General features: G+C 60.7%; 212 protein-coding genes and 4 pseudogenes (1 of these 216 cut by a window edge). 105 read left to right on the plus strand and 111 right to left on the minus strand.

All coding sequences use genetic code 11. From position 1 onward, the window contains the following. Positions 1 to 58 precede the first annotated feature (58 nt). The 6 genes from V8P77_RS16740 to V8P77_RS16765 are packed head-to-tail and all read right to left on the minus strand — an operon-like array spanning position 59 to position 5090. Positions 59 to 355 (minus strand): YciI family protein, encoded by a 297-nt coding sequence (locus V8P77_RS16740; protein WP_335913444.1) that lies wholly within the window; start codon positions 353 to 355, stop codon positions 59 to 61. Further along, positions 352 to 1200 (minus strand): dioxygenase family protein, encoded by an 849-nt coding sequence (locus V8P77_RS16745; RefSeq protein WP_335913445.1) that lies wholly within the window; start codon positions 1198 to 1200, stop codon positions 352 to 354. Before V8P77_RS16745 ends, V8P77_RS16740 begins: the two co-directional genes overlap by 4 nt. Positions 1201 to 1219: 19 nt before the next feature. Beyond that, a complete protein-coding gene (locus V8P77_RS16750; protein WP_335913446.1) occupies positions 1220 to 2278 on the minus strand; it encodes a maleylacetate reductase in 1059 nt (352 codons plus the stop codon). A gap of 1 nt (position 2279) precedes the next feature. Then, a complete protein-coding gene (tsdA, locus tag V8P77_RS16755; protein WP_335913447.1) occupies positions 2280 to 3260 on the minus strand; it encodes a gamma-resorcylate decarboxylase in 981 nt (326 codons plus the stop codon). A 47-nt stretch (positions 3261 to 3307) separates the two neighbouring features. After that, complete coding sequence (locus V8P77_RS16760) at positions 3308 to 4540, minus strand: flavin-dependent monooxygenase (protein WP_335913448.1); 1233 nt, start codon at positions 4538 to 4540, stop codon at positions 3308 to 3310. A 10-nt stretch (positions 4541 to 4550) separates the two neighbouring features. Continuing rightward, on the minus strand, positions 4551 to 5090 hold the full coding sequence (locus tag V8P77_RS16765; RefSeq protein ID WP_335913449.1) for a flavin reductase family protein: 540 nt from the start codon (positions 5088 to 5090) through the stop codon (positions 4551 to 4553). A 200-nt stretch (positions 5091 to 5290) separates the two neighbouring features. Between V8P77_RS16765 and V8P77_RS16770 the strand changes: the two genes are divergently transcribed. From V8P77_RS16770 to V8P77_RS16785, 4 genes are all read left to right on the plus strand, one after another. After that, positions 5291 to 5743: a MarR family winged helix-turn-helix transcriptional regulator gene (locus V8P77_RS16770; protein ID WP_335913450.1), complete on the plus strand. Its 453-nt coding sequence runs from the start codon at positions 5291 to 5293 to the stop codon at positions 5741 to 5743. A 182-nt stretch (positions 5744 to 5925) separates the two neighbouring features. Continuing rightward, positions 5926 to 7227 carry an MFS transporter gene (locus V8P77_RS16775; RefSeq protein WP_335913451.1) on the plus strand — a complete coding sequence of 434 codons (1302 nt, stop codon included), beginning with the start codon at positions 5926 to 5928 and terminating at the stop codon, positions 7225 to 7227. A gap of 273 nt (positions 7228 to 7500) precedes the next feature. After that, entirely contained in the window at positions 7501 to 7734 is a 234-nt protein-coding gene (locus V8P77_RS16780) for a BrnA antitoxin family protein (protein WP_335913452.1), read from the plus strand. Positions 7735 to 7774: 40 nt separating this feature from the next. Continuing rightward, positions 7775 to 8170 (plus strand): hypothetical protein, encoded by a 396-nt coding sequence (locus tag V8P77_RS16785; protein ID WP_335913453.1) that lies wholly within the window; start codon positions 7775 to 7777, stop codon positions 8168 to 8170. A 97-nt stretch (positions 8171 to 8267) separates the two neighbouring features. Here V8P77_RS16785 and V8P77_RS16790 read toward each other — a convergent pair whose 3' ends face one another. The 8 genes from V8P77_RS16790 to V8P77_RS16825 all read right to left on the minus strand — a co-directional run bounded on the left by V8P77_RS16790 (position 8268) and on the right by V8P77_RS16825 (position 17941). Beyond that, a complete protein-coding gene (locus tag V8P77_RS16790) occupies positions 8268 to 9167 on the minus strand; it encodes a carbohydrate ABC transporter permease (protein WP_027664323.1) in 900 nt (299 codons plus the stop codon). Between the two features lie 40 nt (positions 9168 to 9207). Then, the gene (locus tag V8P77_RS16795; RefSeq protein ID WP_003550789.1) at positions 9208 to 10140 is read right to left on the minus strand and encodes a carbohydrate ABC transporter permease; all 933 of its coding nucleotides are present in this window, start codon (positions 10138 to 10140) and stop codon (positions 9208 to 9210) included. A gap of 83 nt (positions 10141 to 10223) precedes the next feature. Next, entirely contained in the window at positions 10224 to 11528 is a 1305-nt protein-coding gene (locus V8P77_RS16800) for an ABC transporter substrate-binding protein (protein ID WP_335913454.1), read from the minus strand. A gap of 149 nt (positions 11529 to 11677) precedes the next feature. After that, positions 11678 to 12745, minus strand: coding sequence for an ABC transporter ATP-binding protein (locus tag V8P77_RS16805; protein ID WP_020046985.1), 1068 nt, complete (start codon positions 12743 to 12745; stop codon positions 11678 to 11680). A 163-nt stretch (positions 12746 to 12908) separates the two neighbouring features. Then, complete coding sequence (gene denD / locus V8P77_RS16810; protein ID WP_335913455.1) at positions 12909 to 13895, minus strand: D-erythronate dehydrogenase; 987 nt, start codon at positions 13893 to 13895, stop codon at positions 12909 to 12911. 21 nt (positions 13896 to 13916) lie between these two features. Beyond that, positions 13917 to 14645, minus strand: coding sequence for a FadR/GntR family transcriptional regulator (locus V8P77_RS16815; protein ID WP_335913456.1), 729 nt, complete (start codon positions 14643 to 14645; stop codon positions 13917 to 13919). A gap of 195 nt (positions 14646 to 14840) precedes the next feature. After that, positions 14841 to 17486 (minus strand): DNA ligase D, encoded by a 2646-nt coding sequence (gene ligD, locus V8P77_RS16820; protein WP_335913457.1) that lies wholly within the window; start codon positions 17484 to 17486, stop codon positions 14841 to 14843. A gap of 143 nt (positions 17487 to 17629) precedes the next feature. After that, positions 17630 to 17941, minus strand: coding sequence for a DUF982 domain-containing protein (locus V8P77_RS16825; RefSeq protein ID WP_335913458.1), 312 nt, complete (start codon positions 17939 to 17941; stop codon positions 17630 to 17632). Between the two features lie 275 nt (positions 17942 to 18216). Between V8P77_RS16825 and V8P77_RS16830 the strand changes: the two genes are divergently transcribed. Beyond that, a complete protein-coding gene (locus V8P77_RS16830) occupies positions 18217 to 19983 on the plus strand; it encodes an SLC13 family permease (protein ID WP_335913655.1) in 1767 nt (588 codons plus the stop codon). A gap of 154 nt (positions 19984 to 20137) precedes the next feature. On the opposite strand, the gene V8P77_RS16835 is transcribed toward V8P77_RS16830, so the two are convergent. Then, positions 20138 to 20848, minus strand: a complete 711-nt coding sequence (locus V8P77_RS16835) for a ribonuclease activity regulator RraA (protein WP_335913459.1) — start codon at positions 20846 to 20848, stop codon at positions 20138 to 20140. Between the two features lie 128 nt (positions 20849 to 20976). Next, a complete protein-coding gene (gene araD, locus V8P77_RS16840; RefSeq protein ID WP_335913460.1) occupies positions 20977 to 22713 on the minus strand; it encodes an L-arabinonate dehydratase in 1737 nt (578 codons plus the stop codon). 139 nt (positions 22714 to 22852) lie between these two features. Here araD and V8P77_RS16845 point away from each other — a divergent pair, with 139 nt between their 5' ends. Beyond that, positions 22853 to 23572: a GntR family transcriptional regulator gene (locus V8P77_RS16845; RefSeq protein ID WP_335913461.1), complete on the plus strand. Its 720-nt coding sequence runs from the start codon at positions 22853 to 22855 to the stop codon at positions 23570 to 23572. 52 nt (positions 23573 to 23624) lie between these two features. Here the strand turns inward: V8P77_RS16845 and V8P77_RS16850 are convergent. The 3 genes and pseudogenes from V8P77_RS16850 to V8P77_RS16860 all read right to left on the minus strand — a co-directional run bounded on the left by V8P77_RS16850 (position 23625) and on the right by V8P77_RS16860 (position 24874). After that, a pseudogene (locus V8P77_RS16850) lies at positions 23625 to 23904 on the minus strand (hypothetical protein). A gap of 51 nt (positions 23905 to 23955) precedes the next feature. Beyond that, positions 23956 to 24237 (minus strand): hypothetical protein, encoded by a 282-nt coding sequence (locus V8P77_RS16855; protein ID WP_335913462.1) that lies wholly within the window; start codon positions 24235 to 24237, stop codon positions 23956 to 23958. A 172-nt stretch (positions 24238 to 24409) separates the two neighbouring features. Then, a complete protein-coding gene (locus V8P77_RS16860) occupies positions 24410 to 24874 on the minus strand; it encodes an NUDIX hydrolase (protein WP_335913463.1) in 465 nt (154 codons plus the stop codon). A gap of 390 nt (positions 24875 to 25264) precedes the next feature. On the opposite strand from V8P77_RS16860, the gene V8P77_RS16865 reads away from it, so the two are divergent. Next, positions 25265 to 25945, plus strand: coding sequence for a peroxiredoxin-like family protein (locus V8P77_RS16865; RefSeq protein WP_335913464.1), 681 nt, complete (start codon positions 25265 to 25267; stop codon positions 25943 to 25945). Positions 25946 to 26145: 200 nt separating this feature from the next. Here the strand turns inward: V8P77_RS16865 and V8P77_RS16870 are convergent, their stop codons facing one another. Both V8P77_RS16870 and V8P77_RS16875 read right to left on the minus strand, forming a co-directional pair. Then, positions 26146 to 27105: an HD-GYP domain-containing protein gene (locus V8P77_RS16870; protein ID WP_335913656.1), complete on the minus strand. Its 960-nt coding sequence runs from the start codon at positions 27103 to 27105 to the stop codon at positions 26146 to 26148. A gap of 84 nt (positions 27106 to 27189) precedes the next feature. Further along, positions 27190 to 29004: a putative bifunctional diguanylate cyclase/phosphodiesterase gene (locus tag V8P77_RS16875; RefSeq protein WP_335913465.1), complete on the minus strand. Its 1815-nt coding sequence runs from the start codon at positions 29002 to 29004 to the stop codon at positions 27190 to 27192. A 382-nt stretch (positions 29005 to 29386) separates the two neighbouring features. Here V8P77_RS16875 and V8P77_RS16880 point away from each other — a divergent pair, with 382 nt between their 5' ends. From V8P77_RS16880 to V8P77_RS16915, 8 genes are all read left to right on the plus strand, one after another. After that, a complete protein-coding gene (locus V8P77_RS16880) occupies positions 29387 to 29710 on the plus strand; it encodes an antibiotic biosynthesis monooxygenase family protein (RefSeq protein WP_335913466.1) in 324 nt (107 codons plus the stop codon). A 126-nt stretch (positions 29711 to 29836) separates the two neighbouring features. Continuing rightward, positions 29837 to 30847, plus strand: coding sequence for a LacI family DNA-binding transcriptional regulator (locus V8P77_RS16885; protein WP_335913467.1), 1011 nt, complete (start codon positions 29837 to 29839; stop codon positions 30845 to 30847). Positions 30848 to 30889: 42 nt separating this feature from the next. After that, positions 30890 to 32164: an ABC transporter substrate-binding protein gene (locus V8P77_RS16890; protein ID WP_335913468.1), complete on the plus strand. Its 1275-nt coding sequence runs from the start codon at positions 30890 to 30892 to the stop codon at positions 32162 to 32164. Between the two features lie 72 nt (positions 32165 to 32236). Beyond that, positions 32237 to 33088 (plus strand): carbohydrate ABC transporter permease, encoded by an 852-nt coding sequence (locus V8P77_RS16895; RefSeq protein WP_335913469.1) that lies wholly within the window; start codon positions 32237 to 32239, stop codon positions 33086 to 33088. Next, entirely contained in the window at positions 33085 to 33942 is an 858-nt protein-coding gene (locus tag V8P77_RS16900; protein WP_335913470.1) for a carbohydrate ABC transporter permease, read from the plus strand. The genes V8P77_RS16895 and V8P77_RS16900 overlap by 4 nt, the downstream gene beginning before the upstream one ends. Before the next feature lie 13 nt (positions 33943 to 33955). Further along, entirely contained in the window at positions 33956 to 35014 is a 1059-nt protein-coding gene (locus V8P77_RS16905) for an ABC transporter ATP-binding protein (protein WP_335913471.1), read from the plus strand. A gap of 19 nt (positions 35015 to 35033) precedes the next feature. Next, positions 35034 to 36302, plus strand: coding sequence for an MGH1-like glycoside hydrolase domain-containing protein (locus V8P77_RS16910; protein ID WP_335913472.1), 1269 nt, complete (start codon positions 35034 to 35036; stop codon positions 36300 to 36302). A 116-nt stretch (positions 36303 to 36418) separates the two neighbouring features. Next, positions 36419 to 36694, plus strand: coding sequence for a ribbon-helix-helix domain-containing protein (locus V8P77_RS16915; RefSeq protein ID WP_335913473.1), 276 nt, complete (start codon positions 36419 to 36421; stop codon positions 36692 to 36694). Positions 36695 to 36924: 230 nt separating this feature from the next. Here V8P77_RS16915 and V8P77_RS16920 read toward each other — a convergent pair whose 3' ends face one another. From V8P77_RS16920 to V8P77_RS16955, 8 genes are all read right to left on the minus strand, one after another. Further along, complete coding sequence (locus V8P77_RS16920) at positions 36925 to 39552, minus strand: AAA family ATPase (RefSeq protein ID WP_335913474.1); 2628 nt, start codon at positions 39550 to 39552, stop codon at positions 36925 to 36927. After that, entirely contained in the window at positions 39549 to 40673 is a 1125-nt protein-coding gene (locus V8P77_RS16925) for a metallophosphoesterase family protein (RefSeq protein WP_335913475.1), read from the minus strand. The genes V8P77_RS16920 and V8P77_RS16925 overlap by 4 nt, the downstream gene beginning before the upstream one ends. Before the next feature lie 335 nt (positions 40674 to 41008). Beyond that, complete coding sequence (locus V8P77_RS16930) at positions 41009 to 42655, minus strand: acetolactate synthase large subunit (protein WP_335913476.1); 1647 nt, start codon at positions 42653 to 42655, stop codon at positions 41009 to 41011. Positions 42656 to 42771: 116 nt separating this feature from the next. Then, entirely contained in the window at positions 42772 to 43650 is an 879-nt protein-coding gene (locus V8P77_RS16935) for a DUF6030 family protein (RefSeq protein ID WP_335913657.1), read from the minus strand. Positions 43651 to 44124: 474 nt separating this feature from the next. After that, entirely contained in the window at positions 44125 to 46239 is a 2115-nt protein-coding gene (locus tag V8P77_RS16940; protein ID WP_335913477.1) for a carboxy terminal-processing peptidase, read from the minus strand. A 147-nt stretch (positions 46240 to 46386) separates the two neighbouring features. Further along, positions 46387 to 46866, minus strand: coding sequence for an MEKHLA domain-containing protein (locus V8P77_RS16945; RefSeq protein WP_335913478.1), 480 nt, complete (start codon positions 46864 to 46866; stop codon positions 46387 to 46389). 58 nt (positions 46867 to 46924) lie between these two features. Then, complete coding sequence (locus tag V8P77_RS16950; protein ID WP_003562390.1) at positions 46925 to 47647, minus strand: response regulator transcription factor; 723 nt, start codon at positions 47645 to 47647, stop codon at positions 46925 to 46927. A gap of 13 nt (positions 47648 to 47660) precedes the next feature. Beyond that, a complete protein-coding gene (locus tag V8P77_RS16955; protein ID WP_335913479.1) occupies positions 47661 to 48899 on the minus strand; it encodes a GAF domain-containing sensor histidine kinase in 1239 nt (412 codons plus the stop codon). Between the two features lie 280 nt (positions 48900 to 49179). Between V8P77_RS16955 and V8P77_RS16960 the strand changes: the two genes are divergently transcribed. The 5 genes from V8P77_RS16960 to V8P77_RS16980 all read left to right on the plus strand — a co-directional run bounded on the left by V8P77_RS16960 (position 49180) and on the right by V8P77_RS16980 (position 54539). Next, entirely contained in the window at positions 49180 to 50196 is a 1017-nt protein-coding gene (locus V8P77_RS16960; RefSeq protein ID WP_065282758.1) for an ABC transporter substrate-binding protein, read from the plus strand. A gap of 71 nt (positions 50197 to 50267) precedes the next feature. After that, the gene (locus V8P77_RS16965; RefSeq protein WP_335913480.1) at positions 50268 to 51719 is read left to right on the plus strand and encodes a sugar ABC transporter ATP-binding protein; all 1452 of its coding nucleotides are present in this window, start codon (positions 50268 to 50270) and stop codon (positions 51717 to 51719) included. Continuing rightward, entirely contained in the window at positions 51716 to 52663 is a 948-nt protein-coding gene (locus tag V8P77_RS16970; RefSeq protein WP_335913481.1) for an ABC transporter permease, read from the plus strand. Before V8P77_RS16965 ends, V8P77_RS16970 begins: the two co-directional genes overlap by 4 nt. Beyond that, positions 52660 to 53610 (plus strand): ABC transporter permease, encoded by a 951-nt coding sequence (locus tag V8P77_RS16975; RefSeq protein WP_335913482.1) that lies wholly within the window; start codon positions 52660 to 52662, stop codon positions 53608 to 53610. The genes V8P77_RS16970 and V8P77_RS16975 overlap by 4 nt, the downstream gene beginning before the upstream one ends. A 14-nt stretch (positions 53611 to 53624) precedes the next feature. Beyond that, positions 53625 to 54539 (plus strand): SMP-30/gluconolactonase/LRE family protein, encoded by a 915-nt coding sequence (locus tag V8P77_RS16980; RefSeq protein ID WP_335913483.1) that lies wholly within the window; start codon positions 53625 to 53627, stop codon positions 54537 to 54539. A gap of 89 nt (positions 54540 to 54628) precedes the next feature. Here V8P77_RS16980 and V8P77_RS16985 read toward each other — a convergent pair whose 3' ends face one another. Together V8P77_RS16985 and V8P77_RS16990 are read right to left on the minus strand one after the other, a co-directional pair. Beyond that, positions 54629 to 56260 carry a GMC family oxidoreductase gene (locus tag V8P77_RS16985; protein ID WP_335913484.1) on the minus strand — a complete coding sequence of 544 codons (1632 nt, stop codon included), beginning with the start codon at positions 56258 to 56260 and terminating at the stop codon, positions 54629 to 54631. Between the two features lie 195 nt (positions 56261 to 56455). Continuing rightward, positions 56456 to 57253 (minus strand): alpha/beta fold hydrolase, encoded by a 798-nt coding sequence (locus V8P77_RS16990; protein WP_335913485.1) that lies wholly within the window; start codon positions 57251 to 57253, stop codon positions 56456 to 56458. 141 nt (positions 57254 to 57394) lie between these two features. Here V8P77_RS16990 and V8P77_RS16995 point away from each other — a divergent pair, with 141 nt between their 5' ends. Continuing rightward, positions 57395 to 57862, plus strand: coding sequence for a MarR family winged helix-turn-helix transcriptional regulator (locus V8P77_RS16995; protein ID WP_222013235.1), 468 nt, complete (start codon positions 57395 to 57397; stop codon positions 57860 to 57862). Between the two features lie 21 nt (positions 57863 to 57883). On the opposite strand, the gene V8P77_RS17000 is transcribed toward V8P77_RS16995, so the two are convergent. Both V8P77_RS17000 and V8P77_RS17005 read right to left on the minus strand, forming a co-directional pair. Continuing rightward, positions 57884 to 58663, minus strand: a complete 780-nt coding sequence (locus V8P77_RS17000; RefSeq protein ID WP_335913486.1) for an SDR family oxidoreductase — start codon at positions 58661 to 58663, stop codon at positions 57884 to 57886. Next, the gene (locus V8P77_RS17005; RefSeq protein ID WP_335913487.1) at positions 58660 to 58983 is read right to left on the minus strand and encodes a nuclear transport factor 2 family protein; all 324 of its coding nucleotides are present in this window, start codon (positions 58981 to 58983) and stop codon (positions 58660 to 58662) included. The genes V8P77_RS17000 and V8P77_RS17005 overlap by 4 nt, the downstream gene beginning before the upstream one ends. A 94-nt stretch (positions 58984 to 59077) precedes the next feature. Between V8P77_RS17005 and V8P77_RS17010 the strand changes: the two genes are divergently transcribed. After that, entirely contained in the window at positions 59078 to 59974 is an 897-nt protein-coding gene (locus tag V8P77_RS17010) for a LysR family transcriptional regulator (RefSeq protein ID WP_335913488.1), read from the plus strand. Positions 59975 to 60053: 79 nt separating this feature from the next. Here V8P77_RS17010 and V8P77_RS17015 read toward each other — a convergent pair whose 3' ends face one another. Beyond that, positions 60054 to 61280 (minus strand): MFS transporter, encoded by a 1227-nt coding sequence (locus tag V8P77_RS17015; protein WP_335913489.1) that lies wholly within the window; start codon positions 61278 to 61280, stop codon positions 60054 to 60056. Positions 61281 to 61400: 120 nt separating this feature from the next. Between V8P77_RS17015 and V8P77_RS17020 the strand changes: the two genes are divergently transcribed. Further along, positions 61401 to 61988 carry a TetR/AcrR family transcriptional regulator gene (locus tag V8P77_RS17020; RefSeq protein ID WP_335913490.1) on the plus strand — a complete coding sequence of 196 codons (588 nt, stop codon included), beginning with the start codon at positions 61401 to 61403 and terminating at the stop codon, positions 61986 to 61988. A 71-nt stretch (positions 61989 to 62059) separates the two neighbouring features. Here V8P77_RS17020 and V8P77_RS17025 read toward each other — a convergent pair whose 3' ends face one another. From V8P77_RS17025 to paoA, 5 genes are read right to left on the minus strand one after another with little or no spacing between them, the layout of a single operon-like run. Beyond that, the gene (locus V8P77_RS17025) at positions 62060 to 62671 is read right to left on the minus strand and encodes a nucleotidyltransferase family protein (RefSeq protein WP_335913491.1); all 612 of its coding nucleotides are present in this window, start codon (positions 62669 to 62671) and stop codon (positions 62060 to 62062) included. After that, complete coding sequence (locus V8P77_RS17030; protein ID WP_335913492.1) at positions 62664 to 63593, minus strand: XdhC family protein; 930 nt, start codon at positions 63591 to 63593, stop codon at positions 62664 to 62666. The genes V8P77_RS17025 and V8P77_RS17030 overlap by 8 nt, the downstream gene beginning before the upstream one ends. 55 nt (positions 63594 to 63648) lie before the next feature. After that, the gene (gene paoC / locus V8P77_RS17035; protein ID WP_335913493.1) at positions 63649 to 65847 is read right to left on the minus strand and encodes an aldehyde oxidoreductase molybdenum-binding subunit PaoC; all 2199 of its coding nucleotides are present in this window, start codon (positions 65845 to 65847) and stop codon (positions 63649 to 63651) included. Positions 65848 to 65850: 3 nt separating this feature from the next. Continuing rightward, positions 65851 to 66801 (minus strand): FAD binding domain-containing protein, encoded by a 951-nt coding sequence (locus V8P77_RS17040; protein ID WP_335913494.1) that lies wholly within the window; start codon positions 66799 to 66801, stop codon positions 65851 to 65853. After that, positions 66798 to 67445 carry an aldehyde dehydrogenase iron-sulfur subunit PaoA gene (gene paoA / locus V8P77_RS17045; protein WP_335913495.1) on the minus strand — a complete coding sequence of 216 codons (648 nt, stop codon included), beginning with the start codon at positions 67443 to 67445 and terminating at the stop codon, positions 66798 to 66800. Before paoA ends, V8P77_RS17040 begins: the two co-directional genes overlap by 4 nt. A gap of 234 nt (positions 67446 to 67679) precedes the next feature. Here paoA and V8P77_RS17050 point away from each other — a divergent pair, with 234 nt between their 5' ends. Next, entirely contained in the window at positions 67680 to 68546 is an 867-nt protein-coding gene (locus V8P77_RS17050) for a creatininase family protein (protein WP_335913496.1), read from the plus strand. Here V8P77_RS17050 and V8P77_RS17055 read toward each other — a convergent pair. Beyond that, entirely contained in the window at positions 68509 to 69498 is a 990-nt protein-coding gene (locus tag V8P77_RS17055; protein WP_335913497.1) for a LysR family transcriptional regulator, read from the minus strand. The genes V8P77_RS17050 and V8P77_RS17055 overlap by 38 nt on opposite strands. A gap of 184 nt (positions 69499 to 69682) precedes the next feature. Here V8P77_RS17055 and V8P77_RS17060 point away from each other — a divergent pair, with 184 nt between their 5' ends. The 6 genes from V8P77_RS17060 (at position 69683) to V8P77_RS17085 (ending at position 75736) form a co-directional block, all read left to right on the plus strand. Next, positions 69683 to 70699, plus strand: a complete 1017-nt coding sequence (locus V8P77_RS17060) for an ABC transporter substrate-binding protein (protein WP_335913498.1) — start codon at positions 69683 to 69685, stop codon at positions 70697 to 70699. Between the two features lie 68 nt (positions 70700 to 70767). Further along, entirely contained in the window at positions 70768 to 71592 is an 825-nt protein-coding gene (locus V8P77_RS17065; RefSeq protein WP_335913499.1) for an ABC transporter ATP-binding protein, read from the plus strand. Further along, a complete protein-coding gene (locus tag V8P77_RS17070; RefSeq protein ID WP_335913500.1) occupies positions 71592 to 72434 on the plus strand; it encodes an ABC transporter permease in 843 nt (280 codons plus the stop codon). Before V8P77_RS17065 ends, V8P77_RS17070 begins: the two co-directional genes overlap by 1 nt. Beyond that, positions 72434 to 73747, plus strand: a complete 1314-nt coding sequence (locus V8P77_RS17075) for a cytosine deaminase (RefSeq protein ID WP_335913501.1) — start codon at positions 72434 to 72436, stop codon at positions 73745 to 73747. The genes V8P77_RS17070 and V8P77_RS17075 overlap by 1 nt, the downstream gene beginning before the upstream one ends. 1 nt (position 73748) lies before the next feature. Beyond that, positions 73749 to 75158: an FAD-binding oxidoreductase gene (locus tag V8P77_RS17080; RefSeq protein WP_335913502.1), complete on the plus strand. Its 1410-nt coding sequence runs from the start codon at positions 73749 to 73751 to the stop codon at positions 75156 to 75158. Continuing rightward, positions 75155 to 75736, plus strand: a complete 582-nt coding sequence (locus V8P77_RS17085) for an NAD(P)H-dependent oxidoreductase (RefSeq protein WP_335913503.1) — start codon at positions 75155 to 75157, stop codon at positions 75734 to 75736. The genes V8P77_RS17080 and V8P77_RS17085 overlap by 4 nt, the downstream gene beginning before the upstream one ends. Here V8P77_RS17085 and V8P77_RS17090 read toward each other — a convergent pair. The 3 genes from V8P77_RS17090 to V8P77_RS17100 all read right to left on the minus strand — a co-directional run bounded on the left by V8P77_RS17090 (position 75733) and on the right by V8P77_RS17100 (position 79910). After that, positions 75733 to 76122 (minus strand): RidA family protein, encoded by a 390-nt coding sequence (locus V8P77_RS17090; protein ID WP_222358067.1) that lies wholly within the window; start codon positions 76120 to 76122, stop codon positions 75733 to 75735. The two genes, V8P77_RS17085 and V8P77_RS17090, sit on opposite strands and share 4 nt — an antisense overlap. Before the next feature lie 237 nt (positions 76123 to 76359). Beyond that, complete coding sequence (locus tag V8P77_RS17095) at positions 76360 to 77382, minus strand: methyltransferase (protein WP_335913504.1); 1023 nt, start codon at positions 77380 to 77382, stop codon at positions 76360 to 76362. Between the two features lie 650 nt (positions 77383 to 78032). After that, positions 78033 to 79910 carry a HAMP domain-containing methyl-accepting chemotaxis protein gene (locus V8P77_RS17100; RefSeq protein ID WP_335913659.1) on the minus strand — a complete coding sequence of 626 codons (1878 nt, stop codon included), beginning with the start codon at positions 79908 to 79910 and terminating at the stop codon, positions 78033 to 78035. A 209-nt stretch (positions 79911 to 80119) separates the two neighbouring features. On the opposite strand from V8P77_RS17100, the gene V8P77_RS17105 reads away from it, so the two are divergent. After that, positions 80120 to 80833, plus strand: coding sequence for a 4'-phosphopantetheinyl transferase family protein (locus V8P77_RS17105; RefSeq protein WP_335913505.1), 714 nt, complete (start codon positions 80120 to 80122; stop codon positions 80831 to 80833). Here the strand turns inward: V8P77_RS17105 and V8P77_RS17110 are convergent. The 3 genes from V8P77_RS17110 to V8P77_RS17120 are packed head-to-tail and all read right to left on the minus strand — an operon-like array spanning position 80806 to position 86388. Next, positions 80806 to 82164: a lysine N(6)-hydroxylase/L-ornithine N(5)-oxygenase family protein gene (locus V8P77_RS17110; protein ID WP_335913506.1), complete on the minus strand. Its 1359-nt coding sequence runs from the start codon at positions 82162 to 82164 to the stop codon at positions 80806 to 80808. The two genes, V8P77_RS17105 and V8P77_RS17110, sit on opposite strands and share 28 nt — an antisense overlap. Further along, on the minus strand, positions 82161 to 86150 hold the full coding sequence (locus V8P77_RS17115) for a non-ribosomal peptide synthetase (protein ID WP_335913507.1): 3990 nt from the start codon (positions 86148 to 86150) through the stop codon (positions 82161 to 82163). The genes V8P77_RS17110 and V8P77_RS17115 overlap by 4 nt, the downstream gene beginning before the upstream one ends. Before the next feature lie 19 nt (positions 86151 to 86169). After that, a complete protein-coding gene (locus tag V8P77_RS17120) occupies positions 86170 to 86388 on the minus strand; it encodes an MbtH family protein (RefSeq protein WP_335913508.1) in 219 nt (72 codons plus the stop codon). A 204-nt stretch (positions 86389 to 86592) separates the two neighbouring features. Between V8P77_RS17120 and V8P77_RS17125 the strand changes: the two genes are divergently transcribed. The 3 genes from V8P77_RS17125 to V8P77_RS17135 are packed head-to-tail and all read left to right on the plus strand — an operon-like array spanning position 86593 to position 90198. Further along, entirely contained in the window at positions 86593 to 87582 is a 990-nt protein-coding gene (locus V8P77_RS17125) for a GNAT family N-acetyltransferase (RefSeq protein ID WP_335913509.1), read from the plus strand. Further along, entirely contained in the window at positions 87579 to 89000 is a 1422-nt protein-coding gene (locus V8P77_RS17130; protein ID WP_335913510.1) for an MATE family efflux transporter, read from the plus strand. Before V8P77_RS17125 ends, V8P77_RS17130 begins: the two co-directional genes overlap by 4 nt. Positions 89001 to 89010: 10 nt before the next feature. Then, a complete protein-coding gene (locus V8P77_RS17135) occupies positions 89011 to 90198 on the plus strand; it encodes a PLP-dependent transferase (protein WP_335913511.1) in 1188 nt (395 codons plus the stop codon). On the opposite strand, the gene V8P77_RS17140 is transcribed toward V8P77_RS17135, so the two are convergent. Continuing rightward, on the minus strand, positions 90089 to 90748 hold the full coding sequence (locus V8P77_RS17140; protein WP_335913512.1) for a sigma-70 family RNA polymerase sigma factor: 660 nt from the start codon (positions 90746 to 90748) through the stop codon (positions 90089 to 90091). The two genes, V8P77_RS17135 and V8P77_RS17140, sit on opposite strands and share 110 nt — an antisense overlap. A 163-nt stretch (positions 90749 to 90911) precedes the next feature. Here V8P77_RS17140 and V8P77_RS17145 point away from each other — a divergent pair, with 163 nt between their 5' ends. Continuing rightward, positions 90912 to 91403 (plus strand): GNAT family N-acetyltransferase, encoded by a 492-nt coding sequence (locus tag V8P77_RS17145; RefSeq protein ID WP_335913513.1) that lies wholly within the window; start codon positions 90912 to 90914, stop codon positions 91401 to 91403. A gap of 83 nt (positions 91404 to 91486) precedes the next feature. Here V8P77_RS17145 and fhuF read toward each other — a convergent pair whose 3' ends face one another. The 4 genes from fhuF to V8P77_RS17165 form a co-directional block, all read right to left on the minus strand. Beyond that, positions 91487 to 92269: a siderophore-iron reductase FhuF gene (gene fhuF / locus V8P77_RS17150; protein WP_335913514.1), complete on the minus strand. Its 783-nt coding sequence runs from the start codon at positions 92267 to 92269 to the stop codon at positions 91487 to 91489. A 9-nt stretch (positions 92270 to 92278) separates the two neighbouring features. After that, on the minus strand, positions 92279 to 94459 hold the full coding sequence (locus V8P77_RS17155) for a TonB-dependent siderophore receptor (RefSeq protein ID WP_335913515.1): 2181 nt from the start codon (positions 94457 to 94459) through the stop codon (positions 92279 to 92281). Positions 94460 to 94752: 293 nt separating this feature from the next. Continuing rightward, complete coding sequence (locus V8P77_RS17160; protein WP_335913516.1) at positions 94753 to 95178, minus strand: type II toxin-antitoxin system VapC family toxin; 426 nt, start codon at positions 95176 to 95178, stop codon at positions 94753 to 94755. Beyond that, entirely contained in the window at positions 95175 to 95429 is a 255-nt protein-coding gene (locus V8P77_RS17165) for a FitA-like ribbon-helix-helix domain-containing protein (protein WP_065282799.1), read from the minus strand. Before V8P77_RS17165 ends, V8P77_RS17160 begins: the two co-directional genes overlap by 4 nt. A 355-nt stretch (positions 95430 to 95784) precedes the next feature. On the opposite strand from V8P77_RS17165, the gene V8P77_RS17170 reads away from it, so the two are divergent. The 9 genes from V8P77_RS17170 to V8P77_RS17210 all read left to right on the plus strand — a co-directional run bounded on the left by V8P77_RS17170 (position 95785) and on the right by V8P77_RS17210 (position 105373). Then, positions 95785 to 97071 (plus strand): GGDEF domain-containing protein, encoded by a 1287-nt coding sequence (locus V8P77_RS17170; protein ID WP_373694597.1) that lies wholly within the window; start codon positions 95785 to 95787, stop codon positions 97069 to 97071. Between the two features lie 176 nt (positions 97072 to 97247). Then, positions 97248 to 97991, plus strand: a complete 744-nt coding sequence (locus V8P77_RS17175; RefSeq protein WP_335913518.1) for a FadR/GntR family transcriptional regulator — start codon at positions 97248 to 97250, stop codon at positions 97989 to 97991. Next, on the plus strand, positions 97975 to 99573 hold the full coding sequence (locus tag V8P77_RS17180) for an ABC transporter substrate-binding protein (RefSeq protein ID WP_335913519.1): 1599 nt from the start codon (positions 97975 to 97977) through the stop codon (positions 99571 to 99573). The genes V8P77_RS17175 and V8P77_RS17180 overlap by 17 nt, the downstream gene beginning before the upstream one ends. Before the next feature lie 82 nt (positions 99574 to 99655). Then, on the plus strand, positions 99656 to 100615 hold the full coding sequence (locus tag V8P77_RS17185) for an ABC transporter permease (RefSeq protein ID WP_335913520.1): 960 nt from the start codon (positions 99656 to 99658) through the stop codon (positions 100613 to 100615). A 2-nt stretch (positions 100616 to 100617) separates the two neighbouring features. Then, positions 100618 to 101496, plus strand: coding sequence for an ABC transporter permease (locus V8P77_RS17190; RefSeq protein ID WP_335913521.1), 879 nt, complete (start codon positions 100618 to 100620; stop codon positions 101494 to 101496). An 18-nt stretch (positions 101497 to 101514) separates the two neighbouring features. Beyond that, the gene (locus V8P77_RS17195) at positions 101515 to 102432 is read left to right on the plus strand and encodes a dihydrodipicolinate synthase family protein (protein ID WP_335913522.1); all 918 of its coding nucleotides are present in this window, start codon (positions 101515 to 101517) and stop codon (positions 102430 to 102432) included. 8 nt (positions 102433 to 102440) lie between these two features. Further along, positions 102441 to 103457 (plus strand): ABC transporter ATP-binding protein, encoded by a 1017-nt coding sequence (locus V8P77_RS17200; protein WP_335913523.1) that lies wholly within the window; start codon positions 102441 to 102443, stop codon positions 103455 to 103457. Next, positions 103458 to 104411, plus strand: coding sequence for an ABC transporter ATP-binding protein (locus V8P77_RS17205; protein WP_335913524.1), 954 nt, complete (start codon positions 103458 to 103460; stop codon positions 104409 to 104411). It abuts the gene before it with no gap. Between the two features lie 26 nt (positions 104412 to 104437). Then, positions 104438 to 105373 (plus strand): dihydrodipicolinate synthase family protein, encoded by a 936-nt coding sequence (locus V8P77_RS17210; protein WP_335913525.1) that lies wholly within the window; start codon positions 104438 to 104440, stop codon positions 105371 to 105373. Between the two features lie 47 nt (positions 105374 to 105420). On the opposite strand, the gene V8P77_RS17215 is transcribed toward V8P77_RS17210, so the two are convergent. Then, positions 105421 to 106185, minus strand: a complete 765-nt coding sequence (locus V8P77_RS17215; protein WP_335913526.1) for an IclR family transcriptional regulator — start codon at positions 106183 to 106185, stop codon at positions 105421 to 105423. A 193-nt stretch (positions 106186 to 106378) separates the two neighbouring features. Here V8P77_RS17215 and V8P77_RS17220 point away from each other — a divergent pair, with 193 nt between their 5' ends. The 7 genes from V8P77_RS17220 to V8P77_RS17250 all read left to right on the plus strand — a co-directional run bounded on the left by V8P77_RS17220 (position 106379) and on the right by V8P77_RS17250 (position 114506). Further along, positions 106379 to 107953 (plus strand): ABC transporter substrate-binding protein, encoded by a 1575-nt coding sequence (locus tag V8P77_RS17220; RefSeq protein ID WP_335913527.1) that lies wholly within the window; start codon positions 106379 to 106381, stop codon positions 107951 to 107953. Positions 107954 to 108107: 154 nt separating this feature from the next. Then, a complete protein-coding gene (locus V8P77_RS17225) occupies positions 108108 to 108962 on the plus strand; it encodes an alpha/beta hydrolase (protein WP_335913528.1) in 855 nt (284 codons plus the stop codon). Beyond that, positions 108959 to 110569: a gamma-glutamyltransferase gene (ggt, locus tag V8P77_RS17230; protein ID WP_335913529.1), complete on the plus strand. Its 1611-nt coding sequence runs from the start codon at positions 108959 to 108961 to the stop codon at positions 110567 to 110569. Before V8P77_RS17225 ends, ggt begins: the two co-directional genes overlap by 4 nt. Before the next feature lie 65 nt (positions 110570 to 110634). Beyond that, entirely contained in the window at positions 110635 to 111609 is a 975-nt protein-coding gene (locus tag V8P77_RS17235) for an ABC transporter permease (RefSeq protein WP_335913530.1), read from the plus strand. Between the two features lie 4 nt (positions 111610 to 111613). Further along, a complete protein-coding gene (locus V8P77_RS17240) occupies positions 111614 to 112528 on the plus strand; it encodes an ABC transporter permease (protein WP_130689986.1) in 915 nt (304 codons plus the stop codon). Further along, a complete protein-coding gene (locus V8P77_RS17245) occupies positions 112525 to 113502 on the plus strand; it encodes an ABC transporter ATP-binding protein (RefSeq protein WP_335913531.1) in 978 nt (325 codons plus the stop codon). Before V8P77_RS17240 ends, V8P77_RS17245 begins: the two co-directional genes overlap by 4 nt. Beyond that, positions 113502 to 114506, plus strand: coding sequence for an ABC transporter ATP-binding protein (locus tag V8P77_RS17250; protein ID WP_335913532.1), 1005 nt, complete (start codon positions 113502 to 113504; stop codon positions 114504 to 114506). Before V8P77_RS17245 ends, V8P77_RS17250 begins: the two co-directional genes overlap by 1 nt. Positions 114507 to 114555: 49 nt before the next feature. Here the strand turns inward: V8P77_RS17250 and V8P77_RS17255 are convergent, their stop codons facing one another. Together V8P77_RS17255 and V8P77_RS17260 are read right to left on the minus strand one after the other, a co-directional pair. Next, positions 114556 to 114981, minus strand: coding sequence for a CBS domain-containing protein (locus V8P77_RS17255; RefSeq protein WP_017957358.1), 426 nt, complete (start codon positions 114979 to 114981; stop codon positions 114556 to 114558). Between the two features lie 234 nt (positions 114982 to 115215). Next, positions 115216 to 116265 carry an AI-2E family transporter gene (locus V8P77_RS17260; RefSeq protein ID WP_335913533.1) on the minus strand — a complete coding sequence of 350 codons (1050 nt, stop codon included), beginning with the start codon at positions 116263 to 116265 and terminating at the stop codon, positions 115216 to 115218. Positions 116266 to 116407: 142 nt separating this feature from the next. On the opposite strand from V8P77_RS17260, the gene V8P77_RS17265 reads away from it, so the two are divergent. From V8P77_RS17265 to V8P77_RS17275, 3 genes are all read left to right on the plus strand, one after another. After that, entirely contained in the window at positions 116408 to 117346 is a 939-nt protein-coding gene (locus tag V8P77_RS17265) for an alpha/beta fold hydrolase (protein WP_335913534.1), read from the plus strand. 180 nt (positions 117347 to 117526) lie between these two features. After that, a complete protein-coding gene (locus tag V8P77_RS17270) occupies positions 117527 to 118201 on the plus strand; it encodes a L,D-transpeptidase (RefSeq protein ID WP_077980595.1) in 675 nt (224 codons plus the stop codon). A 14-nt stretch (positions 118202 to 118215) separates the two neighbouring features. Further along, on the plus strand, positions 118216 to 118752 hold the full coding sequence (locus tag V8P77_RS17275; protein ID WP_025396922.1) for an OmpA family protein: 537 nt from the start codon (positions 118216 to 118218) through the stop codon (positions 118750 to 118752). Between the two features lie 317 nt (positions 118753 to 119069). On the opposite strand, the gene V8P77_RS17280 is transcribed toward V8P77_RS17275, so the two are convergent. Continuing rightward, entirely contained in the window at positions 119070 to 119540 is a 471-nt protein-coding gene (locus tag V8P77_RS17280) for an Hsp20 family protein (protein WP_025396923.1), read from the minus strand. A gap of 252 nt (positions 119541 to 119792) precedes the next feature. Between V8P77_RS17280 and V8P77_RS17285 the strand changes: the two genes are divergently transcribed. Beyond that, positions 119793 to 120143, plus strand: a complete 351-nt coding sequence (locus tag V8P77_RS17285) for a hypothetical protein (protein ID WP_335913535.1) — start codon at positions 119793 to 119795, stop codon at positions 120141 to 120143. Between the two features lie 74 nt (positions 120144 to 120217). On the opposite strand, the gene V8P77_RS17290 is transcribed toward V8P77_RS17285, so the two are convergent. After that, entirely contained in the window at positions 120218 to 122701 is a 2484-nt protein-coding gene (locus tag V8P77_RS17290; RefSeq protein ID WP_335913536.1) for a glycoside hydrolase family 3 C-terminal domain-containing protein, read from the minus strand. A 203-nt stretch (positions 122702 to 122904) separates the two neighbouring features. Here V8P77_RS17290 and V8P77_RS17295 point away from each other — a divergent pair, with 203 nt between their 5' ends. After that, entirely contained in the window at positions 122905 to 123543 is a 639-nt protein-coding gene (locus tag V8P77_RS17295) for a TetR/AcrR family transcriptional regulator (RefSeq protein WP_335913537.1), read from the plus strand. A 16-nt stretch (positions 123544 to 123559) separates the two neighbouring features. On the opposite strand, the gene V8P77_RS17300 is transcribed toward V8P77_RS17295, so the two are convergent. Continuing rightward, positions 123560 to 124429: an alpha/beta hydrolase gene (locus tag V8P77_RS17300; RefSeq protein WP_335913538.1), complete on the minus strand. Its 870-nt coding sequence runs from the start codon at positions 124427 to 124429 to the stop codon at positions 123560 to 123562. Between the two features lie 124 nt (positions 124430 to 124553). Here V8P77_RS17300 and V8P77_RS17305 point away from each other — a divergent pair, with 124 nt between their 5' ends. Then, positions 124554 to 125471: a LysR family transcriptional regulator gene (locus V8P77_RS17305; RefSeq protein ID WP_335913539.1), complete on the plus strand. Its 918-nt coding sequence runs from the start codon at positions 124554 to 124556 to the stop codon at positions 125469 to 125471. 70 nt (positions 125472 to 125541) lie between these two features. On the opposite strand, the gene V8P77_RS17310 is transcribed toward V8P77_RS17305, so the two are convergent. From V8P77_RS17310 to V8P77_RS17320, 3 genes are all read right to left on the minus strand, one after another. Continuing rightward, positions 125542 to 126120, minus strand: a complete 579-nt coding sequence (locus V8P77_RS17310; protein ID WP_335913540.1) for an RES family NAD+ phosphorylase — start codon at positions 126118 to 126120, stop codon at positions 125542 to 125544. Beyond that, positions 126117 to 126839: an antitoxin Xre/MbcA/ParS-like domain-containing protein gene (locus V8P77_RS17315; protein ID WP_335913541.1), complete on the minus strand. Its 723-nt coding sequence runs from the start codon at positions 126837 to 126839 to the stop codon at positions 126117 to 126119. The genes V8P77_RS17310 and V8P77_RS17315 overlap by 4 nt, the downstream gene beginning before the upstream one ends. Positions 126840 to 126973: 134 nt before the next feature. After that, positions 126974 to 130000 (minus strand): alpha-mannosidase, encoded by a 3027-nt coding sequence (locus V8P77_RS17320; RefSeq protein ID WP_335913542.1) that lies wholly within the window; start codon positions 129998 to 130000, stop codon positions 126974 to 126976. Between the two features lie 356 nt (positions 130001 to 130356). On the opposite strand from V8P77_RS17320, the gene V8P77_RS17325 reads away from it, so the two are divergent. Further along, positions 130357 to 130545 (plus strand): hypothetical protein, encoded by a 189-nt coding sequence (locus V8P77_RS17325; protein WP_025396930.1) that lies wholly within the window; start codon positions 130357 to 130359, stop codon positions 130543 to 130545. Between the two features lie 210 nt (positions 130546 to 130755). Next, complete coding sequence (locus V8P77_RS17330; protein WP_335913543.1) at positions 130756 to 131895, plus strand: ROK family transcriptional regulator; 1140 nt, start codon at positions 130756 to 130758, stop codon at positions 131893 to 131895. A 29-nt stretch (positions 131896 to 131924) separates the two neighbouring features. Here V8P77_RS17330 and V8P77_RS17335 read toward each other — a convergent pair whose 3' ends face one another. After that, positions 131925 to 132971 (minus strand): Gfo/Idh/MocA family protein, encoded by a 1047-nt coding sequence (locus V8P77_RS17335; RefSeq protein WP_335913544.1) that lies wholly within the window; start codon positions 132969 to 132971, stop codon positions 131925 to 131927. A 362-nt stretch (positions 132972 to 133333) separates the two neighbouring features. On the opposite strand from V8P77_RS17335, the gene V8P77_RS17340 reads away from it, so the two are divergent. From V8P77_RS17340 to V8P77_RS17365, 6 genes are all read left to right on the plus strand, one after another. Next, complete coding sequence (locus tag V8P77_RS17340; RefSeq protein WP_335913545.1) at positions 133334 to 134632, plus strand: type 2 periplasmic-binding domain-containing protein; 1299 nt, start codon at positions 133334 to 133336, stop codon at positions 134630 to 134632. A 216-nt stretch (positions 134633 to 134848) separates the two neighbouring features. Continuing rightward, entirely contained in the window at positions 134849 to 135778 is a 930-nt protein-coding gene (locus V8P77_RS17345; RefSeq protein WP_020047456.1) for a carbohydrate ABC transporter permease, read from the plus strand. Continuing rightward, the gene (locus V8P77_RS17350) at positions 135775 to 136617 is read left to right on the plus strand and encodes a carbohydrate ABC transporter permease (RefSeq protein WP_335913546.1); all 843 of its coding nucleotides are present in this window, start codon (positions 135775 to 135777) and stop codon (positions 136615 to 136617) included. The genes V8P77_RS17345 and V8P77_RS17350 overlap by 4 nt, the downstream gene beginning before the upstream one ends. A gap of 35 nt (positions 136618 to 136652) precedes the next feature. Continuing rightward, positions 136653 to 137891, plus strand: a complete 1239-nt coding sequence (locus V8P77_RS17355; protein ID WP_335913547.1) for an ROK family transcriptional regulator — start codon at positions 136653 to 136655, stop codon at positions 137889 to 137891. Between the two features lie 47 nt (positions 137892 to 137938). Beyond that, a complete protein-coding gene (locus tag V8P77_RS17360) occupies positions 137939 to 138793 on the plus strand; it encodes a sugar phosphate isomerase/epimerase family protein (RefSeq protein WP_335913548.1) in 855 nt (284 codons plus the stop codon). Between the two features lie 22 nt (positions 138794 to 138815). Beyond that, on the plus strand, positions 138816 to 139877 hold the full coding sequence (locus V8P77_RS17365) for an ABC transporter ATP-binding protein (RefSeq protein ID WP_222008678.1): 1062 nt from the start codon (positions 138816 to 138818) through the stop codon (positions 139875 to 139877). Positions 139878 to 139981: 104 nt separating this feature from the next. On the opposite strand, the gene V8P77_RS17370 is transcribed toward V8P77_RS17365, so the two are convergent. After that, positions 139982 to 140455, minus strand: a complete 474-nt coding sequence (locus V8P77_RS17370; RefSeq protein WP_335913549.1) for a ProQ/FINO family protein — start codon at positions 140453 to 140455, stop codon at positions 139982 to 139984. A gap of 276 nt (positions 140456 to 140731) precedes the next feature. Between V8P77_RS17370 and panC the strand changes: the two genes are divergently transcribed. Together panC and panB are read left to right on the plus strand one after the other, a co-directional pair. Further along, positions 140732 to 141607 (plus strand): pantoate--beta-alanine ligase, encoded by an 876-nt coding sequence (gene panC, locus V8P77_RS17375; protein WP_335913550.1) that lies wholly within the window; start codon positions 140732 to 140734, stop codon positions 141605 to 141607. Further along, the gene (panB, locus tag V8P77_RS17380; protein ID WP_335913551.1) at positions 141604 to 142425 is read left to right on the plus strand and encodes a 3-methyl-2-oxobutanoate hydroxymethyltransferase; all 822 of its coding nucleotides are present in this window, start codon (positions 141604 to 141606) and stop codon (positions 142423 to 142425) included. The genes panC and panB overlap by 4 nt, the downstream gene beginning before the upstream one ends. 21 nt (positions 142426 to 142446) lie before the next feature. On the opposite strand, the gene V8P77_RS17385 is transcribed toward panB, so the two are convergent. After that, on the minus strand, positions 142447 to 143361 hold the full coding sequence (locus V8P77_RS17385) for a hydrogen peroxide-inducible genes activator (protein ID WP_335913552.1): 915 nt from the start codon (positions 143359 to 143361) through the stop codon (positions 142447 to 142449). A gap of 143 nt (positions 143362 to 143504) precedes the next feature. Between V8P77_RS17385 and katG the strand changes: the two genes are divergently transcribed. Next, positions 143505 to 145685 (plus strand): catalase/peroxidase HPI, encoded by a 2181-nt coding sequence (katG, locus tag V8P77_RS17390; RefSeq protein ID WP_335913553.1) that lies wholly within the window; start codon positions 143505 to 143507, stop codon positions 145683 to 145685. A 98-nt stretch (positions 145686 to 145783) separates the two neighbouring features. Here the strand turns inward: katG and V8P77_RS17395 are convergent, their stop codons facing one another. The 3 genes from V8P77_RS17395 to V8P77_RS17405 all read right to left on the minus strand — a co-directional run bounded on the left by V8P77_RS17395 (position 145784) and on the right by V8P77_RS17405 (position 147426). Beyond that, positions 145784 to 146044: an antitoxin gene (locus tag V8P77_RS17395; protein ID WP_335913554.1), complete on the minus strand. Its 261-nt coding sequence runs from the start codon at positions 146042 to 146044 to the stop codon at positions 145784 to 145786. Positions 146045 to 146152: 108 nt separating this feature from the next. After that, positions 146153 to 146713, minus strand: coding sequence for a DUF3299 domain-containing protein (locus V8P77_RS17400; RefSeq protein WP_335913555.1), 561 nt, complete (start codon positions 146711 to 146713; stop codon positions 146153 to 146155). A gap of 254 nt (positions 146714 to 146967) precedes the next feature. Continuing rightward, positions 146968 to 147426, minus strand: coding sequence for an SgcJ/EcaC family oxidoreductase (locus V8P77_RS17405; RefSeq protein ID WP_335913556.1), 459 nt, complete (start codon positions 147424 to 147426; stop codon positions 146968 to 146970). A gap of 186 nt (positions 147427 to 147612) precedes the next feature. On the opposite strand from V8P77_RS17405, the gene V8P77_RS17410 reads away from it, so the two are divergent. The 5 genes from V8P77_RS17410 (at position 147613) to V8P77_RS17430 (ending at position 151852) form a co-directional block, all read left to right on the plus strand. Continuing rightward, positions 147613 to 148740 (plus strand): sensor histidine kinase, encoded by a 1128-nt coding sequence (locus V8P77_RS17410; RefSeq protein ID WP_335913557.1) that lies wholly within the window; start codon positions 147613 to 147615, stop codon positions 148738 to 148740. Beyond that, positions 148737 to 149399 (plus strand): response regulator, encoded by a 663-nt coding sequence (locus V8P77_RS17415; RefSeq protein ID WP_335913558.1) that lies wholly within the window; start codon positions 148737 to 148739, stop codon positions 149397 to 149399. The genes V8P77_RS17410 and V8P77_RS17415 overlap by 4 nt, the downstream gene beginning before the upstream one ends. Continuing rightward, the gene (locus tag V8P77_RS17420) at positions 149396 to 149863 is read left to right on the plus strand and encodes a CHASE3 domain-containing protein (RefSeq protein WP_335913559.1); all 468 of its coding nucleotides are present in this window, start codon (positions 149396 to 149398) and stop codon (positions 149861 to 149863) included. The genes V8P77_RS17415 and V8P77_RS17420 overlap by 4 nt, the downstream gene beginning before the upstream one ends. 100 nt (positions 149864 to 149963) lie before the next feature. Next, positions 149964 to 151316, plus strand: coding sequence for a two-component system sensor histidine kinase NtrB (locus V8P77_RS17425; RefSeq protein WP_335913660.1), 1353 nt, complete (start codon positions 149964 to 149966; stop codon positions 151314 to 151316). A 68-nt stretch (positions 151317 to 151384) separates the two neighbouring features. Then, entirely contained in the window at positions 151385 to 151852 is a 468-nt protein-coding gene (locus V8P77_RS17430; protein ID WP_029874570.1) for a response regulator, read from the plus strand. Positions 151853 to 151903: 51 nt separating this feature from the next. Here V8P77_RS17430 and V8P77_RS17435 read toward each other — a convergent pair whose 3' ends face one another. Next, positions 151904 to 152371 (minus strand): nuclear transport factor 2 family protein, encoded by a 468-nt coding sequence (locus tag V8P77_RS17435; protein WP_131641014.1) that lies wholly within the window; start codon positions 152369 to 152371, stop codon positions 151904 to 151906. Positions 152372 to 152507: 136 nt separating this feature from the next. Here V8P77_RS17435 and V8P77_RS17440 point away from each other — a divergent pair, with 136 nt between their 5' ends. After that, the gene (locus V8P77_RS17440) at positions 152508 to 152879 is read left to right on the plus strand and encodes a winged helix-turn-helix transcriptional regulator (protein ID WP_335913560.1); all 372 of its coding nucleotides are present in this window, start codon (positions 152508 to 152510) and stop codon (positions 152877 to 152879) included. 12 nt (positions 152880 to 152891) lie between these two features. Here V8P77_RS17440 and V8P77_RS17445 read toward each other — a convergent pair whose 3' ends face one another. After that, a complete protein-coding gene (locus V8P77_RS17445; protein WP_335913561.1) occupies positions 152892 to 153866 on the minus strand; it encodes a zinc-dependent alcohol dehydrogenase family protein in 975 nt (324 codons plus the stop codon). A 50-nt stretch (positions 153867 to 153916) separates the two neighbouring features. On the opposite strand from V8P77_RS17445, the gene V8P77_RS17450 reads away from it, so the two are divergent. From V8P77_RS17450 to V8P77_RS17460, 3 genes are read left to right on the plus strand one after another with little or no spacing between them, the layout of a single operon-like run. Then, positions 153917 to 154333, plus strand: a complete 417-nt coding sequence (locus V8P77_RS17450; protein ID WP_131641011.1) for an acyl-CoA thioesterase — start codon at positions 153917 to 153919, stop codon at positions 154331 to 154333. Between the two features lie 29 nt (positions 154334 to 154362). Then, a complete protein-coding gene (locus V8P77_RS17455) occupies positions 154363 to 155886 on the plus strand; it encodes a class I adenylate-forming enzyme family protein (RefSeq protein ID WP_335913562.1) in 1524 nt (507 codons plus the stop codon). Beyond that, positions 155864 to 157069, plus strand: a complete 1206-nt coding sequence (locus V8P77_RS17460) for a thiolase family protein (protein ID WP_335913563.1) — start codon at positions 155864 to 155866, stop codon at positions 157067 to 157069. Before V8P77_RS17455 ends, V8P77_RS17460 begins: the two co-directional genes overlap by 23 nt. 20 nt (positions 157070 to 157089) lie before the next feature. Here the strand turns inward: V8P77_RS17460 and V8P77_RS17465 are convergent, their stop codons facing one another. Next, positions 157090 to 157548 carry a carboxymuconolactone decarboxylase family protein gene (locus V8P77_RS17465; protein ID WP_335913564.1) on the minus strand — a complete coding sequence of 153 codons (459 nt, stop codon included), beginning with the start codon at positions 157546 to 157548 and terminating at the stop codon, positions 157090 to 157092. 393 nt (positions 157549 to 157941) lie between these two features. Between V8P77_RS17465 and V8P77_RS17470 the strand changes: the two genes are divergently transcribed. Both V8P77_RS17470 and V8P77_RS17475 read left to right on the plus strand, forming a co-directional pair. Continuing rightward, positions 157942 to 158706, plus strand: a complete 765-nt coding sequence (locus tag V8P77_RS17470) for an SDR family oxidoreductase (RefSeq protein ID WP_335913565.1) — start codon at positions 157942 to 157944, stop codon at positions 158704 to 158706. Positions 158707 to 158755: 49 nt separating this feature from the next. Next, positions 158756 to 159169: a cupin domain-containing protein gene (locus V8P77_RS17475; RefSeq protein ID WP_335913566.1), complete on the plus strand. Its 414-nt coding sequence runs from the start codon at positions 158756 to 158758 to the stop codon at positions 159167 to 159169. A gap of 45 nt (positions 159170 to 159214) precedes the next feature. On the opposite strand, the gene V8P77_RS17480 is transcribed toward V8P77_RS17475, so the two are convergent. The 21 genes from V8P77_RS17480 to oiaX all read right to left on the minus strand — a co-directional run bounded on the left by V8P77_RS17480 (position 159215) and on the right by oiaX (position 184694). Further along, a complete protein-coding gene (locus V8P77_RS17480) occupies positions 159215 to 160498 on the minus strand; it encodes a cystathionine gamma-synthase family protein (protein ID WP_335913567.1) in 1284 nt (427 codons plus the stop codon). Positions 160499 to 160571: 73 nt separating this feature from the next. Further along, positions 160572 to 161651: a YihY/virulence factor BrkB family protein gene (locus V8P77_RS17485; protein WP_335913661.1), complete on the minus strand. Its 1080-nt coding sequence runs from the start codon at positions 161649 to 161651 to the stop codon at positions 160572 to 160574. A gap of 1732 nt (positions 161652 to 163383) precedes the next feature. Further along, on the minus strand, positions 163384 to 163569 hold the full coding sequence (locus tag V8P77_RS17490; RefSeq protein WP_335913568.1) for a hypothetical protein: 186 nt from the start codon (positions 163567 to 163569) through the stop codon (positions 163384 to 163386). An 865-nt stretch (positions 163570 to 164434) separates the two neighbouring features. Beyond that, positions 164435 to 165328 carry a protein-L-isoaspartate O-methyltransferase family protein gene (locus tag V8P77_RS17495; RefSeq protein WP_335913569.1) on the minus strand — a complete coding sequence of 298 codons (894 nt, stop codon included), beginning with the start codon at positions 165326 to 165328 and terminating at the stop codon, positions 164435 to 164437. 328 nt (positions 165329 to 165656) lie between these two features. Then, positions 165657 to 166166, minus strand: coding sequence for a GNAT family N-acetyltransferase (locus V8P77_RS17500; protein ID WP_335913570.1), 510 nt, complete (start codon positions 166164 to 166166; stop codon positions 165657 to 165659). A 155-nt stretch (positions 166167 to 166321) separates the two neighbouring features. After that, a complete protein-coding gene (locus V8P77_RS17505) occupies positions 166322 to 167392 on the minus strand; it encodes an ABC transporter ATP-binding protein (protein WP_168281254.1) in 1071 nt (356 codons plus the stop codon). 20 nt (positions 167393 to 167412) lie between these two features. Continuing rightward, positions 167413 to 168933: a DUF5060 domain-containing protein gene (locus tag V8P77_RS17510; RefSeq protein ID WP_335913571.1), complete on the minus strand. Its 1521-nt coding sequence runs from the start codon at positions 168931 to 168933 to the stop codon at positions 167413 to 167415. Between the two features lie 33 nt (positions 168934 to 168966). Beyond that, the gene (locus V8P77_RS17515) at positions 168967 to 169851 is read right to left on the minus strand and encodes a carbohydrate ABC transporter permease (RefSeq protein ID WP_335913572.1); all 885 of its coding nucleotides are present in this window, start codon (positions 169849 to 169851) and stop codon (positions 168967 to 168969) included. Next, positions 169848 to 170747, minus strand: a complete 900-nt coding sequence (locus V8P77_RS17520) for a carbohydrate ABC transporter permease (RefSeq protein ID WP_335913573.1) — start codon at positions 170745 to 170747, stop codon at positions 169848 to 169850. Before V8P77_RS17520 ends, V8P77_RS17515 begins: the two co-directional genes overlap by 4 nt. Positions 170748 to 170840: 93 nt before the next feature. After that, positions 170841 to 172094 carry an ABC transporter substrate-binding protein gene (locus V8P77_RS17525; protein ID WP_335913574.1) on the minus strand — a complete coding sequence of 418 codons (1254 nt, stop codon included), beginning with the start codon at positions 172092 to 172094 and terminating at the stop codon, positions 170841 to 170843. Positions 172095 to 172164: 70 nt separating this feature from the next. Next, the gene (gene dhaL / locus V8P77_RS17530; RefSeq protein WP_335913575.1) at positions 172165 to 172809 is read right to left on the minus strand and encodes a dihydroxyacetone kinase subunit DhaL; all 645 of its coding nucleotides are present in this window, start codon (positions 172807 to 172809) and stop codon (positions 172165 to 172167) included. A gap of 3 nt (positions 172810 to 172812) precedes the next feature. Then, entirely contained in the window at positions 172813 to 173817 is a 1005-nt protein-coding gene (locus V8P77_RS17535) for a dihydroxyacetone kinase subunit DhaK (RefSeq protein ID WP_335913576.1), read from the minus strand. A 55-nt stretch (positions 173818 to 173872) separates the two neighbouring features. Beyond that, entirely contained in the window at positions 173873 to 175732 is a 1860-nt protein-coding gene (gene apnL / locus V8P77_RS17540) for a D-apionate lactonase (protein ID WP_335913577.1), read from the minus strand. Beyond that, complete coding sequence (locus V8P77_RS17545) at positions 175729 to 176763, minus strand: Gfo/Idh/MocA family protein (protein ID WP_335913578.1); 1035 nt, start codon at positions 176761 to 176763, stop codon at positions 175729 to 175731. The genes apnL and V8P77_RS17545 overlap by 4 nt, the downstream gene beginning before the upstream one ends. Position 176764: 1 nt before the next feature. Beyond that, a complete protein-coding gene (locus tag V8P77_RS17550; protein ID WP_335913579.1) occupies positions 176765 to 177829 on the minus strand; it encodes an ABC transporter permease in 1065 nt (354 codons plus the stop codon). Beyond that, positions 177826 to 179376, minus strand: a complete 1551-nt coding sequence (locus tag V8P77_RS17555; RefSeq protein ID WP_335913580.1) for a sugar ABC transporter ATP-binding protein — start codon at positions 179374 to 179376, stop codon at positions 177826 to 177828. The genes V8P77_RS17550 and V8P77_RS17555 overlap by 4 nt, the downstream gene beginning before the upstream one ends. Next, positions 179373 to 180017 (minus strand): DUF2291 family protein, encoded by a 645-nt coding sequence (locus tag V8P77_RS17560; RefSeq protein ID WP_335913581.1) that lies wholly within the window; start codon positions 180015 to 180017, stop codon positions 179373 to 179375. The genes V8P77_RS17555 and V8P77_RS17560 overlap by 4 nt, the downstream gene beginning before the upstream one ends. Positions 180018 to 180090: 73 nt before the next feature. Further along, the gene (locus V8P77_RS17565) at positions 180091 to 181032 is read right to left on the minus strand and encodes a D-ribose ABC transporter substrate-binding protein (RefSeq protein WP_335913582.1); all 942 of its coding nucleotides are present in this window, start codon (positions 181030 to 181032) and stop codon (positions 180091 to 180093) included. Between the two features lie 75 nt (positions 181033 to 181107). Continuing rightward, positions 181108 to 181935 carry a phosphogluconate dehydrogenase C-terminal domain-containing protein gene (locus V8P77_RS17570; protein WP_017957298.1) on the minus strand — a complete coding sequence of 276 codons (828 nt, stop codon included), beginning with the start codon at positions 181933 to 181935 and terminating at the stop codon, positions 181108 to 181110. 120 nt (positions 181936 to 182055) lie between these two features. Beyond that, a complete protein-coding gene (locus tag V8P77_RS17575; protein ID WP_335913662.1) occupies positions 182056 to 183393 on the minus strand; it encodes a four-carbon acid sugar kinase family protein in 1338 nt (445 codons plus the stop codon). A 5-nt stretch (positions 183394 to 183398) separates the two neighbouring features. Continuing rightward, entirely contained in the window at positions 183399 to 184694 is a 1296-nt protein-coding gene (gene oiaX / locus V8P77_RS17580) for a 3-oxo-isoapionate-4-phosphate decarboxylase OiaX (protein WP_335913583.1), read from the minus strand. A gap of 140 nt (positions 184695 to 184834) precedes the next feature. Between oiaX and V8P77_RS17585 the strand changes: the two genes are divergently transcribed. Then, the gene (locus V8P77_RS17585) at positions 184835 to 185539 is read left to right on the plus strand and encodes a transcriptional regulator NanR (protein WP_335913663.1); all 705 of its coding nucleotides are present in this window, start codon (positions 184835 to 184837) and stop codon (positions 185537 to 185539) included. Positions 185540 to 185709: 170 nt separating this feature from the next. Next, the gene (locus V8P77_RS17590; RefSeq protein ID WP_335913584.1) at positions 185710 to 186024 is read left to right on the plus strand and encodes a hypothetical protein; all 315 of its coding nucleotides are present in this window, start codon (positions 185710 to 185712) and stop codon (positions 186022 to 186024) included. Positions 186025 to 186171: 147 nt separating this feature from the next. On the opposite strand, the gene V8P77_RS17595 is transcribed toward V8P77_RS17590, so the two are convergent. Next, positions 186172 to 187053 carry an MBL fold metallo-hydrolase gene (locus tag V8P77_RS17595; RefSeq protein WP_335913585.1) on the minus strand — a complete coding sequence of 294 codons (882 nt, stop codon included), beginning with the start codon at positions 187051 to 187053 and terminating at the stop codon, positions 186172 to 186174. A gap of 7 nt (positions 187054 to 187060) precedes the next feature. Continuing rightward, positions 187061 to 187573, minus strand: a complete 513-nt coding sequence (locus V8P77_RS17600; protein WP_335913586.1) for a ferritin-like domain-containing protein — start codon at positions 187571 to 187573, stop codon at positions 187061 to 187063. 196 nt (positions 187574 to 187769) lie between these two features. Between V8P77_RS17600 and V8P77_RS17605 the strand changes: the two genes are divergently transcribed. From V8P77_RS17605 to V8P77_RS17645, 9 genes and pseudogenes are all read left to right on the plus strand, one after another. Beyond that, a complete protein-coding gene (locus tag V8P77_RS17605; protein WP_221966643.1) occupies positions 187770 to 188594 on the plus strand; it encodes a manganese catalase family protein in 825 nt (274 codons plus the stop codon). Positions 188595 to 188657: 63 nt separating this feature from the next. After that, entirely contained in the window at positions 188658 to 189155 is a 498-nt protein-coding gene (locus V8P77_RS17610) for a DUF4142 domain-containing protein (RefSeq protein ID WP_335913587.1), read from the plus strand. 149 nt (positions 189156 to 189304) lie between these two features. After that, positions 189305 to 190123 carry an alpha/beta hydrolase gene (locus tag V8P77_RS17615; protein ID WP_335913588.1) on the plus strand — a complete coding sequence of 273 codons (819 nt, stop codon included), beginning with the start codon at positions 189305 to 189307 and terminating at the stop codon, positions 190121 to 190123. 307 nt (positions 190124 to 190430) lie between these two features. Next, on the plus strand, positions 190431 to 191189 hold the full coding sequence (locus V8P77_RS17620) for a FadR/GntR family transcriptional regulator (protein ID WP_168285437.1): 759 nt from the start codon (positions 190431 to 190433) through the stop codon (positions 191187 to 191189). 23 nt (positions 191190 to 191212) lie between these two features. Beyond that, a complete protein-coding gene (locus V8P77_RS17625; protein ID WP_077980542.1) occupies positions 191213 to 192187 on the plus strand; it encodes a sialic acid TRAP transporter substrate-binding protein SiaP in 975 nt (324 codons plus the stop codon). Between the two features lie 118 nt (positions 192188 to 192305). Further along, the gene (locus V8P77_RS17630; protein ID WP_335913589.1) at positions 192306 to 192878 is read left to right on the plus strand and encodes a TRAP transporter small permease; all 573 of its coding nucleotides are present in this window, start codon (positions 192306 to 192308) and stop codon (positions 192876 to 192878) included. Positions 192879 to 192882: 4 nt separating this feature from the next. Beyond that, positions 192883 to 194289, plus strand: coding sequence for a TRAP transporter large permease (locus V8P77_RS17635; RefSeq protein ID WP_221952777.1), 1407 nt, complete (start codon positions 192883 to 192885; stop codon positions 194287 to 194289). A 9-nt stretch (positions 194290 to 194298) separates the two neighbouring features. Continuing rightward, positions 194299 to 195333, plus strand: coding sequence for an L-idonate 5-dehydrogenase (locus V8P77_RS17640; RefSeq protein ID WP_335913590.1), 1035 nt, complete (start codon positions 194299 to 194301; stop codon positions 195331 to 195333). A gap of 23 nt (positions 195334 to 195356) precedes the next feature. Next, positions 195357 to 195634: pseudogene (locus tag V8P77_RS17645) on the plus strand (FAD-dependent oxidoreductase); the annotation flags it as partial. Here V8P77_RS17645 and V8P77_RS17650 read toward each other — a convergent pair. The 10 genes from V8P77_RS17650 to V8P77_RS17695 all read right to left on the minus strand — a co-directional run bounded on the left by V8P77_RS17650 (position 195575) and on the right by V8P77_RS17695 (position 206232). Next, entirely contained in the window at positions 195575 to 195703 is a 129-nt protein-coding gene (locus V8P77_RS17650; RefSeq protein ID WP_335913668.1) for a hypothetical protein, read from the minus strand. The pseudogene V8P77_RS17645 and the gene V8P77_RS17650 sit on opposite strands and share 60 nt — an antisense overlap. 1 nt (position 195704) lies before the next feature. Beyond that, positions 195705 to 197360, minus strand: a complete 1656-nt coding sequence (locus tag V8P77_RS17655) for an alpha-keto acid decarboxylase family protein (protein ID WP_335913591.1) — start codon at positions 197358 to 197360, stop codon at positions 195705 to 195707. A 38-nt stretch (positions 197361 to 197398) separates the two neighbouring features. Further along, positions 197399 to 198223, minus strand: coding sequence for an MBL fold metallo-hydrolase (locus V8P77_RS17660; protein WP_335913592.1), 825 nt, complete (start codon positions 198221 to 198223; stop codon positions 197399 to 197401). Positions 198224 to 198334: 111 nt separating this feature from the next. Further along, positions 198335 to 199363, minus strand: a complete 1029-nt coding sequence (locus V8P77_RS17665) for a sugar phosphate isomerase/epimerase family protein (protein WP_335913593.1) — start codon at positions 199361 to 199363, stop codon at positions 198335 to 198337. A gap of 128 nt (positions 199364 to 199491) precedes the next feature. After that, positions 199492 to 200430, minus strand: coding sequence for a myo-inosose-2 dehydratase (gene iolE / locus V8P77_RS17670; RefSeq protein ID WP_097607262.1), 939 nt, complete (start codon positions 200428 to 200430; stop codon positions 199492 to 199494). A gap of 39 nt (positions 200431 to 200469) precedes the next feature. Next, positions 200470 to 200958 (minus strand): hypothetical protein, encoded by a 489-nt coding sequence (locus V8P77_RS17675; RefSeq protein ID WP_335913594.1) that lies wholly within the window; start codon positions 200956 to 200958, stop codon positions 200470 to 200472. Next, entirely contained in the window at positions 200955 to 202073 is a 1119-nt protein-coding gene (locus V8P77_RS17680; protein ID WP_335913595.1) for a ferritin-like domain-containing protein, read from the minus strand. Before V8P77_RS17680 ends, V8P77_RS17675 begins: the two co-directional genes overlap by 4 nt. Before the next feature lie 83 nt (positions 202074 to 202156). Beyond that, a complete protein-coding gene (locus V8P77_RS17685) occupies positions 202157 to 204028 on the minus strand; it encodes a GMC oxidoreductase (RefSeq protein ID WP_335913596.1) in 1872 nt (623 codons plus the stop codon). 95 nt (positions 204029 to 204123) lie between these two features. Continuing rightward, a complete protein-coding gene (locus tag V8P77_RS17690) occupies positions 204124 to 205551 on the minus strand; it encodes a glycoside hydrolase family 15 protein (protein WP_335913597.1) in 1428 nt (475 codons plus the stop codon). Positions 205552 to 205887: 336 nt separating this feature from the next. Then, positions 205888 to 206232: a helix-turn-helix domain-containing protein gene (locus tag V8P77_RS17695; RefSeq protein WP_012490137.1), complete on the minus strand. Its 345-nt coding sequence runs from the start codon at positions 206230 to 206232 to the stop codon at positions 205888 to 205890. A 182-nt stretch (positions 206233 to 206414) separates the two neighbouring features. Between V8P77_RS17695 and V8P77_RS17700 the strand changes: the two genes are divergently transcribed. Both V8P77_RS17700 and V8P77_RS17705 read left to right on the plus strand, forming a co-directional pair. Beyond that, positions 206415 to 207053: an acyl-homoserine-lactone synthase gene (locus tag V8P77_RS17700; RefSeq protein WP_077980530.1), complete on the plus strand. Its 639-nt coding sequence runs from the start codon at positions 206415 to 206417 to the stop codon at positions 207051 to 207053. 162 nt (positions 207054 to 207215) lie between these two features. After that, positions 207216 to 207941 (plus strand): helix-turn-helix transcriptional regulator, encoded by a 726-nt coding sequence (locus V8P77_RS17705; RefSeq protein WP_335913598.1) that lies wholly within the window; start codon positions 207216 to 207218, stop codon positions 207939 to 207941. Between the two features lie 16 nt (positions 207942 to 207957). Here V8P77_RS17705 and V8P77_RS17710 read toward each other — a convergent pair whose 3' ends face one another. After that, positions 207958 to 208422, minus strand: coding sequence for an Lrp/AsnC family transcriptional regulator (locus V8P77_RS17710; protein WP_335913599.1), 465 nt, complete (start codon positions 208420 to 208422; stop codon positions 207958 to 207960). A 126-nt stretch (positions 208423 to 208548) separates the two neighbouring features. On the opposite strand from V8P77_RS17710, the gene alr reads away from it, so the two are divergent. The 3 genes from alr to V8P77_RS17725 all read left to right on the plus strand — a co-directional run bounded on the left by alr (position 208549) and on the right by V8P77_RS17725 (position 212068). Further along, the gene (gene alr / locus V8P77_RS17715) at positions 208549 to 209682 is read left to right on the plus strand and encodes an alanine racemase (RefSeq protein ID WP_335913600.1); all 1134 of its coding nucleotides are present in this window, start codon (positions 208549 to 208551) and stop codon (positions 209680 to 209682) included. Between the two features lie 29 nt (positions 209683 to 209711). Then, positions 209712 to 210962 (plus strand): D-amino acid dehydrogenase, encoded by a 1251-nt coding sequence (locus tag V8P77_RS17720; RefSeq protein WP_335913601.1) that lies wholly within the window; start codon positions 209712 to 209714, stop codon positions 210960 to 210962. A gap of 83 nt (positions 210963 to 211045) precedes the next feature. Beyond that, on the plus strand, positions 211046 to 212068 hold the full coding sequence (locus V8P77_RS17725; RefSeq protein ID WP_335913602.1) for a helix-turn-helix transcriptional regulator: 1023 nt from the start codon (positions 211046 to 211048) through the stop codon (positions 212066 to 212068). 84 nt (positions 212069 to 212152) lie between these two features. On the opposite strand, the gene aptA is transcribed toward V8P77_RS17725, so the two are convergent. Further along, positions 212153 to 213487, minus strand: a complete 1335-nt coding sequence (gene aptA / locus V8P77_RS17730) for an omega-aminotransferase AptA (protein WP_335913603.1) — start codon at positions 213485 to 213487, stop codon at positions 212153 to 212155. Between the two features lie 143 nt (positions 213488 to 213630). Between aptA and V8P77_RS17735 the strand changes: the two genes are divergently transcribed. Beyond that, positions 213631 to 214179 carry a cupin domain-containing protein gene (locus V8P77_RS17735; protein ID WP_335913604.1) on the plus strand — a complete coding sequence of 183 codons (549 nt, stop codon included), beginning with the start codon at positions 213631 to 213633 and terminating at the stop codon, positions 214177 to 214179. On the opposite strand, the gene V8P77_RS17740 is transcribed toward V8P77_RS17735, so the two are convergent. Continuing rightward, entirely contained in the window at positions 214176 to 214958 is a 783-nt protein-coding gene (locus tag V8P77_RS17740; protein ID WP_335913605.1) for a pyrroline-5-carboxylate reductase, read from the minus strand. The genes V8P77_RS17735 and V8P77_RS17740 overlap by 4 nt on opposite strands. 4 nt (positions 214959 to 214962) lie before the next feature. Further along, entirely contained in the window at positions 214963 to 215682 is a 720-nt protein-coding gene (locus V8P77_RS17745) for a GntR family transcriptional regulator (protein WP_335913606.1), read from the minus strand. 199 nt (positions 215683 to 215881) lie between these two features. On the opposite strand from V8P77_RS17745, the gene V8P77_RS17750 reads away from it, so the two are divergent. From V8P77_RS17750 to V8P77_RS17790, 9 genes and pseudogenes are all read left to right on the plus strand, one after another. Then, positions 215882 to 216715, plus strand: coding sequence for a substrate-binding periplasmic protein (locus V8P77_RS17750; protein WP_335913607.1), 834 nt, complete (start codon positions 215882 to 215884; stop codon positions 216713 to 216715). A 60-nt stretch (positions 216716 to 216775) separates the two neighbouring features. Then, a complete protein-coding gene (locus V8P77_RS17755) occupies positions 216776 to 217558 on the plus strand; it encodes an amino acid ABC transporter ATP-binding protein (RefSeq protein ID WP_335913608.1) in 783 nt (260 codons plus the stop codon). A gap of 27 nt (positions 217559 to 217585) precedes the next feature. Next, positions 217586 to 218248 carry an amino acid ABC transporter permease gene (locus V8P77_RS17760; RefSeq protein WP_335913609.1) on the plus strand — a complete coding sequence of 221 codons (663 nt, stop codon included), beginning with the start codon at positions 217586 to 217588 and terminating at the stop codon, positions 218246 to 218248. A 9-nt stretch (positions 218249 to 218257) separates the two neighbouring features. After that, a complete protein-coding gene (locus tag V8P77_RS17765) occupies positions 218258 to 218923 on the plus strand; it encodes an amino acid ABC transporter permease (protein ID WP_335913610.1) in 666 nt (221 codons plus the stop codon). Positions 218924 to 218954: 31 nt separating this feature from the next. Continuing rightward, positions 218955 to 219833, plus strand: coding sequence for a 4-hydroxy-tetrahydrodipicolinate synthase (dapA, locus tag V8P77_RS17770; RefSeq protein ID WP_335913611.1), 879 nt, complete (start codon positions 218955 to 218957; stop codon positions 219831 to 219833). Between the two features lie 69 nt (positions 219834 to 219902). Next, positions 219903 to 221141, plus strand: a complete 1239-nt coding sequence (locus V8P77_RS17775; protein WP_335913612.1) for an NAD(P)/FAD-dependent oxidoreductase — start codon at positions 219903 to 219905, stop codon at positions 221139 to 221141. Positions 221142 to 221174: 33 nt separating this feature from the next. Beyond that, positions 221175 to 222665 (plus strand): aldehyde dehydrogenase family protein, encoded by a 1491-nt coding sequence (locus V8P77_RS17780; protein WP_335913613.1) that lies wholly within the window; start codon positions 221175 to 221177, stop codon positions 222663 to 222665. After that, a complete protein-coding gene (locus V8P77_RS17785) occupies positions 222662 to 223696 on the plus strand; it encodes a proline racemase family protein (protein ID WP_335913614.1) in 1035 nt (344 codons plus the stop codon). The genes V8P77_RS17780 and V8P77_RS17785 overlap by 4 nt, the downstream gene beginning before the upstream one ends. Before the next feature lie 38 nt (positions 223697 to 223734). Continuing rightward, positions 223735 to 224010, plus strand: a pseudogene (locus tag V8P77_RS17790) (SDR family NAD(P)-dependent oxidoreductase); the annotation flags it as partial. Between the two features lie 177 nt (positions 224011 to 224187). Here the strand turns inward: V8P77_RS17790 and V8P77_RS17795 are convergent. The 5 genes and pseudogenes from V8P77_RS17795 to V8P77_RS17815 all read right to left on the minus strand — a co-directional run. Continuing rightward, positions 224188 to 224685, minus strand: a complete 498-nt coding sequence (locus tag V8P77_RS17795) for a DoxX family protein (RefSeq protein ID WP_335913615.1) — start codon at positions 224683 to 224685, stop codon at positions 224188 to 224190. Continuing rightward, positions 224682 to 225464: an HvfC/BufC N-terminal domain-containing protein gene (locus tag V8P77_RS17800; RefSeq protein WP_335913616.1), complete on the minus strand. Its 783-nt coding sequence runs from the start codon at positions 225462 to 225464 to the stop codon at positions 224682 to 224684. The genes V8P77_RS17795 and V8P77_RS17800 overlap by 4 nt, the downstream gene beginning before the upstream one ends. Then, positions 225461 to 226342 (minus strand): MNIO family bufferin maturase, encoded by an 882-nt coding sequence (bufB, locus tag V8P77_RS17805; protein WP_335913617.1) that lies wholly within the window; start codon positions 226340 to 226342, stop codon positions 225461 to 225463. The genes V8P77_RS17800 and bufB overlap by 4 nt, the downstream gene beginning before the upstream one ends. A gap of 64 nt (positions 226343 to 226406) precedes the next feature. Next, entirely contained in the window at positions 226407 to 226694 is a 288-nt protein-coding gene (locus V8P77_RS17810) for a BufA1 family periplasmic bufferin-type metallophore (RefSeq protein WP_168281209.1), read from the minus strand. Between the two features lie 434 nt (positions 226695 to 227128). Continuing rightward, positions 227129 to 227167, minus strand: a pseudogene (locus V8P77_RS17815) (DUF488 domain-containing protein); its annotated part runs 214 nt beyond the window's last position; the annotation flags it as partial.

A 227167-nucleotide genomic window follows, 5' to 3' on the forward strand; every position in this document is an offset into this window, starting at 1 on the left:
GAGCAGGATGATTTTAAGCCGAGTCGGCCTAAAATCGAATCGTGTTCTAAAACGCTGATCAGAGACTCTCAAGAAGAAGCCCAAAACTGGGCCGCCATTCGAATATATCGACACTCGCGTAAACGCCGGAGCGGACGAAGGGATCTCCTGCGCTGAACGCCTCGAACGCGGCGAGCGTTTCGACTTGCGCCATCACGATTGCGGTGGAACCCTTGCCCTCCGCCGGCGGTGCGGAAGGTCCGGACAGCAGGATGCGGATCGCCGCGCCATGCAGATAGGCCTTGTGCTCATCAAGCAATCGGGAGCGTTCGGCAGCCTTGCCGGGGTCGGATACCGCGTAGCGGGCGACGATCATTGTCTATTCTCCGCCGGCGTCAGCACGAAATCGAAATCGGAGCGCCAGACCGTCGGATGATCGACACGCTCGAAGGGCGCGACCAGGCTGTTTTTGACTCCAAACACCGTATCGGATTCCAGATAGGGATCGTCGCCGACAAATGTGTGGGTTACCAGCTTCTGAAAACCTGACGCCGTGATCAGGTAATGGGTATGGGCAGGACGGTAGGGATGGCGGCCGAGGGACGCCAACATCTGGCCGACCGGGCCGTCATCCGGGATCGGATAGGAAACCGGCTTTATGCCGACGAAGCTATAGGTACCATCTGCGCTGGTGATGAAAATGCCCCGGTTGTTCCACCTCGGCTGGATATCCGGCTGCTGGACGTCGTAGAAGCCATCGGAATTATCCGACCATACATCGATCCGGGCTCCCTCGATCGGATTGCCGTCAAGATCCAGCACTCGCCCGATGAAGAGACAGCTCTCGCCCTTGCCGTCGAGAGAGATGTTTTCACCCATCTGCCGTACGGGCGCCCCTTCGACATGGAACGGTCCAAACACCGTATTTTCCGTTGCGCCTGGCGGACGCCGGTTGTTGATCGCATCCACCAGCATCGATAAACCCAGCGTATCGCTGAGCAGGATGAACTCCTGTCGCTCATCATGACAGAGATGGCCGGTACGGGTCAGGAAGCCTATGGTCTGCTCCCATTCCTCCTGGGTCAGGCTGATGTCCTTGGCAAAGGCATGCAGGTGCTTGACAAGCGACGCCATGACTTCGGCCAGGCGCGGATCAACGCCCTGCCCCATCCGCGAGTTAACGGCTTCCACGGATCTCTTTTCGGTGAAATATTCAGGCACGTGGCATCCTCCTAAAGCATCAACGCGGCCGCGCGCCCTCCCAGGCGCTCTGCAACAAAGCCCGGAGCGCTTCCCGTTCGATCGGGCGCGGGTTCCAGTAGGGGTTCCGGGCGGCGAGTTCCGCCGCATGATCCAGATCGGCTTCCTTCATGCCGAGATCTCGCAGCGCCAGGGGCGCGCCGATCGAAGCGGCAAAATCATAAAGACCACTGCCCAGCGAGCCGCCGAAAAGATCGGCAGCGGGCTTTAGCGCATCCGCTGCGGCTGCGGCGTTGTAGGCAGCAGAATGGGGAAGAATGACCGCGTGAGTTTCGGCATGCGGCAGGTCGAAGCTACCGCCCAGCGTATGGCAAAGCTTGTGATGCAGGGCCATTCCAACTGCTCCGAGCACCGTGCCGCACAGCCAGGAACCGTAAAGCGCTTCGCTTCGCGGCTCGATGTCGCCGGGTGCATTGACGATTTGAGGCAAAGCCTGCTTCAGCGCCCGCAGGCCCTCGACCGCCATCATCGACGAAATCGGGTTGCGATCCTGCGCGTAGAGACCTTCTACCGCATGCGCCATCGCATTGAGTCCGCTGCTGACGCTGATGTTGATCGGCAAGCCCAGTGTCAATTCAGGGTCGTAGATCACTACCTCGGGCAGGATGCCGGGCCCGCGGACAGTCGTTTTCTGCCCGTTCTCGGTCTGGCCGAGGATCGGTGTAACCTCTGACCCCGCATAGGTCGTCGCCACCACGATTTGCAGCGCGTCGTTGCGATAGGCGATTGCCTTGCCAAGACCGATCGTCGATCCGCCGCCGATCGCGACGACGCAATCGGCGCCGGCTGCGTTATATGCCGTCATCGCGCGCTCGGTCACATCGACCGGCGTATGCATCGTCGCATCGTGGAATAGTCCCGCCGCCAGCGGGCCGAGGGCTGTCGCGATCCGTTCAGCCTCCGCTTTCTGGTGCGGGGTCGAAAGGATCAGGGCGCGTTTGCCGCCCTGCCCTGTCATCGCCTCGGCGAGACGGTTCAACGAGCCGCTCCCGAATATCACCTGGGCCGCGCTGGCCGTGTATCTGAAAGGTCCAACCATGCTATCGATCGAGTTTGAAGAGTGAAACCGCGTTGGTGCGGCCGATCTTCAGACGGTCGGCTTCGGAGATGGTCGTGCTGTCGAACCAGTTTGCAGCATGGTCGACGTTCTCGAATGGCCAGTCTGTCGAGAAAAGAATTCGGTCCGCGCCGATTTCCAGCATAGCATCGATCAACGATTGCGTGCGGAAGTTCCCCGACGTCGTGATGTAGAAATTCTCGTTGAAATAATCGGCAATCGGGCGTTTGGCCGGGTAGTTCTTTTCCACCTTGACCCACGCATTCCGGTTGTCGATGCGCCACATCATGTATGGCAGTCCCTCGCCCATGTGGCCAACGATGATGCGCAAAGCCGGATATTCGTCAAACAGGCCGGATCCCATCAGGCGCAGCGCATGAACGGCGGTCTCCTGCGCGAACGCCCAGGTCGGACCCATCAGCCAGGAATGGCCGGCATAGATCCGGCTGTCCTGTGGCAGCGGGTTGCGCGGATGCAGATAGAAAGGAACGTTGAGTTTTTCGACTTCGGCCCAGAACGGACGGTATTGCGGCAGGTCGTAGTAGAGCGGCGTCGTTCCGTCGCCTTCCTGCGAGAAGCCGTTGACCAGCGCGCCGACAAAACCCAGCGTCGTCACGCAGCGCTGCAATTCCTGCGCTGCGGCATCCGGATCCTGCAGGGGCAATGCTGCAAATCCCAGGAAACGGTTCGGGTTCTTAACGCATTGCTCCGCTAGAAAGTCGTTGGCGCGTCGGGAAATCTCCAGGGCCTTTGCCTTGTCCGGGATCGCCTGCACGGCCGGGGCATTCAGCGACAGGATCATCTTCTCGATGCCGTGGGCATCCATCAGCCGCAAACGCTTGTCCTGGATATCCAGGAGACGGGCGGACAGTTCCGTCCAGTAGTCGCCCGGCACGAATCCGGCAGAATCCTGCAGCGTCTCGGGAATGGCGAAATGTTCTTCAAGTGCGATCTTGCCTTGCACGATATGTTCTCTTTCCTGTCTTGAATCGAAATGCTGAGGATGGCGGATCAGAACTGTCCCTTGGGCGGAAGACCGAGCAGTTGCTGGCCGGCCATGGTGCCCACAGCATCCCAGTTCATGGAAATGTGACGCCCGACGGCATTTGCATCACGCCATGCCCGCTGGACGGGGTTGGACATCTGGAGGCCGAGGCCGCCTGTCGATGCATTGAGGGCTTCGACGGCCCGAAGGGCCAGGCTGACCGCAAAGGACTGGCTGCGACGGGCGAGAATCCGATCTTCCTCGGTGATCTCGCCGACGCCATCCTCGCGGGCCTGGGCCAGCTGCTGCGCCCGGGCAATATCGCGCAGAATGATTTCGCGGGCGGCATCCACCGATGCGGAGGCTTCCGCCACGCGAAGCTGGATCGTCGGAAACTCCGCGATCTTGTTGTTGCCACCGGCAACTGCGCCACGTGTCACGCGGGTCCCGATCTGATCGATATAGCTATCCAGTGCGCCCTTCGCCGCACCGACGGCTGCGCTGCTGAGGCAGAACGGAACCCCCATGAGGAGCGGAATGTTGAAAAGCCCGATACCCTCGTAGCCACGTCCGCCCGGCGTCCTGCCGGAGGTCGCATCCGGAAAGCTCAGAATGCGGTATTCCGGAACGAAGACATCCTTGAGGATCAGGCTTTTTGAGCCAGTGCCTGCGAGGCCGACCACGTCCCAGGTCTCGGCGATGGTATAGTCGCTGGCGGGAACCAGAAGGAACGCCGGCACGGGACGCTCCCCTTCGCCATTTGGCGGAATGATCGCCGCACAGAGCGCCCATTGGGCATTTTCGCATCCGCTCGCAAAGGCCCAATCGCCGGATAGCCGGAAACCACCCTCGACGCGTTCCGCCATGCGGACAGGCGCATAGGAACCGCAGAGCAGCGCATCCGGATCGCTGCCCCACACGTCCTGCTGAACCCTTTCATCAAACATGGCAAGGAGCCATTGATGTGCGGAAAGGAGGCCTGCAACCCAGCCGGTGGAGGCGCAGGCCGACGACAGTTCGATATTCGCATCGACAAGCTCGGCAAAGGATCCTTCGTCGCCGCCGAAACGGGCCGGTTTGACGATATCGAAATAGCCGGCGGAGCGCAGCAGATCGATAGAGCGCGCCGGCACACGGCCGGATCTTTCGGTATCGCGCGCGCCGGCACGGATTTCGTCCAGCACCGGGGCGATGCGATCTGCAAGACACGCGGTCTTGACCCGCGCCGAGGCGGGAAACAGGGCGGCTGTATTGTTCATGGAACGACCTTCAGTTCTGGGATGCAGGAAGCGCGTGCTGTGGCGCGCAATATTTCGAATTCTCGTACATCAGCGCGATCGTGTTTTCGGAATGGCGTGTATCCACCACCTGCCCGATGAAGATCGTGTGCGTTCCATAGGGAACTGCGCCCATGCGGCGGCAGACAACCGAGGCATGAGCGGTACCCAGCACCATCATGCCGCGCTCATGGCGAACCCAATCGGCAGCGTCGAACCGACGCTCAGGCGCAATCTTGCCGCTGAAACCTTCCGATACGGCTGCCTGCCTGTCGGTCAGAATGCTGACTGCGAATTCCGGCACCTCAAGCAGCATGTCATGCAGGTAGGTGCGATTGTTCAGGCAGATGATGAGAGATGGCGGATCCATCGAAAGTGATGTGACGGCGGTGGCCGTCATTCCATGATCCGCACCGTTGCGACAAGCAGAAATGACTGTCACCGTCGCCGGGAAACGGCGCATGGTCGATCGAAACGCATCGCTGATCGGTGCAGGGGCCGGCGCTATGCCGAGGGCAGCAGTGGCAGACATGATTTCCTCCCGTGTCTCCTCGGCATCTAGATTATTGCATTTGCAACTATTGTCAATGCAAGTTTATAATTTGGGCGGGAAAATGCTTGCCTTACTCAGCCTTTCTCGACGCTGAAAGCCAATCGTGTTGTCATTCCGGTAATTTAGGTGCATGTCGGAGAGAGCCCTCAGCAAGCGAAATCCCGCCAGCAGACAGAGACATGTACAAACTTACCGATTCCGTTCCCTATCTTCTCAATCGCGCCGGCGTGCGGATAGCCGAGGTATTCGCGCAGAGAATCGCCGAAGACAATCTCAGCGTGGCGATGTACCGGGTTCTGGCCATGCTCAAGGAGCGCCGGGAGAGCACCCTGGGGGATCTCGCCGACGTCGTCTCCGTCGAGATTTCGACGCTGTCGCGCCTCGTCGGCACACTGGCCAAGCGCAAGCTGGTGTCGAGAACACGTCCGGAAGATAATGGCCGTATCGTCATCGTCAGGCTGACCCCGCAGGGTGAGGCGCTGACGGAAAGGCTCATGCCGCTTGCCGTCGAGCTTGAACGCACCGCGGTTCAGGACATGTCGGACGAGGAGGTCGCAGCACTGAAGAAGGCGCTGCGCCGCATGCACAGCAACCTGCCGGCAATGTCCGGAAAGGGAAAAGTTGCGACCTGAAAAGTTTGCAGTTGCAAATATTTTATTCGCAAGTATTTAATAGCGTGTCATCGTTGTCTTGACATAGCCCGTTTGCGGGTGAGTCTGGCGCTGGGAGGAACCACGCCGGCAACGATCCAGGAGGATTTGTACACGGATCGACGCGGACCTGCCGCTGGCAGGAGCGTACTTCCTGTACGCAAATGTATGGGGAGGGAACATTGGCCATACAAGATCTCGCTATTATCAAGGAACACGTTCGCAGCCCGAATATCATCATCGCCCTTTGCGGTCTGCTGATCCTGTTCGACGGCTACGACCTGATCGTTTACGGCGCAGTCGCGCCGGCATTGCTCGGTGAAGCCAGTTGGGGCCTGACGCCGGGCATGGTCGGACGGGCTGCCTCCATCACCCTGTTCGGTATGCTGCTGGGCGCGCTCATTGCCGGAACACTTGCTGACAGGATAGGTCGTCGCAAGGTCATCATCGGCAGTCTGCTGAGCTTTTCCGTGATGATGATCGGCAGCGGTCTTGCGCCGAACTTTCTCGCTTTCGAGGGAACACGCTTTCTCGCCGGCCTGGGCCTTGGAGCTCTTTTTCCGACGGTAACTGCTTTGATCATCGAGTTTTCTCCGCCGAAGCGGAAGGCTATGGCCTATTCGATTGCTCTTCTCGGTTATCTGGCCGGCGGCATCATCTCGGGTATCCTCGGAATGCTGCTGATACAGACATACGGATGGCGTCCATTGATGATCATCGGCGGCGCACCGATCCTGCTTCTGCCCTTTTTCATCCGCCTCATACCCGAGTCCCCGGAATGGCTGGCAACGAAGAACCGCCAGACCGAAGCCAACCAGATTGCAAACCAGTACGGGCTGCCCAATCCGGTAGCCAGGCCTGCTGCATCACGCCAGGTGGGCATCCGGTCGCTGTTTTCCGAAGGTCGCCTGCTGCCGACATTGAACGCATGGGGCATTCACTTCTGTTCGCTTCTGCTCACATTCGGCATGGTCAACTGGCTTCCGACCATCATGAACAAGATGGGCTATGACCTCGGTTCTGCCCTCCTCTTCTCCGTAACGCTCAATCTCGGAGCCGCCGTCGGCCTCCTGATCGGCGCAAGGATTGCCGACCGCGGAAATGTCAAAATAGTCGTGGCAGGGATGTTTCTTCTCGGAGCCTGCTCGATCTGGTTGCTGACGCAAGTGGATCAGGGCCTCCAGGTTTATGGTCTCGTCGCACTTGCCGGTACGGGAACGATCGGCACGCAGATCCTCGCCAACGTTCTCGTTGGAAACCTCTATCCGGTCGAAATCCGTGGAACCGGCCTTGGCTTCTCGCTCGGCATCGGCCGTATCGGCGGCATGATAGGACCGGCTATCGGCGGTGCGGTTCTGGGTGCGGGCCTCGCTCCACAGTGGAACTTCTACATCTTCGCATCGGTCGGAGTCTTGGGATGCTTCCTCGCGCTCATGACGCTGCTGTATCGCATAAAGGCTGATTGACGATCAGATTGTCGGCAGGTCTTGCATCCAGAACCTGCCGGCAATGCAAACCTTGTGAAGCCGATTCCCGATCATAGCCGACGGCTTTACGCGGTCACCGAGGCGAAAGACCGGAAGCGCAAGGACAAGTGGTTTCTGCCGCCGGCACGCTGGCGATCGAGCAGCTCGGCTAAATCCGCCCGTGTCGTAAAACAAGCTAAATAGTCGACGAAGCAGCCGCGATCCCGTATGCCGCTCATATGTCGATCCGACAGGCAATAGAAAGTCATAACGATGGCAAACTCGCCCCGCAGACCTGTCAATCCAATGGATGCTGCCGAAGCGTTGTTCAAACCCGCGAAGAAGAAGGCGGAGCCAGCGGTTGAGCGGCCGACGCTGCCGAATACAAAGGAGCTTGTTTCGCTCAAGATCGACAGTGATGTGCTTGCCTATTTCCAGGAAGATGGCCCCGGCTGGCAGGATCGGATCAACGATATATTGCGCGCCGCGATGAAGAGCAGGGTCTGATCCTGTTGCAGCATCTTATACCCTACGGGTGGTCGCTGTGATGCCGAATGCGCTGCACCGGCTTCTCCGCAGCGGCGTTGTCCATGTTCTCTTCGCCATTTTGGCAATGGGCAGCTGGGCGGTTTTCGCCAATCGCGCGCACGCCATGCCATTGCCGCTCTATGCCGGCCTTGTGCAGGGTACGATATCCGCCTGCCTGACGCTTTTCCTGAAATCTGTGATCGACTGGCTTTCAAAGCGCTTCGTCGGATCTGCGCGATTTTGGGCGCCGCCTCTCATTGCTTGTCTCGGCTCAGCCAGCATTCTCGTGGCAATTCATGCGGCGACCGGCACACCGGAAATACTCAAGACCATCGCATTTCCGCTGCTCGTATCGACGAGCTACGCGGCAATTTACAATTATTCGATCTCGGCAAGACAAGGTTTCGATACATGATGGGAAGGCCCCTGATCCCATTTTGTTGACACTCCTCCTGCACACGGTAAAGCAGTCGCAACTGCTGCAGGAGCAAGGGCGTGCCCGCGGTAAACTGTCACTCCTTTACCGCCCCGGTCATCGATGAGACGTAGTAGTCGACGAAGAACGAGTAGAGGATGACCACCGGGAGCGAGCCGAACAGCGCGCCGGCCATCAGTGCCCCCCATTCGAAGACGTCGCCGCGCACCAGTTCGGTCAGCACGCCGACCGGGATGGTTTTGTTTTCCGACGACTGGATGAAAGTCAGCGCATAGATGAATTCGTTCCAGGACAGGGTGAAGGCGAAGATGCCAGCTGAAATCAGCCCCGGCACGGCGAGCGGCAGGATGATCTTGGTGAGAATCTGCCATCTGTTGGCGCCGTCCACCAGCGCGCTTTCCTCCAGCTCGAATGGGATCGAGCGGAAATAGCCCATCAGCAGCCAGGTGCAGAAGGGAATGAGGAAGGTCGGGTAGGTGAAGATCAGCGCCAGCCGCGAGTCGTATATCCCGAGCTTGAAGACGATGAAGGCAAGCGGGATGAAGAGGATCGACGGCGGCACGAGATAGGCGAGGAAGATCACCAGGCCGACCGAACGCGACCCTGTGAAGCGGACGCGCTCGATGGCATAGGCGCCGAAGACCGAGGCTACCAGCGAGAGGAAGGTGGAGCAGACCGCGACCAGCATCGTGTTCCACAGCCAGCCCGGGTAGGATGTCTCAAGGAACAGATATTTGATGTGCGCGAGCGTCGGTCCCACCACCCAGAAGGGGCTGTAGTTGCTGTAGTCGGTCAGTTGCTCGTTCGGTTTTACGGCGGTGATTGCCATCCAGTAGAATGGGAAGAGCAGCACGACGACGAAGACGGCCATCGGCAGGTAGAGCATCACGATCCGCCGCGGCAGACGGTTCAGATAGCTCATGCCTTCGGCATTGTCGGTCACGACCTGATCGGCGGCGTTTGAATTTATCGACATCATCACTCTCCCTAACCCCAATTTGGCTCTAACCCTGGCCTTAATCCTGGCCGCCCTGTTGCCATTTGCGCCGTTGCAGGCCGAAGAAGCTGAACATGATCGCGCCGAGCAGGAAGGGCACCATGGCGACCGCGATGGCGGCACCCTCGCCGAGCTGACCGCCTGGAATGCCGCGCTGGAAGGAGAGCGTCGCCATCAGATGTGTCGCGTTGACAGGCCCCCCCTTGGTCAGCACGTAGATGAGCTGGAAATCGGTGAAGGTGAAGAGCACCGAGAAGGTCATCACCACCGCGATGATCGGCGTCAGCATCGGTAGCGTCACATAGCGGAAACGCTGCCAGCTCGTGGCGCCGTCGAGCGAGGCGGCCTCCTGCAGCGACGCCGGAATGGTCTGCAGCCCCGCAAGCAGCGAGATCGCCACGAAGGGAATGCCGCGCCAGACATTGGCGACGATGACGGATATGCGCGCATTTATGGGGTCGCCGAGGAAGTTGATCGGCCCGCTGATCAGCCCGAGCTGCATCAGCGACCAGGAAATGATCGAAAATTGCGAATCGTAGATCCACCAGAAGGCCAGCGCCGAAAGCACCGTCGGCACCACCCAGGGAAGCAGCACGATGGCCCGGAAGAAGGATTTGAACGGCAGGTGCTGGTTGAGCAGCATCGCCAGCCAAAGGCCGAGCGCGAATTTCAGCACCGAGGCAACGGAGGTATAGAGAATGGTGTTGAAGACTGACAGCCAGAAGACACTGTCGTCCATCAGGAACTGGTAGTTCTCCAGCCCGATGAAGATGCCGTCGCGGCCGATCCTCGTATCGGTGAAGCCGAGCCAGACGCCGAGCCCAAGCGGGTAGGTGAGAAAGCAGACGAGGAAAACCGCCGCCGGCAACATGAACAGGAAGCCGAGCACATTGTTGTTCTGCAGGAGCGAAGAGATCGGCCCGCGTCTATCTTCCGAATTCACCATCGACATTGCTATCTCCCAGATTGCACTTGAACTCCCAGAGGACTTTGCGGCATGCCGAAGCCGGCATGCCGCTTGTTTTGAAGCGCGGCTCAGACGCGATAGTAACGGTTTGCCCGCCGTTCAGCTTCCTTCATCGCATCTTCGGGCGACATCTGGCCGGTGACGGCGGCCGCATACATGTCGACCAGAACGTAATCGGCCATGGTCGCTGCCGAGGCATAACCGAGTGGGCCGGCATAGCCGTTCGGGCGCAATCTTTCCGAGGCACGTGCATAAGGCGCGTGGATCGGATCGGAGGTCCAGATCGGGTTCTGGGCGAAAGCCTTGAGCGGCTGGCAGCAATAGGCGCTGGAGCCCTGGATCCAGGCATTCATCTGGTCGGCTTCCATCATGAACTTGATGTAGGCCTTCGCCGCTTCCGGATATTTGGTGTGCTTGAAGAGAAGCAGCGAGCTCGTCTGGAAAAGCTCGACGCTCTGGCCGACCGGGCCGACCGGGAAATTCGTCGTGCGGATGTCCTTGGCGATCTCGGCGAGCTTCGGGTCGTTCTTGGCCGTGTAATAGACCGAGACGCCGTTGGCGATCAGCGAAACCTGGCCGGCGAGGAAGGCGCGGTTGTTGTTGACGTCCTGCCAGCTTTCCGTGCCTGGAATGAAGGTCGCATAGAGCTCCTTGGCATAGTTGATCGAGGCCAGCGTTTCCGGGCTGTTGATCGTCACCTTGCCGCCTTCGTCGACCATCTTGCCGCCGTGGCTCCAAAGCAGCCAATGGGCGTAGTTGTTGCCGTCGCCGACGGCCTTGCCGTGCGGGAAGCCGGCGGGCGTGCCCTTGCTTTTCATCGCCTTGCAAAGCTCGAGGAAGCCTGCCGTATCCTTCGGGAACTCGCTGAAGCCGGCCGCCTTCACGTGAGTGTCGCGATAGACCACCGCATTGCCGATTGCCGCCAGCGGCATGGCGATGAACGTGTCGCCGCGGGCCGCATAGCCCTTCACGCCGTCATACCAGCCACCATATTTGTTGCCGAGATAGTTGGCGAGCTCGGTCAGGTCGACCAGCTTGTCGGGATATTGGTGAGCGTCGTCGAACCAGCACATGATGAGGTCCGGGCCGGAGCCGACATTGGCCGCGACGGCAGCCTTCGGGCGGATATCTTCCCAGCTTTCCTTGTCGATGCGCACTTCAACGCCGGTCGCTTCGGTGAACTTCTTGGTGTTTGCAATCCAGGCCTCCTCGTCGCCCTTGACGAAGGGTGTCCAGCGCAGCAGCCGCAGGCTGGCGCCGCTTTCCGGTGTATAGGTCGGTTCGGCCTGCGCGAAGGTCGGCCGGATGCCGAGGCCGGCGGCGCCGGCAACGGCAGCCGAGGCGGCAAGAAAGTCACGTCTCTTAAACCTCATGATATTCCTCCTCTTCAAAAAAAGCGGGTGCGAACTCCCCGCCATTCACCTCCCGCTTGGTGAACGACGGTCCTTGCATCCCTGAAACGGGGTGCTGCCGGCCTGCGGGTGACGGGGGCTCCTCCGCCCCGCGCAGCCGCCGGACGGCGTCAGTCGGTCAATCTCCGGCCGCTCTCGGCATCGAAGAGATGAACATGCGCGGCGTCGATCGCAACGCGCAGGGTCTCGCCCGGCCGCGCGCTGACGCGCTCACGGAAGACGCAGCTGAGATCGCTGCCGCCGAGCCTGAGGATAAGATGCGTCTCGTAGCCGGTCGGCTCGATCACCACGATTTCACCGGGCAGGCCATTGGCGTCGAGCAGGATGTATTCCGGGCGAAGCCCGTAGACGAGGTCGCGACCCAGGGCGTCGGCAGGCGGATTGGAAACCGGGAGCGCCGTGCCGTCCGGCGCCTTGAAACTTTTAGGGTTTTCGGGGTCGAGCCTGCCCTTGATCATGTTCATCGCCGGCGAGCCGATGAACCCGCCAACGAAGAGATTGGCCGGCTTGTCGTAAAGCTCGAGCGGCGTGCCGATCTGCTCGACGACGCCGTCATGCATGACGACGATCTTGTCGGCCATGGTCATGGCCTCGATCTGGTCGTGGGTGACGTAGACCGTCGTCGTTTTCAGCCGCTGGTGCAGTTCCTTGATCTCGGCGCGCATGGCGACGCGCAGCTTCGCATCGAGGTTGGACAGCGGTTCGTCGAACAGGAAGACTTCCGGATCGCGGACGATCGCCCGCCCCATGGCGACACGCTGGCGCTGACCGCCGGAAAGCTGGCGCGGATAACGGTCGAGCAATTTGTCGAGACCGAGGATGCCGGCGGCATATTTCACCCGCTTCTCGGCTTCCGCCTTCGGCGCCTTGTTCAGCATCAGCGAGAAACCCATGTTCTCTTGTACCGTCATATGCGGATAGAGCGCATAGTTCTGGAATACCATGGCGATGTCGCGGTCCTTGGGCGGCAGCGTGTTGACCACGCGCCCGCCGATCTTGATCTCGCCGCCGGAAATATTCTCAAGTCCCGCCAGCATTCGCAGAAGAGTGGACTTTCCACAACCCGACGGGCCGACCAGGATCACGAACTCCCCGTCGGCAATGTCGATATCCACGCCTTTAATCACCGGAAATGACCCGAATGATTTCCGCACATCCGCGAATTGTACGCCTGCCATACCCACTCCTCCCAGAAATCGAGCGCTACATGCTATGTCTTCGTATTTTCGTATATCTTGCCGGCGGCCTTATCTTCTCAAGTCCTTCTGCCGCTGCAATCCCGCATATGCGGGTGTGTCCTGGCGGTACTCTCCTATGGGGCGATTTTAGCCCAGCTCAATCTCATCCGGACGCACCCGGAGCGTCTTCGGCGAGGTAGACCTCGATCAGCTCGTCCACCGTGGTTTCAGCGACGAAACCCAGTTGCGCCGCGCGTTCGGGCGTAAAGGACTTCGGCCATCCGGCGACGATCCCTTCAATGACCTCGTCGCGGCGACGATCGATCAGGTCCGCCGCCTCGGGACCGGCAGCACGGCGCAAGGCGGCAATCTGGTCGGCAACGGTGGCGGCGACGCCCGGCATGGTGAGCGTGCGCCGGACACCCAGCGCCGTCGTGTCGAGCGTCGCAGCATGGATCAGGAATTTGATGGCGGAACGGGGGCTTGCCAGCCAGTGCTTGACCGTTTCCTCGACCGGAAGAACAGCCCGCTGGCCTGCAAGCGGTTCCCGCAGGATTCCGGAAAAGAAGCCCGATGCGGCGGCATTCGGCGCACCCGGCCGGATCACGATGGTCGGCAACCGAATTCCGACGCCGTCGATGAAGCCGCGCCGCGAATAGTCGGCAAGCAGAAGCTCGGATATCGCCTTCTGGACTCCGTAGCTGGTCAGAGGTGCGAGCACGTAATCGTCGGGAATCGGATCCGGAAACGGCGAGCCATAGACCGCGATCGACGAGGAGAATACGAACCGGGGAACATAGGCCTGGCGGCTTCCTTCCCGGCGGATCGCTTCCAATAGTGATCGCGTGCCATCGAGATTGACCCGATAGCCGAGTTCGAAATTGCGCTCGGCTTCGCCGGAAACGATCGCGGCGAGATGGAAGATCACGTCGGCCCGGCGAGCCGCCAGGGCTTCGGCTGCGCCGCTTTCGGAAATATCGGCAGCCAGTGCTTCGACCGGCACGGAGGCGTCGGCCGGCACCGGCGGAGCCGCGACATCCGCGAGCGTTATGCGCGTGATTGCATGATCACCGAGGGAACCACTGCGCCCCAGTGTGGCGGCGAGCTTCCGGCCTATCATTCCTCCCGCCCCGATAATGAGAATATGCATCGTGTTTCGCCTCCCTGCGAACTACGAGAAGAGTAATTTGGTCGTCGTATAAATAAGGGTTTCGTGGATCGCGAAGGCCGCGCATGCGGCATCCGGGTCCCGCGTCTCCAAACCGGCGAGGATCATCCGGTGATCGGCGATGCTCGTGGCGATACTCCCGGGCTGCGATACGACGCGCCTTCGGTGGCTCAGAAGATAGGAATAGAGGTCGGCGGCCATATCAGCCAGCACCGCGTTGCCGCTGGAACGGTAGATAACGGTGTGAAATTCCCGGTCACATATCAAAAAACGGACAGGATCGTCACAGGCGGCCTCCTGCGCTGCGATCGACTTGCGGAGATAATCAAAAGTTGAAGGCTCCATCTTGAGCGCCGCAGCCCTGACGACCTGTGCTTCGATAAGAAGCCGAGCCTCATGAACATTGTCGAGACTGTAGGCCGCGATGTCGCGATACCGCGCAGCCTGGACGGCTAATTCGCCGACGTCCTCTGATGCCACCACCGTGCGCGTTCCGTGCACAACCGAGAGAATCCCATGCGTGGAAAGGATAAGGATCGCCCCACGGACGGTCTCGCGGCTGACCGAGAGTGCGGAGGCGAGTTCACGTTCGCTCGGCAGCGGATCGCCCACCTTGAGAATGCCGGTGGCAATGAAGGTCGCAATCTTCTGGACGACGAAGTCTTTCATCGACTTCTTCGGCGCTCCACCGAGCGCCGCAACGTCGTCTTCGAGCATCGCTCGAACGTCCATTGCTTTCCCCCTTCCCACGCTCAGGTCTACTGGTCCGGTAAGTGGACCAGTAGACCTGAGCAATAGAGGATTGTCAACGCATGATGACACGTGATTTACCCAACCGTTATTTGGAGCAGTTTTGTGAATGGCAATATCAGCACGCCGAGAAAACCAGCTGATCACAGTGCCGGACGGGCTGTAGTCCGATAACGCTCAAGCCACTTTGGAGACTTTGCTGAGGCGCTTGATCGCCTGTTCCAGCGAGCGCTTGCCGTCACTATAATCTTCCCAGGCGGAAGATTTTGACAGCAGGGTCGGAACGGTGCGGATGGTGAAGCGCTTGGGGTCCAGATCCGATTTGACCTGGTTCCAGGTCAATGGCATCGAGACGGTGGCACCCGGCCGGGCGCGCGGTGACAAAGGCGCCACCGCCGTCGCCATCCGGTCGTTGCGCAGATAATCGAGGAAGATCCGGCCGTTCCTCAGGCTCTTCGTCATCTTGATCAGATAGAGATCGGGATTGTCGCGCGCCATCTGCTGGAAGACGTCGTGTGCGAAGCTCTTCGCTTCCGCCCACGAAAGCGGCTTGCGCTTGTTGACCGCAAGGGGAGTGACAACGTGCAGACCCTTGCCGCCGGTCGTCTTGCAAAAGCTGATCAGACCCAGCGCGTCGAGACGGTCCCGCATTTCGCGGGCTGCCGAAACGACCGCGGAGAATGGCACGTCCGGACCTGGATCAAGGTCGAAGACGAGGCGCCCGGGCACCTCCGGCTGATGCGGTTCGCAATTCCAGGGGTGCAGCTCGACCGCGCCGATCTGCGCGACGGCGGCCAAGCCTTCGACCCGGTCGATTTGCAGATAGGGCTTTTTATCACCGAAGACCTTGACCAGTTCGAGAAGGTTGGAGGTGCCGGGCATCGCATGGCGCTGGAAAAATTGCTCGCCGCCGATCCCGTCGGGTGCGCGGATGACCGAACATGGGCGTCCCTTGATGTGCTCGATCAGCCAGGAACCGACGACTTCGTAATAGCGGGCCAGCTCTTCCTTGGTGACGGGTCCGCCGTCATTCGCATCCGGCCATAGTGGCTTGTCCGGGTTTGAAATCAGTACCCCCATGACCTCGGCCTTGGCGCCTTTTCGGCGGACGGGCTTGACCTTCGCCTGCACCGCCGGCTGCGGCACGTCAATTTGCGCGGGCTTCGCCGGCCGTTCAGCCTTGACTTCTTTGGCCGGCTTGTCTTCCCGCAGTCCCTTGAAGGCCGCCTGCCGGACAATGCCGTCGGCGGTCCAGCCTGCGAATTCGATTTCCGCCACCAGCTCGGGTTTCAGCCAGGTGACCTCGGCCTCCTTCTTCGGCGCGCCGACGCCGGTGAACGGCGATTTCGCCGTCTCGAGCGCTTTCAACTTCGGCAGCAGCGTTTCCACTTTCTTCGCGCCATATCCCGTGCCGACGCGGCCGACATAGACGAAGTGGTCGCCGTGATAGACGCCGACCAGCAGGGATCGGAATTTCCCGTTGGTCTTGGCATAGGCGCCGATCACCACCTCGTGGCCGGAGCGGCATTTCGACTTGGCCCAGCTTTCCGTGCGGCCGGATTGATAAGGTGCATCCGCCTCTTTCGAGACGATGCCTTCCAGCGAGAGCTTGCAGGCAGACCGGAGAACTGCATCACCGCCGGTCTCGAAATGCTCGACGAAACGGATGCGCGGATCGCTGCCGGCGTCGGACAGAAGGCTTTGAAGCCGCGCCTTGCGCTCGACGAGCGGCAGAGATCGCAAGTCCTCGCCTCCCTCATAGAGGAGATCGAAGGCGAAATAGACGAGCTCGCTGGTCTTGCCTTCCGAAAGGGCGGCCTGCAGAGCCGCGAACTCCGGAGCGCCACTATCGTCGAGGGCGCAGATCTCGCCGTCGATGATCGCATCGGGCAATGTCGATGCCGCCTCGGCGATCTCGGGATATTTGGCCGTCCAGTCAAGCCCTTTCCTGGTCTTCAGCGTCGCCTCGCCATCCAACACTCGCATCTGGATCCGGTAGCCGTCGAACTTGATCTCGTGAATCCAGCCGGTGCCAGCCGGTGGACGTTCCAGGGTCTGGCAGAGCTGCGGTGCGATGAAATCCGGCAGATCGACTTTTGTGGCCGGTTTCGATTTCCGACCGCCTCCGGCGTCCTCTTTTCGTTCTTCGGCAGCCAGTCCGTGATTGCTGTCCCAGACGGCATCAGCCTGAACGTCGCCATCCTCGACCATGAAAGGCTTGGGCTTTCGTCCTTTGCCGGCGGCAATCATTTCCATGGTTCGGCCGGAGGCAACCGAGGTGTCGTTTTCCTCGAGGATCGCTTCGCCATTCTCCTCGACCGAAAACTCGTCGTGGTGTTTGATCAGCAGCCAGTTGGTGCGCTTGCCACGGTCGCGATCGTTGCGCATCCGCACCAGCACGAAGCTGCCGTGCAGGCGTTTGCCCTCCAGCGTAAACTTGAAATCGCCTTTTGCCAGCGCCTGCTCCGGGCTCTTCTTTCCTTCCGGTTCCCAATAGCCCCGATCCCAGAGCATGACCGTGCCGCCGCCGTACTGGCCTTTCGGAATTGTGCCTTCGAAATCACCGTAGTCCAGCGGGTGATCCTCCACCTCGACGGCCAGCCGCTTGTCGTGCGGGTCGAGGGATGGCCCTTTCGTGACAGCCCAGGACTTGAAGACGCCGTCCAGCTCGAGTCTCAGATCGTAGTGCAATCGGGTAGCGTCATGTTTCTGGATGACGAAGCGACGACGGTTGCTGCGCGCGAGGCGTTTTTCACCGCTCGGCTCGGCCGTTTTTTGGAAATCGCGCTTCGATCGATAAGTCGATAGTTTGTCGCTGGCCATGATCGTTCCCCAAAGCAACCCCGACAGCGAAATGCCGGCCGGCGGCTGGAAGTTCCATCACGGCCTTTATCCCGGCGCTCATCGGGAAAACGCGCGCTTCGGCAAGACCTCGCCTCATCGGAGGCGAGGTCATCATTGATACCCTAGATGGCCGCGTGACGCGCTGGCCGGGGCGGATGCGGAGCGGGCTTCCTCTTCCAGGGGGCCAGGACGGCCGGCATGCCGGCTTCTAAACAGGCCGCCACGAAAGCCTCGCGGGCGATGATGCCGGGAATGGCCGCATTGAGGGCACCACGGCACGTCTTCACCGCTCGATCATGGCGCTCTCCATGACGCAACGGCCACTCGTTCTCGAGAAAATCCAAGGCTTCGTAGACGCTGGTGAAGGTGCGCTCCAAACCGCACTGCAGCCGGATTCTCACCGGCCGGGTCCATGGAACATCGTTCAGCGGCATCTTTTCCTCCTTTCATGCCACCAATGGTCCTGATGAAAATGATATTGTGGGTGATGGCGGACCGTTCAAGAGCAGCCGATCACTCCGTTAAAGATCATCGTGCCGCTGCGCTCTTTCGCGCCTGACTGATTCCGCGGCACAGTCATCATTCGCTTCCATTGTCTCCCCGAGGAACTGTCAGATAGAGGCGGACGGACACCGGCGAGAAAAAAATGAACGTCTCGCCGCATCGTTATCTTGCTTCAAGCGTTATTTGCCACCACGGGGATGCAAAGATGCGCTGGGATCAATGGCTGTCCATTCTCGTCATCACGCTGATGATGGGTGCGTTTCTATGGGGTCGTTATCGATACGATATCGTCGCCGTTACCGCACTTCTCGCCGCCATCGTCGCGGGGATCGTCCCGACCAAAAATGCCTTTTCCGGCTTTGCCGACGACATCGTCATCATCGTCGGCAGTGCACTCATCGTCAGTGCGGCAATATCCAGATCGGGGATCATGGACGTCGCGTTGCGCAGATTTTCGCCCGAACGACGCGGGCCACGCATGCAGCTGATCATTTTGGTTGCCATTGTCGCAGCGCTGTCGGCCTTTATCAAAAACATCGGTGCGCTGGCGATCATGATCCCGGTGGCTGTGCAAATGGCCCGAAAGTCAAGCGTATCACCGTCCATGTTCTTGATGCCGATGTCCTTCGCATCCCTGCTTGGAGGGCTGATGACGCAGATCGGCACGTCACCGAACATCATCGTGTCCAGGGTGCGAGAAGAGATCACCGGCCAGCCATTCACGATGTTCGATTATACACCCGTGGGTCTCGCGCTCGCAGTCGCGGGCGTTATTTTTCTGGCACTCTTCTACAGGCTGCTGCCTGAAAGATCGCGTGTAGAGACGTCGATGGACGAGGCGGTAGCGATCAAAAACTATACCACCGAAGCCAAGGTCGCTGCGCCGTCAGGGGCGATCGGGCAGTCGGTCAGCTGGCTGCAGAAGCCCGCCGGCGGCGATGCGATGGTCACCGCCATTATCGGCGGCGGCGGCCAAAAGCGCACGCCCCTACCCGACACTGTTCTTAAGGATGGCGACCTCCTTATTATCGAGGGGGAGCAGAGCGCCCTCGATAAGATCGTCAGTGAAGCCAAGCTTCAACTGTCCGATCGCAAGCACGAGCCGGAGGCGCGCCGCGACATAGGTTCTGTCGAAGCCATTGTCGGCGAACATTCCCGATTGATCGGCGTCAGCGCAAAAGACGTCTCGCTTTTTGACAATACCGGCCTCAACCTTCTTGCCGTCAGTCGCCGCGACAAACGCTTCACCGAGCGCCTGGGGGAGATCAAGATCCGCAATGGCGACGTCTTGGTCTTGCAGGGCAACCTGCAGAAATTGCCGGATCTTTTGCGTGAATGGGGATGCCTGCCGCTCGTCGAGCGAAATCTGAAGCTCGGCAGCGCCCGCAATGGCCTGGTCCCCGTCATCATCCTCGTGGCAACGATGGCGGCCACGGCCTTTGGCGGGATCCCCGTTGCGACGGCGTTTTTCGCCGCCGCTTTTCTGATGGTGGTCACCGGATCCGTTCCTTTGCGTGAGGTTTATCAGCATCTCGATGCGCCCATACTGATCATGCTGGCCGCTCTCATTCCAATCAGCGACTCGCTGAGGACCACCGGAACCACCGACATCATCGCCGATCTGCTCTCGCGAACCGCCGAAATGCTGCCGCCCTTCGGTGCTCTGGCTCTCATCCTGGTCGCGGCCATGGCCGTAACCCCGTTCTTGAACAATGCAGCAACGGTTCTGGTCATGGCGCCGATCGCCGCGACCTTTGCCGCGAAGCTGGGCTTCCGGCCCGATGCTTTTCTGATGGCGGTGGCAATCGGAGCCGGCTGTGACTTTCTCACGCCCATCGGACACCAGTGCAACACGCTCGTGATGGGACCGGGCGGATATCGATTTGGTGACTACGCCCGGTTGGGACTGCCGCTCTCGCTCATTGTGGTGGTTGTCAGTGTGCCGATCCTGCTGGCGGTTTGGCCGCTCTGAATGGCACCTGACACGAGGCTTTGACGAGAAAAGGCTCTCAGGTGAGCGCCGCCTCAGAGCGCCGTGGTCCTTTTGGATGCACAAAGGACGTTCAAACACTTTCAATCCTCGCATCGTGCTTTCCGAAAATCGATTCCAATTTCGGGCCGATGCGCTAGCGGCCATTTACTTTCCGCCATTCGGCAAAGAGCGTCAGATTGCTTTCGTCGGTGGCCGGGTAGAGGCCGATGATCGTGTGGCCTTGCTTGACGCGTTCGGTGACGAAATCCTCGTAAGCGGTCATCTCCACCGCTTCGTCGGCGATCTCGCCGGCGATCTCGGCCGGGATGACGATCACGCTATCGTCGTCGCCGACAACGATGTCGCCCGGAAAGACCGGCACATCGCCACAGCCGATCGGCACATTGATGTCGATTGCCTCGTGGTGCGTGAGGTTCGTTGGGCTGGAGGGACGATTGTGATAGGCGGGAATGTCAAGGCCGCCGATTGTCATGGCATCCCGGAAGCCGCCGTCCGTGACGACGCCGGCGCCGCCGCGCATCATCAGACGGGTAATCAGGATGTCACCGGCAGAGGCTGCGCGCGGATCCTTGCGGCTGTCCATCACCAGAACATGGCCTTCCGGACAAGTCTCGATGGCAAGCCGCTGCGGATGTTTCGGGTTGCGGAAGACGTTCATCGCGTTGCGGTCCTCGCGCGCCGGCATGTAGCGCAGCGTGAAGGCCGGCCCCACCATATTGCGGCCCTTCGGCTGCACGGGACGAACATCCTGGACCGTCTGGTTTCTCAGGCCGCGTTTATAAAGTGCCGAGCAGAGCGTCGCGACCGAGACACCCATCAGCTTTTCACGGGTTGCGGGGTTCATATTTCCTTCTCCTCGTTCTAATTCAGACGCAGAAGCTGCGAGTCCAGCTTGGAGGGACCGGCAACAAAGCCAGCCTTGGGAGGCCGTGCGGGGATTGTTCGTCGACCGGGGTCAAACATCGTGGTGCCTCAGTTGATGGCCGGTTCCGACGTCTTGCCACCGAATTCCGTCTTCAGGAAATCAAAGTCGCAGCCTTTGTCAGCTTGCTCGATATGGCTGGAGAACATAAAGCCATAACCGCGCTCGTAGTGCCGCGCAGGTGCCACCCAGGCGGCGCGGCGCGCCGTCAATTCTTCTTCGGAAACCAGCATATTGAGGCTGCGTGCGGGGATATCGAGCTCGACCATGTCACCCGTTCTCAGGAGCGCCAGAGGCCCGCCGACATAAGATTCCGGTGCGACATGCAGGACGCAGGCGCCAAAACTGGTACCGGACATGCGAGCGTCCGAGATGCGCACCATGTCGCGCAGGCCGAGCTTCAACAGCGCCTTCGGCATCGGGATCATGCCCCATTCCGGCATTCCCGGTCCACCCTGGGGGCCGGCGTTGCGGAGCACCAGCACGGTGTCCGGCGTCAGCGGATAATCGGAATCGTCAATGATCTTCTTCATCTCCGCATAGCTGTCGGCAACCAGCGCCCGACCGCGATGGCGATGGAATTTGAGGTCGCAGGCCGCCGGTTTGATGACCGCGCCGTCGGGACACAGGTTCCCCTTGAGCACAGCCAGCGAACCTTCGTGATAGACCGGGTTCGACAATGGCCGGATAACGTCGTCATTGTAGATCTTCACCTGGTCGAGGCCGTCCGCCAAGGATCTGCCAGTGACGGTGATCGCAGACGGATCCAGCTTGTTCCCGAGCTGCTTCATCAGGGCGCGCAGGCCACCCGCATAAAAGAAATCCTCCATCAGGTAGGTCGAACCGGAAGGCCGGATGTTGGCGATCACCGGTGTCGTGCGACCGATGCGATCGAGATCATCCAGTTCCAGCGGGACGCCGGCGCGGCGGGCCATGGCGATCAGGTGAATGATCGCATTGGTGGAACAGCCGGTCGCCATCGCAACCGTGACTGCATTGGCGATGGCTGCGGGAGTGATGATCTGATCCGGCGTCAGATCCTCCCACACCATATCGACAATGCGGCGGCCACAGGCCGCGGACATGCGCTGGTGGTTGGCGTCGGCTGCCGGGATCGAGGAAGCGCCTGGCAGTGTCAGTCCCATAGCCTCTGCGATCGCCGTCATCGTCGACGCCGTGCCCATGGTCATGCAATGGCCGTAGCTGCGGGCGATTCCGCCTTCGATGCCCTGCCACTCCTCCTTGGTGATCGTACCGGCGCGACGCTCGTCCCAGTATTTGAAGCCGTCGGTACCGGAGCCGAGCGTCTTGCCGGCATAGTTGCCGCGAAGCATCGGGCCAGCGGGGAGAAAAATGAAGGGAAGGCCCATGCTGACCGCGCCCATGACAAGACCCGGTGTGGTCTTGTCGCAGCCACCCATCAAAACGGCGCCATCGACAGGATGGCTCCGCAGCAGTTCCTCAGTCTCCATCGCCAGCATATTGCGATAGAGCATCGTGGTCGGCTTGACGAAGTTTTCGGAAAGGGAAAGAGCAGGCAGTTCCATGGGAAAGCCACCCGACTGAAGAATTCCGCGCTTCACCCATTCGGCGCGTTCACGGAAATGCATGTGGCACGGCTGGGCGTCGGACCAGGTGTTGATCACGGCAATGATCGGCTTCCCCTGCCAGTCCTCCGGTGCGTATCCCATCTGCATGGTCCGCGACCGGTGGCCGAACGAGCGCTGATCATCCGGCAGCATCCATCGGGCGGACCGCAATTGCTCGTAGGTTTTCCTTACGGTCACGGCTTTCTCCCACCTTTTTCGCCTGCTCATCTAGGCGTTTGCACAACTGATATTTTAGTTTCGCATATATATCAATTCAGATTTGCGTTCTTGTACATGCGGTCGCGCAAAGCTATGAATGGCTTAAAAAGGACGCCCGATGAATTCCCGGTTCGCCTCCACATTCGGCCTGACTGGACCTGGTTTTCCAGTTGTTTCCGGCAGTACGGTCCAGCGGATCTATGATGATCTGCGAAAGCGCATCGTCACCATTCAACTGCCGCCGGACACCACCTTGTCGCGCACCGAGCTTACCGAGATCTATGAAGTCAGCCAGACGCCCATCCGAGACGCATTGCAGCTTCTCAAACAGGAGGGTCTGGTTCGCATTTACCCTCAGTCCCGCACTGTGGTGACAAGGATCGACGTCCTGCAAATTTACGAGGCGCATTTCCTTCGTGTTGCGCTGGAAACGGAGGTTTGCCGCCGCCTCGCAACCGATCCGGACCCGGACCCGAGCGTCATTACCCGCGCGCGGTCGATCATCAAGATGCAATCGGCAGTCGCTGACGATGCCGATCAGATTGCGGTCTTCCAGGAGCTCGACGAGGTCTTTCACCAGACATTGTTCGCAGGCGCCAAGCGCAGCAGCCTCCACCAGCTGATACGCGAGCGGTCCGGCCATCTCGAGCGCATTCGCCGTCTGCATCTGCCCGAAAAGGGCAAGATCATGAGCATTCTCGATGGCCACCACGCCATCCTCGACGCGATTGCCGCTCGCGACGAACAGGGCGCCGTCGATGCGATCCGCGAGCATCTCAGCCACACCGTTGCAAAGGTAGAAGACCTGCGGAAGGCGTTCCCGGATTATTTCGTCTGATCTGCCGCATGGTGTACGAGCTGCCCTCGCCTACGGCTAGAGCCTTTCCGGGTTAGATTGAAGCATTCTGCCGGAGCAGGTTTTCGTCAGGGCAAAGGCGAAGGGCACACCTCTTGGTACGTCCGAGCCGATCGCCTTTGCCCTGGCGGAAAGATGCCCGGCCCACCGGCCGCACTGCTTCGCCATGCGAAGCAATAGGTGCGTCCGGCGATTCTAAGTCTTGCAGATTTGCCAGGCAAATCTGCGGGAAGGTTGGCTGAAACGGGCCGGCTGATCGACCGGCCGGCTTGGCCGTAGAGCTTGGCTACGACGCGCGCCGGCCGGTCGACCATCCGACACTCCGTTTGAGCCAACAGAATGCTTCAAGCTGACCCGGAAAGGCTCTAGTGGACCACTCCGTTCGTCTTTGCCCGGTTCGAGAACTGGTGGACGAGCATGATGCCCTGCTCAAGGAGCAACTCGGCCGCCTGCAGATCGCGGGGCGTCATGTCCCCGGATAGTCCGCGAATCGTATTGGCGACGCAGATGGAGTTGGCAACGAAGCGGGTGTCGCCCTCACCTTCCGCCTCCTCGGCCGTTGCTTCCAAGGCATCGGCGACGGTGTCGAGCAGACTCGAGCGTTCGACAAGCGTCATGTCGTTCAGGGTTTTGGAAATGCCGTTCATGATTGTCTCCTCGCGCGTGCTCAAGTCGGATCGCAGCTCGATTTCTCGATTTCAGTCATATGGCGGTGACTGTCAGATAGGATGGCTGTCTTCAGAAGCAACTCATGGCTGCCGCGCACCTCACGCATGAGTGAAGCGAGATCGGACGGCTCAATCAATAATTTCGGGCCGATCATTCCAGATGCGTCAGGAGGTCGGCAAGCATCGTTCGCTGCCCTCTCAACAGCTTTATGGCTGCGTCGGGCGGGGAAAACCACGCCGCGCGATCGACCTCCGGAAAGCTCTTTAGCCGGCCTGACCGTGGTGGCCATTCCATTTCAAATTCGCAACTCCGTATCGCGTTCACGTCCAGTACCGGATCGGCTTCGATCGACCACGCGACGACTATCTTACCGCCAGGTTGTCGGTATTCGCCCAACGGTGTGAACCTGCCATCGACTGCGAAACCTAGCTCCTCGGTAGTCTCTCTAATGGCCGCCGCGAGCTCATCTTCTCCAGGTTCGATCAACCCCTTCGGGATCGACCATGCAGCCTCGTCTTTCCTAGCCCAGAAAGGACCGCCCGGATGGACGAGAAGCACTTCGATGTTGCTGGAAACGCGCCGGTATAGCAGAAGTCCGGCGCTGCGGATTGCCATCGCCTTGTGCCCTTCTTGTGTCGATCACGAGGCCAGGCATTCCTCACAGATGCCGCAGCCGTCATCGTCCATCCACCGACGTCGGCGATTGCAGCAAAGGCAAGCACGACTATCGGGTTGTTCCTTTGTGTCTTCCGGTGGAATGATCTCGATTGTCTTGTCGATTAGAGTGTCGGCCACAAGTTCCGCCATCTCGTTGCTCCATCAGTCTGTTCTAAATAAGATAGGAGCGGCGATCGATACCGGCAAGCTCTCGACGCCGGTCGGAGCGGCAAATGGCTTGCCGAACCACATTCAGCGCTCTCAGCATCGAACGCTGGGCCTTCTTGCGGCAAGTGATATAATCAAATCTCGGTCGTCACCTGGACGATACGACAAAGGAATTATTCCATGGGAGACCAGAAACGCCCGCTGCAACCAGGAGAAACCGCCCCCGCCTTCGCACTCGCCACGGCCAACTTCGACGGAACGGTCTCGTTTGCCGACTTGAGCGGTCGCCCGTTCGTGATCGGGTTCTTTCGCGGGCTGCACTGCCCGTTCTGCCGGCGTCAGGTCGAACAGCTTGCTGGCATACAGCCCACCCTGCGCGCCTCCGGAGTGGAGACCGTGGCCGTTATCAACACACCGGTGGAACGCGCTCGCCTGTATTTCCGCCACCGTCCGACGCCAGTAACGCTGCTATGCGATCCCGACTGCCACACACATCGGGCCTATGGTGTGCCCCATGCTGAGTTCCTGCCCGATGGGAGCAGCAAGCAGCCCGAATGGCCTTATAGCGCGACGATGGCGCAGTTCCAGGCGGCGCGCATCAATCCCACGGGCGAGTTGCCGGAATTGCTACAGCCGATGGAAGCCAATACGATACTCAACGCCAAGGACCGCTTCGAGCTTGATGAAGCAGATATGGCGATCTTCTCGAACCACCCCACCCAGCTCGTCGGGCACTTCCTGGTCAATGCGAACGGCACCATCGTCTGGTCGCAAATTGAGGCGCTGGACGGACCGAACAGCCTTTGCATCTTCCCGAGTGCGGCGGAGATAATCGCCGCCGCCGGCAGCCTTGAACGCTGACCTGCAGCGAACCATTCGCCAGCGTTGCGGACTCGTCTCCGACCTGTCATCAGCTTGAACTCCATGTCACGTTCCGCCAGTCCGGAAAAATCAGCAGTTCAGACGGACTTCAACCGCTTGCTGCCGAAATGATCGCCGATCCGGCGCGGAGTTGCAGTTTACGTTGGCCGGTGCGACGCGCCGTCCGGCAAATGAGGGCTCTAGTGGAGCGTGCCGCTGATCACCATTTTTGACACGAATGCGGACAGAAGCTGGCTATCGAAATGGCCCGGTGAATTCATCATCATGTTGATCGCCTCTGCTTGCGAGAAGGCGCGCTTATACGGCCTGATCGTGGTCAGCGCTTCGTAAACGTCACAAATCGCCGCAAGCCGGGCGACGTAAGGGATCTTTTTTCCGGCGAGCCGCCCAGGATAGCCCGAGCCATCGAACTTTTCGTGGTGGTAGCGACAAATGTCGAGCACCGGCATCGGGATATGCGCGACACCGGAAACCAGCTCATATCCCCGCTGAGGATGCCCGCGGACAAGATCCATTTCCTCGGCCGTCAGCTTACCGGGTTTCGTCAAAATTTCGTCCGGGAGCGCCATTTTTCCAAGATCGTGAACCAGTCCACCCAGTCCCAATACCCGTACATCCTCTTCTCCATGACCGAGGCTGCGCCCTAGGGTGATCATCAACGCGCTTACCGCCAGCGAGTGGAGGAACGTCAGCTCATCCTTTTCCTTCAGCTTTGCGACTGCGATCAGCGCGCCGGCGTTGTCGAAGGCTGCCGACATGATCCGCTCCACAGCTGCGCTTGCCGCATCACTGGCGAAAGAGGCTTTGATCCTGGCGTGGGCAAGCATTTGGCGGATCTGCGGTCTTGTATCCTCGACGCATTCCCTCGCCTGCTTGATATCCTTTGCCGAAAACACGGCACGAAGCTGGGCGTCAAACGCTGTCCGGTCGATGTCCTGTGCCCCGCCCGGGTCCACGTCGGCGCCTTTTCCGACGTCGATAACGACAGTCATCAGGCGGTTTGCCATCAAACTCTCGACCTGACCGGCGGCAGAGATCAGGAAAGGCTTGAACCGGCGTGTCCTGTCTTCTCCCTCGATTTCGACGTCCTCGACATACATTCCTACCCGCAATTGGCTGACATGTATCCGTTTTCGCATCTCTGATCCGTTCAAAATAATCTTGGTACTCAAGCGTTGTCTCAGATATCCGGGGCTGGCCCGAGCGCGAAAACCTTGCTCAGGCTATAGGGCTCCGGCCGCACGGGTCCTGTCTTGGTTGAGCCGTTGTCCATGCTGCTCTAAAATGGCCGCGGCGACCGTTCGATCGACTGCTTTCGAAAACAGATAGCCCTGTCCGAGCTTGCAGCCGAGCTGGCTCAATTGAACAGCTTGGGGTTCTGTTTCAATCCCTTCTGCGACGACCCGGATTCCCAGATTGTCAGCTATTCCGATCAGGCCCTCGACGATGAAGGTCCCAGCGTCGCCCGGCACCATGCGGTCGATGAAGGATTTGTCGATCTTGATAATGTCGACCGGCACCGTCAGCAGATGGGTCAAAGACGCGTAGCCCGTGCCAAAGTCGTCGAGGGCAACCCGCAAGCCCTTGGACCGAAGAGCCTTTATCTCGTCCGCTACGACATAATCCCGTCCGAGATAAACCGATTCCGTCACTTCGAGGATGATGTGCTTGAGAGGAACCTCCGCTTCCCCGAAAATTCGGCACAGCCTGTCTTGCAGATTACCGCCACGAAAGTCTGCGGCGGACAGGTTGATGCCGACATGTTGGAGAGGAAGGCCTCGGGCGAGCCAGCTGCGGATGTCTCTCGCAACCCTCAGCAACATCCGTTGGGTCAGCTCAGCAGCAATATGCGCGTCTTTCGTCGCCTCATGGAAATGCGCTGCTGCTATGATTTCGCCGGAAGGCGTGGTCATTCGACACAAGGCTTCGAAACCAACGATTTCCCGCGTATCCAGGCGTAAGATCGGCTGATAATGCGCGTCGATCCGATCGTCTTCCAGGGCGACACCCACATCGCGAACCGCCCTGAAGCGTCTGGTCAGGGCGGTGCCCAGGCCGGGATAATGTTGCACGTACCGGCCACGACTGTGTTCTTTCGCATGATAAAGCGCCACATCGGCGTTCTGGCGGGTCTGGTCGGGGTTTGTTTCCGTCTCTGCCAACGCGCCGCCAATCGTCGCGGCGGGGAAGACGACATGACCGTCGCAGGTTGAAGGCGAAGACAATGCTTTGAGGATGTCGGTTGCCCTCGCATTCAGATCAAGGTCTTTGTCCTCCGACACAATGACAGCAAACTCATCGCCACCGAGCCTAAACGTGTTTTTGGCGCCTGCTGTTGCGGCGATCCGGTCTGCAACCACTTGAATCAATGCGTCGCCGGCTGCGTGCCCGAACGTGTCGTTCACGAGTTTCAAGTTGTCGATGTCAACAAGCAGGATGCCCCAGGCGCGCCGGGATCGAGGCAGCTCTTCGGCGAGAAGCTGGTTGAAACGAGCGCGATTAGACAGTCCCGTCATGGCGTCGCTATATGTCAGCCGCTGACGTTCCATCACCCGTTCTTCGCGATCGATGGCGATTGTGCAGAGATGGACACAAGCTTCGACGAGGTCTCGTTCGACGGCCTTCGGACCGCCGTGTTCTCGATAGTAGAAGGCAAAGGTGCCGATCACCCGCTCGCCACGCTTGATCGGGCTGGACCAGCAAGCCTTAAACCCCAGCGGAAGGACCAGGGACTTGAAGTCCTGCCAACGAGGATCGGTCTCGATATCGGTGACAACGACCGCTTCTCCGAAATAGGCGGCAGCGCCACAGGAGCCCGCAAGAGGACCGGCTTCAAGATTGTCGACAGCCGCTGAATAGTCAGGCGGAAGGGAGGGGCCAGCAAGTGTGTGAAGACGGCTCCCATCAAACGTCAGCACCGAAGCGATGACTCCAGGAACGGCGGCCTCAACCCTGAGGCAAAGTCGCTCGATCGTTGCTGCCAGCGGTTCCCCTTTGGCAATCATTTCCAGAATGGCATTCTGCAACTTAAGGATCATGACGTTACTTCCCGGAAGGAGACCCTGCCTATCAAACCGACTTTCAAATCAGGTTACGGCGTTGATTAGATTTTGATCGAATAGACGCACTCGCGAGCCATCAACGGCCGAGCCCCGAAGCGGAGTTAGAAAGTCCAGACCCGAGGCCGGGTCGATCGGCTCACGCAGACCTTGAATAATCGATCGTGGGACTCATCTCCTTTTGTTCGTGGAACGGACGTTCCGGGCTGTGAACGGGTGTGATGCCCGAATTGGCGCATGCCCGGCGCATAATCGCCTCTGATTGGCAGGGCTTGGTACCCTGTTCCACGATGCCATGCCGTTTGAGGCAGACGTCCTTGACCCTCGGCTTGCTTCATTCAAATGTCACGGGGTGCAGAACATGACGAAAGTTCCAACTATCGCCCGTATCTGGCGCGGTCGCACGAAGCCGGAATTTGCTGATGAATACGAAGCTTACAATCGCGCTGAGGGAGTTCCGCCGCTACAAAAGACGGCACTCGGCGTCCAATTGCTGCGCGAAGATCGAAAGGATGAAACATGGTTCACGACGATCTCCTACTGGGCCGACGTGGAATCGATGACGGCGTTTACGAAAGGGGATCCGGAGCAGGTTCATCATCTGGCGCGAGATGCAGAACTGCTGTGCGAACTTCCGGAGCGTATCCAGATACATAAGATAGTGGTTCCTCCAAATCTGCGTTGAGCGTTCTTAGCTGTCTTCCTACAGCTCCCGCGCTTTTTCCCGGCCAAAGATAACCGCTCCAAAACGTTTTGGCTTGACTCCCAAAACGTTTTGGAGAATCCTTTTCTCACTTTCGGGAGGAAGATCTTGGCCAATCTCAAACAGCTCGCGCAATCGCTGGGACTGTCGATCACCACGGTGTCGCGTGCTCTCGACGGTTATGCCGATGTGTCGGCCACCACGCGCGAGCGGGTTCGCGAGGCCGCCGACAGGGTCGGCTACCGGCCCAATGCTTCGGCCCGCCGCCTCCGCAAGCAGCGAGCCGAGCTCGTTGCCGTCACGCTGCCGAGCGATCCCGGCCATATCGGCCCTCCGCATTTCCTCGATATGTTGTCCGGCTGCGCCGAACATCTTGCTGCTGCCGGCCTCAATCTGGTGATTGCACCGGTGCCGCGCGGCGAGAGCGAACTCGACATCTGCCGCCGCTTCGTCGATGGCCGCCGCGTCGATGCCATGCTTCTCGTTCGCACCAAGCGGAAGGACGAGCGCGTCGAATTCCTGCAGTCGCGCGGCATTCCCTTCGTCACCAACGGCCGCACCGAAAGCCTGACGCCCCATCCCTATATCGATGGCGACGGCTTTGCCGGCTTCCGGGCCGCGACCTTGCGCTTCCATGCTGCCGGCCACCGCCGCATCGGCCATATCGCCGGCCCGCAGGAATATTTCTTCGCTCATGACCGCTGCCGCGGCTGGCGGGCGGCGATGGAGGAATGCGGCCTGGCCACCGACCTCTGCGCCGAAGGCGCGCCGTTGGAACAGGGCGGTTATCTCGCAGCACTCGAACTTCTGCGCCATCCGTCGCGTCCGACCGCACTCGTCTGCGCCACCGACGAAATGGCGATCGGGGCGCTTCGGGCGCTGCGCGAGGTCGATGGCGGCAACCAGATCAGCATTGTCGGCCATGACGACCTGCCGATGGGCGCCTTCACCAGCCCGCCGCTCTCGACGATGCGCATGACCGGCGAACACCTCGGCGCAAGCTTCGCCTCGCTGCTGCTGCGTGCCATTGCCGGCGAAACCGCCGAAGAACTCCAGGAACTTCATGCGATCGAATTTGTCGACCGCGACAGCCATCGCCGTCCGCTTAGAGCGGCATAGACAGCAGTGCATCTCAAACAAAGAACAATGAAGGAGGAGAAGATGAAACATATCATGTCACTTGGAATTCTGGCTTCCACCGTGCTGGCCTTCGCCTCGCCGGTGCTTGCCCAGACGGTTTTCGTGTCCACCCAGCTTCGTCCGATCGAGGAGGCGACCGTCGTCCGCGAGGAACTCCTGAAGGACGTCGGCCCGGTCGATTACGTGGTCGAGGAGCCGCCGCAGTTTGCCGTCCGCATGGAGGCCGAACGCCAGGCCGGCAAGCACACCGTCAGCCTCGTCGGTGCACTGCATGGCGAGCTTTCGCCGCTTGCCGACAAGGACGCGCTGGAACCGCTCGATGACCTTGCCAAGAAGCTGGCAGCGAGCGGCATGCCGCAGTCGCTGCTCGACCTCGGCAAGCTCGGCAAGTCGACCCAGCAATACATCCCGTGGATGCAGGCGACCTATGTGATGGCTGCCAAGAAGGAAGCCCTGCAATACCTGCCTGATGGCGCCGACGTGAACGCGCTGAACTACGATCAGCTGATCGAGTGGGGCAAGAACATGCAGGAGGCGACGGGTCAGCCGCAGATCGGCTTCCCGGCCGGCCCGAAGGGGCTGATGGCGCGTTATTTCCAAGGCTATTTCTATCCCTCCTTCACGGGAGGTGTGGTGCGCACCTTCCAGAGTGCCGATGCGGCGGCCGGCTGGGAGAAGCTGAAGGCGCTGTGGGCCTATGTGACACCGAACTCGACCAGCTACGACTTCATGCAGGAGCCGCTCGCTGCCGGCGAGGTCATGGTCGCCTGGGATCACATCGCCCGCCTGAAGAATGCCATTTCCGCAGCACCGGATGATTATGTCGTCTTCCCCGCTCCCGCCGGTCCCAAGGGTCGCGGCTACATGCCTGTTGTCGCGGGTCTCGCCATTCCGAAGGGCGCTCCTGATAAGGCCGGCGCAGAAAAAATCATCGAGCACCTCTCGATGCCGGAGACGCAGCTCTTGACCGCCTCTAAGGTCGGCTTCTTCCCGACGCTGAACATCAAACTGCCGCCGGATCTCGATGCCGGCGTCGCGCTGCTCGCCGGTGCGGTCACCGCTACCCAGGCTTCCAAAGACGCGGTCATCTCGCTGCTCCCGGTCGGTCTCGGCGACAAGGGCGGCGAGTTCAACAAGGTCTACATGGACAGTTTTCAGCGCATCGTGCTGCAGAACGAGCCTGTTGCAGACGTGCTGAAGGCCCAGGGCGCCACGATGGCCAAGCTGATGGCCGACACGAAGGCTGCCTGCTGGGCGCCCGATGCCAAGAGCGATGGCCCCTGCCCGGTTCAATAAATCCACGTAGCAAGCGTCCGGACAAACTGCCCGGACGCTCTTTCACCTCTCTGCTCGTCAAGGCCGGAGCCGATGACCAACAGCCGACCCTGGATCCCCTATCTGCTGATCCTGCCGTCCGTCGCCTTCCTGGCGCTATTGTTCGTCGTGCCGCTGGTGCAGACGATCTGGCTGGCGGTTTCGGACAATGGCGCGCCATCGCTCGCAAATGCCGAGCGCATGGTCACCGACATCAATTTCACCCGCTCGGTGAAGAACACCTTCCTGCTGACGATAGCCGTCGTGCCGGTGCAGATCGCCATTGCGCTTGCCATGGGCACGATGGTCGCCAAGGTCGGCCGCGGGCGGGAGACGATCCTGTGGATATGGACGATCCCGCTCGGCATTTCCGACCTCGCCGCCGGTCTCGTCTGGCTGTCGATCCTGCAGAATACCGGCTACCTGAATTCGCTGCTCTTCGGCCTCGGCATCATCAGTAGGCAGGCAAGCTGGCTCTCCTACCAGACGCCGGTCGCGCTCTTCCTCGCGATTGCGGTGGCCGAAATCTGGCGCGGCACGGCAATCGTCATGGTCATCATCGTCGCCGGTCTCAACCAGGTGCCGAAGGAATTCAGCGAAGCCGCCGAAATCTTCGGGGCTGGCCCGTGGACGCGCTTCTGGCGCATCACCCTGCCGCTGATCCGCCCGGCCCTGCAATCGGCGCTGATCCTGCGCACCGTGCTCGCCTTCGAGGTCTTTGCGGTAGTCTATGCGCTCGGTGGACGCAACTTCCCGGTTCTCGTAGGCGAGGCCTATAACTGGCAGAACCAGAACCAGAACTACAGCGTCGCCGCCGCCTACGCGGTACTGATCATGATCATCTCGCTTGCCGCCACGCTCATCTATCTCAAAGCCTTGAAGGTCGATCCGGAGCGCCTGCCATGACCACGGATACCGTCAACACGAACGCCGACACCCGCAACGCCGCCGGCTTCGTCTCCTCGCGGCGCTGGCTGCTATGGAGCGGCATCGCAGCACTTTGCGCCTGGGTGCTGGTGCCGATCTATCTGGTCGCGCTCGGCGCGCTTGGCGGCCGGCAGGGCGTCTATATCTGGCCGAAGACGGGCCTTCCCACGGGCATTTCGCTCGAGCCCTTCATTCTCTTTCTGAAGACCGAAGGCGTCGTCCAATCCTTTCTCAATTCGCTGGGCGCGGCAGGTATCACAGTAGCGCTTTCGATCCTGCTCGGCGCGCCGGCCGGTTATGCGCTCGCCCGCTACGATTTCCGTGGCAAGGACAGCTATCGGCTTCTGGTGCTACTGACCCGCGCTTTCCCCCTGGCAATCCTCGCCCTACCGCTGACGGTCTCCTTCATCCGGCTCGGCCTCTACGATACGATCCTCGGCGTCGGTCTCATCCATACGGTCCTCGCCCTGCCTTTCGCCGCACTCGTTACGCAGGGCATTTTCCTCGGCGTGCCGAAGGAGTTGGAGGAAGCCGCCTGGGTGTTCGGTTGCACTCGCATCCAGGCCTTCTTCAAGGTGGTGGCACCCTTGGCGCTTCCCGGCATCGTCGCGACTGCGGTCTTTGCCTTCGTCATCTCCTGGAACGAGGTCTTCGCCGCCTCGGTGCTGACGGTGCGCAACCGCACGCTGACGGCCTACCTGCTGACGGTGCTTTCGGAAAGCCCGATGCACTATCGGTTTGCCGGGGGCCTGATGCTCATCCTTCCCTCGGTTGTCTTTATCTTCGCGGTCAGACGCTACCTCTTCGCGATCTGGGGCATTTCCTCCAAATAACGGGACCAGAGACATGGCCAATATTGTCATCGACCGCATCCGCAAGAGTTTCGGAGCCTTCCAGGCGCTGAAAGAGGTCTCGCTGACGATCAACGACGGCGAATTCGTCTCGCTGCTCGGTCCGTCCGGCTGCGGCAAGACCACGCTGCTGCGCATCATCGCCGGCCTCGAGACGGCGACATCGGGAGATGTCCGTATTGGCGACAAGTCGGTGATCGGCTTGCCTCCCAAGGATCGCGGCCTTGCGATGGTCTTCCAGAACTATGCGGTCTTTCCGCATATGACTGTTTACGAAAACGTCGCCTTCGGGCTGCGGATGCAGAAGGCCGACGACGCACGGGTGAAGGCGCAGGTCGAAAAGGCCGCCGGCCTGTTGCATATCGAACAATATCTCGACCGCTACCCGAATAAGCTTTCCGGCGGCCAGCGCCAGCGCGTGGCGGTCGCTCGCGCCCTTGCCGTCGAACCGAAGGTTCTGTTGATGGACGAGCCGCTTTCGAACCTCGACGCGCTGCTCCGTCTCGAAATGCGCACCGAACTCAAGACTGTGCTGCAATCGGCAGGCACAACGACGATCTATGTCACCCACGACCAGACGGAAGCGATGGGCCTTTCCGACCGCATCGCCGTCATGCATGGCGGCGTGGTCGAGCAGGTCGGCCATCCGGTCGAGATCTACAATCACCCGGCGACACGTTTCGTCGGCGGCTTCATCGGCAATCCGCCGATGAACTTCATCCAGGTGCCGGTTTCGAACGGCCAGGTGGCGGTAGGCGCCGAACGACTTGTGGCGCCTCAGGAATCCGGCGATCAAATCGTCCTCGGCCTGCGCGGCGAGGCCGTCGAGCTCGCGCCGCTGCCGCAGGGTCTCGAAATGAGAGTGCGTGTTGCCGAGCCGATGGGCTCGCATCTGCTGTTGACCGGGTCGATCCATGACCAGCCGGTCCGCGTCATCCTGCCGGCTTCGGAGACCGTGAAGAGCGGCGAGACCATCGGCCTGAAGCTCGACCAAAAGCGCATCACCTGGCTTTCGCCCGAAAGCGGCAAGTCCTTTCCGGCCGTCCTGGCCTGAGAATACCGGAGCACCCGACATGAACATGCATATCGACCAGGCGAAACGCATCCTCGCCCAGAACGATCGCGGCGGCTATACGGTGCCGACCGACCGGCTCTATCCCTTCCAATGGAACTGGGATTCGGCGTTCGTCGCCATGGGCTTCGCGCTCTACGACATCGACCGCGCCTATCGTGAGCTGGAGCGGCTGGTCGAGGGCCAATGGATGGACGGGATGATCCCGCATATCGTCTTCCACGCGCCAAGCGAAACCTATTTCCCCGGACCGAACGTCTGGCGCACGCAGCACACGATACCCACCTCCGGCATAACCCAGCCGCCGGTCTTCGCGATCGCACTGCGCAAGCTGCATGAAGCCGCCGGCAAGGAAGGCGAAGCGCGCACCTTGCCCCTCTACGAGGCGGCGCTGAAATGGCACCGCTGGTGGTATTCCGCCCGCGACCCTGAAGGCACGGGGCTCGTAGCACTCCTGCATCCATGGGAAAGCGGCAGCGACAATTCTCCCGCCTGGGACATCGCGCTCGCCCGCGTGCCTGTTACCACCGATACGCCTGTTATACGCAAGGATACTGGCCATGTGGATTCCGACATGCGCCCGCGCGACGAGGATTACCGCCGCTTCATCCATCTCGTCGATGCCTATGCCGCTTGCGGCTGGGAACCGGCGCGGCAATGGGAAAAGGCGCCTTTCAAGGTCGCCGAAATCCAGACGACCGCGATCCTGCTCAAGGCGGGCGAAGATCTGGAACACCTCGCCCGCCTTTTCGGGCGGACAGAGGACGCGATCGAGGTCGCTGCCTTCAACCACCGCACCCGCAAGGCGATAGTGGCCCAGTGGCGACCGGAGCTTGCCCGCTTCGTCTCGCGCGACCTGATCTCCGGCGAAGATATCGATGCCGCGACGCAGGCGGGCTTCATTCCCCTCCTCTCGCTGGACCTCGGCAAGCAAGTTGCCGAAGCGCTGGTTTCGGAAATGAAGGCTTGGTCCAAGGATCTCAAGGTCGCCTTCCCCACAACCAAACCCGGCATCGCCAGCTGGGAGCCGAAGCGATACTGGCGCGGCCCCGCCTGGGCGATCATCAACTGGCTGCTGATCGACGGACTCAGGCGCAATGGCCATGCGGATGCGGCCGAGGAACTGCGGAAATCGACGATCGCAGCGATCGAAACGGAGGGTTTTGCCGAATATTTCGACCCTGTCACCGGCGAAGGCTGCGGCGGCCTCGGCTTTTCCTGGACGGCTGCAGCCTATCTGTGGCTTGAGCATGGCAGAGTGCTTGCCTGAGTGTAGAGCCGCGCCCAGCTGCTACTCTCTGCGATCAGCGCTCCAGGGGGCGCCTACATATAAAGCGTATGATTTAATCATACGGCGTATTATAAGGAGATAACCGAGGATATACTATGCGTACAACCCGACCCCTTACCATTACCCTCCCGCTAGAAATGGCGCAGATGGTGAAGGCCAAAGTCAGCTCCGGCGAATATGCGACCGAGAGCGAAGTCATCCGCGACGGTCTGCGCACCTTGGCCGCCCGCGACGCGGCAGTTGAGAAATGGCTGCGAGACGAGGTCGTGCCTACCTATGACGAGATGAAAGCCCACCCCAAGCGCGCCCTATCTGCCGAGGAGGTTAGTCAGCGGCTCGACACCCGCCTGGCCGCTCACGCCAAGAAATAGCGCAAGGCATTGACTACAATGTTATTTTTGCCCCCGCGGCGAGCGATGACCTCGAAGACCTGCTGGTGTACCTGATAGACGAGGCCGGGCCGGAGACGGCTCGCAACTACTTCGGTAAGATTGTGGATTACTGCCTCAGCTATCCTACGTGTTTTCCATCGCGGCCAAGACGTCCGCTTCGACGATAATTAGCAAACGACTTAATCCAGACGACAGGTCGACTGCTCGCCCTATTCCGGCTGCCATGGCTGCATGGTGAGCACGTTGCCGCCCAGCTTGGCGAAGGCGCGTTGGCGGCAGGAGAAGACGAGGATCTGCTGGTCGCGCGACTGGCGGTGCAGCGCATCGAACATCCGCTCGATCCGGTCGTCGTCGGAATAAACAAGCGCATCGTCGAGGATGACGGGCGCCGGCCGGCCGTCGCGGGCAAGCAGCCTTGCGAATGCGAGGCGGGTCAGCACCGAGAGCTGCTCCCGCATGCCGCCGCTCAGCCGGTCGACATCCTCGTCCAGACCGTTGCGGTGCACGATCTGCGGCAGCAAGGTGTCGCCGTCGAAGGTAATCGAGATATCGTCGAACAGCAGGCCGACCAGCGGGGCGAGTTCGTTCATGACAGGCTTGAGATAGAGGTCGCGCGCGGCTGCTCGCGTCGTCGTCAGCGCCTTGCGTAGGCGATCCAGTACGGCAACCTCCGCCTCGAAACGCTTCACCTGTGCCTGCGCAGCGTCGAGCAAACCGCGAGTTTCCAACCAGTTTTCTTCCACCGCACTGTCTGAGCGGGTGCGGATCTGACCGCCGAGATCGGCAAGCTCCTCGCGTAACCTGGCAATTTCGCGTGCCGCGGCGTCGGCGACCGAACGTGCCCTGGCAAGGGCGGCTTCCGCGCCGGCGAGGTCCCGCCCGGCCCTGCGCAAAGGCCCGGCCCGGAGCTCAACCGTGTCGCATTGTTCTTTGGCGCTGGAGAGCCTTGCCGCAAGGTCCCGCTGCAATTCCGGTCGGCCGGCTTCGGGACCGATGATCGCCGCGATAGCGTCGAGCTCCTGGCCAAGTTTGGCGTGCTCCGTCTGCGCCCGCAATATTGCCTCGCCGACCTCCATGCGCATCACCGACGCTTCCCGGGCCCGGTTTCGCGCCAGGTCGATACGCTGCGCCGCATCCGCGAGACGGGTGCGCACTTCTTCCGGGTCGGCGTCGAGTTCGACTGGACCCTGGCTGAGTTCCGCAAAGCGTGCGGCATCGAGGTGAAGCTGGTCGATGCCATTCGGAGCCACGTCGGCGAACCGCTGGCGTGCCCGCCCCAGTTCCTCCTGCTTGTTCCGGGCGGCAATATCGCGCTGTCGCGCCGCCCGCAGACTGTCGACACCGAGCTTGGCAAGCAATGTTTGGCGCGTCGCTTCCGCAGCCTCGAGCGCTCCGTCCTGTTCTGCCTGCCGGCTGGAATGGATGGTCAGCGTACCGACGCCTGCTATGTCGAGTTTCGCCACCCCGGCAAAGCTCTTGTCCTCGCCCCCCGGCAACGGTTGGCGGTCCATGCTCACCGATCCGGAGGCGTCCTTCAGGTAGTCGATTCTGAGCCTGGGAAGGCCGACCTCGGCTGCTGCACGCAGGCCAACGATCTTGAGATCCAACGCTTCGAGCCGTTCGATCGCATCGGCTGGAATGGCGAGCAATGCATGCGCAGCCTCCGCGTCCTCGATCTGCCGCCGCGCCGCTTCCGCCTGTTCGAGATGCAGACGGACCTCCGCCAGCCGCTCTGCGGCATGACGCGAACGGAGTGCTGCCTCCAGCCGCGCCAGCAATTCGCGGTTTACCCGCTCTTCCTCTTCGGCTGCCTGAACCTCCGCCGTTGCGGCCTCGCTTTCCGCCAGCGATGCCGCGCGTCGCTCGGCTGCATTTGAAAGCTCTTTTTCCGTCACGGCGAAACGCCGCGCGAGTTCGTCACTGCGGTTCAATGCCGTGTGGAAGCGGTCGAATGCCTGCTGCGCCTCATCGCGACGACTGGCGGCCAAGGCAGCTTCGGCATCGAGTGCCTTGAGTTCCCTGTCATGCAGTTTAGCGGCCTCGAGCACCGACTCGGCATTGGCAATAGCCGCCTTCCGGCCGGCCTCTTCGTCCGAATTTTCCAGGTCGCTGAGTCTCGCCTGCACTGAGCGGCGGCGGTCGAGCGCGCCGTGCAGCATCTCCACCTCCTTGGCCAGCCGCGCCTCCTCCGCCTGCAACCGGTCACGCTCCTCGAGCGCGGCGGCAAAGCGGCCTCCGGTCTTCGGCCGGAGCGTCGCGGTGACCAGGCGATTGAGTTCTTCCTCGCAGGCTTCGAGCACTGCCGACATGCGCCGTCCGCCCGTCAGCGCCTCCACCTCGCCCTGCACCGAAGACAGCAGGCTTTCGCGCACCCGCTTGTCGTTCTCTTCCTCGCTCTTGCTGCGATTTTCGATGCCGGTGACGCCTTGGCGCACCCAGAGCAGGCCTGCCGGGCCGGCAGTTCCGCCGGAAATGAGATCGCCGATGAAAGCCTCGGCCTCGTCGGCCTGGGCGACGAGCCGGCCGCTGCCGAGATCGGTGACGCTGGCGCGCCGTCCGCCATAGAACTGCTTGGTCAGGCGGTAGCGGCCGGCTTCGATCGTGATATCGGCCTCGACGATCGGATTGCCGCCGCTATAGGGGCGCAGCATCTGCACGCTCTTTGGCGTGCCGCCGTGCGGCTGGAAGAACAGCGCATGCAGCGCCTCGAAACAGGTCGATTTGCCGTGTTCGTTGGCAGCGCTCAGCACATTGACGCCATCGGCGATTCCTTCGACGGATATGCCGCGGCCGGCGAAGCGTTTGACGTTGTGAAGGCGAAGAGCGTTGAGTTTCATCGATCAATCGCCTCGCAATAGGAAAACAGACGGATCAGCGCCTCACGCGCCACACCCCTGTCATCGCCCGAGCGGGATTGGTCGAGGCTTTCGGCAAGCAGCAAGTCCGCAGTATCGCGCAGCGCACCGGCTCGGTCGATGATCTCGAGATCATCGCTCTCGCAATCGGTCCCCAGCAGTTCCGTATCGATCTCCAGATGGGCAAATTCCGGCGCGACCTGTTGCAGCAGGCTGGTCATTGCTGTGCGCCCGTTCAATCGGGCACGGCCGGACAGCGCGACGCGCAACAGGGTTTGTCGCCGCGCGAACGGTTCCGGCAGTGCCGCCTTCAGCGCTTCAACACCGTCTTCTGACGCCAGCAGCGGAAGCTGCAATGTCTGCCAGGAAAAGCTGGCGGTCGCGACAGCCGTCGTCGTCGGCATCGCTCCCTGCCCGGCAATGGAAACGACCATCGCCTGCCCCGGCCGGTCATGCTTGAAACGGTCCGGCTCGGGCGCGCCGCTGTAGTGCGTTCTGGGGTCGACCGCGACCGATCCGTGCCAATCACCGAGCGCCATGTAATCGAGGCCGGCCAGCGCCGCGCGGTTCGGCGCAATCACATTGGTGGCCGTGGCATCCTCCGAGAATTCCTGGATCGGGCCATGGGCGAGGCCGATTCGGATAGAGCCGTCCGGTGTGGCAGCATCTGTCATCCATTCGGTTAGGTCGCGGCCCGGCCGCCTGGTCGTGCAAGGCGCCGGCAGCAGGATGACATCAGGCCCAAGCGGAAGGGGCGCCGCTTCCGTCGCCAGGATAACATTGTCGGGCACCGCGCCGCGCGCAGCACTCCAGAGCTGGTCCGCCAGCAGCGAATCGTGGTTGCCAGGAAGCAGGACCCAGCGCAGCGGCGTATTCCGGGCCATCTCGCCAAGCGCTTGGCGAAGCACGGCAGGTGTCGGCGTCTCGGTATCGAACGTGTCGCCTGCGAGCAGGATGACATCAGCCCCATGCTCTCGTGCCGCACCGGCGAGTCTCCCGATCACGCCATGCCGCGCCTCGCGCAGGCGCCCTCTCAAATCCTCGGGAAGATTGCCAAATCGCTTGCCAATATGAAGGTCCGAACTGTGCAGGAAGGAAAACATTAACCAGCCATGTTTGCGATGCGCCGCGAGCTTTCGAGCATGGTCTACAGCGCCACGCGTCATTCAGACACGCGGCAGTAGGCCTCGTCCGCAGTCTCGTGATTCCGCTGTTCCGGGACAGACCATGCCTCCCGGCAACAGGCGAGGCAAGCCTATCCTGGCCAAACAGGCTGTTATCCAATGCTTGTCTAATTTTGAGTGATGCTCGACATCATATTTCCCAGTCGCCGTTCAAGGACGCAGTAACCTAGTTGAATACCACCATCGTGCCGCGTCGTCTGCCGGCAATTCTGCCATCGGCTCGCGGTCCAACGCCTTCATGGCAGGCGGCATCCTTAGACCTCTAATATCGCGGGGAGCCGTTCGCGAAGCTCCTTCACCAGCACGCGTTCATTTTCCGAGTAGTCGACGGGGACGTTCACCAGATGGACACCTCCTGCGGAGAATGCGTCTTCGAGCACCTGCTTGAACCGACTAATATCGTCCACCCTGGTTCCCTTGGCGCCGTAGGATTCGGCATATTTCACGAAGTCGGGATTGCCGAAGGTCATCCCGAAATCCGGGAATTCGTCCACGGCCTGCTTCCAGCGAATCATGCCGTAGGCATTGTCCTCGATGACAAGAACGACGAGGTTGAGTTTTAGCCGGACGGCTGTCTCCAGTTCCTGGGAGTTCATCATGAAGCCGCCATCCCCGCAGATCGCCATGACCCGCCGCTCCGGATATAGCATCGAAGCAACCATGGCCGACGGCAGGCCAGCTCCCATCGTTGCAAGAGCATTATCGAGCAGCAGCGTGTTCGCCATCCGCGTCCGGTAGTTCCGCGCGAACCAGATCTTGTACATGCCGTTGTCGAGCGCCAGGATGCCATCATGCGGCATCACCTCTCTTATATCGTTGACCAGACGCTGCGGGGTGAAGCGATCCTCCGTTGCCCGCGCGGCGATGCGATCGAGAATGCGCTCGCGGAGATGGAGAAGCGCCTGCGCGTTCGGTAGCTTGCCCTCGAGGCGATCGGCCAACGCCTTCAGCGAAGGGCCGATGTCGCCGATGACTTCGGATTGCGGGAAGTAGACCTGCTCGACGGTCGCCGGCTGATATCCGACATGAACGACCTTCGGACCGCCCTTGCCCATGATGAAAGGTGGCTTCTCGATCGTGTCATGGCCGATCGTGATGATAAGGTCGGCCTGTTCGATGGCCTCGTGGACATAATCCCGCTCCGACAGCGCGGCGGTGCCCATGTAGAGCTCGGTTCCACCTGGAACCGTTCCCTTCCCCATCTGGGTCGTGAAGAACGGGATGCGCGTGCGGATCACGAATTGAGCGATGTCGGAGGTCGAGCGAGGGCGCGAGGCCGCTGCCCCGAACATCAGAAGCGGACGTTTGGCTGCGGCGATGAGGGCGGCGGCGCGATCGAGGGCCGCATTGCTTGCCGTCGGCAGCTCGAGCTGATGCGGTGCAATCAGCGCCACCTCCTGGAATTCCTCGGCCGCAATATCTTCCGGAAGTTCCAGATGCACCGGCCCAGGCCTTTCCTCCTGGGCGATACGGAATGCCTCCCTGACCGTCGTCGGGATCATCTGCGGCGACACTATCTGCCTTGCGAGCTTGGTCAGCGGCTTCATCGACGCGACGACATCGACCACCTGGAAACGCGCCTGGCGGGACGAGAGGATCCCCTTCTGACCTGTGATCATCACCATCGGCATCGCGCCGAGCAAGGCATAGGCGGCACCCGTCGAGAGGTTGAGAGCACCCGGCCCGAGCGTCGTCAGGCAGACGCCGGGCTTTCCAGTCAGGCGGCCATAGGTCGCAGCCATGAACGCGGCCGCCTGTTCGTGCCGGGTGAGGACGAGCTCGATCGACGACTTGCGGATGGATTCGACGACGTCGAGATTCTCTTCGCCGGGAATGCCGAAGATGCGATCGACACCTTCGTTCTCAAGCGCTGCCACTAGAAGATCGGAGCCTTTGGTCATGGATGTGTGCCCGTGTTGTTTGGTTCGAGGCCTCCAGAAAGGAAGGCCCCCTCGAAGATATGTTCTTTTCCGGGCCTGTCCATGCGTTCGGCGGCATCGGCGGTTGTCGTCGATGTTCAGCCACAGTTCCGGCTCGATCCCGGATCGTGACGAGTGCTTGCGCCGTCATTGAGCGCTGGCTCATATGGACGTTTCCGAGCGCTCACTGTGGATGAAGCTCGCGGGAGCACTGCGGGCATTTGGAGCCAACGCTCAGTCGAAAAATACGTCTTGGTCTTCACCTGCGAACTTGAAGTCGCCTTAAGACCAAGAACGAAATTGAAGATATTTGCGCTGTCTGCTTCGCGCGTAAAGCTGAGATAGGAGCCGAATCGTTCGTATTCGACATTTCGAAGGTTTTGAATCGAGGCAAGAGTATCCTCGAAATCACGCCAGCACGCCTGCTTCACGATGATCTCGAAAATGCGCAGGACGGCCGGGGCGAGACGTCCCTGGGCGTCGGTCGTCGGCCCAATGATCTTGGCGCGGATATCAAGAATACCGCCCATTTCATCTCCACGAACCTTAACGAAGGTCGAGCTGAGGGGACGCACCTCGTCCCGTTCGTAGATGCGCTGAAAATAACATTCATAGCTGCGATTGCGCATCGATGCGGCTTTCCATTCGCTCATCTCGATGCCGGCCTCTCGAAGAGCACCGCACATATTCCGCCCCGAGACGCGCCAGATCCGCAGAAACTGACTTGCCAATTCCAGCTTCGGGACCTCGATCAGTTGCAGCGATATCGACGTCGACGGGAGGGGAGAAGGAGCCGCCGGATCAGCGCGGGCGGCTGTGCGAGATGATCGGGCAGCCTTATTGAGAGTTCGATATTCAAAAGGCTCGACCGGCTCTTCGAGGTGGTGGACTTCACGATAAAAAACGACGATGCCTGCAAGAAGCAAAATTGATATCAAAAGCCCCGGCCAAAGCAGAGACCGGCGGTTGCTCGGCAATGAGAAAACCCGCTGCCTAAGTGGACTGTCGCGAGGAGGATCGACTGCTGATAGCACTTTATCCACGGCGCGACCTCACAAGCAAAATAGGAGCGGCTGCGAGTTCGAACCCAGTACCTCGATCCTATTTGCAACCAACTGTTGGTCGGCGCTCGGACCAATCAGCCCCTGCTGGCAACTCCTCCTGAGGTGAGCAACGGATGCGAAAAACGGTACAGTCTGTCCGACTCACCTTCGACACGGCAAGTGTGATGTCGCGCGTGTGGAGCGTCAAGCAGCAACTCCAGTGGACGGCGTTCGTCCCCTTTCTTAGCAAGCAGCTCGGCGGCGCGATCGATCAGGTTGTGCGTCGCAGGTTTGATGGCATATTCAGTGGCACGCTTGCCTCCGGACAAGCGGCGTCAAGATTTTGTCGTTACACGATCGCGTCCCGAAATTTTGTCACAGGACCTGAACCTACACCCGTCGGACTGACTATTTTCCGTCCGTGTTTCCCGATTGTTTTGCGGCTGCCTTGAGCACGCCTTCCCGCAGATCCGCCTCGTCTGCAAGAATGGCGGCGGCCTCGTTCAGCAAGACGTCTTTTGCATTCTTGCGGGCGTTCTCGATGGCAATATCAGCGCTCAGGCTGCGCTCGCCTGCCTCCAGGCCGTCATCTCCAAGATCCTCGCCATCCCCTGCTTTCGCTCGATCCTTGAACCGTTTCTCGCGAGCCGTCGCTTCTTTGCGACGTTCGGCTTCATTGAGGGAAACGACCCCTTTTTCGCGCTGCACCTTGAGGTCGGCAATGTCTTTAATCAGGCGTTGGAAGTCCGGATCGCTCTCAACCCGCGCATCATGGCGGCTTTGCAATGTCGGCAGCAACGTCGTGACCGTGTCGACAGCCGTGTACTTCGCAGGTTTGATCTGCGCCCACGGCAGGGCATTGTCATAACTGGTCTCGCCGAAGCTCGCTGGATCGAAAAGTCCTGGCAAGCTGATATCGGGCGTCACGCCGTGCAGCTGCGTCGTACCGCCGTTGACCCGGAAAAACTGGGCAATCGTCACCTTTAGCTCCCCTAACTCGGGTTTGCTGTTGCGGACGATCCGGTCAAGATCGACGACGGTCTGAACGGTGCCCTTCCCGAAACTGGGTTCGCCGACGATCACGCCTCGGCCGTAATCCTGGATTGCAGCGGCAAAAATCTCCGAAGCCGAAGCCGACCCGCGATTGATCAGGACACCCACCGGGCCTGTCCAGACAGGCGCTGCAAGCTCCGAGCTCCTGACCTCGACCTTGCCATCGCTGCCGCGTTGCTGAACGACCGGACCATTGCCGATGAACAGGCCAGTCAAATCGATCGCCTCGTCCAACGAGCCGCCGCCGTTGTTGCGCAGGTCGATGAGAACGCTGTCGACCTTTTCTTGGTTCAGCTCGCCGAGAAGCTTGGCGACATCGCGGCTTGCGCTCTTGTAATCCTTGTCTCCTTTGCGCTTGGCTTCAAAATCCTCATAGAATACCGGCAGGGTAATGATCCCGATTTTACGCGTGGCGTCGCCCGCTTTTACGGACAGCACAGTCTTCCTGGCGGCCTGCTTGTCGAGACTGATCTTATCGCGCACCAGGCTGATGACGCGATGCGTGGCATCAGCTCCGGCATCTGCCGGCAGGATGTCCAAACGCACGACGGAACCTTTTTTCCCGCGTATCATCTGCACGACTTCATCAAGGCGCGTGCCCACCACGTCCTTGATCGCGCCGTCCTTGCCTTGACCAACGCCGGTAATGCGGTCTCCGACCGAGAGCTTGCCGGACAGCTGTGCCGGTCCGCCCGGCACGAGCTCGCGGATCGTCGTATAGTCGTCGCGCTCCTGCAGGACCGCACCGATACCAAACAGCGAAAGCTTCATCGAGACATTGAAGTCCGCCGAAGCGGCCGTACCGAAATAATCCGTGTGCGGATCGATCGACGTTGCGTAGGCGTCCATGAACGATTGGAAAACGTCGTCGCTTTTGAACTTGTAAGCGCGCTCGAGCGTGTTCTCATAACGTTTGTCGAGTGTTTCGCGAATGGCCGCGTCGTTTTGGCCGCCCAGTTTCAACCGCAACCAGTCGCTCTTGACGCGCTTGCGCCAAAGCTCATTGCTCTCGGCCTCCGACTGCGGCCACGGCGCTTTATCGCGCAGCACCGAATAGTTTTCCTGCGCGCCGAAATCGAAGTCCTGCTTAAGCAGGTTGCGCGCATAGTTCATGCGGTCGACAACGCGCTGCTGATACGCTTTGAAGATCGCAAACGGGATCTTCAAGTCTCTCTCCTCGATGGCATCATCGACCTCGCTGCGGTCGGACATGAATCCGTCGATGTCGGCTTGCAGGAAGAGCATGCGGTCCGGATCAAGTGACTTGATGAACCCATCCATGATCCTGGCCGACAAGGCGTCGTCGAGTGGGACGGGCTTGTAGCTATACCGCGAAAGAAATTGCGCGCTCAACTCGGCGGCTTGCGCCTGTCGCTTTAGAGGCGCCAGGGCAGGTGGTGATGCAACTTCAGCATATGCGGACTGTGCAATTGCAAGAAATGCACCAAGGAAAAAGTAGGCTATGCGCATTCAGCGTTGATCCAATTCTTAATGCCGAGTGTCGATGTGCGATCTATGTGACGCAATCATGGTTTTTTGGCAACCAAATGGCAAAGGACATAGTTTGCAAAGCTGCGGACATATCCGGCGCCTGGTCGACGTCTCCGCAGCCGGCGCTCAATCCGCCTGCACGTCTTCCCAGGAATCGAATGTCGCAGCCTGACCGCGACGGCATCCGCTGCGGTCGACAAGGTCCCAAACGATGGCTTTTTCGATATAGAAACGCCGCCCTGACTTGGCGATGCGAAGTCCGCGGTAGTCGGCGATAAAGCCATTCGCCGCCACGGCATTCAACAACCTCTCACGTTCGGCGCGATCGGGCGCCTCCGCCGAAAGACGCGATGGCAGAGTGACGAACTCGTCCCATGAATATTCGAAGCAGGCCTGGGCAGCGCGGTTTGCGTAGATGAAGCGCGGATCGACGTCGGTATTGTGGGCAAGGACAACTGCCGGCGACTGGTCGTAAAGCCATTCAGCACCCCGGCCTTCCGGCGTCAGGCTGCGTCCCAAGCTTCGTTCGAAGCTTTCCGCCATCAGTGCGTAAAATTCGATATCGTAAGACAAGTCGAGTCCGGCGTCGTTATTGTTGGCAATCATGTCTGCGCATCTTGGATTGCGGCGAGAGATGTTGACGTGATGTTCTCAGCTCCGGAAACTACTTTCCCTCAAGCCATTCCTGCAGCTCTGCCTCAGCCCGCTCCAGAGCGCTGTAATTCAGGAGTTTGCGCAGGAAAGCGACGGTGACGGCGCGGGCGCGCAGATTGAAGCGGCCGTCCTCGTGGTCGTCGCCGGCGCTCTGGTAGACGTCGAGCTTGTCGTAGAGTTGCTGCAGGCGGTTCTGCACGCTGCGCAGCGAAAGGCCCCGGCGTTTGGCGATGGCCCGGTCGGTGAGGCCGAGCGCGATGTCGACGAGGATCTCGTATTCAGAGTCGGTGAAGCCGTTCGTCTGGCCGAGGCTCTTCTGCTGCAGGCCCCGCACCTCGCGGTCGATGACGCATTGGCTCTCGATGAAGATCGAGCGCAACGCAAGCTTCAGCCGCTCGTCGGAGGCGGATTTCAGCACATAGCCATAGGCGGCGCCATCCGGCACGATGCGGGAGACGCCGCGCACATAGGCCTCGTCAGAGTAATTCGACCAGAACAGGATGCGGGTCTCCGGCCGCTCCTTCCAGATGGTGCGCGCCGCCTCGATGCCGTTGCGGTTCGCCATCTGGAGGTCCATGACGATATGCGCCGACTTGTGGTCGCGGGCGAGCTTCTCGCCGACGGTTCCGTTCTCCGCCTCGATCACCGTGTCACATTCCGGCAGAGCCGCGTTGACCGCCTCGTGCAGATAGGACCGGTGCAGCGGGTCGTCCTCGACGATCAGAACCTTCATCATGCCCTTCTCCTCAGTTTGGCCCGCTCGGCGGGTCGTTCGGTACGAGCGGTAGCACGACGCGCACCACAGTTCCGCGATTGTTGTGGCCAGGCCCGGTCGTGAACCGCGCCGAAATCAGCCGCGCACGGGTCTTCATATTGTCGATGCCGCCGCCGATCCGTCCCCGCGTCTTGGCGAGGCCAGTTCCGTCGTCGGAGATTTCGATCGATAGCCGGTCGTCATCGGCCTCGAGCCGCACCGTGACGGCCAGTGGCGCGGCATGGCGCACCGCATTGTTGATCGCCTCCTGGGCGATCCGGAACAGCGCGACGCTGACGGTCGGTTCCAGTCGCTCCAGCGCACCGTGCGTCTCGTCGACGAGGCCCCACTCGATCCCCGATCCCGTGTCGCGGGTCGATCGGTCCAGATGATGCTCGATTGCCTGGGCGAGGCCGAAGAGCTGGAGCACCGAGGGTTTTGCCTGCTCGATGATCTGCCGCAGATCCTGCATGCAATGCTGCAGGGAACGAGAGATCGGCTCCAGCGCCTCGGGCGCCACCTCGCCGTTGCGCGACAGCCGATCGATCCGGCGGGCGAGCCGCGTCAGGTCGGCGAGCGTCTGGTCGTGCAGGTCCATGCCGATGCGCTGGCGTTCCTGCTCCAACGCCTCGGTAAGCTTCAGCGCACCTTGCCGCAAGCCCTCCTCGCGGGCGCGGGCCTCCGCCTCGACAATAGCCGAGCGCTGCGCCTGCTCGGCCGCCTGCAGCGCGAAGAAATAGGGCGTCAGCAGGTCGGCGATGATGCGGGCGCGTTCGATATCCTCCATCGTATAGACGCCCGCCCTGTGCGACGAACAGGAAAGTGCGGCGATGATCGTGCCCTGCACCTTCATCGGCACATGCAAGCGGCTCCTCAGCGACTGTTCGACGATCGGCCGCTTGAACGCACCCTCGAAGTGGAAACGCGGGTCGGTCATGGCGTCATCCGCCAGCAGAAAATCCACCTCGCCCCAGAGCAGCGAACGGATGGGGCTGTTGACGACAGGCGCGCCGGCAAGCCCGCCCCAGGCGGTTTCGATCCCCGTCTCATAGGCCGTGTGGTAGTTGCCGCCCTCAAGCAGCACGCAGACATCGAGGTGGTCGTGCGGGATGATATGGGCGACCTCGGCCGCAACGGAACGGATAGCCGAGCGAAAGTCGAGCTGGCCCGCGAGCAGCCGGGAAATGCCGAGATAATGGTCGAACATGGCTGCGGGTACGAGATGCAGCATCGTCAGTTCCTCCCCGAGGCGGCGGCAGGCTCCTCAACCGGCCACGACCCTTCGCAGTAAGCGCCCGCGGAAGCGCCGCCGTCTTGCGTAAACCCGCAGCTTGTTGCGCAAATCCCGCAAACGGATTGCCGCCTTGCCCCTGTACAGGCCGGTCGATCTCCCGCATCCTGCCCTTACTGAGAGGAGGAAGCTCAGTGCAAGAACAATTTTCACTCGGCCCCAATTGGGCCGGCAGGAGTGAAGCGATCCGCCGACCAGCGCGATCATCAGGGAGGAAGACATGACAATCCGTAAGATGCTTCTGGCATCGGCCGCCATTGCTTGCGCCGCGATGCCCGTTTCCGCCTTTGCCGACACGTCGGCCAAGAAGATCGCCCTTTCCAACAACTATGCCGGCAACTCCTGGCGCCAGGCCATGCTGACGAGCTGGGGCAAGGTGACGGGCGAAGCCGTAAAGGCCGGCACCGTTGCCGCAGCCGACCCTTTCACCACCGCCGAGAACCAGGCGACGGAACAGGCCGCGCAGATCCAGAACATGATCCTGCAGGGCTATGACGCGATCGTGCTGAACGCTGCCTCGCCGACGGCGCTGAACGGCGCGGTCAAGGAGGCCTGCGACGCCGGCATCACCGTCGTTTCCTTCGACGGCATCGTGACCGAGCCCTGTGCCTGGCGCATCGCCGTCAACTTTAAGGAAATGGGCCGGAGCGAGGTCGAGTACCTGTCGAAGAAACTTCCGGACGGCGGCAACCTGCTCGAGATCCGCGGCCTTGCCGGTGTCTTCGTCGACGACGAAATCTCGGCGGGCATCCACGAGGGTGTCAAGCAGTTCCCGCAGTTCAAGATTGTCGGCTCCGTTCACGGCGACTGGGCGCAGGACGTGGCGCAGAAGGCTGTTGCCGGTATTCTGCCGAGCCTGCCCGACATCGTTGGCGTGGTAACGCAGGGCGGCGACGGCTATGGCGCGGCACAGGCGATTGCAGCGACCGACCGGAAGATGCCGATCATTATCATGGGCAACCGCGAAGACGAACTGAAGTGGTGGAAGGAGCAGAAGGACGCGAAGGGCTACGAGACTATGTCCGTGTCCATCGCGCCCGGCGTTTCCACGCTCGCCTTCTGGGTGGCACAACAGATCCTCGACGGCAAGGAAGTCAAGAAGGACCTCGTCGTGCCCTTCCTGCGCATCGACCAGGACAATCTCGAAACCAACCTTGCCAATACCCAGGCCGGTGGCGTCGCCAACGTGGAATACACGCAAGCAGACGCAATCAAGGTCATCGAGTCGGCAAAGTAAATCTCCCGGCGACTGCCGCGCGGCCGCAGAAGGTCGCGCGGCATTTTTTGCAAGCAGGCATGGCGGGCAGCATGGATGACGTTTTGAAGGCGGTGATCGCCGTCGATGGCGCCAAGGTGAGCTTCGGCGCGGTCCGGGCACTTGATGGCGTGACCCTCCACGTCCTGCCGGGCGAATGCGTCGGGCTTGTCGGACACAATGGCGCCGGCAAGTCCACTATCGTCAGCGTGATCAACGGCGGTCTTACGCCGCACGAAGGAAGTGTGGCGAGCGACGGCGAGCGGCTGGAGCGCTATGGCATCAACGCCGCGCGTGCCCGCGGCGTGCGTTGCGTCTTCCAGGAGCTTTCGCTCTGCCCCAACCTTTCGATCGTTGAGAACACGCGCATCATGCATCGCCATCTCGGTGGCTTCGGCTGGCGCAGGCGCGCCGCAAACATCATCGAGACGAGCCTCGACGCCGTCTTTCCCCGCCACGGCATCGACAGCAGCCGGACCGTGGGGGATCTTTCGATCGCCGAGCGGCAGATGGTCGAGATATCAATGGCCTTTTCCGACGCCGGCATTGCGCCGCGTCTGGTGATCCTCGACGAACCGACCTCGTCGCTCGATGCAAGCCTTGCCCGGCAGATGCTCGATCATGTCCGCCGCTTCATTGCCGAGGGCGGGTCCGTCATCTTCATCTCGCATATCCTGCACGAGATCCTCGAAACCGCCGACCGCATCGTCGTCATGAAGGACGGCCGCGTCGTTGCCGAGCGCCCGGCGCCAGGCTTTGACCATCACGGCCTCGTCGAAGCCATGGGCACCGTTGCGAAGGAGGAGACCGGGCAGCGCTCCGTGCGCGAACTGTCCACCGCTCCGCTCATTCTGTCCCATCAGGCGAAGGGCCTTTCCTTTGCGGCCCGCAAGGGCGAGATCATCGGACTGGCGGGCCTGGCGGGCCATGGGCAGACCGAACTTCTGCTCGCCCTGCATGCCGCCCAGTCGGGCAACTGGCTGCCCGAGCGCGATCCGCTCGTCACCTTCGTTGCCGGCGACCGCCGCCTCAACGGCGTCTTCGAGCTGTGGAGCATCCTGCGCAACTTCTCCATCGCCTCGCTCGGTGACCTCTCCCGGCGCGGCCTGATCCTCGCGGGCGAAGAGGAGACGAAAGGCGCCGACTGGAAGCGGCGGATCGAGATCCGCACGCCCGATATGGACAATCGCATCCTGTCGCTTTCGGGCGGCAACCAGCAAAAGGTGCTCTTTGCCCGAGCGCTCGCAACGCGCGCGCCTGTTGTCCTGATGGATGATCCGATGCGCGGTGTCGACGTCGGGACCAAGCAGGAGGTCTACGCGATCATCCGCGAGGAGGCGGCGCGCGGCCGCACCTTCATCTGGTACTCGACGGAGATGGACGAGGTCCGCCTCTGCGACCGCGTCTACGTCTTCCGCGAAGGCCGCATCACCGCCGAACTCGCCGGCGACGCCGTCAACGAGAAGAATATCATCGCCGCCTCCTTCGAGGGGGTCGCCGCATGACGTTCCGGCCGTCGTCCGACGCCCTGCGTCTTGCCATTCCCGCCCTGTCGTTGACGCTGCTGCTCGCCGCCGTCTTCTGGCTGCAGCCGCGCGCCATGAGCTATGTCGGGCTCAACCTGCTGTTCAACCTGGCTGTGCCGATCGCGCTTGCGACGATCGCCCAGATGATCGTGATGGCGGTCAACGATCTCGATCTCTCGATGGGCGCCTTCGTCAGCTTCGTCGCCTGCGTCACCGCGACCTTTCTGCGGGATGCCCCGTTGATCGGTATCCTGATCCTGGCCGGCGCGATCGCAACCTATGCGGGCCTCGGCGTCGTCATCTATCTGCGCAACCTGCCGTCCATTGTTGTGACCCTCGGCATGAGCTTCGTCTGGGGCGGCCTTGCCGTCCTGTTGCTGCCGGCACCGGGCGGACAGGCGCCGGACTGGGTACGCTGGCTGATGACCGTCAAGCCGCCGCTGGCGCCGATGGCGATCGTCGCCAGCATCGTCATCGCCTTGGTCGCCCATCTTCTCGTCATGCGGTCGTCACTCGGCGTGCTGATGCGCGGCATTGGCGGCAACCAGCGCTCGGTCGAGCGCGCCGGCTGGTCGATTGTCGGAGCGCGCGCTGCCGCCTATGGTCTTGCCGGCCTCTTCGCGGTGCTCGCCGGCATCGCCCTCGTCGGCCTGACGACCTCGGCCGACGCCAATATCGCGCTGCGCTACACGCTGCTGTCGATCGCCGGCGTGATCCTCGGCGGCGGCGAGTTCATCGGCGGCCGCGTCTCCCCGATCGGCGCCGTCATCGGTGCGCTGACGCTGACGCTTGCCGGCTCGTTCCTGTCCTTCCTGCGCATCTCGCCGGACTGGCAGATCGGAGCTCAAGGCGCGATCCTGATCATTGTGCTGGCACTTCGGCTGATGCTGAACCGCCTGGAGAAGCGGGAGAAACGCCGATGACCCCGCTCCTTCGCCTCTTCCGCAAACCCTGGATCTGGTCGTGGCTTGCCGCCTTTGTCGTCTGGTTCCTGACGATCATGGTGACGCTCGGCGCCAGCGCGTTCGGCCTGTCGCAGGCAGCCCTCACCTTCGCAGCCTTCTCGGTCATCGTCGGCATCGGCCAGATGTTCGTCATCACGCTCGGTCCCGGCAATATCGATCTCTCGGTTCCCGCCACCATGACGCTTGCCGGCACGGTGGCGCTGAAGCTGATGAATGTCGAAAACGGCATGATCCTGCCGGGCCTTCTCGTCGCCATCGTCATCGGTCTTGTCGTTGGTCTCGGCAACTATGCGCTCATCAAGGCGCTGCGCATTCCGCCGATCATCGCCACGCTTTCCATGAGCTTCATCGTGCAGTCCGCCGCGATCTGGACGAACCGGGGCTTGCGCATCAAGCCTCCAAGCGTTCTGGCGGAATTTACCACGTCGAACACGCTCGGCGTGCCGAATGTGGCGATCGTCGCATTCTTGATCTCGCTGCTTGCCTGGTTCCTGCTCGATAAGACGATCTACGGGCGCTGGATCTCGGCGATCGGCCAGAGCATGCCGGCCGCGCGCATGGCGGGCATTCCGGTCGACGGCACGCGTTTCGTCACCTATCTCTTCTGCGCCGTGCTCGCATCGGTCGCAGGCTATCTGCTCGCCTGCTTCTCCGGCGGCGCGGCGCTCAACATGGGTTCGGAATATCTCCTGATGTCGATCGCCGTCGTCGTGATCGGCGGCACAGCGGTTGCCGGCGGCGATTCCAACGTGCCGGGCATCTGGGGCGCATCGCTCTTCATGTTCCTGGTCGTCTCCATGCTCAACACTTACGGGCTCGGCGCGGGCATCCGCCTGATCATGACCGGCCTCATCATCATCAGCGTCATCGTGCTCGCCGGCGGTCGCCGGGCCGGCATGCGATAAACGGAAAGACCGCCATGGCCGAGGCCAGCATCTACGAAATCCACGACCCGCGCTTCCGGCAGATGATCGTGACCAGCGCCGGTCTCGATGAACTCTATTCTGGCTGCCGCTGGGCGGAGGGTCCCGTCTGGTTCAACGACGCGAACCAGCTGCTCTGGAGCGACATACCCAACCAGCGCATGCTGCGATGGACGCCCGAGAGCGGCGTCTCCGTCTATCGCCAACCGTCCAACTTCACCAACGGCCATACGCGCGACCGGCAGGGACGGTTGATCTCCTGCGAACATGGGACGCGCCGCGTGACGCGCACCGAAATCGATGGCTCGATCACCGTGCTCGCCGAGCGTTTCGAGGGCGGGCGGCTCAATTCGCCGAACGACGTGGTGGTGAAATCAGACGGCTCGATCTGGTTCACCGATCCGACCTACGGCATCATGTCGGATTATGAAGGCTATCGTGCCGAACCGGAGCAACCAACGCGCAACGTCTACCGGCTCGATCCGACGACGGGCGCCCTTGCGGCTGCCGTCACGGATTTCATCCAGCCGAACGGCCTCGCCTTCTCGCCCGACGAGACAATCCTCTACGTTGCGGATTCCGCCGCAAGCCATGACGAAAGCCTGCCACGCCACATCCGCGCTTTCGACGTGGTCAACGGCAGCAGCCTGGCAAACGGCCGCGTCTTCTGCCTCATCGACAACGGCATCCCGGACGGCATCCGCACCGACGTCAACGGGAACCTCTGGTCGAGCGCGGCCGATGGCGTGCATTGCTTCGACCCGACCGGCAAACTGATCGGCAAGATCCGCGTACCCCAGACCGTCGCCAACCTCACTTTCGGCGGGCCTCAACGCAACCGGCTGTTCATTGCGGCGACGCGGTCGGTTTATTCGGTCTATGTCGCCGTGACTGGGGCGCAGGTGCCGTGAGGTTGGTCGCCCTGAACCAGTACAAACCCGTTGCTAAAAAAGCTCGGCGGCCCACGCATGCGCCGCCGAGCTCCACATAAATCTCTTCATCATATGAGCTGATTGAACCCTCCGCTCGAGTCCGTAAGGCCATGCATTTCCCGGATCAGATCGGCCGCCCGCTCTCCGATGACAACACAAGGCGCCATCGTGTTGCCGGTGGTGATGCGAGGCATGATCGAAGAGTCTGCGATGCGAAGGCCATCAATACCGTACACTTTGAGCTCGTTATCAACCACCGACATGCTGTCGCGCCCCATCTTGGCTGTGCAGGATTGATGCCAATAGGTGACGGCCGAACGCCGTATAAAGTCGATCGTCCCCGATCGGTCGCGCGCACCCGGAGCAGTCTCGGCCGTTACCAAGGGCTTGAAAGCGTGGCTATTTCCCAATTCCCGGCATAGCTCCACCGCGGCCAGGGCAGCAGCCATGTCTTCTGGTTCACTCAAAGAGTTGGGTTCGATCAGGATGGGATCGTTTGTATCCGGCCCGGAAAGCCTCAGTCGGCCACGGCTTTGCGGTTGGGCGAGACCGTTAAACATCGTCCAGCCATGTTCGGGCGTTTCGAGACCCGTCTCGATCGGCGATGGCACTGCGAACTCCAACTGGCACTGAAGAATGTCCGGCTGGGCAAGACGCGAGTCGCTCTTCCAATATAGTTTTGCTTCGCAGCCGCTACCACCGATTGCTTCAGGTTTTCGATATGCCCAGGTGCAGCCGAATGCAAGGTGATCCTGATGATTGCGACCGACACCAGGTAAATGCTGAACGACAGGAATGCCATGAGCGTGTAACTCATCTTCCGGGCCTATACCCGACTGCATCAAAACTTTCGGCGTGTTGATCGCGCCAAGCGACAGCACCGTCTCGCAACGCGCCGTGAACTGACGTCGCTGACCTTCGACGAGGACCTCGACCCCAATCACCCGCTTGCCATCAAAGATGAGACGCGTGACCAGCGCATCGGTCAGCACCGTCAGGTTCGGCCGCGACATGAGCGGACGCACATAGGATCCGAACACGGATTCCCGCTTGCCATCGCGGATCCTCAGTTCAGCGATCGATGCCCCTCCTGGCCCCTCCATCATTTCACCGTTCGAGCTATCGTAGACGGGAATGCCGATAGTGGATGCCGCACGCAGCAGGGCCTCCGCGATCGGTTGGGGCGCCTGCGGCTGCGCTACGTAGGCAGGTCCTCCCACGCCGCGACGCGTTGGGTCCGGAGCGCCGTGCCAGTCTTCGATCCGGCGATAGTAGCCGACGATCGACTGGTAGCCCCACGCGTCATCGCCGGCTTCAGCGGCAAAGTGGTCCCAATCTCCCTTGTGTCCTCTGGCCCACACCATGACATTGATGCTCGAACCGCCACCGAGCCCCTTGCCCATGCTGAGAGGGAGACGTCGTCCATCTAGGCCGGGGGTCGGTTGTGCAACAAAGCCCCAGTCCCGGCTCGAGCCGAGATTGAGCGGCCACTGCGCAGGGTTCGTAACGGTTTCGGCCGCATCGTCCCCACCCGCCTCGAGCAGCAGAACGCTCGCGTTCCCATCCTCTGCCAGTCGCGCAGCGACAACGGAGCCGCTGGACCCGGCGCCGCAGACGATGAAGTCGAAAACATCACCGACCTCGCGCTGAGGAGTGGGCGGATTTTCGGGTGCATTTTGGTCACGACTATTCAGCTTCACGTGACTACCTCCGTGAATGGATTCAAAATAATAGCGAAATTGCTGGGGATCCCGGGGGCGGATGCGGGCAATGGATCCAAGTCCGAGATCGTGCGGCCTTTTATGTGCTCGCTTCGGCCCGACCTCGCTCGGTTCGACAGCCCCTGCTCGTCGTCAATCGGGACAGTGCGGACTGTCCCGATGAGGCTACGTCTGTCATTGCTTCTTCGCCGAGACGGCCTTAGCGGCCTGATCAATGGTATCGGCGACGACCTTCGGCTGCGTCATGAACAGGGCGTGGCTTGCCGAAACCTTGGTGATCTTCGCCTTGATGCGCTCTGCCATGTGGATCAGCATCGCCTGATCGAATGCTTTGTCTTCGGTAGCGACGACGGCCCAGCTCGGCTTGGTGCGCCATGCAGCATTTTCCAACTTCGTGCCGAACGCCGACATGTTGATCGGGACCTGCGCATCCCTCATGAATGCAACATCCGCATCGCTGACGTCATGAGCAAAGCCAGCCTTAAACTTTTCCGGGCTGACATATCCAAAGCCATCTTTCGTGGTCTCAATGACGAATTCCGATGCAGGAGAAAATCCTTGGTATTGCTGTGCCGTTGTCTCGCCGGCATCGGGGGACAGAGCAGAAACATAGACGAGGCCAGCAACCTTTGCGTCGACGCCCGCTTCCGTGATGATCGTGCCGCCCCAGGAATGTCCAACGAGAATGACCGGACCATCCTGCCGTTCCAGCGCACGTTTGGTGGCGGCAACGTCGTCTTCGAGGGAGGTCAGCGGGTTCTGGACGATCGTAACGCGATAGCCGCGCTTGGTGAGATTGTCGTAAACACCCTTCCAGCCAGAACCGTCCGCAAAGGCGCCGTGGACAAGCACAACGTTTCTGACGGACTGGTCTTGAGAGATGGTGTCCGCTGCGTTCGCCGGCAATGCGGCAGCGGACAGTGAGGCTGCAGCAGCAATTGCGGCTACGGTGGTCGTGGTGTTGCGTGTCATGGCTATCTCCTCGTTAACGGCGATAATTATTATCGCGATATATGTATGCTCTCAGACTTTAGATTGCTCGTCAAGATAATTCTTATCGCGATATTTAATTTTGCTATTGCATGGGCTATATGGAGTCTACAGGAGCTCACAATGACCAAACGCCATAACGACCCACCCCCTCTGCACGACCAATTGTGCTATGCAGTTTATACAGCTGGTATTGCCATCCAGCGCGCTTACAAGCCCCTTCTCGATGAGCTGGGCCTGACGTACCCGCAGTATCTCGTGCTCAACGTGTTATGGAGCGAAGATGGGCAAACGGTGGGCTCAATTGCCAACGCCCTTGCTTTGGAATCCAGCACGCTAACGCCGCTTCTGAAGCGCCTCGAGGCATCCGGCCTGCTGCGCAGGACCAGAAACCTAAGCAACGAACGGCAAGTGGTGATCGCGTTGACCGATGAAGGCCGCGCCTTGCAGCACAAGGCAGGTTGTCTCAGCGACACTTTGCTTGCAGCCTCGACCCAAACACCTCATGAGTTGGCCGCGCTGAACCGCGACGTACGTCATCTCCGCAACGCAATCTATTCCCAAATTGGGGGATGGGACGCACCCGCCTGATCTGCACGTGCATGGCAGCGCCTATGCAGTGGGGACCGTCCCCCCATCAATCGTAAATTCGCTACCGGTGATCGAAGCAGCGCGGTCGGAGGCGAGGAATGCGATCAGATTTGCGATCTCTTCCGGTTTGGCCGGACGACCTAGCGGAATGCCGCCAAGCCCATCCATGATGATCTTTTTGCCGCCTTCAAGGTCAGTTCCGGCCTGCTTCGCCAGGCGCTCAGCAAGGCGAACGGAGGCTTCCGTTTCGATCCAGCCCGGCGATACCCGAACGACCCGAACACCTTTGGGCGACACTTCTTTCGACATCGCCTTGCTGTAGGTGGAAAGTGCTGCCTTGGCTGCAGCATAGGCGGTCGTCGATTCTGGAAGCGGCAGCACCCTCTGTATGGAAGTGACATGCACGACCACGCCGCTCCCTCGGGCGACCATGTCCGGTACGAGCAGCCGATCCAATCGAACAGCTGGAAACAGATTGAGACACAGCTCCTTTTGCCATTCGTCGTCTGTTAAAGCGGAAAATCCACCGCCGGCCGCTGAAGAGCCACCGAGCATATGGACGATGACGTCGACGCCGCCAAGGCGCCGCCGCGTGGCCTCTGCGACGATTGCGCATCCCTCTTCCGTGGTCAGGTCCGCCTCGACGAACATTTCTTCCGACAGGCTTTCCGGACGGGCCCGCGCTGTTGTCAGCACCTTTGCGCCTAGCTCCCGAAACAGTCTGACGGTCGCGGCGCCGGTACCTTTTGTTCCAGCGGTAACGAGTGCGCGTTTGCCCCTCAGGTTAAGAAAGTCGGTCATGAGCGGATCTCCAGCCAGACGATCCTGTCGTCCTTGAGGGTGAAGGCGTGGGTGAGCATCACCGGGCTACCGGGAAACTGGCCGCTCACCCTCGCCCGGACGATTGCTTTGTTGCAGTCAACCGCGGATTCCACGGGTTCTGCATGGTATTGGGTCGCCTTCTTCGCAGCCACCCACCACTCGCGGATTGCGGCGACGCCTTGATGGTGCGCTCCTTCGTCTTCGACGACGGCTTCGATCGCAAAGGTGTCCAGCAGCGCATCCGCGTCATTGCGACGGTCTGCTTCAAAGTACGTGTTTATGATTCCGGGCATATCCATTGTGTTCTCCTCATAACCTAACCGATACTTATCCCTCGACCATTACGTAAATAAGTGGGATAAACCGGCATGCGATGATGAACAGGTCGGGACAATGGAGCTAGCCAGCCTGAAGGAACTTGAAGCGGCCATTGCAATTGCCAGGCGCGGGACTTTTCGAGCAGCGGCCATTGATCTCGGCCTGTCCACGACTGCGTTGAGCCATACGATAAGCAGGCTGGAGGCGGGACTTCGGTTGTTCAACCGCACAACCCGCAGTGTGTCGCTGACGGACGCCGGCCGGTTGTTTGTGCAGCAGGTAGGGCCCACGCTTCAGGATCTCCATGCTGCTCTGGATCTGGTGCGCGCCCACCGCGAGACTCCTTCCGGAACAATACGGATCAACGCAGCGCCATTTGCGGCGCGCGCCATCATCTCACCGCTCGTGCTGGAGTTCCTGCGCCGCTATCCCGACATGAGTGTCGATATCGTCACCGAGGGGAAGATGGTCGATATCGTCAAGGACGGGTTCGATCTGGGCGTCAGGGTTGAAGGCCTCGTTCCCAGCGACATGATTGCCGTTTCGCTCGGTCGGCCTCAGCGACACGCAGTGGTTGTGTCTCCCGAGTATTTCGGGAAACATGGTAAGCCCATGGTGCCTCCGGATCTTCTCAATCACAGGTGCATTCGTGTGCGCCTGCCGGACGGCTCCTTGTTTCGATGGCGGTTCGAAAAAGACGGCGAGCCGGTGCAGATAGACGTGCGGGGGCCAATCGCACTCGATGAGGCCAGCCTTACGCGGACTGCTGTGCTCGAAAGCGCCGGCGTGGGCTACCTCTTCGAACAAGACATTCTCGCGGACATAGAGGCGGGGCGCGTTATTCGCGTTCTGGAAGATTGGACGCCGCCCTATCCAGGCCTATGCCTCTACTATCCTGGACGTCGGAATCTATCGGCCGGCGTCCGAGCATTCCTCAACTTAGCTCGTGATTTCTCCCGAAAAGCGACTTGACCCGCTGCCTTCACCTTGAACGGCTTCGAACCGCTCAAGGTGAACCCTCCTGCGTCGTTCCTTTCTACCGCCCGCCCTGCTACTGCGCCGGCTCCAGCATCGCGCAATCTTCCCCGCCGGTGCACTCGCCCGAAAGGGTGCGCTGACCGAGGGCAATGATAAGGACGGTCGCGGCCCCGGCCGCCGCGGACACCCAGAATCCGCTCTGGGGACCGTAGCTGTCGACGACCCAGCCCGTGACGAAGGCGCCAAGCGCCATACCGATGCCGATGCCGGTCATCACCCAGGTGACGCCTTCCGTCAGCACCGATTCCGGCACGCGCCGCTCGATCAGTCCGAAGGCAGTTATAAAGGTCGGCGAGATCGCGATGCCGCTGACGAAGACGGCGATAGCAAGCAAGGTTACCGAGCTGCCGGCGAGGAGCAGCGGTAGCGAGGTCAGTGCGAGAGTCGCAACAGCGATCAGCAGCTGACGGTGCAAGGGGATGCGCAGATTAAGCGCGCCGAGGGTTAAACCCACTAGGAAGGAACCGAGGGCATAGACACCGATCACCAGACTTGCCGCATTCGGTTGACCAAGCTCCTTGGTGATGGCGACAACACTCACTTCAGCGGTTGCGAAGATCGCGCCGACGAAGATCAGCGCGAGCGTGATGATCTGCACCGGACGCTGGCGGATCGCGGAGCCAACCGAAGCCGCGCCGGCGACATGACGCACCTTGGGCTCGGTGCCGCGCTGCACGATGAAGGCGGCCGTCCCGAGCGCCAGAAAAGCTGTGCTCACCATCATGCCGGCTTCGGGGAATAGGGCGACGGCCAGCCCGACCGACAGCGAGGCGCCGGCGATATAGACCAGTTCGTCCGCGGCACTTTCGAACGCGAAGGCGGTGTTGAGCTCGGGCCGGTTGCGAAAGAGTTCCGTCCAGCGCGCCCGCATCAGCGCCGGAATGCTTGGCATGGCTGCCGCGAGGAAGGCTGAGGCAAATAGCGTCCACACGGGCCAGTTCTGGATGGCCGCGGCGATCAGCGCGATGAACGCCAGCACTGATACGATGGTTGTGGGGACGACGACTGCCGTCTGGCCCAGTCGGTCGACCGCTCGCGAAATCTGCGGCGAGATCACCGCATTGGTGAGCGCATAAGTCGCCGACACGGCGCCTGCCAGCCAATATTCGCCATGTGCCTGGGAGAGCATGGCAACGATGCCGATCGGCGCCATGGCGATGGGAAGGCGTGCGAAAAAGCCGGCTGCGGAGAAGCCCTTGGCCCCAGGTGCCGCGAATATCTGTTTATACGGATTTGACATGCGACGATCCTTCCAGCTATCGGATAGAACACTTATATACGGAACGTATGTGTTTAGAAATAATGCATACGCTCCGTATGTCAATGAAAAAGATACGCGGCGTATGCCAATGGAGAAGCCATGCGCAAACCGCGCCAGGAGATGATCGCAGAAACCCGCGGCAAACTGATCGCAGCCGGGCGGCGTGCCTTTGGCACGATCGGCTACGCGGAAGCTTCGATGGACGATTTCACCGGCGAAGCGGGACTGACGCGGGGCGCCCTCTATCACCACTTCGGTGACAAAAGGGGCCTGCTCCAGGCCGTCATCATGGAAATCGACGCGGAGATGACGGAGCGGCTGAACGAGGTCTCGGCCGCCGCTTCCACGCGCTGGCAGGGCTTTGTCGACGAGTGCTCCGCTTATATCGAAATGGCGCTTGAGCCCGAAATCCAGCGTATCATGTTTCGCGATGGCCCGGCTGTCCTCGGCGATATCTCGCAATGGCAGAACACCCCCGGCTGTATCGCCGCCCTCTCCCGCAGCCTCGACCGTCTCAAGGCCGATGGCGAGATCATCGATATCGACACCGAAACCGCCGCTCGCCTCATCAATGGCGCCAGCAGCCATATGGCGCTTTGGATCGCCAATGCCGAGAATCCTGAGGCGGTTTCGAAGCGGGCGGTCGCGGGATTCAAGGCTATGCTGGGCAGCCTCCGCAGGCAGTAATGAGGTGTTTGATTTCCTATTCAGGCTTCGATAGCGGCGCGACACCGGGGCTGCGCGCTGTCTTCCGCGGGTCAGTTCATTGCGCCACCGGCTGCCAATACCTCGTCCGGCGTGTCGACGTCGAGCAGGGCCGCATCGCCAACATCGACATCGAGCACGGGCAGGCCTGATGTGGCGATGATATCGCGCGCGCCGACATCGCCTTCAAGTCTCAGGACTGCCTGACGCAGAGAATGGGGCAGGATAACGGGATTGCCGGGCTTGCCGCGTGACACGGCGCGCACGATGGCCTCGCCGCCGGCGCTGCGAAAGGCGGAAATCAGGGCATCGAGGTGTGCGGTGGAAATAGCGGGCATATCGGCCAGCATGATGAGAATGCCGTCGGCGCTGTCAGCGTCCCTCGATGAGAACCCTGTTATGAGTGAGCTCGCCATGCCGCTGGCGTAATCGGGATTGTCGATGAAAGTCAGAGCCAGCCCATCGAGCGCGGCCTCGATCTCGCTCCTGCGATGGCCGGTGACGACAATAACGGAGGCTGCATCCGCAGCGAGCGCGGTCAATGCCGACCGCCGCACGAGCGGCACGCCGTCGAACTCGACCAGCAGCTTGTGCTTCCCGCCCTCACCCATCCGGCTTGCCTTGCCGGCAGCGAGAATGACGATCGCGACCGATGCCTTACGCATAAGCCACCAGTCTTGCCGCGGCGACATCAGCCAGAACCGACAGGGCGAGCGAGGTTGCATCCCGCGTCGGGCCGAACATCCCGATGGGTGCCTTGATACGAGCGATGTCGTCGCGTCTGAAACTCAAGGCTGTCAACCGCTCGACACGCCGATGATGCGTCCGGGAGCTGCCGAGTGCGCCGATATAGAACGCCGGCGAGTGAAGCGCGGCCTCGATAATGGCGGCTTCGGCGTCGAGGTCATGATGCAGGAGCACGATGGCTGTGAAGGGGTCGATGATGTCGGCTGCGACCCCAGCCCCCTCGCCCCGTCCTCTGACGATCACATCATAGCTGCAAGCCTCGGCCAGCCGTGCGACGGTCTGCGCTTCAAGCGTCTGTCCGGAAAGGACGATACGAGTGCGAGGACGGTAGACGGTCAGGAAATCACCCTCGGTCCAGCACGTCCGCAGCGGCGGGTCGACCGATATAAGCGTCTGCCGCTCCGGCGAGTAGACAAGACCGGCTGCCTGCCTTTGTCCGAGACGATCCAGAACATGCTGTAGAGCGCCGACATCTTTCAGGACATGGATTGCAACAGTGATCCCGCCGCCGCAGGGAAGGACAATGTCGAAGAAGGGAGAGCCGTCGCCGAACTTGACCGTGCGGTCCCGTCCTTCCGCCATTGCAAGAAGCGCTTCGGAGGCGACGGCGGCTTCGACACATCCGCCGGAGACATAACCGCAGAAACGACCATCGGCGGCAACCGCCAGATGAGCGCCGAGCGCGCGTGCAGCCCCGCCTCGGATGTCGACGAGGGTGGCGAGTGCCGCCGCGCCAAGACCATGGGCGTCTATCGCGAAGCGAAGCAGTTCCGCCGGATCGTCGGTGGGCGACGCCCTGACGGGAATTGGCGCCGTGATGGGCGCAAGTGTCTGATCCATGGGAAATCCTACAGGAATTAACGGCGGTCCGGGTTTCGGACCGCCGTCGACGTGATCAGGCCACGTCCGGCAAGCCGCCGATGAGCTTGTCAAGCGTCAGCGGATAGTGCCGAACCCTGACGCCGGTCGCGTTATAGACGGCGTTGGCGATTGCTGCCGCGACGCCGCAAAGGCCAAGCTCGCCGACGCCCTTCGCCTTCATCGGCGAGGACATCGGATCGGTCTCGTCCATGAAGATCACCTCCTGGTGCGGAATGTCGGCATGAACCGCCACTTCGTAGCTGGCGAGATCGTGGTTGACGAAGAAGCCGCGACGGGTGTCGACCGCCAATTCCTCGGACAGTGCGCCGCCCGCTCCCATCGTCATCGCGCCGATGACCTGGCTGCGGGCCGTGATCGGGTTGAGGATCCGACCTGCCGCGCAGACCGCGAGCATCCTGCGAATACGGCTTTCTCCCGTGGCAATGTCGACGCCAACCTCCACGAAGTGCGCACCGAATGTCGATTGCTGATGCGTCTCGGTGAGCTCGCCCCACTTGATGGTGTCCTCGCCGACAAGACCATCCGGACCGGCGGCTTCGGCAAGAGGCACCGAACGATTGCCCGAGCGGACCTCGCCATTCTCGAAGACGATGTTTTCGGAGTTGAAGCCGAGCTTCTTGGCGATGGCCTCACGCAGCTTGACACAGGCTGCGTAGACGCCAGACGTGGAAGAGTTCGCACCGAACTGTCCGCCGGAACCCGCAGAAACCGGAAAACGCGAGTCGCCAAGTTGGACGGCGACCTTGTCGATCGTGACTCCCATCATCTCGGCGGCGGTCTGGGCGATGATCGTGTAGCTGCCCGTCCCGATGTCGGTCATGTCGGTTTCGACCGTTACGACGCCTTCCCGGTCGAGTTTTACCCGGGCTCCGGAGGGAAGGACGAGGTTGTTGCGGAAGGCAGCGGCGACGCCCATGCCAACCAGCCAGCTGCCGTCCCGCCTGGAACCCGGCCTTCCCCTTTCTCCCCAGCCAAACCGCTCGGCACCGAGCGTCAGGCAGCCGACGAGGTTGCGCTGGGAAAATGGCCGCTGCGGCTTCTCCGGATCGACCTGCGTATCGTTGACGATCCGAAACTGCACGGGATCGATCCCAACTTTTTCGGCAATCTCGTCGATGGCGATTTCGAGCGCCATCAGTCCGGGGGCTTCGCCCGGAGCGCGCATGGCATTGCCCTCCGGGAGATGAAGCGTCGCAAGACGCATCGCGGTCATGCGGTTTGCACCGGCATAGAGGAGCCGCGTCTGGTTGACGGCGGTCTCCAGTCCGCCGCCCGGAAGGTCGCCGGACCAGCTTTCGTGCGCAATGGCGGTTATCTTGCCGTCACGCTCGGTTCCAATGCGAATCCGCTGGATCGTCGCCGGCCGATGAGTTGTGTTGTTGGGCATGAGCGGTCGTGGGAGAGCGACTTTGACCGGCCGCCCAACCGCCTTTGCTCCGAACGCGGCAAGCACGGCGTCGGCCCGCAGGAAGAGCTTGCCGCCGAACCCGCCGCCGATGAACGGCGACATGAGATGGACGTTTTCCTTGTCGATGCCGAGTGTGGTCGCCAGATCCGTGCGCCACCAGTCGATCATCTGACTTGACGTCCACACCGTCAGTTCATCGCCGCTCCAGGCGGCGATGGAAGCATGCGGCTCCATCATGGAATGGGATTGGTCGGGCGTCGTGTAGGTCGCCTCCAGAGTGACGGGAGCTGACCTGAAGGCAGCCTCGAAGTCGCCGACCGCTGTATCGGGCTGCTGAGATTCATCCGGCTTGACGGCCGAATCCTTTGCCTGACCGAGATCGAACACACCCTTTTCTTCGGCATAGTCGACCTTGACCAGGGAGGCTGCGGCGCGTGCCTGCTCGAAGGTCTCGGCGACGACGACCGCGATTGCCTGGTGATAGTGCTGAACCTCGTCGCCACCGAAAAGCTTGGCGGTGTTGAACCTGCCCTTCTTCCGCTCGCCGATGTCGAGCGTCGTCACGACGGCAAGCACACCCGGAGCCTTCTTGGCGGCGGAAACGTCCATGGACGTGATACGGCCCTTGGCGATGGCCGCGCCGACGGGATAGCCGTAGGCATAGCGCATATTCGGATCGTGCCACTCATAGGCGTACATCGCGCGGCCGGTCGTCTTGAGCTGACCATCGATGCGGTGGATCGGCTGGCCGACAACCTTCAGATTGTCGATCGGGTTGGTTGTCGCTGGCGTATCGAACTGCATGGCTCAACCCCTTGCTTCGGCAATGACCGCGCCGAGCGTGCGCTCGACAAGATCGATCTTGAAACGGTTCTGTTCGGTCGGATGGGCGCCGGCAAGAAGCACGCCTGCCACCGCCCGCGCGCCTTTCGGCAGCTCGGCTTCGGCTGCCTCGATGCGCCACGGTTTGTGGGCGACGCCGCCGACGGCGACCCGTCCTGTGCCGTCCGGCTGGATCACCGCTCCGACCGAGACCAGCGCGAAGGCATAGGAGGCGCGGTCTCGCACCTTGCGATAGATGTGCTTGCCGCCGATCGGGGGCGGCAGAAGGACCGCCGTGATAAACTCGCCGCGCTCAAGAACGGTCTCGATATCAGGCGTGTCGCCGGGTAACCGATGAAAGTCGGCGATCGCAATCGCGCGACGACTGCCGTCGGCCTTGACCGTTTCCACAACAGCATCGAGCACCCGCATGGCGATGGCCATGTCACTCGGATGAGTGGCGATGCAGGCTTCGCTGGTGCCGACGACGGCATGCTGGCGGCTGAAGCCGCCGATAGCGGAACAGCCGCTGCCTGGCTGTCGCTTGTTGCACGGCTGGTTCGGGTCATAGAAATAGGGACAGCGCGTGCGCTGCAGAAGGTTGCCGGCCGTCGTTGCCTTGTTGCGCAGTTGCCCGGAGGCACCCGCGACCAGCGCCCTGGAGATCAGGCCGTAGTCGCGGCGAATGGTTTCATGAGCTGCAAGATCGGTGTTGCGGACCAAGGCGCCGATGCGCAGCCCGCCCTCCGGCGTGGGCTCGATCTTGTCGAGGCCGACACCGTTGACGTCGATCAGATGCGTTGGCGTTTCGATCTCGAGCTTCATCAGGTCGAGGAGGTTGGTGCCGCCGGCGATGAACTTGGTTTCAGGATTTAAGGCTGCCGCCTTGGCCGCGGCCTCGACGGACGAGGCACGTTCATAGGTGAAGGCTCTCATGCTTTGATCCCCGCGACTTCAGCAATGGCATCGATAATGTTGGAATAGGCGCCGCATCGACAGATGTTGCCGCTCATGCGTTCGCGGATCTCGACCGCAGTGACGGCCGCCTCTGCCGTAAGATCGCCGGTGACGTGGCTCGGTATATTCGCCTTGATCTCCTCGAGCACCGCCACGGAGGAACAGATCTGTCCCGGCGTGCAGTAGCCGCACTGGAAGCCGTCATGCTTGACGAAGGCCGCCTGCATCGGATGAAGGTTTTCAGGCTGGCCGAGGCCCTCGATCGTGGTGATTTGATCGCCTTCATGCATGACCGCCAGCGTCAGGCAGGAGTTGATGCGGTGGCCGTCGACCATGACGGTGCATGCACCGCATTGGCCGTGGTCGCATCCCTTTTTCGTGCCGGTCAGATGCAGGTGCTCGCGCAGTGCGTCGAGCAGCGACGTTCTGTTGTCGACCTCGATATCGCGCTTCTCACCGTTAACCGCGAAGGAAACTTTGGATGTATAGGCCATGTCATTTCCTGGGGACTGTGCCGCCGCGGGCGCGACGGCTCCGGTGACCGCAATCGTTGCGGCCGACGAGATAAGTAGATCTCGACGGGAAAGTTCCAGTTGTGTCTGGCTTGGCATGAACTGTTCCACCTTGCTTGTTGGACATGGGCGCGCGTCAACGCCGTCTGCTGAGGTAGTGCAACTCCGCCTCCTGATTAGACCCCCTCCGTTGCATAAGGTTATCGATCTGGCTCATGAATTCCCCGAGCCGCGGTCATAAGATGCCGCGAGCCACAACTTCAATGAAGTTGCCTTGGACGCGGAAGCGCCAGCGGAGCAACGCCCGCCGATGCGCGCGAAAAAAAGCAGCGCCATGCGCAAAAAATGATGCTTTTCGGGCTCATCATTATTCCCTACTCCCTATCGAAGCAGGTGACGAAAGGGGAAGACCGCATGCCCACGCCGTTTTACTGGAACGAGCTCAATACATATGATTTTGCCGGCCTCTCCCCCGAGACCACGATTGCCGTTCTGCCCATCGCCTCGACGGAACAGCACGGCCCGCATCTGCCGATCGCAACGGATGTTGCCATCGCGACCGGCATGCTGGCGGAGCTGAAGAGGCAGCGGCCGGAGGATCTGGACATTCTGGTCCTTCCGACCCAGGAGATCGGCAAGGCCAACGAACACATCTATGGCCCCGGCACGCTGTCGCTCAGTGCCGAGCTGCTCATCCCCGTCTGGACGGCGATCGGCGCAAAGGTTGCCGAAGCCGGGCTGCGGAAGATGGTGATCGTCAATTCCCACGGCGGCAATGTCGACATCATGAGCATCGTCGCGCGCGAACTGCGCGTGCGCCATCAAATGGCGGTGGTCTCCACGCAATGGGGCCGTTTCGGTCATCCGGAAGGCATGGTCAGCGATCACGAGAGCAAATACGGCATCCACGGCGGCGATGTCGAGACGTCGTTGATGCTGCACTTTCGCCCCGAGCTGGTGCGGATGGACAAGGCGCAGAATTTCTCCTCGAAGGCCGAAGGGATGCGGGAGCAATCCAAATTTCTTCAGCCTCTGCCGCCGCATTCGCTGGCCTGGATCGCGCATGACCTCAATCCCTTCGGTGTGGTCGGCGATGCCTCGGTTGCCACTGCCGAAAAGGGCGAGGCGATCTGCCGCCATCAAGTCAAGGGGTTCGTCGAGCTGCTCCGGGACCTCAAGGCCTATCCGCTTTCGAATCTCTATGTGAAATAGGCTCAGCCGCGGGTTTCACATCTGGTGGGATATGACCCTTGGCCTGCAGTTCCTGCACCAGGCCGAGCAGTTCTGCGAGCAGATATTCGACGAAAAGGCTGGTGGCCGCGTCGAGCGCTGCGCGGGCACGGGCAAACAGTTTCATCTGCTGGTAACGCGCATGCGGCTCGGCGATCGGCCGGAAGACGAGTTCACCGCGCCGGCATTCGGTGATGACGTCGAGCGGATTGAGCAGCGTCAGCCCGGTGCCGCATTTGACGAGCTGTTTCAGCATCTCCGATGCATTGGTTTCCAGCACCGGCTCGACCGAAATGGGCAGGCGCGCAAAAGCAAGATTGATCACCTCGCGCAGGCTGGTGCCCGGCTGCGCCAGAACCAGTTTTTCCTGGGTGACATCGGCGAGGTTGATCGGCCCGGGACCGATCAGGTGATGCCCCGGCGGCAGCACGACGCCGATCGGGATATCGAAATTTCCAAGCGTGCGGATGCCGGGCATGGCGGGGATATTGAAGCCAAGACCGATATCCACCTCGCCTGATACAACGGGGTTGGCCGTCGTGCCGCCGGTGTCGTTGCGCAGCTGGACGAAGACGCGCGGATGCTCTGAAAGAAAGCGCGCGATGATTTCGGGCAGCGGCCCGGCGGCTAGCCCAACGGTCGTCACCATGCGCACCTTGCCTGCCTGCTGCATCTTGAGGCTGCGGATGCGTCCCTCCAGGCGCTCGTAATTCTTCAGCACGTCGCGAATATGCTCGATGCAGAGCTCGCCGGCAGCCGTCAGCCGCAGGCCACGCGGCAGCCGCTCGAAAAGCGGCGCCCCGATCTCCTCCTCCAGCGCCAAAATCTGCCTGTTGACCGCCGACGACGCCACGTTAAGGCGCGCGGCCGCCTTGCGGATCGAACCGCAACGGGCGATCTCGTTGATGTAGAGAAGGCGTCTTGAGTGCAGCATGATCTCTCCGATGCGTAAATTTTGCGCAGGCCGCACAAATTATCTTCAGCTTTCCGAGGGATGCCGAAAAGGCATCAATGTGCACGAATTTTGATGCTTTTCAAAGCGCATGGCAATGGCTCAAATTCTCACAAAAGGGAGCCGGATAAGGCTTCCCTCGGTTACAAAAGGGGAACTGCCGACCATGTTGAAAGCACAGACGAACAGACAATTCCTGAGCTGCCTCGGCCTCGCTTCGATGCTTGCCGCCGCCTCGCCGGCGTTTGCCCTCGACAAGGTGAGCTATGGGACGAACTGGCTTGCCCAAGCCGAGCATGGCGGCTTCTACCAGGCCGTCGCCGACGGCACCTATGCGAAATACGGCCTCGACGTCACCATCGTCCAGGGCGGCCCGAATGCTGCAGGCAGCGCGCTGCTGATCTCCGGCAAGCTCGATTTTTACATGGGTGGTCCTCAGGGAGAGATATCCGCCGTCGAGCAGGGCATTCCGCTGGTCGATGTCGCCGCGATCTTCCAAAAGGATCCGCAGGTGCTGATCGCCCATCCGGACAACGGCGTCGACAAGTTCGAGGATCTCGCCAAGCTGAAAACGCTGTTCCTCAGCAAAGACGGCTACCTCACCTATTTCGAATGGATGAAGGCGAACTTCAAGGGCTTCAAGGACGAGCAGTACAAGCCCTATAACTTCAGTCCCGCCCCTTTCCTTGCAGACAAGGATTCTGCCCAGCAGGGGTACCTGACCTCCGAACCTTACGAGATCCAGAAGCAGGCAGGCTTCGAGCCGAAGGTCTTCCTGCTCGCCGACAACGGCTACTCGCCCTATTCGACGATGATCACGACGACGCAGGCGATGATCGACGGCAAGTCCGATGTCGTGCAGCGCTTCGTCGATGCTTCGATCGAAGGCTGGTACAACTATCTCTACGGCGACAACACGAAGGCGAACGAACTGATCAGGAAGGACAATCCTGAAATGACGGACGGCCAGATCGCCTATTCGATCGCCAAGATGAAGGAATACGGCATCATCGAATCCGGCGACAGCCTCGACAAGGGCATCGGCTGCATCACCGACGCCCATTACAAGAAGTTCTTCGACGAGATGACCGCCATCAAAGTGTTCAAGGCCGATACCGATTACACCAAGGCCTTCACGACGAAGTTCGTCTGCAAGAGCACCGGCGTGGCACTGAAGAAATAAGCCTCCCAGGCTAGGTCCGCCGCTTTTCTGGCGGCGGACCGCATCCCCTTCGATAGATGAGCGAGAAAATGTCCCTAGCCGAAACCAAGCCGGCGCCTTCGAAGGAAGCGAGAAAGCGGCCACTGGTCGTCATGCAGGCGGTCTCGAAGGTCTTTTCCAGCGGCACTGTCGCCCTTTCGAACATGTCACTCACGGTCGAAAGCGGCGAGTTCGTCAGCCTGCTCGGCCCTTCCGGCTGCGGCAAGTCGACGGCGCTGCGCATCATCGCCGGTCTCGGCGATGTCACCTCGGGAACGATCGACTGGCCCAGTTCGCGCATCAATTCCCGAGGTCTGCCGGAGGGCGATATCGGCTTTGTCTTCCAGGAGCCGACGTTGATGCCCTGGAAAAACGTGTTCGACAACGTCCACTTGCCGCTGAGGCTGAGACGAGTTTCGAAGGCCGCCGCGCATGATCAGATCATGCAAGTGCTGACCACCGTCGGCCTTCAGGATTTTGCCAAGGCCTATCCGCGCGAACTTTCCGGCGGCATGAAGATGCGCGTCTCGATCGCCCGTGCGCTGGTGACGAAGCCGAAGCTGCTGCTGATGGACGAGCCTTTCGCCGCACTCGATGAGATCACCCGACAGAAGCTCAACGACGACGTGCTGCGGCTGTGGAAGGCGACCGGCATTACGGTGATTTTCGTGACGCATTCGGTCTTCGAGTCCGCCTATCTCTCGAACCGCATCGTCGTGATGAAGGCAAGGCCCGGGCGTGTGCATGCCGACGTCCCGCTGGTCACCAGCCTCGAACGCGACGCGCACTACCGCACTTCGGAAGAATACCGCAGGGCCTGCGAAACGGTGTCGTATTCGTTGATCGGGGCGATCAATTCGGCAGGGGATCATTGATGAGTGACGAAACAGACGCATCGCCGCTGCTGGTTAAGGGTACCGCGCGCTTTAGGCGCGGCGATCTTGCGCTCCGCATCACCATCCCCTTCCTCGTCATCGCCATGTTGATCCTCGTCTGGTACGCCTATGTGAAACTGTCCGGCGTGCCGCCCTATATCCTGCCAGGACCGGCCGCTGTGGCAAACGCCTTCGTGACGGATTGGGGTACGCTTGCTCCTGCCCTCTGGGTCACCACCAAGATCACCTTCATGTCGCTGATGCTGGCGCTTGTCGGCGGCGTCGGCTTTGCGATCTTTCTCGTGCAGTCACGCTGGGTCGAGCTTGCCTTCTATCCCCTTGCCGTCATCCTGCAGGTAACGCCAATCGTCGCCATCTCGCCGCTTATCCTGATCTATGCGCCGTCGACGCAGGTAGCGCTGCTGATCTGCGCCTTCCTCGTCGCCTTTTTCCCGATCCTTTCGAATATGGTCCAGGGACTGAAGAGCGTCGACCACAATCTGATCAACCTCTTTGAGCTCTACGGCGCCTCGCGCTGGCAGACGCTGCTCTTTCTCAAATTGCCTGCCGCCCAACCCTATTTCATGACCGGCCTCAGGATCGGCGGTGGCCTTGCGCTGATCGCCGCTGTCGTCGCGGAATTTGCGGCAGGTTCGGCAGGCGCGGGATCCGGCCTCGCCTTCCGGCTTCTCGAAGCACAGTATCGGCTGAATATCCCGCGTCTCTTTGCAGCCTTGCTGATGCTCTCCCTGCTCGGTGTAGCGATCTTCGCTATCACCTCTTTCATTTCCTGGCTGAGCCTGCACCGTTGGCATGAGAGCAGCCTGAAACGGGAAAACTGATGACCTATTCCTTCATCTCCCCGCCCAATGCCGGCCGCTTCGTGCTGAGCAATGCAACGCTGCCCGCCGTTGCCGTTGTGGGATTTGACGCGCCCGCCGTCGAGGGGCTCGTCAAGGCCGATATCGTCATTACCGATGGCGTCATTGCCGCCATCCGGCCGGCCGGCGCCGCACCCGCCGATTATGCCAGGACCGATCTTAAGGACGGCATGGTCTGGCCGTGCTTCGCCGATATCCATACCCATCTCGACAAAGGCCATATCTGGCCGCGCCAGGCCAATCCCGACGGCAGCTTCATGGGGGCGCTCGATGCGGTCAGGGCCGACCGGGAAGCCAACTGGTCGGCGGCAGACGTCAAACGGCGCATGGAATTCTCGCTCCGCTCCGCCTATGCCCATGGCACCAGCCTGATCCGCACGCACCTGGATTCGCTTGCGCCCCAGCATCGCATCTCCTTCGAGGTCTTTTCCGAAATCCGGGATGCCTGGAAGGACCGGATTGCACTGCAGGCGGTCGCCCTCTTCCCGCTGGATGCCATGGCAGACGGCATCTTCTTTGCCGATCTCGTCACAACAATCCGACAAACCGGCGGCCTGCTTGGCGGCGTCACCCGGATGGGGCCGGAGCTTGTCTGGCAGCTCGACACGCTCTTCAGGACTGCCGCGGAGCATGGCCTGGATATCGATCTGCATGTCGACGAGACGGATGATCGCGGCGCCGAGACGCTGAAGGCAATTGCCGAGGCCGTGTTGCGCAACGGGTTCGAGGGCAAGGTGACCGCCGGCCATTGCTGCTCGCTCGCTCGCCAGGACGAAGACACCGCCGCGCGCACCGTCGATTTGGTCGCCAAGGCAGGTATCGCGGTCATCTCACTGCCGATGTGCAACATGTATCTGCAGGATCGCTATCCCGGCCGCACCCCGCGCTGGCGCGGCGTCACCCTGTTCAAGGAATTGGCCGCCGCCGGTGTCGCGACCGCGGTCGCCTCCGACAATACCCGCGACCCCTTCTATGCCTATGGCGACCTCGATCCGGTGGAGGTCTTCCGCGAGGCCGTGCGGATCCTGCATCTCGACCACCCGCTCGATACCGCCGCCCGTGTCGTCACCACCTCGCCCGCCGCCATCGTCGGACGGCCGGACAAGGGCCGTATCGCCGCCGGCGATCCGGCCGATCTCGTGCTCTTCAGCGCGCGGCGCTGGAGTGAATTCCTTTCCCGTCCGCAGTCTGACCGCGTCGTGCTTCGCCGCGGCAAGGTGATCGACCGCAGCCTGCCGGATTACCGTGAACTCGATAACGTCGTTGGAGGCTGACATGGCCGATTATCAGAAGATCAAAAAGGAACTCGAGGGCATCGCCGTCGAGGACAATCCGGCGCTCGTTCGCCAGAAGAGCCGGGATTTCTATTGGTACTCGCCGATCCTGAAGGCGCAGCTCGACAATGTTTCCGCCGATCTCGTCGTTACGCCGAAGACCGAGGAAGAGGTCATAAGGACGCTGAAGGTCGCCTATGCCCATGGCGTGCCGGTCACGCCGCGCGGCGCCGGCACCGGCAATTACGGCCAGGCCATGCCACTTTCCGGCGGCATCGTGCTCAACCTTGCGGCGATGGACAAGATCAAGGAGATCCATCCCGGCCGCGTCATCTGCGAACCCGGCATCGTGCTTGCCCAGCTCGACAAGCAGACCAAGGCCCATTCCGGCCAGGAGCTGCGCTTCCACCCCTCCACCGCCCAGACGGCGACGGTCGGCGGCTTCATCGCCGGCGGCTCGGGCGGCGTTGGCTCGATCACCTGGGGCGGCTTGCGCGACCTCGGAAACATCCTGCGCCTGCGCGTCGTCACCATGGAAGCCGAACCGCGCGTGCTCGACCTCACCGGCTGGGATCTCCAGAAGGTGAGCCACGCTTACGGCACCAACGGTATCATCACCGAGATCGAGATGCCGCTTGCGCCTGCCTATGACTGGGTCGATGTGCTGGTCGGCTGTGACGATTTCATGGAAGCGGTGCGCTTTTCCGACGCGCTGGCGAAATGCAACGGCATTCTCGTCAAGGAAATTGCCCCGATCGCCGCTCCCATCCCTCACGACTATTTCACCCGCCACAAACCCTACATCCGTCAGGGCCAGTCGATCGTCGTGCTGATGATCGCGCCGCACTCCATGGATGCTTTTCTGGCTTTTACGGCGGCGCAGAAGGGCGAGATCATGTTCCGCTCCGACAAGGTGGAAAGCATGCGTGGCATCCCGCATGCCTACGAGCTTGCCTGGAACCACACGACATTGCGCGCGCTGAAGGTCGACCCGAGCTTCACCTATCTGCAGGTGCAATATCCGGGACCGGATCATGTCGCCAAGGTTCGGAAGATGGTCGAAATCTTTGGTGACGAAGTGCCGGGTCATCTCGAATTCATCAAATTCGACGGCCAGATCCAGTGCTCCGGCCTGCCGCTGGTGCGCTATACCACCGAGGAGAGGCTGGAGGAGATCATCAAGATCCACCAGGACAATGGATGCCCGATCTTCAATCCGCACCGCTATACGCTCGAAGAAGGCGGCATGAAGCGCACCGACGCGGTGCAACTCGCTTTCAAGCAGGAAACCGATCCGAAGGGCCTGCTCAATCCCGGCAAGATGATCGCGTGGGAAAATCCCGATTTCGATTTCAACGCCGGCAAGAATTATCTCTTCCCTGGCCTGGCGGCCCTGATGGAGGCCTCATGAGGGTTCTCGTCCTCCACTCTCACCCGGTCGAGGAAAGTTACGGCAAGGCGCTTTACCGGCAGACCGTCGAGAGCCTGCAGAAGGCGGGGCATAGAGTGGATGCCTGCGACCTCTATGAAGAGCGGTTCGATCCGGTGCTCTCGCGCCACGACCGGCTCGTCTATCACGACTATCCGGAAAACCTGAAGCTGGTGGGATCGCATGTCGAAAGGTTGAAGGCGGCCGAGGGGCTGGTGATCTGCACCCCGATCTGGAACTTCGGCTTTCCGGCGATCCTGAAGGGATACTTCGACCGCGTGTGGCTGCCTGGCGTTTCCTTCGAGCTGGTCAACGGCAAGGTGGAATCGCGGCTGCGCCATATCCGCAAGCTCGCAGCCGTCCTGACTTATGGCGCAACGCCCTTCCGCGCCTTCGCCGCCGGCAACCCGCCGAAGAAAATCGTCAAGCGCGTGCTGAGGGCGCAGATCAATCCGGTGAGGCCGGTGACGTTCCTCGCCCATTACGACATGAACAATTGCACGCCGGAGACGCGGGCAAAATTCCTCACCCGCGTCGGATACGCGATGGAGCGCTTTTAGAAAATTTTCGCGGCCGTCACTTCCACTTCGACTAGGAACTCAGGGCGCGTAAAGCCGCCAATGACGAGCAAGGTGGAAACCGGCTTCGGATCGAGCGTATAGCGATCCCGCACAGCCATATAGGCCGGGAAATCCTCGCGGCGGGTGACGAAGCCCGAAATGCGGATGACGTCGGCAAAACTCATTTCCGCCTCTTCGAGGATCGTCTTGATCGCCTTGAAGCAGAGTTCAGCCTGAGCAGTGATATCGCTCGGAACAGTATCGTCGAGACCGATACCAAGCTGGCCCGAAGTGACCAGGAGCGATGCGCCGGGCGGCACCAGCAGGCCGTGATTGTAATTTCCAAAAGGCCGGCGTACCGAGGCCGGATTGAAGGTCTTCTTCATCGATCTGAAATTCCTGAGGGCTGCAGATATCAAGCCTACAGGATGCGGCGGGATATGAGAATATCGCCTGCGTCCATAATGTTTTGCGACAAAAAGCAGGACGACCGCCTTGAACGGAATCGAACCGCCGGGCACGAGCAAATGCGGCGAACGATAAGCGCTTTTTGTAGCGGCCACATGCTTCAGCGCAGCGACTCGGCAGGTGTCAGCTAGGCGACGCAGATGACGGTCGACCGGCTATTCAAAGAGAATAACGCTTGCCGGAGTTGGTGGCATCGATTTGACCGTGACGCCGGCAAGGCCGGCAAGTCTTGCCATCTCGGTCAACTCACTTTGCGTATAAGCCTGGCCAGCCGGCGTGCTGGCGAGCATCTCCCAGGAGAACGCTGCGGGAAAAGGCGGCGACACGCCATCTTCGTTCGGCACGAAATCGACCGCGACGATCCGACCATGCTCTGCAAGGCTGGCGATGATCTTTCGCAACAGTTGGGCGCATGTCGGCAAATCGAAGTGGTGCAGAAAATTCGGAAGCAGGACAAGGTCATAACCCGTGCCCCACTCAACATCGAAAGCACTGCCGGCTATCGTCTGGTACCGGTGAGCCACGCCGGCTTTTTCCGCATTCTGCCTCGACAGCGCTAATACGGCGGCCCAGTCGACGGCGACGATCTCCGCCGTTGGAAAGGCCTTCGCAATTTCGATCCCGAAAACGCCTGGACCTGCAGCGATGTCCAAAACCTTTTTGGGAGGCCTCGGCCAGCCGGAGATTTCGCCAGCCAGCATTTTGGCGCTGAGCCCGGTAAAGGAGCCCATGCCGCGCGCAAACTTCAACCAGACGGGGTTGTCTGCCGACACGTTCGCAAGCCCGGACGAACCGCCGTTTCGCACGACGGCGGCCGGATCGCGCAGAAAATTATCCAGTATTTCGGGTGCGGCCGTGAACTCGACGGCCGCGCCCATATAGGCCGGCGAATTGCGATCGAGGAACATTCTGGTCGAGGGCGTCATTCGGTACTGTCCGCTCTCCTTTGTCAGAAAACCATGTACCACAAGGTAGTCGCACAGGATGCGCACCCCACGCTCCGAGGCGCTTGTTGCCGACGCCAGCGATGCTGCCGTCTTGCCCTCGTTTATATGAGTAAAGAGATCAAGTTCGATGGCCGCCCTTATCGCCGCCGTCTTTCGGCACGCAAACAGTGCATCGACTACGAGTTCGGGCGACACTACGCCAACACGGGCGTCCTCGACGATTGTTTCCATGGGATATCCAGAGCCCTCGATCAATCTTGCCTAGCAGCGGCAGCCGCGGAAATTATGCGCATATCCGCATATTCTACAATACTTAACGCGCTAACCCTATCGGGTGCCCGCCTCAAATGGCCGAGCTGTCCTGCCGGCCCCGCCGACACTATGGTACGCATTGCAGACCGGCGAGCCTGAGGTTCAATGCGGCAGGACTCAAAGAGCTGTCGACTTGCTTTGGTATTGTGTGTCCCGGAATCGCAGAGAGTGGAAAATGAAATCTAGATCGCTCATTTTTGCTCTATCCGCTCTGCTTGCGACGGCTGTGAATGCCGCGGAGGACGAAGCCCGCCACCCTCACTTCGCGCCACTTATAGCGGGACAGGGAGGCGAGATCGAAGGATGCTACACGGCAATCCTAGGCACGCGATGGATCCCCTGCGTGTAGTTCTACGCGATGGATGGTTTTGTTCACACAAAAGAAGGCGGAAGTTGAAGCTCGCGACTACCAGGACAAAACAGATCCATGGCCACATACTGGATCAATGCAGTAATCAGAAACCAACCCATCGGCATCGAAATCGCTCTCTGGCCAGTGCTCAAAGAACGAACGCGACTGGAACCGCCGGCAGGTTGTCTCATGTATCTGATCTGAAGTCAGATACGCGTCATCTTTGCATCACGCGCCGATGAGCGACCAACTGGATTGGCTTGTTGCTTTCGAAAGCTCGCCCGCTGCGCTGCCCGTCTGCAGCACTTTTGTCGCCGTCCAATTGAAACTGGTTGACCAGATCCCGCAGGCGGCCTGCCTCGGAGGACAATGAGGCAACGGCAGCCGTCGACTGCTCGACCATCGCTGCATTTTGCTGGGTCGCCTGGTCCATCTGATTGACGGCCGTGTTGATCTCGGCAAGTCCAGTCGACTGCTCGCGCGCCGATGTGGCAATCGCATCCATGAGTTGGTTGATCTGGACCACGTACTCACCGATCGACTTCAGCGAGGTTCCGGTTTCAAGAACCAGTTTCACGCCATTTTCCACCTCAGTTGATGACTTTTGAATAAAGCCTTTGATTTCCTTGGCCGCTTGAGCGGCACGCTGGGCAAGCTCACGGACTTCCTGGGCGACAACGGCAAAACCCTTGCCCGCCTCACCCGCACGGGCAGCTTCAACGCCGGCATTCAACGCCAGCAGGTTCGTCTGGAAGGCGATTTCATCAATTGCACCAATGATATTTGAAATCTGCTGTGAACTGTCTTCGATGCGTCGCATGGCCTGTTCCGCCTGAGAGACGACCGCTGCCGACCGCTGAGCGCTGATATCGGCTTCTTTGGCCACGTTGCGTGCCTCGTCAGTGCGTTTGGTCGACATCGTCACGTTCGACGTGATCTCGTCCAAGGCTGCAGCCGTCTCCTCGAGAGAGGCTGCTTGTTGTTCGGTACGCTTGGAAAGATCCTGCGCGGCAGATGCAATTTCACCGGTACCATTATCGATGCTGTGCACCGTCTGGAGGACTGCGCCGATCGTCGCGCCCAATTGCCGGAGCGAAGCGTTGAAGTCTTCGCGCAAGGCTTCGTATTCGGCTGCAAATTGCTCCGAAAGCTGGAAGGATATGTCGCCTGATGCAAGCCGCCGGAGACCTTCGCCCAATGTCGTGGTCGCGAAGCGCAGTTGTTCCGCCTCGCGTTCGGCGCGCTGCTGAGCTGCGGCGCGCGCTGCTTCGCTCTCGCTGCGGGATTCGGCGGCTTCCTTCTCGAGCCTGACGACGTTCAGGGCATTCTGGCGGAAGATTTCAACCGCACCGGCCATTTCGCCGACTTCGTCGGCGCGACCGGCATAGGGAATATCGCTGTCAAGATCGCCATCGGACAAGCGCCTCATGGCGGAGGCGATGCTTCGGATTGGGCCGGCGATGCCGGAAATTGCAAAGAAGATGCCGGCCACAGCAAGAAGCACGGCCAGCGCTGCGATCGTGGCCGTCAGCATGAAAGCGGATTGTGCGGAAGCACCGCTCGCGGCCACAAAGCCTTCGGCTTGGCTGAGAATAAATGCGGCCAGGTCCGCCACCGCCTTGTTCACCAGCTCGGCTTGCGGCTCCATGTTTTCCTTGAAGAAGCGGATTGCTTCAGGCGTCTTTCCGTCATTTTCAAACGCGATCATCTGCTCTGCCAGCGCGCGATATTTGGCGAGTTCCGGCTTGATCTGATTGATCAGTTCGCGCCCCCGCTCGGTACGGACGCCTTTTTCGTATTCGGTGACAACTTTCTCGAGCGCGGCAACGGCGGCATCGATTCTTTGCTGCCCGACATTCCGCTCTTCCGCTGTATCCTCCAGGAGGGAATGGGCATAGACCAATTTCAGGTCGAGGAAGTCATCCTTGATCTCGCGAGCCGTCACAAGCCGCTGCATCCAGAAAGTCCCGATTTGCTCGGTATTGGCACGAAGTGTCGAAATCGTGCTCAGCGAGACATAGGACAGACCAACCATGAACAGGCTGATGATCGAGAGCTTTAGGATCAGGGCTTGTTTGATACTCGGGCGTTTCATGCTGGTCTCCTCGATGGTAGCTGGGACGACCGGCTTGCCGGCTGATGCAAGATCTCGCACCGGATTCCATAATTTAGTATTAACTAAACAACACTCCCGCTTCATTTCCGAAGATCTTCCGAGTTGACCAATACTTCCGCGATCAATTAAACGCGTTACGACCCAGAGTTCTTGAAAATTCAGGGAGATAGCAGCCATGGCGAGCGAAAATGCACCAATCTGAAGATCAACCTGCCAGCATTGAAATCGCGCTCTGGCCGTATTCCGGGAACGGAGGCGACCGGAACCGCTGGATGCAGTCGCTTTCACCGGATGAAAGGGAGCGCGCCGCGACCTACCGTTTCGAACGAGATCGGGCCGCGTTCATTGCCGGCCGCTATCTCCTGCGGCGGCTGTTGAGCGTGCATACCGGGACATCGCCGGGCAAGCTCGTATTGTCTCCGGACAAGCACGGCAAGCTAAGGCTTGAGGGAGATGACAGGCTGCAGTTCAGCCTCGCCAATGCCGACGGGCTTGTGGCGGTCGCTGTCGCTTCAGGATGTGACCACCTGGGAATAGACTGCGAACGCACCGATACCGAGATCGAAGAGGCGGCAGTGGATAGCTATTGCAGTGCAGACGAACGGCGCCGGCTCGCGCAATTGCCTGCGCCCGAACGCGGGCACGCGGCTGTCGCACTCTGGGCGCTCAAGGAGAGCCATCTGAAGGCGCTCGGCGTCGGGTTGCGCGAGGATCCCCGCAACATTGTCTTTTCCTGGAAGGATGGCGTCCCTGTTTTGGCCGGTGATCACGATCGGCGATGGCATCACCGCCTGGTCGAAAGCGGCAGCCAGTACGTCGTTGCGCTGGCTGCCTGCTCTCAATTCGGGATCCCCCGCATTTCGACACGGCTGTTTCAGGACGACAGCATGCCGTCTGAATAGCCGGTCCGGAGCTGGTGAGGCATTGCGGAAGCGGTCTCCGTCGCCCAGGCCAGTTGCGCATTGTCGAGTTCCGCGTCGAAATGCTGCCGGCCGAGAAGCGCATTGACGATGGTTGCGCTGCGCCAGGCCATCAGGCTCAGCTGCGAGTCGGCGATACCGTGCGAGTATCGGCCTGCATTCTGCGCAAACAGCCGGTTGGTCCGCGGACCCGCCCACTGCATCGTGTAATCGTCATTGAGGATGGGATAGCCGCTTCTGTCGAGCGTTATCCTGTCGCCCAGCGAGCCGAGAGCCTCCGGCAACCGGAACCGATAACCGGTTGCCAGAACCACGGCATCGGCATGCAGCACCTCGATCCCGCCGTCGAATTGGTTCCTGACGATCAGCCGATAGGCATTGCCGTTCCGCTCCATCTGGATCACATCGCGGTTTGGCGCCAGGGATGCATTGAGCGTGCTTGGTTCGAGATAACGCAACGCATAAAGGCGGCGGTAGATCGAATGAATCGTCGAAATCGACAAGCCGTCGCTGGTCAGGATCGAGTTCCTCAAGGCGGCCTGCTTCTGCTCGCCGCTAAGCTTCAGATAGGCCTGCACGTATTCCGGTGAGAAGACCTGGTTCGAAAACGGTGTATCATTGATCGGCTCGAAATTATGACGCCGGCTGATCCATGTCAGCTCCTTCATGGAACCGGGATCGGCAAGCAAGGCTTCGACGACCTCGCCGCCGCTTTGACCGCCACCAACCACGACGATGCGCGGGGCGGCGAGATCGCTGAGACGCGACCTGGCCTCGCTGTTATGAAAGCAATCGGCACCCAGGAACGGTTTTGCCCAGTCTGGCACAAAGGGCGACGACCCCGTGCCGATCACCAGGTTTCGCGCCTCCTCCTGACCGTTGTCGAACCGCAGGAAGAACCGGTCGTCGCGGTGCTCGACGTCGCGGATCTCCGTTCCAAAGCGCAGGCCGTCCACGCCGTTGGCGACCCAGGCGAGATAGCGCGCGAACTCCTGCCGGGGGACGGCATCATAATTGGCGTTCAGGAAGGCGTAGAGCCTCTTATGGGCAACCAGATAGGAGACGAATGACCAGCGGCTGGTCGGCAGGACCGGCGTGACGAGGTCTTTCAAAAAGGACGACTGCAGTTCGACGCCGGGCATCATCATGCCGGGATGCCAGTCGAACGATGGGCGCCGCTCGAAGAAGCGGCTCCTGATTTCGGGCACCGACTCGAACAGGCAGGCGAGGCTTAGATTGGAGGGCCCGATGCCGATGCCGGCAATATCGAGCGGCTCGTTCACGGCATCCCTGCGGGCAAAAGCGACGGTCATGCGATATCCTTCTCTGTTTCCTTGAGACGCAGGGCAAGCCTTGAGTGGAAGGCGGGAGACCCGATCATATGCAGATGGTTGGTGCCGGTGATGATTTCGGCCGCATGCGCCCGCGGCGACAGGCGGCGCCAATCGATCAGGTTGAGGCCGCGGTTGAGGCTGTCGTCGGCAGCCCAGGGATAGATCGGCACATCGTGAGGAACGAGCCGGTGCTTGCGGAAGATCAGGGCATTGTCGATCAGTACCCAGAACGTATGTTCGCGACTGCTGATATCGGGCCCATCGTTTGGAAGCGGATCCTTTTCGTCGCCGACGAAGCGCAGGAACTGATCGTAGGTATCCGCGTCCATCGTCGACAGCAGCCGGTCCCACTCAGGACGCATCGCCGTTCTTCCAAGCCATGCCTCTACGTCTCGATGAAGCTCGTCGCGCTCGCCCGGCCGGAACCTCGGCTTTGCGCCGATCGCGAATTCCGATCCGAGATCGCAAACGTCGACCATCGCCATCATTCTGACGTCGACTTCGTTGCCCAGGGTGCGGGCAGCCTCATAGGCCAGAAGACCGCCCCACGACCAGCCGAGGAAATAGCAGGGCGCGCCTTTGCTATGGGTCCTGATATAATCGACGTAGCTCTCGATGATCTCTTCGACCGGAGCGCCGACTTCCTTCTTCTCGGAAAGCGAGTGGCAAATGAAGCCGGTCGCCGGCTGATCGGCTCCGAGATAGTCGACGAGCTTGACATATTCACGGGTGCTGACGAGAAGGCCTGGGAAGCAATAAAGCCGCGGCTTGGCGCCGGAAGCGCGCAGCACGATCACCTCAGACAGATCCCGTTGGTCTCCCTGCTCCATCACGCCGGCAAACGAGCGCACGGTCGGATTGTTGAAGATATCGGCGACGATGAGCGGGGTTTTCGGCCGGCGCTGCCGCAGCAGCGAAAGGATGCGGATTGCGCCGAGCGAATTGCCGCCGATGACGAAGAAATTATCCTCGACGCTGATTGCTTCCAGCTTGAGAACCTGGCGCCATACATCCAGCACCTCTTCTTCAAGCGCGGTCGCCGGCTCGACGATGGCACGCTTGACCGGCTGCGGCGCCGGCAGTGCGAAGCGGTCGAGCTTGCTGTTTGGATTGGTCGGCATTTTTTCCAGTTCGACCACGGCGGCCGGCACCATGTAGGATGGCAGGCTGCGCTCAAGGCCGGCGCGAACCGTCTCGACATCCAGCTTCTCGTCCTTCTTGGGAACGACATAGGCGACGAGCGCCTTCTCGCCGGCATCGTCATCACGCAGGACGACAAGGGCTTCGCCGACACCGGGTTGCTGGAGGAGAGCCGCTTCGATCTCGCCCAGCTCGATCCGGTAACCGCGAAGCTTCACCTGATGATCGACACGGCCGACGAATTCGACGGTTCCGTCGTCGCGCCAACGCGTCAGGTCGCCGGAGCGATAAAGCCGGCCGCCATCGCTCGAGAACGGATCGGGGATGAAACGGTCCGCTGTCGTGTCCGGCTTGCCGAGATAGCCGCGTGCAATACCCTCACCGCCGATATAGAGTTCGCCCGTCACGCCGATCGGGCACGGGTTAAGGTCGGGGTCGAGCACATAGACGCGCCTTAACCCGACGGCGCGGCCAAGCGGGGCATAGACCCCCTGAAACTTGGTGCCGGCCCTCACTTTCCAGACCATCGGCGTCATGATGGTTTCAGTCGGTCCGTAACCGTTGATCAGCCATTCCGATTTCAGCGCTCGCGACAGGAGATCGAAGGTCGGCTGCGCCAGCCCCTCGCCGCCGAACGAGTAAAGGCGCATCGGCGGCGCACCGTCCGTGATATCTGCCCATTCCGCCAGTTGCTGCAGATAGGTGGTCGGGATACTCGCATTGTTGGCGCCGTGCTTGCGCATCGCCGTCAATGTCTCTTCCGGTGTCCACAGCGGCTGATCGGGAAGGATGATGCTGCCCCCCTCCATCAGCGGGTTCATCCATCGCTCATGGCCGCCGTCCGAACTGAAGGGCAGGAACGGCAGCTCGCGGGAGTCGGAGCTCATGCCATAGACACGCGAGGTGTTTTGCAGATGGTGCGTCAGCGGCCCGTGCTCGACGGCGACACCCTTCGGCAATCCCGTCGATCCGGAGGTGTACATGACGTAGGCGAGCTGGTCGTTGTGCGTGGGAATATACAGCGGCGTATCCGGCTCACTTTCGAGATCGATCTTGTCGAGTTCGAGAACGATCGCGTCGAGTTCTTCCGGCAGGCGATGGCGCAGCCAGCTGTGCGTGAGGACGATCTTGACGCCGCCGTCGCGCAGGATGTGGTGGTTGCGCACCGGCGGATGGTCGGGTTCGACGGGAATATAGGCGCCGCCAGCCTTCAGGGTCGCGAGGATGCCGACGATGGCCTCCGGCGAGCGCTTGATGAAGATGGCGACCGTCACTTCGGCGCGAACGCCGAGCTGCCGCAGCCGATGGCCGAGGCGGTTGGTGCTCGTCTCTAGCCAGCCATGGCTCCACTCTTCGTCGCCATAGACGATCGCGGTCTTGTCAGGCGTGCGGCGCGAATGGGCCGAGATGAGCTCGTGCACCGGCCTGTCGTCGTTGACGATGTCGTCCTCGTAGGGCGCAGACAACCAGTCGAGCTCGTCGCTGCCCATGAGTTGGATATCCTTGATCCGGAGATCCGGCTGTGCGACGATCTGCTCCAGTACCAGGCAAAAATGCCTGGCGACACGGGCAATCAGGGCGCCGTCATAAAGATCCTGGGCGTAGTCGATCAGCCCGTATGCGGCACCATCAGGACGCGCCTCGATCACCAGGGAGAACTCGCTGTCAGCGCGCGCGCCCGATGGTTCCAGATTTGTCGCCTGGCTCGGGACGGAGTACGGCTCGCGGAATTCGAACAGCGCCTTGACCACCGCTTCCTGGGCGGCCGCCTCGTCGATGACCAGTTCCTGCGTGATGCGCTCCAGCGGCACGAGCCGGGCAAGCCCTTCCTCCGTCACCGAAGAGATTGCTGCGGCGACGTCATCGAGGGAATGTCTGGAGGTCAGTGTAAGGACGAGTGGGAGAACCTGTTCGGCGCGGCCGCGGCTGGCGAAATGTTCGGTGTGGGGCCGCGCGACGAGGAGACCGGTCAGCAAGGCATAGTTGCCGCTATAGCGTGCCAGCAGAGCGCAGAAGGCGGCGTGAAGCATACGCTCGACCTGAACGCCCTTGCCCCCGGCATGCCGCTCGAGTTTGCTCCAGAGGCCGGGCTCGATCGAAAATCGATGCTCGGCGCGCGCAACGCCTGCCAGCCCGCCGCTATTGAAGCGGGTGGGGAAGGTCGATGCCGCATAGTCGACACCGATGGTGTCGCGCCAATAGGCAAGTGCTTCCCGTGCTTCGTCCGTCTCCAGCCAATCGGCCTCCCGTGTCCCGGCCGAGATTTCTAGCGGATGCGCATCGCCGACGGGCTCGCCATCGAGAATTCGCGCCAGCGACCCGGCAAGAACTGATTTTTCGCGGTCGTCGCAGATGATCGGATGCAGCACGATCGTCAGAAGCGATTGCCCGTCGGCAAGCAGGATGATCTGGATGCGTGCACCGGGGCCCTCCAGCAGATCGAAGCGCTTGTCACGGAAGGCTTTCTGGGCGGCCAACGCATCCGCCGCGGCAAGAGAAGTGCCTTCGCCGACCATCTCGATCGGCACCGCATTCGATGCGCCGCGATATTGCTCGATGCGGCCGCCCGCCAGCCGGCGGAAGCGGGAGGCCAGCGACGGATTCTGCGCCACGAGCGTCCGGCAGGCGCCGGCGATCGTCTCGACGTCGATCGCCGGGCTCAATCGCAGCCCGATGACCTGGTCTGGAAAAACCGTATAGTTGCCGATCTGCTCCAGCGACCAGATGCGCTTCTGCGCGATCGTCAGTGGGAAGCTCTCGAAGACGGCGTCCACTGCCGCATCGGTCGGGTAGGCATCTGCAAAATTTGTGATCTGCTTGTTCATCCGTGCCATCCAGCCTTTTTCAGAGACGCGCATCGCCGGCCATAGCCGAGCGCAAGGAAAGCGGGCGCGGATCTGCCCAGACGTCACGGATATGCGCCAGGCATTGCTGGCGCGAACCGGTAAAACCCTCCGGCTCCCAGCCAATGGGAATTCGCTTGTCCTGCGGCCAGACAGAGTAGTGATGCTCGGTGTCGATGACGGCGATCCAGAGATCGTCGTGAGGTTCAAGATTATCCATTCGCAGCTCCTGCGGTGATGATGGTCATGCGCAAGTGACGGATCCGGCAGGCTGTAGTTTAGAAAATTGATGAGAATTTTTTCTTCGCTTATCCCTAAATCTGCCGGGAGATGGATCGTCATTCTACCAAATCGGCGCAGAAACACGCTTCATGCTCAGAGCGCCAAAAGCCCGGCCGGCTCCTGGCTGGCCAAGGAGAACATCATGGATTTCGACGCCGTCAAACAAAGGCGCGCGCTGCAGTCGCGCAGCTACGTCAGCCTCGCCCCCAATCTCATCCACCTCAAGACCGCTTACGGCCACCATGAGGCCGCATTCGAGGTTGAGGCCGGCATCGCGTCGGTGACCTTCTACCATGGCGATCCGGTGCAATCGGCAGAGCTTCTGATGGCAGCCGCCGAAGCGTTGACGGCAGAAGATCGCTCGATCACGTCAGTCGTTTTCGAAGGGCATCAGGCAAGCCTTTCGCCGCACATTGCGGCCCCGGACGGAAGGCTCGATTCGGCGATCCTGTGGCAATGGCCCTCGCTGTGGTTGCCGCAGCTCTTCTATCCGCTGCCGCCCGTGCAGGAGATGACTGCGGGCCGGTATCATCCGCGCCGGCCGGCAAAGCCGAAGGGCACGATCTACCGGCGCTTCATCCCCTGGCTGGAACGGGAAATCACCTTCACGGTGGCCGATCCCGAGACCGATCTTGCAGCATTTCATCGCTGGATGAACGATGAGCAGGTCAACACGATCTGGGAGGATGCAGGTTCGATCGACAAGCATCGGGAGATTCTGGAGGCAAGGATCGCAGACCCGCATGTGCTGCCGCTGATCGGCAGTTTCGCGGACATTCCCTTCGGTTATTTCGAGGTCTATTGGGCAAAGGAGAACCGGCTCGGTCCGTTTTACGATGCCGACGACTATGATCGTGGATGGCATGTGGCGATCGGCGAGCCCGGCTATCGCGGCAAGAAATGGATCAGCGCATGGCTTCCCTCGCTGATGCATTTCATCTTCCTCGACGATCCACGCACGAAACGCATCGTCGGCGAGCCGCGCGCCAGTCACGAACAGCAGATCCGCAACCTCGACCGTTCGGGTTTTGCCAAGGTCAAGCATTTCGATTTTCCGCATAAGCGGGCGCTGCTGGTCATGCTCGGCCGCGAACGTTTCTTCGGCGATCGTCTCTGGGTGCCTGCATCATGAACGATATGAGCGACGTCAGCGGCAGCTTCCGGAGACGGCCGCGTCTCGCACCGGAAGACCTTGGCAGTCCTGAGCTTTTCAGGCTGCTGCTTCGGCTTGGACTGCCGGCCATGTTCGGCCTGTCGATCAATGCCGCCCATCATACGATCAACATGATCTTCGTCGGAATGATCGGTGAAGACCAGATCGCGGCGATCATGATCGTCCTGCCGATCCTGATGCTGATCGCCGCCTTCGGCGAGGGGATCGGCGTCGGCGTCGCAACGGAGGTCGGACGCACGCTCGGCGCCGGCAACCGGTCCCGGGCGGGTGCCATTGCCTCGATCAGTCTTGCTGCCGGCGTCATCTTCGGCGCGGCAAGTGCCATCGCAATCGTCGCATTTCCAGATCTGCTGCTGTTCGGCGCCACGCCTGCTCTTCAGCCGCTCGCGCAGCATTATCTGATGATCATTGCGGTCTCGGTGCCGCTGACGATGGCGCAGATCATTCTCGATTTCCTGGCGATCGCAGAGGGCAATGCCCGCTTCAGCATGTGGACGCTGGTCGCCTGCTTTGCGCTGAACATGATCCTCGACCCGATCATGATCTTCGGCTTCGGCCTCGGCCTGCAGGGCGTTGCGATCGCAACCATCCTGTCCCAGCTCGTCGCGCTTTGCATCTACGGCGCCTACCACGCCAGGCGACTTGGGACGGTTCGGCTGACGTTTGGCTGGCGATGGCGAGATATCGGCTATCTCAAACCTGTCCTTGCTGTGGGCGCACCGACGACGCTGACCAGTCTCGCAACCGCAGGCGCGATTGCGGCCGTGGTATCGCTCGCCGGCAGCTATCACGGAGAAGCCGGCATCGCCGGCGTCGGGATTGCCTTGCGGCTGCTCGCGGTCGGAACCCTCCCCGTCATCGGCATTTCACTCGGAGCCCAGTCGATCCTGAGCTTTGCCTGGGGTCGAGGCGATACGGCCCGGATGCTGTCGGCAACCCGCATCCTTACAGTGGTCACAACTGCCGTGAGTGGCGCCTATGGATTGGCCGCGCTCGTTTTCTCCGAAGAACTTGCCTCGTTCTTCACCGACGATGCGATGGTGATCGGGATCGCGGCACAAGCGATCATCGCGACCCATCTTCCCCTTCTGCTGTTCGGCCTGCGGCAAACGGTGCTGATCCTCTTCCAGGCCCAGGGCAGACCGAAAGCGGCGGTTGCCATCGGTCTGGCGCAGAATGGCTATCTTCTTTTTCCGCTTATTGCTCTCCTGCCGCCGCTCTTCGGCTTTTCAGGCTTGTTGGCAGCAATATTCCTGGCCTCTGCCTTGACCGGCCTGCTGTCGGCCGTTTGCCTGGCGAGGACGCTCAGCGCGCTCCGGCAGCGCTCTCCCGACCATCTGACCTCCATCCGTCCATATCCCAGCTTTTGTCCATGAGAGGATGACCATGAACCAGTCGATCAACCCGCACGACCTTGGCGCCCATGCGGTCGCTGACGATCTCTTTACGCCTGTCGATCCGGCGGCATTCAACGCCGTGTCTCCGCCGATCTTCCAAACGTCGCTCTTCACTTACGACAGTTACGAGGCGATGGAGGATGTCTTTGCCGGACGCACGCGCAACTACATCTATTCGCGCGGCGACAATCCGACGGTTCGCGAATTCGAACTGCTGGTCGCCCGCCTCGAGGGAGCAGAGGACGGACGTGCCTTCTCCAGCGGAACGGCTGCCATTACATCGACAATTCTCAGCCTTGTTGAGGCAGGCGACCGGGTCGTTGCGGTCCGCCATCTCTACAATGATGTCTACCGCCTTCTGGTGAAGCTGCTTGCCAGGCTCGGCGTCGCGGTGGATTTCGTCGATCCCGCCGACCACGACGAGGTCCGCAAGGCGCTGTCGGGTGCCAAGCTGCTCTACCTTGAAAACCCCACATCCTTCGTCTTCGAGCTTCAGGACATTGCGGCGCTGTCGGCCATGGCAAAGGAGGCCGGCGTCACCACCATCATCGACAATTCCTGGGCAACGCCGCTCTTTCAAAAACCGATCCAGCATGGCGTCGATATCGTCATTCACGCCGCCTCGAAATATCTCGGCGGTCACAGCGATACGGTCGCCGGCGTCGTCGTCGGTTCGAAAGAGGCCATCGCCAGGATCAATGCAACATCCTACCCCTATGTCGGCGCCAAGCTGTCACCGTTCGAGGCCTGGCTGCTGTTGCGCGGCATGCGCACGCTGCGTCTCCGTCTCAAGGAGCATGAGCGCAGCGGGCTTTTGCTGGCCGGGCGGCTGAAGGAGCATTCTGCGATCGGACGCGTTCGTCACCCGGCATTCCAGGAGCATCCCGGAAGGGCGACGCTGACGGGTTATGCCGGGCTGTTTGCCTTCGACCTCAATCCCGATATCGATGTCGCACGCTTTGTGAACAGCCTTCGCGATATCCGTCTCGGTGTCAGCTGGGGGGGACCAGAAACGCTGGTGGTCCCCGCCAAGGTCGCGCTGCAGATCCCCGACCGGATGACCTCCTTCATCCGGTTCGGCGTGAGCGAGCAGACGGTTCGTTTCGCCGTTGGTCTTGAAGAGCCGGAACTGCTGTGGAGCGATTTGCAGCAGGCGCTGCACGCGGCGAAACGCTAGGCTGTTGCCGGTGTGCATGATCGGGGCGGAAGGCAGGTTCGGCGATCGCCAGATGGCAATGTTCCTCTGCCGCCTTGATCATGAAGTTGACGAGGGTCCTTGAGACGCCGAGCTCGGCTGCAATATCCTTCTGCGGAACGCCGTTGAGGCGATGGCGAATGAAGGCATCGTTGGTTCGCTTCGGCAGCGCCTCGAGCGAGGCAAGCACATTGCGCAGGGTCTCGGCAGCGACGAGCTGGTCGAGCACGGTGGGGACGGGAGCCGTGATCTCCTGAATCTGGTCTATCGACCTATGGTTGTTCATCTTCTGGCGTCGCCGGCGGCTCTCGTCGAGTGCGAGATTATAGACCATGCGGAAGGCGTAGCCGATCGGGCAACGAATGTCATCGGTTTTGACCCCATAGGCTTTAATGACTCCATCTTGAAAGATATCCTCGGAATATGACTTTGATTTGACAACGCTTTCAATCGTTTTAAGGAGCTTGTCCTTGTTTTCGATCATGGCGTTGACCACGGCATTTCCGTTCACATCACGATGCAATGCTTGCATTGTCCTGTACCCTTTTTACAAATGGAAAATCAGGCTCTGTCGTTGCTGGCCGGTTCGGTCTCGGGCTCCTTTTTCGAGCTGAAGTACACGATTTGATTGCAGTTTCTATTTTAAGGTGATAACAGGAGTCAAGTTTAAATCGACCGATCAGAGGCGAGAAAAAATGGGAAGAACAATTGAGATCCTGACCGGCAAGGCAGAGCTCTGCCGATCGATCATGGGGGCTTTGCCCGACTGGTTTTCAGAACCTGAGGTCATCGAAGCGAGCGCCCGGGCGATCGAAGACCTGCCGGTGTTCGGCTATGTCGAAGCGGATGTCGTGACCGCGTTGATGGCCTTGAAGCCGCACCCGCCCGGCGCCGTCGAGATCGCGCTGATCGCGACACGACCGGAACATCACGGTCGCGGCGCCGGACGCCATCTCATCGATGCGGCCGAACGTTTCGGACATGAATCGGGTGCCAGGCTGCTGACGGTCAAGACGCTCGCCCCGCGCGGCCTCGACGAACCCCAGTTCGAGGCAACGCGGCGCTTCTATGACCGGAACGGCTTTGTGCGGGCTGAGGTCTTTGCAAAGCTCTGGCACGAGGACCATCCATGCCTGTTCATGGTCAAGCCACTCGCTGGTGTCCAGGCAGGTGAGACTGCGCTTTGAGACGACGGGACTTTCTGCTTGGCGCGCATCGGCAATAATTGGCGCGCAGGGCACCCGTCTCTACACGCGGCGGACGATAGGAGCTAGTGTCGCCCCTCCGGCAGCGGGCAGGCTTCGCCGCAGCCGCCGACGCCAGGCAGGTTATAGCGCAGGCAGCAGACTTTCCGGCGCACGAATTCTAGTCCGCATTGTTGGCGCGCAATGCGGATCATGCCGAACATCGGGTTGCGCCCGCCGCCCGGCCATTGAGCGTCTTCCAGCAGCGCCAGGCCGCCTTCGACGAGGACAGGCTCATAGCGATGAGCGATCTCCTTCAGAATCCAGGAGAGATAGGCCGCAACATTGTTCCAGAGAAGCTTCGGCGCGACGCCGGCGTTGGCGGCAATCGCTGCGACGAGAGGTTCGGCGTGGCCGCGCATCAGCCGGTGAAGCTCAGCGGCCGGATCGGTGGTAACGTTGCGCCTTCCGGACATCACGAATGCCTCCGGTTCGCCTGTCTGTTCGTTGCAGACGAGTGAAAGCCGATCGATCCCCAGCGGCAGCCCGATGCGGTGCACGAACATATGGACGCTGGGTGCGATCGTCAGCATGCTGAAATAGTAGAGCGTCCACATCGAGACGATGGCGCGGCGATCGCTGCCCGGGAATTTTTGCGCATATCGGTCAATGATATCGTCGAAGATCGCTCGGTCGCAAAGATCCCTGCAGGAAACGACGATGCCCGTCTGCGGAAGAGCGCTACGCAGCTTGCCGCGGCAGTAGGAGAACGGGCCGTCGCCCACCAGACCGTCGAGGTCGACGGCCTGGTGGGCGACAGGATGGTCAGCGATCAAGGTCGGGCGCTGGAAGACCCCGTTTGTCTCCATTGCCGTGCCTTACCACCGGTATTTCAGGGTGCCGGTCATGTTGCGGCCCTGGCCGAGATAGCAAAAGCCCTCGTTGCAGACAGTGTCACGTTCGTCGGCAATGTTACGGATATTGAAGGCGGCCGTCAGGCCCTCATATTTCTTGTCGACCGCGCCGAAATCATAAGCGGCGGATGCATCGACATAGAAACCCGAAGGGTTCTTCGAAGTATTGGCGGTATCCGTCCAGTTCTCGCTGACGTAACGGACACCCGTGCCGACCGACAGCCCGTTGAAGGGATTGGTTTCCTGGAATGTATAGTTGGCCCAGAGGCTTGCGACATGTGACGGCGTCACGGCTGGCGTATTGCCCTCGTTGTTGCCTCCGGTCACCTCGGAATGATTGTAGGTGTAGGCTGCAATGAGATCCAGGCCGTCGGCGACTGCCGCGCGGGCTTCAAGCTCGATGCCATTTCCCGTCACTTCGCCGAGCGAGTCATAGGCAAGAGTCAGCGGATTGACCAGCACCGGCTTGTTCTTTTCGACGATGTGATAGGCGACCGCCGACAGCAGGATATCGGTGCCGGGCGGCTGGTACTTCACGCCGAATTCGTATTGTTCACCCTCCGTCGGCTCCAGGATCTTGCCGGATGTCGACCGGTTGGTCACCGGATCGAAAGAGGTCGCATAGGAGACGAAGGGTGCAATGCCGTTGTCGAAGAGGTAGAGCGCACCGGCTTGCCAGGAGAAAGCGTTCTTGTTGACGTCTTCCGAGTCGTTCAACCCGAAGGAGGGGTAGGTCGTATCTCGCGTCTGCTCCACCCAGGTCTGGCGGCCCCCGAGGTTGAAGCGCCAGTTTCCGGCCTCGATCTGGTCCATGGCGTAAACACCGACCTGGCGCATATCGGCGTCGGCAACGATGAAGTTGTAGGCCGGCGTGGCGCCCGAGACACCATAGGTCGGGTTGGCGATATCGAAATCGAAGGCCGAGTTCACCGCCCCGATGCCATAGCCCCAGTTCGACTGGAGATTGGTGTAATCGAGCCCGAACAGCATCGTGTGGGCAAGCGGACCAGTATCGAATTTCGCTTCGAGCTGGTTGTCGACCTGGAAGACGTTCATCTCGTCCCTGATCGAACTCGCGTTGCGATGCGCGACGGTCCCGGTCCAGTTGGAGACGCCGAGGTAGCGAGCGCGAAGATCGAGATGCGAGTAACGCAGGTTCTGGCGGAACGTCAGGCCATTGTCGAATTCATGCTCGAACTGATAGCCGACCTGCTGCTGCTTGACCTTCTGGTAGTCATAGTCGGGATCGCTCTGCCTGATGTCGAGTATTCTGCCGTCCAGGGTCGTGATCGCGCCGACATTGGAGTCGGTCTCGTCGGCCTGCGCCAGACCGTACACCGTGAAGGTCGTGCCCTCGTCCGGCTTCCAGCTAAAGGACGGCGCCAGGAAATAGCGGTCGTCGGCAATATCGAAGTTGGTGTCGCCGCGGCGGGCAAGGCCGACGATGCGATAGAGGAAATCGTCGTTGTCTTCGCTGATCGGCCCGCCGAAATCGAACATCGCCTGAACTCGATCCTTGGTGCTGTAGGAAACACCCACTTCACGGATCGGCTCTTCGGTCGGAAACTTCGATATCTTGTTGACGAGGCCGCCCGGCGATCCCGAGCCGTAGAGAACGGATACCGGTCCCTTGATCACCTCGACGCGTTGCAGCTGATAGGGATCGGTGCGGAACATGCCGTAATTGATGTAGGGCTGGCGCAAGCTGTCACGATAGTCGCCGACCGTCGTAACGTTGAAGCCGCGAATGAAGATCTGGTCGAAGCGCGGATCGAAGCCGTTCGGCCCGGTCGTCACGCCGGCCGAATAACGCACAGCCTCGATGATGCTTTGGGCACCACGCTGCTCGATTTCCTTCTCGGTGGTGACCGAGACTGAACGCGGCGTCTCGACGAGCGGCGTGTTGATCTTGGTCGCGGCCGAACTGTTCTTGGCAGCAACGGACGTCCGGTCGGTCTTGCTATCAGAGGATGCGCCTTGAATGACGATCGGTTCCAGCGCTGTCGCGCCGGCATCTGCGGATGCGCTCTGGGCTGATGCCGGCGATGCCGCCATGCCGATCAGGACGACCGCTGTCGTTAAAAATAAGCTATCTCTATAAATTCGCGATACATTATTAGACACATTCAAAAAAACACGCGCCATTGCTTGGTCCCTACGTCACGGATGCGGGCGGAACCTATGGAGCGAAATTCTCTCTGTCAACATAAGATGATTATTTTAGTCACCTTTAGTCGATGAAATCCCGCGCTCAACATTCTCGAAGAGGTTGCACGTAAGCATCGGCCTCGCAACGTTTGTGCGGGGGGTAAATTGCCAAGGGAGGCGGTTCTGTCGTGCGAGAGATCAACCGCGGACCGAGATGACTGTCAATCTGCCGGTTTTGATGGGTCGAGCTGGCGATTGCGGCTCGGCAATCATCTGACGCTTTGTCGCTGCTATGTTGTTGCGTGCCACGGGTTGATAACGCTAAGTCCTGCGGCTTCGAAGGGACTAGTGTCGCGGGTGGCGACAATAAAACCGTTCGCCGCGGCAGTTGCGGCGATATAGGCATCTGCTCTACCAACTGCCCGACCTGCTATGCGTGCTCGCGCCATTAGTTCCGAATAGCTCTGTGACGCAGCCATGTCGAAGGATAGAACGCGTCCTGAAAATAGAGGCAGAACTTCCTGTTCTAGTCGATCGGAGAGGACGGTCTTTCGTCTTCCACTAGGCATCGCGGCAATGCCGAATCGTAACTCAGCGACTGTAATCGCCGAAACGAACAGCGTTTCCACTGCTTGAGCATCGATCCACGCCAGCACATGATTATCGGGTGTGGGCTTCCATGGCTCCGAGATGACGTTGGTATCGATCAGGATCATTCGAAACTCATAGGTTCCGCAGCTGCTTTGTCTCGGACTAGCTGCAGATTATCCACGTCGTTGTTGGAAAGCCCTGCCTCGCGGCCGATCGATGCTAGCAACGAGCCCAACATGACGCGCTCAGCTGGCCGTACCGCTGTTTCTAGGATGTCACGGATTTCTGCTTCTGTACTGCGGCCGTGATGAGCTGCCCTCACTCGCAAGGCACGATGTGTCTCGTCAGACAAATTGCGTATTGTAACTGCAGCCATCGATTGCACTCCCTGAATACTGATGATTATGCTATCAACATATGGAATGCGATATCACCGCGGTCAAGCAGTATTAACTGACTGAGTAAAAGGTGGCTCGCCGGATGGTCGGCGGGCGGATTTGCGCAAAACCCTGTCGCGCTCAGTTGAGCAACTGCCACTCCCATTACGGCCGCCGGTCAAAAGGCCCGTATTGTCCGGTCATAGATGCCGACGTGAGACTTTGACCCGATATGACACGTTAACGACATACTGTCGTCCCCTGGTACAAAATCATTAGGGCAAGCATATCGTCTTTTGGGGCGGAATTCGCGGCTCGTCTTGCCTCCGGTCGTCTGCTCCCTAGATCCGGCACATGGATACCGAGCGAACCACAGCTCCTATCAAATCGGTAAGGGCGTCTTCGCGGAAACCTCTTCAGAGGTTGAGCCCGGCCATTGTAGAGCAAGTCGAGCGCCTGCTCGGTGGACGCACGCGTGATATCCGCCTCAATGGGGAACTGGCCCAGCTTTTTGGCGAACGCTCCTGGCCGCGGACTGCCAAGATCATCCGCGCGTGGATGGTTTGGGTTATCGTGCTCGACGTCCTGACCTTGGGCCTCAACGCGATCTTGCTTCCGATCGAAACCGTCATGTCGATGCTTTGGCCAGCGTCTATCCTTCCCCCCGCGGCTCTTGTCGCCGCGATAGCCTTTCTGCGGCCGCATGCTTTGTGGACGCAGGGAGTTTTCCTCCTCTCTGCTGTTTTTCTCATTCTCCTGTCCGTCGCCTTGGTGGGCGTTAATACCGGTGGCGAGTTTTACGAGCGGCATTTGACCATCATGCTTTTTGTGGCCGTCACTGCCATTATCATATTTCCGATTCCACTCGGTTGGGCGATGGCGATCGGCGCTGTTGCCCTCGGTATCTACCTTGTGTTTCAACTGCGCAATCCGGGCATCGAAGTGGGAAGTGCTCTGGCCGGGACGCTGTTTTTCGCCAGCGGTGTGGCTGCAACCGTTGTTGCCCGACGCACCGCCACCATCTTCGCTCAGAAGACTTTCCTGCTCGAGTTGCGAGATCGGAGTCGCCTCGCGGAGCTTACCGACGCCAACTCGCAGCTGGAATTGCTGGCGCGGACCGACCCGCTGACGGGTGTCGCCAACCGGCGTTCGATGATGGAAACGCTAAATCATTTCTGGAACGAGGACCTGAAACGAACGAGCGGCGCGGCGATGCTGATGTGCGATATCGACGACTTCAAGCACCTCAACGATAATCTTGGACATGCCGAAGGCGACCGCTGCCTGGTGAAAGTTGCCGGCATTATTCAGAGCAGTATAAGAGATGAGCGGGACCAGGTCGCCCGGTACGGGGGCGAAGAGTTTCTCGTCTTTCTCCCTGGCTCTGATGAACAAGAGGCCGGGTTGGTCGCTGAGAGAATTCGCAGCCGAGTAGAAGCTGCGTCTCTTCCAAATCCTACCTCCCGCGTCGGTCCCTGGGTTACTGTCAGCATCGGACTAGCGATATCGAGGCAAAACGGTGAACTCGTGTCAGCAGAGCACATGCAGCGACAAGCGGATGCGGCCCTCTACCTTGCGAAAAAGAGCGGCCGCAACCGGGTGGTGGCCCACTCTCCAGAGGTCGATCAACGCCTCCAATGAAGTAATTCCAGCAAAATATGCTGTTTCTGTTGTCCTTCTGGTGCCCAAAAACGACCGGCTTAAACCGGCTTCGAGCCGGTTCCATATCAGCCGTCTAACATGTCCGTTTGACAGATATCCTACAAGTCGATATGTAACATGCACGTTTATCGGCGATGCGGGAAAGTGACCGGGGCATGACATTGAAATCGATGAAGCCGCTGACGCGCGCCCCGCTGTTGCATGTCTCCGTGCAGGAAAGTCTGCGCGCCTATATCGATGACAATGGTCTTGCGCCCGGAACCCTGCTTCCGGCGGAAGGAGAGCTCGCCACCCAGCTCGGTGTCAGCCGCAATTCGCTGAGGGAAGGCATAAAGGCGTTGGAATCGCTCGGCGTGCTGGAGACGCGGCGCGGCGTCGGTATCTTCGTGAAGGCCTTTTCCTTCGAGCCGCTTCTCGACAACCTCGCTTACGGCCTCGGCGGCGCCCTGCGGCAGATCGAGGAGGTCCTCGAAATCCGGCGTACGCTGGAAGTGGGATTGATCGGCAAAACGATCGACGTGATCGGGGAAGAGGACATCACCGAACTGCGCGCCACCGTCAATCGGATGCGCGCCCATGCCGAGCGGGGCGAAACCTTTGCGCAAGACGACCAGCTGTTCCATCGACTGCTGTTTCGCTGCCAGGACAATGAAACGCTGGTGCGGCTGATCGATGTCTTCTGGCTCGCCTTCTACAAGGCGTCGGATTTCGTCAATCTCGAAAATGCCGATCCGATGGCGACGTGGCGCGACCATGCCGCGATCGTCGATGCGATCGAGGCAAAAGATCTGGAGGAGGCGCGCAGACGCCTGGATCGTCACTACGAAGGCATTGCCCGGGTGATTGCCAACAACAAGACAAGTTCAAACGTGGGAGGAACACATGAAAAGACTGTCTAGACTATCCGTTATTGCGCTTGGCGCCCTGCTGTCGACGGCTGCCGTTCCGGCTCTTGTCGTTTCGGGCGTTGCAGCTGAGGCTCAGGCAGCCACGCTGTCTGGCGGCTTCGATGTCGGCCCCGGAGGCTTCCAGGGCAACTTCAATCCGCTCGCCGCGACCGCTGGCTTCACCTGGCTCAGCGTCTACTACGAACCGCTGATCACCTATGACGAGAAGCTGCAGAAGGTTGTCGGCGCGCTGGCAAGCTCCTACGAGGTCAGCCCGGACCAGATGACCTACACATTCAAGCTGTCGGACGCCAAATGGCATGACGGCAAACCGTTCACCACCAAGGATGCGAAGTTCACCATGACCCTTGCGATGGATGCGAAAACCGGGTCGGTTCTCGCTGCCCGGCTGAAGGGCATATCATCCGTCGAGACCCCGGACGATCACACTGTTGTCATCAAGCTCAGCGCCCCCAGCAGCAGTTTTCCTGACACAATGACCAAGGTGATGATGCTGCCCGAGCATGCGCTCTCCTCGATTCCGGCCGACCAGTTGGCGAAGAACACCTGGTGGTCCACTGCTCCGATCGGCACCGGTCCGTTCAAATTCACCAAATACGTTTCGGATCAATATGTCGAACTTGCCGCAAACACCGATTATCGCGGTGGCAAACCCGCACTGGAACGCGTCATCAATCGCTATTTCGCCAACCCGGCCGCAGCGATCGCCGCGCTGAGATCCGGCGAAATCCAGTTCACCTATGTCGATTCCAACGACGTGCCGACCTTCAAGGACAACAAGGACTTTAAGGTCATCGAAGGCAACTCTTTCGTCGTCAACTATCTCGGCTTCAATCACGATTCCCCACTCTGGAAGGACGTGCGCGTCCGCCAGGCGGTGATGTACGCGATCAATCGCGATGCCATCATCCAGAGCCTCTATGGCGGTGCGGCCAAGCCCGCCAATTGCGCCTATGTCGCCGAACAGCTGATACCTCAGGGCATCGACACCTACGCCTACGACCCCGAGAAGGCCAAGCAACTGCTGACGGAAGCCGGCTGGGACCAGATCAATGGCAGCAAGCCGATCACGCTTCTGACCTATTACACCACGCCGCTTGCCACCAACGTGCTTGCCGCAGTCCAGGCGATGCTTGCCCAGGTCGACATCAACATCGTCCCGCGCGCCGTCGATGCGCCGACCTATAACAGCATCGTGCTCAATGCGACGCCGGATATTGCCCAGTTCCAGTTGGTTTATGCCGGGCTGCAGAACGGGCCGGATGCCGGAAGCATCAATGTCGGCCTCAACGAGAAGCAGATCCCTCCGGCCGGACCGAACGTCGCCAGGGTTCGCATGCCTGACCTGACCAAGGCGCTCGACAGTGCCTTGGCCGAGCCTGATAGCACCAAGCGGGATGCCGCCTACCAGAACGTCTGCAAGGTAATGAACACGAACCTGCCCTGGGCGACGCTCTGGGTGGCAAACCGCTACGGCATCGTCTCGACCAAAGTGAAGGATTTCGTCTGGACGCCTGCGCCGGGCGGCGGCCCCTACCAGGCCAACCCGCAGAAATGGTCGATCGCCGAATAGGCGTCTTCCCCAAAGCCTTGAGGGTGGCCTCGGCCACCCTGACAAGGCGACCTGACAAGACGGCCCGACAGACGGATTGCCGATGCTCCAATACAGTCTCAGACGCCTGATCATAGGAATAGGCATGCTCGTCGCCCTGAGCATGCTGATCTTCCTGCTGCTGCGCCTGACACCCGGCGATCCGATCGATGCCTATATCGATCCGAACCTGCCGATGTCGCCGTCAGACCTTGCCGATCTGCGCCGAAGCCTCGGGCTCGATCAGCCCTTGCCGGTGCAGTATCTGGGCTGGTTGCAGCAGGCGCTGACCGGCAATCTCGGCTATTCGATCAAGCGTCTCGATCAGCCGGTTCTGGTTTTAGTGCTGTCACGGATCGGCCCGACAGTGCTCTTGATGGGCACCGCACTTGCCTTTGCCATCGTCGCAGGCATTACCTTCGGGGTGATCGGTGCCGTCCGCCGCAATTCGCTGGCCGATCTCTCCTTGTCGGTGGTTGCGCTTGCCGGCATTTCGAGCCCGGCCTTCCTCAGCGCGCTGATCGGCCTTTATATCTTCTCCGTGCGCCTGCACTGGATGCCATCAGGCGGCATGCTGACGCCGGGCGAGGAATTCTCGGTGGGCGATCTCCTCCACCATCTGATCCTGCCGGCGGCACTTCTGTCTGTCGCGCAAGCCGCATTGATCATGCGTTACATGCGCGCTTCGCTACTCGAAGTCCTGAACCAGGATTACGTGCGCACCGCCCGCGCCAAGGGCGTTCGCGAGGTCTGGGTCATCACCAAGCATGCCTTACGCAACGCGCTTCTGCCGATCGTCACGCTGATCGGCTCCACCATCGGGCTTGCAATCGGCGGTGCCATCTTCATCGAGAGCGTCTTCAACTGGCCGGGCATGGGTCTGTTGCTCGTCGATGCCGTGCAGACCCGCGACTACCCCGTCATCATGGGCGCGACGCTCGTCATCGGCACCTGCGTTATCGTCGTCAATCTTCTGACCGATATCACCTATGCGGTCGTCGACCCGCGCATCAAGGTGGGCTGATCATGCTGGCACGCTCTTCCGAACGCCGCAGCCCCGGACCACTTGCCCGCGCCTTCAGTCGGTTTCTGCTCAATCGCGCAGCCGTTGCCGGCGTCTGCATTGCCATTCCCATGCTGCTGCTGATCCTCTCCTATCCGCTGTGGTGGGCTTTCCGGCCGAACGACATCGATCTTCTGGCGATGAATAGCGGCCCGACGGCAATGCATTGGTTCGGAGCCGACGGCGTCGGCCGCGACGTCTTCGCGCGCGTGCTCGAAGGCGGCCGGATTTCGCTGCTGGTCGCGGTCGCATCGACCGCGCTTTCGGCAGTCATCGGTTTTCTCTTCGGGGCAATCTCGGCGCTTGCAGGGCGCTGGACGGACGCCGTCTCGATGCGCTTCGTCGATCTGGTGATGACCCTACCGCCCGTGATCTTCCTGCTTGTGCTCGCCTCGATTGCCGGCACCGGCATCTGGCCGACGGTGCTCGTCATCTCGCTGCTCTCGTGGCCGTTGCTTGCGCGCATGATCCGCTCGCGGCTGCTGGAACTGCGTGAACGCGACTTCGTCATGGCCGCCCGCGGCATGGGCGCCGGCATCGGACATCTGCTCTTTCGCCACGGCCTGCCGAACTCGATCGATATCCTCGTGGTCTATGCAACGCTGCAGATCGCCAATGCCATCCTGCTCGAGGCGGGGCTGTCCTTTCTCGGTCTCGGTATCGCCCCGCCCGCCGCAAGCTGGGGCAACATGCTGAACGCGGCCCGCTCGACCGCCGTGCTCGAACAATATCCGTGGCAATGGCTCTTTCCCGGCGCCGCGCTGATCCTTGCCGTCCTGGCAATCAACTTCATTGGCGATGGCCTCAGAGATGCCTTCGACCCGCGCGCCGAACTGAACTGACAATCGAGAGAAACGAAAATGACCAAATTCAAGGGTGTCGTCCCTCCCGTCGTAACACCGCTCAATCCCGATCTCACCGTCGACTACCCATCCTATACACGCGTGCTCGAGCATCTGATCGATGCCGGCTGCCATGGTGTGTTCGTGCTCGGCTCGACGAGCGAGGTGATCTTCCATGACGAAAAGACCCGGCGGGACATCATCGAACATTCAGCCAAGGTGGTGAATGGCCGCGTGCCGCTGATCGTCGGCGTCATCGATCCGACCACGGATCGCGTCATCACCCATGCGAAGGTGGCAAAGGCGGCCGGCGCCGATGCGGTCGTGGTGACGGCGCCATTCTATACCGTCACTAGCCAGTCCGAGATCCTCGACCACTTCCGTTATATCCGCGACGCGGTGGATGTTTCCCTGGTCGCCTACGACATTCCCGTCTGCGTGCACGTCAAGCTGCAGCGCCAGACCGTCGTCACGCTTGCCAGGGAAGGCGCGATTATCGGTCTCAAGGATTCTAGCGGCGACGACGGCAACTTCCGCTACGCGCTCCTCGATCTTGCCGAACACAAGGACGTCTTCCTGATGACCGGTTCCGAGATCGTCGTCGACACCGCCCTGCTGATGGGCGCCCATGGCGTCGTTCCTGGTATCGCCAATGTCGATCCGCACGGCTATGTCCGCCTTTGGAATGCTGCCCAGCGCGGCGACTGGACTGCGGCGAAGAAGGAACAGGAGCGTCTCTGCCGCCTGTTCGAAATCGTCTGGGTCGCGCAGGGCCGCGTCAGCGGCGGCGCAGCCGGCATCGGCGCCTTCAAGACCGCCATGCGCAGCCTCGGCATCATTGATTCTGCCGTCATGCCGCGGCCGCGTGCCTCCCTCAACGAAGCCGAAACCGCGCGGATCGATGAGATCCTGCGTGCAGCCGGTCTGCTGAACTGAGCCAGCTGATGGGACAGACCGCCGAACCCGTGCTCGACATCAAGGGATTGCGAACGATCTTCCGCATCCGCGGCGGCGAGATAACGGCGGTCAACAATATCGACCTGACTGTTGCCGCCGGCGAGACGCTTGCGCTCGTCGGCGAATCCGGCTCCGGCAAGTCGGTCACCAGCCTATCCATCATGCGGCTGCTCACCCGCAACATCGGCGTGATCGCTGCAGGCAGCATCCGCCTTGCGACGAGGGACGGCACGGTCCGCGATCTCGTCTCCCTCGACGAAGAAAGCATGCGCAGGATCAGGGGCGACGACATCGGCATGATCTTCCAGGAGCCGATGTCGAGCCTCAATCCTGTCTTCACCATCGGCGACCAGATCGCCGAGCCGATCCGCATCCATCGCGGTCGCGACCGCAAGGCGGCGATGAACGCAGCCGTCGCGTTGCTTGAAAGCGTTGGCATACCGGATGCCCGACGCCGCGCCGGCCAATATCCGCACGAACTGTCGGGCGGCATGCGCCAGCGCGCGACGATCGCCATGGCGCTCGCCTGCGATCCGGCGCTGCTGATCGCCGACGAGCCGACAACGGCGCTCGACGTGACGATCCAGGCGCAGATTCTCGACCTGCTCCTCAAGCTGCAGCGCGAGCGCGGCATGGCCATGCTGTTCGTTACCCACAATCTCGGCGTCGTCGCCGAAATCGCCCATCGCGTGGCGGTGATGTATGCCGGCCGGATCGTCGAAGAAGGGCCGGTCGGCGAGGTTTTCCGCAATCCCAAGCACCCCTACACCATGGGCCTTCTCGCCTCCATGCCGCGCCTTGGCGATGCGGCGCGGATGAAGCTGGCCGGCGAAAAGCTTGCGGCCATTCCCGGCATGGTCCCGAGCCTGATGAACATGCCGAGCGGCTGCGCCTTTTCCCCGCGCTGCAAATTCGCGATCGAAGCCTGTCGCGTCGCCGTTCCCGCGCTCGAACAGGTCAATCCGCAGCATCGCAGCCGCTGCATCAGATGGCAGGAGATCTAGATGAGCGCACCGCTGCTCTCCGTCCGCGACCTTTCGAAACATTATACCTCCCGTGGCACGCGGCTGAATATTCTTGAGGGCATCTCCTTCGATATCGGCAAGGGTGAAGTCGTCGGGCTTGTCGGCGAATCCGGCAGCGGAAAGACCACGATCGGGCGTTCGGTCCTTCGCCTCGTCGAACCGTCGTCCGGCAGCGTCCGTTTCGACGGGACGGAGCTCACCGCACTTTCCGCCTCCGCGCTCAGACGGCAACGGCCGCGCATGCAGTATATTTTCCAGGACCCCTTCGCCAGCCTGTCGCCGCGCATGACGATCGGCGAGATCCTGACGGAAGGCCTGAAGATCCAAGGGATCGGAACAGCCCGCGACAGGCTCGAGCGGGCGCGGTCGGCCTTGGCAAAGGTCGACCTGCCCGCCGATGCGATCAATCGGTACGCGCATGAATTTTCCGGTGGCCAGCGCCAGCGCATCGGCATTGCCCGTGCGCTGACCTTGGCGCCCGAATTCATCGTGGCCGACGAGCCGGTTTCGGCGCTCGACGTGTCGATCCAGGCGCAAGTGATCAACCTGCTGCGCGACCTGCAGCAGCAGCTTGGCCTGACCATGCTGTTCATCTCGCATGACCTTGCCGTCGTCGAATATATCTGCGACCGGGTGATCGTGCTTTATCTCGGCCGCATTATGGAAATCGCACCAAGTGCCGATCTCTATGCGAGACCGCAGCATCCCTATACGCGCGCGCTGCTCTCGGCGATTCCCTCGCCCGATCCGGACGCCCGCCGTAACAGGCAGATCTTGAAAGGCGATATTCCAAGTCCGGCCAATCCGCCGAGCGGATGTATTTTTCGCACGCGCTGTCCGAGCGCGCTCGAGGCCTGTGCCGGTACGATTCCGCAATTGCGTGAAGTCGCGCCCGGCCACCTCAAGGCCTGCATCCGCGACGACCTCAACTGATCCGTCATCCATCGGAGAAACAAGAGATGAATGCGAAGACGCTGCGTCCCGCCATCGGCGGAAATTGGGCGAGCCTGCTTCTGCCGATCGCAGCCGATGACAGCATCGAATTCGACAAGCTTGGTGAAGAGATCGACATCCTCATCGATGCCGGCGTCGATGGTATCTATTCGAACGGCACTGCCGGCGAATTCCACAATCAGACGGAGGCGGAGTTTGACAGCATCCAGGCAATGCTGGCCGAACGCTGCAAGGCATCTTCAACGCCATTCGTCATCGGCGCCTGCCAGCCCGACCCGCTGATCATGCTCAATCGCGTCCGCCGCGCCGCCGTGCTCGATCCCCGCGCCATTCAGGTCATATTGCCCGACTGGTGGCCGCTCAACGATGCCGAAGCGGTCGACTTCCTCAAACGAGCGGCCGAGGCTGCCGACGGCATTCCGCTCATCCTCTACAATCCGCCGCATGCAAAACGGGTGCTGGCGCCAAAGGACCTCGGCATGGTCTGCGCGGCGGTGTCTGAGGTGATCGGCATCAAGCTCGCCGATGGCGACGCTTGCTGGTATGTCGAGGCGCGCCTGTATCTGTCCGGGCTGTCGCTCTTCGTCCCCGGCCATCATCTCGCAACCGGCACCAAGGAAGGTGTGGCAGCAGGCTCTTTTTCCAACGTGGCCTGCCTTAGTCCCCGCGGTGCTCAGACCTGGACGGTCTCGATGCGAAACGATATAGACGCCGCACTCGATCTGGAGCGACGCATCTGCACGTTTATGGACGCGCATATCGTCCCCTTTCGCCAGGAATTTGGCTATTCGAACGCCGCTCTCGACAAACTTTTGAGTGCGATCGGCAATTGGGGACCCGTGGGCACCCGCTTGCGGTTTCCCTATCGCTCGATAGACATGGCAGAAGCGGTCAGATTGCGACGCATCGCACGCGCCGAACTCCCCGATCTTTTCCCCTGAGTTTGCCTAAAGAAGGGGCCTTTCCGCATGGCGCGCAACGAAAACTTCTACCATCCCAGCCGGGCGGATATCTTGCTGGAGGCCTCCTTCAGCAGAACGATGAAGCGGTCGACGTCGCTTTTTTGTGTGCGGAAGGCCGGGGCGCCGACATTCACCGCGGCGATCACGGACCCGTCGAATGCCAGAACCGGCACTGAGACGGAGACGAGTTGCTCGCTGACTTCACCATAACTCACACAAAATCCCTGGCGGCGGATTTTATCCAATTCAGCAACCAGCTTGCCACGATCCGTGATCGTGCGCTTGGTCAGCCGCGGCAAAGTCTCCGGGATCATTTGCAACTGCACCTGGGGGTGGAGATAGGCGAGAAGCACCTTGTACGAGCCGGCCGTGAGCGGCCGTCTTCGACCGATCATCGCCTGCACCCGCAAGTCGCGCATCGGTTCGAACTTTGCAATGCACAGGGATTCTCCATTGTCGATGATCCTGAGCTGGGTCGTTTCGTTCGCCTTTTGGCCGACTTCTTCAAGGATAGGATTGGCTATTCGCACCAGATCAACCTGTGTCGAGGCAGCGGTCCCGAGAATGATCGCAGTCGTCCCCAGCCGATAAGTGCCCGTATCGCTCTTCCGCACCAGGCCGCGCCGTTCCAGTGTGCGTAACATGCGCAAAATTCTCGGCTTGGTTTCCCCGAGGTTCTGCGCCACCTCAGTCAGTCTGATATCCGGGTTTTTGGCGACATTCAGCAATACGTCAATGCAGACATCAACAGATTGCACGGTATCGGTTTTTGATGGTTGTCTTTTGTCCATAAGACCAGAAGTTTCTCCGCGACCAAGGTCGAAGGATTGGCAGACTTTCAAGTTACGCCTATCGTAACGCGCTTGTTTTCCGTTTGACAGCCCCCTTGAGGCCCCCTTACCAATTTGTGTCAAGAGCGGACGGGAACCTGCTCGCACCGACCAAGCAAGGTCGGCCCAAAAACGCTAAACCGGGATGGATGAAATGGCCGCAAAAACATTGACGCGGGCAGCGATCGGGCTGCTCGGAACGATTGCTATTCCTGCAATGGTCGTCGCACAGCAAGCCCCGCTGACGATCGGGATGTCGACGACGCCGACGACGCTGGATCCCCATGAAGACAGTTCGGCGCCAAACAATGCGACCTCGCGCCATATCTGGGACAGCCTCATAAACCTCACGGGAACCTCGGCAAATGCTCCGGAGCTCGCCACCGAATGGAAGGTCGTCGACCCAAGCCACTGGGAATTCAAGCTGCGGAAGGGCGTGAAATTCCATGACGGCAGCGAGTTCAACGCCGATGACGTCATCGCTTCGCTTCTGCGTGCCCGCGACAAGCCCAGCCAGAGCTTTGCTTCCTACACCCGCAATATTGTCAATGTCACGGCCACGGATCCCTATACCATCGTCGTCGAGACGAAGGTTCCGGATCCGATCCTGCTGAATTCCGTCAGCCGAATTCGCATTATCAGCGCCGATTGCAAGGAGGCGCCGGTCCAGGATTTCGACAACGGCAAATGTGCAATCGGAACCGGGGCCTATTCCTTCGTCTCCTATTCGCCAGGCAGCAACCTGACCTTGAAGCGCAATGACGGCTATTTCGGTGGCCCCTCGCACTGGTCGAACGTCACGCTGCGCTTCCTGCCCGATGACGGCGCCCGTCTGGCATCGCTTCTCTCCAACGAGATCGACATTGTCGAAACTCTTCCTGCCGATGGAATGGCACGCGTCGAAGCGAGCGATAATCTGCAAGTCATCAACGGCCTATCTTCCCGCTTCGTCTATCTTGGGCTCGATATCAGCCGCGATGTTTCACCTTTCGTGAAGGCTGCGGATGGTTCCGATCTCGACAAGAACCCGCTCAAGGATGAACGGGTGCGTCGCGCAATGCTGATGTCGATCAACCGGCCGGCAATCGTCGACCGCGTCATGCAGAAGAATGGCACGGTGGCCGACCAATTCGTCGTCCAAGGCTATGCGGGCTATTCCGAAAAAGTCGAGAAGGTGGGCTATGATCCTGCTGCAGCCAAGGCGCTTCTGGCTGAGGCCGGTTATCCGGATGGCTTCAGCCTGACCCTGCATGGCCCCTCTGGCCGTTACGTCAAGGATGCCGAAGTTCTGCAGGCGGTCGGCCAGATGTTCACGCGCATCGGCATCAAATCGAAAGTCGAGGTCCTGCCCTGGTCGATGTATTCGGAAGCCTATTCAAAGGGCACCTACAGCACCTATTTCGGCTCCTGGGGTGTGAACACCGGCGAAACCACCAATCCGACTGTCGCGCTCGTCGCGACGCGCGACGAGAAAAAGGGGACCGGCAGATATAACGGCGGCGGCGTGTCCGATCCGAAGATCGACGAGGTGCTGGCCAAGGCGAGTTCGACACTCGATGAAGCTGCACGCGCGCCCCTTCTCGAGGAGCTGTCGACCGAGACCTTCAACAACCTTTGGCTCCTCCCAATGCATTACGAAAACGTCGTGCTGGGCGCAAAGAAGACCGTGTCCTACACCCCCCGCGGCGACAAATATACGCTCGCTTACGACGTGAAGCCGGCGGACTGATGCATGGCGCCCAAAGCGCGCAGCGGTTTTGGGCGACACGCATCCAATAGAGACTTGAAGTGCGTCGCATCGATCCAATCGATGCGGCGCGGTTTAAAACAGCAGCATGGGTCCGCCCCGAGGCCACCCTTTCTTCATCTCCCAGGAGACATTCATGCAGGAACTTGGAACGGGCGAAGCCGTCGTCCGGGCGAAGGCCATCTATGACTATGGCCAGACGGCCATCTTCGCCTCTCAGGCCGATCCCCGCCTCCATATGGTGCTTTATGTGCCGCCGACGGCGGCAGACGGCCGCAAGCTCGACCTCCTAGTCGCGGTCCACGGCACCGGGCGCACGTCGGCCATCGACTTCCGCGACGGTTTTGCCGAATTCGGACTCTACAACGACTGCGCCATCCTTTGCCCGATCTTCCCGGTTGGCGTTCTCGGCGATGGTGCGCGTTCCGGCTACAAGTTTCTTGAGGAAGGCGACATCCGCTACGATCAGGTCGTCCTTGCCATGGTCGCGGAGATGGCCGACAAATACCGCCAGGACTGGTCGAAATTCGCCATGTTCGGCTTCTCCGGCGGCGGGCATTTCGTGCACCGTTTCACCATCCTGCATCCGGAAAAACTCTGGGCGGCATCGATCGGCGCACCTGGTTCCGTCACCCTTCTGGATCCGACGCGTGACTGGTGGGTCGGCATTCGGGATCTGGAGGCACGCTTCGGCAAGGCCTTCCGGCCCGAGGATCTCGCCAAGGTGCCGGTGCATATGATCGTCGGCGACGCCGATCTGGAGACCTGGGAAATCACCCACAAGCCGGGCGGCAAATATTATATGGATGGCGCAAACGACGCCGGCAAAACCCGGCCAGAGCGCCTTGCCGCCTTGGCGAGCTCATTCCGCAAAGCGGGTGTCGATGTGACATTCGATCGTGTTCCGGGCGTCTCTCACGACCGGATGAAGGTTCTCGGTCACGTCAAGACCTTCCTGGCAAAGGTACTGGAGGGCCGTCGCGCGAAATGAGAAATGCAACGATCGTGGCGCCTCAGCCGGAGGCAGTCGAAGCCGGCGCGGAAGTTCTCGAACGCGGCGGCAATGCCATCGACGCAGCACTTGCCTGTGCTTTCGTCCAAGGTGTGGTCGACCCGCAGATGGCCGGCATCGGCGGCTTCGGCTCCATGCATGTCTATATGCCGAAAAAGGGCGTGCACGAGATCCTCGAATTTTATGCGCGCGCGCCGTTGAAGGCTGCGCCGGACATGTGGCTCGACAAGATCAAGCACCAGAGCCGCGACGGCTTCGGCTACGTGCTTGAAGGCAATATTTCCGATATCGGCTACCTTGCCGTCTGCACTCCCGGCTCGCTAAAGGGCTATGAGACCGCGCTACGCGACTACGGCACCTTCGATTGGGCCGATCTCGTCAAGCCGGCCATCCGCCTGGCCCGTAACGGTTTCATGATCCGAAACCACATGCACTGGTATTGGGTCAAGGACCAGTCGAATGACGGTTTTGCCAACACGCTCGACAAGCTGCGCTTTTCCGAAACGGGCCGGAGAACCTATTTCCACGACGACGGCACGCTCAAGAATGTCGGCGACCTGCTCGTCAACAAGGACATGGCACAGACCCTCGAACGCGTCGCGCGAAGCGGCGGCTCGGACATCTTCTATCACGGCGAACTGGCCGAACAGATCGCCGGCGATTTCAAGGCAAATGGCGGCTTGATCGATCGGGAGGATCTGGCGCGTTACGAATTGTCGAAGGTAGAGCCGGTTTGGGGCGACTACCGCGACAACCGCATCGCCACCTCGCCTCCGCCAGGCTCGGGCTTCCCGATGCTGGAACTCCTGCACATCATGGAGCAGTTCGATGTCGGCTCGCTGCAGCATAGCAGCGCCGAACATGTCCGCATCTTGTTTGAAGCGATGAAGCGAATGACGATCGACAAGGACGCGCATATGGGCGATCCCGCCTATGTCGACGTGCCTTATGAAAAGCTGTTGTCGAAAGAGCATGCAAAGACCCATGCCGACGCGATCAAGGCGGGCGAGATCGCCAGTGTTTCGCGTCTTGATAGCTCGCAGCGCGACACCACCCACATCTCGGTGATCGACAAGGACGGCAATGCCGTCGCGATGACCCACACCCTCGGCAGTCCCTCTGGCGCGATCACCGATGGCCTCGGCTTCATGTACAATGGCACGATGAGCCGCTTTAATCCGCTTCCGGGCAAGCCCGGCTCCATCGCGCCCGGCAAGCGACGTCCCAGCTCGGCGGCACCGACGATCGTCTTCAAGGGCGACGAGCCCAGCATCGTCATCGGAGCGCCAGGCGGCAGCTATATCGCGCCCGCCGTTGCGCAATGCCTGATGAACATGATCGATTTCGACATGTCCGTGCTCGAAGCCGTCTCGGCGCCAAGGATCGTAGGGGTGTCAAACACGATCGACATCTGCAATCGCATTCGACACTCTGTTGAAGAGGAGCTGCGGGCGCAGGGCTACCAGGTGGCGCGTTCGCCGCAGACATATGCGTTCGCCGCAGTCCACGCGATCAAGATTGACGGCGGCCTCTCGAAAGGCGCGGCCGATCCGCAGCGCGACGGGATGGCGATCTCCGTCGACTAGATTCAAATGTTACAGCGCCTTTGCGGCTCTCGAAAAAGACGCGTGGCGCTGTAGGGAGAGGTTCAATGGTCACATCCATTATCAGGCGGTTGATACAGGCGCTGTTCGTCGTTGTCGCGATGACGATCATTGTCTTCATCGGCGTCAATGTGATCGGCAACCCGGTCGACATCCTGATCAACCCGGACGCCAACCAGGCGGAGCGGGCACTCGTCATCGCGCATTACGGTCTGGATCAGCCGCTGTGGAAACAATATCTGCTGTTTCTCCAAGGACTTCTGCACGGGGACTTCGGCAACAGCTTCGTTTATGGGCGGCCGGCGCTGGGTCTGATCCTCGAACGTCTGCCGGCGACGCTCGAACTGGCGATCACGGCTCTCGGCATCGCGCTGCTGTTCGGCCTGCCGCTTGGGCTGTATGCAGGGCTCTACCCCAATCGGATTTCCTCCAAGCTCATCATGAGCGGCTCGATCCTGGGCTTCTCGCTTCCGACCTTCTGGGTCGGCCTCATGTTGATCATGGTGTTTTCCGTCGAGCTTGGCTGGTTGCCGACGAATGGCCGTGGCCCGACGCAAGAACTGCTCGGCGTACAATGGTCGTTTCTGACCGGGGACGGCATCAGGCATCTTCTATTGCCCGCCTTCAACCTGGCTCTGTTCAAGACGTCGCTCATTCTTCGGCTGACCCGCGCCGGCGTGCAGGAGGTCCTTCCTCAGGACTATGTGAAATTCGCCCGTGCCAAGGGATTGCGAGAGCGGCGGATCATTTCCGTGCACGTTCTCAAGAACCTGATGATCCCGGTGGTGACCATCATCGGTCTCGAGTTCGGGTCACTGATCGCCTTTTCGGTCGTCACCGAAAGCATCTTTGCGTGGCCTGGCATGGGCAAGCTCATCATCGACTCGATCAACCTTCTCGATCGCCCCGTCATCGTCGCCTACCTGATGATGATGGTGCTGCTCTTCGTCGTCCTCAACTTCATCATCGATATCTGTTATACCCTTCTGGATCCGCGGGTCCGGCTGGAAGGAAAGGCTTGACCCCATGGCCGAACCAAACACCCAAGACACGAGTGCTCCAACGCCCGAACCCAGTCGTCTGTCGAAAGGGATCGCGGATTTCTTCAGCTCTCCGGCAGCCGCGATCGCCTTCCTCACGCTGGTGATCATCTGTTGCCTGGCGCTGTTCGCGCCATGGATCTCTCCGCAAAACCCCTATGATTTGATGCAGCTCGACATCATGGATGGACGACTGCCGCCGGGGTCGGAATCCATGACCGGGCTTGTCTATCACCTCGGTACCGACAGCCAGGGCCGCGATATTCTGTCCGGCATCCTCTATGGCCTGCGCACCTCGTTGCTGGTGGGCGTTCTGTCGGCTTTCGCTGCTGCCATCATCGGAACCTCGGCCGGACTGTTCGCGGCCTACATGGGAGGGCGCACGGAAACCGCGATGATGCGGCTCGTCGACCTGCAGCTCTCTTTTCCCACCATATTAATGGCGCTCATGATGCTCGCCGTGCTCGGCAAGGGCGTGCCCAACGTCGTGATCGCACTAATCATCGCCGAGTGGGCGACCTATGCCCGCACGGTGCGCGGCACCGCTCTGGTCGAGCGCGAGAAGGAATATATCGAGGCGGCCCGGATGCTGCGCCTGCCCGGATGGCGCATCCTCTTCAGGCACCTGCTGCCGAACTGTCTTGCGCCGGTCATCGTCATCGCCACCATGCAGATCGCCCGGGCAATCGGCCTCGAAGCAACCTTGTCCTTCCTCGGTCTCGGTGCATCCGTGACCGAACCCTCGCTCGGCATGCTGATCTCGACGGGCTACCAGTATCTTCTGACGGGCCTCTACTGGATCAGCTTCTTCCCCGGCATTGCCCTTCTGGTCACGATCGCGGCGATCAATCTCGTCGGCGACCGGCTGCGCGATGTCCTCAACCCGAGGAACATGTCATGACCCCATTGCTGCAAGTGAGCAATCTCGTCACCGAATTCGGCGGCGGCAGGGGACGGCCCAGCCTTTGCGCCGTCAATGATGTGTCATTCACGGTGGAGCGCGGCAAGGTCCTTGGTCTTGTGGGAGAATCCGGATCCGGAAAGTCGGTGACCGGCTTCTCGATCATGCGGCTCCTCGATAAGCCCGGGCGGATTGTCGGCGGCCGGGTCATCTTCGACGGCGCCGACATCGCGAAATATTCGGACGAAGAGATGCGGCAGCTGCGCGGCAAACGGATCGCCATGGTATTCCAGGATCCGATGATGACGCTCAATCCGGTTCTGACGGTCGGGACGCAGATGGTGGAAGCCGTCCAGGCACACGAGCGAGTCTCGAAGGATGCCGCCCGGCAGCGGGCGCGGGATGCTTTGGCGCTGGTCGGAATACCAAGCCCTGAAGAAAGACTTGCCGCCTATCCGCATCAGTTTTCCGGCGGAATGCGCCAGCGCGTGGCGATTGCCATTGCGCTTCTTCACAAGCCGGACCTTATCATCGCCGATGAACCGACAACGGCGCTTGATGTGACGATCCAGAGCCAGATCATTTCCGAATTCCAGAAGCTCACCGAAGAGGGAAATACGGCGGTGATCTGGATCACCCACGATCTGGCGATCGTTTCAAGGTTGGCCGACGAGATCGCCGTCATGTATGCCGGCCGCCTCGTCGAGACCGGACCGGTGGGCAAGGTTCTGACAGATCCTCACCATCCCTACACCGCCGGTCTGATCGCGTCCGTTCCTTCGCAAAACAGACGCGGAGAGCCGCTTCGCCAGATCCGCGGCATGACCCCGGCCATCAACCGCCTCCCACAGGGATGCAGTTTTCGTACGCGCTGTGATCGGGCAACCGACGGCTGCCTGGTCATGCCGGCGCTCATGCCGGATGGCGATCGCTCGTTCCGCTGCATTCATCCCGTAACGAAAGAGGTAGTATGATGACGGCGATCGCCGCGCCCCTGATCGAAGCGAGGAACGTGTCGCAGCGCTTCGGAGCCAAGTCCGATCTCGCCGCCAAGATCGCGCTCAAGCTCAAACTGGCCAAACCGGCGCCGGTCGTTCACGCGCTTGATAATGTCAGCCTCAGCATTCGGCCCGGAGAGGTTGTCGGCCTCGTCGGTGAAAGCGGCTGCGGGAAGTCGACGCTCGGCCGCGCCATTGCAGGGATCACCGCGCCGAGCCAGGGCCAGATTCTCTGGAAGGGAATGGATCGAAGCGCCATGTCGAAAGGCGAGCAGCATCAGTTTGGTCTCGCCAGCCAGATGATTTTCCAGAATCCGATGGCGGCTCTCAATCCGCGCATGACCGTCGAGGAGCTTATCTGGGAGGCGCCTCGAACACATGGGCTTGCCCGCTCGACGGAACGCGACGCCTATGTCGACAGATATTTGATGCTGGCCGGTTTCGACCCGGCCATGAAAAAGCGATACCCGCACCAGTTTTCCGGTGGCCAGCGGCAACGCGTCAATATTGCGCGTGCGCTTGCCGTCCAGCCGAAATTCCTCGTCTGTGACGAAAGCGTCGCCGCACTCGACGTTTCCATCCAGGCCCAAGTGATCAACCTGTTCATGGAACTTCGTGACAAGCTCGACCTGACCTATTTGTTCGTCAGCCATGATCTCGGCGTCGTGGAGCATATTTCCGATCGCGTTGCGATCATGTATCTCGGCCGCATCGTCGAAGAGGCGCCCGTCGAGGAGGTTTTCAGGCGGCCCAATCATCCCTACACGAAAGCGCTCTTGGCCGAGGTGCCGCGCATCGAACCCGGCAAGCGGCAGTTCAAGCCCGTCGATGGCGAACTCCCCAGCCCGATAAACCCGCCAAAAGGCTGTCACTTCCATCCGCGATGCCCGTTTGCGATGGACCGCTGTCATGTGGAAGTGCCGGTGAAAAAGGAGATTGCACCGGGGCACTTGTCGGCTTGCCACCTCAACGATGAATGATCTCAAGCGATAGGATCGCTGATTGCTTCAGGCCAAAATCATTCCTGCTCTAATGTGCATGAGCGCCGCCGGGACGGGACACTTTTTTCAACCCGGCTCCCGCTGCAGCGGTGTCCGCCAGGGACGCATCGCCGAGCGAGATGACGCCGGTTAGGCGTTTGTCACGATTGACAACGGGAAGGCGGCGGACCTGGACCTGCCCCATATTGCGGGTCACGTCGTCGACATCTTCGTCTTCGAAACAATATTTGACATCGCGCGACATGACTTCACGCACTTTTGCATCGCCCCCGAGTCCGTCGGCAAGCCCGCGCACGACGAGATCGCGGTCGGTGATCGTTCCGACGAGTCGGTCGTTGTCGCCGACCGGCAGGAAGCCGATCTGCCTGTCGGCCATGCATCTCGCGATTTCGGCTATCGTCTGATTAGGGTTGGCGATTTCTACATCGCGCGACATGATCTCTGACACTTTCATGGTCTTTCCTCCTGCTTGTGCGGTTAGCGGAACGTCAAACGTTGCGGTGAGAGTCGTTCCGAAAGGAGGCGGCTCCATTTATGCCCGCTCCTCCTGGTCACTCCTCGACCCATCTTCAACGGGGCTTATCAGGATCCGACCAGTGGGCCTGGACATGATGATGGCTCGAATCTATCAAACCAGTCAGGGAGACGAAAGTTCCGGAAGCCATCGTTAAATGCACCGGCCGCTTCGTCAGGAATCCGACGTGCCCTCCTCCTCCACGAATATCCCCCAAGCGGCGATGAAGAGAGCGGCTATCAATGGCCCGATCACGAAACCATTGATGCCTAGGAGAGAAATGCCGCCAATGGTAGAAATGAGGACGACATAGTCGGGAAGCTTGGTCTCCCTGCCGACCAGGCGCGGCCTCAGAAGATTATCGACAAGACCGATGACGAGGGCGCCGACCGCAACCAGCACAATCGCCTTCACCCAAAAGCCGGCCAGGGCCAGGTAAATGGCCGTCGGCACCCAGATCAATGCGGCGCCGACCGCAGGCAGCAGCGACAGGAAGCTCATCAGTACGCCCCAAAGCAGGGCTGGCTCGACGCCGAGGGCCCAGAAGGCGATGCCGCCGATCGAACCCTGGATGATGGCGATGATGATATTGCCTCGCACCGTCGCGTGAACGACCGAAGTGAATTTGGAGGTGAAGCGAAGGGTATGGGCATCGCTGAGAGGCAGCGCTCTTCTGATGGCGCGGGCAAGGGCGCGCCCATCCCGGAACATGAAGAACAGGAGATAGAGCATCACGCCGAAGGTGACGAAAAACCGCAGTGTGTTCTGACCGAGGCTCAGGGCGCGTCCGGCAAAAAAGCCGCCGCCCTGCATCAATGCCGAGGAAACGCGGTCCTGAAACGTATCGACGCCGTTCAGCTCGATGCTCTGGAGCCAGTCGCGGAGGAACAAGGGTAATGCTTCCTGCAGATTACGAATAAAGCTCCGGACGTCGATCTCGCCGGTGTCCATACGTTGATAGAGATGGTTGCCCTGCTGGACGAGTGAACTGAGGACGATCAGCCCGGGAATGATAACGACGCAGAGACAGATCAATACAGACAGCGCTGCAGCAAGGTTTCCCCGCCCACCCAGCCGAGCCTCGATACGGGCGTGAAGCGGGAAGAAGATGATAGCGAGGACGACTGCCCAGAATATCGCCGAATAGAACGGTAGCACGACGGCGACGAACGCAATGGTCACGAGGACCAGAAGCACATAGAAACTGACACGCTGAAGGAGCATTCGATCTTTCCGCTTCGAGACCGCGATGATGGTAGCACAGATAAGGCGGCAGCGCTGGGCCTCCCTTCCATCCTATTCTAACGGCTCGATGCCGTAGGCGCCGTCCCGCAACCGGCCGGAACTTCTTCCTCTGATTTTCGTTATGCGGCTCATGTCAGTGAAGCCAGTCCAGCCGACGTTCGGAACAACAATTCACGTTGAAGATCAGGATGTTCACATTCTTGACGGTGGCAACTCACATGGAATTCCAGTCGTCCTCCTGCATGGCTGCGGCAGTCTTGCGCAGGAAATTTTGCTTCCCTACGACAACAGCGATTTCCGGATCATTGCTCCCGACCGGCCCGGCTATGGACTGAGCACGCCATCTGCACCGGCTGAGCGTGGACCTGAGGGACAGTCCTTCTGGCTTGAGCGCCTTCTCGCGTCTCTTGACCTGCCGGAGGTGAGGATCGTTGCGCACTCGATCGGCAGTGCAGCGGCGCTGCACCTTGCTGCAAGAAGACCAGGCCTCGTCAGGGGACTTCTTCTCATTTCCCCATGTTGCGCGCCTGTGCCATCGAAGCCGCTGATTGTGCTTAGATCGGCGGTCGCTCCGGTGGTCGGGCCGTTGATCCGCCAGCACGTCGTCGGTCGGTGGCCCGCGTTTTTTCTCGATCGGGGCCTGAGGTCGTCCTCCTTTCCCAATCCCCTGCCTTCTCATCTCTTGGACCTGCCGGCCGCTCACGTGGTCAATCCCATCACCATCCGCACGATGGCCGACGAGTTGCGCGCCTTCAACCGAGACATGAAGCGCCTTCCAGATCTGCCTGGCGATCTTCCCCTGCACGTTCTCTTCGGGATGGCGGACCGCGTGATTTCACCGAACTGGCATATTGATTGGCTTTGCAGGAAGCATCCGGGGCCGATCGTCAGATTGCTGGAAGGTGTCGGGCATTTGCCCCATCATGTGGTCCCTGGCGTGGCGCGAGAGATGCTTTGTGATCTTGTGGAGGCATTCGAAGAAACGGAACTGCCGCGTGTGAGGAGCATTGGCTCGCAGGCGGTTGCGGAAAGAGTACATGCCGATCTTCAGAGGAGATGAATGCCCGGCCCTTTAACTCGAAGCGCCGCGGTATTTCAGAGTAACGATGGGCAATACCAGACACAGGAGGCCTGTGACCCGATCTCCGCCTTGGGGGAGGAGATGATTTTTCTGTTGTGGCAAATGAAAAATCTGATTTACTGACGCTTCGCTGCTTGGCTTTAAGGGGGGATATTGCCGATGCCGTGGACTCGCAGAAATATTGTGCTGGGTGGTTTGGCGTTACTTGGCGCCGGTGCAATCCGGAAACCCGCATTTGCCGCGGCGTCTTCCTATTTCGACGGCACCGCTGTCGACAATGGCGTGACGTTCCGAAGGACCAACTTCGCCAAGATCGACAAACAGTGGCACCGCCAGGTTGTCAAATATTTCAGCAGCGAGCCGATCGGCACCGTCGTCGTCGACACGAGGCACCATTTTCTCTACGTGATCATGGAGAACAAGACGGCCATTCGCTACGGCGTCGGCGTCGGTCGCGAGGGCTTCAAATGGTTTGGCCGCGCGACGATCGACAGCAAATCGCTGTGGCCGCGCTGGACGCCGCCGCCGGAGATGCGCAAGCGCCATCCGGAACTGCCCGAATTCGTGGCGGGAGGCTCACCGAAAAACCCGCTCGGGCCACGCGCCATGTACCTGCATCGCGACGGCGTCGATACCGGCTATCGCTTCCACGGCACGCTGGAGCCCTGGAGCATCGGCAAGGATGCCTCCAGCGGCTGTATTCGTATGTTTAACGAAGACGCCATCGATCTTTACCAGCGTTGCCCCATCGGCACTGCGGTGCAGGTCCTGCCGCATATCGCAGACCAGGCTGAAAGCGCCACTCAGGTCAGCCAGACAACCCCGGTCGAATAAGGAATATCACCTTGATCTCTATTGCGACCGGATTTACCAGGCGCCTTCTCGCCGCGACAATGCTCTTGGCGCTTGCCGCCTGCTCCACCACCGAACTCGCCTCGCTCGAAGAACCTGCGGCAGTGCCAATGACCGGCCAGACGAACGATCCGGCGCCTGGTTTCGAAAACGTCGCGGCTGGCAGCGAGCAAGATTTTATCCTGAATGTCGGTCGACGGATCTATTTTACGCAGGACTCCGCCAAGCTCGATTCCGTTGCCATGGCGACGTTGGACAAACAAGCCAGCTGGCTCAACAACAACCCGACCTGGATGCTCAAGCTGCAAGGATTCGCCGACGATTCGGGGTCCGCGTCCAATATGGAGACGCTGTCGCAGAAGCGTGCCGACGCGGCAATGGCTTATCTTATCTCAAAGGGCGTGGACGCAAAGCGGATGTGGGCCAAGGGTTACGGGAACGAGCGCGAAGTCCGCGATTGCACGGAGCGCTCCTGCAAAGTGCAGAACCGGCGCGTCGTCTCCAATCTTCGCAAGCAGCCCGACGCCGTCTGATCTCTTCGCGAATGCCCCTTGTGCAAAAGGGGATGAAGCCACGTAATTCGCGGCAAGACGACGCGGCGTAGGTGCATTTGCGGGGGATGCGGCGAAGCCATTATGGTGGTCCGTCGGACAAAGGGCCGGCCACCAAGCCGGCCCTCCTTGTATGCAACTCAATTCAGGATCGCGCTACCGGAGCTGAGGCTCCCGAACGGAGCTTGTCAAGAAGCTTCGAGAGTACACGCTTTCCTGCGTCCTTTGCACTTGCCCCGCGGCGTTTTCTGATTTCGACCGTGAACGGCTTTTTCCGGGACTTCATCGAGAAGCCCTCCTTAAGCCACCTGGCGCTCTGCTTCGATCTGAAGAGGCGCCTGCTGAAAGGAGCCGTCTCCAATGGCGATTTTGCGCGGCTTCATAGCTTCCGGCACCTCACGCTTCAGCGCGATCGAGAGAATACCGTTCGTCAGGGATGCATTCTCGACCCTGACGTGGTCCGCCAGTTCGAAGCGACGTTCAAACGCGCGCCCGGCAATGCCGCGATGCAGATATTCGCCATCCTTCCCTTCGGCCTTCTGGCCTTTCACCACGAGCACGTTCCGCTCCTGGGTGATCTCGAGATCGGCCTCGGCGAAACCGGCGACTGCCATCTGGATACGATAGTCGTCTTCGCTCGTCTTGACGATGTCATAAGGCGGCCAGGTCTCGATCGCCTGCAGCCGCTGCGCATTATTCAAGAGGTTGAAGACCCGGTCGAAGCCGATGCTGGACCGGTAAAGGGGTGCGAAGTCAAGTTCGTTTCTCATAGCCATATCCTCCGTAAAGCAACATGGAATGGAGACGCGTCGAAAACGCGTCCCCGGTCTGGTCGACCCGCCTTTGCGCTGTCGACGAAAATGATCTGGTTTCGCGCGTTTTTCGATTCAAGAGGACATCAAAATTTTTTTTGCCGAGCCTCGAGGTCGGCTGTAAGCCTCTTGAATGCTGTTTTCCTTCACCTAAATCGAATGGTGCCTGAAGATGTTCTTCGCTTGTGTGGAAATTTTTGGGAGAAGTTCATGACCGGCAAAAGCATCAGCACGACGCCTCCGGATGGCGTTATCGAGGCGATCTCCGCCTCGCACATTCTTCATCCCCATCAGCATTTCACCTCTCCGAACGAAGTTCTCGCCGCCGACATCTCTGCGCAGGAGAAGAGAGCGATCCTGGCGTCGTGGGCTTCGGATCTCTATGCGATTGAGTCCGTTCCGGCTCTACGGCAGCCGCCTGGCGTACCGTCGCCGGTGCGTTATGCCGACATCCTCGCCGCGCTCAAAGCCCTTGATGGCGAAGGACCACCTCGGGAAAGGACTGCGACGCGCGCTTCCCTGGACGACGTCCAAGGCCCAAGCCGGTTGAAATTCAGTTGAGAGATCGGCGCCCGAAATTGCCCTGTCGAGCGCGCACCTCGTGGTCGAATAGGCGGAATAGTCGAGGCCGCGAGCTATCCGAAGAGGGTGGCCGCTGCGTGTGCAGGCGGCAACAGGGTGTCGAGCGGTGACGGCAGATCGATGATGAACCTGATATCCGCGGCATTTGCCGCAACGACCAGCTGGTAGCCGCCGGGCTCAGCGCGGAAGGCGCCGGCCTCAACGTCGAAATAAGCGAGATCACGCGGCAGGATCTTCATCACTGCTGTCCCAGTTTCGCCGGGCAGCAGCGAAAGCTTTGCGAAGGCGCGCAGTTCCTTGTCAGGCCGCTCCACCTTCGACTTTGGCGGACGCACATAGAGCTGGACCAGTTCCGACCCGGCCCGGTCGCCGATATTGGTCAGATCGACGCTGACGGTCACGCCTTCGGCACCCATGTCGCTGGCCGACAGGCGCGGCTTGCCCCAGCTGAAGCGCGTATATCCGAGGCCGAAACCGAAGGGGAAGAGCGGCTCGATAGCGCGTGTATCGTGATGACGATAGCCGACGAATACACCTTCGGCATAGCGCACATGCCCATCCTTACCCGGATAGACGGCTGGATCGCCTGTTATTGCGGAATTGTCGGCAAGCGCCTTCGGGAATGTCTGCGGCAGGCGTCCGCCGGGCTCGACATCGCCGAAGAGGACATCAGCGACGGCATTGCCCAGCTCTTGTCCGGGATACCAGATCTGCAGCACGGCACGAACCTTGCCGAGCCAAGGCATTTCCACCGGGCCGCCGGTCTGCAGCACGACCACGGTGTTGGCGTTGACGGCCGCAACCCGCTCGATCAGTTCCTCCTGCCGGCCGGGAAGTCGCATGTCGGGCAGGTCCAAGCCCTCGGTATCCCATTCGCCATCGCGGCCGACAAAGAGAAGCGTCACGTCGGCATTCAGTGCCGTCTCGACGGCTTGCCGCATATCGGCCTCGCCCAAGGGCTTTTCGACGCCGAAACGAATGGCTGTAAGGTTGATCCCCTCCCCGGTCGCCACCGGCGTGTCATACTCGACGGTGACGGTATGGGCCTTGCCCGCATCGAGCGCCACCGTGCCGCGTTGTTCGTCATTGGCGGTACCGAAATAGTTTTCGCCGCGTGTCCAGCCGTCATGGCCGTCGACCGCGAGCCTGTCATTGACGAAGAGCCGCGCCAGTCCGGCATTGGTCATGCCGAAGAGGTGATCGCCGCTTTCCTCCGGCACGAATTGCATCGTCATCCGCGCCGAGAAATTGGTGGGGTCGAGTTCGCCTGACGGCAGCTCAAACCAGAAGAACTCGCCCTTGTCGACGGTCTCGACATGAAGCGGAGTGCCCTGGCACCCACGCCCCTTGAAATATTCGACGGTGATCTTTCCCTTGAACACCTCGATCAGGCGGTTATGGCGGCAGCCGACCGCGTGGCTGACGCTGTTGGCATTGGAAAGGGCCGCTCGAATGCCATCGAGCGGGCTGACTGTATAATGGGCGGCGATCTGTGCGCTGCCGCCGCCCATGACGCGCCCGCTCGCGGCATTGGGTCCGATGACGGCGATCCGGTCGAGCGACGTCTTGGCAAGCGGCAGGATGCCGTCGTTTTTGAGCAGGACTGCGCCTTCGGCGCCGAGGCGCCGGATCAGCGCCCGGTCCTCCGGCAGATCAACCGCCTGCTCCGTGAGGTCGGGCCTCTTCTCGAACGCGCCGACCCGCTCTAGCAGAAGCAGGATGCGTCGCGCCGCCGCCCGCACGGTCGCCGCCTCGACCTTGCCCTCGCGCACGGCCGCGACCAGCTTCTCGCCACGATCGCGTGCCGGACCGGGCATTTCGAGATCGAGACCGGCATTGATCGTCTCGGCCGTCGAATGCGAACCGAACCAGTCGGACATGACGATCCCGTCAAATCCCCATTCCTCGCGCAGCACCTTGGTCAGCAGCCACTGATGCTCGCTGGTATAGGTGCCGTTGAGGCGGTTGTAGGAGGACATCACGGCCATCACGCCGGCGCGGCGGACCGCCTGTTCGAAGGGTGGAAAGTAAATTTCGCGCAGCGTCCGTTCGTCGATATCGGAAGACATGGTCTGCCGCTCGATCTCGGATTCGTTGCCGGCGAAGTGCTTGATCGTCGCCGCGATTCCCTGGCTCTGCACGCCTTTGATATAGGCGACGGCCAGTTCCGCGGTCAGCATCGGATCCTCTGAATAACATTCGAAATTTCGCCCGTTGAGTCCGGAACGATGGATATTCACCGTGGGGGCGAGCAGCACGGCGGCACCCTTGCTCTTTGCCTGGTGGGCAAGGGCCACGCCCATCCGCTCGACGAGATCGGGATTCCAGGTGGCGCCGAGCGCAATGGCGACAGGAAAGCAGGTGGCCTTAACGCCGCCGACCAGCGAGCCCGCGCCGCGCGCCCCATTCGGCCCGTCCGTCACCTTGATCTTCGGCACACCAAGACGCTCGACGGGAACGGTTGTCCAGAAATCGGCGCCCGACAGCAGACAGACCTGCTCCTCGAGCGTCATGTTGTCGAGAATGGAATCGATCATGCAAACCTCTCCTTCAATGGAATTCGGGCATTGCGAAGTGCTGGGCGAGCATGCTCGATGCCAGTTCATCCGGCGGCGACGCCAACTTCTCCACGCGCCATGCAGTTCTTAAACCTACCGATTACTCGGTATTTTTAAGATGTCAACTGTCGAGTTGTGATGTATGGATGGAGGACGGAAGAAAGAGGCAGGCGGAAGAGACGATGGCAGAGGTTTCCGAATCGAATACCGGACAGGACGAAAAGCGACGGCGCCGATCTCGCAAGGGCGAAGCACGCCGCACGGAGATCCTGTCGGCTGCGATGCAACGTTTTGCCGAAGACGGCTACCAGAATTCGGCTATCGGCGATGTGGCTCGCGACGTCGGCCTGTCCCTGCCGGGCCTGCTGCACCATTTTCCGACCAAGGTCGATCTCCTGCTTGCCATTCTGGACAAGCGCGATCTCGAATGTGAAAGCTTCATCGGGCCTTATCGTTCCGATCTCCGCGGCCTGCTCAAGGGCATGGTCGAGGTCTTCCGCCGCAACGCCGAAATGATCGAGGTCGTCAGGGCCTTCGCCATCCTGAACGCCGAGAGCCTGATGAAGGGTCACCCGGCCAAGGCATGGTTTCTCGATCGTGCCACCCAGCTGCAGAACGACATTGCCGCCACCTTCGACCAGGCCGTCACCGATGGCTCGATCGACGGCAAGATCGATGGCAAGGCGATGGCAGCCGAGCTGATCGCCGTGATGGACGGCCTTCAGATGCTCTGGCTGCGCGATCCCGCTCGCTTCGATATGGTCGGCGGATTGGAAGCCTATATCAGCCGCCTGCTGGCGAGCCTTGGGCTAGAGGGCTGAGCCTTGGCTCACGGCTCTACTCGGGGGACAACGCCTTATCGGAAACCTGCCTTCCATCAAAGCGCGCTAACCAGACCATAATGCGGCTTACAGCTTCGTGATACCTCTGCCCGACAAGCAGACCGGTATGTGTCGTACCCCAGAGACCTAGATACTCGCCGCCGATGTGACGCGCTGTCGCCCGGCCTCGATGATCATCGGATTCGTCGTTGACGGCGCAAATGACGAGGCCGGGGCACGTGATCTTCTCGCCTTCGATGGAAATCCCCTCCGCCCCGAAATGAAAGGAAAATGCGCTGAATGCCTTTGCAGATTCCATGGACAGGTACTTCCGCTGGAATTCGATATCCTCGGATGTTTCATCGGTACTGATTTGCTCGTCGCGCACGGGAGCAGGTACGACGAGGCCGGGCATTCGCAACGCGAGATCGCGATAGGGCGCCTCCGCATGCACTTGCCTGCAAATGCTGGAATCGATCAGCACCAGCCCGGCGATCTTCACGCTTTCCGCCAGTTTCTGGCTCAGGATTCCTCCCATGCTGAAAGCGATCACGATGGGAGGAGTTCCACATTCTTCGACGATTTCGGAGATCACCAGCCGGATGTCTTCCAGGTAATCTTCAAACAGGATTTTTGTGAAATCCACCGACCTGCTTTTGTAGTGGCCTCGCAGATTGACGCAATAAGAGGTCCATCCAGCCGATATGAAATGCGGGATGTATTTGCTCCACATCCAGCTCCCGGTAAAGGCGCCGTGGACGAAGAGCAAAGGCGGCCGAACGCACTGCCTCGAAGCGCCGTGCGCATGAAATATTTCCAGAAACAGGTCATTCTCTCCGACGTATTTTTCCGCGTGCTCGGGTCGTTCTTTTGCATAGTCCCGCATGCTGTTCACTCCTTTGATATTGGTTGGCAGCGCATCGAGACAGAGGATATTTCCTACGTAATATTGATCAATTGCGGCTCATGGACTTACATAAAGGACAAAATATCTCCAATCGGGTGCTATTGTGGACAGTCTCGCAAGCGTTGTCGCCTTCGTTCACGCCGTCGAACAGCAGAGCTACGTCGCAGCCGCCAGGGTTGGCGGAGTTTCGCCGTCCGCGATCGGAAAGGCAGTGGCGCGCCTCGAAAGCCGGCTGGGCGTGCGGCTCTTCAACCGGACAACGCGCAGTATCAGTCTGACTGAGGAAGGAGCGGTCCTCTACGAGCGCTACAAACGCATCATCGACGATATGGAAGACGCCGAGGCAACCATCCTGCAAAGCCGGGAACGTCCGAGAGGGCGCCTACGGGTCAGCGTTCCCCACATCGTCGGACACCATCTGCTGATGTCGATCCTGCCGGCCTTTGCCGAGCGGTTTCCGGAGATCGAGTTGGACATTGATTTCGACGACAAGGTTATAGACCTCGTCGCGGAGGGTCTGGACGTCGTCGTGCGCAGCGGCGAGCTGGCCGATGCACGGTTGATCGCCCGCCATCTCGGCGATCAGCATTTTGTCGTTTGCGGAAGTCTCGATTATTTCAAGCGCCATGGGCGGCCGGACACCCCGGATGACCTCTCCCAACATGCCTGCATTCACTTCAAATATCCATCCAGCGGCCGTGTCGCGCCCTGGGCATTCCGCGCGCCATACGAGCGGCTGCTTCTGCCGAGAAGTCTTGCATTCAACAATACGGATGCTGGGTTGCGGGCAGCCCAGGATGGTCTCGGCCTCGCGCATTTGCCGGTCTACGCCGCAGCGCCGCACATGGGGGCCGGAACTCTGGTCCCCGTCCTCACCTCCTTCATGGTGCCATTGGGCGCGCTCTCGCTCGTCTGGCCATCCAATCGTCAGCTTTCACCGAAAGTCCGCGCTTTCGTGGATTTCGTGGTCAAAAACTTTGGCGCCCGACCCGACGCTTTCCGGCCGGCGCCAAGTTTGTAGCAATGATCGAGATCGGCCGAACGCCGGGGCACGACAGCGCCGCGCGTCTTTCTCACCGATTGGACATCATTCACCTATCTATGACCGTGAGGTGCAAGGCATCGAGTATGGGGCCGAGCGCCGACAAGCGGATGAGATCCCATGCGGGGCTGTCGGCCTCAAGGCTGGCCGTAGCGCGATCATAGACGGCAACGCACTGCTTGTTGGTGATCCGGGACATGTAGAGAATGCCGTCGAAATCGGTGCGATCGTAGATTTCCTGACTGAGCCGGCGTCCGCTGGCCTGTGCCCTGGCTCGAACGGCATCTGTCGAGACCCCGAGCAGGTTTGCGCCTTCATGGCGCAGGTCGAGCAGGAAAAGCGGACTTGGGTTTCGGATAACGGCCGAATATCGGTCGAACTCCTCCCGCAGTATCAATCGCTCGGCCTTGCCTTGAAACCGGTCACGAACGATCGTCTCCGCGATCGCCGTTGCGGGATCCTGAGCGAGATAGAGCAGCCGGAACTTATCCCTCGGGCTCGAAAACCGCGTCTTGCCGAAGCCCGTACCGAGAGGCGTCGCGGCGTGAGCGCGCGAGATGATTCTGACATAGTCGGTGACGTCGGCGCGAACGGCGAGGCGCTGCAGGACGGCCTTGTCGAGCGTCATTGCGCGGCGAAATAGGTCCGGGCCGCGTCAACGACCTCGTCCGCATGATCCTGTTTCAAGAGGTTTATGGGCCTGCGCCCGCCCAACATGGGGTTCGGCTGGCTGAGCCACAGCCATGCCACCCGCTGATTGGAAACGAGAGCGGCAATCGTTCCTATGCCCTTTGCCGGACGCCCGTCGATGAATTGTTCGATCGGATAGACGTGCTTCCTCGTTCCTTTCAGCAGCGCGATGACCTCGCCGGCATGCTGCCAGCGATTGAGGGTGGAGCGCGCAATTCCGAAATCGCGCTGGAGTTCGTTTGCGCCGGCAACCGGCCCCGCCCAATCCTCGATCTTGCGGGCAACCGCAAGCTCGCCCAGCAATCGTTCGCCTTCCTCCGCCGTGGCGATCTTCCCAAGCCCTTCGCCTTTGGAGGGTTCCACGGCCTTCGGAATTTCAAGCGCGATCTTGCCGCCATCAGGTGCATCGCTGAAGGTCTCCACCAGACCACGAATGCGGCGGGCAAGTTCGCCCTGTCGCTTGCTGAGTTCGCGTCGCACGCTAACGGGAAGATCGACAATGGCCGCGGCTGCCGCTCCCGCAATTCTGGCGGACAGGGCAACCGAGCCGGACTCGAATGCAGCGTCGGCTTTCAGCACATCGGCGACTTTGGCGGCGACACGATCGGCGACCTGCGCCTGACGAGCACGACCCAGCTGCACATGGGAACCTGCCATGAAACTATCTCCGTTCTTACAGGAGCTGATATAATCTCAAATGGCCCATTTGTCCAGTTTGTCTCATTTTCTGGTGAGTCTGTAGCACCCCGCGGCATCGAAGTGGCGAGGCGCGGTTTTCCCGGAAAGGAACATCAGCCATTCTGCAGCTTCCAGGTCCGGATTTCGAACGGCATAATGTCGGCAGGTCCCTTCCGCTCCATCGGCTCTTCGAGAATGTTCAGCGGCTGCGATGCTGCCCATCCGGAGGGCAGGTCGAGGGCGAGCCTGCCGCGCCGGCCGGCCGGTTCGTAAAGGCGCAGGATGAGACCATCGCCTTCTTCCGCCGGCTTCAGGCCTGAGAACGCGACGGGGATGCCGGTGACCGCAAGCGGCGCGAAAGTGCCGGCGGAGAGGCCGCTGGCATCAGCCGCGACGAGCGGTTGATTAAGATCGATCGCCTCGTCGAGAACGCCGCCGTCATGCCAGGCGCCTTCATGCGGCATCAGCGCATAGGTGAAGCTCTGCTCACCTTCGTCGGCCAGCGGATCCGGATAGATCGGCCCGCGCACGAGGCTCATGCCGATCACGTTGCCGCGCGCGCTGTGGCCGTATTTGGCATTGTTGAGCAGCGCGACTCCGAAGTCCGGCTCGCTGATATCGACGAAGCGGTGCGCGACGGCCTCGAACATCGCCTGTTCCCAGGACGTATTCGTGTGCGTTGCCCGCTCGACGATGCCGAAGGCGCATTCGAAAGTCGCCTTGCGGGCCTGTGCGGCGACCGGGTTCAGGGTTCGCAGAAGCGTGCGGCGATCATGCCAGTCGATCGTCGTTTCGATGTCGAGCCGCCTGGCGTTGGCCGTTAGCACATAGGTCTGCGTGACGCTCGAATTCCGGTAGCGGTAAACGACGCGGATCGCCGCGCGGTGCGGGCCGTCTTCCACGAGGGTGATGCTATCAGGCGCATCGAGGCGGACGGCCTTTTCGGCATAATCCGCATCGATATCCCAGGCGTCCCAGTTGCGCGGCTTGTCGGCCGGATAGACCCAGAGCTGATTTGCCGAGCCGTCGACCGCCTCCCGGCCTGTGGCCTTGTGAACGAGGCTTGCAACCGCCCCGTCCCTGCCGATGGAGACCGAGAGGTGCTCGTTTTCGAGACGCTCGGGGCCCGCCTTCAGCTCGCCCGCCGGCTTGAGCGAGCCCTTGTCGAAGACTGCGACGGACAAGGGGGCGACGAGATCGGCAGCTGCGATGACCGTGCCGTCGGAGAGCGTCGCGCTGAGTGGCCTCGGCGAAAGGGACGGATTGACGACGACGAGGGCATCGTCAATCCCACCCTTCGGCAGCTTGGCCGACAGAGCTTGCAATCCCCCCATCTGTTCGGCCTTGGCATGTTCGATGACGCCGTCCAGTTCCTGCTCCGCATCCTGATAGACTTCGCGGATGCTCGAGCCGGGCAGAATGTCGTGAAACTCGTTCTTCAGCACGACGCGCCAATCAGATTCGAGGCTTCGCGGCCTGTCTGCTCCGAGCATATGCGCAAGCGAAGCGATGGTTTCGGCGGTGATCAGCGCACGTTCGGCTTGGCGGTGCTTGCGCTTTACGCCGCTTTGCGACGTCAGCGTGGCGCGGTGCAGTTCGAGATAGATTTCGCCATCCCACACGGGAAGGTTCTTTTCGCCAGCGGTGCGGTGCGCCTGCTCGTAATAGCTTTTGACGGTGCCCCAGCGTGCCTGCGGGATAGCCGGGAAGTCGCGCAGCTGCACCTCGCGCTCGACCATCTCCGGCGTGACGCCGCCGCCGCCATCGCCATAGCCGACGGCCAGCAGCGAGGTATCGTGCTGTGTCTTGCCGCGGAAATTCTTCCATGTCGGCACGTAGCAATCGGGTTGCACGAAGCCGTTATAACCCTGCATCGGATTGTCGAACGTATGGGTAAGCACCCGGCTGCCGTCGAGACCCTTCCACCAGAAGAGATCGGAGGGGATATGGTTGGTCTCGCTCCAATTGACCTTGATCGTGAAGAAGCTGTCGATGCCGCCCTGTCTCAGGATTTGCGGCAGCGCGCCTGAAAAGCCGAAGCAATCGGGCAGCCAGCAGACCGTATGGCGTGTGCCGAAGGTCTTTTCGAAATAACGCTGGCCATAGAGAACCTGACGGGCGAGGCTTTCGCCGGTCGGCATGTTCGTGTCGGGCTCCACCCACATGCCGCCGACCGTTTCCCACTTTCCGTCCGCGACCTTCTGCTTGATGCGCTCGAGAAGCTCTGGGTCTTCCTCTTCCATCTGCGCGTAATAATGAGCGGTCGATTGATTGAAACGGAAATCATCGGAGCGCTCCATCAGCGAGAGCGCCGTATTGAAGGTGCGCCGCATTTTCCTCCGCGTCTCGCGATAGGGCCAAAGCCAGGCGAGATCGATATGCGCATGGCCCGTCAGCAGCAATTCTCCATTCGGTGGGAAACGCTTCTGCAGCTCCTTCAACCGCGCCGTCAGAGCCTCGAAGGCCGTGGCTGCCGAGCCGCTCTGCTCTTCCGTGAGGCCTGCCGGATTTGCCTCAAGCTCCGGTAGTTCCCAGATCTTCTGCTGCATGACGGCGCTCGATGTGCGGGAGATATAGGCCGCCGTATCCGACGGCCAGTCGAGGCTGCGCAACGTATGCTCGGCGGCATCCATCAGGTGCGGCACGACTTCATGCTCGCCCAGCACATCGATTGCCTCGGCAACCTGCTTTAACAGAAGGTGCAGGCGGTGAGCTGGACCATCGAGCCAGATAAACCGGGCCTTGTTGAGCCTCGGAGCGCGATTGGGCTCGCCGAACGGAAAGCGAGCGACGGTTTCTGTCGCGATCGACAAGCGGCGGCCCTTCACCGGGAATTCCTGATGATAGGGATCGAGACCGAATGTTTCCGTCTCGCCATCGGGGTAGCTCAACGTAATCAGGCTCTCGCCGCCGAGGTCGAGCTGCAGGCGAATATCGTCGAGAGGCCACGCCTCCGGCGCTTCAGCGGTTGCGGCAAAATGCACCACTCCCTGGCGGTGCGGCCAATCCTGGTGATGTGCGATCGGCTCGCCCTCGAAAGTCCAGCCGTCGATCGCAGCACTTTGTCGATCGCGCCAATGGGCCAACTCGGCAATGCGAACTTTGAGACGATCGAGGCGCTGGGCAATGGTCAGAGGCATGGCTTATCCTGTTGAAAATCGACGGCTGACAATCTGTCGTCATGCTTTTGGGGTCGTGGTCATGGTCTTGGGGGAGACGCAGATGGTACGACAAGGATCGCGTTTTGCCGGCCCCTCCTCCCAGCGGATCCTGTCGACGCTTAGATTAAGTAACTTTGATTTCCCGTCAAGCCCGGAAGAACTGAACCACTCCGGGTTTGCGGTCGTCTCAGCCGTTCTCGATCGGAAGCCGGTGATGGGCCTTCACCGGATAACGAGATCTTGATCGAGGACAATAGTTATCGAAACCCCTGTCGGCCCTATTTGACCGAGAATTGCACTGATATGGCAGATTTCAGGCAGCTGGGGAGGGTGGGATGTTTCAAGTCCGCAAATTATTGACAGCCACGATAGCCGTCATCGTGATTGCCGTATCATCGTCATCCTGCACGACGGCCTCGAATGATTCGATGCAAACTGGCTCGGTTGGTTATAGCAGCGTCGACTATGGGCTCAGACCTGCCTGCCGCGACGGCTTCGGCAATGATCGTCCTTGCAGCTACTAACGACCGATAGAGTGAAGCTCCGATTGCCGTGTCGTTTCGAGGGTCTGTTGACGCATTTTGCGGCATTCGCCCCGCGGCGCTTCGTCAGCGCCGTGATGGCCCTGATCCCGGTTGATAGGACGTTCAGCTGAAAAAGCGGCTGCTAAGCGCGGCTTTCCCATAGCCCGTGGATGAAGTACACAACCCGGAAAGGCTCTAGGAAAGACAGTCATGCGGTATCTTCGGTCAGGGCCGCGTCGGCTTCACACTCAGGAGATGGGCGCCCAGCGCCCCAAAACGGTCGGTCTGCGGTCCGGCGAAATCGCCGATCGAAACATTCGCGTCATTCTGGAAGCCATCCGCCGCCATGGCCCGCTGACGCGGATGGAACTCGGCCGGCATTGCGGCCTGACCGGCCCCGGCATTACCAATATTCTCCGCCGGTTGGCTGACGAAAAGCTTGTCACCTCCAACCGCCGCAACGGCGTTGGCGGAGGGGCCACCGCTACCGAGTTTGCCTTGCGCCCGGAAGGTGCTTTCTCGATCGGTGTCAAGCTTCGCCAAAGACGTGGTGAGGCCGTGCTCATCGATCTAAGTGGCCAGGTCCACGACCGGGTCTACATCGAGCTGGATCCCGCTGACAAAGTCGGCGTGGTGCATGCGGCGGTCAGGGATATGGTCGATCACCACGCCGCATTGCCGATCATCGGCCTCGGCATCGCCGCCAACGACTGGACAGAGGATCAAAGCGAGCAGATCGCCGCGATGTCGACGATCGCGCGTCCCTATGTCGAGAACGAGTGCACGGCGAGCCTTCTCGCCGAACGCACGATCGGCAGCTCCGGCAGGGAAGGCGGACTTGCGATGATCATCATCGACGACGACGTTCAGGCCGGCTTTCTCATTCGCGGTATTCCCTATTCCGGCGTGCATGGCCGGGCAGGCAGCATCGGCGAAATGCTGACAGGCCCGGACAATGTCCAATTGAACACCGTCGTCGGTTTCGAATCCCTGCGATCACGGATCGGCGACCAGGCATTCACTCGCCTGCTGAAGGGCGAGGAAATCTCCTCGCCGTTACTGTCGCAATGGATACGGAAAGCCGCCGGCCATCTGCTCGACCCGATCATCGCCATGGCCGGTTTCCTCGCCCCGAGCGTCGTCATGATCGGCAGCGACCTGCCGCAGGGCGTGATCGAAGCGCTGATCCATCAGCTTTCCATCGAGCGGCGCGACACCTCGACGAGACCATTGCTGACGCCCTGGATTTCGCCGATGAAACCCGCGAGTTTCAGCGGCGGCGGCGTTGCGCTCGGTGCCGCCCTCCTGCCCTTCCTCAACACTTTGCTGCTGCCGCCTGCTTCGGCGTGATGGCCAAACGCGCGGCGCGCTTGGCCAACTCAGCCGAGCGCTTCATCGGCGTGGCTCAGATCGGAGGCCAGCGCCTTGTCCAGGACTTTCTGGATATTGGCCGCCCGCCGGAACGAGGGTTCCTGGGTCCTGCCCGCCCGCACGGCCTGGACGAAGCGCTGGTAGTTCGTCTCGACCGGATCGAAGGGGACGTCGCGCCAGGTTGCCGTGTGCACGTCTTCGCCAAGACAGGCGCGTAGCGTCGATTTTCCGGTGTCGTAGATCATCTCGATCGAGCCGGTTTCGCCATAGACCCTGAGGCGCAGCTGATCCATCTGTCCGGCCGCCGTGCGCGTCGCCTGGATCGTCCCGATCGCGCCATTGGTGAAATCAACATTCATCGTGAAACTGTCATTGGCGTCGAGATCATATTCGCCGATCCTATGGCCCGGTGCCTTGTCGAAGGTCTTCAACCGGGCGAAGACATGGGCGATGTCGAGCCCTGAACCGTAGGATGCGAAATCGACGATATGAATTCCGATATCGCCGAGCGCGCCGTTGGATCCGTGCTTCTTGCTCAGCCGCCACAGCCATTTGCTTTCGCTCTTCCACTCGCCCCAGTGACGACCGACCAGCCAGCTTTGCAGGTGGGAGGCCTCGACGTGCCTGATTTCTCCGATTTCGCCGGCGAGCACCATCTGCCGGCCTTTCTGAAGAGCGGGCGAGTTGCGATAGGTGAAATTGACCATGCCGACCTTGCCCGATCGCTCGATGGCCTCGGTCATCTCCATGGCCTTGACGGCATCGGTGGCGAGCGGCTTTTCGCAGAAAACGTGCTTGCCGGCGGCAATGGCCTGAAGCGTCGTCGGGTGGTGAATGCGGTCCGGCGTGACGTTTGCCACCGCGTCGAATTCGCCCCAGGCGAGAGCATCCTCGAGGGTCGTGAAGTGGTTGGCGATGCCATGTTCGGTGCAAAAGGCCGCGAGCCTTTCCGGGACGACATCGACGCCGCCGACGACACTGACGCCTTCGATCGCCTTGAAGTTGGCGGCATGCTGGTTGGCCATTCCGCCGGTACCGAGAATGAGTAGACGCATCTTATCCTCCATGGAATTAATTTCCCGCGGCAGTTAAGCCGGGCAAAACTGCACTCACGCCATCGCAGCCATAAGCGATTGCCTCGTGCTCTTCTTCAGGAATTGCGGTGGATGCCGCGCGTGCATGCCGCTCCATCGCTTCGTGGTGCGGATCCTTTTTAGAAACCGATCTCGATTTTATGAAACTGTGCGCTAGCTGCTGTTGATCGTCGCCAGCATCTCAACCTCCCAGGTTCTGGCCTTCCAAGCTGTGGCTTGACATCAAATCAAAGTAACTTAATCTAATTAATGCAGCACGGAAATGAGGAGAGGTCAACTGACCGCCAAGGCTGTATCCGTTCAAAATGGGGAGGAGACCCATCATGAAGAGCGCCACCGTCAGCGCATTTGCGCTGAGCACAATGTTATTTTCAGCATCCGTTTCATTTGCCCAGGAACTTGCCACGAAGGACAGGATCGGCCTTGCCGATGCGCCAAAATCCCTCGTCGTCCGTCTGACGAACGACAGTCCCAACAATTCGGATCCGGCGATCGCCGAGGGCTATCAGAAGCTCTTCGTCGATTTCATCAAGAAGTATCCGGACTGGAAGTTGCAGCTGCAATTCATGTCCTCGGACATCGGCACCGAACAGGCCAAGATGCTGGAGCAGGCCAAAGCCGGCAATGCGCCTGACTGCGCTGCCGTCGACTCTTTCGTCCTCTCGCAGTTCATGGTCAATAATGTTCTTGCGGACTTCACGCCGTATTTTTCGAAGGAGGAAGTGGATGACCTGTTCCCCTTCATCCGCAGCGGCATCACGGATAAGGACCAGAAGGTCCGCGCCTGGTGGTGGGATACCGACCTTCGTGTGCTCTACCGCAACAAGTCGATCGTTGCGGATGCGCCGCAAACATGGGACGACCTGAAAACGGCCGCGCTCGCTTCCACCAAGGAAGGCATGGAAGGCGTTCTCTTCAATGGCGGGCGCTGGGAGGGGACGACGTTCGACTGGCTCGCAAATTATTGGGCGCTCGGCGGCAAGCTCGTCGACGACTCAGGCAAACCAGTATTCGGCGAAGGCGAGAATAAAGAGAAATTCCTGAAGGCGCTAAATTATTTTAAGGATCTCGTCGATTCCGGTGCCGCGCCCAAGCGCGTCAGCACGATCGCGAATTATGACGATATGAATGCGGCGGCCGCCGCGGCGACGACGGCTCTCTTCATCGGCGGCAACTGGCAATATGCGCAGCTGAAGGCCACGCTCGAAGAGGACGAATTCAACAATTGGACCTTCTCGCCGATCCCCGGTCCCAGCGCCGATCAGCGTTCGACCGGCACCGGTGGCTGGACGATCGCCTCCTTCAGCAAGGATAAGGACAAGGTCGAGATGTGCGCCAACCTCGCACGCGAGGTCTATATGGGGCCGGCAAATGCGCTGCAGCAGCAGTTGCCGACCAGGAAGTCGCTATTCGACAAATATGAGGTCTTCTCCACCGAAGCCAACAAGACCTTCGCCGCGGCTCTGATCGATGGACAGGCACGCCCGGGTGTGCCGATCTATCCCGAAATATCCAACCAGATCCAGATCATGATGGGCGACGTGCTCTCGGGGACCAAAAAGCCGGAAGACGCCTTGAATGCGGCCTTCAACGCGGCGCTGGAAGCTTACAAGCGTCTGTGATGCCACGGCTAAATCGCGACCTGCCCCTCATCCGGCTGCCGCCACCTTCTCCCCGCTTGCGGGGAGAAGGGATGTGCCGCGATCTCTCCATACCCATCTACCTCTCGCAGGGCACGTCCCCTCTCCCCGCGAGCGGGGAGAGGGTTAGGGTGAGGGGCAGCCACCGGCACGAACAGGTCAGTCGTGCTCAAATGCCAAACCCGGACAGAGAAGCCAATGAGCCCCATTGCCATCGAGGCTGACAGCCCGCCTCAAAGCAGAACGTTCATGCGCCGTTTTGCCGGTGCGCCCCTGCCCTGGATCATGCCCGTGATCGTCGTCATCGGCATCTTCTATCTTTATCCCGTCATCGACGTTTTCAGGCTTTCATTCACCAATGCCACGCTGATCGGCGACAATCAGGATTATACGCTCGGATCGATCACCAATGCTCTGAGCTCGCCGCAACTGCCTGACATTTTGTGGGCGACCCTGATCTTCGTCGGCGGCAGCGTCATCGGCCAGCAGATTTTAGGCCTTGCGGTCGCCGTCGTGGTTATCCGCGGCGAAAAGCGCGGCCTGTTCGGCACCACCATTTTGAGGACGACGGCGCTGGTTGCCTGGGTTGTCCCCGGAATTGCCGGCGGCATCATCTGGCAAATGCTCTTTTCCGAAGCGCCTTATGGTGCGCTGAACAGTATTCTGCGGTTGATGCACATGCCGACGGTCGCCTGGCTCTCGGATCCCGCAATCGCACCGTGGTCTACTCTCATCTCCAACATATGGCGCGGAACGGCATTTTCGATGGTCGTCATGTATGCGGCGCTGAAGTCGATCGATCCCTCGCTCTATGAAGCGGCGGAGGTCGACGGTGCGACGGCATCGCAGCAGTTTTTCTTCGTGACGCTTCCGCAGCTGCGCGCGGCAATCCTCGTCAACATGATCCTCATTACGATCCAGACGGTGAATACCTTCGATGCGATCATCACGCTGACGGGCGGCGGTCCGGGGCGTGCGACCGAGGTCATCTCGCTCTACGTCTTCAATATCGTCTTTAGAAACTACGACCTGTCCGGCGGCAGCGTGCTCTCCGTGCTCATGCTGATCATCAGCCTCGGGCTCGCCTTTATCTATGCGTCGTTCCTGCCGAAGGAGGAAGAGCAATGAGTGGACGGACCGGAACGCGGCTCGGCGATGCCATGAGCTATCTGTTCATGCTGGTAATGTTCGTGTTCTTCGCCGGCCCCCTCACCTATCTCCTGTCGATGGCGATGCGCGACAAGCGCGAGATCTATCGCGGCGCGGCGCGATATATTCCAAACAATCCCACCATCGACAATTTCATCACCGTTCTCAACAACAGCTACTTTCCGATCTATCTCTGGAACGGCCTCAAGCTTGCCGCCATCAGCGGACTGGGCGTCCTGATCGTCGCACTGCCCGCGGCTTACGCCTTTTCCCGCTTTCAATTCCGGGGCAAGGGCCTGTCGATGATGGGCTTGCTGCTGTTCCAGATGATCTCGCCGCTTGTCATCATGGTGCCGCTCTACCGCTACATGAACCGCCTCGGCCTGCTGGATACGCATTTTGCCGTCGTCATGGTCTATATCGCGCTTGGCGTTCCGCTGGCGACCTGGCTCCTGAAGAGCACGGTCGACGGCATCCCGCGCAGCCTCGACGAAGCGGCGATGATCGATGGCTGCAATCGATTTTCGGTCTTCTGGCGCATCATTCTGCCATTATCGGCGCCGGGCATCGCCTCTGTCTTCATCATCACGGTGATTGCCGGCTGGTCGCAATTTCTGGTGCCTTTTCTGTTGCTGACGAAAAATGACCTGATGCCGATCGGCGTCGGGATCTTTAACTTCCGCGGTATGCAAACCGACTCGTCCATCCAGCTGCTTGCCGCCGCCTGCCTGATCGCGGTCGTTCCGGCGATCGTCGCCTTCCTGTCGCTCCAGCGGCTGATCCTCGGTGCGATGACCAGCGGCGCGGTCAAGGGATGAGCGGTTCAGGCTATGCGCAAGGAAGGATTTCGAGCATGAACCAGACACTCGGCGCCAGGCTGTCCCCCGATCTGACGGGCGCCAATGTCGAAGATGCAGGCGAGCACAACAGGGCCGTCGTCCTGCGCTGCATCCATCGCCAGGCGCCGATTTCGCGGGCTGAAATCGCCAGGCGGACGGGTTTTACCAAGCCGGCGATCGCCCGGATCGTCGATCGCCTGCTTGACGAGGGCCTGATCATGGAAGCCCGCCGGCGGCATGGGTTGAGAGGTCAGCCGGCGATCGAACTCGAAATCAATCCGGATGCCTGTTTTGCCATCGGCATCAACATCGATCGCGACCATCTGACGATCCTGGCCGTTGATGCCGTCGGCAATGTCCGTGCCCGCGTGCATCACGAGAAACGCTTCATCCTGCCGGCGGAATTTCTGCAGCTCACCGCCGATGCGATTTCGCATTTCCAGCGCAGCCGGCTCATCGACGACGCGCGCCTCGCCGGCATAGGTCTGGCGATGCCGGATTGGCTTGGCGAAATTTCGCTCCTCGGCAAGCCCGAGGCTTATCAGGAATGGACGGCATTCGATGTGCGCGCCGCACTGGAGAACCTGACACAGCATCCCGTCTTTATCGAAAACGAGGCCAATGCCGCAGCCCTTGCCGAACTCGATTACGGACTGGGTGCTGAAAGCAGCAGCTTCTTCTACATCGCCATCAATCCATGCCCGGGTGGCGGCCTCGTGCTCGACGGTAACGGTCATCGCGGCGCCATGGGCCTCAGCGGCGAAATCGGCTGGCTGCCGATCGCCGACGGTGGTGACGGGAAGGCCCTTAAGGTCCAGCTTCTCGGCGAGATATTCTCGTTGTTCTTCCTCTATGATTTCCTCGCGCGGCACGGCGTCGAGGTGAGTGTTCCGCACGATCTCCTGACGTTGGATGGGCATGGCAGGCGCCTCGTGTCGCAGTGGCTGAAGGAAATGAGCGCGCATCTGGCAGTTGCCGTCAAGCACATCGGCATGGTCGTCGACCCCGACGCCGTCCTCGTCGGCGGCCGATTGCCGATTCGCATCGTCGACGAGTTGCTGCGTTATGTGCACGAGCATCTCGATGCCGAGGACACCAACCTTCCCTCGCTTCATCGCGCCTCGCTCGGAGAGGATGCCTCTGCCATGGGGGCGGCGGTCATGCCGATGGCAGCGGCCCTGATGCTCGCATCGGCAGACCCTGCTCAACGCACGCGCTCGCCACTCAAGAACATGGATCGCCTGAACAGTTGAAACGGTCGGCAAGGCCCGCAGATTTTGGTGAAGATGGGAGGATTTTGGTGAGGATCGGCTTTTACACCTCGACATTCAACGATCGTCCCCTTGAGGAAGTGGTGGATTTCGCCGCGTCGGCCGGGTTCGACGCCATCGAGATCGACGTCGGCGGTCATATCAAGACGCCCGATCGGGTGGAGGCCGCCGTCGCGCTCGCGCGCAGCCGCAACCTCTTCGTGTCGTCGATCACTTATTTCGGCAATCAGCTCGATGCCGACCGGGCAAAACGAAAGGCACTTCGGGCGAAGACCGCCGAATTTGCCGGCGCGATCGGGCAAGCAGGTGTCCCGATCTTCGTGATCTTCCCGGGCCGGGACGACACGGCAAACGACGAAGCCAATTATGATGACTTCGCCGATTTCGCCAACGGGCTGATCGAAGAGACGCAGCCCTATGGCCTGACCTTCGCAATCGAGAACTGGCCGGGTCCGAAGGACAATTTCATCGGTACGACGCCAAAAGGGTGGCGGGAGCTCTTTCATAGGATCGACGACGCCCGCTTCGGCCTGGAATTCGATCCCTCGCACCTCATTCGCATCGGCGTCGATCCCTATCAGGCGATGGAGGCGGTGAAGGATCGCATCGCCATCCTTCATGCCAAGGACACGGCAATCGATCGGGAGAGCCTGCAGGCTGTCGGCTATCACGGCAAGGGCTGGTGGCAATACAAGCTGCCAGGGCTCGGCCTCATCGATTGGCCGAGGTTTCTGCGCCAAGCCCGCGGGGCCGGATTCGACGGCACGCTGTCGATCGAACACGAGGATGCCGCCTATGGCTGGCCGGGCAAGGACTTAGCCGCGCGCAAAGACGGCGAGCGCCTCGGCCTTGATTATTTGAGAAATGTCCTGAGCGGACTTTGATAGCGATTTCGGGAGGACGGTAATGGCCCATGTTTCGGTCAACAATGCGCGCAAGGATTACGGCGCGTTCAAAGCCATCAAAGGCGTATCGGTCGATATCGGCGACGGCGAGTTCGTCGTTCTGGTCGGCCCCTCGGGCTGCGGCAAATCCACGCTCTTGAGGATGATTGCGGGCCTCGAGGGCATCACCTCGGGGCAGATCCAGATCGGCAAGCATATCGTCAACGAGCTTGCCCCCAAGGACCGGGACATCGCCATGGTGTTTCAGAATTATGCGCTCTACCCGCATATGACCGTTGCCAAGAACATGGGCTTTTCGCTACGGCTGAAACGGATGCCGAGGACCGAGATCGATCAGCGGGTCGGCAACGCCGCGAAGATCCTCGGTCTCGAAAGTCTCCTCGAGAGATACCCCAAGCAATTGTCGGGTGGCCAGAGACAGCGTGTGGCGATGGGGCGGGCGATCGTGCGGGACCCGGCCGTCTTTCTCTTCGACGAGCCCCTGTCGAACCTCGACGCCAAACTCAGAGTGCAGATGCGCTCGGAGATCAAGGAACTGCATCAACGGCTGCAGACGACGACCATTTATGTCACCCATGACCAGATCGAAGCCATGACCATGGCCGACAAGATCGTCGTCATGAAGGACGGCCTGATCGAGCAGTCGGGTTCTCCGCTGGAATTGTACGATCGTCCGAACAATCTTTTCGTCGCCGGCTTCATTGGCTCCCCGGCGATGAATTTCATCAGTGGCAACATGACGGAAGATGGGTTTCGAACCGCCGACGGCCTGCTCCTGCCGAGCGACCGGCATCCGCCTGCAGCCGTGACCTACGGTATTCGACCCGAGCATATCCGGTTGGACCCGGGCGGTATCGAGGTCACGACGGTGGTCGTCGAGCCGACGGGCTCGGAAACGCTGGTCATCGTCCGGCTGGGGACACAGACGCTGACCTGCGTCTTTAGGGAGCGGATCAGGGCAGCCCCCGGCGAGGTGCTGAGGATCGCGCCGATCCACGATACCGTCCACCTGTTTGGCGCGGACGAGCAGCGGATCACATCAGGCGAAGCACCGTTGAACTGACCCGGCCGATTGCCCCTCCCCTTCGGTCGGCGCCGGCCGGGGGCGCGTTTTCCGCGCCCCCGGCCCCCGAAAGCTCTTTTATTGAGGAAAGCTGTCATCCTGCTCTAGCTGGCGGCGTTCCTTTTGCCGAGGAGGGCTGCGCGGATCTGTTGGCTTTTGCTCAACAGGGGAGTGGGAACCGGTGCTGTCTCTTCGGGCGCGTCGGCTTTGCCGGTGGTCTGCTTGAGACTCAGGAAGCGTTTCTGCGCGACCAACCGGTCTTCGGACGACAGTGGTTCGACAGGTTCACCCTCAAGACTATGGCGCATGGAATCGGGTTGGGCGCTGGCGAAATAGTAGCGCCGGCAGTGGACATAGGCCGCGGTCGCTCGCCTGAGCGTCGTGACGCCGGCATCGGGCTTCAAGAGCGGGCGGAGTTCATTGAAAAGGCCGACGGCAAAAGGAAGGACAGGATCTCCCGCCTTGGCCGGAAGGACGCCGACCGGCCGGATCAACAGCACATTGATCGCGTTTGCCTTCTCCACGTCGAGTTCGGTTGCCGCAATCGGTCCGCGGCTGATCTTCCAGGGCTTGTCCATGCGTCCTCCATGTAACGTCCATAGCGATCGACTGTGATGGTATATTGACGGACAGGGCGAGTAACGGAAGTCGCACATCGTCGGTTCCACTGCAAGCAGATGAGACGCGGAACAGCAGCCATATGGCGAAAAGCCGTTCCCCTGGGCTGATATGGTCCGGTGTCATCGGCTGGCGTTTCATCTAATCGTTTTTATCGAGGAATATGCATTGACCTGCCGCATCGATTACACTTCTTATCCGCGCCCAAGATGGAGTGACCGGCCAGGGGAGGATATATGCGGGTTTTCTCGAGCATTGACGAGCTGCGCCACACGCTCGATGCGCTGAAGCGGCAGGGGCGGACCGTCGGCCTTGTTCCGACGATGGGCTATCTCCATGCCGGTCATATGGAGCTCGTCTCGCGCGCTCGCGCCGAGAACGACATCGTCGTCGTCTCGATTTTCGTCAATCCGCTGCAGTTCGGCCCGGCGGAAGATCTCAGCAAATATCCGCGCGATCTGGAACGCGATGCCGCCATGCTGAGGCAAGCCGGCGTCAATTTTCTTTTTTCGCCTGGCGTCGAGGACATGTATCCCCGCCCGATGCTTGCTGTCGTCGACGTTCCCGATCTCGGGCGCGAACTCGAAGGGGCGGTACGGCCTGGGCATTTTGCCGGCGTCGCCACTGTCGTCTGCAAGCTTTTCAACATCGTGCAGCCGCAAACCGCCTATTTCGGAGAGAAGGATTACCAGCAGGTCGTCATCATCAAGCGCATGGTGGACGATCTGGCCGTGCCGGTGCGCGTGATATCGGTGCCGACGGTCAGGGACAGCGACGGCCTCGCATTGTCGTCGCGCAACGTCTATCTCAGCGAGGCGGAGCGGCATGCCGCGGTGATCGTCCCTCAGACCCTTGACGAGGCCGAGCGTCTGGTCGCCGGCGGCCTGACCGATCCGGTGGAACTCGAGGCAAGGCTCACGGCATTTCTCAATCGCGAGCCGCTGGCAAAGCCTGAAGTCGTCGCCGTCAGGGATGCCTCGACACTGCAGCCGGTCACGTCGATCGCAGAACCTGTCGTCGTGGCGCTCTTCGTGCGGGTCGGCTCGACACGGCTGCTCGACAACAGGACTATCGGCCGGCCGGGCTTGCCGGGAAAGGGAGTGACAAGATGAGTGCCGTCGGAGTTCAGAAGCGCCTTACGCCAAGGCACATCTCAGCCATGAAGGGCGGCAAGCCGATCGTCTGCCTGACCGCCTATACGACGCCCATGGCGCGGCTGCTCGATGAGCATTGCGACCTCCTGCTGGTCGGGGATTCGCTCGGCATGGTGCTCTACGGCATGGAGTCCACCATCGGAGTGACGCTCGACATGATGATCGCGCACGGCAAGGCGGTGATGCGCGGCGTCGGCAAGGCCTGCGTTGTCGTCGACATGCCGTTCGGCAGCTATCAGGAATCCAAGGAGATCGCCTTCCGCAATGCTGTCCGCATCCTGCAGGAAACCGGCTGTGATGCCGTCAAGCTGGAGGGCGGCGAGGAGATGGCCGAGACCATCGCCTTTCTGACCAAGCGGGGGATTCCGGTTATGGGCCATATCGGCCTGATGCCGCAGCAGGTCCAAACCGCAGGCGGCTATCGGTCCGTCGGTCATTCCGAACACGAGACGTCGAAGATCCGCCGCGATGCCCACGCCATCGGCGGCTCGGGAGCCTTTGCCGTCGTCATCGAGGGCACGGTGGAGCCGCTCGCCCGCGAGGTGACGTCCGCCATGCACGTCCCGACCATCGGCATCGGCGCTTCTTCCGCCTGCGACGGTCAGGTTCTGGTTTCCGACGACATTCTGGGGCTCTTCAACGATTTCACCCCGCGCTTCGTCAAGCGCTACGACGAACTCGGCAAGAGGATTTCGGCCGCCGCTGCCGCTTATGCCGACGAGGTCCGATCGCGACAGTTTCCGGCAACGGAGCATACGTTCAAACGGCGATCTTGAGGCGGGGCCATATCAGGTCCATCACCGGGCGGCATACTGTTCGCGCATGCTGTCGGCCGACCGGCGAACCGCCTCGGAAACCTGCTGGAACTGTTTGGCCATCGGCGTCGAATTGCGCCAGATCATGCCGATCGTTCGCGACGGCTGCGGAGACTGAAAACGGGAGATCGAGACGTGCGCCGAGCGCGTTTCGAGGGGAACGGCCATCTCGGGAATCAAGGTGATGCCGAGACCGGCGCTGACCATCTGGACCAGGGTGGAGAGAGAGCTGCCTTCCATGACTTCGCGAGGACGGGCTTGCCCTATCTTGCAGAACGACAAGGCCTGGTCGCGGAAGCAGTGGCCTTCCTCGAGCAGCAGCAACCGCATTTCGCGCAGCGCTTCACGTTCGGGCACCGGCTTACCCTCGTCTTCGGGCCGCCGCACCAGCACGAACTCTTCCTTGAAGAGCTCGAGTTCTGCCAGGGAGGGTTCCGACACGGGCAAGGCAACGATTGCGGTGTCGAGCTGGCCTTGCGCCAGCTCCTGAACCAGCTTCGACGTCTGCGTTTCGCGCACTTCGATCTGAATGCCTGCAAAGCTCCTGTTCAGATCGTTGATGATTGCCGGCAACAGATAGGGCGCAATCGTCGGGATGATGCCGATGCGCAGCCGCGTCAGGAAAGGATCGCGCGCGGCGCGCGCCAGGTCCGCCAGTTCGTCCACGCCACGCAGGATATCGCGGATCCTGAGAGCGACGGTCTGGCCGAAAGCGGTCAGCTTCACCTCACGCGCATTGCGCTCGAAAAGCTCACCGGCCAGCTCCTGCTCAAGTTCTTTGATCTGCATTGATAATGCCGGCTGGGAGATCGCACAGGCGTCGGCAGCACGTCGGAAGCGGCCATCTCTTGCCAGTGCTTCAAAATAACGTAGCTGTTTCAGGGTAAGGTTCTTCATAACCTCAGCTTATCGCAACGATCAGTAAATCCAACTTAAATTTATGAAGCGCATCCGATATGAAGACTGCAGGGAGAGAGTGGGGCGCCAGCTCGGCTCATCTTTTTGCACCGCAGACAGATCAAGCAATCAAGGAGACGATCATGGACAATCCCACTGATAGCGCAGGCAAATGTCCTGTTGCGCACGGCAATACGCCTCGCGGCAGATCCAATCGCGACTGGTGGCCGAACCAGCTGAACGTGCAGATTCTTCACCAGAATTCCGGCCGCGCCGACCCCCTCGGCCAGGCCTTCGATTATGCCGAGGAGTTCAAGAAGCTCGATCTCGACGGCCTGAAGAAGGATCTTCACGCGTTGATGACGGATTCGCAGGACTGGTGGCCGGCCGATTTCGGCCATTACGGCGGCCTGTTCATCCGCATGGCCTGGCACAGCGCCGGCACATACCGCATCACCGATGGCCGCGGCGGCGCCGGGGCCGGCCAGCAGCGTTTTGCGCCGCTCAACAGCTGGCCTGATAACGTGAACCTCGACAAGGCCCGCCGCCTGCTGTGGCCGATCAAGCAGAAATACGGCAACAGGATCTCCTGGGCTGACCTGTTGATTCTCACCGGCAACGTCGCGCTCGAATCCATGGGTTTCAAGACCTTCGGTTTCGCCGGCGGGCGCGCCGACGTCTGGGAGCCGGAAGAGCTCTACTGGGGTCCTGAGGGAACCTGGCTGGGTGACGAACGCTACAGTGGCGAACGCGAGCTGGCAGAGCCGCTTGGCGCCGTGCAGATGGGCCTCATCTATGTCAACCCGGAAGGCCCTAACGGCACTCCGGATCCGCTGGCATCCGCCCGCGACATCCGTGAAACCTTCGCCCGTATGGCGATGAACGACGAAGAAACCGTGGCGCTGATCGCCGGTGGTCACACCTTCGGCAAGACCCATGGCGCTGGCGATCCGTCGTTCGTCGGTGTCGACCCGGAAGGCGGCGAGCTCGAAGCTCAGGGTCTGGGCTGGACCAGCAAGTTCAACACCGGCGTCGGTCGCGATGCCATCGGCAGCGGCCTCGAAGTGACCTGGACCCAGACGCCGACCCAGTGGAGCAACTACTTCTTCGAAAACCTGTTCGCTTTCGAATGGGAGCTGACCAAGAGCCCGGGCGGCGCGCATCAGTGGCAGGCCAAGAACGCCGATGCCTCCATTCCGGATGCCTATGATCCGTCGAAGAAGCATCTGCCGACCATGCTGACCAGCGACCTGGCATTGCGTTTCGATCCCATCTACGAAAAGATCTCGCGCCGCTTCCTTGAGAACCCTGCCGAGTTCGCTGATGCCTTCGCCCGCGCATGGTTCAAGCTGACCCACCGCGACATGGGACCGAAGGTGCGTTACCTCGGTCCGGAGGTTCCGGCCGAAGACCTGATCTGGCAGGACGTGATCCCGGCCGTCGATCATGCGCTTGTGGACGACAAGGATATCGCCGACCTCAAGGCAAAGGTGCTCGCAACGGGCCTCACCGTGCAGGAACTGGTCTCGACCGCCTGGGCGTCCGCCTCGACCTTCCGCGGCTCCGACAAGCGTGGCGGCGCCAATGGCGCGCGTATCCGCCTTCCCCCGCAGAAGGACTGGGAAGTCAACCAGCCGGCACAGCTCGCCAAGGTCCTCGGCGTTCTCGAAGGCATCCAGAAAAACTTCAACGCCGCCCAGACCGGGGCGAAGAAGATCTCGCTCGCCGACCTGATCGTTCTGGGTGGTTCAGCCGGTGTGGAAAAGGCGGCAGCGGCCGGCGGTCATGCCGTCAGCGTGCCGTTCACGCCGGGCCGCATGGACGCTTCCGAGGCACAGACCGACGCGCATTCTTTCGCGGCGCTGAAACCCCGGGCTGATGGTTTCCGCAACTACATCGGCGGCCGGCAGTTCATGAAGCCGGAAGAGGCCCTGGTGGACCGCGCCCAGCTGCTGACGCTGACCGGACCTGAAATGACTGTTCTCGTCGGCGGCCTGCGTGTGCTGAAGGTCGGTGCGCCCGAACATGGCGTCTTCACGTCCCGTCCGGAAACGCTGACGAACGACTTCTTCGTCAACCTGCTCGACATGGCCACGCAGTGGTCGCCCGTCGCCGGCCGGGAAGGCGTTTACGAAGGGCGCGACCGCAACACGAACGAAGTCAAGTGGACCGGCACCCGCGTCGACCTGATCTTCGGCTCCCACTCGCAGCTTCGCGCCTTTGCCGAAGTCTACGGCCAGTCCGACGCCAAGCAGAAGTTCGTCAAGGACTTCGTCGCGGCCTGGACCAAGGTCATGAACGCCGATCGTTTCGATCTCGTCTGATCGGCAGCATTTTGCCCGGGCGCAGTTTCGGCTGCGCCCGGGCATCTTTCATCGGAGACCGGACCTACCGCCCGACCGTCCAGTCGATGAGATGGGTGTCACTTGAACAGATCCTCAAGACCAGGCCTCTCTTGCCCCTTCGGCTGCTCTCGCCCTTCCGCCATGAAATCGTCGCTGAGGCCGCGCTCCAAGGCGCTATGCAACGATGCCCACCGCATGCCGCGATCGGCCCGTGGCCGAAGGATCACAGCATCGCCTTCCCGCGTCACCTCCACCTGGTCGACGTCGAAGCGGAACTCCTTCGGCAGCCGGACGGCTTGCGAATTGCCGGATTGGAATACGCGCGCATATTGCGGCATCGTGCTCTCCGAGGCTTGTATATATGTCACTGTATATACGCCATTGACGGAACTCATTCGAGATTTTTTGCTCCGGCAGGACAGTGCGCAGCACCGTCTCTGCGCCTTCTACTTGCGAGGCAGAATGCCGAAAGGTGAAAATGACAGCAGATCGGGATCGGTCGTCGCCGTTACAGTCGCTACCTGGGCGTGGTTTATGCTGTAGCCGTAGGTGAGGACGCGGTCACCGTCGACCATGAAGAATTGCGCCTGATCCAGGCCGGGCCGCAGGGTACCCGTCACGGTGACGGTCTCGTACATTCTTGCCAGGTGCAAAGGCTCTTCCGGAACGACACGAACCAGTTGGTTGGGCGGAGGGGAAGGCATGTGGCTGCAGGCTCCGGCCCAAGGCACCAGCATGAATTCGTAGACAAGATCGCCGTCCTGGTCGATCGGCAGAACGAAGCCCGTCAATTCGATCGGATGCTCCTCGCCATGCCAGGCGAGTGTTTCGCCCTGTGGGCCGCTCACCGCCTTGCCCGACAGCGGCACCGTCGCCTTGGCCTGATCGGCCGGCCGTAAAGCGCTCCAGAAGATAGCCTGCGCGGCAGCGAAAACGTTAGAAATTGGCCATGCGGAACAAAATGCCAGCGCCGCGAACGTCAGGAGGAAAGGTTTGTGCTTCATCATTGCATCTCCACCGGGCCGGCCGCTTTGACCACCTTGCCGCTGCCGCATGGATGCTACTCCCGATCCCGCTTAGCCGTCAAAGCTTCGAACCGTACTGCTGCTGTTCGGCAAAAAGTGACCGCAGCGCCAAGGAATCGCTGCCATCGACCGGAGGCAATAGCGCGAGGGAGCGACGACCGAGTGGCTGGCAGTCAGGAGATCCCGCGTGAGGCGAATACGGGATCTCCCTGCCGGACCGGCAGGCTGGTGAAGCCTTACTTCTCCGGCATCATCGAAGAGTGGTGCGAGGTGATCAGCCAGTTCCCGTCCTTGAACTCATAGGTATAGGTGTAGCGGGCGGGAACCTTCGAACCGTTTTTCATGGTGAAGGTGTAAGTGCCGAGGTCGACGGCCCAGTTGCAGCCGATCTTGATGTCGCGGCTGTCGACATGGCCCTTGGGCTCATTTGCCAGGAAATGCTCGAAATAATCGATCCGTTCGGCCTGGGTGAGGCGGGGCTTGTTCGACAGCGTCGCGAGCAGCACTGAGTCTTCACTGTAATTCTTGGCGACTTCCTGGGGGCTCAGCGTCGCGAGCGAGGCATTCCAGCGGTCGAAGAGCTCGGCGATTTCCGCCTCGCTTGTCGGCGCACAGGTTGCGGTTTCGGCAGCCGCCGCGGCCGACTGGACCTGAACGAAACCGAGAACGAGGGCAGCAGCAATGATGGTACGCATTTTGACTTCCTATGTGGCGGTTCCGGCGGACATCGCATCGGTCGACCGCATGATCGACATCTAAGGCGCCCAGTGCCGCCGCCCCATCTGCCGGGTGGCTCCGATCGGGTCTGCCGAACGGCATAGATGACATTCCCGCCGGAATGACTATCGTGCCGGCGTCATTCATCTTCGGAGCAGTCCTGTTTGGAGCGCGATACAAGTACGACGCATTCGCCTGGTGTCGCGGAACTGAGGGCGCTTTATCGGGCGGCGGAAGCGCGGGCGGCTCGTCTGCGTTTCATCATCGAAGTGCAGAATCTGCTCGATGCCGCGGCATTCGAAACGGCTGCCCAGGAAGTTCTGTCCCGGCTTGCCGACTTCGCGGGAGCATCGATCGCCAGCCTCGTTTTCCCCTCATTCCAGGAAAAAGCGCCTATCCAACTGACGGTGGGCAAGTCGACGAGCCCGGAAAGCGATAACATCTTGTTTGCCTCGCAGGACGGATCCGATCTCTATTTGACGATCATCGGATCGTCGAAAACGCGCGCCATCGATGCCGACGATCGGCAGACATTGGAGGTGGTGGCGGGCCAACTGGCCGACGCCTACAATCTTAACCGGCAGGCAGCGGAAAACCAGGCGCTTCTCGGCGATCTCCAGCGGCAGCGAAGTGAACTCGCGGCCCTTGTCGCGCAATTGATCCAGGCGCAGGAACAGGAGCGGCAGCGGGTGGCGCTCGATCTTCACGACGGCTCGGCGCAGCTGGCTGCAGGCCTCAGCTATCGCCTGCAGGACCTTGCGGCCCGTATCGGCGAGGCGCATGTCCTAAAGCCCGAGATCGACCAACTCGCTGCACTGGCGCGCCATTCCGTTGCCGATCTCAGGGCGGCCATCGCCGATCTTCGCCCGCCCGAACTCGATGATCTCGGTGTCGCCGCGGCCCTGCGCACGCGTCTCGATGCGATCGACGGTCTCGAAGTGATCGCCGACCTCGATGCCGCCTCCGACCGCTGGCCGATATCGACCGGGATCATCTTCTATCGCGTCGCGCAGGAAGCGATCACCAATGTGATCAAGCACGCCGAGGCAAGCCGCTTGGTCGTGCGCCTCTTCGAGGACGGCAAGGGCGAAGCGCATCTCGAAGTTATCGATGATGGCAAGGGCATCGGCGAGTTGCGCCATCCCCAGATGCGGGGCGGGCAACTCGGCATCGTCGGCATGCGTGAACGGCTGGCGCTGCTCGGCGGCCGGATCGAGATCGAGGCCGGGTCTTCGGGCGGCACGCATGTCCGCGCCGCCGCCCCCCTTGCGCAGGAGACGACATCAGAATGACGGCATCGATCCTTGTCGCCGACGATCATGACATCGCCCGCGCAGGTCTTATCGCCATGATCGGCGGTCAGGACGACTTCCATGTCGCCTTAGATGTGCGCGACGGCGTCGAAGCGGTGGAGGCCGCAGCTCACCACAAGCCGGATCTGGCACTCCTCGACATCCGCATGCCGCGTATGGACGGCCTCGCCGCGACGCGGGAGATCCGGCGCGTGTCGCCCGGCACACGCGTCATGATCATTACGATGCATGACAGCCTCGATTATCTGGAAGCGGCGATCGAAGCAGGCGCAACGGGTTACCTGCTCAAGGACGCCAGCCGGGAAGACATTCTGCGCACAATCCGCCGCGTCCTTCAGGACGACGCCTTTTTCGACGGTCCGCTCGTCGCCAAGCTGTTGCGCCGCGCCGCCACCAAGCCGCAGACCAACAGCAGCGCCCTGGAGACGCTAACGATCCGGGAGCGTGAAGTCTTGTCGAAAGTGGCCGAGGGCCTGACCAACAAGGAGATCGCCAGGACCCTGAAGATCTCGCCCGGTACCGTGAAGATCCACGTCGAGCGCATCATCGGCAAGCTGGGCGCCGGCGACCGGACGCAGGCCGCGGTCATGGCCGTTCGCGGCGGGCTCGTCGCAACATCCCGGGATGAAGAGCCTTGACCCTGCGTTTCGCCGATCTGCCGCTGAGGGCGAAGGGCATCGTCATCATCACCGTGCCGCTGGCGCTGCTGCTGGCGGCTCTCGCTTCCGTCTTCGTTGCCGACCGGCAAAGCCGGATTGCCGAGGATCAGGTGCGGGTCACGCTCGAGATTCAGTCGGGCATTCAGGAGATCCACGCCTCGATCGCGGAAGCGGCCACCGCGATGCGCGGTTATCTGCTGACCGGCAGAACCGATTTTCTCGATCCCTTCAACCGGGCCGAAGACAGGCTGCCCGTCGTGCTCGACGAGGTCGGTCGGCGGTTGCGGGATGAAGAGCAAAAAGATGCGCCTCGAACGCATCCGCACGCTCGTCGTCGCGAAAGTCGATCGTCTCCAACTCCTGAAACAGGCCGACATCCTGCGCGCCGGCGGGCGCGAGGACCTTGCGGCCAAGCTCATCGAGGGCAAGCAGGTCCTCGATGAGCTGAGACAGGAAATCGACGCGATGAGCCGGCGGGAGGCGGATCTGCTTCATGCGAGGACCGAGGCCGCGGACCGGGTTCGCACTCTGTCGCGAAGCCTGATGATCGCAGCCGGCTTTCTTGGTTTTGCCGGCGCGCTTGTCGCCGTCTTCCTGTTTTCGGCAAGCATCGTGCGCCGTGTGCATGCGCTGAAAGCTGAGGCGCATCGGCTGTCGCAAGGCGAGGTCGTGACGTTGGCGGATCCCTTCCGTGATGAACTCGGGAGCCTCGGACAGGCGCTCGAAGATGCGAGTGTCCTTCTGAAAAAACGCGAGGCGGACCTGACCGAGAGCGAGGAGCGTTTTCGGCAACTGGTCGAAGGCGTCAGCGACTACGGCATCTTCGGGCTCGATACTTCAGGACGGGTGATAAGCTGGAATGCGGGTGCCGAGCGGATCACCGGTTATGGCGCCGAGGAGATCGTCGGGCAGCATTTTTCCCGCTTCTATCCCAAGGAAACCAGGGACACATTTCCGGCAGAAGAGCTTGCGGAAGCAGCTCTTCACGGACGCACCGAAACGGAAGGCCGGCGCGTTCGCAAGGACGGATCGCAATTCTGGTCGCACGTCGTCGTGACCGCACTCCATGACGAGACGGGGCGGTTGCGCGGCTTTTCCAAGATCACGCGCGATATAACCGAGCGCAAGCAAATCGAAGAAGCCCTGCTTGGTGCCCGTGAGGACGCGATCCGCGCGAGTAACGCCAAGAGCGAATTTCTGTCGCGCATGAGCCACGAACTGCGCACGCCGCTCAATTCCGTGCTCGGTTTCGCGCAGCTTCTGGAAATGGACGTCACCGATACCGAGTCCAGGGAGAGCGTCGCGCAGATCTTGAGGGCCGGACGGCATTTGCTCAGCCTCATCGACGAGGTTCTCGACATGGCGAGGATCGAGGCCGGGCACATGGATCTCGCTGTCGAAGCACAGCCCGTCGCCGAGGTGATCGATGAAGCCGTGTCGCTTGCAAGACCGCTCTGCGGCAAGCAGCAGATCACGATCGAGGTCGTCGAGCCGGCCGAGCCGGATCTTTCGGTACTCGCCGACCGACGGCGTCTGCTGCAGGTGTTCCTCAACCTCCTCTCCAATGGAGTGAAATACAATCGCCCCCGGGGAAGCGTAACCGTCAGCCACCGCGCGATGGATGGCGGCCGTATCCGCATCGAGGTCAGCGATACCGGTCCCGGCATTCCGGCCGAACGCGTCTCCCGGCTTTTCACCCCGTTTGACCGGCTGGGCGCTGAACGGATCAATCAGGAGGGAACTGGTCTCGGGCTAGCGCTGTCGAAACATCTGATCGACGCCATGGGCGGCACGCTCGGCTTCAGCAATCGAGAAGGCGGCGCCACGTTCCACGTCGATCTGCCGCGCCCGCCTGCGGCGGTACAAAGGCGGGTTGCGATAGGAAGCCCGCCGTAATGGCATTGCCCTTGATTCGGCCGCGCCCCTTGATATCAGTTCGGCATGGCTTTTGACGAGTTTGGTCCATGACAGATTCCACCGATATCGTGCGCCGATCGACAATCCTCATCGTCGACGACGAGCCCGCCAATGTCTCGCTGCTGGAGCGTATCCTCAAGCGCGAAGGCTTTACGGCGCTGATCAGCACCACCGAACCACGCGAGGCCTTGCGGCTCTTTCGCGAACATCCTGTCGATCTTGTTCTTCTCGATCTGATGATGCCCGATCTGGACGGTTTCGCGCTGCTGGAGACCTTTGCGAGGCTCATCCCGGAAAACAGCTATCTGCCGATCCTGGTGCTTACTGCCGATGCGACCTTGCCGACGCGCCGGCGGGCGCTTTCTCTCGGCGCGAAGGACTTTCTGACGAAGCCCTTCGATGCGATCGAGGCCATTCTGCGCATCTTCAACCTTCTCGAAACCCGCATCCTGACCCTGGAGCTTGCCAAACACGGACTGACAACGCCGAAATCGGAGCGTCCCCGGATTGATTGATGCGGATCGCGCCGACAATGGGGGCCAGTCAGGACGCCGGCCCCGCACAACTCAGAACATGGTGTTCTTGTTTGCCGCCTCTTTCGGAACGGCCTGGATCACGTCCCAGTGCTCGACGATCTTGCCGTCCTTGACGCGGAAAATATCGACGATCGCCTGGCCGCGGTCGTCGGCGCCGTTCGTCGCGTGCACATGCAGCCAGACGAGATCGCCATCGGCGGCGCTGCGGACGATTTCGGCCTTCGATTGGGCATTCTCCTTGAAGAAGCCGGTGAAGAAGGAAATCAAAGGCTTCTTCCCGTCGGGAACTTGGGGATTGTGCTGCCGGTAGTCGTCAGCGACGACCGAGGCGGCCTCGATATCGTGCTTGTTGAAGAACCTGTCGTAGAATTCCACCACCAGCTTCCGGTTGGCTTCCTCGATCTTCAAATCCCGCGAGGCCGATTCAGCAAAAGCGCCGGCCGGCGCGGCGACACCTGCCAAAATGACGAGTGCAAAAAGCGATTTCCCGAATGTCATGATCAAGCTCCTTGGTGTGGATTCGCGATCTAGTCTAGAAAGAAGACTATGAGAGCTGGTCTATGAAACCGCGGCATGCCGAGCAAGAAGGCAGGTTTTAGTGGCAAGGTCAGCCGACGATGACCGAGGACGGAGCATGCCCAAGGAAACGGACGAGCCGAAACAACAGCCCGGGGCGGGATGCCCGATCAGAGGCGTGCTCGATCGTATCGGCGACCAATGGAGCCTGCTCACCCTCGAGGCACTGGAAGGCGAAAAGAAACGCTTCAACGAGCTGATGCGCGAGATCGGGGACATCTCGAAACAGATGCTCTCCAAGACGTTGAAGCATCTGGAGCAGGACGGCTTCGTGCGGCGCACCGTCTATCCGCAGGTTCCGCCTCGCGTCGAATACGAACTGACGGAGCTGGGGCGATCCTTCCTCATCCCCATGAAAACCCTGATCGGATGGGCCGAGCAGAACCATGCGGCAATTACCATCGCGCGGCAACGGCACGAAGACGCCTAGGGCGAAGCCCTATCAGGCCAGGAGCACCTTGCCGCCCGTTCGCAAGGGAAGCGCGGACTGCAGGGCTTGCCGGACCTTTTCCAAGGGGAATACCTCCCGTATCTCAGTCTCGATGACCTTCGAAACGATCTGCGCCGCGACCTTGGAATAGGCGTGCTGCACGTCGTCCATAGCTTCGGAATGAACCCATTCCCTGAGGTGAAAATAGGAAAAGGAAATATCGGGATGGGACGCCCAGAATGAATTCGGAATGCTTTGGCCCGAAAGCAGGCCGTAATGCACGAAGCGTCCGCCCGGCCGCAGCGCATCGGCGAGGACTGCGGCGCGCGCGCCTCCGACGCAATCGAGCACCGCGTCGAGCCCATGCCGACCGGCGAGCTCGGCAACCAGATCACTTTCGCTTTCTTCCCTATCGATGATGACAGCCTCGACCCGGCCGAGCAGGAGCTCAAGTGATCCTTCGCTGCGGACGATGGCGACCGGCTCCACGCCTGCGGCGTTGGCGAGACCGATCAATATCGCTCCGATCGAAGAGGCGGCGGCATTGATGGCAATACGCATGCCCGGCCTCAGCCCGATCTTGGCATGCAGCATCAACCAGGCCGTCATCGGATTGACGTAGCTCGTTGCAGCTTCGAAGTCGGTGAGATCGTCTGGAACACGAAGGCACCAATCGGGATCGGTATCCTTGAATTCCTGCCAGCCACCGGCGCTGCGCACCGGTAGCACGCGTGTTCCCGGGGAAAGCCCATGAACCTCCTCGCCGCACTGTTCGACCACGCCGAACGCTTCGAAGCCGGGAATGAAGGGCAATGTCGTGCGTCCGCTATAAGCTCCTGATATGGTGATGATATCGGACGGATTGATCGCCCGCGCCAGCAGGCGCACCCTCACCTGGTCACGCCGCAGCAGCGGCAGCGCAGCCCGCTCGAGCTCGACGACATCCTGAGCCGAGCCGAATTTTCGCACGACCGCCTGATATTGCATTGCATCCCCCACACACTGCGGTTAGATCACCCCGTCGAATTGGTGATCGAATGAGCGTTGACGACAGGCCTTTAGCATCGTTCCGGGTCTCGATGCGAGACATCGACATCTATGGTCATGTCCACAACTCCCGTTATCTCGACTATTGCGAAGATGCGGTCGTCGAGTTCCTGCGGCAACGGCAAATTCTCAGCCATTTTCGTCACACTTCCTCCGGCGTTGCCTATCACGTGAAGAAGGCGGAGATCACCTTTCACAGCCCGATCGACCTCGATGATGTTGTCGAGGCAAAGGTGGATGTGGAGAAAATCGGGCGCACGAGCCTGTCCTTTGCCATAGAACTCTTTCGCCAGCGCGATGGCGCCCATTGCGCATCGGCGCATTTCGTTTGGGTCTGCGTCGGCCTCTCCGACAGCCGCCCGACGCCGATCCCGGAAGGGACCAGAGCCGCTCTGTCTCCCGGCTGATTGCCGATCATTCAAACCATCGGGTGTCCATGCCGATCCATGCGCAGCTTCTTCGACATGCAACGGAGACACCGGACAAGACGGCGCTGGTGATCAACGGGCGCTCGCTCAGCTATGGCGAGCTCTATTTGCGCGCCAAGGCAATTTTCCGGTTTCTCAAGGAGTTCCCCCGCTCGAACCACCGCATGTTCGATCTGCCCGGCGTTGAGACGCTTGCCGCTCTCAGCCTTGGCAACCATATCGGCTTTGCCGAGTATTTTGCGGCGGCGACGGCTTTCCCGAACGCCTGCGCGGTCATCGACCCGATGATGCCGTCGGAAACGGTCGAACGCATCATCGAGCGCCTAGCGCCGGACGTTTTGATCGTCGACGACGATGCGGGGCCGAGCGCTGAAATTGCTCGAAGACTCGGCATCCCCGTCGTCGTCGCCGGAGCGGAGCCCTTCGACCTCGGCGCGGGGGGAGACGATCTGGCTGTCGATGCCGACGGGATATTCCTGATCGGCTTTACATCGGGAACCACCGCCGAGCCGAAGGCCTATTATCGCTCGCGCGAGCAGTGGCGCAGGAGCCTCGATCGCGGACGCGTCGTTTTCGAACTCGAAGATGCGCCGTCGACCATGTGCCCGGGGGCGCTCGCGCATGGCCTGGCACTTTATGCATTGGTCGAAGCCTTGGATGCCGGGGCAACCTTTCATTCGGTCCGGAAATGGGATCCGGGCGCGGCCGCACGCACACTCTCTTCGGAAAGAGTCGAACGGCTGGTTGCCGTACCCACCCATATAGCCGGCATTGCAAGGGCCTGGACGGGCGAACCTGCCCTGGCCTCCCTGCGCGATGTCCTGACTGCCGGCGCCAAGCTCGATGTGAACGGTGTGGAATCCATGCGCCGCCTTTTCCCGAAGGCGCGCCTCCGGGAATATTACGGTGCATCCGAGATCGGTTTCATGACGGTCTCGACCCTTGTCGGCGGCGAGATCGATTTTCCGATCGACCGGGTGGGACAAGCCTATCCCGGCGTGGAAATTTCCATTCGCGATCCCGATGAGAACGACGTCGGGACCGATGTGGCGGGAACCATATTCGTCAGGAGTGATCTGATCGCTGATGGATATCTTTGGGGCGACGATGGTCAGGCCTTTCGGGTCACAGAAGCGGGAGCGACGGTCGGAGATCTCGGCGAACTCGATGCCGATGGCATGCTGCGGGTGATCGGCAGGGCCGGCGGCATGATGATATCAGGCGGCAACAACGTTTATCCCGCCGAAGTCGAGAGCGCGCTCAAAGCCTGCCCCGGGGTAGAGGATGCTGTTGTCTTCGGACTGTCGGACGCCTATTTCGGCCAACGGATCGTCGCCGTCGTCTCGGGAGAGACGGTGGACCCGAAAATCCTGGCTGATCATTGCGCGCAGATGCTCGGGAAGTACAAGATCCCCAAGCAATTCTACCATATGAGGTCCTGGCCGATGACGAGCAGCGGGAAGATCTCGAGGGGGCAAGTGGAGCAGGCCGTGATTTCTGGAGACGATCGTGTCCTACGCCTTTCAGCCTGACGAGGATTGGCAGCCAGTCGTGGTTGCCGCCTACCGGTCGCCGATCGGCCGGGCTTTCGGATCGCTTGCGACTGTCGCGGCAGAAGACCTGATTGCGCCGATCATCCATCGGATCCTGTCCGAGACGGGAATTGCGCCCGAAAGCATCGACGATGTGCTGGTGGGCAATGCCGCCGGCGGCGGCGGAAATATCGCGCGGCTGGCAGCACTCGCCGCAGGCCTGCCGATGACGGTTCCAGGTGTTGCGATCGATCGGCAATGCGGCTCAGGCCTGGAAGCGATCATCATGGCAGCCCGCCTGATCCAGGCGAAAGCCGGCGTGTGTTTTCTGGCCGGCGGCGTGGAGAGCGTCAGCACCGCGCCATGGCGCGTCGAGAGGCCGAAGGCGAATGGCGCGCCGCCGCGTTTTTTTGGGCGCGCCCGGTTTTCGCCTGACACGATCGGCGACCCGGAAATGGGTGTTGCTGCCGAAAACGTCGCCCGTCAGTTCGGCATATCGCGGCAGAGACAGGATGAATTCGCTCTGCGCAGCCATAGGCTCGCTGTAGCGGCGGCCGAGGCAGGCATCTTTCGCCCCGAGATCGTTGACATTTCCACCGGCCACGGTCTGATCGAACGGGACGAGTGCCCACGCGCGGCTACATCCCTCCAGGCGCTCGCAAACCTCCGGCCGGCCTTCCTGGCGGATGGTTCGGTGACCGCCGGCAATGCCTGCCCGCTGAACGACGGCGCCTGCCTGGTGCTCGTCATGAGCCGTGGCATGGCGAAAAGCCTCGGCCTCGAAAAGGGCCTTGCCTTCATCGACAGCGCCGCTGCCGGCGTGGATCCCAACCTGCTCGGCATCGGCCCGGTCGCCTCGACCAGGAAGTTGCTGCAGCGTCAGTCCGGGCTCTCGCTCACCGACATCAATGCCATCGAATTCAACGAGGCCTTCGCCGCCCAGGTTCTGGCATCGCTGGACCAGCTCGCTATCCCTGCCGACGCGATCAACAAGGACGGCGGAGCCATTGCGCTCGGCCATCCATTCGGGGCCTCCGGCGCAATCCTCGTTACCCGGCTATACAGCCAGTTGATCCGTAATACCGGCGGAAGCTGGGCGCCTGGCGCGACTGCCTTGGCCATGATCGGCATCGGCGGAGGCATCGGGTTGACCGCCATGTTCGAGGCTGCCCAGCTTTCCTGACCCGGTGAAGGCGCAGACCGTCAGGCGGCGGCGCGTTTGTGATCGGCCGGATGCTGAAGCCGGAACCCGATCGCCAGCCTGTTCCAGGCATTGATCATCGCAATACCGATCGAAAGGGCCACGAGCTTGTCATCCGAGAAGTTGGCGTGCGCCTCTTCATAAACGTCATCCGGCGCATGGCTTTTCGCGATCTGAGTAAGAGCCTCGGCCCAGGCGAGCGCCACCCGCTCCCGTATGCTGAAGAGCTGCGACTCTCGCCAGGCGTTTAGAAGCAGCAGCCGGTCATCCGTTTCGCCGAGCTTCAGCGCGTCCTGGCGGTGCATATGCAGGCAATGCGCGCAGCCGTTCATTTGGGAAACACGCACTTTGACGAGTTCGAGCAGCTTCGGATCGAAACTTCTCGCAATCCAGGCTTCAACGGCCACGAGGCCGTCGATGCCGCTGTTCTTATGGGCCATGAAGTTCAGACGCTTGGTCATTCTTATCTCCATCGTGCGGATTGATCGCCGAAGTACCGGCTTGCAGACCAGTGAATACGCCTTGCCTTCCGGCTCGGTCATCTGCCCCAACGGTAGGTTCGGCCGATGCCTGTTGACGTGATGTTCCTCCATTTCAGCCAACCGGCTCATCGCAGAGCCAGTTGGTCTACTGCGTTCGCATAGTGTGACAGCGACCGAGGGAGAATAGTTTGGGACCGCGATCGGGCGCATTCTCTGCCCATCGGTTACACCGGCCGTACCGGCGGCGGTCCCGATGAAGTCGCTTCACTCACCGAGGACGCGGTTTCGCCACGCCGTGCAGTCGCCTGCTCGCTTTCACAACAAAGGCAAGTCAACAGAGGAAACTCCTCGTAAAGGACAAGGAGACTACCCATGAAAATCGTCGTTATCGGCGGCACCGGCCTCATCGGCTCGAAGACCGTGGAAAGATTGCGCAACAAGGGGCACGAGGTGTTGGCGGCTTCGCCGAATTCGGGCGTCGACACGATCACCGGCAAGGGCGTGGCCGAAGCGCTCGCTGGCGCGCAGGTCGTGCTCGATCTCGCAAACTCACCCTCATTCGAGGACAAGGCCGTCCTGGAATTCTTCCAGACGTCGGGCCGCAATCTGCTCAAGGCAGGGGCCGCCGCCGGCGTCAAGCATCATATCGCGCTGTCGATCGTCGGCATGGAGCGCCTGCAGGGCAGCGGCTATATGCGCGCCAAGATGGCCCAGGAAGAGCTGATCAAGAGCTCTGGGTTACCCTACACCATCGTGCACTCAACCCAGTTCCATGAATTCATTGCGGGCATCGCCCAGTCAGGCACCGTCGGTCAGATCGTGCATCTATCGCCGGCCTACGTGCAGCCGATCGCCTCGGACGACGTCGCAGACGTCATGGCCGAGGTGGCGCTCGGCACGCCTGTGAATGGCACGATCGAGATCGGCGGGCCGGAGAAAGTCCGCCTCACCGAAGTCGTGACGCGTCTCTTTAAGGCGACGAACGATCCGCGCCAGGTGGTCGCCGATCCGCACGCCCGCTATTTCGGCGTCGAACTCGAGGACAATTCGCTCGTGACCGGAGCCAAGGCACGGCTCGGCCAGATCCGCTTCGACGATTGGCTCAGCCGTCAGCCGCCGCAGAAAAAGAGCGCCTGACAGCGAGGCTGCGCCCGTCGACCCATTCTATTAACTGAGGAGACCAGACATGCTCAGGAAAATGATCTCGGCAGCGGCCTTCGCGCTTGTCCTTGCCGCCGGCACTCCGGCTCACGCCGGAGGTGGGAAAGCGAAGATAAGCGTCGCTTTCGACCAGAAGCTTCCCAATGTTCCCGGCAAGAGCATGAAGGCTGTGATGGTGGAATATGAGCCCGGCGGCATCTCGCCCGGCCATACCCATCCGGATTCGGCCTTTATCTACGCCACCGTTCTCGAAGGTGCGATCCGCAGTGCGGTGAACGAGGGCCCGGTGAAAACATATAAGGCCGGAGAAAGCTTCGCCGAATTTCCCGGCGATCACCACAGCGTCAGCGCAAACGCCAGCGACACCAAGCCGGCGCGCCTGCTTGCGGTCTTCGTGCTGGACACCGGCGAGACGGAACTGACGATCGACGACAAATAGAGTGGTACTCGATGCCCGGCGCCGCCGGGCATCGTTGCCCCCCGATCACGCAGCCTGCAGCGCTATCTCGAGGTCGGCGATCAGATCGTCCGGATGCTCGATGCCGATCGACAGGCGGATCGTCGATTCCAGAACGCCGATGCGCTGACGGACATCGGCGGGCACGCCGGAATGCGTCATGGTGGCCGGATGGCTCGCAAGCGATTCCGTGCCCCCGAGGCTGACCGCGAGCTTGAAGATCTGCAGCGCGTTCAGGAATTTGAACGAGGCAGGCTGACCGCCGCGAATGTCGAAAGAAAAGGTGGAGCCCGCGCCGGTGCATTGCGCGATGAAGGTCCGGCCGGCCGGCGATTCCGGATCGTGGTAGGGCAGATAGTGGACCTTCTCGACTTTCGGGTGATCGCGCAGATAGTCGGCAACGGCCCGCGCGTTGCTATTTGCCCGTTCCATGCGCAGCTGCAGCGTTTCCAGCGAACGGCCGAGCATCCAGCAGGAATGTGGATCGAGCTGGGTGCCGATCGCGCCGCGCAGGGCCTTGATCTGCTTGATCACCGCCTTGCGACCAAGAACGGCGCCGGCGATCAGATCCGAATGACCACCGACATACTTCGTCAGCGAATAGAGCGAGATATCGGCGCCGTGCTCGATCGGCCGCTGGAAGACCGGCCCGAGCAGGGTATTGTCGCAGACGATAATCGGCATGTGGCCTTGTCTTGCACCGATCGCGTCGGCCACGCGTCGGATCATCGCGACATCGACCAGGCTGTTGGTCGGATTGGCAGGCGTCTCGATCAGGATGACAGAGACGCGACCCTTGGCCATCGCCTCTTCTGCCGACTTTTGCACCGATCCCTCGCTGACGCCGTCGGCAAACCCAATAGCGGCGACGCCGAAGTTCAGAAAAGTCTTTGCCAGCAACGTTTCGGTTCCCCCATAGAGCGGCTGTGAATGCAGGATCGCATCCCCCGGCCGGACGAAGGCGAACAGAGTGGTGGCGATTGCCGCCATGCCGGATGAAAACAGCACGCCGCTTTCCGTCCGTTCGTAGACGGCGAGCCTGTCCTCGACGATCTCGCTATTCGGATGGTTGAAGCGCGAATAGACGAGGCCGGCCCCCTTCCCCTCGGGCGGCTCGCGGCGGCCAGACACGTAATCGAAGAAGTCGCGGCCATCTTCCGCCGTCTTGAACACGAAGGTCGAGGTTAGGAATACCGGAGGCTTGACCGCCCCTTCCGAGAGTTCCGGATCGTAGCCGTAATTCAGCATCTGCGTTTCGGGATGCAGGGCATGATTGCCGATATGGGTTTTGGAAGGATGCGGGGCGGTCATCATCGTCTCCTGTGTCGGGACTGGCGAAATGTCAGAATACATCAAAACTATAGGAGAGGAGCAATCTTCGCGGTCAGTTCCTGATCTCGCCCAAAGTATCCGCGACATAGGCGCCTCGCGCTCCCATTGGCAGCGGCGTTCCTGTCGTCGTGTCCCTCGCGGTCTGATGCTCCAGTTCTGCGTTGAGCTCTCCTCCGACGATGAGAATGACGACGGAAAGCCAGATCCAGATGAGGAAGCCTATCAGCGCCCCGAGCGTGCCGTATGTCGCGTTGTAATTGGCGAAATTCTCTAGATAGAAAGAGAAGCCGAGCGACATGGCGGCCCAGGCGATCGTGGTCAAAACCGCGCCCCACGTCATCCACCGGACCTTGGCAGCCTCCCGGCTTGGGCCAAAGCGGTAGACCATTGTGACGGCCACCGCAACCACGAGCAGAAGCAGCGGCCACCTAAGGAGAAGAGCCATGTGCTCCTTGAATTGATCGAGCCAAAGATAGGAGAGCACAACTGGCATCACACCAACGAGGGCCACCATGACGATCGCAAAAGCTATCGCACATAGGGTAAAGCAGAGGCCCGTCAGATTAAGCCGCACCAGGCTTCGCTTCTCCTTTTCCTCGTAGGCCACGTTCATAGCGTCGAATATCGCCAGCGTGCCATTATGGGTGCTCCATAGCGCGACCGCGAGGCCTACGAAAAAGGTTAGGCCAAGTGTGCCGTCGCGCCGCTCGACGAGCGCCTTGATCTGATCGGCAAGAAGATCGAATGCGCCGGGTGGCAAGAGGACAGCCAACTCGCGAAGATGTTCGGATATGGTAACCGGATCGGCAACCAACCCATAGAGAGCGACGAGGGCCGCCAGGGCAGGAAATATCGCCAGCAAGAGATAGAAGGTCACGCCCGCCGCGATGAGAGTGACGCGGTCGTCTAAAATTTCATGGAAGACGCGCCAGAAGACGTCGCGAAGGCCGCTGAAAGGGATAGCCTCGGGCGTACTGGCGCTGCGGCCATGATCGTCACCTGCGTGGCCAGTACCCGCAGACGGAGCGGCCGACCTGCGCTCGACTGCCTGCATGTAGACAAGCGCGCCGATCGCTGCGGCCATCATTGCAGCCGCGGTGGAGAATCTCTTACGTTGAACCACATCACGCATGTGGATGGTCTCCGATCTAGTGCGGAGATAACGCGGCGCGTCGCTAAAGGATGCAAGCCATTGCTTTTCTGCGGACATTTGATGCAAGACCGAGATCGTCCGTTTCCCTAATCGGGTGAGGAAGCAGGGATTGAAACGATTGAGCCGCGTCGCCACTGCGCTCAGTATCTCCTAAAGCAAGGCCAATGGCGTAGTTTCAGAAATCATAATACATTGATATTGCCGCACAAATCACCATTCGCGGAAGCAAACGAGGGCTTTAGTTCCCTTGCTGCACGCTGGTGCTTGGGCGCCGCCAGAGGGTAGATCTGTGCGGAGCCAAAATCGGAAGCGGCGCTCGGCCCTTGCTGTCACCCGATTCCCGCGCCTATCAGGCATCTGCAACGATGCTTTCTGTATCGGTCCGCAAAACAATAGCGCCGCTGACAACGACGTGCAATAGCCGCTTCTGGCTTCAACGCGCAAATGCCGATCCGTGGCTGCGAGCCGATTGTTTTCGCTCCGTGTGCCCCGTGGCAAGCGTCGGTGATACCGAGAGAATGCCCGCCTGCAGACGCGATCTCGATGGCGTCGGTGGTTGCTTGATAGTGTCTCGGCGGTACGCGCTTAAATCGATCAAGTGGCCACGCGTGGGCTGAGCTGAGCGCCGGGTGGTGGGGATGCGGTGCGCGCCGCTTCGGACACAGCGTGGCGCTACTTTGCGGTAGGGGCCCCTCCCCGACCGGCACTGCAAGAGCTGCTCCGGCATCCCGTTTGTAGGTGCAGGAACATCTTCCGGCGTATCGGCCGGGGATGAACGCAGCTCTTCTGCAGTGGCTGGCAGCGGGGCTGCACGCTATCAAAAGCCTGTATTGGAGACGGGCGCCGCCCATTCGGGCATGTGGGACGGTCTGGGCTCTACGGTCGGCTATCTCAGGACAAAGTGGACCCAACGCTGTCCCCACATATGCTCGGCTCGCTGCCGCAGGCATATCGACGATAGTCGCCGCTGCGTCGGTGCGCTGACGGACGTGCTCTAGGTCAGCGACTGCCTGTTCGCAGTGGGCTGATGCGCCCGACGGGTTCGACCGTGAGCTACCGATCCTGCAGGATGAAAGGATGCCCCTGCCCTTCCGCTCGGCCGTACGAAGAAACGCATGACAGCGCGACGGTCGGGCTGCTGGCCGACTTCTAAGGAGCCGACTGCATGGCCGATGGAGCAGCCGACCCTCCGCCCTTTGCCCGGTGAAATCCCAAATCCCAGCTGCAAGGCCCAGCGTTGGCTCATCCTGTTGTTGTCCGCGGACAACCGGATTTTCCGCCAGGTCGTTTGATCGCGAAGCGGTTTCATACGCCGGCCGAACAGGCGTGGCGTATACGGCTTGAAGATCTCTGGCAGGTCCGCAATGCCGAAGCCTGTACTATGTTTGGCAAGGAGAAGAGCGCCGTCCAGCCGAAAAATTGCGGGGCTGTTGGCGCCTCGGTTTCATTCATCGAGAGAGATGTACGGCAAGGATGGGGGCAGCCTCAGCGCCATCGTCCTTGCGGCTCTTGCGTCCCCATGGTGGGGCGGCAATCGATGGCTCTCATCGCTTAACGAAAAGCTGGCTGACTAACGGCAACGCGGCGCTCCGGCAGAACGGGTGCCCCAGCTGAGTTGATCGGGAAGACGGCCAGCCCCGTCCTTCGAGGCTCCCACCGGCCGCCTCAGTTCGGGTAGAGAGGGCGGCGCGTGACGGCAGCAGACTGTAGGTCAAAGGCTGAACCCTTGGGTGATGCAGCGGATAGCCGAGCGCCGGCCGTAGCATTCGCAAGTGGGCGAATGGTGGTTGTTGTCGCCGTCGTTGGTGATCGGCGACCGATCTGTCAGGTTGGTGATCGCCTTGTTCGACGCCTCGACCAATTCGGTCGTCGGTCGGGTGGAGATAAGTGAGGCCACATCATTGATCGGGCGAAGGATGGGACACTGCGCGGCCAAGACGGATCGTCGTCGATCTTTGAGACGATCTCCCTCGCGGCAGGCTCTTGGCGCACCCACAGTGCGATCCTGGTGCGCCGCCCATCAACTATTTCGCGGTGGACCAGATCGACCTGCAGGAAGTCGGAGGGAATCGCTGCCCCAGATCCCCCGCTCGCCAAGTTGTCCGCGGACAACCCGCGCGCCCAGATCCAATCGCGTGCCAGAAAAGGCTGCATTCGCCTGGGGCTCGTCTATGATATCGGCGCGGCCGCTAGGCTTGAATTTGCCGCATTGCGGCACTACCTCGTGACAGACCGAAGCGCTTAACCCCTCCGAGCCGCTTCGGTCCGACGGACAGCACTCCTCCTCCCAGGCTGTCGGTCCCTATCGAAGCCCGGCGCACCTCTCCCGCGCCGGGCTTTTGTCATTCTGACAATGTCCGGCGGACGGGCAATGAAACCTCGTTTCCCATGCGTCTCGATCCGCTCCTGGTAAGATGTACCGGCATCTGGCGTCTGTGGCGGCGACAGGTTGCCTGTAACGGCGATTTGTGCTCGCTCGGATCCTGGCCTTTGGTCCGATTATCAAACGTGAAGGCCGACAAATCTCAGCTGGAGGTTCTCCGGCACCGGATAGGGCAGGGCTCTGATAGCCAGCTTGCGCGGAGCGTGCTCTTGCGCCAGATGTGGGTGTGTTGACGGCACCGTCGGTCAGAAACGAGGCGAGCTGACTGCGTCGATCGAAAGGGAGTATCGCCTCGGAGAACGTCGAGCTCTTTGGCGAACTGAACCACATCGCTCTCGTTCCTCGCTGAGATCAGGCAGTCGACTGCCGCACGGATGGTTCAGGCGTCGTCATAGCACAGCGCCCATTGGTCGCCGATATACCAGCAGCGTCCTATCCGCGGCTCCGTTTTCCAGAGCAGGCTTTTGACGAACTCGACGCCGCCGCGCCTAAAGGCGGCTGTCAGCGCCTCGATCTCGTTGTCATCGATTGACAGCCCACCATTGGCGCAGACGAAATAAGCCGCGCCGATCCAACGCGCCGCAAATCCACTCTCGCCGCGTTCAATCCGAAGTGCAGCACCATGGGATGCGTGACGGCCGCCCTTGGGCGGTCGGTCCTGGCGCGGTACGCCGAGTGGCAGCACCAGACGCCCTCCAGGCCGCAGCCTTTCGATCCAGGGTTCCGCGGGCCGCGCGACGGCAAAGTTCACATAGATCGCATCCACCTCCTGCTGCGGCCATTGACTGCCGTCAGCGTTAATGACGCTGACATTGGCGCGATCGGCAAGTGCTGCTTGAGCGTGGGCAGCCAGATCGAGGTCCATCTCGATGGCATAGACATGACCGGAAGCGCCGACAAGCTCGGAAAGAATGGCGCTGTAATAACCGGTGCCGGCACCGATATGAGCGATGCGGTCGCCGATTTGTATGTCCAGCTCTGCCAGGAGCCGGGCATGCAGTGAGGGACTGCCATTGTTGACACCCTTGTCGGGCTGCAGGGCGAATAGCACGTCCTGATAGGCCAGAACCAAGTTGGAGGAGGGGAGGGGGCGATATCCGCCGCCCAGATTGGCGATCTGCCATGGCGGCGCACCGAGGAATTTTTCGCGCGGGACGGTGGCAAAGGCAGCTTCGATCCGCGGGTTCGTCGTCGCGGCGGTTGCCACCACCTGGTGGGCGTAAGCGCGGCGGATCACCGCCAGTTCGTCGGCGGTGAACCTCGCAGTCGGCATGGGCAAATCTCCGGGCATGGCTTTGATCTGTTCCTTTTTTACGTCTTTGCGGCTCCAAATCGATCTCTATCCGACGCTTGATCCATTCGAGAGGGAACTCGTGACGGAAGTTAAGCCGAAAATCTCTTCCGTTATGGAAAACTACCTTGTTACTTCATGATGTTAATATGCCGCAGGCTACAAAATTTAACTTTGTCGCCACACATCAAAGTCCTAGCCTGAGGCAGTATCGGCCTATCGGCCCCCTCACAACAGGCGACGCTGGGCAAGGCTGAACCGGTCCGGTCCCTTGGATGCCAAGCACTCCGACAGCGCCATCGAACACGTTTCAGGCCTCGGGTATCGTGTGGTGTCTGGCGTCCACTCTGAAACGCTTCTTGATCCTGTCGACGGGCGTCCCGTCCTGAAGCGGAACCTGGACCAGCCGGTCATAGGTCTCGAAGCCCATTTTTGCATAATAACCAAGCCCGCTGACATTGTCGGCCCGGATGGTCGCATTGATGAATTCGAGCCCGAACTGTTCCGCTGCGGCTCGGGTTGCCGGGAAAAGAGCGCTGCCAACGCCGCGAGTTCTTGGGCTGATTCGGGCAAAGGTCGCGATGTCAGCGACGCCTCTCGGCGGGTCGCCGTATAAGCTGAGCGATTGAAAGCCGACGAGCGCCTGATCGTGCTCTGCAACATGACAGGTAAGCGGAAACTCGCCGTCGATGAACCAGTCCGCGAACTCGGCAGCCGACAGCGGCGTCTCGAGTGCGGTCGTTCCGCCGGCAAGGATGATTTCGTTCAACAGACTGCTCAGCTCCTCCGCGTCGGCGGAGACGGCTCTTCGAATGTGCATGTCTTTTGGCTACCTCGTCTTCGACGAACAGCCTATCGGCGAGATCAGAGATTACAAGTCGCCAATTCGCTGCGAAGACGAGGAATCATCAAGCACGCCCGATGCCGTCAAATTCCGGTTTCGTGTTCGACGGACTTGCTCCGGGCCTTTCGTCTTCAGGCGCTCAAACGCTGCTGCGTCTGCCGGTCGAAGAAGTGAACCTTGGCCGTTTCGAAAGAAAGCTTCACCGGCTGTTCCGGTACCAGCTCGACACGTTCGCGAACGACCCATGTCAGCTCCCTGCCTTCGAGCTCTACGGCGACATGGGTTTCCGATCCCGTGGGTTCGACCACCTTGACCACGGCATCCACACCGTTTTCGCCACCAAAGGTGATGTCTTCGGGACGAATACCCAGCGTCAACGGTCTGTTGGCGGCATTGGCTGGAGCCCGCGAAAGCGCTACACGTGACCCACCCGGCAGCGACAATGCCGGGTTGCCTGCGCCCTCAAGAGTTCCCTCGAGAAAGTTCATCGCGGGGGAGCCGAGGAAGCCGGCGACAAAGATGTTGCGCGGTCGGTCGTAGAGCTCGAGCGGACTGCCGATCTGTTCGACCCGACCGCCGTGGAGCACGACGATCTTGTCAGCCATGGTCATGGCCTCGATCTGGTCATGGGTGACGTAAACGATCGTGGTCTTCAGGCGCTGGTGCAGAGCCTTGATCTCCGCTCTCATCTTCACCCGCAGTTTCGCATCCAGATTGGAGAGCGGCTCGTCGAAAAGAAAGACTTTCGGATCGCGAACGATGGCGCGGCCCATGGCGACGCGCTGTCGCTGTCCGCCCGACAGCTGCGCAGGCTTTCGATCGAGAAGCGGCTGCAATCCGAGAATTGCCGCAGCCTCACCGACCTTCTGTTCGATTTCTGGTCGCTTGACCCCGGCGAGCTCGAGCGCAAATCCCATGTTCTGGGAAACCGTCATCTGCGGGTACAACGCATAGTTCTGGAAGACCATCGCAATATCGCGATCCTTCGGCTGCAGATTGTTCACGACCCGGCCGTCAATGCTGATTTGACCGGCGGTGATATCCTCGAGCCCGGCAATCATGCGCAACAATGTCGACTTGCCGCAGCCGGAGGGGCCGACGAGAATGGTAAACTCACCGTCGGCGATCTCGACGTCGACACCATGAATGATATCGACCGTGCCGAAGGATTTCTTGACGTTTCTGATGCTCAAGCCAGACATTTCGCACCCCTTGTCATCTTCTAGCGCTTCCTGCGCACGCGCAGCGCCTGGTACGGCTTGCGCGGAATTTTCACGCCGAAGGCCGCGTCCGGCTTGCCGCCACGCACGACCGAACCATGGCGTGTCGGATGCGGAACGGGAGCCTCCACCTTCTCGACCGGCGTGATCGTCATCTCCCACGTGTCGATGAGATCGACATCATAATCGTCGCTGTCGACCGGCAGGCCCGTGGACCAGATCACCGGCTGATGCTCGCCGAAATAAATCAGGCGGAAATCGCCGTCGCCGTCGCGCGCGCCCGACACGCGGGACCAGGGCCATTCGCCGATGATGCCCAGCGGCTCGAGGCCGTGCTTGACATCGGCTTCCAGGAGGTCGCGGAGGAAGGCGATGCGCTTCCACGCTTCGCCACGCAGTTCCCCGCCTTTTGCCCACCAGATCAGGTCCTCGGGATGGGAATAGGTTTCGCCATGGCCGGCATAGCCGCCGCGCGCCATCGTGATCCAGAAGCGATGGACGAGCTCCTGCGCATTGAGATTGCCCCATGATTGCAGGATGTCGCCCTCATATTCCGGCTCGTCGTTGACGACAGGCTTGCCGTAGGCATCGCGCCATTCCTGAGTCCGCTTGACGTCAGGGTTCTGGATGCAGGTGTGCGTGACCCATGGCTTGCGGTGATCGAAATTCGCCGTCACGTCGCCATTATGGATGGAGCGCAGGTGCCGGTAGGGGTCGTTCTCTTCCAGGATGTGGAAGTAGCGATCCCACTGCTCCATCGGCTTCGTATCGATGAGGAAATCATATTCATTGGCAAGCGACCACCAGACGTTCCGGTAGGCGGCGAGACGAGCGGCCAGATATTCGACATAGCGGAAATCCTGTTCGGCCGACATGTCGGCATAGCCCCACCGGTCATAGGGGTGGAAAATGATGATATCCGCTTCGATCCCCAGTTCGCAGAGCGCTGCGACCTGCTTTTCGAAGTGCTGGAACGAGGCGGGGTTCGGACGGTCGAAGTCTTCCCTTCCGTCCGCCCCGCGCTCGAAGCAGGCGTGCAGCGGCTCGTTGACGTTATAGGGATAGTCCTTCGGAAACACGCCCATCCGCATCTTGTTGAAGCGGGCCTTCTTGAGGGTTTCGAGGGTCTGCTTCTGCATGTCGAGCGGCTGGTGCGTCCAGGCATAGCAGGTCGTCCCGAAGGACAGGAACGGGGTGCCGTCGGCATAGGCGAAGTGGAACTTGTTGCGCACGCGCACCGGGCCATGATTGCCGGCCGAAGGCCTGGTCGCAATCAGTGCGCCGGTCTTGCCGTCGAGTACGGCAGTCTTGGAACGGGTCAGAAACGACCATTCGCCCTCGCTATCCGGCATGAAGCGGATGCGGTAGGTGCCGTTGCCATCATAAAAGCCCGGCACGCGAACTTCGCGGCTCTTGTGGGTGAATACGGCATCGAATGCCACGTCGAGATAGGGATTTCCGTCGGAGGGTCCATCAAAGGAGGCCTCGAACACGCCCCATTTTTCGACTGTTGCATCAGACATAGAATATTCTCCTCGTGGATGCTTTTCGTGGCCCTAGCCTTTGACGGCGCCGGAGGTCAGGCCAGAGACGAAGTAACGCTGGAAGATGAGATAGACGATCGTCGCCGGCAGGACGGTCATCACGATGGCGGCATTGAGCTGGCCGTAATTGCTCGAGAACTGCCCCTGAAACGACATCAGGCCGAGCGGCAAGGTCCACATGTGCTGATCCTGGAGCAGCACCAGCGCCATGGCGAATTCGTTCCAGGTGGAAACGAAGTCGAGGATGAGCAGTGCGGCAAGCACGGGCAGGCACACAGGCAGACAGATCCGTCTGAAGATGATGAAGTGACTGGCGCCGTCGATCAGTGCTGCCTCCGACAGCTCCTTGGGAATGCTCTTGAAGAAGCCGTGCAGGATGAAAACCTGATAGGGAACGCCGAAGGCGATGTAGGGAAGGATGACGCCGGGATAGGTATCGATCAGGCCGAGTGAATTGACCAGGGTGAAGAGCGGCGCAAGCATCACCTGGAAGGGGATCATCGTGCCGAACACGACGAGCAGCAGCAGGGCCTTGGTGATCTTCAGCTTGATCTTGGCAAGGGCATAGGCGGCCATCGCCGAAAGGAACAGCCCGAGCGGCACCTTGATGACGGTGATGATGACGCTGTTGAAGAAGGAGTTTGCGAAGTTGCCGCGGCTCCATGCGGCGCTGTAGTTTTCGAAAGCGAGCTCGGTTGGCGGCACGAAGGCGCCCGTGCCCGTGACCGCCGCCGGCGTCTTCAAGGAGGTGAAGACGATGAAGACGAATGGCGCGACCCAGACGAGCGCCACGATAACAAGCGTGATCCAGAGGCCGATCAGAATCGGGTCCCGCTTCATCGACGATGGTTCGACCTGCAGATGCACCGCGGTCTGGTCGGTCGGTACTGCTGTCACGATTCGACCTCCTCGTGCTTCTGGGTCCATTTGAGATAGGGAATGACGACGGCCATGGTGATCAGCAGCAGCACGACCGAAATCGCCGCGCCTCGTCCGAAATCGAAGATCTGCATCGCCTGCGTGAACGCCCAGAGCGCCAGCATCTGGGTGGACTGCGCCGGCCCGCCGCCGGTGAGGCCATAGACGATGTCGAAGGCCTTCAGGGAGGAGATGACGGAAAGAACGAGAACGATCGTGATCGTCGGGCGCAAGGCCGGCAATGTCACATGCTTGAACACCGCCCAGCGGCCGGCGCCATCGATGCGCGCGGCCTCCACAAGCGTCTGAGAGACATTCTGCAGGCCCGCGAGAAACAGGACCATCGAGAAGCCGACCGTCTGCCAGAGATAGGCGACGAAAACGGAATAAAGGGCGATATCCCTGTTGCCCAGCCAGTCATTGATCCAGCCCTGCATGCCCCACGAAGTGAGCAGCTGGCTGAAAAGGCCGAAGAACGGATCGTACATCCACTTCCACATGGTGGCCACCGCGATCGGCGCGATGATGACCGGCAGATAGAAGATGGCCCTGAGGCCATTGCGGCCGAATATCTTCTGATTGAGGCTAAGCGCCAGCAGCAGTCCGACCATCGGGGGAAAGATCAGGCTCATCAAGGTCCAGATGACGGTATTGCGGAAGGCAACCCAGAAGACAGGATCCTTCGTGAATATCGCCTGGTAGTTCGCAATCCCCACGAAGTGCCGATTGGGATCGAGCCCGTTCCATTTCTGAAAGCTCAGGATCACGACGTTGAGCATCGGGTAGAGGGCGAAGACGGCATAGATTGCCAGGGCCGGCACGAGCAGGATGAGCGCTTGTACGCGCGGATCATGTGTCGATTGTCGAAGTGACATGCTTTCCTCCTGGCAGTGATGCGGCTGCCAGCTGATGAAAGAATGTGCCAGTCGATCGACCGCTGGGTCGATCGACTGGCACCTCGGGAGGAATCAGGTTCTGCTGGCGATGAAGCTCTGCAGCTGCTTGGCCGCCTCGGCGGGCTCGGTGTTGCCTGAAGCAACATCGTTGATGACCCGGAAGTACTCCGTCGTGACGTCGAGCGGGAACGCCTGATCGCCGTTCATGTAGACCTTGCCGTATTTCTGGAAGATCCCCAGCCATTCCGCCTCGAGCGGCTTCTGGTTGGCATATTGTACGTTCTTGTTGACGGAGGTCGAACTCAGCTGGCCAAGCAGATCCTGCTGGACCTTCGTCGAGAGGAAGTAGTCGAGGAACTTCGCCGCTACGTCAGGGCTCTTGCTCTTGGTGCTGATGTAGTTGTACTCGGCGAAACCGTAGAGACGATCGGTGTTGGTCGGGAAGGGGAAAATCCCGTAGTCGTCGAGATTGGCGCCGGAGCCGTTAAGCTGGCTGACCAGCCAGTCGCCTTCGAGCATCATCGCCGCACGGCCCGCGGTGAAGAGGCTGTAGGACTGTTTATTGTCGATGCCCATGAATGGCTGCAGCGTATAGTCCTTCGTCCATTTCGCAAATTCTGCGAATGAGTCCGCCGTGCAGGGTTCCTTGGTCCAGTCCAGCGTCATCGCCTTCAGCGCGTCGTGCTTTTCAGCGCCGCACTTCGTTTCAAGGATAACGTCCATGAGGCGCATGACGTGCCAGTTGACCGTCCCGCCGAAGGTGAAGGCGGGAATGCCGGCGGCCTTCAGCTTATCGGCTGCGGCAAGGAGTTCCTCGTAGGTCTTCGGCTCTTCCGTGATACCAGCCTGTTCGAAGAGCTTCTTGTTGTAATAGACGGCCTCGCCCTTGAAGGTGAAGGGGACGCCGTGCTTGCCGCCGGGATAGAGGTCGGCAAAAGCCGCTGCCGAGGGCAACAATTCGTCGCTCCACTTATACTCGGCATAGTATTTGTCGAGGGGCAGGGACAGACCGGCCTTGACATACTCACCACCGAGACCGAGGCCGGCCCAGCTGAAATAGATGTCGGGTCCCTTGTCGGAGCCAGCAGCGACGCGCAGGGCGGTCTTGTGCTCGTCGACGGCGCGCTGAACGATCTCGACATGCGTTCCGGGGTTTGCCGCTTCGAAGTCGGTGGCCACCTTTTTCAGAGCCGTGTTGGCAGCATTGTTGTCGAAGTTGAGGGTCCAAAGCGTGATGTCTTCCGCAAGAACCGGCGTGGCCGATAGTGACGCCACGGCGATCGCCACGATGCTCGCAGTCTTCAATTTCGCAGAAAGGGTCAGCATTACCGTCCTCCTCTTGTAAAGCCGGCCCCTTGTTGCAGATAGTCATCGACATGTCAACTGGTATGATGAGCTAACCATTGCCGCGCTGCGCAAATTTTGCCATTGCGGCGATGATGATGACGGCCGAGGCGGCACCGGGATCGATGTGCCCGATCACGCGGTCCCCCAATCGCGAAGCCCGTCCCTTGGCCGCCGTCATGTTGCTGGTCGCTTCACAGCCTGCCCGCGCTGCCCGCTCGGCTGCCTCGAAGCATTGGGGGAGGGGCTTTCCCGACTGCCAGGCGTCGAGTGCCGCGTCAGCCGCGGGCTTCCAGGCGTCAACCATCGTCTTTTCACCGGGCTCGGCCTTTCCGCGTTCCTGGATTCCCTGCGCCATTGCCGCAAAGACACGCAGGAAGTCGTCATCGCTCAATGTCTGCTTGTCTTTGGCGGCTGCTCCGGCGCGCATGAAGGCCGTGGCATATAAGGGGCCGGACGAAGCGCCGACCGCATTCAGGAATGCCTTAGCCGCGACGTTGAATGCGGCTGTCGGGGCGATCTCGGCGTCAAGCTCGCCGACCGCTTTCGCCGCGGCCTGGCAGCCCGCATCCATGGCAAGGCCGTGATCCCCATCGCCAATCGCACCGTCCAGTTCGCAAAGTTGATCTCGTTCCGCCGCGATATCCTCGGCAATCGCGGCAAACAAGCGCTGCAGATCTTCGGTCGTAAACGTCATTGATCACCTCGCAAACATCGCGCAATCACAGGGGTGGTCGATCAATCGCTGAAGCTCGTCGTCAAGATGCATGACCGTGATCGACGCGCCGGTCATTTCGAGCGACGTGCAGTAGTTTCCGACGAGCGACGTATGGAGGATGAGCCCGGCATCGTCGAGCCGGGACTTCACGCGCCGCATCATGATGTAAAGTTCCATCATCGGGGTCGAGCCCAGCGAATTGACAAGCACCGCGACACGATCGCCGCGGGCTGCTTTCATTTCGCGAAGAATGCTGTCCATGAGTTCGTCGGTCACCTCGTCGGCCGGCTTCAGCGGCTCGCGCGCCACGCCAGGCTCCCCATGGATTCCCATTCCGATCTCCATCTCCCCTTCGCCGATCAGGAAGTTCGGCCGGAGGGTCTGGGGCAGCGAACAGGGCGAGAGCGCCACACCCATCGTATAGGTTCGCGCATTGGCATGGCGAGCGACACGCTCGACATCGTCAAACGAGTAGAGAAGATCGCAGGCTGCGCCGGCCGCCTTGAAGATGAAGACGTTGCCCGCCACGCCTCGTCGCCTGTCCCGCTGATCGGCAGGGGCGGATGCCACGTCATCCGTGGTGAGCACGGTGCGCACTTCGATCTCGTCAAGCGCAAGCATCTCGGCGGCCATGTCGAAGTTCATCACGTCGCCGGCATAATTGCCATACATGAACAGGACACCGGCGCCGCCGTCGACCGCCATGGCGCAGGCGATGATCGGATCGGGCGGCGGCGACGCGAAGACGTTGCCGATTGCGGCCGCGTCCGCCAGCCCCTTGCCGACAAACCCCAGAAATGTCGGTTCGTGCCCCGATCCGCCGCCGATGACCAAGCCGACCTTGCCCTTGCGGGGCCCGTTTCTGGCAATGATTGCGCGGGGCATGTTCTCCACGGCGTACAGATGGCGCGGATGCGCCGCCAGAATGCCTTGCAGCATCTCATCGACGGCATCTGCGCCCGAATTGATAAGCTTCTTCGTCTTCATGCTGATCCTCCCATTGCGAGCTCCGCCTGCATAAATGCGGTTGCACCGCCGAAGGTCAATCCGCCAGCGGGAGGGCTGCGGTCGCAAACGGCGCGAGCAGCAACTCTTTGCCCGCATCTGCCGCCCGGCATGCGCCGCAATCGACCTTTCGTTCTTCGCCCGTCAGATTGACGATGTGAAGCCTGGCGCCTGCGGCATTCCGTGCAACGAAAGACAGGACCTCGGAGGGTGAGGAGGAGACGCATTCCTGCCAGGATGCGCCAGCCAATCGCGACAATGTCCGCACGGTGTTGAACAGCGGGCGCCGCCCGCCTTGCTCGGTCGGTTCGGCCGGACCGGCGATCAAACCGAACGGGCCTGACAAGGCCGAGAGCGTCAGGCATTCCAGATCGGCATCCAGCACCCGTATCGCGTAACCAAGCGCGAAGGCCTCGGCGAAACGTCCATTGTGGCGCGGGTCGCGGTTGGCCATGGGGATGCGTGCGCCCACCGGATTGTCCATCGTGCGGCTGCCATAGGGGTTCTGCCGCATCGGGATCGTCGATGGGCCGATCCGGTAGGGCTTGTCGCCGTAGATCGCACGCACCGACCGCGTGATGAAGGGCAGCGATTCCAATGTCTGCATGACGCTGAGATCGTCGGCGGCATGCACGATCGGATTGGTGCAGTGGCTGACAAAGTCGATCTTCCCGGCCGGCACGCGCTTGCGGTTTAGTTCAGTGAAATAGCTCAGCACACCGCCGCCGATGCGAATGCCGGGAAAGGCGGCGCGGGCAGCTGTATAGACTTCATCCAGGGGCGGGCATTCCGGCCATTTGCTTCCGGGCGGCGTCGATTGCCGGTCGACGGATGGCGAGATCATGATCGCATCCGGCCGGAATTCCGCCAGCCTCATCTGGCGGGCGATCTCGGCCGCCTCGCTTGACGGCGACGATTTGCAGGGAAGGGCGATCTCCAGCGTCGAGCGGCCGCGATGGACCGTCGCGATTGCTGCGAACCGCCTGAACGCGTCGACGCCGTGCCCGACGCCGGGGTCGAAATGGAAGAGGAGTTCCTGGGGAGCGATTTCCGTCAGGACGGACTTTGCCGACAGCGTCGCATCGGCCTCTTCGGGCGTAATGATCACGCCGATATCAGGCATGGTGCCGGTTCGCGCCCCGGGTTCGAGTTTTATGGCGCCGCCCGACATCCCAGGAGGAGGCCGTGTCGAACCGCGTGCGTCCCCGATGACCAGCGACGTTTTCTGCCGAACGGGCCGATTGGCGGGAATTTCATACGGCCAGGGAAGAGCGAGCGGCCTGACATAGGTCTTGTAGGATGCGTCCGACCAGTTCCTTTGATCTTCCATTTCAAACGTGTCGCCCTCCATCCGGCATTCCGCCTGAACGTCAGGCATAACCTCGTGGGTGATGGCGCGCATGTTCTTGAACGGCTGCCAGGGCTCGATGAGATCGGGAAACCGTGTCGCCACGATCTGCCCGTCGACATGCTCGACCGTCGCCGGTGAACCTGCCGCGCCGACGATCGGATGCAGGATGCAGAAACCGCAGCGGTTGGTCTCGAAGCCGGTCGGGGCGATGGCTTCGGCCTCGAAGTCGAGCCGGTCCGGACTTCCGACGATGCGAACATCGATGATGAGCTTCGTATCATCCGGCCCCACGCAGCAGGCCCGATAAGCGACCTCGAAACGATCGTCACTCTGCTCGATCCTGAGATCGGCGATTTCAGGGCTGTACGTCCCCCAGTCCCGGTCGCGAACGAGATAGGAAATCGCCCTGAGCACCTCCGTTCCATCGTAACGGATCGTGCGGAGGTTGCCGTTGGCGAGATCGGCTTCCAGTTTTCCGGCTCTCAGGCGAACTGGCGGCGGATCGACGAGGCGAGTGCCGTAGAGCTGGAACGCATCAACCGTCATCGCAGCATCGCTCCGATATCGATCGTCTGTCCCTTGGCGGCACTGTCATACGCGGCCTCGACGAGCGCAAAAGTTTTCAGATTGTCGGCCCCTGAGGTCGAATGCTCGGCGCCGCGCTCCAACTGATCGACCCAATGCTGCTGGATCGCGTAGACACTTTCCTGGATGTTGTGCCAGGGCCGCGAGGCCCATGCCAGCAGCTTCGGAGACACGTCCGTGGTGGTGGTGCCCTTGGCGTTGGTGATTTCGAGGCCGTAACGCTGGGTTAGCCGGATCGTGCCCTCCGAACCGTCGAGCTCGATCAAGGTCTCGGGGAACGGCTCCCTGGAAAGCCTGGTGGCGTAGCTGACATCGACGACCGACGTGGCGCCGTTTTCATGATCGAGCAGAATGGTCGCGACATCCTCGCCCTTGATTCTGGGATTGACCCGCTTGGTGCGGGCCGTGACCGAGCGAACGTCACCAAGGATATAACGGGCGATATCGAGCGTATGGATGCCGAGGTCTTCGATGATGAAGCGCTCACCTTCGGCCAGATAGGGCTGGCCGGAGAAGACGTCGTAAGCCGAACGGAAGGAGAAACGGCCCCAGAAGGGGGTGCCGATCGCATCCGCGTCCAGCGCCTTGCGCACCGCCTGCATCGGCGTCTGCCAGCGAAAGTTCTCGTGCACCATCAACGGGATACCGGCATTGCGGCACGCCTCGACCATCGCCTTCGCGTCCGACAAGGTCTTGGCGAACGGCTTCTGGCAGATGGCCGGCACCTTGTTCCGAGCCGCCATTTCGACGAGAACGCGATGGCTTTGGACCGTTGTGGCAATGTCGACGAAATCAAAACCGCCATCGGCGAACAAAGCCTCGGCATCGCCATAGCGGCGGTCGATGCCGAACTGGTCGCCGACGATCTTCAGCCGCTCCGGGTCACGATCGCAGATTGCGACGATGCCTGCGCCCCGAACGTCATTCCAGGCATGCATCTGGTTGATCGCAAAGAAACCGCAGCCGATCAAAGCCCCTTTCAATTCCGTCATATCAGCCTGCCTTTGCCATCTGCATGAGGGTGACGCGCTGCTGCAGGCGGCGCTGCGCCTGGTCGACCACGACGGCGATGATGATGACGAGGCCCTTGATGACCATCTGCCAGAAAGAGGAGACGCCCATCATCACCAATCCGTCGGAGAGGATGCCGATGACGAAGGCGCCGATAATCGTGCCGCCAATCGTGCCGCGGCCGCCCGACATCGAGGTGCCGCCGAGCACGGCTGCGGCGATCGCATTGAGTTCGAAGCTTTCGCCGGTCGCCGGGTGGGCTGCCATCAGCTCGGAGGAGATAACGACGCCGACGATGGCGGCGCAAAGTCCGGAGAACATGTAGACGAAGATCTTCACGACATCGACCCGGATACCGGACATGCGCGCAGCCCGTTCATTGCCGCCGACGGCGAAGATGTGACGGCCGATCGGTGTCGAGCGCGCGACATAGGCTGCCAGCAGCGCAAGCACGATCAGAATCCAGATCGACACCGGCAGACCGAGAATGCGTCCGGCGCCGAAGAAATCGAAGCCGGTCGTGGCATATTCAGGCCGGCCGACAAGATTCGGAAAGGTCTGGCCGTCCGACGACAGTAAAGCGAGACCGCGGGCGATATAGAGTGTGCCGAGCGTGGCGATGAAGGGCGCAACGTTGAGCTTGGTGATCAGCAGGCCGTTGATCAGACCGATGAGCAGGCCGATCGACAGGGTGATCAGCACGATCTCGAAGAGGTTGAAAAAGATCGTATAGCCGATCGGCAACTCGATGCCGTAAAGGATCAGGCCACCGGCGACCATGCCGCAAAGCCCAACGATTGATCCGACCGAGAGATCGATGCCGCCTGTGATGATGACGAAGGTCATGCCCATCGCCAGGAAGGCGTTCAGCGCTACATGTTTCGACATCAGGATCATGTTCGCCGTCGAGGTGAAGTTCGGGGCGAAAATCGCAAAGAAGATGATCACGGCAAATAGCGCGATGAACGTCCTGAGCTTCATCAGCGTCAGAAGCGCCGAGCCGTTGGTGCCCTTCGGAGCGAGAGTGGTTGATGTAGTCGCCATCATGACGCGAGTTTCCCTTGATGTCCGTGTCCCTTGGCCGAAGCCGCGATAATGGCTTCTTCCGTGGCCTCGTTCCGGTCGAAGACGGCGACCAACTGGCCGTTGCTCAAGACCGCGATGCGATCGGAAAGCGCCATGACCTCTTCGAGGTCGGAAGTCGAAAACAGAATGGCGAGCCCGTTTGCCGCCAGCCGCCGCATGGTTCGAAACACATCGGCCTTGGCGCCGACATCGATGCCGCGGCTCGGCTCGTCCATCAGAAGCACCTTCGGATTGGTCATCAAGGCCTTACCGATAACGACCTTCTGCTGGTTGCCGCCCGACATCGAGGTCACCTCGAAATCCGGGTTCGGCGCCTTGATCGAGAGATCGCGGATTGCATCGCGAATGGCACTCTTCTCAGCCCCCCTGTCGATATGGAAGAGCCGGGTGAAGCGCCCAAGGCTCGCCAGCGTCAGGTTGGAGGCGATGGAAAGCACCTGGACCAGGCCTTCCCGCTGCCGGTCTTCCGGAATGAGTGCAAGGCCGCGGCGGATGCGCCGGGTGGTGTCGCGGGCGCGAACCTGCTTGCCGTCGATGAAGATCTTGCCGGTCGAGTGTGTGTGACGGCCGATCACGCATTCGAAGAATTCGCTGCGCCCGGCACCCATCAGGCCGTAGATGCCGAGGATTTCGCCCGCCTTGACCGACAAGGAGACATCGTTGACCGAAAGCCCGCCCGTCGGCCGCGGCAGGCTGATGTTCTCGGCGCGAAAGACTTCGGCTCCGACGGCGTGGTCCACGGACTTCGCAAAATCCTTGGCATCCGAGCCGATCATCGAGCGCACGATCCAGCGCGTGTCGATGTCGCGGACCATCGCCTCGCCGGTGACCTGACCGTCACGCAGCACCGTGATGTAATCGCCGATCCGCATCAGCTCTTCGAGCCGATGCGAGATATAGACGATTGCCACACCCTGGGCCTTCAGTTCCGCGATCACCTTGAACAGGATCTCGACCTCGGCTGCCGAAAGCGCCGACGTCGGCTCATCCATGATCAGGATACGGGCATTCAACGACATCGCCTTGGCGATCTCGACGAGCTGCTGCTGGCCGATCGGCAAATCCTCGACCATCGTATCCGCCTCGATCCCGGCATCCAGACGCTTCAGAAACGCATTGGCCTTTTGAACCTGTGCCTTGTGGTCGATGCCGAGGATGCCGCGGGTGATTTCGCGCCTGGCGAAGATGTTCTCGGCGACCGACATGTTGGCGAAGAGATTGAGCTCCTGGAAGATCATGCCGATGCCATTCGCCTGCGCGTGCGCCGGGCTGTCGAAGGATACGGGCTTGCCATCGAGGATGATGCGGCCGAGCGTCGGACGCTCGACACCGGCGATGATCTTCATCAACGTCGACTTGCCTGCACCGTTTTCGCCGACAAGGACGTTCACCGCGCCGCGGCGCAGCTCGAGATTGGCGCGCTTGACGGCGACGATGCCCGAATAGACCTTGGACACGTCGTCGAGGCGCAGGATGATGTCGTCATTTTGTGCCTCTCCTTCGGTCATGGGCTAACCTTCAGTTCCGAAGGCGTTATGAGCGGCAGCTCACCGCTCTTCGGCAACGGAAAGGCGCCGATCGCGGTCACCGTCTTGCCGGCGAGGCCCTCACGCGGGATGGCAGAGAGAAAGGTAGTATTGGCCTTCTCGTTGAAGGCTTTGCCGAACTGCGCCCACTCGATCTGGTTCTTGAATTCGTTGAAATTGACGAATTCCAGCGTGTCGCGGAGCGCCGTGCCGCGCAGCGCCGGCCCGATCTGCACCTTCGCATCGGCCTTGCCGTCGCCATCGGCGTCGACATCGAGCGTCGCCGCGCGCGACGCCGTATCGGCCGCGACAACCTTGCCGGTGATCTTCACCGCATAGGTCCATGGCGAGCTGCTCTGTTTGCGGGGATTACCATATTTCTCGCCTGCGGCGTCGGGGCTGGAGGCGGCCAATTGCATGACGTCCTTGAGGTCGCCGGCGCGTTTTTCGAAATAGGGCACTGCCTCAGACTGCCAGATCGCCTCGACCTTTGCATTCGGGTCGAAGGCGGTCTTGGCCGCTGCCGCCGCCTTTTCCTCAGCCGTCGGCGTCTTGATGATCTTGCAACCGGGCAAGGCGGCCGCCACGACGGCAGCGAGCAGGGCGCCCTTCACTCTCAACATGCTTTAAACCTCGACGTCTTGCAAAATGCATTGCGGAGGGCGCAGCGCTGCGCCCTCCGCAATTCGCGGCTGATCAGTTCGTCAGGGCGAAGGTTTCGAGCTTGCCGGCATTGTCGGCGTTGATGAGAACGCAATCCATCAGCTGCTTCTCTTCCTTTGGCGTCGTCTTGTTCTTGATGTAGGCGTCGGCCTGTTCCACCGCCAACTGAGCCTGCGCATAGGCGGGCTGCAGGACCGTTGCCTTGATGCCGCCCGACTTGATGGAGTCGCGCACGTCGTTGGAACCATCGAAGCCGACGACGATCACCTCCTTGCGGCCGGCCGCCTGCAGCGCAGCGATCGCGCCCATGGCCATCGTGTCATTCCCTGAAATGACGCCCTTGATGTCGGGATTTGCCTGGAGGATGGTTTCCATCTTCGAATAGGCTTCCGTCTGGCTCCAGTTGGCCGACTGCTTGGCGACGGACTTCAGGTCCGGATAGTCGTCGATGACGTCGTGATAGCCTTGCGAGCGGATGCCAGCATTGGTGTCGGACTCTTTGCCCACCAGCTCGACGTAATTGCCTTTCTCGCCCATCAGCTTGACGAATTCCTGCGCCCCGAGCTGGGCGCCCTGGTAGTTGTTCGAGACGATCTGAGCGACGGCAACGCCCGTCGCGTTGATTTCGCGGTCGATCAGGAAGGAGGGGATGCCTGCATCCTTTGCCTTCTTGACGGCCGCGACGGAGGCGTCAGCTCCGGCATTGTCGAGGATGATCGCCTTGGCGCCGCGTCCGATCGCCGTGTCGATCATTTCGGACTGCTTGTTGGCGTCGTCGTCATGCGTCATGACGAGCGTTTCGTAGCCGAGCTCCTTCGCCTTGGCTTCAGCGCCGACGGCTTCAGCCTTGAAGAAGGGATTGTCATGCGCCGGCGTGATGATGGCGATGAGATCGGCCGCAAAGGCCGGAAGAGCTGTTCCGAGCGCCAATGCGCCGGCAAAAGCTGCAAGTGTCAGTCTGCGCGTCAGTTTCATGGTTTCCTCCCTGTTGTGAATGAAGCCCCTTCTCCCTGGGGCGGTTGAGGGGAGAGCTTGCCTCCCCAAGCCGGTTCAGGTGATGCGCCGGATGCTTTCGGCGATCTCCTGCGGTTCGAATACCTTTTTCCAGTCGTCGCGCATCAGCGCCGGGATGCCGAACTCGATCGCCTTGTTGCAGGCATCCGAAAACACGCCGTCGACTTCCTTGAAGATGACCGCGCCGAGCACGTTCATATGGCCGAGCAGGAAATCGCGGGCGGCCTGTTCCGGCACGCCGCGTGCCACGCATTCGTCCATGGCCTGTCGCATGACGACGAGCAGCGATGCGCAGACGGTTTCCGATAAGCCCGGTTCGAGCATCGCAAGCTGATCGACCGTGACCCGGTGCGAGCGCATGACCGGGGCCCAGATCAGCTTGGCGATTTCCTCGCCGAGCGCGTAGGCGCTTTCCGGACCCTGCATCAGCGCCGAGACGATATGCTGCTTGGCGAAGAGGCCGCCGAAGTGGTCCTTTTTCGCCTGCATGTCCGTCTCGTCGTTGAAGATCGGCGGATGGCAGGGATGGGTGACGAAGTAGGTGAGATCATCGCGCTTCGGCAGGTGGCCGGCAAAGGGAGCCGCAGCGTCCAGCGCGATCACCATGGTACCTGATGCGAGCTTGTCGACGATGCCTGCCGCGACCTTGCCGATTGCCGTATCCGGCACGGCAAGGATCACCACCTCAGCGCCGTCGAGCCCGACATCGACGGGTACGCAATCGACACCGAGATCATTCTTCAAACGGGCCTTGCCTGCGTCGCTCACCTCGACATGGCGGACCTCGAAACGCGAGCCGTTGAGATTTTTGGCGAGCCGGTATCCCATTTTCCCGCCTGCGCCGAAGAGGGCAATCTTAGTCATGTTTCCTCACCTTTTCCGTTTCTGGATAGGATCATATACTGGTATGATGAGTCAATCACCATATCACTTAAATTATATGATCCACACGTTTTTCTCCGCCAAGCCGGATCATGGAAATCATCAGTGTTTCCTTCCCTCGCGGATCTGCGTGAAATAACCGTCAGTCCCGACCTGGCCGCCTTTGAGGGCGATCTGCAGGCCGTTGGTCGGCTGATAGTCGCCATGCGCAAGGCAAAGCGGAGAGCCTGGCGTCTGAGGCAGCGGAAGAAGCGTCGTCAGCGCGTCGATCTTCAACTGCCGGAGTGCGTGACTGGATGTGTCGCCGCCGGCGACGACCGCACGTGATAGTGCTTCGTTCTCGATCAGGCGGCGCAAGATCGTGCCGAGCGCGCTCCCGAGCCGGTGACGAGCGCCCGGAAGCCTGTCTATGTCGGCGCCACGGTCCGCAGACGGGCCAAGCGCGGTGTACAGGATGACGCTCTTGCCTTGCCTGAGCGTCTGGATGCCGGCCTCTACCGCCGCATCCATCGCGGCTTCGCAATGTTCCGAGACCAGTGCAAGCGGATCGAGCGCGATGCTCTCGAAGCCGTTCTCGACAGCCGTCCGGATCTGGCGCTCGGTCGTCGGCGATACGCTGCCCGACACGACGGCGAGGCGGTCGACCGGGCCGACATCCGGAAACTCGGCGCCGCTGTTGGCGATGAAGCCGCTCCGCCGCCTAGCACTGAGCATGGCATATTCGATCCCGGAAGAGCCGGCGACAAAACTTCCGGAACGGCCGGTGACACGAAGCAGTTGTCGGCCCGCGGCCTCCTGCGTCACCGCGGAGTCGACATCGATGAGCAGTATCCCTTCTGAAGCAGACGCCAGATCGTCGACACGTGCATCCGCGTCCGTCGCGGTGATGGCGACGAGATCGGCGACCAGGACGGGAAGGCGGGTCTGTTTCGACAGGTGGACCGCAAGGTCCGCCTCGTCCATCGGGGTCACCGGATGGCGGCTCATGACGGGATGGCGGTCGATGCGAAAGATCCGGCCCTGGTAAGCGGCAAAGAGATTGCCGAATGCCGTGTAGCGCTTCAATTGCGGCGCGCCGACGATGACGGGCACGACGGATTGCCCGAAAACCGATCGGCCGATTTCGATCGCCTTGCCGATACTGCCGATGTCGGGGCTGGAATCGAAGGTCGAGCAGACCTTGTAGTGGCAGATGTCAGCACCGAGCGAATACAGCCACTCGAAAGCGCGCGAAAGGTGCTCTTGCATCCAGGCGGGGGTCTCGCTGCGGCTTGTCCCGGCAATGCCGATTGCGCGGCAATCCCCAAAGCGCGCGAGCAATTCCGGCGTCGGAATGTCGAGGAAGAGCACGGTCGGGATACCGTTCGAGGCCAAGGCCTCCATGACATCGGTTGAGCCGGTGAAGTCGTCCCCGTAATAGCTGACGAGAGGTCCATCCATCGCTGTCACGCGCCCTTGCCATCGCTGAATTTCGCAATCGAGGCGGCGAGCTCCGGATGATCTTTCGCGTAGGTCTCCAACGGGATGTCTGAGACCGCTGCCTGCCAGGCCTGCTGCACGGCCCGAACGCCTGCCGCCGGGCCGCCGGGATGGCTGACGATGCCTCCGCCGCAGAGATAGAGAAGATCGACGGTGCGGCCGGTCCGCTGATAGGTCTCAGGCGCCTGTCCTCCCCACTGACCCGAGCCGGCGACCGGAAGCGGGCAATCGGAGGCGTCGAAGAGCGGCGTGCTGACAGCCTTGAAGGAGGACACGAAGCTGTCGTCCGGCTCCCAATACTTGACCCTGATACCGTTGATCTGAAACTGATCGACCCCGAGCAGCCGCCAGAACTGCTGGTAGACCCTGAAGTCCATGCCGGCGCCCGGGTCGCGTGTCAGCACGTCCCAGCCGTTTCGATGCGCGTGCAGCACCAGATTGGAGCGCTTGCGCAGAAAGCTCATGCCGCCGAAGCCGATCGAGTTGATGTTGACGACGGCGCAATTGCCGCCGGCCTTGGCGACGATGTCGTGGTTACGCATCATCTCGTCTGGGTCTGCATGCGAGATGCCGAAGGCATACATGACCTTCTTGCCGGTCTTTTGCTCGTGATCGAGAATGCGCGGCATGATCGCCGCAACGCGGTCCTTGAGTGGTGAATAGGCCGGGCTCATGAGTTTTTCGTCATCCTTGATGAAGTCGACGCCGGATGAGATCAGCTCGCCGACGAGTTCCGCCGTTTCGTGCGGTCTGAGACCAAGCGCCGGCTTGACGATCGTTCCGATGATGGGTCGGCCTTCGACGCCGGCGAGGCGGCGGCTTCCAGGGATGCCGAACTGCGGTCCGGGATGCGCACTTTTGAAGGCTTCGGGCAGCGTCATGTCGACGATGCGGATGCCGGTCATGCCCTTGATGGAGTAGACGCCGCCGATTGCAATGGTCATCAATGCCGAAAGGTCTGTCCCGATCGCGTCCAGTGGAAAGGCGATGTCGACATCGGCGCGATGAAGCAGCGTGCCGGGAGCGACCTCGGGCCAGGTCGGATGACTGGCGCCTTCGAGCGGACGGACCGCCAGCACACGGGCGGCGACACGCGATTTCAGCTCTTCGGTCTCGCCGGGGACGGGCACGAAGGTTCCGGTCGACTGGTCGCTCGCGATCTTTTCCGCCATCGCCTCGACGTTGCCGGGCGTTTCGATACGGTAGGTCAGGGTAATCATCATGAAACTGGTGGTTGCTCCTCTCGCGAGGCAGATTGCCATGGCGTCAACTCATGATCTGGTATAATGAGTATTCCAAATTATGAAAAGTAGAATCTTTGGATCCGCAAATTTTCGCCGACAGCTTTGTTCTCGACCCGGAAACTGTTAGGAGGAAACATTTTTTGAGCCAGCGAGATGTGATGACCCAGCCCCTCGAACAAATCGTCCGCCGGAAACTTTCTGACGAAGTGTTTGATCGACTTGAGCGAATGATCACCTCGGGCGAGCTTCAGCCCGGGGACGAAATGCCCTCCGAGCGCGTGCTGATGGAACGCTTCGGCGTCGGCCGGCCGGCGATCAGGGAGGCCATGCAGTCCCTTGCCAATAAAGGTCTTGTCAGCATTTCGCATGGCGAGCGGGCGAAGGTCCTCAGGCTGACGGCAAAATCGATATTCCGTCAGGTCGATCTCACCGCCAAGATCATGCTGTCGCAATCGTCGGACTCGCTGGAGTATCTGAAGAGCGCGCGCATCTTCTTCGAGCGGGGCATGGCGCGGGAAGCCGCGCAGCGGGCCTCGGCAAATGATATCGCGGACCTCAGGAACATCATCGAACGCCAGCGAATGTCGCTTGGCCGGGCCGAAGAGTTCATCGACGCGGACATGGAATTCCACACCCGCATCGCGCAGATATCCGGCAACCCGATCTACGTCGCCGTCAGCGAAGCGATGCTTGCCTGGCTGAAGGAATATCATACCGAAATGCTGATCTGGACCGGCAAGGAAAAATTCACGCTCGCCGAACATGACGAGATCGTCGACCGCCTTGAAGCAAACGACGTGGATGGCTCGGAAATGGCGCTGCTCAAGCATCTCGAGCGGTCGCGAGCGCTTTACGCGAAGTAGTCGCCATTCCCCTTGCGCGTCATAGCTGTCCCTTTTGCTGTTTCAGACCTCAACCTTGACCCGCGCGATGGCTGTGGACGCGGCAGTGCATTTTGTCGGCTGCAGCCGGAACAATGATCCAAGAATGAGGTTCTGAGTGGGTCAACAAGGATCCCAAGGAGGACTTCACAATGCGTATGAAACTCGTAGCAGCGTCAATTTTGGCTATCGGCATGGCCACATCCGCCTTCGCCCAATCGAATCCCGCCCCCGCAGGTGCCACCATTGATAAGAGCCAGGCCGACCAGGGTGGCGGCGCAGGCACCGACACGAAGACCCAGAAGCCGATGGCAACGGATACCACCACAACTGGTTCCACGACCAGCGGCACGCAGGACAAGGTCAAGTGCCCCAATCCGGTCAATAACTCTGCCAATCTTCAGACGCAGGGCGGCACGAGCAATGCCACCCCGATGGACGAAGCCTGCGCAGCCCACAACAATTGATCGACCTCTTCACGCAAACCTCGCCGGATGGACTGACCCCGTAATTGGGACGGTTTATCGACCGAGAAGATTCAAGGGCTGGATCCTGTGTGTTACAGGACCCAGCCCTTGGCGTTTCGGTCTGCAATCGTTTTCGGTCCGACAGTTTCAGCGAAAGGCGTCGTTACCGGATTTGCCGGGCTTTGCCGGGTCAAGCTCGTAGTGACCGCCTTTTGGCACGGCAATGTCGCGGAACGACTTGGCTAGACGATGCAGCTTGTCCCTGGCATTTTGGCCTTTTACCGGTAGGCCGTGTCCGCTGATGATAAGCTCCGGCTCCAGCGAAGCGACAAGTGCCACGGATTTTTCCGCCTCTTCCCAGTCGGGCGTGAAATACCGGGGCGGCCCGTGCATTTCCGGGGTCTGCACGATCGCCTCATATGCCGATTCCTGTCCTGTCGTGATAATGGCATCGCCTGAAATCAGCGTGCGGTCGCTTTCGCGCCACAGCGATATATGGCCTGGCGAATGGCCGGGCGTGTGGATCCATTTCCATCCCGGCATTCCCGGGACCGTTTGGTCGGCGGGCAAGATTTTGAGCCACGGGCGGACGTCGACCGGCGAGCGCGGGTAAAGTGGTGAAAGCAACGTCATCGCACCTCCGCCAGCCAAGGGATCGGCGGGAGGATAGGACGCCTGTCCTTCCAGATATGGCCTTTCCAGCGGATGCGCAAAGACCGGAACCTCCCAAAAGCTAGCGAGACTTTCGACGGAACCGGCGTGATCGAAATGCGCATGGGTCATCACGATCGCGGCAGGTCGCGCGTCGCCGAAGCGCAGGGACGCACAAGCCTTGATCTTGTCGGCCGAGGCCGAAAGTCCCGTATCGATCAGGACCCATGGATCCGGTCCCATCGGATCGCCATAGAGGACGACGTTGACGATCGACATGGTGCGATAGGCGAGATCGGCGGCGATAACGTTTGTTCCATCCGCCGATTTCTGCGTCGGGGCAAGGTCCGTCTCGGACAAAGGAAGTTGATTGACCATGCCGGACCTAGACCTTCGCCGTCTCGCCCACCTGTCGCAGCGAGAGAAACTTTGCCGTGACCGCGGCCAGATTGTCATTGAGCCATTCGGCCATCGTCAGCTCCTCGTTCAGATTCGCCTGAAGGCCAGTGACGGCGGCGCCATATCCACCTGCCTCGGCGATCACCAACAGCGACTTGTAAGCTGCCGCCTCGTAATTTTCGAAGGCGAAATTGGCGAAGGAATTCTTCAGGATTTCGTCGCCTGCAACCGTATGGCCGAGGGCTGCCATGGATCCTGTGAACGACAGCGCCATATCTTTCAGCGTCGAATTGTCCTCGTTCAGACTGTCAAGGATTTCCTCAAGACGGACGATCTGCCCGTCGGTTTCCCGGATATGCGCGTCGAGCCGTTGGGCAACCTCCGGGTAATTCTCTATACGTTTGAGCTGCGGTTTCATGATGCTAAGCGCTTGGTTTTCCATCGCATGGGCATTTTTCAAACCGGCGACGAAGATGTCCCTAATGTCGGTTCCTGGCATTTTAGGTCCTCCTTGTTGGTTGATGCCTAACTGCGATCAACCGCCCTGGTTCCGCGACCTCAGCCCGGAAAACAGCTTCAATTCCAGGATATTTCCAAGAGGCGGGAACCGTCTCTCACATTTCTTGTTGGGGCCGCTTCTGGATGTCAGGTCCACTCGCCGAACGTGGCGAGCAACCCTCATGAAGGAGAAATCGATGTTTTACACGGACGGAAAGCTGCAGTTCCCGGTTCGGGTCGAAAGCCCCGATCCCCACTTCGCCCGCGCGCTGCAACAGGCGATCGGCGGGGTCGAAGGCGAGATCAGGGTTGCCATGCAATATTTCTTTCAAGCCTGCGGCGCCCGCGGCAACCCGAAGTTTCGCGACCTGTTGATGAACACGGCGGCGGAAGAACTCGGGCATATCGAGATGCTGGCGACCGCGGTGGCGCTAAACCTCGAAGGCGCGCCTGTCTCGGTCAAGGAACAAGTTGCGGGTGACCCCGTGGCAAGCGCGGTTCTCGGCGGACTGAATATGAAAAACCTTCTTTCTGCCGGTCTTTCGGCGATGCCCGTCGATTCGGATGGCGTCCCGTTCGACATGTCGCACATCTATGCCAGCGGCAATATCGCAGCCGATATGACCGCGAATGTCGCGGCGGAATCCACCGGTCGCGTGTTGGCGACGCGGTTGTTCAATCTCACCAATGATCGCGGGATGAAGGAGATGCTTTCCTACCTCATCGCCCGCGACACCATGCACCAGAACCAGTGGATGGCGGCACTCGAGGAGCTTGGCGGGCCAACGAAGGTCTTCCCGATCCCCAACGGCTTCCCTCAGGAGCAGGAGTTGCAGGAATTCAGCTACGCCTATCTCGGGTTTCAGCAGGATGGCAGCGAGCCGGTTCCGGGACGATGGTCGGACGGCAAATCGATCGACGGCAAAGGAAGCTTCAAGACAATGGTGCCGCAGCCCATGGGACAAAAGCCCGTTCTTGGGCCGGCAAAGCCTGATAGCGGCGCACAAGCCGAGCAGAGTTGAGCCGGCAAGTGGGCGGGCGACCAGTCGTCGCTCGCCTTCGCCCTGCGCATTTGGAGAACAATGATGAAGCTCACGTTCAATCTTTGCATTCTTTTGTTCGTTGCAGCGCCCGCCTTTGCTGCCGATGACGCTGCCCGTCAAAAGGCCGTGGAGTTCGCCACCCGCGCCGCCATGTCAAACATGTTCGAGCTGAAAGCCGCCGAGGTCGAAGTCGCCAAGGGCGCGGCCGAAGATGCAAAGCAGTTCGCCGGCGATATGTTGAAAGATCATGGGCGAGCCGGCCCGATTCTGGCGGACGCCGCCAAGGAAGATGGCGTTCAACTGCCCGCTGGCCTCGATGACGAGCACAAGAAGAAGCTCGAAGCGCTGCAGCAAAGCGATCCGCAAAACCTGGACCAAGCCTATCTTTCGACGCAAGTGACCGCGCATCAGGAGGCCGTGGCGCTCTTTTCAGATTATTCGAAAAATGGCCCGGACGGGGCATTGAAGCGCGCCTCGCAGAAGATTTTGCCCGATCTGAGAATGCATCTGACGAGGATAGAAGGGCTGACCTCAAAGTGAGAGGAGCGACGATCGGGGACGAAGCAGGCGACGGGACACTGTCCTTCACCACGCGAGAACTAAGCGGCGCCCGAAAGTTCAATGCCTTCCTCGGCCTTCTTCCCCGCTATCATGTCGACCGGCGCTGGAACGCCAGATGCGTTCAAACAATGACTAAGGCGGCGCAGTCGCTCGTGCCCGACGGACCGATACGCCGCGGCGAAGCCGTCCGTCGCGTCGTCGCTGCCAACGGCAGGGAGATCGGCTTGAGGTTGATCGTTCCAAAGGGGATTCGCCATGGTCTCTATGTCCATTTCCATGGTGGTGCCTGGGTGATGGGCAATGCCCGTCTCGACGACGGCACTACCCGCCCGATCGCAAGGCGTTGCCAGACACTGGTGGCCGCCGTCGATTTTCATAATGCCATCGATGATCGTCTCGACGTCACTGTGCACGACTGCAGGACGGCAGTCGATTGGCTCGTCGACCATCTCCCCGAACTCCAGGTCAAGCGCATCATCCTCGGTGGAGAGTCGTCAGGCGCGCATCTTGCGGCAGAGGCGCTGCTTCATCTGCGCCAACGCGGCAAGGCGGAATCCGTCGCGGGGTTCATTTCCATGTGCGGCGGCTTTGATCTGACGGGCTCGGAAAGTCTGCGACAGTCAACGGGAAGAAGCCTTGTCATCGATGGACCATCGGCACTTCGAAACCTGCAGCGTTTGACGCCGAGCCTTTCCGGACGTCAAGCTCGCGGCCCCCGGTTTGCCGATCTGTCCAGCCTTCCACCCGCTTTGTTCATCGCTGGAGCACTCGATCCGATCATCGATGACAGCCTGTCAATGAGCCTCCACTGGCAACAGAAAAACGGCAACGCCGACTGTGTCGTTTTTCCGGCGGCGCCGCATGGCTTTAATCGATTTCCAACGAAGTTGGCGGCAAAGGCAAATGGCCTTGTCAGAGCGTGGATCTCCCGCCGCCTTGACCAATAACAATTTGGATCTTCCCGAGCGAGTTAGCGGCCAATCCCGGTGGCCAACCGCACGGCGAAAAATCCGACCCTGGTATCACAAACATGTTTCGTCCGGAGACGAGATAGCAGCCGGCTTCGTCTGCGCCGGCATTGATCTCTCCGTCGAAATGGCGGACGAGATGTTGGACACGGCCCGTTAAACCCTGCCCGCTTGTTTGTTGCGCGGCGCATTGACGCACCACCCGCGGAATGATACCTCTAGATTAATTGGTCAGGCCAGTTGACCAGCTGCGGGGCTTGAGGAGAAGTCCGCCGGGGAGGCCATCATGTTTTCGCCTGTTGAATCACGCCGCCTTTATCGGCAGGTCGCAGATCAGATCCGCTTGATGATCGCAAGCGGCGAGCTCGCTGTCGGTCAACGGCTGCCGGCCGAGCGCGACCTGGCGGAGCAACTGTCGGTGTCACGTCCGACCGTCCGCGAGGCGCTGATCGTCCTGGAGGTCGAAGGTCTTGTCAACATCCGCATGGGATCCGGGATCTATGTGATACGCCAGAATGCCGCGACCGTCGCAGGCGCCGAACGGGAGCCTGTCGAGGGGCCTTTCGAGCTGCTGCAGGCGCGCGCCCTCATCGAATGCGCCATCGCCGAAGAAGCTGCCGGTCGCGCCAAACCGGACGATATCGCCCTGCTCGATGAAGCTCTGACGCGCATGAGTGGCGTCGTCAACGATGCAATCGCAGTGCTTGACGCTGATCGCGCTTTCCACACCGGAATTGCTGCCATCGTCGGAAATGCAACATTGATCCGGGTGACGGGCGAGATGTTCGATATGCGCATGACCCCGTATTTTGCAAGGCTTGCCAGCCACTTCGAGGGGCCGACGACCTGGCGCAGGGCATTGGACGAGCATCGGGCTATCCGCGACGCGATCGCAGCCGGCGATGCAGGCGGCGCCAAGGCTGCTATGCGCGCGCATCTGACCATGTCGCAGAAAAGGTTTTCCGAGAGCTTCGGGGAGGAGTTTTCGGGGGAAGAGGAGCGCGGCCGCAACGAGCGGCCGTCGAAAGGAATGATCAAGACTTAACCCAAGCTCAGGAGGAGAGAGCAATGAAGAGCAGACTGGCAACCATACTTTGCACCGCAGCCGCGATCATGGCGAGCACGGCGATTGTGCAAGCTCAGACAGTGCTGAAATGGGCGCATGTCTATGAAACGTCCGAGCCCTTCCATACGGATTCCGTATGGGCTGCGGAAGAGATCAACAAGCGCACCGACGGGCGCTACAAGATCGAGGTCTATCCGGCATCGCAGCTCGGCAAGGAAGCAGACATCAACCAGGGCCTCAAGCTCGGGACGGTCGACATGATCATCTCGGGATCGAGCTTTGCGGCCCGCGACTACAAGCCGATCGGCGTGACCTACTTTCCCTATATCTTCCGCGGTCCCGATCATCTGATCGCCTACACCAAGAGCGATGTCTTCAAGCGCCTTGCGAAAGGCTATGAAGACAAGACCGGTAACCACATCACCGCCGTCAGCTATTACGGCACGCGCCATACGACATCAAACAAGCCGATCGCCAAATGCGCCGATATGCAGGGCCTGAAGATCCGCGTGCCTGACGTTCCCGCCTATCTCGCCATGCCGCGCGCATGCGGCGCCAACACGACGCCGATCGCCTTTGCCGAGGTCTATCTCGCCTTGCAGAACGGCACGGTCGAGGCGCAGGAAAACCCGCTGACGACAATCGAGGCGAAGAAGTTCTACGAAGTCCAGAAGAACATCATCCTCACCGGTCACATCGTCGATCACCTTAACACCGTGGTCTCGAAGACACGGTGGGCGAGTCTTTCCGATGAGGACAAGAAGATCTTCGGCGAGGTCATGCAGGAGGCGGCCGAGCGCACAAGCAAGACGATCGCTGGCAAGGAAAACAGCCTGATTGCGACCTTTAAGGAAAAAGGCCTGAATGTCACCGAGGTCGACAAGGCCGACTTCGAGAAGACCGTGATGGAAAAGGTCAACTTCGAGGATTTCGGCTACGAAAAGGCCGATTGGGAAGCAATCCGCGCGATCCAGTAAACTCCGTGGCGCGGCGCCGTAAGGCGCCGCGCGTCTTTCGGACGCGCAAAGCACGCTGTCGCACTTTGGCTGCTGCAGGCGCTGCGCTCCTTCATTCCGAACCGGAACAGGATCGATCATGTCGCAAGAAATTCATACGCAAATCACCGCTGAAGAAATCGGCCACGAGTTCGAGGGGCATGCGCCGACCGCAAACGTTTCGGACTATGCCATTGAGGACTGGATCACGCTGATCGTCTTCTGGCTGATGGCGGGTTGCGTCTTCCTGCAGTTTTTCACGCGCTATGTGCTGAACGACAGCTACGCCTGGACCGAAGAGATCGCCATCAACTGCCTGATCGGCGTCGTCTTTCTCGGTTCCGTCATGTGCGTGCGCACATCCCGGCATATCCAGGTCGATGTGTTCTATCATTATATGCCCGCAGGTCTTGCGCGTGTGCTTGCAACCTTCGTCGATATCGTCCGGATCGGCTTCTTCGCCTATGGCTGCCATCTGATGTGGCGCTATGTCGACATCGTGGCGGAGGAGCAGATGGTTACCATCGACCTGCCGCGCAACATCGTCTTCTACAGTGTTCTCGTCGCCTTCGTGCTGATGCTGATCCGCGCTGTCATCGTCTTCATCGCCAATATGCGCCGCGGCTACTCCGTTTTGGAGCGCCCCGAAGAATTCCAGACCGTCGAGGGTTGATCAGATGCTGCTGCTTCTTGGTTCGTTCCTGGTGCTGATGCTGATTGGGGTGCCCGTTGCCATCTCGATGGCGGTCGCATCGGTGCTCTACATCGTCCTTTATGGCGTCGCGCCGGACATTATCGTCGCCCAGCGCATGATCGCCGGCGTCGAAAGCTTCCCGCTGCTTGCCGTGCCGTTCTTCATCCTCGCCGGCAACCTGATGAACTCGGCCGGTGTCACCGGCCGCATCTATTCCTTTGCGGTGGCTCTCGTCGGATGGATGAAGGGCGGTCTGGCGCAGGTCAACATTATCGGTTCCGTCATCTTCTCCGGCATGTCCGGCACGGCGCTCGCCGATGCGGCGGGTATCGGTACGATCGAGATCAAGGCGATGAAGGATCACGGCTATCCGGTCGAGGCTGCGGTCGGCGTGACGGCGGCGTCAGCCACGCTCGGCCCGATCTTCCCGCCGTCGCTGCCTTTCGTGATCTACGGCATGATGGCGAACGTATCGATCGGCGCACTTTTCATGGCGGGCATCCTGCCCGGCATCGTTATGACGTTGCTGATGATGATCACTGTCGCCGCCTTCGCCTATAAGAAGCGCTGGGGCTCGGACGCGCCGTTCGATGTGAGGCAGCTGCTGTCGGCCGGGATGGAAATCGTCGTCGTCCTGGCGGTGCCGCTGGCCATCTATCTGATGATACGTGCCGGTGTGTCAGTGAATGCCGCAGCGGGCATTGCTCTTCTCGTCCTTCTTGCCCTCGACTGGTATTTCCGCTTCTCCGCCGTCATGGCGCTGATGACGCCCGTCATCCTGATCGGCGGTATGACCATGGGCTGGTTTACGCCGACGGAGGCGGCCGTCGCAGCCGTCCTCTGGTCTCTGTTCCTCGGTCTGGTGCGTTACCGCACGATGACGCCCTCGACGCTCGCCAAGGCAAGTTTCGATACGATCGAGACGACGGCATCCGTTCTCTTCATCGTCACCGCGGCATCGGTCTTTGCATGGCTGCTGACGGTGAGCCAGGCCGCCCAGCTGCTCTCCGATGCGATCCTGTCGATCACCGACAATAAATGGGTTTTCCTCATCCTGGTGAACCTCTTGATGCTCTTCGTCGGCTGCTTCCTGGATACGATCGCCGCCATTACCATCCTCGTGCCGATCCTTCTGCCGATCGTCCTGAAATTCGGGATCGATCCGGTTCAGTTCGGCCTCATCATGACGCTCAACCTGATGATCGGCCTGTTGCACCCGCCGCTCGGCATGGTGCTTTTCGTGCTGTCGAGGGTGGCAAAACTCTCCGTCGAACGCACGACCATGGCGATCCTGCCCTGGCTGGTGCCGCTCTTCCTGGCGCTGATCCTGATCACCTTCGTGCCTGCGGTGTCGCTGTGGCTGCCGCAGCAGCTCGGGCTGCTAAGATAGGAGCGCAAGATGCGGACACGTGTGGCACGGCTTTACGAAAAGGGCGATCTCAGGATCGAGACCGCCGCGGTTGCGGCCCCCGGTCCCGGCGAGGTGCTTCTCAAAATGGCGGCCGCAGGGATTTGCGGCTCCGACCTGCACTATTATCAGGATGGCGGCTTCGGGCCGGTCCGGGTTCGCGAGCCGATCATACCCGGCCACGAGGCATCGGGAACCGTCAGCCAAGCGGGCGAGGGGGTCGACCTGAAGGCCGGGACGCTGGTGGCGGTCAATCCAAGTCAGCCCTGCGGGCATTGCGAATATTGTCAGAAAAACATGCCGATCCACTGCCTGGAAATGCGCTTCATGGGCAGTGCGATGCGCCTGCCGCATGAGCAGGGCATGTTCCGGGAATGGCTGGTGGTGCCGGCCAAGCAATGCTTTGCGGTCGGAGCTGCGACACCTGCGGCGGAGGCGGCCTGCAGCGAGCCGCTCTCGGTCTGCCTGCACGCGGCATCGCGCGCTGGAGATATCACAGGCAAACGCGTGCTGGTCACCGGCGCCGGCCCGATCGGCGCCTTGATGGTTGCCGTCGCCTCCTATCATGGCGCCAGCGAGATCGCGGTGACCGATCTTGCCGATGCGGCGCTGGACCGGGCCAAAGCGATGGGCGCCAGCCGTACCATCAACGTTTCCAAGGATGTCGCTGCGCTTGCGGAATACGAGGCGGGCAAGGGCTATTTCGATCTCGTCTTCGAATGCTCGGCCGCCGCTCCGGCCATCCGCGGCGCGATTGCTGCTATCAGGCCGCGTGGGACAATCGTGCAGGTTGGCGTCACGGGAGACGTGCCGATCCCTCTCAACGCCATCGTCGGCAAGGAACTTCAACTCCACGGAACGCAGCGCTTCCACGAGGAGTTCGGTACTGCCGTCGAGCTGATCTCCAGCCGCAAGGTCGATGTGCGGCCGATCATCAGCCACAGCCTGCCGCTCGCAGACGCCACCGCAGCCTTCACGCTCGCCGGCGATCGCGCAGCTGCCTGCAAGGTACAACTCACCTTTTAAAGCGCGTCCGGGAACTCACACCTGTGCTCGGCGGGCCGCGCACGCCACGGCCTGCGTTGACCGGACCGGTCATTGCCGACGTCGCGATCATCGGCGGTGGTTTCGCCGGCCTCTCCGCGGCCCGGCACATCTCGCGCCTGGACCGGGCCGCGCGGATCGCCGTCCTTGAAGTGGGCAGCGCCGGCGAGGGCCGGCGGGCGCGAATTCGGGCTTCATCATCGACCTGCCGCACGAGGTCTCATTAGACGATTTCAGCGGAGAGTCGGAGGCCAAGTTCGGGCAATCCGTGCTCAGACAGCGCTAATGCTTGCGGTGTTGGGTAGCGCTCCAGCAAGGACTGAAGCCCCAGAATTTCTGCGGCATCGGCCATTCTAGTTTGCTTTCCAGTTCGCATTATCAGGGATCGACCGCTGAGGCACGACGACCTGGATGATGGACGGACTATTCAGGTTTTCTTTGGCGCCATTTATGGCTTCTTCCAGTTCGCCAAAGGTGTCCACTTTCCAGCCTTGGCAGCCAAAGACCTCTGCCAACTTGCTGTAATTCCATCGGTGCAGGATGCATGAATTGTAAAACGGCTTGGTACCATGGAAAACCGATGCATCGGCAAGCCATTGCTCCACGCCATAGATGCCGTTGTCCATCACGAAGATGATCGGGTTGAGATTGAAGCGGGTTTGTGTCGAGAGGCATTGAGCGGTCATCTGAAACCCGCCATCTCCCGCGAAGACCAGTAGCCTCTGTTTATCTTGCTTCGCCAGCGAAATCCCGGTCGCGGCGGGGCCGATATAACCGATAGCCGAATAGGATGATTGTACGATGAAACCGCGGCGAGCACCCACTTCAAGAAGCAGGCTCCCGAAATAATTCAAACTCGCATCAGCACCAACGATAGTATTTCCGTCGATCTGCTGCTGAATGAAATCGTAGAAGCCCTGATAGGTAATTTCGCCCGCCGCATTCACGGCCGGCGCTTGCCGGGCCGTTTTCGCCGGAAGACTTTGGGCTTTGCACGTCAGCCTTTTGGCAATCAAGCCGTTGACGAGATCCGCCAGCGAAACCTGTGCGTTGAAGATCGTGCCGTATTTCACGGTATCCCAGGAGGCGAACGCGGTTTTATCGAGATCAATAGGCCAACCCAAATCATTGATATCAGTCAACCAGACGCCCAGCGCCAATACGAAGTCGGAGTCTTTGACCAAAGACTGGACATAAGGTGACGATGATTTGCCGTCAAACACCCCGGCAAATTGGACATCGTCTTCCGACAGGATGGCCTTGCTCAAAAGCTCGGTCACGTAGGGGATTTTGAGGTCCCGAATGAGCCGCTCTGCCTGGTCGTGCAGGCCAAACCGGTCGATCTCGACGCCGATCCAGATCAGGGGTTTGGTGACATTCTGCAATCTTTCGCTGATTTGCGCGATCGACTGACTGAGACTGTCCTCGTCGGATATGTCAGGCGCCGCTTTTAATGCATTCGACGGGCGCGTGCATTGCAGGTCGACCATGTCCTCCAGCAACTCGATATAGACAGGACGTCTTTCCGTGATGCACCGTGTCAGCGCGTAATCTATGAGCATTGGCGCAAGATGAGGGCTGTCGATGCGGACCGCAGCGGCCGTTATGTATTCGAACACCTGAAGATCCGTTTCCCGTCCGCTGATGAAGTGATGCGAACTGTAGCCGGTTTGTTCGAATGTGAGTGTTTTCTGGATGCTCGGCGCACCGTTGATCAGAACGACCGGCACTTTCTCGACGTAAGATCCGGCGATCGCATTTGTTGCGCAAAGCGAGCCTGCGGAATAGGTAACGCACAGCGCACCAATTCCTTTCAGCCTCGCATAGCCGTCGGCTGCATAACCGGCATTCAGTTCATTCACCTCTTCGATGACCTGAATATCGCTTTTCTCGACATAGCTGTTCACCCATTCGATCGAATAATCGCCCGCTACGGAAAACAGGTGTCCCAGGCCTAGTTCGCGGAGTCTGTCGACCAGATATTGTCCAACCGTGTATGTATCGCCCATGTTCCAGCGGCTCCCCTGCTAACGAGAATTGACGAATATTAGAACTCGCTCGCGTTATCGAATAAGCGCGGTATGTATATGTCGAATATTCCGGGGCATTTTCGTTCGGGAAATCTTTCCAGCAGGAAGCGCTTGAAAGCATCATTGGTGAGTCCGTTGCCGGCGGCCTCCATGGCGACGGACAAATACTCTATATTTTTGGCAACCTCGTTTTTGTCAGCCGGAAAGCCATGACCGGGAAGGAACAGCTCATAGTCGGACAGCAGCATGCCCTGCAAAATCCCGATCCAATGCTCCATGTATTTCGTCAGATAAAGGTGCGTTCCGCTGTAGATCAGGTCTTGCGCAATAAAAACGCCCACATCCGGAAGACCTATGGTGAGGAGAAAATCGATCTCCGTATCAACGACTTCATCAAATACGTATTTGACTCCGTCGATGATCTCGTGGCCGGCACGGACGGTTTTTTCGGGAATTACCAAGCTCGTCGGAGCGAGGTTGCCAAGTTTCCAATGGTCATTCAGGGAATCCTGCCCATGCTGCCTCAGGAACTCCTTCGTTTCCGACAATGCATGAATCGGAATGTCGCTGAATGCGGCTCCCAGGCCGAACCAATGGTCGGGGTGCCTGTGCGACAGGTAAATCCGGTCGATCTCCTTGCCGATACTGTCGGCATACGCCCTGAATTGCAGCGCATAGGGAACGAGGAATTGCCCATCGACAAGAACAAGCTTGTTCCTGCTTTCGATGATGTGCGTTGCATTGGCGATATTGTCACCCGTGAAAGCTGAAATGAAAGTATGAATACGGACATCGCCTGCTCGCCTGACGATTTTAATGGGCTCCGGCAATTGCGTCACCATCGGTATCTCCCTGTTTGAAGGTCGTTTGCTGAGGTTTGACGTTCACCTGGGGATGGCGGAGATGGTTCCCAGCATTCCCGGGCTGTTTCCAACATGCGCGCCGGAGCGCCATCACGGATGAGATCGACGGCCGTGGGACGCGATCTTTTCCTCCAATGTCCTCAGGGCTGCGCGCGCAACGTCGTAGGCGCTGTCGACGCCCGCCTCCGGCGCGTCCTCGCCGGGCCGCCAGAAGCGTCGGCGCGTCATTCGCATCGAGCTCTCGAAGGGGGGAATCGCGTTGAAGACTTCGACGAGATAAGGGCCGGAATAGACCGGCTCGATTTCGTCCAGCATAATCTCCCAGGGAATCCAGCTATCTCTAACAGCGCCCCGGTCCGGCGCTGAGATATGAACGTAATTCAGCCGGCTTTGCTGTGCGGCCCGGGCGACATTTTTCCTGAAGATTGCCGGCCCCTGGCTTTCCATCACGACCTGGGCTGTATCGATCGTGACGCCACAGACCGGAATGTCGGCGCTTTCGAGAAAATTCAGCGCTTCCGAGACCATTGTCGGCCCGGGCGTTTCCCAATTCTTGACGGGTTCGATGGCGAGCTTCACCCGCTTCTCGGCGGAATATTGCGCCAATTCTCGGAAGATGGAGGCCGCCGCTGCGTATCGCGGCTTCATCCAATCCTGAAGCGCGTCGCTCCATATCCCTTCACCGTCATCCGTCAGCGGAAAGATGCCATAGGGGTAGAGGAACGGCCCTGACATGATCGTATTCTCCCCGCCCAGCACCGAGGTGATGTCGACGCGGGATTTGAGATAGGACAGAGCCTGCTTGCGCTGTTCCTCGTAGGGCGAGGTCGGATCGAAGGTTCGTGTGGTCCCCACATTGGTTGTGAACTTCACATCCCGGAAGCCGGCCTGATCGAAGGCTCGTCTGAGGCTGATGTAGCTTTCGACCTCAGCATGATGACCGACATGGGCCGGTCCTGGGGCGATATGCACATCGAAGCCGGTGTAGCCAATCTCGGTCAGAGCTTTCAGATGTCTGACGAGAACCTGGGTATAGCCCGCGTCATTCGGCCTCAAGTCGGCTGTAAACATAAAGAAGCTGAAATATATATCTCGCCTGCGTGCCTCTTCCATCTTCATCGCTCCAGCTGTCGCTATCCAGTAATGCGTGGTTCAGGGTGATGTCTCGCCCGGCATTGTGATGAGGCGAGATTCGTCCCCGCCTCCTTCACATCGCCATCGGGCTGAAACAAATGGTCCGCACCGGGCTACCATCCAAGCAGCTTGCGCAGATATTCGCGGCCCATTTTCGCGTATTGCAGCGGATTGGCCTTGGCCGGGTCCTGCTCCGCCTCGATGCAGATCCAGCCGGCGAAATCCGCCTCGGCCAACGCATCGAGGATTTCCGGAAAGGTCTCTATGGAGCCGTCGCCCGGCACGGTGAAGATCCCCGCCTCGATCCCTTGCTGGAAGGACAATTCTCCAGTGTGAATCTTCGTAACCACCTCGGCGCGAATGTCTTTCAGATGAACATGCTTAATGCGGTGGGCGTATTTTCTGGCCAGCGCCAGCGGATCGACGCCGGCAGCCGCCTGGTGCGCGGTATCGAGAAGCATGTTGACCAGGCGAGGATCCGTCTCGTCCATGAGCCGGTGGATCGCCTCCGTCTTCATCACCCCGGTTCCGAGATGCGGGTGATAGCAGAGCCGGCGGTTGCGGGCCCTGGCTTTCTCTCCGGCTGCGTGCAGGCCCTCGATCAGCTGTTTCCACTGGTCCTCGGAGAATTCGGGGCAATTCGGAAACAGAGCGACTGGAAGCGGATTGACCGCCCCGCCAAACTCGGCGACGACAAGATCCGCCCTGCGCGGATCGTCGCTGCCGCCTTCCATGGCTTCGAGGAAGTCGAGTTGAGCATCGACGTCTTCAAGCGTATGACGATTCATCGCCTTGATGGTGAAGTAGGTGCTCACCCAAGGCTCGGAAATCCGCAATCCCCTGAGTTCGAGGACAGGCCGCAATATTTTCGGGTCTGTCGGATACTTATGCCCGACGCCGCATCCGACATAACCGGCGAGCGCCATTTCACTCAGAGCCTGCTCGTAGGGGATGCCGATGTCGATGTTGATGAAATCGTCATTCCACCAGAGCGTGGGGATGACACCGAGCCAGACCTTGTCGGGCGTCAGTCGATGCAGATGTGTCGTCATGGCAATGATCCAGTTCTTTGAAGACAAGCGGAAGCGGCGTCAGGTCTGGTTTTGGAATCGAGAGCCGGAAAAAGCCGGAATTTTCGGCGGAGAGGCCCAGGAGCCGAAACCAGGCCCCTTGGCGCCTGCAGGGTGGGCTCCGATCGCCTTCCAGAGCAGACCCTCGACATAGGCATCGGGAGATACGACGAAGGTGATATTCGCAGGCCTGGGGCCAAAGCGCTCCGTCCAGGCGGTGGACAACTCGAACCAGGTGCCGGAATACCAGAGCTTGATCAGTGCGCGGGCCACGTCTCCCAGCAATTCATTGCCGAGAATGGTCGTGCGCACGGCCTGGATACGGGCCTCACCTTCCGGCGGCGGCAGGGTGGTGAAAGCGGCCAGCAATGTGTCGGTGATCTCGCTCCCGACCACCTTGTCGAGCGTGGCGAGATAGCGTTCCGCCAGGCCGGTTCCCAGAAGATCGAAGTAGGAGAAGGCCGTCAATTCAACGGAGAGACCCAGAAATGGTTCGAAACGGCTGCTCATGCGTTCACCTCCTTTTGCCGGGTGACGGCTGGCTGTGTCGTACGGCCGGGGATCTCATAGGTGGGGCTGCCGTTCTTACCGGGATGCTTCGGCAGGGGATTGCGGATGAGTTCGAGGATCATGTTGCGGAATTCGAACATCATCGGAACGGCTTCCAGCAGCAGGCTGGGCTGGCCGTTATAGGCACGCGTCAAAAGCTGGAGAAATTCCCCATAGCGCGTGTTGAAGGCGATCGCCGCCTCACGCAGTTCCGAACCTTCGAGTATATCTTTTACTTTCAGGTTCTCTTTTATGGGATAGGCCCCCTCCCAATCGACCTGTAAGTGCGGACCCGTGGGCTGGCCGGGCTGGTCGCCCTTCTGGTAGTAGCGGCCTTTGACCAGCTCCTCGAAACGATAGTAATGGGCCAGTTCGTGGTCGTTGTCGTCGTAGATGCCGCCGCCGTCGCCCTCGCCCTGTTCGATGATGAGCTCGATGGCTTCCAAGGCGCTTTTCAGATCGGTCACGGGAAACAGCTCGCCGCCGCCGGAGTAATAATATTCCGAGGTGATCTGGCGCGACCTGTCGCCGGTAAAGAGAGTTGTGCCCGCCCCATGCGCTTCAGCTTCCAGATATTTGATGCCTTCCGCAATGGCCGAGTAGAACTCGCCGATACTGTAGAAATGCAGGTCCTCATGGCTCGGATGGCTGGCAAGCGCGGTGATGTCGGCGGGAGTTTTGCGGTACATCAGGCCCTTGCCGACGAGATGTTTGGGACGCTGGGCCGGCCGCTCGATTTTCAGGAAAGTCGCCAGCGCCTCACGGCCGAATGCCTGGATGCCCACCTTGAAATCGGTCTCACCGTCCGGCAGGGCGGCCGGATAGCGGGCTACGAAGTCCGGCCTGACAAGATCCGGCTGGCCTCCGATGGCATTGAGAATATTGGCCGCGATCGTCAGATGCAGCATTTCTTCCACGACGATCACGCGCAGAACCTGGGTCGCATCCTGGTTGACGCCGGGCTTGATCGAGTAAAGCGCCGTCAGATACGGCGGAATCGTCGCATGTTCGAGCTGCATCGCCCGGTAGAGAAACTCTTTCAGCTCATCGAGCGTCTTAATACTGGAGGAATACATGCTCAAGCTCCATGAAAGATAAGTTGGGTGCACAGGCCGGCTTCGTGTCGCATCGGTTCCGCGCAGCGGATGCCGGTCTTCGTTCAATGCAGAGACTTCAGAATGTCGCGACCGCTTCGGAAGCACATGGCGGCCAGCGTCAAGGTGACATTGGCCGTGCCGATTGTCGGCATGCTGCCGCCGCCCACGAGATAGAGGTTTTCGTGGTCCCAGCTGCGCTGGTTCTTGTCCACGACGGAATTGGTCTTCGTCGTTCCCATGATATGGGTGCCGGCCAGATGATTGCCGCCGCGGATCGCATAGCCTTGTCCCTCATAGGCCACATAGCCGAAATCGCTGGGGTCGTAATGGGTATGGTCCTGCGCGCCTAGGCGGGTAAAGACGGTGCGCGCAAACTGGCGGCCATAGGCGGCACCCTTCATGGTATATTCCGGAACCGTGAAGGACAGGATGGGCCGCATGTTGCCCAGAGCATCGGTATATTGCGGATCCACCGAGATGCGGTTGCTTTCGACGGGCATGACCTCGATCATGAACGCCAGCAGTAACTGCCGCGAGACCTGGTCGACCATGCCGCGCCGAAGATCCGCGCCGTAGAGGTTGCGATTATCCACCAGTTCCAGAAGGTCGGAGGTCGGCGCACCCGTGGCCCAACCCCAGCCGTCGTTATGGATATCGATGGCGAAGGCGGCCTGCTTTTCCCGGAAAGGGCCGTCCCGCAGGTCGACGATACCGCCCGTCGAGCTGGTTCCGCGCATCGTGCCGCAGATCTCAGGCATCAGCGCCCAGTTCAGCAGGTAGGCGTGGTCCATCAGATTGCGTCCGACAAGACCGCTGGTGCTGCGCAGGCCGGAGGCCAGCATAAGACGCGCGGTTTCGATGGCGCCTGCCGCTAGCACGAAAACCTTGCCCTTGACGGTGATGGTCTCGTGAGCCGGTGAGGCCGGGTCCTTGTAAATCTTGACCTCGAGAGAGCGGACTTTCCCGCTATCCGGATCGATGTTGACCTTCGATGCGACCGCCTGCGGCAGCAGTTCGACAAGCCGCTCGCCGCCATTCCCGTTTGCCGCGAACGCCTTGGCAAGCGTTTTGCCGGAGTGGTAGCGCGCTTGCACGGGACAGAGCGGTACGCAGTTGGTGTTGCCTTGGCACCGGCCGCCCTCTTCGACCTGATGCGTATCAACGGCGCCGATTGGACGGTAGCCCTTCCCTTCGTCATAGGCCGGGTTGGGTATGCCATTGCGACCCTGCGGATAGGGCCTGACCTTCAGGGGATAGGTCTTGTCGTAAAGTTTGACGCTGGTGCCTTCGATGCCCTTGTTGACCTGCTGATCCAGATAGGAAAGCGGCAGGCCGCGCATGGGAAAGACATAGTCGTCCGGGAAGGTCTGCCCGAGATATTGCTGATCTTCGACATTCGCCGATACGCCGATTTCCCGCTCGGCCAGGTGGTAATCCTCCTCGACTTCCTCAAAGCTCAGCGGCCAGTCCAGCCCGTGGCCGAAAATGGTGCGCGTCTTGAAATCGGAGCGAAGCAGGCGGGGCGTTTTCGCCTCCCAGTGCATGGTCGTTCCGCCGAAAATACGGGTATATACCGTATCACTGACATAAGGGCCGGATTGAACGATATAGTTCGAGCTATCGGTTTCCCCCGCCTGCAGCTTGCGAAGCTGCGGGCTGCGGGGTATGGCCGCGTTCGCATTCAGCGGAAAGGGCGACTGGTTGTCCTTGGAGGCTGCCGAATAGAAAGTCGTCAGCAGATTGTCATAGCCTGCCAGAGTGACATTGGAACCGGTTCCGGCTTCAAGGATAAGGACACGTTTGCCCGCTTCCGCAGCCTGCTTGGCAATGATTGCTCCGGAAATGCCGCTGCCGACGATCACGATATCGTAGTCGCCAGACTCTGCGACGGTCTTGGCATCGGCTCTTATCGCCGATTCGAGGGGAAAAAGCACTTTGGTCCTCCATTAATCCCGGAAAGCTGCATCAGCTTTGCGAACCATGCCGTTCTGGACTCGATCGAGATTTCAGGCCCTGCGGCCTTCAATCGTCATGATTTCGGGCCGCGAGAGTTTCGGGGTTTGGACTTGGCGGCCGGGGTGGCGGCGCGGGCTCTGACTGCCGAGAGAAAGGAGGCGTAGCTCCAGGTCAGATTCCGGACGCTTTTCTCGTAGCCAACGGTTCCATCGAACTGTTCGCTCAGCTCATAGTGATCGCTGTGATAGACGATGGCGCGCAGCATGGCGTCAGACGAAGCCCGCAAGGCAGCCGACGCGTCGGCGGCGCTGCTGGATGCGCCAAGTCCCAGTTCCGCGAAGAAGGGTTCGGAGAACTGATCGAGGGGGATAGCGCCGCTGGAATCGATGGCATTGGCAAGCCGATATTGAAACTCGGCGAAGTTGGCGGCGCACAGAGCCCAGGGATGCCCGCCGGCAACCGGCGCCGCCACATCGCCATCGTAATGGTCGCCTGGATAGCGCCCCAAGAGTGGTCCGAGCCCGTTGGCCGCGTCGGCGCCATTGACCGGGTAATAGTTCGAAGACGAAGGATCGGCCCACTGGCGCCGCAGGATGGCCGCCGTTGCCAGAAGCTTGGTATCGGTTGGCTCGATCCCGCCATAGCAGACCGAAGAGACGATATCGATATTCGCGTCGTAACCGGCTTGCTCCGCGGCATTCAGAATGCTCACATAGAGCTGCCCGTTCCAGTGGGTTGCCAGTTGGCTTTCCAGCCAGGAGATGGCGTCGGCCACCCCGGCAGGCACCGCAATACCGATCGTGTTTGTGGAAATTTCCCGGAAAAAGCGCAGCTGTACGGCTCTTGCGAAAAACGAATAGCCCTCATATTCCTCCCAGAGATTTGTGGTCTTGTTCTGGTAAACTTCGAGAAGATAAGCGAGGTTGGCCTGGACCAGTTGTTTGGCGATCGTCTGCGTGGCGCCGTCCAGCTGATCGAACAAGGTCAGGATCGCAATCGACTGAATGGCCGGCCCGTCATTCTGCTCCGACCACGGACGAACCTCGCCGGTGATGGTGAAGCAGGCGTGGCCAAGTGTGACGGTGTCGGAATTCTTCGCATTCGCCTGGCAGAGCGCGGCGAAGTTCACGTAGTCGACCAGGCTCGGCAAAACTCCGCCCGGAACGGGCAGCAAGCCGGCAAGCGCGATCTCGATGGCCGTAATCGCCCCGTCGCGGACCCAGTTGAAAACATAGTCTTGGTCGACCCCAGGCGTGTTCGCTGGATAGGAGGGTGCGGCGATGACGCAGCCGGGGGCAGAGAAGACGCCGGGCGATGTGGGATCCTCGATGACATAGCCATCGCTTGTGATGTTGCGCATCATCAGAAGAGAAAAATAGCGCGACAATGCGACCAGATCGGTCTGCGCGAAGGCAGGCCTCGGTTTGACTGTAGGCGCATTGGCACCGATATGGGCCGGGTTCGCACCTGTTATTGACTGACTCCAAAGCGCAACTGTCATTGACTGACTCCAAAATCGGTTGAGACTTGCCGGACCCAGATCAAGAAAATATTCCGGACCCGGATGGGAAAAATATTGCGGCCGAATGGGTGGCGATGCGTTTTTTCGATAGCTTCCGGGCGGCGTATTTATAGTTTCACGTCAAAAGCCGACGCCAACGACCCTTCTGCGTTGAGAGTGAAAACAAGTTCTCTGCGGCGGCGAGGGCAGGGCGGGCGGGCCGCCCTGTTGTGTCGCCGTTGAAGCTTTAACTAGAAAGATCGTCGACGGTCTGATTTTTATCAACCTGAAGCTGTTGATCTCAGGTCAAAAAATCTCGCAGAATTGCGCTTGGCGTTACGGGTGCTCCGGAGGGATGGATTCGACCAGCCCAACGAGATTGGACCGTGTTGCCGCAGACCGGTTGCGCAACGCCAGAACCATTTGCAATTCCGTGGCGGAGATCGCGCTGTTCCTATGCCAGTCCATGGTGCCTCGCCCGAGCAGCAGCCAGTCGAGGGAGACATCCAGCAGGTCGGCGAGCGCGCAGGCGCTTTCCAGCGAGGTATGACCGCCATTCTGCCAGCGTGAGACGGCGGCGACGGACACGTCTAGTTCGGCCGCCAGGGCGTGAACTTTCCGGAACTTGCCGCGGGATATCGCCTCTCGAATACGTTTGCCGCGTGCCATGTCGTGGGTCATCAAGAATCCTCCCGTTGGTTGCGTTAAAATTGGCAATTACCAAGAGCTTTCGATCGACGAACATCAGAAATTTCTTATGAAATGGGAAGGCAAAGCCAAGCACCGGTCAACCTGGTGAAATATCCAGATTGCTCCCGGTCGACCTCTTGTTGTGAAACGTCAGCACATCAGGAGGGACGGATATGTTGCGGATACTCACCAAAGACATGCTCGACACCGATCGACGTGCTTTCGACGAAATGTTTCGGGCTCGCGCCGCCGTTTTTCGCGATCGGCTGGGATGGCAGGTCGATGTCCGGGACCAGTGGGAAAGGGACCGATACGACGAGGCTGAAGATCCCGTATATCTCGTCACGCAACGACCTTCCGGCACGCTAACGGGTTCGCTGCGCCTGCTGCCGACCACAGGAGCGACGATGCTCAAAAGCGAGTTCCGGCATTTCTTCGATCAGCCTATCGACGTCGATAGCCCGACGACCTGGGAATGTACCCGCTTTTGCCTTCATCCGCTTGCCGGACACATAGACCAATCGCGCACAGTCGCCACGGAGCTGCTCTCGGGGCTTTGTGATCTTGCGCTCGACACCGGTATCGAAAGCATCGTCGGCGTCTATGATGTCGCGATGGTCGGGGTGTACCGCAGGATCGGTTGGAGGCCGACGCCGCTTGCTCGATCCCGGCCTGAGATCGGCAAGCTGTATGTTGGCCTATGGGATGTGACCGCGGACAATTGTCGAACACTTCGGGCCAACCTGTCCCGACTGCTGGAGCAAGCCTCTCCCTATCCCGCCAGAGCCCTTGTCGATGGCGGCATGCAGTAAGTGCAGTCGCTGTGCCACGCCCAGCAGTGGGATAGGTCTCGCCAGCTCTTTAACCTGTTCTTCACTTCGCGCCATAGTTGCCATAAAATGTGCTGTTCTCGGCAATCGCGAAATGTTACCATCGCGAGCAGTCACAAAAACACGCAACCACGAGTCCATCTCATGCTGAGCAGTTCTCGTTTTTTCTACAGTTTGGACCGAATCTCCGCATCGCCGACATTGCGGGATCTCGAAACGACGCTGGACGAAGTCCGCCACATCTATGCGATATCGCACATGGTTTTGCATGTAACACGCTCCTCGGGGGCGACGGCCAGCAATCCATTGCTGATGCTGACCTACCCGCCCGAGTGGGTAAAGCAATATCTTGACCGGGATTACTTCAGCATCGATCCCGTCGTGCGCCTCGGCCTGCGCGGCTTCCTGCCCGTGGAATGGTCTGCGTCTAAATGGGATTCAGGCCAGGCCTATGGCTTCTTCAAGGAGGCGATGGCCTTCGGTGTCGGCCGGCAAGGCGTTACCCTGCCGGTGCGGGGACCTCACGGGGAGCGATCGCTGTTTACGGTGACCTCCAACCATCCCGACGCCTACTGGCGACAATTTCGCATGGACAGTATGCGCGACCTCCAGTTTCTCGCCCACCATCTCCACGACAGGGCGATGGTTCTGTCGGGGATGAGAAAAATTGCGGATTTTCCGCAACTGTCCCGCCGCGAGCTGCAATGTCTTGAGATGACGGCCAGCGGCCTTCTGGCAAAGCAGATCTGCGCCCGCCTGTGCATTTCGGTAAGCGCGGTGCAGCTCTATCTCGCCTCGGCACGCCGGAAGCTGACCGTCGCCACGACGAGCGAAGCGGTCGCCAAGGCCACGGCACTCGAATTGATATAGGCTTGGTGATCGCGGTTCAGCGCCTGCCCCTCGTGCGCGTCGCCAGAACATTGCGGATCGAGAAGCTGGAATGAATCCTGAGGACGCCGGGCAAGGCCGACAGGATCTCCTTGTGGATCCGCTCGAACTCGCCGGCATTTGCGACCTCCACGCGCAGCAGGTAGTCCGAACCGCCCGTCATCAGAAAACATTCCCGAATCTCGGGATGCCGGCGGACCGCCGCCTCGAGCCGATCGAGATAGTCCTCCGTTTGTCGTTCGAGAGTAATGTTGATGATCACGGCGATCATTTCATCCGCATTGCCGGTGTCCACCAGCACCGTATAGCCGCGGATCACGCCTGATTTTTCCATGATCTTGATGCGCCTGAGGCAGGCTGATGGCGAGAGACCGATCTCGGCGGCGAGCTTGGCATTGCTCATGCGGGCATCAAGGCGCAGCAGTCTCAGGATATTGCGATCGATCGCGTCGAGAGCGGGCATGAGAGATCGTTCCAAATTTTCGTTGATTATGCGGCTAATAAGCAATTCAAGCAATAATCAACCACTAAATGATAGGCAATTTCGCTCGTTATTTCATAAACTCCCTGAGGTCGAAAAGGGGTGGACATGGATAGCGATATTTTGGTTTCCCGCACAAGCACTGCCACGACGATGCAGGGAGCCACGGGCTACCTGACGATCGATCTTGCTGCCCTTGGACGTAACTATCGTAAGCTCGTATCGATGCTGGCACCGGTCCGCGCGGGGGCCGTCGTCAAGGCCGACGCCTATGGCCTTGGCGCTGACCGGGTGGCGAGAACGCTTTACAGTGAAGGTTGCAGGCATTTCTTCGTCGCCCAGTTTGTCGAGGCCTTGAGGCTCCGGCCGGCACTTGCGCACGATGCCCAGATTTTCGTGTTAAACGGCTTGCAGCCGGGTAACGAGATCGCCTGCGCCGAGATGGGCATCGTCCCGGTTCTCAATTCGCTGGCGCAGTGGCGGCAATGGTCGGCTGCGGCGCGCATTCTGAAGCGCTGCCTGCCCGCCGTCCTGCAATTTGACACCGGCATGTCGCGGCTCGGCTTTCCCAGGGAAGAGCGAGCAGAGCTGGCGGCGGCTCTTCGCGACGGCAGCAATGTCGAAATCCTGTTCATCATGAGCCATCTGGCTTCGGCCGATGACATGGACAGCGAGCAGAACGGCGAGCAGTTTGCCGAGATGTCCCGCATCGCCGACGAATTTCCCGGCTTCGATATTTCCTTCGCCAATTCCGGCGGCGTTTTCCTGGGCGACGCCTATCACGGCGTGCTCGCCCGCCCCGGCATCGCGCTCTATGGCGGCGCTCCGAACGCCGGCGAGAAGAACCCGATGGAGTCGGTCGTCAGCCTCAATGTCGCCGTCGTGCAGGCGCGCACCGTGCCGGCGGGTGCGAAGATCGGCTATGGCGGCGCGCATGTGACGCAACGGGAAACGCGTCTCGCCACCATTGCCGCCGGCTATGCCGACGGCCTGCCGCGGAGCCTGAGTGACCGCGGCGCCGTCTATTTCAAGGGCATCCGCCTGCCGATTGTCGGCCGCGTGTCGATGGACAGTGCGACCGTCGACATATCAGCACTGCCCGAAGGCGCGCTGACCTTGGGTAGTCTCGTCGAATTGCTTGGCCGCCATCAGACGCTCGAAGACATCGCCCGCGACGCCGGCACCATTTCTTACGAAATCCTAACCCGCCTGGGCGATCGTTACGACAGGCAATATCGCTAAGAGCCGGCGGCTCCATCATTGGGAACATCATGAAAGTCATCGTTCTAGGAGCCGGCATCGTCGGCGTCACATCCGCTTATCAGCTCGCCAAGGCCGGCCATGAGGTCACGGTCGTCGACCGGCAGCCGGGTCCGGCGCTGGAGACGAGCTTTGCCAATGCCGGCGAAGTCTCCTTCGGCTATTGCTCGCCATGGGCAGCGCCCGGCATTCCCATGAAGGCAATGAAGTGGCTGTTCATGAAGCACGCGCCGCTCATCCTGCGCCCGAAACTCGACATGGCCATGCTCTCCTGGATGGCGAGGATGCTGTCGAACTGCACCTCCGAGCGTTACGCGATCAACAAGAGCCGCATGCTGCGCCTTGCCGATTACAGCCGCATCGCGCTGGCCGACCTTCGCGCCGAGACCGGCATTGCCTATGACGAACGCATGCAGGGGACCCTGCAGCTGTTCCGCACGCAGCAGCAGCTCGAGGCCTCGGCTAAGGATGTCAAGGCGCTGGCTGCCGACGGCATTCCCTATGAGGTGCTGGACCGGGACGGCTGCATCCGCTTCGAACCGGCGCTGAAGCATGTGCGCGACAAGATCGTCGGCGGTCTGCTGACGCCGAAGGACGAAACCGGCGATTGCTTCAAGTTCACCAATGCGCTGGCGGCCAAAGCCGAGACGCTCGGCGTCCGTTTCGCTTACGGGACGACGATCAAGGCGCTGGATGTCGAGGCCGGCCGGGTGCGTGGGGTCATCACCGATCGTGACCGGATGAGTGCCGAGGCGGTGGTGGTCGCGCTCGGCAGCTATTCGCCGCTGCTGCTCAAGCCGCTCGGCATCAGGCTGCCGGTCTATCCCGTCAAGGGCTATTCGCTCACCATCCCGATCGCCGATGCGTCACGCGCGCCGGAATCGACCGTCATGGATGAGACCTACAAGATTGCGATCACCCGGCTCGGCGATCGCATCAGGGTCGGCGGCATGGCTGAAATATCAGGCTATACCAATGATCTGGGCCTGGCCCGCCGGAGCACTCTGGAATACTCGGTCACCGATCTTTTCCCCGGCGGCGATATTTCGAAGGCCTCCTTCTGGTCCGGCCTGCGTCCGATGACGCCCGATGGCACGCCGGTCATCGGCGGGACTGATGTTGCCGGCCTCTTTCTCAATACCGGTCACGGCACACTCGGCTGGACCATGAGCACCGGTTCGGCGCGGCTCATCGCCGATCTCGTCAGCGGCGGCCAGTCGGAGATCGACGCGAAGGATCTCGCAATCAGCCGCTACGGCTGAAGCCGCCCTGGTTACGCAAACAAGATGAGCATGATTGCGTAAATCCACTATCACTTGTTGTACATCGTCTTTTGAGGTCACCAATGTCGGCCAATTCTCATATCCGGAACAACGGCGGCCTCACCCGACAGCTGGCGGAGCAGGGCATGTCGTTTCGGGAGACGGCACACAGCGGAACAGACCCGGACGAGCTCTCGGAAATATTGTCGACGCCAAACTCCCCGATCAAGGTTGCGGCCGAAGGCAATATGCCGATTGCATACCACTGCAATTTCGTCTCCGTGGGAGAAGAGGTAACCGTAGCCGACTGTACCTACGAAGGCACAATCCTGATCAGGCGGGAGGCGCCCAGCGACAGGATGATTGTTTTTCTGCCGATGGCAGGGAACGCCTCCTTCGAAGGCATGCGGGAGCAAATATATTCCGTTCCCGCCCGTGGCACGATCCTTGAGGCAGGTCGTGCCGCGGGTGCGCGCCTGTTTGGGCCGCGCCGTCATTTCGGCCTGTTCGTCGATCAGGCGAAGATCATTAGCCACCTGACGCATATGTTCGAGAGAACGATCAGCGGCGACGTCGATTTTCATCCTCACATCGATCTGACGAGCGGTCCCGGGCTTGTATTCCAGCAACTTGTCTCGAGCCTCCATCGCGGCCTCAGCGGCAACGGACCGCTGCAGCGGTCGCCGTTGGCCGCCAGCTTGCTCTGCGACGCGGCGATCTATCTGCTTCTGGAGACCTGCCCCAATCGCTATTCGAACGAGCTTGCGCTCCCTGCTCCGGCGCCGGCCCCGCGCCATGTGAAATGGGCTATCGACTTCATGCAGGAACACATCGCCGAGCCGATTTCGCTCAACGACATTGCGATGGCAGCCAAAGTCAGCGTTCGGACTTTGCAACAGGGTTTCCGCCAGTTCAGGAATACGACCCCAATGTCCTACCTGCAGGAACTTCGGATGGCTGCCGCCCATCGCGATTTGCTCGAATCCGACGAGAAGCAAGGCATCACCGACGTCGCGCTGCGATGGGGGTTTACGCATCTGGGGCGATTTGCTGCCGAATACAGGAAGCGTTTCGGCCAATTGCCGTCACAGACCTTGAAGCGCTGAGCTCTATCTCGGCGTGCCGGATGGTTCCGTCGACGATGGACCAGACGTCCGATCGCCGACGGGAACACCACGTCGGATGCGGATCTATGCTGCGCGCTTCAAGGCATCGCCGATGATCGAAACGATCGTGTCGATCTGGGTTTTCTCGATAATAAGCGGCGGGGAGAGGGCGATAATGTCGCCGGTCACCCGGATCAACAGGCCCTTTTCGAAGCAGTCGACGAAGGTGTCGTAGGCGCGGGTTCCAGGCGCCCCGTCACGAGAAGCCAGTTCGACTGCGCCGACCAGTCCGAGATTGCGGATGTCGACGACATGAGGCAGGCCTTTCAGGGAATGAAGGGCCTCCTGCCAGTACTCGGCCAAATCGGCTGCGCGCGTCAGCAGGCCTTCCTCCTCGTAGATCTCCAGAGTAGCGAGCCCGGCGGCGCAGGCGACCGGATGGCCGGAATAGGTGTAGCCATGGAAGAGTTCGATCGCGTTATCAGGTCCGACCATCAGGCCGTCATAGACCTTGCGGCTCGCAAAGACCGCGCCCATCGGGATCGTGCCGTTGGTGATGCCTTTTGCCGTTGTGATCAGGTCGGGCACGACGCCGAAATAGTCGGTCGCAAAAGGAGTGCCGAGACGCCCGAAGCCGGTGATGACCTCGTCGAAGATCAGCAGGATGCCGTGCTTGTCGGCGGTCGCGCGTAGTTTCTCCAGATAGCCCTTCGCAGGCAGGACCACGCCCGCCGATCCCGACATCGGCTCGACGATCACAGCCGCGATGGTTTCGGCGCCGTGCAACTGCACCAGGCGCTCGAGATCGTCCGCCAGTTCGACGCCGTGTAGGGGAAGGCCCTTCGAAAACGCATTTCGCTCGACGTCGAGCGTGTGGCGCATGTGGTCGGCCGGTATTTGCGGGAAGACCCGCCTGTTGTTGACGAGACCGCCGACGGAAATGCCGCCGAACCCGACGCCATGATATCCCTTCTCGCGCCCGATGATCCGCGTGCGGGTGCCTTGGCCGATCGCCCGCTGATAGGCGATGGCGATCTTGAGCGCCGTATCGACCGATTCCGAACCCGAACCCGTGAAGAAGATCCTGTCGAGCTTGGCGTCAGAGCCGCCCGGCGCGTTGGCAGCCAGTTTTGCAGCAAAGTCGAAGGCGATCGGATGGCCCATCTGGAAGGTCGGGGCATAGTCGAGGGTCGCAAGCTGCCGCTCGACGGCATGGGCGATCTTCTTGCGTCCGTGGCCGGCATTGCAGCACCAGAGCCCGGCCGTGCCATCAAGCACCTGATTTCCATCGACGTCGGTGTAGTACATTCCCTCCGCGGCTGCCAAAAGGCGCGGCGTGGCCTTGAATTGCCGGTTCGCGGTGAACGGCATCCAGAAATTTTCAAGTGCGGGCGCGTTCGTTTTGCTGAGCTGGTCCATCCTGGCCTCCTTTGGGATGGCGTCGAGAATGGCAATTTCTCTCTTTCAAACAAGTCCTTTTCTTTGTCGATGCAAGATATTGAAAGTAAACGGGTGTGAGGGTATGAATTTGGATATTCTGGACAACGCAAACGAACCGTATCATGTCAGTCGACATCGGCAACCGCCTTCGCCATCTCCGTATCGCTCATAAGCTTTCCCAGCGTGAGCTCGCAAAGCGCACGGGCGTGCCCAATTCGACGATCTCGCTGATCGAATCGAACGCCTCCAATCCCTCGGTCGGGGCCTTGAAGCGAATCCTGGACGGCATTCCTATCGGTCTGGCGGAGTTCTTCGCCTTCGAGCCCGAGCGTCCAAGGAAGGCCTTCTATGCGGCCGAGGAACTGGTGGAGATCGGCAAGGGCGCCATCTCCTACAGGCAGGTTGGGGAAAAACTGTTCGGGCGCAGCCTGCAGATCCTCAAGGAATGCTACCAGCCGGGTGCGGACACCGGAAAGGTTCCGCTTGTTCACGAGGGGGAGGAGGGCGGGATCGTGCTCTCGGGAAGGCTCGAGGTGACGGTCGATGACGAGCGGCGGATCCTTGGGCCGGGTGATGCCTACTATTTCGAAAGCCGGCGCCCGCACCGCTTCCGCTGCGTCGGACCAGTGCCCTGCGAGGTCATCAGCGCCTGCACGCCGCCGACGTTCTAGTTCCTGCCCTCGATGCGGGCAAGCACGCGGTCGAGTGCGGCGGTCAACGCGGCAAGGCCGCCCTTCTTCTCGAAGTCCGAAAGAACCTGCTCGTTCAGTCCGCCCTTGGTTGCGAATTCGCGGCTCAGCGCGCTGAACGGTTCGTTGCCGGGACTGTTCGCTTTCTGCGCGAGGCTTGCAAAGAGCGGGGCGATGTAGGCCTGTCCCTTCGCCTTTTCGAGGCCGCTTCTTTCCAGCCAGACGGCAACCTGCTCCATGATGCCGAAATAGGTCGACATCATTGCGCTCGCTGCCGCGAGCAGATCATATTCCTTCCTCGACTGGCATTGGACAGCCGTTCCGAGCGCATCGAAAAGCGCTGCGACGATAGTATCGGGCGGATAGATGGCAGTGACGCCTTGCCGGCCGGCGACGAAGGGCAAGGGAATCGCCTGCACGAGATGCGCGTCGGCGGCGATCCATTCTGAGAGGGCCTGGCGCTCCGTCGCCGCAACGAGGCTTACGACCATTTGGCCATCCCTGAACGATAGCGCACGCACGACCTCCTCGGCGACCTGCGGCCGTATCGCCAGGAACACCATGTCGCTGCGCTCGACGACGTCCTGATTGTCCTTGGCAATTCTGACAGCGGCGAATTCGTCGGCCAGCGTCGCAGCGATGTGAGCGCTTCGTGGAGACACGTGAATCTCGGAGGCATAGGCAGGCTCAGTGAGAAGCCCGCGAACCATCGCTTCGGTAATCGCGCCGGTTCCGACGAATCCGATACTGTCGATTTTCATTTGACTACTCCGCAGCCCGCAGCGGGCCCAACGCGACATCCGTCGTGTAGTTCTCGCGCATGAAGTTGATGAAATTGTCCTGGAACTGGCGCGTATGGGCGTGAGCGAGTTCGTCGGCGAGTTCTACGTTTTTGTCCCTGACCGCATTGAGCATGAGCGTGTGCTCGTCGGTCAGCAGATAACCCTCGTGGGTTCGTTCCAGATATTCGAAATGCAGGTGGAGCATGCGCTGCCCCTGCGACAGCAGCTTCTCGTAAAACGAGGCGAGATACTGGTTTTTTCCGGCATGGGCGATTGCCATGTGGAATTCCTTGTTGGCTTCCGACATGGCGAGGTGATTGCTTGTTTTGACCGCCGCTTCGAACGACTTCAGCCGCTTGGCGATGATCTTCAGGTCAGACTCGGTTCTGAGCGCGGCGGCAAGCCGCGTATTCATCCGCTGCGCGATGTCGAGCGCCTCCACATATTTGGGAAACGTCGCCACTTCGATCGGCGCTACGATCGTGCTCCGGTTCGAGAGCGTGACGACCAACTCGTCGGCGCCAAGCCGGATCAGGGCTTCGCGCACCGGTGAGCGCGACATGTCGAAGCGTTCGGCAAGCGTCATCTCGTCGAGAAGCTGACCGGGCGGTAGAGCGAGCGACAGGATCTCGTTGCGGAGCGTCTCGTAGACGCTTTTCCAGCCGGTCCCGCGGATTCGTTTCACTTCCAATTCTTCAGACACTTAGGTCCCTTTCTCTCGACGCGGGTCCCATTGGGCCAGAAAAGCCGCGTGTCGGCAATGTAATTTTTCCGCTTGACTTTGTCGACACGCTGTTGACATATCTTTCTCAGTCGACACGCAGCCGACAAGAAAACAACAGAAACGGCGACAGCCGACGAGTGGAACCGCGCGCTTCGCGCACAGCAAAAGAGGAATGCCGATGCTTTCGAAGTTGATAACGTCCGCCTTGCGGGCGCTGCCCGCGCTCGCCCTGATGGGAGGTCTTTCCGCCACCGCCGCGCAGGCTGAGACCGCTGAGGGATATTGGCAGGGTGTGCAGAAGGCGGGCGTGTTGCGCTGCGGCGCAGCCGTTGCCCCGCCCTATGTCATGCGTGATCCGGCGACGGGTGAATATTCCGGCTTCTTCGCCGATCTCTGCAAGGAATTTGCCGAAGTCCTGAAGGTAAAACCCGAATTCGTCGATACGACCTGGGACAACATCGTCGCCGGCCTGCAGGCCGGCAAATGGGATCTGTCGCTGGCGCTGAACCGGACGCCGGCCCGTGCCATGGCCGTGCAGTTCTCGATCCCGGCGATGGAGTACCAGATCTCGCTCGCCTATAACAAAAACAATCCGAAAATTGCAGCCGGCGCTGCTTCGGTCGCCGATATCGACAAGGCGGGCGTGACGCTCGCAGTCATGTCCGGCACGGCGCAGGACAAGGCAATTTCCGCGGCGGTGAAGAACGCCACGGTCATGCGCCTTCCCGGCAATGACGAGACCCGCCTGGCGGTTACTTCGAAGCGCGCCGACATCCTGGTCGACGCCTCCGACACCAACCAGCTCTTCACCCAGTCGAACCCGGAATGGGCAGTGGCGCTCAACCCGACGCCGGCCCTCGCCAAGCAGGGCGTCGCTTTCGGTCTGCCGCACAATCTTTCGGCTGCTGACGTCGAGGTGGTCGATATCTTCCTCGAAGAGAAGGTCGCGACCGGTCACGTCGACGAGCTGATCAAGAAGGCGGTCGACGACGTGCTCAAGGGCGCAAAGTAATCTCACCGGCCGGTGCGAGGTTCGCGCCGGCCCTTCCAGCTTCGATCATCGGAGATTGGCATGACCACGTTCTTCAGCCTTCCCCTCGTGAAAATGCAGGCGCTTCACAAAAGCTACGGCAACGGCGCCATTCAGGTGCTGAAAGGCATCGACATTGAAATGAAGCCCGGCGAACGTGTCGTCGTCATTGGTCCGAGCGGCGGCGGCAAGAGCACGCTGCTGAGGGTGATGATGGGGCTGGAGCAGATCGACAGCGGGTCGGTCAGTTTCGATGGGAAACCCTATATTTCTTCCGAAAGCGTGGGCAGGAAGACCCAGATCGACACCAATGTCCGCCGTTCGATCGGCATGGTCTTTCAGCACTACACGCTGTTTCCGCATCTGAACGTCATACAGAATCTGGTTCTCGCTCCCTGCAAGGTGCGTGGAGAAGCCAAGGCAAAGGCTACGGCCCGAGCCCAGGCGCTGCTCGAGCGGTTCGGGCTTGGCGCCAAATCCAATGCCTATCCGGCCCAGCTTTCCGGCGGACAGAAGCAGCGTGTCGCCATCGCCCGCGCGCTGATGCTCGACCCGAAGCTGATGCTGTTCGACGAGGTCACTTCGGCGCTGGACCCGGAACTCGTCAGCGAGGTGGAGCATGTCATCCTGCAGCTCGCCGCCCAGGACATGCCGATGATGATCGTGACGCATGACATGTGGTTCGCCAAGAACATCGCCTCTCGCGTCATCTTCTGCGCTGGCGGCGTGGTCGTCGAGGACGGCCCTCCGGAGCAGGTGCTCGGCGCCCCGCGCGAGGAGCGGACGAAGGAATTCATCGACCGCGTCTTTCATATCAAGCAGTAGGCCATATCAAGCGGCAAGGAGGGCATCGTGAACTATACGTTCGACTTCAATGCAGTATCCATCGCTCCGCTTCTGCAGGGGCTGTGGGTTTCGCTGGAGCTAACGGCTGCAGCAAACCTCATCGGCATCGTCTTCGGCTTCGCGCTCGCCCTTCTGATCATGAGCCCCTATCGGGTCGTGCGGCTGCCTTTCATGCTGTTCGTCGAATTCTTCCGCTGCACGCCGGCGATCGTTCAGATCGTCTGGATATTCTACTGCGTGCCGATGCTGTTCGACGTCTTCCTCGACCCGGTGACGATGGGCATCCTGGCGCTTGGGCTCAATCTGATGGCGTTCAACGCCGAGGCCTACCGGGCGTCCATCCAGGCGGTTCCACGCGAACAGCTCGACGCCGGCATCGCGCTTGGTCTCAATCCGTTGCAGCGGGTGCTCTACATCGTCTTCCCGACGGCGTTCCGCGCGTCGATCCCGGTGCTTCTAACCAACGGTATCGTCATCTTCCAGCAGAGCGCGCTGGTCGCGATCGTGGCTATCCAGGACCTGATGTACCAGGGCAAGACGCTGGCCACCGAGACCTACCGCCCGATCGAGACCTTTACGGTCGTCGCTCTCATCTATTTCGCCGTGTCCTTCCCGATAACCCAGATCGTCGGCCTGCTCGAACGCCGCCGCCAGATCCTTGTCAGCTAGGGGGCCGGAATGACGCTCGACTTCTCCATCCTGCTGCGTTTCGAACACGCACTTCTGCTCGGTCTATGGATGACGCTCAAGCTGACGGTCATCTGCATCGTGCTCGGATGCTCTCTCGGCTTTCTCGTCGGTCTCCTCAGGACGTCGCGCAACCTCGCGCTTCGCGCGATCTCCAGCCTATATGTCGAGTTCTTCCGCGGCACGCCGGTGCTTATCCAGCTCTTCTGGATCTTCTTCTGCCTGCCGCTGCTGCTCGGCGTCGAGCTCTCGAACCTGGCCTCGGGTGTCATCGCGCTGACGCTCTACATGGGGGCGATCACCAGCGAGACCTTCCGGGCAAGCCTCAAGTCCATCGGCCAGGAACAACTGGACGCTTGCGTCGCCCTCGGCCTGCCGCGCAGGAGCCAAGTGATGAACGTCGTGCTGCCGCAGGCCGTACTGCGCGCAATCCCGACGCTGCTGTCCAACTGTGTCAGCCTCTTCAAGGAGAGCGCCCTGGTCTCCGCCGTCGGCATGGCGGACCTGATGTTCGTCGGCCAGAACATCTCCAACAACACGGCTCGTCCCGTCGAAGTGCTGACGGTCGTCGCCCTCATCTACTTCGCGATCGCCTTTCCTTTGACGCGAGCCGTCTCGCTCGTCGAAGGCCGGATCCTGAAGAAGCTCGCAATCTGAAGATAGTCGTTCCCAGACAGGAGAATTCCCCATGAAACTTTCCGGCGTCATGCCCGCGCTCATCACTCCCTTCGACACGAACAACAAGATCGACTTCAAGGCGTTCGAAAAGCACCTGACGGCGCTGCGTGCGGCCGGTGTCACGGGCTGGGTGCCGATGGGCTCGACCGGCGAATACTTCTCCCTCTCGAACGAGGAGCGCGACGAGGTGCTCAAGTTCGTCAAGGTCTTCGCCAATGACGGCGAGATACTGATCGCCGGCACCAACGCGCCTGCCACCCGCGAGGTGATCGAGAACACGGCGCGCGCCAGGGAGATCGGCTATGACACGGTTCTGCTCGCCACACCCTTCTACACGCGTCCGACGCAGGACGAACTGCTCGCGCATTACCGCGCCGTGCTCGACGCCACTGATGTCAATCTCATCCTCTACAACTATCCCCCGAAGGACGGCATCGAGATCTCCTTCGACTTGATGGATGCGCTCGCCGACGATCGCCGGGTGATCGGCATCAAGGAGAGCTCGGGCGTTCTGCAGCGCGCCGTCGATATCCATTCGCGCTACAAGGGCCGCATCGACCTCGTCTCGGGTTCCGACGATATCGCGCTGGACTTCATGTTCTGGGGCGCGGATTCCTGGATCTGCGGTCCGGCCAACTGCATGGCGAAAGCGTGCTGCGACCTCGACCGGGCGTTCCGTTCCGGCGACCTCGAAAAGGCCCGCGAGATGATGACGGTTCTTTACAGAGCGCTGAACATCCTCGAGAGCGGCAAGTTCGTCCAGAAGATCAAGTATGGCTGCGAGCTCCAGGGCACGCCGGTCGGCACCTGCCGCGCGCCGCTCGGCGAACTGACGGCGGAGGAGAAGGCCGAATTCAAGGCGGCGATGCAGCCGATCCTCAACTGGTAACGGGCCTGGACTGGTAACAGTTATGGGGCGGTCAAGCCGCCCCGAACCACTGAAATTGCGAGGTTGGCCGTGTCATCCATCGTGGTCGTCGGCGCCGGCATTATCGGCACCACAATCGCCTATGAACTGCAGCGCCGGGGAAAAGCCGTCACCTTGCTCGACAAGGCGGCGCCGGGCCGCGGCGCTTCCTATGGCAACATGGCGAGCATCGCCGTCACCGAATTCATGCCGGCCTCGCGTCCGGGCATCTGGGCGCAGATGCCGAAATGGCTGCTCGATCCGGAGGGTCCGGTCCGCATCCGTCCCGGCTATCTGCCGAAACTGGTGCCCTGGTTCCTGCGGTTCCTGGCTGCAAGCCGTCCCTCGAAGCTGCGGGAACTGGAGGCAGCCGGCGCCGCGCTTTGCCGGCGCGTCTACGAAGACCTGGACGCGCTCCTGAAGGAGACCGGCCTCGGACACATGCTGACCGCCGAGGGGTGCCTCAGCCTCTATACCGATGACGCCGAGTTCAAAGCCGATCGGGAGCATATGGAAATCCTGGAGCGCTTCGGCTTCAGGCACGAAATCCTTGGCGGCAACGCCATCCAGGACCTCGAGCCTGTTTTGACGACGAAGATCGGCAAGGCGGTCCTCTTTCCCGACAACCGGTCGATCACCGACCCATACAGGCTTGTCTTCGCCCTTTCGGAACGGTTCGGGCGGCTCGGCGGCAGGATCGTTCAGGGTGATGTCGTCGATTTCGAGCAGGCCGACGCCGGCGTCTCTGCTCTCCGGTTGGCGGATGGGCGTACCGTTGTTGCCGACAAGGTGGTGCTTGCGGCCGGCGCCTTCACCGCCCGGCTTTCTGCCCTGCTGCGGGAACATATCCCGCTTGAAACCGAACGCGGCTACCACACGCAGATCATGGAGCCCGGCATCTCGATGCGCCATTCGATCATCTGGCCGGCGCGCGCCTTCATGGTTACGCCGACGGCGGGCGGCATCCGCGTCGGCGGCACGGTCGAGATGGCCGGTCTCGACGCACCGCCGGACTACCGGCGCGCGAAGATCCTGGTGAAGAGGGCTCAGGAGGCATTGCCGGATCTAAAGGTCCGGCAGGCAACTGAGTGGATGGGGCATCGCCCGGCACTGCCCGACACCGTGCCGGTCATGGGGCCTTCCGCCAAGCGCCGCAACGTCTGGTACGCAACCGGCCACGGACATCTCGGCCTCACCTATGCGGCGACGACCGGCCGCCTGATGGCCGATCTCATCACGGGCGTCGAACCGCCCGTGGACATGAAACCCTATCGCGTCGACCGTTTCTGAGAGCGGCGTCGGCGCAAAGCGAAGGGAGTGACTATGCGAAGCGAACTCTACATCGATGGGCAATGGGTGAAACCGGCCAAGGGCGGAACCTGCGAGGTGATCAATCCGGCGACTGAGGAGGTGATCCACAGGATCGCCGCCGCAACGGCCGAAGACGTCGACCTCGCCGTGAAGGCTGCGCGCCGTGCCTTCGATAGGGATGGTTGGCCGAAGCTGACGGGAGCCCGGCGCGCCGGATATCTCCGCGCCATCGCGGACGGCATTCGCGCCCGTCAGGCCGAGATCGCACGCCTCGAAGTTCTCGACAACGGCAAGCCGTTTCCAGAGGCCGACTGGGATGTCGCCGATGCGGCGGGCTGCTTCGATTTCTATGCGGGGCTGGCCGAACAGCTCGATAACGACCCCGAGGAGGCGATCGCGCTTCCCGATGCGCGCTTCACCTCCAAGGCGGTGCGTGAGCCGATCGGGGTAGCCGGCGCGATCATTCCCTGGAACTATCCGCTTTTGATGGCGGCATGGAAGGTTGCCCCGGCGCTTGCCGCCGGCTGCACCGTGGTGCTGAAGCCCGCCGAATTGACATCGCTGACGGCGCTCGAGCTGGCGGCAGTCGCCGACGAAGCCGGGCTGCCTCGAGGCGTCCTCAATATTGTAACGGGGGCAGGCTCGATCGCCGGACAGGCGATCATCGATCACAGGCAAGTCGACAAGCTCGCCTTCACCGGCTCCGGACCGGTCGGCTCGAAGATCATGGCTGCCGCTGCCCGTGACATCAAGCGCGTCAGCCTGGAGCTCGGCGGCAAGTCGCCCTTCGTCGTCTTCGAGGACGCCGATATCGACAAGGCCGTCGAGTGGATCATGTTCGGCATCTTCTGGAACCAGGGCCAGGTCTGCTCTGCCACATCCCGCGTTCTCGTGCACGAAGCAATCTATGGCCGTCTGCTCGAACGGCTGGTCGAAGAGACGAACAGGATCAAGATCGGCAATGGTCTCGACGAAGGAACCCTTCTCGGCCCGCTCGTCTCGAAACGCCAATATGACCAGATCGTCTCGGCGATCGAAGGCGCCCGGAAGGCCGGCGCCACTGTCGCCTGCGGCGGCACGCGCCCGGAAGGATTCGACAGAGGGTTCTATCTCAGGCCGACGGTGTTGACCGACGTGCCCCTCGACAGCGACGCGTGGAAGGAGGAGATATTCGGACCGGTCGTCTGCGTGCGCTCCTTCAAGACAGAAGAGGAGGCCGTGGAGCTCGCAAACGACTCGCGCTTCGGCCTGGCCGCGGCTGTGATGTCGAAGGACGATGCTCGCGCCGAGCGGATTGCCGCCGCCTTCCGCGCCGGGATCGTCTGGATCAATTGCTCGCAACCGACGTTCACGGAAGCACCGTGGGGCGGCTACAAGGAATCCGGCATCGGCCGCGAACTCGGACGCTGGGGCCTCGACAACTATCTCGAGACCAAGCAGATCACCCGCTTCACCAGCGAGGACCCCTGGGGCTGGTACATAAAGCCGGAGGCGGCCAAGTGAACTGGAACCGGACCCTGGAGCTCTTACAGGTTCACTGCCAGGGCGAGATCGGCAAGGTCATCGTGGCAGGAGCGCCGGAGATTCCCGGTGCGACGATGCTCGACAAAATGAACCACATCAACACGGTCGACGACAGTCTGCGCCGCTTCGTGACCTTCGAGCCGCGCGCCAATGTCGCCATGTCGGTGAACCTGCTGGTCGAGCCGACCCGCAGCGACGCGGATGCCGGCTTCATCGTCCTCCAGGCCGATCGCGCCCACCCGATGTCCGGCAGCAACTGCATCTGCGTGGTCACGGCACTTCTCGAGAGCGGGCGGGTGCCGATGTCGGAACCGGAGACGGTCGTCCGTCTCGACACGCCCGCCGGTCTCATCGTCGCACGCGCAGTTTGCCGCGACGGCCAGTGCCTGTCCGTCAGCCTCAACAACGTGCCGAGCTTCGCCGAAGCGCTGGACAGGGAGGTGGAGACGCCGAAATGGGGCCGCATCAAAATCGACGTCGCCTTCGGCGGCGTCTATTATGCGCTCGTGGATGTCGACCAGATCGGCCTCGATATTGCGCCTGCCAATGCCCGGCTGCTCGCAGAAGCCGGTATCGAGCTCAAGTCGCTTCTGTCAGGGCAGGTCTCGGTCGCCCATCCCGTCCTGACAGGCGTCGATGAGATTGCCTACGTGATGTTTCGCGGACAGGAACCAGATGGGGCAGTGCGGACCTGTACGACGCTGCAGCCCGGCCGTGTCGACCGCTCACCCTGTGGGACTGGCAGCTCGGCGAACCTCGCTGCGCTCCACGCCCGCGGAGAAGTCTCCGTCGGAGACCGCAGGACGTCGCGGTCGATCATCGGCGGGGAATTCCTGGCGGAGGCGATCGGCGAGACCGAGGTGGGAGGCCGCCGCGCCGTGCTGCCGCGAATAACCGGCCGGGCCTATGTCTACGGTCGCGAACAGCTCCGCTTGTCCGACGACGATCCCTTCACCGCGGGATTTGCGCTGTCCGACACCTGGGGACCCCAGGTCGGTTTGCTGGGTTAGGAGCCGCCATGTCTCACCTTCAACCGCTGGCCGGCCAGGCGGTCGCCGCCTTCACCCAGAACCTCGCCCGCGACTACGCGCCCGACAAGGTCAGGGTCAATGCCGTCTGCCCGGGTGAAATCCACACGCCGATGCTGGAAGCAGGCGTCACCCGCGCCGCGCGGACGATCGCCGATCTCGACAAACTCGTGCCTTACGGCCGTATCGGCAGGCCGGAGGAGGTGGCAGCGCTCGTTGCGTTCCTTGCATCGGACGAAGCGGCCTTCATGTGCGGCTCGCTCGTGGAAATTACCGGCGCGCAAGCCGTGGCTTGAACGAGCCGGGCGGGCTCGGTGATGGCATACCGGACTGTCGGACGCTTAATCCTGCTTTTCTATCGCCGACGCTGACCGCGAATTCCACTGGCCCTTAGGCCGAACTGCCCGAAAGATGAATTTCTCCAATCAAGCGCCGTGAGGTGTACCCAGCAGATCCAAAGCGGTGGATCTGGGTCAATCTCGGCGCAATTTGACAAGGGGATCAAGTGCGATCCTGCCGCCACCATACACCATAAGGGTCAGCGCCATGGCGGCCCATGGAAGATGGAAGTTGGCCCAGCCGTCTGGAATAGTGAGTTGGATCACTGCCGTCATCGCAAGCAGGCCAAGAGCCGCATAGCGGGTGAAAAGGCCCAGGACCAGCAGGACGGGCAGGGCGAGTTCGGCAATCCCGGCCGCGGCCGCCATGGTCAACGGCATCGGGTAGGAGAATTGGCTGCCGAATATATGGAGCTTGAATTCCTGTTCGAAAAGAAATCTGGCGCCGTTCGAAAGGGTCAGGAATCCGTCCCACTTCGTCAGCCCCGATTTAAAGAACGGGATTGCCAGGCCGATGCGCAGCGCCAGCAGCGGCAGCGACTGTGGAATTAATGCGAACAGGCGTTCGGCGCGATGATGAAGCGAGACAAGTGCTGCGCCGAGACCGCGGGAGGAAGCACGTTCGACGGTCATGGAAGTTCTCCTTCAACAGGTTCAAAAACGCTGAATGCGCCAAGGCCTATGAGACCAATCAGCGCCGATCCGAAGTCGAAATCGGGCGCGGCGGCGAATGCGGTCTGCGCCGCCTCGCCGAGGGTAACGCCCTCAAGGAGGGAGCCGGCGAACGCCGCGTCCCGCGCTGGTAGGACATGTACCTCGACGTGCATTGCCGCTCGCACCACCAGCACGGTCTCGGCCTGCCAGTCGGCTACCGTTGCCACGGTCTCGCCCTGATGGGCGCTCCAGATCGAGCCCACGGGAAAGTCCGACCGGACGAGCCGAGCCGAGGGATGTGGGACGAGCGTCATGTCGCCAAGCCTCTCCGAGGGCGCGGCGGCGAGTTGGGCGACATCGAGCGGCAATCTGTCCGCCGCATGATAGGCCCGGGTCCAGGCAGCCTCGATCCGGGCGACATCGGGCAGATAGGGGAGAGAAGCCGCGGGGAGAAACGCTGCGATAAAATCGGGGAATTCATCGCCATAGTGCATGATCAGTGGTGAGGCCGGCTTGTGATCTGCGGCGTAGGCGCGGGCCATGCCGGCGAAGAAGTCGGAGCCGACGAGCCGCTTCGTCACGGGGAAGCGCTGGCCCAATGCCGTGGTCAGCCCGACATAGACATTGTTGCGGTAGACGGCGAAGCGTGATGAATCGGCCGCGCCGCGGGCGGTGGTGATGCCGTGGGGAAGCGGTCCGTCCGGGTGCAGCAGGGCGGCCGCGAAGGCATCCTGGCTTTCGGTGAGACCCATGGTCATGCCGCCCGGGTTGCGCCGCGATCCACAGCCGCGGCTGCCAGCATGGCATCGGCGCGAACTGCTTCGGCGTGAAGGGTGGCAAAATCCGGCACGTCGTTGTCCCACTCGATCAATGTCGGCAGGGGGCCGCTCCGGAACAGCGTGTGTCGGTAAAGCTCCACCACATCGGTTCTGACGGTGCTGCCATGGGCGTCGATCAGCAGCCGGTCACCCACGCTGTCGACGGTTTCATCATAGCCGGCGAGGTGGATTTCACCAACCAGTTCAATCGGGAAACGGTCGACATAGGCGACCGGATCGAGACAATGGTTTACGGCCGAAACCATGACATTGTTGACGTCGAGTAGCAGCCTGCAGCCGGTGCGGTCGGCGATCTCCGTCAGGAAATCCACTTCGTCGATCGTGCTCTCGGAGAACAATAGATAGGTCGACGGATTTTCGAGCAACATTTGCCGGCCGAGCCATTGCTGCGTCTCATCGACATGGTCGACGACCCGCGCCAGCGTTTCGGCCGTATAGGGCAGCGGCAGAAGGTCATTCAGAAAGCCGGTCTCGTGGGTCGACCAGGCCAGATGTTCCGAAAAGCTCTGCGGCCGGTAACGGTCTATGAGACCGCGAAGCCGCTTCAGATGTTCTCTGTCGAGGTCGCGCGCTGCACCGATCGACAGGCCTACGCCATGGAGCGAGAGCGGATAGAGGTCGGCAACGGCCTCGAGATAGCGGTGCGGCGGCCCGCCAGCACCCATGTAGTTTTCGGCATGGACCTCGAAAAAGCCGACATCCGGCCTGATGGCGAGAATGGTTTCGTAATGTTCCGGCTTGAGGCCGAGGCCGGCGCGTGGCGGCAGGACGGTGGCACGGTCTGCTGAAACGGTCATTGCTGTTCTCCCGGTATCGACGGATGAGGCGGAGGCCCGGCCAAACCGGGCCTCCGGGTCGGGTTCAACCCTTCATCGGCTCCAGCATGCCTTTATGGCCGTTGACATTCATCGAGGTGCAGGTGCCGGCGGGGACGGCTTTCCAGGCATTGCCCTGGTAGTCCATGGTCGAGGTGCCGGCGCAGGTGGTGCCGGGGCCGGCTGCGCAATCGTTCTGACCCTTCAGTGCGATGCCATAGCATTTCTCATTGCCGACCATCTTTTCCGGGGCGAGCGGTGCGGCGAAGGACGCGGACGCGATTGCACTGGCGAGCGAGCCGGCGAGGGCGAGCGTGAGCGTGGAACGGTTCATGGATGATCTCCTCTTTGACCTCCGCAGGCCGGTGATCGGCTGCGGTATTTCTGTATTCGTTTGGAAACCACTGATGTTACGGTCTGCCGAGAACACGAGTTCGTGATCGCCTTTTTCTTCTGGTGTGCAAATGTGTTAGAAGCTCATTGGCGACGAGGCACTTTTGATTCTGTTCTGTTAGCAGTGGCTAGGATCGTCGCGGCTGATCAAGGTCATCAAGCGGCGGCGATGCGCCGATGACGTCCACGACAGTCACGCACTTGAGGCGCCCGATCAGAACCTTTGCAAGCTCCCTTGTGTCGCGACCGAATGCCTTCCCGCGGCAACACTGTTTTGTCTTCGAAAGCAAGCATTGGATGCAGGTCGGTCGCATAGGTTCCCGGAGATTTCGGACCCAGAGAAACAGCTTGTCATCGGCGTCGGTCACCGACGCGTCAGTCTTTGCCGAGGAAGCGCTGAAGCACGATGGCGTG

The sequence above is a fragment of the Rhizobium aouanii genome (assembly GCF_037002925.1).
Taxonomy (GTDB): Bacteria; Pseudomonadota; Alphaproteobacteria; order Rhizobiales; family Rhizobiaceae; genus Rhizobium; species Rhizobium aouanii.

Coding starts and splice junctions, on each gene's coding strand:
- V8P77_RS17570 (WP_017957298.1), bottom strand. CDS start 181,935: ATGACTAAGATTGCCCTCTTCGGCGCAGGCGGGAAAATGGGATACCGG.
- V8P77_RS16875 (WP_335913465.1), bottom strand. CDS start 29,004: ATGATCCTTAAGTTGCAGAATGCCATTCTGGAAATGATTGCCAAAGGG.
- V8P77_RS16940 (WP_335913477.1), bottom strand. CDS start 46,239: ATGCGCATAGCCTACTTTTTCCTTGGTGCATTTCTTGCAATTGCACAG.
- V8P77_RS17465 (WP_335913564.1), bottom strand. CDS start 157,548: ATGACCAAGCGTCTGAACTTCATGGCCCATAAGAACAGCGGCATCGAC.
- V8P77_RS17725 (WP_335913602.1), top strand. CDS start 211,046: ATGTCGGCCAATTCTCATATCCGGAACAACGGCGGCCTCACCCGACAG.
- V8P77_RS17710 (WP_335913599.1), bottom strand. CDS start 208,422: ATGCCCGCTCTCGACGCGATCGATCGCAATATCCTGAGACTGCTGCGC.
- V8P77_RS17510 (WP_335913571.1), bottom strand. CDS start 168,933: ATGTCTGATGCAACAGTCGAAAAATGGGGCGTGTTCGAGGCCTCCTTT.
- V8P77_RS17430 (WP_029874570.1), top strand. CDS start 151,385: ATGACAGATTCCACCGATATCGTGCGCCGATCGACAATCCTCATCGTC.
- V8P77_RS17695 (WP_012490137.1), bottom strand. CDS start 206,232: ATGACCCACGACATGGCACGCGGCAAACGTATTCGAGAGGCGATATCC.
- V8P77_RS17140 (WP_335913512.1), bottom strand. CDS start 90,748: ATGCAAGCATTGCATCGTGATGTGAACGGAAATGCCGTGGTCAACGCC.
- V8P77_RS17280 (WP_025396923.1), bottom strand. CDS start 119,540: ATGAGAAACGAACTTGACTTCGCACCCCTTTACCGGTCCAGCATCGGC.
- V8P77_RS17170 (WP_373694597.1), top strand. CDS start 95,785: ATGGATACCGAGCGAACCACAGCTCCTATCAAATCGGTAAGGGCGTCT.
- V8P77_RS17735 (WP_335913604.1), top strand. CDS start 213,631: ATGTCAGTCGACATCGGCAACCGCCTTCGCCATCTCCGTATCGCTCAT.
- V8P77_RS16975 (WP_335913482.1), top strand. CDS start 52,660: ATGACCCCGCTCCTTCGCCTCTTCCGCAAACCCTGGATCTGGTCGTGG.
- V8P77_RS17025 (WP_335913491.1), bottom strand. CDS start 62,671: ATGCGTAAGGCATCGGTCGCGATCGTCATTCTCGCTGCCGGCAAGGCA.
- V8P77_RS17050 (WP_335913496.1), top strand. CDS start 67,680: ATGATGCTTTTCGGGCTCATCATTATTCCCTACTCCCTATCGAAGCAG.
- V8P77_RS17260 (WP_335913533.1), bottom strand. CDS start 116,265: ATGCTCCTTCAGCGTGTCAGTTTCTATGTGCTTCTGGTCCTCGTGACC.
- V8P77_RS16915 (WP_335913473.1), top strand. CDS start 36,419: ATGCGTACAACCCGACCCCTTACCATTACCCTCCCGCTAGAAATGGCG.
- V8P77_RS16995 (WP_222013235.1), top strand. CDS start 57,395: ATGACCAAACGCCATAACGACCCACCCCCTCTGCACGACCAATTGTGC.
- V8P77_RS17240 (WP_130689986.1), top strand. CDS start 111,614: ATGGCCGAACCAAACACCCAAGACACGAGTGCTCCAACGCCCGAACCC.
- V8P77_RS17750 (WP_335913607.1), top strand. CDS start 215,882: ATGCTTTCGAAGTTGATAACGTCCGCCTTGCGGGCGCTGCCCGCGCTC.
- V8P77_RS17495 (WP_335913569.1), bottom strand. CDS start 165,328: ATGCCGACTGCGAGGTTCACCGCCGACGAACTGGCGGTGATCCGCCGC.
- V8P77_RS17655 (WP_335913591.1), bottom strand. CDS start 197,360: ATGGGCGATACATACACGGTTGGACAATATCTGGTCGACAGACTCCGC.
- V8P77_RS16965 (WP_335913480.1), top strand. CDS start 50,268: ATGGATGACGTTTTGAAGGCGGTGATCGCCGTCGATGGCGCCAAGGTG.
- katG (WP_335913553.1), top strand. CDS start 143,505: ATGGACAATCCCACTGATAGCGCAGGCAAATGTCCTGTTGCGCACGGC.
- V8P77_RS16790 (WP_027664323.1), bottom strand. CDS start 9,167: ATGTCGATAAATTCAAACGCCGCCGATCAGGTCGTGACCGACAATGCC.
- V8P77_RS16845 (WP_335913461.1), top strand. CDS start 22,853: ATGAATTCCCGGTTCGCCTCCACATTCGGCCTGACTGGACCTGGTTTT.
- V8P77_RS17300 (WP_335913538.1), bottom strand. CDS start 124,429: ATGCGGGACTATGCAAAAGAACGACCCGAGCACGCGGAAAAATACGTC.
- V8P77_RS16895 (WP_335913469.1), top strand. CDS start 32,237: ATGACCAACAGCCGACCCTGGATCCCCTATCTGCTGATCCTGCCGTCC.
- V8P77_RS17135 (WP_335913511.1), top strand. CDS start 89,011: ATGAACCAGTCGATCAACCCGCACGACCTTGGCGCCCATGCGGTCGCT.
- V8P77_RS17175 (WP_335913518.1), top strand. CDS start 97,248: ATGACATTGAAATCGATGAAGCCGCTGACGCGCGCCCCGCTGTTGCAT.
- V8P77_RS17555 (WP_335913580.1), bottom strand. CDS start 179,376: ATGACCGAAGGAGAGGCACAAAATGACGACATCATCCTGCGCCTCGAC.
- V8P77_RS16860 (WP_335913463.1), bottom strand. CDS start 24,874: ATGGCAATCCGCAGCGCCGGACTTCTGCTATACCGGCGCGTTTCCAGC.
- V8P77_RS16830 (WP_335913655.1), top strand. CDS start 18,217: ATGCGCTGGGATCAATGGCTGTCCATTCTCGTCATCACGCTGATGATG.
- V8P77_RS16805 (WP_020046985.1), bottom strand. CDS start 12,745: ATGGCAGGCGTACAATTCGCGGATGTGCGGAAATCATTCGGGTCATTT.
- V8P77_RS17330 (WP_335913543.1), top strand. CDS start 130,756: ATGCGGTATCTTCGGTCAGGGCCGCGTCGGCTTCACACTCAGGAGATG.
- V8P77_RS17765 (WP_335913610.1), top strand. CDS start 218,258: ATGACGCTCGACTTCTCCATCCTGCTGCGTTTCGAACACGCACTTCTG.
- panC (WP_335913550.1), top strand. CDS start 140,732: ATGCGGGTTTTCTCGAGCATTGACGAGCTGCGCCACACGCTCGATGCG.
- V8P77_RS17455 (WP_335913562.1), top strand. CDS start 154,363: ATGCCGATCCATGCGCAGCTTCTTCGACATGCAACGGAGACACCGGAC.
- V8P77_RS17200 (WP_335913523.1), top strand. CDS start 102,441: ATGGGACAGACCGCCGAACCCGTGCTCGACATCAAGGGATTGCGAACG.
- V8P77_RS16800 (WP_335913454.1), bottom strand. CDS start 11,528: ATGAGGTTTAAGAGACGTGACTTTCTTGCCGCCTCGGCTGCCGTTGCC.
- V8P77_RS17400 (WP_335913555.1), bottom strand. CDS start 146,713: ATGATGAAGCACAAACCTTTCCTCCTGACGTTCGCGGCGCTGGCATTT.
- V8P77_RS17210 (WP_335913525.1), top strand. CDS start 104,438: ATGAATGCGAAGACGCTGCGTCCCGCCATCGGCGGAAATTGGGCGAGC.
- V8P77_RS17440 (WP_335913560.1), top strand. CDS start 152,508: ATGCCCAAGGAAACGGACGAGCCGAAACAACAGCCCGGGGCGGGATGC.
- V8P77_RS17020 (WP_335913490.1), top strand. CDS start 61,401: ATGCGCAAACCGCGCCAGGAGATGATCGCAGAAACCCGCGGCAAACTG.
- paoC (WP_335913493.1), bottom strand. CDS start 65,847: ATGCAGTTCGATACGCCAGCGACAACCAACCCGATCGACAATCTGAAG.
- V8P77_RS17270 (WP_077980595.1), top strand. CDS start 117,527: ATGCCGTGGACTCGCAGAAATATTGTGCTGGGTGGTTTGGCGTTACTT.
- V8P77_RS17665 (WP_335913593.1), bottom strand. CDS start 199,363: ATGAAGATGGAAGAGGCACGCAGGCGAGATATATATTTCAGCTTCTTT.
- V8P77_RS16920 (WP_335913474.1), bottom strand. CDS start 39,552: ATGAAACTCAACGCTCTTCGCCTTCACAACGTCAAACGCTTCGCCGGC.
- V8P77_RS17095 (WP_335913504.1), bottom strand. CDS start 77,382: ATGGAAACAATCGTCGAGGACGCCCGTGTTGGCGTAGTGTCGCCCGAA.
- V8P77_RS17220 (WP_335913527.1), top strand. CDS start 106,379: ATGGCCGCAAAAACATTGACGCGGGCAGCGATCGGGCTGCTCGGAACG.
- V8P77_RS17070 (WP_335913500.1), top strand. CDS start 71,592: ATGAGTGACGAAACAGACGCATCGCCGCTGCTGGTTAAGGGTACCGCG.
- V8P77_RS17445 (WP_335913561.1), bottom strand. CDS start 153,866: ATGCAATATCAGGCGGTCGTGCGAAAATTCGGCTCGGCTCAGGATGTC.
- V8P77_RS17190 (WP_335913521.1), top strand. CDS start 100,618: ATGCTGGCACGCTCTTCCGAACGCCGCAGCCCCGGACCACTTGCCCGC.
- V8P77_RS17110 (WP_335913506.1), bottom strand. CDS start 82,164: ATGACCGTCGCTTTTGCCCGCAGGGATGCCGTGAACGAGCCGCTCGAT.
- V8P77_RS16950 (WP_003562390.1), bottom strand. CDS start 47,647: ATGAAGGTTCTGATCGTCGAGGACGACCCGCTGCACCGGTCCTATCTG.
- V8P77_RS17680 (WP_335913595.1), bottom strand. CDS start 202,073: ATGTATTCCTCCAGTATTAAGACGCTCGATGAGCTGAAAGAGTTTCTC.
- iolE (WP_097607262.1), bottom strand. CDS start 200,430: ATGACGACACATCTGCATCGACTGACGCCCGACAAGGTCTGGCTCGGT.
- V8P77_RS17105 (WP_335913505.1), top strand. CDS start 80,120: ATGCACCAATCTGAAGATCAACCTGCCAGCATTGAAATCGCGCTCTGG.
- V8P77_RS17370 (WP_335913549.1), bottom strand. CDS start 140,455: ATGGACAAGCCCTGGAAGATCAGCCGCGGACCGATTGCGGCAACCGAA.
- V8P77_RS17435 (WP_131641014.1), bottom strand. CDS start 152,371: ATGACATTCGGGAAATCGCTTTTTGCACTCGTCATTTTGGCAGGTGTC.
- V8P77_RS17700 (WP_077980530.1), top strand. CDS start 206,415: ATGTTGCGGATACTCACCAAAGACATGCTCGACACCGATCGACGTGCT.
- V8P77_RS17615 (WP_335913588.1), top strand. CDS start 189,305: ATGACTAAGGCGGCGCAGTCGCTCGTGCCCGACGGACCGATACGCCGC.
- V8P77_RS17365 (WP_222008678.1), top strand. CDS start 138,816: ATGGCCCATGTTTCGGTCAACAATGCGCGCAAGGATTACGGCGCGTTC.
- V8P77_RS17690 (WP_335913597.1), bottom strand. CDS start 205,551: ATGACAGTTGCGCTTTGGAGTCAGTCAATAACAGGTGCGAACCCGGCC.
- V8P77_RS17425 (WP_335913660.1), top strand. CDS start 149,964: ATGATCGCAGCCGGCTTTCTTGGTTTTGCCGGCGCGCTTGTCGCCGTC.
- V8P77_RS17030 (WP_335913492.1), bottom strand. CDS start 63,593: ATGGATCAGACACTTGCGCCCATCACGGCGCCAATTCCCGTCAGGGCG.
- V8P77_RS17535 (WP_335913576.1), bottom strand. CDS start 173,817: ATGAAGACGAAGAAGCTTATCAATTCGGGCGCAGATGCCGTCGATGAG.
- V8P77_RS17780 (WP_335913613.1), top strand. CDS start 221,175: ATGCGAAGCGAACTCTACATCGATGGGCAATGGGTGAAACCGGCCAAG.
- V8P77_RS17405 (WP_335913556.1), bottom strand. CDS start 147,426: ATGCGTACCATCATTGCTGCTGCCCTCGTTCTCGGTTTCGTTCAGGTC.
- V8P77_RS17245 (WP_335913531.1), top strand. CDS start 112,525: ATGACCCCATTGCTGCAAGTGAGCAATCTCGTCACCGAATTCGGCGGC.
- V8P77_RS17800 (WP_335913616.1), bottom strand. CDS start 225,464: ATGACCATGGGTCTCACCGAAAGCCAGGATGCCTTCGCGGCCGCCCTG.
- V8P77_RS17125 (WP_335913509.1), top strand. CDS start 86,593: ATGGATTTCGACGCCGTCAAACAAAGGCGCGCGCTGCAGTCGCGCAGC.
- V8P77_RS17130 (WP_335913510.1), top strand. CDS start 87,579: ATGAACGATATGAGCGACGTCAGCGGCAGCTTCCGGAGACGGCCGCGT.
- V8P77_RS16960 (WP_065282758.1), top strand. CDS start 49,180: ATGACAATCCGTAAGATGCTTCTGGCATCGGCCGCCATTGCTTGCGCC.
- dhaL (WP_335913575.1), bottom strand. CDS start 172,809: ATGACGTTTACGACCGAAGATCTGCAGCGCTTGTTTGCCGCGATTGCC.
- V8P77_RS17345 (WP_020047456.1), top strand. CDS start 134,849: ATGAGCCCCATTGCCATCGAGGCTGACAGCCCGCCTCAAAGCAGAACG.
- V8P77_RS17545 (WP_335913578.1), bottom strand. CDS start 176,763: ATGACGGAATTGAAAGGGGCTTTGATCGGCTGCGGTTTCTTTGCGATC.
- V8P77_RS17560 (WP_335913581.1), bottom strand. CDS start 180,017: ATGTTGAGAGTGAAGGGCGCCCTGCTCGCTGCCGTCGTGGCGGCCGCC.
- V8P77_RS16855 (WP_335913462.1), bottom strand. CDS start 24,237: ATGAACGGCATTTCCAAAACCCTGAACGACATGACGCTTGTCGAACGC.
- V8P77_RS16750 (WP_335913446.1), bottom strand. CDS start 2,278: ATGGTTGGACCTTTCAGATACACGGCCAGCGCGGCCCAGGTGATATTC.
- V8P77_RS17810 (WP_168281209.1), bottom strand. CDS start 226,694: ATGAACCGTTCCACGCTCACGCTCGCCCTCGCCGGCTCGCTCGCCAGT.
- V8P77_RS16765 (WP_335913449.1), bottom strand. CDS start 5,090: ATGTCTGCCACTGCTGCCCTCGGCATAGCGCCGGCCCCTGCACCGATC.
- V8P77_RS17740 (WP_335913605.1), bottom strand. CDS start 214,958: ATGAAAATCGACAGTATCGGATTCGTCGGAACCGGCGCGATTACCGAA.
- V8P77_RS17315 (WP_335913541.1), bottom strand. CDS start 126,839: ATGGCAGGTTCCCATGTGCAGCTGGGTCGTGCTCGTCAGGCGCAGGTC.
- V8P77_RS17080 (WP_335913502.1), top strand. CDS start 73,749: ATGGCCGATTATCAGAAGATCAAAAAGGAACTCGAGGGCATCGCCGTC.
- ggt (WP_335913529.1), top strand. CDS start 108,959: ATGAGAAATGCAACGATCGTGGCGCCTCAGCCGGAGGCAGTCGAAGCC.
- V8P77_RS17620 (WP_168285437.1), top strand. CDS start 190,431: ATGTTTTCGCCTGTTGAATCACGCCGCCTTTATCGGCAGGTCGCAGAT.
- V8P77_RS17625 (WP_077980542.1), top strand. CDS start 191,213: ATGAAGAGCAGACTGGCAACCATACTTTGCACCGCAGCCGCGATCATG.
- V8P77_RS16780 (WP_335913452.1), top strand. CDS start 7,501: ATGGCAAACTCGCCCCGCAGACCTGTCAATCCAATGGATGCTGCCGAA.
- V8P77_RS17325 (WP_025396930.1), top strand. CDS start 130,357: ATGTTTCAAGTCCGCAAATTATTGACAGCCACGATAGCCGTCATCGTG.
- V8P77_RS17480 (WP_335913567.1), bottom strand. CDS start 160,498: ATGACCGCCCCGCATCCTTCCAAAACCCATATCGGCAATCATGCCCTG.
- V8P77_RS17335 (WP_335913544.1), bottom strand. CDS start 132,971: ATGCGTCTACTCATTCTCGGTACCGGCGGAATGGCCAACCAGCATGCC.
- V8P77_RS17415 (WP_335913558.1), top strand. CDS start 148,737: ATGACGGCATCGATCCTTGTCGCCGACGATCATGACATCGCCCGCGCA.
- V8P77_RS17145 (WP_335913513.1), top strand. CDS start 90,912: ATGGGAAGAACAATTGAGATCCTGACCGGCAAGGCAGAGCTCTGCCGA.
- V8P77_RS17265 (WP_335913534.1), top strand. CDS start 116,408: ATGCGGCTCATGTCAGTGAAGCCAGTCCAGCCGACGTTCGGAACAACA.
- V8P77_RS17590 (WP_335913584.1), top strand. CDS start 185,710: ATGCGTATGAAACTCGTAGCAGCGTCAATTTTGGCTATCGGCATGGCC.
- V8P77_RS16785 (WP_335913453.1), top strand. CDS start 7,775: ATGCCGAATGCGCTGCACCGGCTTCTCCGCAGCGGCGTTGTCCATGTT.
- V8P77_RS16770 (WP_335913450.1), top strand. CDS start 5,291: ATGTACAAACTTACCGATTCCGTTCCCTATCTTCTCAATCGCGCCGGC.
- V8P77_RS17235 (WP_335913530.1), top strand. CDS start 110,635: ATGGTCACATCCATTATCAGGCGGTTGATACAGGCGCTGTTCGTCGTT.
- V8P77_RS17600 (WP_335913586.1), bottom strand. CDS start 187,573: ATGCCAGGAACCGACATTAGGGACATCTTCGTCGCCGGTTTGAAAAAT.
- V8P77_RS17610 (WP_335913587.1), top strand. CDS start 188,658: ATGAAGCTCACGTTCAATCTTTGCATTCTTTTGTTCGTTGCAGCGCCC.
- V8P77_RS17355 (WP_335913547.1), top strand. CDS start 136,653: ATGAACCAGACACTCGGCGCCAGGCTGTCCCCCGATCTGACGGGCGCC.
- V8P77_RS17550 (WP_335913579.1), bottom strand. CDS start 177,829: ATGATGGCGACTACATCAACCACTCTCGCTCCGAAGGGCACCAACGGC.
- V8P77_RS17505 (WP_168281254.1), bottom strand. CDS start 167,392: ATGTCTGGCTTGAGCATCAGAAACGTCAAGAAATCCTTCGGCACGGTC.
- V8P77_RS16980 (WP_335913483.1), top strand. CDS start 53,625: ATGGCCGAGGCCAGCATCTACGAAATCCACGACCCGCGCTTCCGGCAG.
- V8P77_RS17205 (WP_335913524.1), top strand. CDS start 103,458: ATGAGCGCACCGCTGCTCTCCGTCCGCGACCTTTCGAAACATTATACC.
- fhuF (WP_335913514.1), bottom strand. CDS start 92,269: ATGGAGACAAACGGGGTCTTCCAGCGCCCGACCTTGATCGCTGACCAT.
- V8P77_RS17320 (WP_335913542.1), bottom strand. CDS start 130,000: ATGCCTCTGACCATTGCCCAGCGCCTCGATCGTCTCAAAGTTCGCATT.
- V8P77_RS17215 (WP_335913526.1), bottom strand. CDS start 106,185: ATGGACAAAAGACAACCATCAAAAACCGATACCGTGCAATCTGTTGAT.
- V8P77_RS17475 (WP_335913566.1), top strand. CDS start 158,756: ATGCTCAGGAAAATGATCTCGGCAGCGGCCTTCGCGCTTGTCCTTGCC.
- panB (WP_335913551.1), top strand. CDS start 141,604: ATGAGTGCCGTCGGAGTTCAGAAGCGCCTTACGCCAAGGCACATCTCA.
- V8P77_RS17295 (WP_335913537.1), top strand. CDS start 122,905: ATGGCAGAGGTTTCCGAATCGAATACCGGACAGGACGAAAAGCGACGG.
- V8P77_RS16740 (WP_335913444.1), bottom strand. CDS start 355: ATGATCGTCGCCCGCTACGCGGTATCCGACCCCGGCAAGGCTGCCGAA.
- V8P77_RS16955 (WP_335913479.1), bottom strand. CDS start 48,899: ATGCTGCATCTCGTACCCGCAGCCATGTTCGACCATTATCTCGGCATT.
- V8P77_RS17755 (WP_335913608.1), top strand. CDS start 216,776: ATGACCACGTTCTTCAGCCTTCCCCTCGTGAAAATGCAGGCGCTTCAC.
- V8P77_RS17500 (WP_335913570.1), bottom strand. CDS start 166,166: ATGCACATTCGAAGAGCCGTCTCCGCCGACGCGGAGGAGCTGAGCAGT.
- oiaX (WP_335913583.1), bottom strand. CDS start 184,694: ATGGCAATCTGCCTCGCGAGAGGAGCAACCACCAGTTTCATGATGATT.
- V8P77_RS16945 (WP_335913478.1), bottom strand. CDS start 46,866: ATGATTGCCAACAATAACGACGCCGGACTCGACTTGTCTTACGATATC.
- dapA (WP_335913611.1), top strand. CDS start 218,955: ATGAAACTTTCCGGCGTCATGCCCGCGCTCATCACTCCCTTCGACACG.
- V8P77_RS17010 (WP_335913488.1), top strand. CDS start 59,078: ATGGAGCTAGCCAGCCTGAAGGAACTTGAAGCGGCCATTGCAATTGCC.
- V8P77_RS17310 (WP_335913540.1), bottom strand. CDS start 126,120: ATGACGCTCGACAAGGCCGTCCTGCAGCGCCTCGCCGTTCGCGCCGAC.
- V8P77_RS16910 (WP_335913472.1), top strand. CDS start 35,034: ATGAACATGCATATCGACCAGGCGAAACGCATCCTCGCCCAGAACGAT.
- V8P77_RS17155 (WP_335913515.1), bottom strand. CDS start 94,459: ATGGCGCGTGTTTTTTTGAATGTGTCTAATAATGTATCGCGAATTTAT.
- V8P77_RS17705 (WP_335913598.1), top strand. CDS start 207,216: ATGCTGAGCAGTTCTCGTTTTTTCTACAGTTTGGACCGAATCTCCGCA.
- V8P77_RS16890 (WP_335913468.1), top strand. CDS start 30,890: ATGAAACATATCATGTCACTTGGAATTCTGGCTTCCACCGTGCTGGCC.
- aptA (WP_335913603.1), bottom strand. CDS start 213,487: ATGGACCAGCTCAGCAAAACGAACGCGCCCGCACTTGAAAATTTCTGG.
- V8P77_RS16930 (WP_335913476.1), bottom strand. CDS start 42,655: ATGACCAAAGGCTCCGATCTTCTAGTGGCAGCGCTTGAGAACGAAGGT.
- V8P77_RS16925 (WP_335913475.1), bottom strand. CDS start 40,673: ATGTTTTCCTTCCTGCACAGTTCGGACCTTCATATTGGCAAGCGATTT.
- V8P77_RS17635 (WP_221952777.1), top strand. CDS start 192,883: ATGCTGCTGCTTCTTGGTTCGTTCCTGGTGCTGATGCTGATTGGGGTG.
- V8P77_RS16990 (WP_335913485.1), bottom strand. CDS start 57,253: ATGACACGCAACACCACGACCACCGTAGCCGCAATTGCTGCTGCAGCC.
- V8P77_RS16760 (WP_335913448.1), bottom strand. CDS start 4,540: ATGAACAATACAGCCGCCCTGTTTCCCGCCTCGGCGCGGGTCAAGACC.
- V8P77_RS17485 (WP_335913661.1), bottom strand. CDS start 161,651: ATGCGTGATGTGGTTCAACGTAAGAGATTCTCCACCGCGGCTGCAATG.
- V8P77_RS17285 (WP_335913535.1), top strand. CDS start 119,793: ATGACCGGCAAAAGCATCAGCACGACGCCTCCGGATGGCGTTATCGAG.
- V8P77_RS17395 (WP_335913554.1), bottom strand. CDS start 146,044: ATGCCGCAATATGCGCGCGTATTCCAATCCGGCAATTCGCAAGCCGTC.
- V8P77_RS17795 (WP_335913615.1), bottom strand. CDS start 224,685: ATGACCGTCGAACGTGCTTCCTCCCGCGGTCTCGGCGCAGCACTTGTC.
- denD (WP_335913455.1), bottom strand. CDS start 13,895: ATGCATATTCTCATTATCGGGGCGGGAGGAATGATAGGCCGGAAGCTC.
- V8P77_RS17250 (WP_335913532.1), top strand. CDS start 113,502: ATGACGGCGATCGCCGCGCCCCTGATCGAAGCGAGGAACGTGTCGCAG.
- V8P77_RS17640 (WP_335913590.1), top strand. CDS start 194,299: ATGCGGACACGTGTGGCACGGCTTTACGAAAAGGGCGATCTCAGGATC.
- V8P77_RS17040 (WP_335913494.1), bottom strand. CDS start 66,801: ATGAGAGCCTTCACCTATGAACGTGCCTCGTCCGTCGAGGCCGCGGCC.
- V8P77_RS17015 (WP_335913489.1), bottom strand. CDS start 61,280: ATGTCAAATCCGTATAAACAGATATTCGCGGCACCTGGGGCCAAGGGC.
- V8P77_RS16835 (WP_335913459.1), bottom strand. CDS start 20,848: ATGAACCCCGCAACCCGTGAAAAGCTGATGGGTGTCTCGGTCGCGACG.
- V8P77_RS17630 (WP_335913589.1), top strand. CDS start 192,306: ATGTCGCAAGAAATTCATACGCAAATCACCGCTGAAGAAATCGGCCAC.
- V8P77_RS17720 (WP_335913601.1), top strand. CDS start 209,712: ATGAAAGTCATCGTTCTAGGAGCCGGCATCGTCGGCGTCACATCCGCT.
- V8P77_RS17350 (WP_335913546.1), top strand. CDS start 135,775: ATGAGTGGACGGACCGGAACGCGGCTCGGCGATGCCATGAGCTATCTG.
- V8P77_RS17000 (WP_335913486.1), bottom strand. CDS start 58,663: ATGACCGACTTTCTTAACCTGAGGGGCAAACGCGCACTCGTTACCGCT.
- V8P77_RS16825 (WP_335913458.1), bottom strand. CDS start 17,941: ATGCCGCTGAACGATGTTCCATGGACCCGGCCGGTGAGAATCCGGCTG.
- V8P77_RS17090 (WP_222358067.1), bottom strand. CDS start 76,122: ATGAAGAAGACCTTCAATCCGGCCTCGGTACGCCGGCCTTTTGGAAAT.
- V8P77_RS17100 (WP_335913659.1), bottom strand. CDS start 79,910: ATGAAACGCCCGAGTATCAAACAAGCCCTGATCCTAAAGCTCTCGATC.
- V8P77_RS16900 (WP_335913470.1), top strand. CDS start 33,085: ATGACCACGGATACCGTCAACACGAACGCCGACACCCGCAACGCCGCC.
- V8P77_RS17585 (WP_335913663.1), top strand. CDS start 184,835: ATGACCCAGCCCCTCGAACAAATCGTCCGCCGGAAACTTTCTGACGAA.
- V8P77_RS17225 (WP_335913528.1), top strand. CDS start 108,108: ATGCAGGAACTTGGAACGGGCGAAGCCGTCGTCCGGGCGAAGGCCATC.
- V8P77_RS16970 (WP_335913481.1), top strand. CDS start 51,716: ATGACGTTCCGGCCGTCGTCCGACGCCCTGCGTCTTGCCATTCCCGCC.
- V8P77_RS17575 (WP_335913662.1), bottom strand. CDS start 183,393: ATGGATGGACCTCTCGTCAGCTATTACGGGGACGACTTCACCGGCTCA.
- V8P77_RS16880 (WP_335913466.1), top strand. CDS start 29,387: ATGACGAAAGTTCCAACTATCGCCCGTATCTGGCGCGGTCGCACGAAG.
- V8P77_RS17450 (WP_131641011.1), top strand. CDS start 153,917: ATGAGCGTTGACGACAGGCCTTTAGCATCGTTCCGGGTCTCGATGCGA.
- V8P77_RS17385 (WP_335913552.1), bottom strand. CDS start 143,361: ATGAAGAACCTTACCCTGAAACAGCTACGTTATTTTGAAGCACTGGCA.
- ligD (WP_335913457.1), bottom strand. CDS start 17,486: ATGGCCAGCGACAAACTATCGACTTATCGATCGAAGCGCGATTTCCAA.
- V8P77_RS17075 (WP_335913501.1), top strand. CDS start 72,434: ATGACCTATTCCTTCATCTCCCCGCCCAATGCCGGCCGCTTCGTGCTG.
- V8P77_RS17525 (WP_335913574.1), bottom strand. CDS start 172,094: ATGCTGACCCTTTCTGCGAAATTGAAGACTGCGAGCATCGTGGCGATC.
- V8P77_RS17180 (WP_335913519.1), top strand. CDS start 97,975: ATGAAAAGACTGTCTAGACTATCCGTTATTGCGCTTGGCGCCCTGCTG.
- V8P77_RS17005 (WP_335913487.1), bottom strand. CDS start 58,983: ATGGATATGCCCGGAATCATAAACACGTACTTTGAAGCAGACCGTCGC.
- V8P77_RS16775 (WP_335913451.1), top strand. CDS start 5,926: ATGTATGGGGAGGGAACATTGGCCATACAAGATCTCGCTATTATCAAG.
- V8P77_RS17340 (WP_335913545.1), top strand. CDS start 133,334: ATGAAGAGCGCCACCGTCAGCGCATTTGCGCTGAGCACAATGTTATTT.
- V8P77_RS17065 (WP_335913499.1), top strand. CDS start 70,768: ATGTCCCTAGCCGAAACCAAGCCGGCGCCTTCGAAGGAAGCGAGAAAG.
- apnL (WP_335913577.1), bottom strand. CDS start 175,732: ATGACGGTTGATGCGTTCCAGCTCTACGGCACTCGCCTCGTCGATCCG.
- V8P77_RS16870 (WP_335913656.1), bottom strand. CDS start 27,105: ATGCGAAAACGGATACATGTCAGCCAATTGCGGGTAGGAATGTATGTC.
- V8P77_RS17160 (WP_335913516.1), bottom strand. CDS start 95,178: ATGATCCTGATCGATACCAACGTCATCTCGGAGCCATGGAAGCCCACA.
- V8P77_RS17290 (WP_335913536.1), bottom strand. CDS start 122,701: ATGATCGATTCCATTCTCGACAACATGACGCTCGAGGAGCAGGTCTGT.
- alr (WP_335913600.1), top strand. CDS start 208,549: ATGGATAGCGATATTTTGGTTTCCCGCACAAGCACTGCCACGACGATG.
- V8P77_RS16905 (WP_335913471.1), top strand. CDS start 33,956: ATGGCCAATATTGTCATCGACCGCATCCGCAAGAGTTTCGGAGCCTTC.
- V8P77_RS17660 (WP_335913592.1), bottom strand. CDS start 198,223: ATGGTGACGCAATTGCCGGAGCCCATTAAAATCGTCAGGCGAGCAGGC.
- V8P77_RS17185 (WP_335913520.1), top strand. CDS start 99,656: ATGCTCCAATACAGTCTCAGACGCCTGATCATAGGAATAGGCATGCTC.
- V8P77_RS17115 (WP_335913507.1), bottom strand. CDS start 86,150: ATGAACAAGCAGATCACAAATTTTGCAGATGCCTACCCGACCGATGCG.
- V8P77_RS17165 (WP_065282799.1), bottom strand. CDS start 95,429: ATGGCTGCAGTTACAATACGCAATTTGTCTGACGAGACACATCGTGCC.
- V8P77_RS17650 (WP_335913668.1), bottom strand. CDS start 195,703: ATGGCCGATGCCGCAGAAATTCTGGGGCTTCAGTCCTTGCTGGAGCGC.
- V8P77_RS17255 (WP_017957358.1), bottom strand. CDS start 114,981: ATGAAAGTGTCAGAGATCATGTCGCGCGATGTAGAAATCGCCAACCCT.
- V8P77_RS17060 (WP_335913498.1), top strand. CDS start 69,683: ATGTTGAAAGCACAGACGAACAGACAATTCCTGAGCTGCCTCGGCCTC.
- V8P77_RS17675 (WP_335913594.1), bottom strand. CDS start 200,958: ATGAGCAGCCGTTTCGAACCATTTCTGGGTCTCTCCGTTGAATTGACG.
- V8P77_RS17595 (WP_335913585.1), bottom strand. CDS start 187,053: ATGGTCAATCAACTTCCTTTGTCCGAGACGGACCTTGCCCCGACGCAG.
- V8P77_RS17565 (WP_335913582.1), bottom strand. CDS start 181,032: ATGAAACTGACGCGCAGACTGACACTTGCAGCTTTTGCCGGCGCATTG.
- V8P77_RS16795 (WP_003550789.1), bottom strand. CDS start 10,140: ATGTCGATGGTGAATTCGGAAGATAGACGCGGGCCGATCTCTTCGCTC.
- V8P77_RS17055 (WP_335913497.1), bottom strand. CDS start 69,498: ATGCTGCACTCAAGACGCCTTCTCTACATCAACGAGATCGCCCGTTGC.
- V8P77_RS17120 (WP_335913508.1), bottom strand. CDS start 86,388: ATGGATAATCTTGAACCTCACGACGATCTCTGGATCGCCGTCATCGAC.
- V8P77_RS16815 (WP_335913456.1), bottom strand. CDS start 14,645: ATGGACGTTCGAGCGATGCTCGAAGACGACGTTGCGGCGCTCGGTGGA.
- V8P77_RS17520 (WP_335913573.1), bottom strand. CDS start 170,747: ATGTCACTTCGACAATCGACACATGATCCGCGCGTACAAGCGCTCATC.
- V8P77_RS17195 (WP_335913522.1), top strand. CDS start 101,515: ATGACCAAATTCAAGGGTGTCGTCCCTCCCGTCGTAACACCGCTCAAT.
- bufB (WP_335913617.1), bottom strand. CDS start 226,342: ATGACCGTTTCAGCAGACCGTGCCACCGTCCTGCCGCCACGCGCCGGC.
- V8P77_RS17085 (WP_335913503.1), top strand. CDS start 75,155: ATGAGGGTTCTCGTCCTCCACTCTCACCCGGTCGAGGAAAGTTACGGC.
- V8P77_RS16865 (WP_335913464.1), top strand. CDS start 25,265: ATGGGAGACCAGAAACGCCCGCTGCAACCAGGAGAAACCGCCCCCGCC.
- V8P77_RS17470 (WP_335913565.1), top strand. CDS start 157,942: ATGAAAATCGTCGTTATCGGCGGCACCGGCCTCATCGGCTCGAAGACC.
- V8P77_RS17605 (WP_221966643.1), top strand. CDS start 187,770: ATGTTTTACACGGACGGAAAGCTGCAGTTCCCGGTTCGGGTCGAAAGC.